Consider the following 220,456-nt stretch of genomic DNA (forward strand, 5'->3'; position numbering starts at 1 on the left):
TCATTATGAAGTCCTCCTTGGTTAACTAAGTTAGGGGTCATCTCGGTGCACGATTTGACACCCCGTATCATACCAGGAGGGCTCTTTTTTTTTCAAGTCCCCGAAAATCCTTCTAACAGGAATGCTCCTTTAATAGATCAAAATTAATCGAGTGGTCATCTAAAACAATTGAGCGAAGTGAAATGCCTTTTGGAAGTCCGTCCGCATACTCATTAACGGCTTGTCTCACTTGTTCAATTGTTACTTCGATCTTTTTGTTCGCTGCTTCTCCTTTCTCGTTTTGTTTTCTTTTTTTAAAAAACAAATTAGCCACCCTCCTTAAAGCTAAAGAAATATTCGAACAACTTTTTTCCTATCAAGCGTTTTTTTTCTATCTATTTTATTATACAGCTTTCATTTGTATTTTGAAATGAAACAACCACCCTTTTTCAGGGTGGCTTTGAAAAAATTCTAAAAAGAACTACAAGAAGGTTGTAAATACTCCTCAGAGCGGTGACGAAAAGCTTTCGTTAAATGCGAAAACAATTCTTTCTTTTGCTGTAGCTTTACTTGAATATAATGAATCGCAAACTCCGTTTCTGTTTTATCACCTTTATAGCCTAATATACTTTTATGAAGTTCTCTTTCGCGTTTTATCACCATTTCCTTTTCTAACTGCTCATAATATTGAATTTCATTTTCTATACTTAAAATTTGATCGGCAATTTCAACTTGAATTTGGACGAGCTTATCAAAGTCGTTTAGGTTCATTAATATTTCCCCCTTATCTTAAGAAAGCTGTGACACAAACGAGCCACTAATAATCAAATGTTTTTTATAGTATTCGCTTTTATGTAGTTACTCCCTTTGACTAGTTATGTAGACAGATAAGAACTTTTGTAGAATTATGGAGTTAATTAATTTATTAAATATGAAAAAGCACTCCTTCGCATAAAAAGGAGTGCTTTTTTAGAAATTATTGTTGGTTTTGTTGTCCGTTTCCAGAAGCTTGCTGCTTCTTTTGAGCAGACTGTTGGTTTTGTTGTCTTACTTGTTGTGCATCAGTTTCACTAGCAAATTCTTGGCTTTGATTTTGAGCAGAAGCCTGGTTTTGCTGTCTTACTTTTTGCGCGTTAGTTTTAGATTGTTGGTTCTGTTTCATGAGTATCACCTCCACAAAACTTAATATCTCCCGGGAGATGATTTTTATTCTAAAAAAATTTAGCTTCCAAAAAATCTTTTTACACTAAAAGCGAAATCCCACCGTCAACAATAACCGTTTGTCCACGAATCATTGAGGCCTCTTCTGACAAGAGGAACATTACCGAATTTGCTAAATCACTCGGAGTGACAATTTTGCCTGCCGGTGTTCGTTTCGCAGCGGTTTCTAATATCTCTTCACGATTAGGAAAGTGTGACAAAGCATCTGTATCAACCGCTCCACCAGAAACGGCATTAACGACAATATTTTTCGGGGCAAGCTCTACCGCTAAGTACCTCGTCAATGCTTCTAAAGCCGCTTTCGAAACACCAACGACAGTGTAGTTTTCTAAGTAGCGTATCGACCCTAAAGAGCTTAATGATACGATTTTTCCGCCCCCAGTTTTCTCCATTCTTCGAGCCGCTTCTTGCGCACAGAAGAGTAATGCCTTACTATTTATATCCATTGTCCAGTCCCAGTGCGTTTCTTCTAACTCCATTAACGGTCGAAGAACTCCTGAAGCTGCATTATTAACAAAAATATCCAATCTACCGAAGCGTTCATCAATTTGCGCAAACATTTCTTCGATTTTTTCTTTTTTACCAACATTTGCTTTAACAACTAAAACGTTGCTCCCAAGCGCTTCTAATTCTTTTGCAGTTTCCTCGGCAGCCTTTTTACTTCTTGCATAGTTAATGACAAGGTCATAACCGTTTTTGGCTAAACGAAGTGCGATTTCCTTTCCAATACCTCGACTACTTCCGGTGACAAGTGCTACTTTACGTTCCATTAAAAATCCCCCTAAAAAATATGTATGCTACACATTATATCGAATAGTTGGCATTGATACTACAAAGACTATAAATGATGAGAAAAAACTCATCTGTGTTTATGAATAGTGTTATACCGAGGAGGTACTTTCATGTACGTTGGTCGTGATATGACTGAATTAACAATGATGTCAAAAAAAGACTGGACCAATAAAGAACTAGCTTTTTTTCACCAAAATTTACAACAAATGACACCGTATTTAAATTCTGAAGGAGTTACCATTCACCGAGAGATTGTTAAAGAAATTATCTCTAGAGGTGGAATGGCAAACGACGAAGCAAGTTATGAGCACGGAACAAGAGAACATTATGATTGATCGACAAGGCTCCTGACCATTTTATGGCAGGAGTTTTTGTATGAAAATAGGTACTTGGAGGTGGATTTTCTTTCACGAGCCTCTAAAATTCGATAGAAGTTTACAGTGAAGTGAAAGAAAATTCACCTCCAATTTTCATTCTAGACGGTGACGTTTATCGTCATGAGAGTTTTGTATGAAAATTCATTTTAGTTCCTTGAATTTTTGTGTATAATTTAAAATTAATACTTTTTTAATATGTACAGATGAATTTTGCCGGTAAACAAAGTTTTATTTCATAAAAATGAACTATCATCCTAAAGGAGATTTGTGAGAACATGTTCGATCCAACGATTTATGAAAACTTAAAAGTAGTAGTGGAAGGAGAAATTTATGAGCATGATTTAGACGGTGACATTCTGATAACTGATCGTCAAGATTTAGTGAATTTAGCTACAATGTCTCGTCTTTATTCCGTAAGCTTTAAAGATCACGCTGTCGATACATTTCAAGCGACACTCATGTTAGAGGCACAGTCAGAAGACCTCTATGGAGAAATTTTAGAAAATGAATTTAAAGATAATGGCTGTAAGCTAACGCTCCAATTGCAAGGGCCAATAAATGACATTCAAAACATACCTAAAGATATTCAAGAGCAATTAGACAAAAAGTGGAATTCTCGCCCGGTAATTCAGCAAGAAATTAGTTTTATCTGGGATGCAGAAAGTAGTTCCAATAATTTTTTCACGAAAATCACTTTGAATTTTGACCGAAAAATTAACGAAGACCATATATCAGATTTTACGGAAATCATTTCGCTGTTAATCGAGTCTTTACATCTTTTAAACGGAATCGCTAAGAACACTTGACGACAGACTTCTTTATTATAATAATTGAGTAATAATTTTAAAAATTCACAAAGGAACGGTGAATATGATTAATTACTCAAAAAGATTAGTATCATTAGAGACTGGCATCTTTAATCAATTACGTACATATAAGCAAGAGCAAATGAACAATGGAGTAGATATGATTGATCTAAGTATCGGTAGTCCTGATTTGACACCTCCGCCTTTTGTAATGAACGAACTTGCAAAGCATTCATTAAATGAACAGTTATACGGGTACGCTATTAATAGTACTTCAGAATTTAATAGTGCTGTGAGTAACTATTATGAACGCAAATTTAACGTTACTATCGAGAACAACGAAATCTTACAATTGATGGGTTCCCAAGATGGGCTAGCACATATATCTTTAGCCTGCTTAAACTCTGGCGATGTTGTCATTGTCCCTGACCCTGGTTACCCAATTTATTCAGCAAGCGTTCACGTTGCAGGAGGCAAGTTATATCATTTACCATTACAAGAGGAAAATGATTTTCTTCCTTCTTTAGAGAGCATTCCCGAGGAAGTGTGTCGCAAAGCTAAACTGCTTATTGTTGGATATCCTGGAAATCCAATACCGGCTGTAGCCAATGAAGAATTTTTCAAAAAGCTAGTGGCGTTTGCTAAAAAACATGAGATTTTAATTATTCACGATTTCGCTTATTGCGAACTACTTTTTGATGAAAAAAAACCACTAAGTATTTTTTCGATCCCCGGGGCACATGATGTTGCGATTGAATTTAACTCATTATCAAAAAGTTTTAACATTGCCGGAAGTCGAATCGGTTACATCGTCGGTCGAAAAGAGCTATTAGCACCATTAGCTCTATTAAAATCTCATTTTGATTATGGTGTATTTTTACCGATTCAAATGGCAGCGACGAAAGCATTAAATGAAGGTGATGTATTTTTAGCTACACAAAGGAAAACGTACCAGCAACGGCGAGACGTTTTTATTGACGAGTTAACTAAAGGTGGGTGGAAAGTCCAAAAGCCTGAGGGGGGGATGTTTGTATGGGCAAAAATACCACAGGCTTATACTTCAATGGACTTTACGTTAACCGCGATAAAAAATGGCGTCGTTGTTACGCCAGGAGATGCATTCGGTCGAGAAGGTGAAGGCTACGTACGTATGGCACTTGTACAGAATGAAGAAAGGTTGATCGAGGCAGCTAAAAGGTTATCGGAGTTAAACAGTATTGAACCTATCTGATAGTAAATGAAAACCTTAGGAGATGATTAAAAATGAAAGCTGTTGTTTATTATGAACACGGTAAACCAGAAGTATTACAAACTGTAGAATTACAAAAACCGTCCATTGGAGCGAACGAGATTTTAATAAAAGTAGAAGCTAGCGGAATTAATCCGGTAGATACATATTTCCGTTCTGGAGTCCGTCCTGTCGAGAAGTTTCCGCATATTCCCCACTTTGATTTAGGAGGAATTGTTGTCGAGGTAGGAAGTAATGTTACTAAGTGGAAAGTTGGCGACCGCGTCTGGGGAACGAATATTAAAGGAACAGCTGCTCAATTTGTTGCTGTTGGCGAAGAAGACGTTTTTCCTCTTGCGCCCCATGTATCGACGGCTGAAGGGGCTGCTTTATCCATGGCGTTTATGACTGCTCACCTCGCCTTGTTTTATCGTGCAAAGCTTGAAAAAGGTGAAAAGGTCCTTATTTTTGGAGGTGCTGGGGCCGTAGGACATGCGGCCATTCAGTTAGCGAAATCGGTTGGTGCTTACACGATTGCCACTGCTGGAAATGAAGAAAAGGCTACATTAGCTAAACAAGCTGGTGCTGATGAAGTCATACTTTATCAACAGGAAAACGTCGTTGAAAAAGTTAATGCTCTTACGAATGGAACTGGCGTAGATGTTATTATGGATGTTTCATTAAGTGAAAACATCGAACAAGACTTCCAGATGATTGCTAATGGAGGCCGAATTATCACCGTCGGATCTCCTAAAAATAACACACCAGAACTTCCTTGGCGTTTATTAAACATGAAAAATGCGTCTTTAGTTGGCGTACTTTTATTTACTGTCCCTTTGCAAAAGCAAATCGAAGCAGGGAAAGAAATTAGTCGACTGTTTGCAGAAAAGAAACTAACTGCTCTCGTTGGCAAAACATTTACTTGCGAACAAGCTGCAAAAGCTCATGAAGCACTAGAAGCCCATGAGTTCAATGGAAGTATCGTTATAACATTTGATTAATAATTAAGTCAGTTGCTCATCAATTGTGGGCTATAGAAAAGAGTGCCACTCAGCTAAGCCTCAATAATGGGCGTTTAATGAGTGGCACTTCTCATTTATCCATCCACCGTGGACCTTTTGCTTATATTGTCTTATTGTTGCGAAAATTTTTGAGCTAGACAGTTGACGAATTTCACTAGATGATTATAATATAAAGTAACAAAAGTTGATGGTCGTATATCGCCCATCTTTCTTTTGAATTAATTAGTCAAAGAAAGTCAAAGTCAATAGAATAATTTCTATTGTTTTTTATTAAACTAATGGTCAAAGTTAGTCAAATAGTACATTTAATAATTATTATTTTCAGTAGCTAAAGCCACGAAAGGCATAAAAAAGAATTACGATGAGTTCACTCATCTTTTTTAAAAGTCAATTAGTCAAATATAGTCAAAGTCAGTAAAATATTAAAGGAGGAATTTATTATGATTTGTGAAAAATGCCAAAAAAACCAAGCTAACGTTCAAATGGTCATGAATATTAACCAGCAAGAAAAACATATTAAGATTTGTTCGGAATGCTATCGCAAAATGAAGCAACCATTTAATCAGCAATTCGGTTCCTTTGATGATATTTTCAAGCAAATGTTTTCAAATTCTAATTTTCACCAAAGCGGTTTTAGTGAGCAACAAGCAAATCAGGTCCAAACTAAAAACCCTGGTAGAGGTGGTGGCTTCTTAGATCAACACGGACGTAATTTAACAGAAGAAGCTAGACAAGGACGAATTGATGCTGTGATCGGACGTGACAAAGAAGTGGAACGTCTCATCGAAGTGCTCAACCGCCGGACAAAAAATAACCCTGTTTTAATTGGTGAAGCTGGGGTTGGTAAAACAGCGATTGTTGAAGGATTTGCTTTAAAGATTACCGAAGGGAAAGTTCCTGCAAAATTAAGAAATAAAGAAGTGTACACGTTAGAGATGAATTCTCTTGTTGCCGGAACTAGCTACCGCGGACAATTTGAAGAAAAAATGAAACAACTCATTGAAGAATTACAAGAACGTGAAAATGTAATCCTGTTTATTGATGAACTGCATGTGGTCATTGGTGCTGGAAGTTCTTCTGAAGGGTCAATGGATGCCGGAAATATTTTAAAACCAGCGCTAGCTCGTGGCGACTTACAAATTGTTGGAGCAACAACACTCAAAGAGTATCGCCTGATCGAAAAGGATTTAGCTCTTGAGCGACGGTTCCAACCGATTACTGTCAAAGAACCTTCAGCCGATGAGGCTTTCGAAATTTTAAAAGGTATTCGCCCAATTTATGAAAGCTACCATGAGGTAAAATATTCAGATGACGTTTTAAAAGCGTGTGTCAATTTATCACACCGCTACATTCAAGATCGTTTTTTACCTGACAAAGCGATTGACCTCATGGATGAAGCAGGTTCAAAATTAAATTTAGTCCAAAGCCATTCTGATAAAGAGCAGATTCAAGTTCGCCTTGGTGAAATTGTCGAGGAGAAACACGAAGCAACGAAAAATGAACAATATGAAAAAGCAGCAAAACTTCGGGATGAAGAAATCGAGCTTCAACAAAAATTGAAGGATGCTCCGGTTGAGACGAAGGCTGTTACTGTCTTGCATATCGAAAAAATTATCGAAAAACAAACTGGCATTCCTGTAAGTAAACTTAACGAAAGTGAACAATCAAAATTAAAAGATTTACAATCAAGGTTAGCTAAAAAGGTTATCGGTCAAGAGAATGCCGTTGAAAAAGTAGCGAAAGCTGTGCGTCGTGGTCGGGCTGGCTTAAAATCAAAACAGCGCCCTACAGCTTCATTCTTATTTGTCGGACCGACTGGAACTGGTAAAACTGAGCTAACAAAAACGCTAGCTGAAGAGCTGTTCGGTAGTAAAGAAGCGATGATTCGGTTAGACATGAGTGAGTACATGGAAAAGCATTCTGTCTCCAAATTAATAGGCTCACCTCCAGGTTATGTCGGGCACGAAGAAGCCGGACAATTAACAGAACAAGTTCGTCGCAACCCATATTCAATCGTCTTGTTAGATGAAGTCGAAAAAGCTCACCCTGACGTCATGAATATGTTTTTACAGATCATGGAAGATGGTCGCTTAACTGATAGCCAAGGAAGAGTTGTAAGCTTTAAAGAAACAGTAATTATTATGACGTCTAACGCTGGCGTTCAGCATAAAAAGAAGAGCGCACTCGGATTTGGTGCAACAGAAAATGCAGATTATTCAAGTGTACTAGAAACATTGGCTGACTACTTTAGACCAGAGTTTTTAAATCGCTTTGACGCTATTATTGAATTTAACCACCTTGAAAAAGAAGAGTTGACGATGATCGTCGACATTATGCTCGTTGATTTAATGAACACTCTTCGTGAGCAAGGGATTAAGTTTGAAATTAATGATGACGCTAAGAAAAAGCTTGCCGAGCTTGGAAATAGCCCTGCATTTGGTGCACGTCCTTTACGCCGCGTTATCCAAGAAAAAATCGAAGACCAAATTACAGATTTGATCATCGATGAAGTGGCCGTTGAAAGTGTGAGTGTGTATGTTGAGGAAGGGGACCTAAAAGTTCAGGGGAGTTAATTATATTGAAAGGAATAATAGCTGTCCGCAAAGTTCGTTTTAGATGAGCTTGTGGACAGCTCTTTTTTGATGGTTGGTTTGTTGGTAAGTCGGTGCAAGTAAATTCTATTTATCGCAAGTAAAACATGCGTAATCGCAAGTTAAATCCAATAATCGCAAATAAAACCGCATTAACTCAATAAAAAAATCATACGATCACCGCTCCGCATTCCTATTTTTAATTCATTTCAAATCTTCTGGTCTTTTCACCAAGAAAATCTATTACAATTGTTTTAACGAAACTAATTTTAAATAATCGATTAAAAAGAGAGGTATGCTATGTACAGGTTGTATTGTAGATTGTATCAACTCACTTTTAGAGTAGCTGCTCGTTTTTTACCGTGGCGAAAACCGCAATTATTAGAAGGAGAAAATAGCTTAATTAAATTACCTCCTTTCATCAAAAGCAAAGCAATTGATAGTGTTTTGATCGTAACAGATAAGGGGATTACCTCACTTGGGTTATTAAATCGATTACTGGAAGGATTAGCAAATGTAGGAGTAACCTATGTTGTGTATGATAAAACTGTCCCAAACCCAACGATCGATACCATTGAGGACGCTTTAACCTTTTACAAAGCAAACAACTGCAAAGCAATTATTGCTTTTGGGGGTGGTTCTCCAATCGATTGCGCAAAAGCGGTTGGGGCACGTGTGGCAAGACCTGAAAAGAGCATTTCTCAGATGAAGGGACAGTTAAAGATTAGAAAAGAAATCCCTCCTTTTTTTGCAATACCGACAACAGCTGGTACAGGAAGCGAAACTACTCTTGCTGCTGTTATTTCAAACAACAAGACGCATGAAAAGTATGCTATCAATGATCCGGTGCTCATTCCACATTTTGCTGTACTTGATCCGCTACTTACAGTTAAACTTCCACCACATATTACAGCTACAACTGGGATGGACGCTTTAACACATGCAATTGAAGCATACATCGGCAAAAGTAACACAGTGGAAACAAAACGATGTAGTAAAGAAGCCGTAACATTAATTTTTGAAAACCTCTATGAGGCTTATTCAGAGGGGTCCAATATAGACGCACGTAAAAATATGCAAAAGGCCTCATATTTAGCAGGTATTGCGTTCACTCGTGCCTATGTTGGCTATGTTCATGCGATTGCACATACTCTTGGAGGTTTTTATTCTATTCCTCATGGTTTAGCTAATGCTATTATTCTGCCTTATGTACTAGAATATTACGGAAAGTCAGCGCAAAAACCGTTAGCGGAGTTAGCCGATTTAATCGGAGTGAGTAATAAAGCGGACACAGATGAACACAAGGCGAAAAAACTTATTAAAGCGATTAAAAAGCTTAATAAAGATATGAACATTCCTACTAAAATTAATGGCATTGTAGACAGAGATATTCCATTAATGGTAGAGCGTGCTTTAAAAGAAGCCAATCCACTTTATCCTGTTCCAAAAATTTTGTTAAAAAAAGATTTACAACACCTTTACGAAGTAATTAAAAAGTAAAAAAGACTCTCAATAAGTGTCTGACACTTACCGAGAGTCCCTTCTTTAATTCCGAATTTAAAAAGAACTGCTTAACTTTATTTCATCTACTAAGTTGTAATTCTCTTTTTCAACTCCATATAAAATCCATGGAGAAGGTAGTTCAAATTGATGGTTCTCTGGTAAAGATTGCGCTTCTTCTTTCGTTAAATCGATCCAAATGTACGTATCACCTTCAACTTGCTCTTTTAGTTTCCGGTAATCTTTAGCAATCGTTTCCCACAAACCTTTTTGCGACAACATGTCACTCCAGGGATAAACAACGTGTAAATAATGATCTTTTTTCTGATCGTATTTAGTAATAAGTACGCGTGTTTTTTCTTCATTTTCATAAAAAGACCATTTCTCAATATCTTCATTACAAAACAGCTCTTTAGAAGCAGGGAATGAGTAGTAGCATTCATAAGGAAAAACAGACGATGATTTCAAATATACTTCTTTTAACCACTGCTTCTTTCGTTCGATACTATCAATGTGCTTCCACGGCTTTGCACCAGTTTCAAGTGCTGATGTATCTTTGGTGACGGCACCATGTAACATAACATAAGGTTTTAACCGTAACTTTTCAACGACTCTCCGTGCTGGTATATTATACTCCTGGGTATTGGCACCTACCCACTGAATGCCATCCACCTGGAACGCTTGGTTCATAATGTAGGAAATCAATTGTGTTGCTAAATTGTTCCCTCTAAATCGACGATCACTTCTTAACCGCCCTAACATCGCATAGCGTTCTGCAAAAATTGTATAGCCACCCATACTTGCCATTTGGCCATCTATAAATAATCCATATAAGCGATGATTCTCCGTTGTAAGACTATGAAAAATCCGTACTACATAGTCATCTTCAATGCCAGTATCCATCGCTTCCAAATAGGGAAAATCTTCGCTCGTTAACATTCTGATCTGTTTATTCATTTGTATTCCTCCCTAATTCGTCGGACGTTACTTAATTGCCCCTCTTTTAAATTACCCCACCTAGAAATATTCCACCATATAGAAGTGCTCCACCAATAACATATGCTGGGTGCACTTTTAATTTTTCAAGAAGTACGTAACTAACAACTATTAAAATACTAGTTTGAATTAAACCTAATTGCGTAAAAGAGCTATCGAAAAAACGGAATGTTAAAAGACCTAAAAGAACGGCAATTGTTGGTTTTACTAAGCTTGTCATTGCTTTTACTTTAGGAGAATCTTTGAATTTCATTAATAAGCTTAATAATGCAATCATTAAAATTAATGAAGGTGCAACCGTTGCAAATACACCGACTGAAGCACCTAAGATACCACCTTGTTCATAGCCAATAAAGCCAGCCATTTTCGTGGCGATTGGTCCTGGCATTGCATTTCCTAATGCCAAAACTTCACCAAACTCTTCTACTGTAAGCCAACCAAAACGGTGAACGACTTCATATTCAATTAACGGTATCGACGCTGGGCCTCCACCGTAGCCAATTATCCCTGGGATAAAAAATGCAATAAATATCTCCCAATAAATCATGAACTTTGTTCCCCTTCTTTCTTCGTTTTCGAGGTTTTATCTGACCTAGTTAAAGCAAAAAGTAAAATTGCTACAATTACAAATCCAGGATGAATGTCTAAAATACCGATAATCACAATACTTACTAATATTAATACGATACTTTTTAGCCAACCTAGCCCTTTCCTCGAAGTTTCAAAAAACTTCCATGTTAACATTGCCATCATCACACCAACAACAGGAACAACCGCACTTGCCATTCCTTGAACCCATGCTTGCTCCCTGAATGATGCTAGTGACCCTAAAATAATAATCATTAATAAAATCGTCGGCACGATACTTGCCACAATGGCATTCGCCATTCCTAAATAACCACCAACTCTATAGCCGATATAACCGGCCATTTTTGTCGCAATTGGACCCGGCAATGCATTTCCAATTGCTAAAATATCGCTAAAATCATCATCATTAAGCCATTTATACTTTTCAACAACTTCTTTGTGAACTAACGGAATTGAAGCTGGGCCACCACCATAGCCCAGCATTCCAACACGAAAGAAAGCCATAAATATATTATATTGCTTCATTTCAGTTCTCCTTTTTCTTTGTCTAGCTTCGGTGCCTACGAGCTCGGGACACTTCAGTCCTTTTAGGAAGCCAAAAAACGGCTTCTTTCAAAGGACTTCCAGTGCCTGTCGCTCGTGAGCAAGGCACCTCCGCTTTTCTGCCTACCAAGCGGCGATGGAGCCGTCTGTTCTTGATTCTGTTCCACCTGCTAAAACGCCGGTTTTTGGGTCGCGCCAAATAATTTGGCCTCTTCCGAATCCACCTGGATTATGAGCTACTTGAATTTGATGACCCATGCGCGCTAAGCCTTGAGCAATAAAGTTTGGAACTGTATTTTCAAGCATGACAGTTTTGTCTTTCATCCATTGCCAACGTGGAGCATCTAACGCTGCTTGTGGGTTTAAGTTAAAATCAATCGCATTCATGACGACTTGCATATGTCCTTGCGGTTGCATAAAGCCACCCATTACGCCGAATGGTCCTACAGGTTGATCACCTTTAGTTAAAAATCCAGGTATGATCGTATGGAACGTTCTTTTTCCTGGTTCAAGACGATTGTCGTGACTTTCATCTAATGAGAAGTTATGACCCCGGTTTTGTAATGAAATCCCTGTCCCTGGAACGACTAAGCCAGAGCCAAATCCCATATAGTTACTTTGAATAAATGAAACCATATTTCCTTCGTTATCTGCCGTTGCTAAATAAACTGTTCCGCCTTTGGGAGGCTCACCTGCTGTAGGTGTTAACGCTTCGTCAGATATTGAGTTTCTACGCTCGTTTGCATACTCTTTCGATAAAAGGTCTGGAACTTCAACTGACATTTTATCTTGTTCCGTAATGTATTTTAATCCATCACTAAAAGCTAGCTTCATTGCTTCGATTTGTCGGTGATACGTTGAAATATTATCACGGTCACTAAACTCAAAGCCTTCAGCAATGTTTAATGCAAGTAATGCTACTAATCCTTGACCGTTCGGAGGAATTTCCCAAACATCATAGCCTCGGTAAGAAACGTTAATTGGGTCAACCCACTCAGGTTTAAATGTGGCTAAATCTTCTTTCGTAATAAAACCATTATATTTTTTCGAGAATGCATCAATTTTTTCAGCTAATTCTCCTTCATAAAATGCTTTTCCTTTTGTCTCAGCAATCAGTTTTAGCGTATTAGCATGACCTTCTGACTTCCAAACCTCTCCTACTTTTGGAGCTTTTCCGTTCGGTGCAAAAGTTTCAAACCAATGATTAAATTCTTCACCTTCTAATTGTTTACTGTAACCTTTGTACGCTTGTTCCCAATAAAAGCTTAAAATTGGAGATAACGGATAGCCGTTTTCAGCATACTCAATCGCTGGTTTTAACACTTCTGTTAATGGTAATTTCCCAAACTTTTCCGATAATTCCACCCATGCTGCAGGTGCACCTGGAACAGTGACAGGAAGCCATCCGAATTTTGGAATTTCCTCATAGCCTCTTTCTTTTACTTTTTCAATGGAGATTGATTGTGGTGCTGGTCCACTTGCATTCAAACCATGTAATTTACCTTTTGTCCATACGAGAGCAAAGGCATCGCCGCCGATCCCGTTTGACGTCGGCTCAACAACTGTTAAACAAGCTGCTGTGGCGATCGCTGCATCAATGGCATTTCCACCTTTTTTCAAAATATCTAAACCTGCTTGAGCAGCTAACGGTTGAGATGTCGCAACCATACCATTCTCAGCATATGTCGTCATTCTCTTTGACGGATAAGGATTATGTAGGGCATCATATTGTAACATTAATTTTGACCTCCTTTTTTCTATGTTCAATTATAAAACAAACAAACACATTTTTCATCGATTTTCATTCGATTTACGAAATATTTATAGTTTTGAGTGTTGAGTGTTGAGTGTTGAGTTGTTTGGCTAGCATTGCTCCGAAGCTATGCCCACATTAACTCTTCACTCTTCACTCATAACTCAAAACTCTAAAAGTTCGATCTTGACTGGCCGCCGTCAACATTTAAAGTCGCACCAACGACCCATGAAGCTTTTTCTGAAGCCAAAAATAAAGCAACATTCGCTATTTCTTCTACAGTTCCAAATCGTCCGGCTGGGATCTGTTGCTCCACAAAAGCCTTCATTTTTTCTGGGTTCTCATTAATGCGCTTTTGCCAATTACCTGTCGGATGAAGAATAGAGCCAGGAGCTACGCCGTTAACACGAATGCCATCCTTAATCACTTCATCAGCGAGTGACTTCGTAAAAGAAATCATTGCTGCTTTGGCCGCATTGTACGTCGGTTTGCCTCCAGCTTCTCTACCAAAAATAGAAGAAATATTAATAATTGATCCTGAGCCGTTATTTTTCATTACGGGAATTGCCAGTTTGCTAAAATGAACGGAAGACAAATAGTTTAAATCGATTGCTTCAGCAAATAAATCTAATTCAGTTTCTTCGGTTGTACTTCCATTACTACCACCGACGTTATTAACTAAAATATCCACCTTGCCAAAATCATTGATTAAACTTTGAAAAACACGTTCTCGTTCTTTATTACTGCTTAAATCTGCTTCATAATAAGCATCTAAGTTGTATTCCGCCGCTGTTTCAGCTAACTCTTTTTGCGTTCTAGCAGTAATGGCAACTTTGGCACCTTCTTCTTTAAATGCTTTAGCTATTGCCTTGCCAATACCTTTAGAGCCACCAGTTATTAGAACGACTTTATTCGTTAAATTTAAATTCATCTTTCATTATCCCCTCTTCCTGAAAAATTTCTCTGTTAAAAATAGTATAGGTTACTCAGACTCTAGATCGCGAAGCTCGCCCATTATTTTTTATATATAAAGAATCATCAATGGACGGTGGCCAGGCTAACTATTTTCCAAGTAAAACTCTCATAACAGTCGTAACCCTAACCACTAACCAACAAACCAACTAACCAACTGACCATCAAAAATCTAGACAGAAATTCATGATCTTTTGATGTGAAACTGGAAACGGGTATTGTTTAATTTCCGAACGATTGACCCACTTTGCCCGGTTATTACTTTCTTTTTCAGCACTTAAAAGCTCTACCTCAAATACCGTCACATTCCATTTCAAATGTGAAAAAACGTGCTCGACATGAAAGATTTCTTCACCGACACTCGTATTTAAGTGATACTCCTTTTGTAAAAATTCAACGAGTTGTGCTTCTAACGAAGTGCCTTCCGTCAATTCAACATTTGGAAATTCCCATAAACTTGCTAACAACCCTTTGTTAGGACGTTGATGTATTAATACTTCTCCTGCTTCATTTTTAACAAATCCACAAACGAGTTTTTTCGCTTTCACCTTCGTCTTTTTTACTTTGACCGGAAGCTCGCTTTGTACGCCAAGCTTAAAAGCTTCACAATGACTTTGAACTGGGCAAACAGTACATGACGGTGATGTAGGTGTACAAATTAACGCCCCTAACTCCATTAACCCTTGGTTAAATGATGATGGGTCTTCATGACTGATAAGAGAAGTGATCATTTTTTCGATGTTTTTTCTCGTTTTATCTTTTCCTATATCGTCGTACTTAGCAAAAATTCTTGATATGACGCGCATCACATTGCCGTCAACTGCAGGCTCCGGAATTCCATAGGCAATGCTAAGAATCGCTCCAGATGTATACGGACCGACACCTTTTAATTTTGAAATTTCCGCCTTTGTATTGGGGACGATCCCGTTATACGTCTCTTTAACTTCGCGTACTGCCGTCTGAAGATTTCTCGCACGTGAATAATAACCGAGCCCTTCCCATGCTTTAAGAACATCTCCTTCATCGGCACGAGCAAGAGCTTGAATCGTTGGGAACTTGCCCATAAAATTATTAAAAAACGGGATCACTGTATCCACTCTTGTTTGTTGCAACATAATTTCTGAAACCCATACTTTATATGGATCTTGATCTTCGCGCCAAGGTAAATCTCTTTGATTTGCTTTAAACCAAGTAATTAAATCTTTTTGAAAATTTTTCACAGATGTTTTATTTTCTAGTTGCATAGTCTCTCCTCTAATCGTTTTGAAACGGTTGTGTTTGAAACGCCCAACAGTTTAATTTTTCTAGCCCACCTTCAATAAACTCATCGAGTTTACTAAAAACGGGGTGATCTTTTGATTGTCTCATCTTTTTTAATGCTTGATAATGAGCAATGTTTGGTACTCGGAACATCTCTACGTACAGAAATGGCTGATCTGTTGCTACAAACCATTCAATCTTTTCAGCGCTATATTCAGGGAGTTTTTGTAATACTTCTTTCATCACTTCTTCGTACTTTTCGACTCTCGCTTCTTTTACTTTATACTCGATAAAAATTTGCAAGCTCATATTTGAAAAAACTCCTTTTTAAACTTTATAAATTCGGGTAAAACTAAATTATAATGTTTCATATACTAAAAATTGGGAGGTGCTTATTCAAGTGGATACTGCAACACACGTTGTTATGGGAATTGCGGTCGGATCAATTGCAACACTAGATCCCGTTGTCGCAAACGACCCTACACTTGCACAAACGGTGATGCTAGGTGCTTTAATTGGTTCACAAGCACCCGACTTTGATACAGTATTAAAGTTAAAAGACAATGCAAAATATATTAGAAATCATCGCGGAGTGACTCATTCCATTCCTGCTGTAATTCTATGGCCGATTTTAATCACTGCTGCCATATCTTTATTTGTACCTGGCATTAACCTTCTACACCTTTGGTTATGGACATTCTTGGCCGTTATTTTGCATGTCTTTGTTGACATTTTTAACGCCTACGGAACCCAAGCACTTTCTCCGTTTAAAAAGAAATGGATTGCTTTAGGTGTCATTTATATTTTTGACCCATTTATTTTCTTTAGTCATGTTGCAGCAATCATCATCTGGCAAATGGGCGCACATCAAGGTTTTACTTTCTTAACGCTTTATTTCATTTTAATATTTTATTATGTATGGCGTTTTTACGCACGAAATAATGTTTATAAAAAAGCACTTGAAGAGCATCCTGATGCCACTCACGTTTTTATTTCACCGTCTTTTAAATGGCGCAGGTGGCACGTCGTTATTAGAACGCCAGAAATGATGTATGTCGCTCAAGCGTTCGGTGAGAAAATTAATTATTTTGAAAGCTATCCATTTGAACCTATTCCAAATAAACCGATTATTAATGCTGCAATGCAAGACGAGAATTTAGCTGCATTTTTATCGTTTTCTCCTTCTTATCGCTGGGAAGTCGTTCGAGTAGGTGACCATCACGAAGTACGTTTTATCGACTTACGTTATCGAAGTAAAGGACATTATCCGTTTGTGGCGATCGTTAAGCTTGATGATGAGTATAACATTTTAAGCTCATACACTGGATGGATTTACAGTGAAGAAACGCTTAAGAAAAAACTTGAATTTGCGACTGAGTGATATTACAGTTTTGAATTTTGAGTGTTGAGTTTTGAGTTGTGTAAGTAAAGCTTCGAAGTTCTTTGTTTATGCTTCGAAGCTTTTTTACGTTTCTTTATCCAAATTACCGCTTTTGCAACTCAAACATTATTTTAATAAGTGTTTAAATTTTTCGTTCGTTGATGCAAACTCGTGGAGTTTTTCACCATAATGTTGGATCCATTGGGCAACAATCATTTCTGTTATGTGTTGACCTTCATAGGATCTACCAGCTTTCGCTCTTGTTGTTTCAAAATCTTCCCAAAGCGCTTCGACCCAATTGCGGGCCAAGTCATATGTTAACTCACAGTTTTTTGCTAATAACGTTTTGGCGAGGCGATCTAGTTTTTCTTCCATGATGCAACCATCTCCTATTCATTACATTAATTGCTTATTATAATCTGTTAACGAAAACTCATACTAAGATTGTACCGACTTATAAAGGGGGTTTCACCTGATGCGTAACAAAGAAAAAGGTTTCCCAAATCGAATGTCTTTCCATGGCGAGCCGCGTGCAAAGGAAGAATATTCTTCTAAGAGAGCCGATGGCACAATGAGAGATCATCCTCGAGACCGAATGAGAAACTCTAACGAAAATCGTAAATAGGACGATTTGATTATCTTTGTAAGCTTTGGATTAATCTAGGAGGTGCTAATCTTGGCAAAAAATAGTAAGGACCACCGTGCCAACTATCAAGATCCGTTCAATTCTCCACGTGCAAATCCAAAACATGCATTTATGCAAGTAAATGGTGAAACTCAACAAAGTCTTCATAACTACGTTCTGCAAATTCAAACGCGTAAAAGATCGTAGTGGTACGTGGGGTTGCTCCTATCGACTGAAATATTTGTTTTTAAACTGAGCTCTTGCAGGGGCGAGTTTAGTTTAAATCAATACTTTCGGTTGGTCTTATTAAGGGGCAGCCTTTTTATTTTTTATAAGAAGATGTTCAAAAAGCCCGGTAATACAACTAACTCAATTCGCCAACTTTTCGAACGAGCATTGAAATCGGAAATGCTTCTTCCTCTTTTTCATTTCCATCTCGATAACCCCACGCGAACACACCGTTCATGTATGATATTTTAAATAAAGTACCTTCTGCACCTTGAAGTTCATAGGTTTCTCCCGCTTTAAAATCTTCTGGATTTAATAAATATGCTTTGGCCATTGCGATCTTTCGCTCATAAACAGCTAATTCGTTAATCATTCCCATTTGCTCTGCTTTACGAGCTTTATCATTTAAAGTTGCTATTTCTTGACGAAGTTCATATTCTGAAAACTCACTATATCTTTTTTCCATGACCATTCCTCCTAAATTATATCTCCGTCCATTATAACAATTAAAAAAGAGGCTGTCCCAAATAAATCAATTGGAAACAACCTTGTAGAAAAGCGGAGGCGCCTTGGTAAGCTTCGACAAGCGTTGGAGGGCCAGCAACGTTTTGCCTGCTCCTTGAAATGCCGGCTTTGTATAGGCAAAATCTTGATGGACCGAAACGCTCGAGAAGCTAGGCGCTGAGCTAGACAAGAAAGGTGGAAGCGTTATAGAAGATACGCAAGTATTAAACCGATCGTTCCAGCTGCAAAAGAGTAAAAGAGCATTGGCCCTAAAGTCATTCGTATAATCGCTCCCTCTTTTCCTAACAAGCCAACGACAGAGGCTGCCGCAACGACATTCAACACACAAATCATATTTCCGGCATTCGACCCTAGTACTTGCATGCTTAAAACGATCGTTGGATCGACCGCAATTTGGTCGGCAACACTGAATTGAAACAACGAGAACATCATATTACTGAATGTGGCACTACCTGAAATGAAGGAACCTAAAGCGCCGATTAAAGGAGCAACAAGTGGCCAAGAGCCACCCATCATTGCAGATGCCGTATTCGCCAACTCAATGGGCATGCTTTGTAAGTTAGCATCATTTAATCCTGAATTGATAAAAATTCGCACCATCGGAACAGCAGTAAACAAGGCTATCGCACTACCGACGATTGCTTTTCCTGACATTGAAAATGTTTGCGCTAGCTGTGAAGCATTCATTTTATGCACAAAGAACGTAATTAAAACGACTAAAACAAATACGGAACCTGGCAAATACAGTGGCTCAAGTGATGTTCCAATGTTTGTGCCTAAAATATTGTTCCAAGTAATTTTAATGCTTAACAACCATTGTTTTAATGGTAAAAATTCGAGACGTGTTAATACGAGAAAAAAGCCAACTAATAAATATGGTATCCAAGCCACTAACAACGGCAGCTCTTTTTTCATCCCCTTTTCTTTTACTTCAGGAGCTTCACTTGCAAACTCTTGCCCAACCCAAGTTTTTAACCAAGAAGATTTTTCAGGGAAACCCCAAGGTTCTTTAGGTAATAAAAAGCCTTTTTTAGCTGCTGGAACGACAATGATTAGTCCAATTAAGCCACCAAAAATCGATGGGAACTCTGGACCTAAAAACGTTGCCACTATTAAGGCTGGAACTGTAAAAGCAAGCCCTGCAAAAATCGCAAATTTCCAAACTTGTAAGCCTTCACGGAATGAACGATTTTCACCAAAAAACTTTGTTAACATTAATACTAAAATTAACGGTATAAAAGTTCCAACAAAAATATCAACTCTCATTATTTGTGCACCTAGGATGTTCATATAGTCGAGCATCGCCATATCCCCTAAGTAGGGTTGGACAATAGGGGCTATTTCTGAACCTTCTTGAAGCCCTTGGTTTACCCCTACAATGATCGGTGTCCCAACAGCTCCAAACGATACCGGACTACTATCAGCTATTAAAGCTAATACAACAGCAGCTAGCGGCGGAAAGCCTAAAGCAACCATAAGTGGTGCACCAATCGCAGCTGGCGTTCCAAAGCCTGCTGCTCCTTCTATGAATGCTCCGAACAACCAAGCGATAATTATTAGTTGAACACGACGGTCAGCTGATATTCCTAAAAAACTATTTCTAATTGTATCGATGGCACCACTAAGTTTTAGTGTATTGAGAAGAAGGATCGCGCCAAAAACGATATATAAAATAGAGACACCGATAATAATCCCTTCTAGTGATGCAGCTAAAACTTGAATTATAGGGACTTGCCAATAAACGATCGCTAATATAGCAGTCGCTAAAAGGCTAATTGGCATCGCTTTAATTGCTGGCATCCTAAGCACGACTAAAAAAAGTAATACGGCAATAATGGGTGTTAATGCAACTAAGGTAGTAATCATTTAAAATAGTCCCTTCCTAAGTAAATATGTAGAAAATAAAATTTGCTTATTCACTTAGGATTTATAACAATAGCAAAACCTATTCATTGGATAAGAGATCTTGTTTAAATTCTCTTCTGAGTAACAGAAAATAAACAAACTATCATGACAAATTACCGTAACCATCTAATATGGGAAAGGTGAATACAGAAATAAGATATTATCGCATTTTCCATATTTTTACTAGTCTGAGCCAAGGAATTTACGCCTCATCTCCAATACATTTACCAATGAAATAAAAAAGCAGCTCATGAATAAAAAAATGGCAAGTATAAAAGTGCTTTATATACTTGCCATTAGCTATTTGAATGTATTGTTAGTTCATCTATATTTATAATTGCTTTCAATTGTTGTAGCAAGTCCAACCCAATATTATTATCCCAAAAATCAATGCTGCTTTCGCTCGCTTTTGTTAAATCTTCTGATAAACTCTTTTCTCTTTTCACCTTTAAATATTCAGCAAAGTCTAAAATTTTATCGACTTCTTGTTCTGGAATTTCATCAATAATTTTTAGTAATCGTTCCTTAGCAGTATTCATGATGTTCATCACCTCTTTCATGAATATTTTATCTAATTATATCATTTTCAATTACTTCAAACCATCGCTGTTTAAGTAAATGCTTCGTTAGTTGAATCTAATCGTTTCCGGACACAGAATACCTTATTTTACGAATTTTGACCATTTTTTTATTTTAAAGGACACCAGGTTCGCTATTTCATAAAAAACCGCTAAAATGAACCGAAATTAACCAAATAACGAACCTGGTGTCCTCTTACTTTGATAAAACACCGGTTTCTTCACAAATAACGGCTCTCTTGTCCGATAGAATTAAAAAACGGTCCGTATTAGTAGGTTTCCTCAACATCTGCTAGACTAACAAATTGATTTCAATTTGCTAGTCATATCTTTCTACATGTTGAGCAGCTTTGTAGATGTTCATCGACCCGCGCCCTTACATTAGGAGATAACTCATTTTCTTCGTATATAACATATAAGTCTTGAACGACTTCGCAATCAAATTTCATATTATTTTTCCACCTCGCATTCTCTTTCATAAATGCGCTAGTTTACAATTAATCTGTAACGTGTTCTTCTATAAATTTATCAATAAGTTCAAATGAAAAGCCACGCCGGTATAAAAACTGTTTGACCTTTTGCTTTTGCTCCCAGCCATTGTAGCTGCGGTATTTTTTCAAAGCTTTTTCTCCTTGGTATGTAATTGCTTGCCACTCTTCGTTACAGTCGTCCTCATTCTCTTCTTTCATTTCTCTTAACACTTCCTGCACTACATCATTTGTGAAACCTTTTGATTGTAGCAATGTGTACATTTTTCGATCTTGATCTGCTCTTGACGTTTTCAGTTGCTTCGGATATTTTTTTTGTAAAAGAAGCGCCGCCTTTTCTAACTGCTCTTCATATGAATATAAATCTAGAGCTTCATTTATTTCTTTTTCGCTCATGCCTTTTTCGATCAACTCGCGTCTAATGACTCCTGGACCTTTCATTGTTAAGTTGATACGTGAGCGTACAAAAGCCTTTGCGAATTCGCCATCGTCTAAGTATTTTTCCTTCAATAAACGATCGATAATAATCGTAATATTATTACTCTCTAACTCTTTACTCTTTAAGTAATCAATCATTTCTTTTGTCGATCGCATTCGATACGACAAATAGTTGATCGCATACTGGTATCCTTTTCTAATTTGTTCTTCATATAAAATTTCTTCGATTTGTTGCTCCGTAAGTTCTAAACCTTTTCTTAAATGGAATTTAACTAATACTGCTTCATCAACACTGAAGGCATATTCTTCACCTTGTCCGTGATCAAGAAATATGTTGTAACGGTCGTTATTTTTCTTTTGCGTCGATATTTTAGATAATACTGGCATCTTTATTCACTTCCCCCTACTATAAGTTAACTTAATAGCCTTTTTATATCCCAATCGGTAAATAATTAGCTTAGCACAATATGTTATTGATTTTGCTCATGCCGCTTCGAGAAATTAGTAGTTTACATCCCTCTACTGCAAATTAGTAGCCTTTTCCAGCTTTGTTCGGCATAATTGTAATTATCAAATACTTGTTGGAGGTGTATTTTATGAACATTGTTATCGCTGGTGGTACTGGTTTAATCGGTTCTAAAATCGTTGAATATTTCTCAAATGATAAACATCATATTTACATTTTAACAAGAAAAAGTGAAAACAAAAGGAATAGTGAACAGATTACTTATGTAAATTGGTTAAACGAAGGTGACGAACCAGAAAAAAAGCTTGAGAATATTGATGTCGTTATTAATTTAGCCGGAGAATCGATTAATAGCCGCTGGACGAGTGAGCAAAAGGAACGGATATTAACAAGTCGTCTAGATGCAACGAAAAATTGTTTAACGTTAATGGAGAAACTTACGCAGAAACCGAAAGTATACCTTAATGCATCAGCTGTCGGATTTTATGGAACATCACTTTCAGATACTTTTACGGAAGACGATCATGATGCTGGAGCTGACTTTTTAGCAACGGTTGTTGAGAGTTGGGAACAAGAGGCGATCAAAGCTGAAGCGCTTGGGATTCGGACGGTTTTACTGCGCTTTGGCGTCGTTTTGGCAAGTGACGGTGGCGCGTTAAGTAAAATGATAATGCCTTACAAACTTTTTGCTGGTGGTAAGGTAGGGTCAGGTAAACAATGGCTGTCCTGGGTTCACATTGACGATGTTGTTTCAATGGTTGAGTTTGCCGTAAATAATGAAAAGATTAGTGGGGCATTAAACGTTACCGCACCTAACCCACAGCAAATGAAGGAGTTTGGAGCTGTTTTAGGGAATGTGCTAGGTCGGCCACACTGGCTACCAGCACCGAGCTTTGCTTTAAAAATATTGTTAGGCGAGATGAGCCTACTCGTGTTGGAAGGACAAAAAGTACTCCCTATAAAAGCAATAGATCACGGCTTTCAATTTACGTACCCAGAATTAAAAGCAGCGTTAAAGAGTTTAAAATTATAGCTGCTAATCGAAAAGACAGGTGCAGAAATTCCTCGTTCCTATACCTGTCTTTTAATTTATTTCTTTACTTTCTACATAATTTGGATTTAATAAACTGTAATTGAGCCTCGGTACATGTTCATCGTACAAGCATAATTATAGGTTCCAGGCTCTAACCCATCAAGCTCTAAAAAGTTACTTTCACCTGGGGTTATATTCACTCTAAAATCAAGGTCATTTGAATAAATAAAGCGGGAACAACCTAATAAATCGTTACCATGAAAGTTTAGTACGGTTGGTTCACCGGCTTCTATAGCAATATTGTTCGGCTCATAAGAAAACAACTCTACATTAATAAGTGCTTGTTGTGTAAGGTCACCTTCGTATATTGTCGGCAAAATAGTAAAGTCTTCTATTTCCTCTTCAAATTGCGATAGAGCATAGTTACTACCTACTACTGAAAACGCAATAAAAGCCACAATGACAATTAAAAACGTTGAGCTTACGAAAACTGGCTTTTTAAGCTGTTTTTCCCTTTCCTCCTTTTTTTTTATCCTAGATGAAATTTCTTCGTCAATGACTTTAAGTAAAACAATATTTACTATAACAAATACTGCTAAAATAAAGACGATCGTTATACTTACTTTGGTAGGAAAGAGCATTACTCCGAGCATTGCCCCCATCATACCACCCATAACACCAGCACCTAAACCATCTAAAGCTGCCATTAACGAAATCGGCTTTCCTGTGAAATATCCAACAATCATTCCAAAGACGACCGCAATCATTGTAGGTGTACTTAATTCTACATCAGACATAACCCCTAAAACGGTACCAAGTGCAACACTCGACATCATCGCATTTGTCATTGCGATCATCATACCGGCCATACATGTAAGGTTTTTTCGCTGTTTGTACGTATAATAAGTAACGTATCCGCTTAGAGCAACTATGATAGCAATACTTATAATGTTTAAAAACATAACTATTTCCCTCAACTTTCATTTTAAGAATTATATTCTAATGAATTTCATAATTCAATATTATCGCCATTAAGTAACTATATGTAGTTGCGTTAAACCGCTCGCAACTACATATAGTTTGATATGGCTCAATTTAGGGATTATGAAATTCACTCTCATAACGAAAATTAACTTTTTATAAAAATCACTATAGCTAAATTATAAATGTACAAAGAGGCGAGAACATGGATAAGTTGTGAAAATTTATAAATACGTTGTCGATATTTCATTAATTAGTCATTTTTTCTTAAGAATTACTTCATAAAAAGATGTAAGGACAAACTAGATATTTTATGATGGCGCTTTGGATTAAAGTATCATTTAACGCCTCTAATCCCCGTCTTCTTTATCAAAAACTAATGAAATAAATAACAAAAAAAAGTTAAAAATAACAGTTTCATTTTTTCTGAAAATCGTTTATGATAATAAAAGCATTAACGAGTTAACAAACGTTAACCGTAGTTATATAGAGTATATGTGTAATTAATTCGCTAAATATACTTCAAATAGAGTTTATTAAGTATTTTTGGTTAAATATAACGATATTTATGTTTTCGAATAACATAATAAAATTAAATAAAATACGCAAGAAAGATGGGAAGGCAATTGGTTGCGCCACCAGAATAGTCTGGTCCTAGTGGGTTCGATTCCCACCCCGAATTTGATACGTAATTTCATTAAATTCGAGGGGTGGGTTTATTTTTTCTGCCCCTGTGTGGAGGGGTAAATATTATGATTAAAAAGCGCGAGCTAACAGATTGTCACAAGTTATATGAATTAATGATTGATCCAGCGGTCTTCCCCTTTGTAAGACAAAAGGCAAATTCGTATGAAGAGTTTCTATTTTTAACGAAGCAAACAATTGAAGCTGAAGAGCGCGGTGAGCTAGTTTCAAGAACAATTGTGGATGAATGGGGTAATCCGATTGGCACGATTAACCTCTTTGATATAAATCACCAAGCTGGTTTTTTAGGGACATGGTTAGGAAAGCCTTATCACGGCAAAGGGTTTAATCAAGTCGCAAAAGATCTGTTTTTTAACGAGTTATTTTATGAACTAAATATTAGTTCTGTTTTTATGAAAATTCGAAAAGAAAATGTTCGCTCAATCAATGCTGCGCTTAAACTTCCTTATGTTTCTATAGGAAACGAGACGCGGAAAGACATTTTCGAAAAAATCAATCATGATACAGTTATTTATGACTTATTTCAAATTGAAAAAGATCAATTTACTTTATATCAATATCGAAATCAGACGCAACAGTCGGAGCTTAAAGAAGCATAAAAACAATGTATAAAATTTGTTAAAAACAAACAAACTACCTTTGAAAAAGTACAGTATAAAGGTGGTAACTAATATGGAAAGCAAAAAGCAACGCGCGAGAGATGAAAAGAAAACGTTAAATAAAGCACAAGAATTTCATTATTTTTCCGACTTCAAAGCAGCAGATAGAGCACTAGAAAGAGCTCGAGGAAATCGTTCATAACACTACCGTAAATTAAACTCGTTTAAGTAAAATTAAAAGGAGCGAATAATGATGGGTAAAAAGAAAAAGCAACGAAACCAAGAAGTTGTAAGTGATGGAAGAGATATTGAGTTTTCTCAAGAACTTGCTGACCAAGATGACATAGAAGCACAAGAAAGATCTCAAGCAGCAGACCGCCGTGCTAAAAAGAAAAAATAAACGAACTGTCCACGGAAGGTGTCAGACACCCCCCGTGGACATTTTACGTTTTTGTACGCCTGTCGTGGACATACTGGAAAAAACAAGTAAACAAAGGTATGGTGTCCACCTGAGACGGACATTTTTGCGATTTGTCCACGGGGGATTCTCCTGTATATAAGTTGCTACGGGAAAGTTCACTTTCATTAATGGGACGCTTCTTAGCAACTTATTTCCATAAATGTTGGTGAAAGTGAACTTTCATTGGTGTCTGACACCAACAAGGTAGTGTACAATATAGGTAAGCAATAAAATGAAAAGAAAGCAGGGGTGTATAATATGGAAAAACAACTGCAACTTCCACAATGTTTTCTAGGGAAAACGGTTTATTTAGAAGAAAAACAAGCTTATACGATTAAATATCAAGACAACCGAAACAAAGACGGCATCCACGTTCTATTATTTGAAGGAGAGAAACCTGTCATTTTCGCCGTACTCAATAAGGACGGTTCTTTTTATGATGCATTTTTTACCAACAAAAAATCTAACCACTCTTCAACGACTGCACTAAATCGTTATAATCGTTTAGTGGGCAGAAAAGCCCAAAAGCAAATTAAGCAAGACGACTTAAAAGATGCACTGCATAATGAAAATGATGCAAAAATGAAAAATGAAAATATTTTTAAACTCCTAGTCGATGAACATCTCGAAGACATTAGTAACGGCTGGCCATCTCGACTCATTCAATTACAAATGAATGAATTTAAATGTCACGACTCTCTTATTAATGCTTCGTTAAGAGAAGCGTTAAAAAAAGCAAACCCACACAAAGCATTTTATTTCCTCACCCTACATCGTTATGATGATCATTTGCACGAGCTCACTGACCACTTACCTAATCATAATAATTTACTCGAAAAAATATCTACTTATTATCAAACCTACGATAGTAAAAGTTATTTATTTTCATTTTTGAAACATGCCGCAAAGACAGTCCCACTTAATGATATCCCTTTAATTCAAAGTACACTTGCACAAACTTACACAATCGACATTCAAAACAAGTGTCATTATTTTAAACCGATCTTTCTACTTATGTATAAACGCGTAAAGAATTGTGCAAAGATCGATACGAAAGAGTGGCTAAAACAGCTGTCAAAAGTGCCTTTAGTAAAGAAAGGCATTCAAAGTGTGAAAAAAAGTAATTAGAAAAAAGGGCAAAAGACTTTTCCGGTTGCTTCATATCTTTACGGATAGTGTGCATCATAGGGGGAGTGCAGTAGTATCAATAAAGCTAAATAGTGCAAAACAAATAAATAGCGAACTCTTTAGGGGGAAATTTCACCCTTGGCCTATTCGGTAGCTGAAATCTGATCCAAGCGGACACCAGGGACGTTATTTCACCAAAAAAACATGATTTTAAGAATTATCGGACATGAGGGACCTTATTTGGCAAAAAACGAAGCAAAAACTGCTGACTTAGATGGAATAAGGTCCATGGTGTCCGCTAAATTGTAAAAACTAAACAAATCTATGAAATAAGGCCTCTCATGTCCGCTTAAAATGGGGAAACCCGTAATAAAGTGGTGATGGACGCAGGTGTCCACACCACACGGACATTTTAGCCATTTGTCCACGGGGGGTGTCTGACACCATGTGAATTTTTCACATGACGTCTACCATTTAGTGATGTCTCTTTAAAAGGACGAGGGTGATGTCGTCGTTGGTTAATTTATCTTTCGTAAACTGATTAAAGGCATCAACAATTTCTTGTTTAATAACCTCTGGCGATTTCCTGCCTGCATTTTCCGATATTTTTACAATTGTACCTGTGCCGAATAGCTTTCCATTTCGCTCTTCCTCTACGATCCCGTCTGTGAAAAGTACAATCGTTTTACCTTCACAAAAACACAATTCTTTATTTTTTATATCATATAAACTTAGTGGAATAGCTGTTGAAATTGGGAGTCCACCAATTTCTTTTTTTTCGACTAAACCATCCTCTGAAAACACGATCATTGGGGTTTGAAAGCCTGCACTAGCATACGTCAACTTAAAACTTTTCAAATCTAAAATAGCTAAAAAGAGACAAATCATGTAGTCTCCTTCAAACTGATCACCGATAAATTTGCTCGTGATCTGCTTTACGATTTTATTGGGAGCAAGTTTATTACCTTTTTCCTGTAAACTGTACAATAAAAAATCAATGGTCGTTTTTAAATAAATGTTGAGCATTGCTCCATCAATTCCATGTCCGCTCACGTCTGAAATATAAAGTACCATTTGATCATTATTAATTTTAAAAAAATTAAAATAATCTCCACCAATTATTTCAGCCGGCTTGTAAAATGAAGCAAACGAAATCTCATCATTAATATTAAAATTTTTCGGTAAAAACTGTTGATGTAACTTCTTTGCATTTTTTAGTAGGTGTTCATTGCAATGATGATTTTGCATAGTTCTTCCCCTACCTTTTTTGAAAACTCTATGAAAGACTCTTCTAGAGGATGTTCAAAAAGTCCGGTAATCATAGCATTCGAATCTCTTCGTTGGCTCGCTTCTGTGCTACTCATGTATTAATAGCATACATTCCGTTGCTCGAAGCTTCGCCGCCTCAACCTCCTCGGCTCTGATTATCCTCCTTTTTGAACACGCACTTCTAAACTAAATTCAACCTCATAATGTTTAATAGAGGTGGTTAAAATGGGACGAAAACTGATGGAACAAATGATTACACTTTTCACAGCTGCAATCGGTGTGATGGCGGCTCTTGCTTGGAACGATGCTGTACAAGCATTATTTAATTCATACTTTCCTAAAGGCGAAGGTATTCGTGAGCGCTTCGTATTTGCCATCTTAATAACAGCAATCGCTGTTTTTATAACAACTATTTTTGCCAGTTTTATTAATGAGGATGATTAAATTAACGCTCCAAACCAAAAAATCACACCGTTTTATAAGAGCACCTAAGCAAGCATTATATAAACTTTATACATAAACCTTTTCTAAAATAATTAGCACCTTATTAATATCGTATGCTAGTTTGCTTGTTCACTCTTACACAAACATCTATTATTTTAATAAATAGGCAAAAATACTTAGACTATGAGGATTAATTACAATTTAAAGAAAAATATTTAATTGGAGTGAATTTCATAAACACCTAAATTGAGCAACATCAAACTTTATGTAATTGCGGACGCTTCAACGCAACTACATAAAGTTTGATATGGCGAGAATATTGAATTATGAAATTCATTTATCGCTATACAAGCTTTAACACTTTTCGACAAAAATTACATTTGATACCTCTAACTATAGGGATTAATAGCAAATTTTGTATTTTAACCATTTTTTATTGAATTTTATGGCGATTTTTACTATTTTATTTCAAATCTGATGGAAATGAAACAATCTGGTAGCATTAAGATATATTCGTACTCTTATATTCATTCATCACTAGTCACCGTAAATAATCCTTAATTATCCGTATTAAGCACGTTTGCTTATATTTCTCGTTGTTATTATGATTAATTATGTTAAATAATTACTTTGAAGGAGCGTGAAGTCCAATTTTCATTCATAGACATCTTCATTACCGTGGTGATCTTCGATGAAATCTACAAATACAATGGTTATGGAAAAAACGTTAACAATCGATAAGCCTTCTGTTTCAGATGGAGCTTTAATGTGGGAATTAGTTGAACAATCAACATTAGATTCAAATTCACCTTATAAATACATTATGATGTGTGAATATTTTAGAGACACGTGTGTCGTCGTTAAAGAAGACGAAAAATTAGTTGGTTTTATAACCGCTTTTATACCCCCTGAAAATCCAGACGTCATCTTTGTATGGCAAGTTGGAGTCGATTCTTCACAACGTGGAAAAGGATTAGCTTCAAAAATGTTAAACGAACTCGTTTCGAGAACTGCCTGCAAAGACGTACAATATTTAGAAGCTACAGTAACCCCATCAAATGTTGCCTCACAGTCATTATTTCGAGGTTTTGCAAAGAAACAACAAACAAGATGTGTTGTTCAAGAATGCTTCTCTAGTGATCTATTCCCTGGTGATGATCACGAAGAAGAGTATACATTTAGAGTCGGACCATTATCCTGAGTAAAACTATAATTAAACTATGGTTTGCTAGAAAATGGGGGATCAGAAACCTTAATTGAATATCGAAGCAGTATAAACGAAAATAGCCGTTTTTAAAATACAAGGAGGATTTTTCAAACATGATAAATAATGACCTGAAAATATTTGACGAGTTAGAATCTAGTGTACGAAGTTACGTAAGAGGATTTCCAACAGTATTTAAAAAAGCAAAAGGTTATAAGATCTGGGATATGGATGGAAAGGAATATATTGACTTCTTTGCTGGTGCAGGTGCCCTTAACTACGGTCACAATGACGATAACATGAAGAAAAAATTAATTGAGTACATTATGGAAGATGGTATTGCTCACTCTTTAGATAAAGCAACAGATGCAAAAGGTGATTTTCTAGAAAAATTTAATAACGTGATTTTAAAACCACGTAACATGGATTATAAAGTGATGTTCCCTGGACCAACCGGAACAAACACAGTTGAAAGTGCGCTTAAGCTTGCTCGTAAAGTGACAGGAAGAACGAATGTTATTTCATTTACAAACGGATTTCATGGGATGACAATTGGTTCATTATCAGTAACAGGAAACCAAGCAAAACGAGAAGGTGCAGGTATTCCACTTCAACACGTTGTTACTATGCCTTATGACAGTTTTGTTAGTGAAAATCTCGACACCATGGAGTATCTCGAACGCTTTTTAGAAGACAACGGTAGTGGGGTTGAAATCCCAGCTGCTATGATCCTCGAGACAGTCCAAGGTGAAGGTGGTGTTAATGCTGCAAGTTTCGAGTGGCTACAACGTATTGAAGACCTATGTAAACGTTGGGGAATTTTATTGATCATCGACGATGTTCAAGCAGGAATTGGCCGAACAGGAACGTTCTTCTCATTTGAAAAAGCAGGTATTAAACCTGATATCGTTTGTTTATCAAAATCAATCGGTGGTTACGGTTTACCGTTAGCTTTAACATTAATTAAACCTGAAATTGATATTTGGAATCCAGGTGAGCATAACGGTACATTCCGTGGTAACAACATGGCATTCGTTACAGCAACGGAATCCCTGACTTATTGGGAGACTGACGAGTTCGAAAAAAGCATTGCAGAAAAATCTGAGAAAGTTACTCAATTTTTAACAAGCCTCATCGAAAAATATCCTGAACTTCAAGGTGAAGTAAAAGGTCGTGGCTTAATGCAAGGAATTAGTACACCTGTTGAAGGACTTGCAGGAGAAATTTGTGCTATGTCATTTAAAAAAGGTTTAATTATGGAAACTGCTGGACCAGAAGATCAAGTATTCAAGCTCTTCCCTCCGTTAACGATTGATAACGAAGGATTGGAAAAAGGCTTTGCGATTATCGAAGAATGTGTGAAAAGCTTAGTTGCGACAAAAGAAGCAGTAGCTGCAAAGTAATTAAAACAGACCCTGTCCCACCTAAAAAATCACACTATTATAAACAAATATATTATTAGCTAAGTTCGCTAAGTCGAAATTTTCATTAGACTAATTTTATCCGCAGGGGGACACCCTCCCTCTGCGGGTACTTACAAAACAAAAAGTCACGGAGGAATTCAAACATGAAAGTAGTAAAATTAGAAGACATCATCGGATCAGAAAACGAAGTAAAAGGTGAAAATTGGACAAGTCGTCGTCTATTACTAGCAAAAGACGGCATGGGTTACTCTGTCCATGACACAATCATAAAAGCAGGAACTGAAACTCATATTTGGTATCAAAACCACTTAGAAGCTGTTTATTGCATCGAAGGTGAAGGTGAAGTTGAGACATTAAAAGATAACAAAATTCACCCAATCGTAGCAAACTCAATTTATGCACTTGATGAGCATGATGAGCATTTACTTCGTGCAAAAACAGATATGCGTATGGTTTGCGTATTTAACCCACCAATTACTGGTCGTGAAGTTCACGACGAAAATGGCGTTTATCCGTTAGTTGAAGAAACAAAGAAATAAGCAATAAAAGTTTCAAAATCATAAAAAACGACGCTCGGGTAGTTCCCGTGGCGTCGCTTATTCTTATCCAAAGATTGGTTTTGGTCGTATGTCCGTTAGCATGGACATGTATGCCCTTAGTTCAGCCGTAGGCCATCCTAAGCCATCCATGGACCAGTGTATCAAGCAACTCCCCTACTCTAAAACCTCGAGCACTTGCTCTAATATAATTTCCAAATTCGTATGGCGCGAATATACGACTGGCAAGTTTTGTTGATTAGCATACTCTTTAATGGACCACATACAACTATGGGAGATGCGCTGAGTTAAAACTACCAAAATATCACTATCCCTCAAAATTCCTACCGCATTAGGGTTTTTCAGAGATTCACACGACAAAACAGTGCAGCCAAACTTATCTTCATTTGTTTCATAACCTTGTATATCTCCAAAAATGGCGACCGTTTTTCCGGCAAGTAATGAAAAATCTTTAGACTCAGTTTGCTCTCTGTATTTCGTAGTTTCATTAACTACTTCATTATCCTCCTGTTTCGTTGTTTCAGGAGGAATTTGTGAGTGTAACATTTTCATCTCTTCTTGCATCGCATCGATAATCCCTTTTAACTCTTTGATTTTTTGAGATTGCCTTGCAATGATTCTTTCGTCCCCTGTTTCATCAAGTAGTTCTTCCAAATGACTATTTTGAATTCGAAGTTTTTCATTTTTCAATTCTAAGTCAACAATCACCCTACGCTGGCTTTCGATCGTTTGTTGCATTCGGACATTATTGCTTGAAGTTGTCGCTAATTCTTTTTGCGTCTTTTCGAGCAACTGTCGCAATTCTTTTTGTAAGCGACCTTTATTCGTTAAACTTAATAGTGCTTCATCTTTTAAAAACAAAAAGTAACTTGTAAGTGGAAATGAAACTAATAAATAAGTGAGTAAACTTTCACCTAACATTTTTTCAAACTTTTGCGCTTCCCATTTTAAATAATGAATTTGAGGAATTAGTTTTAGCTGTACGAAATAATCAACAATTAAGAAAAAAAGATACTTTTTAAACTCTTCAGACTCTTCTTGAGCTAACGATTTGATCTCTTTTTTGATCCATTTCGTAATTAATTTCCTTTCATTCTTTCCTTTATAAACAAAACGCCTTGGCCTTGACGGATCTCTTTGCATACATGTGTCTTCAAACGTTCGTAAAATATCTAACACTTCTTGGTGATCCATTTCATCAATGATTTGTTCAAAATGTACGGAAAAATACGTATATGTTTTTTGGAAAAACTCATCTTTCTCTCGTTCCCAGAGCTTGTTTTGCTTAGAAAATTGCTGTTCAAGCTCCACCTGTTCTTGATATGTTCTCGTAAAAGCAAACGTATTTATAGCATCGGTGATTACCGGAACTTCTTCACTTCCTATTTTAAGCTTACCGGTGTCATTCACTTGTTCACCGCTGTTCATACGAATATGGGTCGGCAGTTCGTTCACACTACAACATTCGAGAGTTGATAATTCAAAAAGCTGCGTATGAAACATAATCCATGGTGTCGTATTTGTTGAGACGTTTTCTATTTGTTTTAACTTTACTTCTATCGTTTGTCCACAATGGACACATGCTCTTGAAGCGATCAATTCAAATTCGATCATTGAATAAGACACCACCTATGATGATTTCCCTGATACTCCCACACCTGAAGGAGATGAGCTTTCACCTTCCACGTTCAGGAAGTTCCGTAAGTCAGACAATAAATAAAAGATATAACACTTTGGCGCACAAGAATGTCGAAAGTTGTTCCCTTAACTATATGCACGATCTTGATAAAAAAAGTTCGGAGTGACAATTTTATCTTTATAACCTTTATGAAAAATGTGCGTCGTTGCTGGTGAAACCGGCGGGATAAGCCACGTCCAATCACCAGTTAGCGCTCTATCCTGTTGTTTTTCTTGTTCTTCAAATTTTTTAAATTGCACTGCAGCTGTATGATGGTCAACGATACTAACACCAGCTTCTTTAAAGGAATGAAGAATAGCTACGTTTAACTCTACTAAAGCTTTATCTTTCCAAAGACTGCTTGCTTTTGTCGTATCGAGGTCAAGTATTGAAGCGACTTTTGGTAACAAGTTGTAACGCTCTTCATCAGCAAAGTTACGTGCGCCAATTTCTGTTCCCATGTACCAACCGTTAAACGGAGCAGCCGTATAATGAATGCCACCAATTTCTAACCTCATATCCGAAACAATTGGCGTGCTATACCACCTTAGTTGTAAATCGGAAAATGCAGTGTATGTTGGGTGTGTAATTGGCACTTCGATAAAAAGCTCTTTTGGAATTTCGAAAAAAGCAGGGGCACTTCCATCTATTTGAAACACAAGTGGAAGTATGTCGAAATTCGTCCCTTCGCCTTGCCACCCCATTTCAAGGCAACGCTTCGTAAACGCGAGTGATATCGGATCACCAAGAACACCTGTTTCTTTCTCATATCCCGCATAGCGAAGTAACTGGTGATTCCAAATCCTAATTTCGTTTTGCTCATTTTTTTTCGGTTTAAAAACAGTAATTGTCGGCACAATTTTTCCACCGTTCGTACCATTTTTAATATGACGAAACAAGGCTTCAACAATTTCCTCTTCTGTATCGAGATGTCTTTCATCAACGACTTGTAATGTTTCCCAAAACAGTCGTCCGATACAGCGATTACTGTTACGCCAAGCCATTTTCGCTCCATGTTTCAATTCCTCATATGTATGTTCATAGTCGCCATTCAACTCTATTTCACGCTTTACTTCAAGGATACGTTCTTCCTTTTCCGTATCAGTTTTATGTAACTCTTGATAACATTTCGTGATAAATTGTTCTGCTTGTTGAATTAATGTCTCTTTATTATAAAGCATGTTTCACCTCAAAAAATGTTATTTTCGGTATTATTTTTTTCGGTCACCTTCCACTTAATTTTGCATGAGAAGTTCTTTGAAGTCAAAAGCTACATAATAAACCTTTATTGATAGAGGGTGTTGACCATCCAAATTAAAGTAATGACATTAAATGTACAGCACGGGCGTGGATTAGATAGAAAAGTAAACTTAGAACGGATCGCACTTATGGTTGAACGTGAAAAAATAGATATTGTCGGCTTAAACGAAGTCGATTGTTGCTTTTCAAGGAGAAGTTTTTTTGAAGATCAAGGAGAGTGGCTCGCTAGCAGGCTTAAAATGAACTACGTATTTGGACCAGCAATACAGACTGGTCGAAAGCGAAATAGACAGTACGGAAATGCCTTCCTATCCCGTTATCCTATTTTGAGTAATCATAATTTAATATTCCGATTTAAAGTTCCTGTCGCAGAGCCTAGGTCATTATTAGAAGCTAAAGTGGCTACAGACGAGAGAAATATCAAGGTCTTTGTAAGTCATTTTAGCATTCATCCAGTCTTAAACGATAGAATGGTGCGCTTTTTGTGGGAGAGTGATCATTCAGAACCTACTATTATAATGGGGGATTTTAATCGAAAGCCGAGCTCTAACGCCTATCGCATGATGAGTGAGAAACTTATAGACTGCGCTGCGTTAAACCCTCACTTCACATTCCCTGCGAAAAAGCCCCGCTCACGATTAGATTACATTTTTGTCACTGACCACTTTAAGGTGATCGAAAGTGCGGTTATCGAAAGTGACGTTTCTGATCACTTGCCGGTTGTTGCTTTGCTAGAGCTTGATTAATGAAATGAAAGCCAAAATTCGCCCTTCGTATCGATGATGCCCATAATTTCAGAAAATGGAATTTCAAACGTCGGGAAGCCCGCAGCATATGGTCCGATTTCATATGGAGCGAAATATAAATAAAGAGTGTCGTCGTTTACATAAAACGGTTGGTCCGGAGCTATCCCTTCGTAAGCTCCCGGAAAAACATAACTGTACTGTGGATCTTTTTTAATCATGTTTTCAACAATCTCACTTAATCGCCCAACATAATTACTTTCTTTTATAAACAAATCTTTGAGCTCATAGAAACGACCGTTAATCAAATTGATTTTTGCATAAGTTTTACTAGGCATTCCATGTGCTGCTCCAAAATAATATTCATCGCTGTAAAGCTCAAGTACGAGTAAATTCTTTTTAAAAAATGTGATGTTAAAGCCACCGCTATAACTGTATTGTAATTGTTCGTCACGATCAATTTCCTTCAAGTTTGAAAGTTGTTTTAACTTTTTATTTACCTCATTTTCAACTTTTCCACTTTTTAATCCGTCTATTTGAGGATAAAATACAACGTAATTATTGTTAGGTTCATATTTTTTCTCAAGAACTCGATAACGACGAGTAAGAGGAATAATCGTATTTTGCTTCCAAACAAGCTTGCCTTTTCGGCTTAAGTAAGAGACCCGGTTACTTTTTATTACACGGACTAGCCTTCCGATGAGCGACACACTATCAGCGCCAACTACAGCTGGCAAACCTCTTGCTCGGTTTCCAGACCGATCAATGAAGAAAGCTTTCTCGCTGTTGAAAACAGAGGCTATCCCTTGGTCGAAAGAGGAAACATGTTCATATAAAAATTCAGTTAACAGCTCACCACTCCAATCGGCAATTGCATAATTAGATCCGAGAAACGGTTTTTCTTCATCTACAGCCTTCCCGACAGCAACACGATTGTCACCTAATATCATAATATCGTTATAGATCGGTTGAATGATGTAGTTCCCCTTCTTATCAATCAGTCCGTATTTATTGCGAATATCATTAGAGATATTAACAACCGCTCTACCATCTTCAAAAGGTAGGGCAGTAGTAAATTTAGGTTCGATCATCACGTTCCCTTTCATATCAATATACCCGTACGGACCATTGAAGGTTTTTTTAAAGGCTAACAGTAGATCTCCGTAATTGCCGACATAAAAATAATGAAACTGATTAGTAATGTTTCCGTGCTTATCGATAAGTGCAAACTTATTTTCTTCCACTTTTACAATAGCTAAGCCATCTTTAAAATCTGTTGCCGTTTCATACTGCAACGGGATGACTATTTCACCTTCTTTATTTAAATAGCCGTAGCGGTAAGCGTCTTTTATCGTATCTGCTACCATTGCTCTGCCGTGCTGATACATACTAATAAAACTATAACCTTGCTCTGTTAAAACTTGGCCGGTCTCATCGATCACGTGAAAGCGGCCATTAAGTACGACTGTCGCTCTACCTTCGGAAAAATCGATGATCGTCTCAAATTTAGGTGCAATAACGAAATTTCCTCTTTTATCAATACATCCAAACTTACCACCTTTTTTTACCGTTGCTAATCCGTTCGCTTGAAAATCACTTGCAAACTCAAAGTGAGGGTTAATTTCAAATTCACCCTTGTCATTAATGTAGCCCCACTTCGTTCCTTCTTTTGTTTTTAAAGAAGCACAATATAAGAAATTATTGTTCATACAGATTTCCCCTAAATTATTTTTTTATATTGTATGAACAGTTCGGTAGGGGTGTGCCTACCTGAAAAAAGTCCTCGTGGACAACGTCCCAAATTATACCCTTCATCATACATTATTTTTGTGTGTATCTTGAAAAACTTGTTTTTGCTAAAAAATTAGTGAAAACCTTCGTTTTTCTCATACTATTATTCTTTAACAAAGTTCGTTTGTTAAAAGTAGATCGGAAGGGGAGATTTTATGTATCAATATCCACCATTGAACAAAATTGTTCAAGATGCTGCAATGTATGACATGCTTGCAAACTATTATAAGTACCTTGATCCACAGAAACATATTTACTACTATCAGTTACACCTGATGTGTATGCAACAACTATGTCAAACGGTAGAATTTGGAGGGACTCCGTACCGAAGTTCAGGAAACCCGAACAACAACAATAACAATAATAATCAGCGTGCAAAGGTTCGTGTACTTCATGCTTCACCAGATGCGCCGCGTGTAGATATCTACGTAAATGGTGAAAAAACATTTGAAAACATGATGTATTACCAAATTAGCCCTTATATGGATTTACAAGCAGGCTCTTATGAAATCGAAGTTTATCCTGCTGGTCAAACAAATGATGCAGTATTAAGTGAAAATGTAAGAGTAGGAGCAGGAAAGCATTATACGATTGCCGCTGCCGATCGCCTTGAGGACCTTCGTCTAGTTGTTGTTGAAGACGAACCTGACGTACCACAAGGTAAAACTAAAGTTCGTGTTTGGCACCTATCACCAAACGCTCCACAAGTAGATATTGCTGTCGCTGATGGAGATGTTTTATTTGAGGATGTATCTTTCAGAGATGCTTCGGATTATCTTGAACTTGATCCTGGAACGGTAACATTAGAAGTTCGGGAAGCAGGCACTGATAATATTGTTTTAACATTACGTGACACAAATTTAAGAGCGAATGAAGTTTATACGGTTGCAGCAATTGGTATTTTTGAAGGACGCCCTCGTTTTGAAGCATTGATTTTAAACCCGTAAGCGAAGAAAAGGTTGCCACTAATGAATTTCATAATTCATTATTCTCGCCACTATGATCAATATATAGTTGCGTCAAAACCGATCGCAAACTATATATTGCGTGATATGGCTCAATTTAGATAATTATGAAATTCACTTAAGTAGCAACCTTTTTACATTTTTGGACATAATAAATAACAATTGTTTTTTACTTAATGAAATTGACTTATGTAATATTGCTCGGCTACTGCTCATATTAGTAAATGAGGTGATTTGATGAAAGGGTATAAAACTACTCCATGTGTCATTTGCGGAAAAATACACGATACCGCAGCTAATTGTCCGTCTCACCAAGCGATTTGCCCACTGTGTCAAAAGTTAGTGATGAATCAAACGGAGAAGAGTGGATAATCTTACAATTATTAAGTTTCAATAATCCTTTTGGACGAGGACGATTGTTTCCACTCCTCAATAGTAGTACTAATATTTTCTTGCCATTCTTTATATGTTGAAAAAACAAACGTTTTTTTATGAATAAGCTTCACCAGACTTTTCAAATCTTCAATAGCTAAGTCTTTTTCATAAATAAAAGTGATGATATCAACATACTGCTTTAAGGTGATAGGAACCACGGGAACTGGTTTACCTATCCACGATTCGCGGTTTAAAATATAAAACTGCCACATCGTTCTTATGTTCATTGATGATGATAAAAATAAACCGTAAATCTCCTTATCTTGATAACGCTCAATAAATTTATTCACGTGGTCGATTACAGACGAACCTTCGTGCTCCCACTGTCTAACACCTGTCATTAAAGAAACTTCCGGAATTAAAATGAAATGATCATCATAAAGTTCCATATCAGGAGTATTCCCAACCCCTGGCGCAAATGCTTTAGGGGTTAAATCTTCTTCGATCTTAAAGTTTCTTTTCACATAATGGCGACCTTCAATCGCAACGAGTGATTTCCACGTATTACACTCTAACCATAAAGCTGCCATATCTTCATTACCTTCAATAATATCGTTAAACTTCTCTAATATTTCTACTCTTGCTGCCTCAGTTTTTGAATGATATTTAATAAAAAGCTCTTCGTTTAAGGAAACCAACTGCTCCGTTAAATATTGATCTAATTTCGTTAAAGCTTCTTTATCATTGACGACGTCTTCAGTAAGTAAATTAGTTACGGCGTTCGTCCGGTCTCCCCCATTAAAGTTAACGATTTGAGTTTCAGCCCGCTGAAGCTTCGTTTTTAATAACTCTACCTTATTCGTAATGATTTCTTTAATATTGTCTTTATTTTCCCAAGGTAGTGTGATGTTATAGGGGTTCCCAAACCATTCCATATACTTTTCAAAATTATTTTCATCATAATAAGTAAACTCGTAATTTTCTTGTAAAAGCTTCATTTTCACTTTTGCATGTTCAGGAACAAATAGTTTTACGTAGTAGCCCCTACCACGTTGACTAAATAAGCCAGTGTATTCTAATGTTCTGACGAGGGCATCTGCATAGTCTTTATAATACGTTTCTGGCTTGTTTTTAATTTCAGGATAGGCATCATTAAAAATCTTATTAAAAATGGCCGTGACACTTTTAATGTTTTTCTTGTTGGTTAATGCTTCGTATTCGTTACGAAACTTAGTAATCGCTTTTATCGTTTGATCTAGATTTTCTATTTGGGTACAACCAAATAGAAAACCTAACTCAAACTTGTTTAAATGATCAAAATGCTTAAATACATTTAAAATAACCTCCATTGGAAAAACAAAATTCTCATCCTGGTTTATTCGCCTATGGGGGCTTCTTCTTACTACACTCGGTGATGGGAAACGCATCTTTAATAATTGTCTAATAAGTAAATTTTCATCGGCACGGCCTTCATTAACAAGTTGGCCGGCCTCTGTCACTTTTATTAAACCGTTAGGAGCAACATAGCCAAGACCGTAAAACTCAAACGTTGTTTTATCGTTTCTACCGGTAGATTCTGTTTCATTTTCATCAAGAAGTCCCGACAAATAGTCATCGTAGGTCGGGTAACGTTCCTCAAGCTCTTGTAAATGAGCTCGGTAAATATAATCCCGACGCGCTGGATGAATCGGCTTATCGTTCCAACGACTCATTTTATCCGGGGCTTGATAGTTCCAATTTTCATTTTCTAATGCAGCAAAATGAGGAAACCACCTCAACGTTTTTAAAATACTTCTCGGTTTTGTTCGAAACCACCATGAGTTCACTGCACTTCACTCCTTAAAGTTATTTTTTTCTATTAAACATCAAAACCCGTTAAAATAGTGTAAAAAAAGAGACACGGAAAGTGCCTCAAATTAATAATTTTTTATTAATAAATGTTCTGTATTTTTATCGTTACGATTTTGAAAGCTAACGAGATATTTTTTATCAAAAGCCAATACTTCAAAGCCTCTATCAATATACAAACTTTGGATTAACTCAGTATTCTTAATGACGAGCATCCATTTAGCTTCTGTATTATATAAATAGTTCGCTAGCCTTGTTTGATCTTCGGCAGTAAAGGACATTCCCGCATAATCTGAAAAGTCACTGTCATAAGGTGGGTCTAAGAAAATAAAATCTTCTCCGGTTATCTCAATTTCTTCAAAAAATTGTTCGAAATCCAAATTGTAGATTTCTGTGCGTTGTAAATGATTTCTCAATTCGTTACTTTTCATATAGTTGATTTTCTTATTAAATGCTTTACGGTTATAGGAAATTCCACCGTAAGGAACGTTGAATTTTCCCTCTTTGTTATAGCGAAACATACTTGCATAGCAATATTCGCGAATAAAATAAAAGACTGCGATATGATCAGATGTTGGCAAGTTTAACTCGGCTTTGTAATTGTATAAATAACGCAAATACATATAGTAAGCGCTTTTGAAAGCTGTCTCGATATTATCTACGATATCAGAGGAAGGTAGCTTCCCTTTTTCTCCCTCAATTTTTTTCATACGTTTCGTCTTGCCAGTTAAGTTTCTTTTTAGCTCGGCGATAAACTTGTCTTGTTTAACGTTAAAAGACGTTGCTAGTATTTCTTCGAATACACTCGAGTACTCATGTAAAAATTGTACGATAAAATCGTCTAATTCCTCTTTAGTAATATGATCTTCAGAGTATTGTTTATACTTATTAACAAACATTAACTCCTTATCTAATACGAAATTCTCGATCTCTAGCCAGTTCGCATAAATGGAATCTAGTTTTTCAAAAAAGCGTTGATCATTCGTTTTTATAAAAGTGTACAGGCTAGTCAACTCTGTAAACTTATCATTAATACACATTCGCTCTTTGTCCATCGCAAAATAAACAGCTCCCCCACCGATAAACGGTTCGATGTAACGATCAAACTGTTCTGGTATGTTTGGCAAAATGTGTGTGAGTTCTTTTTCTTTTCCACCCGCCCATTTCATAAATGGTGAGAGTTTATTGTAAGGAGTAACTGTCACTCTTGTTCACTTCCAATTCATGTACTTAAAGATTCATTCTATTATATCATTTTTTTGGTTAGTTAGGGTCCAATCATAAATTATTACATTCGACTGAATTTTTTTATCATAATGGCATCATTATCACTTCACCAACCCATGCTTAAACGCATAAATAACGGCTTGAGTACGGTCGTGAACTTCTAGTTTCCCTAAAATGTTACTGACATGCACTTTAACTGTTTTTAAAGCGATAAAAGCTTCATCAGCGATTTCTTGATTTGTTTTTCCTTCAGCAATAAGTAGTAAAATCTCCATTTCTCGTTCGGTTAGCTGTTCGTGCGGATACGTGACTTTCTTTTGACGCATTTTCGTCATCATTTTTCCAGTTACTTCAGGTTCTAACACCGATTGACCGCGATGTGTAGCGCGAACTGCTTCGGCGATTTCGCTCGCCTTTGATGTTTTTAACATATAGCTCGTAGCTCCAGCTTCCAGGGCTGGGTACACTTTTTCATCATCAAGGAAGCTTGTAACGATAATGACCTTGGCTTCCGGCCATTCCTCAACAATCCTTCGAGTTGCTTCAATACCGTCCATTTCTTTCATGACTAGGTCCATTAAAATAATGTCTGGACGGATCGCTAACGCAAGATCGACTCCTTTAGCACCATTGTCGGCTTCTCCAACCACCTCAATATCTGGTTGTGCAGATAAATACGAAGTTACACCAATTCGGACCATTTCATGATCGTCTACAAATAAAACTTTGATCAATTTAAATCACCTGCCATTAATGGAACTTTCACTTCAAGGCGAGTTCCTTTATTTTTTAGGCTTACAACTTTTAGAACACCACCGATTTCTTTCGTGCGTTCGTGCATATTTTGTAAACCGTACGAACCTGCTTTTTCTTCACTAACGTCAAAACCTACGCCATCATCAGAAATTCGTAAAATGACTAAATCGTCTCGATGAATGAGTAGTACTTCCAAACTCGTTGCTTTTGCATGGCGTAACGTATTTGAAATCGATTCTTGTAAAATACGAAAGAGGTGATCTTCTACTCCTTTTTCTAAAGGATGCGATTCAACTGTCCACGATATCTCCATCGGTACCTTTTGAGATAACTCGCTTAATAATTCTTGCATTCCTTCTTGAAGTGATTTTCCTTTAAGGGGCACAGGTCGTAGGTGAAGTAATAATGCTCTCATTTCAAGCTGCGATTGGTGGATCATTTCTTCGACAAGTTTTAACTGCTTTGCTTCTGGACTAGCTTGTTCTTGCTTCGTTTCGGTAATTGCTGACATGAGCATCGATGCTGCAAACAGCTGTTGACTCACGGAGTCATGAAGTTCACGTGCGAGACGGTTACGCTCTTGGGAAACGATTTTTTGAACTTGCTTTTCTTGATCGATCGCTTTTTCACTAGCAAGCTTTTGCGCTGTTTTCACTTGTTCTGACATTTGCTTTTGAATATTTTTGACACGGCGCCAAACATTTTCTAGTTCTTCAGGTTGTGCAGTTTTATCTTCACTTAATAAGCGGCCTTGTTCAAGCTCATATAAAGCTTCCTCTACCATTTCCATTTGTTTCTTATAATTGTAGGTACTTATTACACCATAAATGATTCCAAGGGCAACGGCGACTGCTGGGATAAAAAACAATACTGGTAAATCCAAGAGCTTTATCTCTAACACAACTTGCCAATCAGCAACTGGAAAAATAACAAGATATATAATCGTCGCTATCGTAAAGGCGATGATCGAAAAAAATACACTCGAGAGAATCTGTCTTTGAATATACTTCATATTCTCTTCACCTCTAATCTACCGATCCCCATAGAGGTGACAATTTTGATTTTTTGTTGAGCCTCATCATATTTTTCTGTGCGATACGATAACGTTTGGTTGAATAGCTTTTCATTTTCTGCTTCGAAAATAATCGTCGTTCCGGTAACTACAGAATGAGAAACATTTACTTCTATATCATATGGAACAAGAATTTGAATATTGCCGATAAAATTACGAATCGAAATAACTGCTTCACCTTTCGGAAGAACAGTATTACTTAAGTCTATTCTCGTATCGCCAATGCCTGTTTGAATGTTAATATCGTCCCATTCAAACACTTCTTCTGACGTTTTTTGACGGCCGTAAAAAAGATTTTTTAAAAGTTGTTGCGAACGGATCTTCTTTGTTGCATCGTTCGTTGGCATTCCTTCTTTTACATTTGGCTCAATAACAATTGGTCCGGTTTTTGATTTATAAAAATAAAATATAACGTAAATGATAGCGGCAAAAATTAAAAACTTAAAGACCATCATACTAATGATTGTAAAAAAGAGAATAAAACACCCGATAAAAAAGAATAGTTTTCCGCTAGACCCGTAAAACCTTTTCGCTCCAAAATAAATGAAAATCCCTGAAAACAATATCGCAAAAACTAACCCTTTACTAAAAAAAGTAATCTCGACTAGGAGAAGGAGCAGTCCAATCAAAACGGTCCAACTAATGTAATCTGTTTTATTGTGATTATCCATAACCTCTCCTCCTCGCATGTAAAAATATGTAGTGGGCTAACCCTAGTTTCGGAGTCAACCCTTATTAAAATATACCATGTTTTTACTGAGAAACCGAACGACTTTCTGCATTTTTTATTTCTTTTTCAAGTTGGGCGATGCGACTATCAATTGTATTACGATGGTACTGTGAGTTTGCTTGATGCTCAAGACGATCTAAGTAGCGATCCATCTCATCAAAACGTGAGTCGATTTTGTCTGTATAACTATTTCCGTCTAGCATTTGGTTCATACGATGGTTCGCCCGTGTCATGTTTTCTCTTCCCATTAACTCCATCCGCTTAATATGCATGTCTTTAAGCTTATGCTTCATTTCTTCATATTTTTTCTCTAGATCGTAGAGGTTTGATGTTGCTTGTTCAAGAGAAAGCTTTAAACGCTGTGCTCGCTCTTCATAATGCGTTTGTTCTTCAATAGCAAAGTTCATGAGCTCTGTTTCACCGGCTTTTGCGGCGATATCTACTTGATATTTACGCTTATCTGCTAATTGCCGTGCTTCGTTATGCTCGCGCGTAAACTCTTCTTTTAATAAATATTGACGCTCAACTAACTTTCTCACTTTCTCTACTTCTTTTTCACATTCGCGCAAATATTGATTTAACAACGCAATTGGATTTTTTTGTTCTTTTTCATCTAAAATTTCATGAACATCTGCTGCAATTGTATTTTTAATACGTGTAAATAAGTTACTCATTTTGGATCCGCTCCTTTTAAAATATTGATCGTTTTGCCTTGCAACTTTTGTTACTAACCCGTCTCTTAATAATTACGCTTTAATTCCGCCCATTCTTTTTCGAAATTGACGAATGGATCGGTTTCTTCCCTCTTGTTCGTTATAGGTGCTTCAGATTCACGATCATCTTCATCCCAACTTTTGAAAACAAAATAAAGGACAATAGCTGCGATCAAGCCAACAAGTGCTGGAATATTTGAAGCGACACTTGAAAAAAGGATAAGCCCTAAAATCGCCCAAGCAATTTTACTGAATGATGTGTCGGCATTCATAAAGCCTTTAAATGCGTAGTAAAGAATGACAAGGCTAAGTGCAAAAATTGCAATTGGTCCTATATTTGCGAGTAAAATAATCGCTGCAATCCCACCTAATATAATTAATCCGAATTTTTTCATGTTTAGTTCCTCTCCTTTCTTAACTCTATGTTATCTTGATTTGCACTTCGCCATAATGAGCCTTAGATATATTTTGAATAGGACTTGAGGCTTATAGGAGAGTACGACTTGTTGTCCAAATATACTCCTTTGCTGTCTAAATACTGATCATCATAAAAAACAGCTACTCCTAAAAGAAGTAACTGTTTCTTGAGAGATTAATTTATCGGAAAGTGTCCACCCCACGTGGACAAAATCGCGATTTGTCCACGGGCGGTGTCAGACACCGAAAAGGACTATACCATTTTAAAGCGGGCGGTGAAGTGGCGGAGAATTTTAGGTTCGTACGTAAAGGTGACACCTTTGATTGAGTCCCGCTTTGCGTACAACTGTATTAAAGAATCGGCAATATAGCGAATATGGTTATCAGTATAGGTTCGGCGTGGGATTGTGAGCCTCAATAACTCTAGCTCTGAAAGTCCGTCCTCCCCTGTGTCTACATCACGCCCAAATAAGAGCGACCCAATTTCAACGGCGCGAATGCCACTTTCTAAGTAAAGAGCGATGGCAAGGGCGTGTGCTGGAAACTGCTCCTTTGGTATATTAGGTAAAAACTTCGCTGCATCAACAAACACGGCATGACCGCCAATTGGCTCTTGAACAGGAACGCCTCCCTCTTTTAACAACTCTCCTAATAAGCGAACCTGGCCGATACGTTGCTCGAGGTTTTCATACTTTACGACTTCCTTTAAACCAATCGCGAGCGCTTCCATATCTCTGCCGGCAAGACCTCCGTAAGTAGGAAAGCCCTCTAGCGGGACGATCATTGAGCGACATTTTTCGAATAACTCACTATCATCTTTAATCGCTAGTAACCCACCGATATTCACGAGTCCGTCTTTCTTCGCACTCATCGTTAATCCGTCGCCATACTGATACATTTCTTGAATGATTTCAATGATCTCTTTCTGTTCATACCCTTCTTCCCGTTGCTTAATAAAATAAGCATTTTCAGCAAAACGTGCCGCATCAAAAATAACTGGAACCTCATATTGCTTCCCGATACGATAAACTTCTTTTATATTAGCCATAGATACCGGCTGTCCACCTGCACTATTACAAGTCACTGTATTCACAATAAAAGCAATCTGCTCTGTACCATATTTAACAATAAACTCTTCTAACTTCTGAGTGTCAAAATTCCCTTTAAACGGATGATCGACTGCCGTATCATAAGCTTCTTCAATCACAAGATTGACAGGTCTAGCTTCGTTCATCTCAATATGAGCTTTCGTCGTATCAAAGTGCATATTCCCTAATACAAAGTGACCTTTTTCTTCTATTAATAACGGAAATAACACTTGTTCAGCACCTCGCCCTTGATGGACAGGTAAAACATACTTATAACCTGTTAACTCTTGAACGGTTTCTTCTAAGTGATAAAAATTGCGGCTCCCCGCATACGATTCATCACCGAGCATCATTCCTGCCCATTGGCGATCGCTCATCGCTCCAGTTCCACTGTCGGTTAACAAATCGATATAAACTTCTTCACTTCGGAGCAAAAATGGATTATACCCTGCTTTTTCAATACTTCTTTCTCTCTCTTCTTTAGAAATTAATTGAATTGGCTCGACCATTTTTATTTTATATGGCTCTGGTAAATATGACCTCAATCAAATCCCTCCTCTATTTTTCGGGTTTTATCCCCTATTTATATACTATTAGGAAGAAGTTTGGTTTTTCCTGCTTTAAAATTTTTTCTTAGAGAAGTTGTCAAACATTTTCGTTTCTCTTTTTTCGATAATGTAACATTTAAGCCGTTTTATTATCTCGTTTAATATTTAAATCGCCTAAACTTTAAATTTTGATTGCCCTCAGCCTTTAACTTTAGTACAATAAACGGTAAAAGTGTTGACTAAATTAAATTTTCAGTCTTTTTATAATGTTATTAATTCTTTATACTAGAAATACTGAAATAAACAGAACAGAGGAGGACTTATGGAGAGAGAACTTTTTAATAAAGAACAAATCCCGTATATTTGCACACCATTAACCGGTAAAACAACAGATGAAATTAGCTCAGAGCTAACCAATATCGTTTCAAAACAACCTGATATGTTGGAGTGGCGTGTTGATTTCTTTAGTGATATCGACAAAACCGATAAAGTGTTAGCAACACTAAAAGAAATTCATTCTCTTAGCAATGGCCTTCCTCTACTTTTCACGATCCGCTCACATAAAGAAGGTGGGCAAGAAATCTCCTTAGTTGAAAATCAGGTGGTTGATTTATTATGTGAGGTATGTAAAAGTGATTTTGTTGACTTGATTGATTTTGAGGCTGCTAATCCACTAGAGCATATCCAACGTGTAAAAAAAGCTACAATGCAACATAGGAAAAAACTCGTGTTATCGCATCATAAATTTGACACTACACCTTCAAAATCTGATATCATCAAACAATTAGCTAAGATGTCACATTTCGGTGCAGACGTTGCAAAAGTTGCTTTTATGCCAAATACACACGAAGATGTGATGGCATTACTAGAAGCAACAAAAGAAACAAATGAACTTTTAGATATTGAACTAATTACCATCTCAATGGGAGATATCGGAGTAATGAGTAGGGTATTAGGATGGCTTTACGGTTCAGTTCTAACATTTGCCGTTGGAGAAAAAAGTTCCGCTCCTGGGCAAATATCTATTGAAGCCCTGCAAGGGATGATTGATTTGATAAAGAAAGAAAATTCCTTTGAAAAGATAATTAGTAAATAAATTTAAAATTCTATAAGTTAATAACAACTATGTCCTTTCTAGAAAATCAAAAAAGCTGAGCACTTGATATACATCAGGCTCAGCTTTTTTGATTCTATTTGTAAAAGAGTGCTATAAGGTTATTAATCTTATACATTTCTATTCAATAAGGGGGAAATCGGGGGATGACTCATCTTATATATCTAAAAATGTATATGAGAATTTCAATATAGCAAAATTGGAATTATATTTTTATAATTTTTATTTCTCCTTCTCAGGGTCGTAAAACTCACCAAATAATTCTGCATCCGAAGGTTTGTCCTCTGGAATTGGACGAGATACCCAAGTTGTGTTCATATAATGTTTTAAGTTAACATTTTCTGAAACGATATTTCCTCCCCAAGTACCACAACCTAAGCTTGATGTCATAGGCATTCCGTTGTTGAATGCCCCAGCATTTGCTTTTGATTGAGGTTGACGTACCATGATACGGCTTACTGGTGCCGCTAAACCGAGACGATGAATATGGTCATCGTTGAAAGAGTAAATTCCACAAGAGTGTCCTTTACCTCCTACTTCGTAAACAGCTCGCATCATATCAAGTGCGTTTTCAAACTCACCTTCATATTTATAGACAGCCATTAACGTTGTTAATTTTTCACGAGAAAATAGATGTTCTTTACCAATTCCATCACCTTTAACAACGATAAATTTACGATCCGCAGGAATTTCAAATCCGGCTGCTTTGGCTAATTGGTGTGGTGCAATTGCAACAGTGTCTGCTAAACGATGACCTTCTTCATCCCACATTACTGCACGTAATTTTGCTTTTTCTTCTTCATTAGCTAAATATGCTCCTTCGTTTTCTAAAGCTGCTAACATATCATCATATACTTTTTCACTAATAATTAAGTTTCCATCAGCTGAACAACCTGATCCGAAGTCAGATGTTTTACTTAACATTGAATTACGAGCTGCTTCTTGAACATCTGCTGTTTCGTCGATCACCATTGTTGAGTTCCCTGCGCCTACCCCGTATGCTGGAGTTCCTGAACTGTATGCACTTTGAACCATTCCAGGACCACCAGTTGCAAGTACTAGGTCAGCACGAGACATTAAAGCTTGCGTCATCGGAATATTTACATTTTGTAAGCATTGGAAAATATCAGCTGGCGCTCCTTCTCTTTCAAGCGCTTCTCTCATTATTCTTACGGTTTCAAAAGTTGTCTTTTTTGAACGAGGGTGTGGGGAGAAAATCACAACATCTCGAGCTTTAAGCGCATAAACAGCTGAACCTGCTGGTGTTAAGTCAGGATTTGTTGTTGGAACGATTGAACCGATGATACCAACAGGCTTAGCGTATTTCACAATACCCTTTTCAGCGTTCTCTTCGATGATACCGACACTTTTTTGACGTAGGGCATCTCTTAAAATTCCGCGAATTTTAAAGCGTTTCCCCATGCGGCTTACTGGATCGCCTAAACCACTTTCTTCGATTCCCATATCGACAAGACGTGTGAACGTTTCTTTATTCGACACAGCCCATGCAACTGCTTGGGCTAAGCGGTCGACCTTTTTTTGATCATATGACTCAATAATTTTTAGTGCTTTTTGTGCACGCTCAAATGCTAAATCTAGTTCTTGTTGTTGCTCTGCCGTAAGTTCCTTTGTTTTTTTAACCGTAGTATTTGCCAATGTAATTACCTCCATATAAATTTGATACATATTTTGAATAATGATGCTTAAACAAATGATTATATTTTTTACTTACCGATACTTTCTTTTATTACAAGAAAGTGCTAGCATTTCGATAAACACTGTCGTGGATGTTTTGCAAAATAATCTTTAGCTGATTGTAAGCAACGACGCGCATGTTCTTCATAACCTAACTGCTGAACACGTTTAGTGTTTGGTAATTCAATTGAATAAGGGATTTTTGGAATACGATTTATAATACTTGCGACATCAATGCCACCTTCACCAACATACGAACGTTCCTCACGTAAAATACGGGTCATCGCAGCTTTTGATGATGGTATTTCTCCTGGTGCATCACAGAGATGGAAATAACGAAACCATTCTCGTGGAACTTTTTCTAAATCTTCAACTCTGTCCCCTGAACGATGAAAATGATGTGCATCAATCATTAAACCTGCATTATCGCATTTTACCGTATTTAAAATATCAAGAGTTCCCTCCAAATTGTAGACACTTGCAATTGGCACAAATTCTAATTCAATCGTCAAGCCAAACGGTTTTGCTAGATCACAAACTTCGGCAAAACGCTCAATGGCAAAGTTTCGGTCATCTGTCCAAATGCTACTAAGTACATGACGTCCCCCAAGTTCAGCAGCTACTTCAAAAGCTGGTAAATAACGTTTCGGATCAAGTCCGTCATAAATTCGTGCTAACTCAATATCTAAAAGATTTATTCCCGTATTTGCAAGTGCATTTTTCGTTTCACGAAACAACGCCTTATTTTCTGCTAAATCATAGTTTGGTTCACCAGGAAGTCCCATATAAATAGGTCTTAAGCTAACAAAATCATAACCTGTGCGAGCAGCCATATACGTGAGCTCAGGCGGTGAACAACCGAGTGCGGTAAGATGTGCTATTGAAAATTGTTGTGCCATCTACTTTCCCCTCCATTAATTAGATCGATCTAATTAAATTAGAAAAAACTTTTACTTTTCTACTTTTTTCTGACTTTTTGGTTTGGCATGTAATGTTGAACAAGGTCCTGCTTGAAGCATGTAGCTTGCGCCTTTATGCCCAATCATTTCTTTAACTTTTTTTGCCACACCAATGACAGTATCAAGGTTCATTCCGGTTTCAATTCCCATTTCATGAAAAGTATTAACGAGATCTTCAGTCGCCACATTACCTGTTGCCCCTGGTAAGTAAGGACAACCACCTAAACCAGCGATAGCACTATCAAAATTAGTAATCCCTTGTTGTAAGGCTGCTACTGCATTAGCTATCGCCAATCCTCTAGTATTATGAAGATGCATTGTGAAGAGCATATTTGGAAAACGATTTCTTAAGTAACCTAAAACCTCATAGACTTGTTTTGGGTTTCCTGCTCCTGTTGAGTCAGCTAAAGAAATTTCCGCTACTCCCATCTCCATATAGCGCTTTACAATTTGATCAAGACGTTCTTGTGGTACTTTCCCCTCATATGGACAACCAAACGCTACTGAGATCGATCCACCTACTTGTACTCCACGTTTCTCAGCTAGCTCAACAATCGGTAGAAAACCATTTTGTGCTTCTTCTGTAACACAGTTTGCATTTGAGATACTATGAGAGTCAGTCGCTGAAAGCATTAACTTTAACTTTTTAATTCCAGCATCAATAGCTCGCTCTGCTCCCTTAACGTTTGGTACTAATGCTCGCAATTTAATATCTGTTAAGTCTTGGCATGCTTCGACAACTTCAGAAGCATCCTTAAGTTGTGGAATTGCTTTCGGATGTACGAACGAAGTAATTTCAAGTGATTGGACACCCATTTGGGCTAACTTTTTAACGATCGCTATTTTATCTTCCGTTGGTATCCAGTCCTTTACCGCTTGAAAGCCGTCACGTGGTGCCACCTCACAAATAATAACATTTGAAGGTAAAACAAGCTCTGTTGAGTTACTCATTAGCTCACTCCTTTTGCTTGATAGAAGCCTGATTTCAAACTACTCAGTCAGGCTTCACCAAACGTATTATAGCTTTTAAATTAGTTTGTCGATGCGTGGTGTACCTTTTTCCCAGGTGAGTAAATATCCATGATGTTCCAATGACCAGCTGTAGGAACTGGATTGTTTAACATCGCTACATCGATAACAACTGGTTTATTCGCTTTGATTGCTTTTTCTAAGGCTGGTTTAAATTGTTCGGCTGATTCAATTTTGATACCTTCAACTCCATATGCTTGTGCGATCGCCGCAAAATCTGGAGAATAGGCTTCGCCATCTTTATGGAATAACGTTCCTAAAGTTGTGCCATAATGCGCTTTTTGTAGGCCAGCAATCGTACCGAAAGCAAAATTATTCATAATGACCCAAACAACAGGAATGTTTTCTTCAGCAGCTGTTGCTAATACCGCTGGATTTTGACCAAAACCACCGTCACCAACAAGCGAAATAACTACTTTTTCAGGTTGAGCGATTTTCGCACCTAGTGCTGCTGGCGCACCAAACCCCATCGTTGCATAGCCACCCGGTGTTAATATTGAACCTGGTGTATAAACTGGGAACTGTTGACTTACACCATTTTTATTCCAACCAACATCTGTAGTAATAAATGCATCTTTTGGTAGTACTTGACGAACATCTTCTAAAATACGTTGTGGTTGCATTGGGAAGCAGTTGTCTTCGAAAAACTGACGATTGCTCTCTCTAAATTCAGCTCGATTTGCTAAAATTTCTTCTTTTAGCCCCTCATTTTGTAAACCATTTGGTACTAGCTCTTTAGCCACACGATTAAGCACTGTTAACGCTTGTTTCAAGTCCGCTACAACCCCTAATTCAACTGGATAGTTCCGCCCAATTTCTGTTGGATCAATATCAATTTGCATCAGTTTTGTTTCCGGAACTGTAAACGTATACTCATCTTCCCAAGAACTATTATCGGCTTCTGCAAAACGAGTACCTAAAGCTAAAATATAGTCTGAACTTTTTACTTTTTTATTAATAAATTCTGTTCCCCAAAACCCTGTCATTCCTAACACTAATGGGTTTTCATCCGATACAACCCCTTTCCCCATTAAAGAGTGGGCAACCGGAATATCTAAATGATCAACTAATTCTTTGAGTTCTTCTGCTGCATCCGCTAAGATGACTCCACCACCAACATAGAAAAGTGGATTTTTCGCCTCAACTAATGTTTGGATAATTTGTTTTGCTGTCGCCTCATCCATCGAAGGTTTTTGAAGACTTTTTGTATTATGTTTTTGCTTTTCAAATAATGCTGGATCACATTCTTTTGAGAAAATGTCCATAGGAACAGATATTAATACTGGTCCTGGATTTCCGTTTTCAGCTAGTTGGAAAGCCTTTTCAAGTATTTCTGGGAAAAGATCCGGACGATCAACGCGCCAAGCACGTTTTACGAACGGTTTATATACTTCATATTGAGATGCATCAGCATGCATATTAATTTCTTGGTGTGGGTGTTTTCCGTAATAATGACTTGGAATATCACCAGCAATAACAACCATTGGAATTGAGTCTAGAGCTGCATTCGCTACACCAGTTGCCGCATTCGTTAAGCCTGGTCCTAAATGACTTAATACAACTGACGTTTCTTTTTTCGCCCTAGCATAGCCATCAGCAATGTGAGCAGCAATTTGTTCATGTCTTGTGTTCACAAATTTAATTTCACTTTCTTCTAAAGCTGTTAATACTGCAATATTCGTATGGCCACATAGACCAAAGATATGCTCTACTCCTCTATCTTCTAAATATTTAACTAATTGGTGTGAAACTAGATTACTCATTATTTATCCTCCTTAAAATCTAAAATAATTTTTCCATATTGACCTGAAACCGCAGCTTCATAAGCTTGTTTGTAATCAGTGAACTTATATTGTTTAGAGATAATTGCATCAACATTAAAATCGTCTTGAATGAGATATTCAATACTTTTTAAGAAGTCACTCGGGAAGTTGTAAATAATCGACCCGTATAACGTTAACTCTTTCCTTACCATTTGTGTTACCGGGAAAGTAGCTTCAGGTGTTAAACCTACCATTACTAGCGAACCTCCTGGTTTCACTAAATCGACACTTTGTTCAACAGAAGCCCTTGCACCTGCAGCTTCAATCACAATGTCAAATGTTTCACCTTTAACTTCTTGAGGTAATGCCGTGCGAATATTACCAATCTCTCTAACCTTCTTAAATTTAAATGGATTTATATCAATAGCAGTAATGTTTGCTCCTAAATAGTTTGCTAGAGTAATAGCTAACATACCTTCCGTACCACAACCTATGATCGCAACTGTCGTCCCCTTTGTTATTTGTACTTTCTGAAACGCATGAACAATTACAGCAAACGGCTCAATAAGTACCGCTTTTTCGTCTGTCAATTCATCTGGTACTGGTAATACATACTTTGAAGAAATCGTAAATTCCTGTGAAAATACACCATCTGCATTTACACCTAATGATTTTTTATTTGAACAAATATTAGGCATTCCGCTTTTACAGTACTCACACTCTTCACAAAACGAATTAGGTGTTACAACAACTCGTTTTCCAATTTCAAAATCCGCCCCTTTACCAACATCAGTAATTTCACCAACAATTTCATGGCCTGGACGTATCGGATAGGTGGCGTGTGCAATTTTCCCTTTAAAAACACTCACATCAGATCCACAAATTCCTCCATAGATTAACTTTATTTTCACTTCATCATCTTTTAACGAGGTTGAAACGAACTCTCTTAATTCGATTTCACTTGGGTTTTTCAAATATAAACCTAACACTTTTTTCACCGCCATCCTTCTAACACTCTCTCTTTGAGTCGTTAATTTACGTTCATTTGGCTTTCCTAGATTAGTAATGCACTATTTTAGATCGATCTAATTTACCTTCAAAAAAATATTATATTAAAAAAATACAACATAATAATGTCCTTTGTTTAGATCGATCTAATAAAGACGAGTATTACTAAGAAAGCGTTAACATCATAGTACTATAAATCTTTTCTTTTTGCAATTACATTTATATAAATTTTCAAAATAATTGTAAAAACCATAGACGAATTTACTCTTTTCTAGTATCCTTCATAAATATACTGCGAATTCATTATTAGATCGATCTAACTACTGTGGGGGGGTAACTTTATGAGGATATTGACTTTTTCAGCTCTAATTTTTTTATATATTATTTCCAATTTCACAACATCAGTTTACTTATACTATAGTATTGGCACTTTTGCTTTATTAGCGCTTGTTATTTCATTTAAACATACACGTGGACTGTATCGTATTTCAGGAATTACATTTTTATTCGTAGCTACCCTTTTATTTATTTATAATGGTTTACCATGGTATACATTTCTTTTATATTTTGACACAATGCTAGGGGTTCTTTCGTTATTTTTAGTGCTTCCATTCATTAATTCAATTATTCGAGTAGGTTTATATGATAAAAATTTAAGTTTATTGTTGCAACAAGGAATTTCTGATTTAAGCAAATTGTACAGACGTAGCTTCTTAGTTTGTCACTTTCTCGGCCTTTTTTTAAACATTGCCACGATTCCATTACTAACTAATTCCTTAAAAACAACATTAAGCCAAATACCAAAAAACGTTGCAGAGAAATTTTATACGCAAAATTTATTACGTGCTTATGCTCTTTGTTTAGTTTGGAGCCCATTAGAAATTATGGTGATCACATCTTTAGACATAACCAATAATGAATACTATAAGCTTTTCCCAATCATTATTTCAATCGTATTAATTATTATCCTATCGGATTGGATTTTATCTTCTTTTAAACATAAATCGCTACAAATTGAAGTTGATTTCAAAACAGAGATTTTATATAAAAGCGTGTACAAAAAAATTCTCCAAATGGTTTCAATGCTTGTTATTCTCGTTTTAATTGTAACTATTTTTCAACATTTAGCGAATCAAGGCTTCTTATTATCAGTTGTAATAATGTTAATTCCAGTATCATTATTATGGGCTTTTTTAATCAAAAAAATAAAAAGGTACTTTTTATATACCATTCCTCACTGGAAAGAAAGAACAAAAGGTTTACCTAATTACTTTTTTATGTTTTTAAGTGCTGGTCTATTTGTTGAAATGCTATCTTTATCTGAATTATTATCCTTTTTACAAGATACTTTTAGTGTACTTTCCGAAAAGACATTACTATTTTATTTAACAATTGGTGCATTCTTTTTATTTACTTCATTCATAGGATTTCATCCGCTAGTATCGCTTACTTTAATTACCGAATTACTAAATCCAGTTTTAGCTGAAGTATCTTCAATCTCGTTAACGATTGTTCTAATTACATGTAGTCTTTCAACAGTTTTATATAGTCCTTATAATTTATCCGTATCAATCTTAGCTGAACAACTAAAATTAAATCCTTATAAACTAGGAATGTGGAATTTATTATTTGCGATCTACTTTATGTTAGTGAGCATTTTTATTGCATACTTCATTACTTTAATTTTCTAAATTATCATTTTCCTCCATCTATATCTTATGGTAAAATTCATATAGAAAATATTCATGTTGTTTACAGCTAGTAAACAACCCTAAAAATAATCCTAGGAAGTGTATACTAATGAATAATAATAAAATGGCCCTTAGAGAAAAAAGTATAGTTTTTATTGGATTTATGGGGGCTGGTAAAACAACAGTCGGGCAGCTTGTCGCCCAGAAATTGTATCGAACATTCATTGATATAGACCAAGAAATTGAAAAAGAATACGGAATGCCAACATCTGAAATATTCAAAACCGTTGGAGAAAAAACATTTCGTGAAAGAGAAAAAGAGCTAATTTCTAACTTCTCTCAACAGAAGTTAAAAATCATTTCTGTCGGCGGTGGCGCATTTTTACAAAAAGAAATACAAGAAATTTGCTTAACAAATTGTATCGTCTTTTATTTAGATGTTTCATGGAGTTCATGGAAAGAACGGCTAAATATTTTAATTGATAGTCGCCCTGTCTTACAAGGGAGATCACTTGAAGAAATTGAGGAGCTTTTCAATAAGAGACAAAACACTTATTCACTTCATAACTCAAAGTTTACTACTGATAACTTAGAGGTTGAAGAAGTCGCTGATTACATTATTGAATCTTTAAAATTGGCTTGGGATATTTATGAGCCGAATCGTTGATTTCTACTATTCAAAACGAGCAAATCAAACTTTTTATACAGACTAATAAAAGAAGGGGCTGTCCCATAGTGTCAAACACTTATAGGACAGCCTCTTCTCTCATTTTAAGTAACCAGTTGCTAATAGCTATGTGGAACTCCGCACAACTAGTTCTGGTTGTAATATAATTCTCTGTTGTTCACGACTTTGATCCGAAATACGCTGTTGTAGTAAATTAGCTGCTTGTGATCCAATAAGACGAGCAAATGAAGATACTGTCGTTAGTGGAGGGTTATAAAGGGATGCTTCATGGACGTTATCGAATCCGACAATTGCCATATCTTCTCCTGGTATTAAATTAGCATCTCTTAACCCTTGCATTACGCCTAATGCGACTAAATCATTAAAACAGACTGTTGCGGTAGGGGGATTTTTCTGAAAGAGTACCTTTCTAACTGCATCAATTCCACCCTGTCGTGTTACAGAACTTTCAACAATTAATGATTCATCAACTTCTAACCCTGTATGTTGAAATGCTTTTGAATAGCCTTCGAGCCTTTCTTTCCAAGCAGAAGAACTAGAAGAACCTCCTAAAAACGAAATCCTACGATGCCCTTTTTGAATTAAATGTTTTGTAGCTAGCTGCGTTCCAGCAGTATAGTCTATACCGACATAATCACAATCAATACTTGGTAATTCCCGTACAGCATGAACGATCGGGATATCTAAATTTTTGATTCGCTCTATTGTTTCAGGAGATGTATTAGAGACAGGACATAGAATAATTCCACCTACCCTATGCTCAAGCATCGTCGATATAAGACGCTCTTGTTTTGCATCTGAGTCAAATGTAGTCCCTAAAAACTCAATTAGCCCAGTCTCTTCAAGTGCATTATGCACCCCTATTAGTAATTCGGAAAAAAAGGGGTTCGCTACATCAGTAATTATCAATCCAACTGTCGATGGGCTTTGCGACCTCATATTCGCAGCTACCCTATCATAAACATACCCTAATTCCCTCATTGATTTTAATACTTTTTGACGTGTTTTTTCAGTTATATTGGGACTCCCTCGGACAATTAGGGAGGCTGTCGCACGAGATACCCCTGCATGCTTTGCAACATCCAACAATGTTACGCGTTTTTTTGTCATGAAACCACCAGCCTAGATTAATTTATCATCTTAAACTTAATAAATATAAAGAGATTTGCGGTACAAATGTAATAAATAGAAGTGTAACAATCATCGCAACGAAAAATGGCATAATAGCTTTTGAGATTGCTTCTATTGAAAGTCCAGAGATCCCTGAACCTACAAATAAGTTTACACCTAAAGGTGGTGTTATGAAACCAATTGCTAAGTTAACAACCATTATAATCCCAAAATGAATCGGGTCAATCCCTAAATTGACTGCAACAGGCAATAAAATAGGTGTTAAAATAATAATAGCAGCAAGTGTATCCATAAAACAACCAACGATTAAAAGTAATAACGTAATTAGTAGGATAATAATAATTGGATTTTCAGAAATAGATAACATCGCATCTGCTACTTGTCTTGGAATTTGTTCTACTGTTAGTAATCGCCCAAAAGCCGTTGCTGCACCCACAATAATTAATACTGTCGATGTTGTTAAGGCAGAATCAATAAACACTTTAGGTAAGTCTTTGATTTTAAGCTCTCGATAAAGAACTAATCCCGCTATTAAACCGTACACAACTGCAACGACCGCTGCCTCCGTAGGAGTAAAAACCCCACCATAAATCCCACCTAAAATGATGATCGGTACGAGTAGTGCCCACTTCGCTTCCCAAAAAGCCTTTATAAAATCTTTAAACGTACTTTTCTCCATACCGCGATAGCCTTTTTTTCTCGAATATATATACGTCCAAATTATTAAACCCGCGGCAACGATAATCCCCGGAAAAATCCCTGCAATAAACATATTTCCAATCGATTGACTACCAACAACGCCATAAATAACCATCGGAATACTAGGGGGAATAATTACCCCTAAAGACCCTGCTGCACAAACAACAGCGGTTGCAAACTTTTTATCATAGCCTTGACGAACCATCGCTGGAATCATGATCCCACCAATTGCTGCAACCGTTGCCGGCCCAGAACCTGATATAGCTGCAAAGAACATACATGTTAAAATTGTCGCAATCGCAAATCCCCCTGTTCGATGTCCAACAAGCGTATTCGCTACGCGAAAAAGTCGTTCAGATACTCCACCTTTACTCATGATTTCTCCCGCTAAAATAAAAAACGGAACAGCCATTAACGGAAATGAGTCAACAGAAGTAACTAATCCTTGTGCTAAAAATTCTAATGGCATCGAGCCACTATATATAATCGTAACTAATGTCGCAACCCCGATTGCAATCCCAATTGGGACACTTAAAAGTAATAACAATGCAAAACTACCGAATAAAACTGCTGCTGTCATAATGCCCCCCCCTTATTTCTTCTCTAGCTCATTGTGACCTTCCTTAATAGCTTCCTCTTCGCTCTCTAATAACAACTCGTGTTCTGTTTTCACATCAAACGTTTCTTCTCCAAATAATGACTTAAATTGTTTAATTAACTGCTGAATAAGTCGAATCGCTGTTAACCCCATACCAACCGGCGTTGCCATGTAAACTAGTCCCATTGGCATATGTAGAGCTGGTGATACTTGACCCCAAGCTAGGACTTTCGCTGCAACTCCATAACCATAAATGATGACGAACAGCGCAAAACCTAAAAATATAATGTTGGCAATTATACTTAAAACAACCTTCAATTTATCTTTTAACATGATAAGAACAACATCCACTTTAATATGACGCTGCTTTTTTACCCCATAGCTAATTCCGATATAAACGAGCCATATGAAACAATATCTCGCTAACTCCTCTGACCAGGCAAGTGAAGAACCTAAAACAAATCTCATAAACACTTGTAACGCAATAACTACTACCATAATGACTGAGAAAATGACTAATAGAGATTCTTCTACATGTTCATCAAGCCACTTTAATATTTTCATGTATGTCCCTCCTTAAATAAATCGTAAAAACTATATACAATCTTTTTTCACCGTCACTTTTGACCACATCTTTCTGTAGAAAATTAAGTCAAAAGAAAAACAAAACTGTATACCTTTATGTTTTAAGATATATACTTTTGTTTACCCTTTAATAAATGATTGACTTTAGAATTTGTATTAGATATTAAGCTTAGTTTTCTACAGAGTATGGAACTGTCCAATAAGTGTCTGATACCAGGGGGAATTCCCCTAAATATAAATGAGCAAATTTATTATCTGTCTACAATTTATTCTTAACGGTGTCAGACACTTTGTTTTTGGACAGTCCTATCAAAATTTCAACTATTGTTGAATTGCTTCTAATAATTGATTAACGAATTCTTCGCCAATTCTTGAAGAATATTTTTCATAGACTGGAGTCACTGCTTCAAAAAACTTTTCAAACTCTTCATCAGTTAATTCGGTAATCGTCATACCTTCTTCTTCTAAAAATGCAAATGCTTCAATATCTTCCTGCTGATTTAATTCCCTTTGATAATCTCTAGCTTCATCGGCAGCGATTGTAATAATTTCCTTCTCTTCATCCGTTAAAGTATTCCAAAAAGCTTCACTAATCATAAAAAGGCTCGCATTATAAATATGGTTCGTTTTTGTAATATAATCTTGCACTTCATAGAAGTTCGTTGTCGTTACATTACCCACTGGATTTTCTTGACCATCAACTACCCCTTGTTGTAATCCTGTAAATAGTTCAGTAAATGCCATCGGTGTAGGATTAGCACCTAATTCACGCCAGAAATCAATATGAAGATCATTTTCTAACGTACGAATATCTAATCCTCTAATATCGTCAATTGTAGCAACTTCTCTTACGTTGTTCGTTAAGTGCCTAAATCCATTTTCCCAATAGTTTAAACCGATAACTCCTTGATCTGGTAGATCATTAAGTAATTCTTCACCAATCGGACCGTCTAAAATTTCATATGCAATTTCTGCTGTCGGAAACAAAAATGGAAAGTCAAACACAGTAAAACGTGGTGCAAATTGAGCTACAGGTCCCGTTGAAATTGTTGTCCCTTGAATCGAACCAAATTGTAACCCTTCGAAAACTTCACGGTCACCACCTAATTGTCCATTAGGGTATACTTCTACTTCAATTGAGCCATTTGTCTCTCTTTCAACTATTTCAGCAAATCTATATAACCCTTGTGTAAGTGATCTTTCTTCAGGTGTTGCCACGGCCATTCTCATTGTTTTTACATCTCCATTTGAACCCCCGTCCCCGTTCGTATCCCCATTTGGCGAAGTGTTTCCTGTTTCGTTTGAACATGCTCCAAGAATTAATAAAATAGCTAATAACAACACGGAATAAACTTTTTTCATATTTACACCCCTATTTTAGATTTGTGTTTATAAACCTATTAGTCTAGCACCCCAAAAACAATAATAATGTTGTTTACATTATAGTGGAATAGAAAGCATAAATCATAGAATTTCTTTTTATAATTCAGTTATTTTCTGACAGCGCTTTCAAAACAACTATAACTTTAGATACGAAATTCGCTTTAACATTGTTATTTTGTTATTCCTTGAAAATAAATCGCTTACATTTTTAATTAAATTATATTTGCGATTTATGCTTAACTCCCCCCCATCCTTATTTAGTGCATATGACTGATCGTCGCTAACAATTAATTAGATCGATCTAATTAATCTCACAAAAAAATAAATGTTATTACTTTTAAAATTTAATCCATAATATTGCGACTATTTTAGATCGATCTAACATTTAACTTCATTCTACACATTATTTGTCTATTTTTCAACCATATTTAAAATTTTCTAAATAATTTTTCTCATTCGTTATTTTTTTATTATAAATTCCTCTTATTGTTTCTCACGTTAGATATTCTACTACTTTTATTAGAGCCTCTTCACAATCTTCTCCTACTGCTTTAATTGTTATCTGATCTTTATTTTGTAGTCGAAGCGTAATTAGTCCTAAAAAGCTCTTTAGGTTTATTTCTCTTACACTTCCATTCAAGAACTTTTCGAGAAATATTTCTGAACGATAAGGTTGCACTAATTTGCTCAATTCTATAATGGTTTGATCCTCTGAAATATTAATGATTATCTTTTGCGAGACTGTCTTCATGATATCACCCCTTCCCTTTTTTCAAGATTCGTTTGATCTGAAAAACCTGCGATTATTGAAACGATTTGTTCAATCTCATTTGACTTATTTTCGAGCTTCTCAATTTGAGCAGATGTAGTTTGATTAGATCGATCCAATTAAACTACATTTTACACACAGAAGACTTATTTTTCAATAAATTTTTACAATTGCTTATTCTCTTGTCGACATACCCGTTTTTCATCGTATCGTCACCCTTTTATACGCAAGATTAATGTAATATAAAGTTAAAATTAACTTAAAGGGGATGTGAAAATGAACGAACACGCTGTGAAGGAAGAAGTTTTACGAATTTTAAGTGAGCATAGGGTTGGGACACTCTCAACAATGAAAGGGGATCAACCTTTCTCTCGATACATGCTCTTCAGAAATGAAGGGTTAACGCTTTATACAATTTCGAGCAAGGTGACCGAAAAAGTGCAAGACATTTTGAACAATCACAAAGTACATATTTTGTTAGGGTTTGAAGGAGCTGGTGGTGGTTACGGAAAGCCTTACATTGATATGACCGCCATTGCGACGATCCATGATGAGCAAGAGCTAAAGGACCGCTTTTGGCACGATAATTTCCGTAAATACTTAGAGGGACCAGAAGACCCGAATTATATAGTCATTCGCTGTGAGCCGACGTCACTTCGCTTAATTAACCATCCTGAATTAGATGGACCTGCTACAATTAACTTGGCAAAACTTTAGGCTTTATTACCAAAAACAACCTTGAATTAATATTAAAAATACATTATCTACAAACGGAAAGGAGCTTAATCCAGTGATTAAGCTCCTTTAACATTTCAATATTTTTTATTTTGTATAATCTTTAAGATATCCATGAACGGAAGCACCATCGTGACAATCTGTACAAGAAAGGCCGTTTTGCTCAAAGACAGCGTGTGAATTTCTAGTTAGGTCGCTACGGTTAGTACTATCTAAATTATGACAAGAAAGACATGTTTCGTCAGGCACTGTAGCATTAATGACACTATAATTGTTTGGATCTTTTTGTCCAGTAATAGTACTAAAAGCTTTTGTAGTTCCTTTCACTTTATCTTCAATAAACCCTCCACCATGACAGCTTATACAAGAAACCTCAGCGTGTGGTCTAGCTTCAAAGTATTCCGTAAACTCTGGTGCATCATGACAACTTAAGCAAAAACCATCGCTCGATGTTGCTTTAACCCCCGTATTCGTAACTACTGCTATTACAATTCCTGCAAAGACACTTCCTAAAATAATTAAAAATAATTTCTTATTAATCTTCTTAAACATTTTTGAGTCCCCCTATTTTTCACATTTGATGTTTTTTCAAAACAAATCTGTACTAAGATGTTTTTCTTATATAATCTAGCAACGACCTTCTCTCAATTTCTTCTTTAATTAAATTAATGAAGTCCGCACTAAGATTTAATTCAATAGCTTTATAATATGTTTGAATTACTAAGTCATTAGAAAAGTCTTTCATCATGTCTCTGCTGTATGCAGTTCAACCTCCTTAAAATCGTTGGTATTTATAACATTCTTTTAATACATTTAGTGAATTTTGATATTTTATAACTGACTCACCATATTTTGTGTATAGTGAGTATTCACAACCACCATTGTTTCATTTTTTACCACAATCACTCTACAACTTAACTATACTAGCTTTTTTATATCTCATCAATGCTACAAGCCTTAAATACAGACTTTCCCCTACAACAAAATAAAAGCCCTGACTAAGCGACTTAAAATAGTATGTGATTTTCCGATACACATTGTCAAAGACTATGTATTTATATTAACTAATTACCTAATCAAATTTTACAAACAAAAAACACCTCCTTAGCCATCGCTCACATTCCAGAATGAAAAAGTTTTTTCACAGAAAAAAAGAGCTTATCCATGAGATAAGCTCCTTTAATATTCATGTATTCTATTATTCTTAAGTGCCTTTTCAACTGTCCAACGTTAGTTAATTTGTTGCTTTAAAGATTAATTTGAGTAATCTCTAAGGTAACCATGTATGGACGGTCCATCATGACAATCTGTACAAGAAAGGTTGTTCTCTGCATAAATTGCATGACCACTCAAGAATGCATCACTACGATTGTCATTATCTAAATTATGGCAAGATAAACACTTATCGTCCGATACTCCCTTAGAAACTAATTCGTCATAATTGTTTGGGTCAATTTGACCTGCAAGTGTAGAAAAAGCTTTCTTAGTACCTTCTACCTTATCTTGAACCAAGCCTTTAGTATGACAGTCTATACAAGAAACTTCAGCGTGCGACCTAGCCTCAAATTGTTCTACAAACTCTGGTGCATCATGACAACTTAAGCAAAAGCCATCAGATGATGTAGCTTTAACACCTTGATTTGTTACAACGGCTAATACGATACCAACAAATATACTTCCTAAAATAATTAATGATAATTTCTTATTGATCTTTTTAAACATTTCTAGTCACCTTCTTTGTTTGGGATGTTTTTTTATGATTATGTTTTTCTCGTTGCTGAAATCCTCTAAAGTTAGTACCATTTTTAATTTTTTATTTACAAATTGGTTAAATAGAGGATTGATATGTTTTGTGTATTTTTCTTTTTTTAACATTATTCTCTATGAGATTACTATACTATTTTTTACACAATAACTCAATATTTTTCACTTTATAGACACATTTTATTTTAGCACCCGCTAACAAAACTAGGATTTAATAGCCTAATAATAAAAAAACTAAATAATCGCCTCTATAAATACGAAACAAAAATGTGGTAAAAATACGTTAAATGTGTGATATTTTTATATACTATACTATAAAAGTTGTGACTGAGTTCACCCAGCTCGATGTAAAGCGCTATCCTGAAACACATCTAAATATAAAAGGAGCCTAACCTAACGCTTAAGCTCCTTTTAATAAAAACTATATTATTCAATGAATTTCATAATTCATTATTTTCGCCACTACGATCAATATATAGTTGCGTCAAAACCATTCGCAAACTATATATTGTTTAATGTGCCTCATTTTTGGTAATTATGAAATTCACTCTATTAATAAATTATTGAAGCTTCCATAATGATTCTTGTAATAGAGACTTAGCATATTTCGGATTATGCGCTCCACCACTCTTGTCGCTATATACAAGATAATAGTTATAAGCAGCAACAAATGCTTCTTTACTTACCTTTTCAATATCAACAGGCTCCCCAGCAGCATCAACAAACGGGAATGTTAGTCTAGACATACCGATTGCTGCAGCGCCATCTACAGCCGCTACTGCTGCATCGTGTAATTCTTCTAGTAACTCATCAAGTTCAGCTTGGAGATTTCCACCCACTGAAAAATCAGAAGTATTCGAGTGACATGAACCACAACTAGCTTCAATGTCTGCTATATCCATAGAAAAGTTATGTGAAACATACCCTTCTTCTGTTTCTGGCATGTGGCAGCCAACACATCCAAGTAGTTGGTGACCAACAGAGTTTGCGTATTCTACATCAGGATACTCTATTCCTCCCATACCAGAATATAACGCACCAGCATCATAGTGTGGGTAATCTGTTGGTTGCCCTTCACCAGAAGCCCACTGCTCATACATATCTACTGTATCTCTTCGACCGTTATGACACGAAATACAAAGTGCTGTTTCTTTCCCCGCTTCATACGCACCATCTACAAACGGTACATACCCTTCTGTCACCCCAGTTAATAACATTTCTTGACCGGCACCAGTATGACATGTAGCGCAATCCATTGTCATAGGTAATTCAACTTCTTCACCTGCTTCTTCGTCAGCTTGTGGCGTATAAGGGTTGTCAGATAAGTGTTGTAAAAAACCATTTCCAGAGTGACAAGGTTGACAACCGTCTCTTGTACCAGCTGAATTAAGAGGACCATCTGTACTTGCGTGCCCTGTTAATGCCCATTCAGCACTAATTGCCTCTATCACAGCTATACTACTAATATCCTCTGGAGTCGTTAAATTTGTACCTAAAGATGTTGAAGCATTATTATTTTCTTGTGGTGCTTCAGTCGTAGTGGTTTCACTACACGCTGTTAGAAAAAGCGCTACTATTAAAATTACTGCAATTGACCAAAATTTCTTCATTTTTTCTTCCTCCTCTTTTACACTACCAATATTCATATTTTATAAAAACCGTATAAAATTTCTTTAATTTATTTATAAAACTACTATACTATTTTTTTCATAATAAATCACACTTTTTCACAAATTGTACAAATATTTTTTTGAACAACCTTATTTAATAAGGATAAATAAGTTTTTTTATTCTTTACTCCAAATTACATTGTGTAAAAAATGTGGGTTAGTTACTTAATTGTGGACTATGCACCATTTAACGTGCATACCACTAAACATTAAACGTGTTCCTTAGTCTTATAATAGCTCTCCCCTCATCTACTAAACATTATTGATAGTACAAAAAAAGCAAAAAGCCCAACTAGAGTAGACTTTTTGATAATTTAGTATTCGTAGCTATTTTTAATAGCTTCATGTTTTTTTCTTGTCTTCTATACAATTGTTGCGCTTTCTCAACCGAAATTTTTTCAAAAGAAATTTTTGTCCCTGGCATTTGTTGAACGAGTCGTGGAATGTCTGTGGTAATCACTGTACCTATGCGTGTATAGCCACCTGAAGTTTGGCGGTCCGCTAATAAAACAATTGGTTGGCCACTAGCAGGCACTTGAATTGTGCCAACGGTTATTGCATCTGAGAGAATGTCAGCTTCTTCTCGATGTTCAATTACAGTTCCAGAGAGTCGGCATCCCATACGATCAACTTCTCTTGTGATTGCATACCACTCATTGAAAAATGTCGTTAAACCTTTTTCAGTAAAAGCATGATGATCAGGTCCGACAATGACTCGGAAAGGCTTACCGCTAGTATAGTTTGGGATGATTTCTGGTGATAGTACTCGTCCACTGAGCTTTTTATGAGAAGCATTCATTTCACCACAAGAAAGAATATCGCCTTTTCGTATTTCCCGGCCGTCGATACCACCCATATTCGCTTTTAAATATGTCGCCTTACTTCCTAAAACTTCGTTACAATTTATTCCACCAGCAACGGCAATATACGCTCGGACACCATGCTTTGGTTGTCCAAACGCTAATGTTTGACCTTTCTTCGCATATATTGACCTCCAAGGCCTTACTGCTCTACCGTCAATCGTCGCCGATAAATCAGCACCAGTAATTGCAATAACAGTATCATCAAGTACTCGAATCTCAGGGCCCATCATCGTTACTTCTAATGTTGCCGCTGTTGGATCGTTGCCAACGAGTAGGTTTCCAATTCGGTGAGCAAAATTATCCATCGCTCCAGAAACGACTATCCCATATTGTTGATAGCCGACACGCCCAACGTCTTGAATTGTTGTCAGCAGCCCTGATTTTTTCACATGAAAAATGGCTGTTTTCATGACTTTCTTGTATTCCCAACACTTTGAAGGATAACACCTTCATCAAGAAGTGCTAAACGAAGTTTTTGAACAAATATTAAGGCACTTGGCTCATCTCCGTGTATACATACTGTGTCTGCTTTTAGCGGTATAATCGTTCCGTCAACAGCGGTCGTTTCTCCTTTGCTAACGATTTGAGTAACTCGCTCAATCGCTTCATCGACATCCTTAATCATTGCATTTGGATCTTTTCTAGATGTTAACGTCCCGTTAGGTTGATATGTACGGTCAGCAAAAACTTCATTAGCTACGTTTAACCCTATTTTTTCACCGGCAACAATTAACTCACTTCCAGATAATCCATATAAAATTAAACTCGGATTCGTATCATAAACTGCTTCAGCGATCGCTTCCGCCACCTCTTTTTTTACTGATGCAATATTAAATAGAGCTCCATGTGGCTTTACGTGCTGCATGTTCACTCGGTGTATCTTACAAAATCCACTTAACGCATTCACTTGATAAACGACAGAATTATAAATATCTCGCGGACTTGTATCTATGTTTCTACGCCCAAAACCGAAAAGATCGTTAAAACCTGGGTGCGCACCTATTGCCACATTTTTCTCGACAGCTAATTGAACGGTGTTCGACATAACATTGTGGTCGCCAGCATGGTACCCACAAGCAATGTTAGCTGACGTAATCAAGTCTAATACCTGTTCATCTTGACCAAGCTTATAATGGCCAAAACTTTCTCCTAAATCACAGTTTAAATCAACCGTTAGCATATTGACCCACCTCTCTTAATCTTCTATAAGCTCATATTCTAATCTGTAAGCCTGTTTTTCTATTAAGCTAGCTATTTCTTCGTATTCTTTTTTTTCTATGGGACAAAATTGAACATAATCGCCAGCCTCAAATAAAGAAGGTGTGGTCCGATTACTATCGTATAAAACTAATGGGGTACGCCCGATAATTTGCCAACCACCAGGGGTAGATAAAGAATAAATTCCAGTCTGCTCACCAGCGATACCGACAGAACCTACTGGCACTGATGAACGAGGAACCGCCAATCGCGGTGTGCTAATTACTTTAGGCATGCCACCCATGTACGGAAAGCCGGGGGTAAAACCGAGCATGTGAATCATGTATTTTGCTTTTGAATGAATTTCGATTACTTCTTCTTGTGTCAAATTGTTGTGTGAGGCAACATTGATGAGATCGGGGCCGAATTTACCACCATAACAAACGGGAACGGTAACACACCTCGTTTTTGAAGTGGGAAACGCCTCAAGTTTCCTAAAAAGATTTTGAAGGTTTGACACTAAGTGGTGATAAGTTGTTTCTAACGGTTCATAAAACACTGTAACTGCTGTATAACTAGGTGTCCATTCAATGACGCCTTTAGGTGCGGCAGTTTTTAACACTTCACAAAAACTACGAATCTGACGATTCACTTCTGTTGAAATCGAATCTCCAAATGAAACACGAACCGCTGCATCCCCAAGGGGAGAGTATTTTAACTCCAACAACTTTATTCACTCCCTTATAAGCAAAGTATTCCGAACATTATATTTTTATTATATCAATATTTGTAATAAAAGACACACAGGTGTGCGATGCTCGAATAGACCAACTTAACTATTTTATTCAGATTGCTATCCCGTTTGAACGATTTGTTGTCCAATTGAAATATTTTGTTGTCCAATTTCGACTTTTTGCTGTCGACTTCCATAAATTTGTTGTCCAATTCTAACATTATCGTTGTCCAACCTATAACAAAAAAGCGCTCCATACAAAATGGACCGCTTTTCAACACTTATTAAACATCCCATTTCAGGAAAAATAACAGCGTAAACCCTTTATTTAAACCAACCCTTCTCCTTGAACCGGGTAATCGCTTCGATCCGATTACTTACATCGAGTTTGTCTAAAATGGAGGAGACGTAATTGCGAACAGTGCCTGTCGTGATGAAAAGCTGCCCTGCGATATCTTTAGTACTTTTACCTTCAGACATTAAGGCAAGCACTTCACTTTCACGTTCGGTTAATGGGTTTTCTTCATTATAAACTTCGTCAACTAACTCTGAAGCATAGATGCGGCGTCCTTCCATCACTTTTCGGATCGCACTTGCTAACTCTTCGCTCGGGCTATCTTTTAACATATAACCACGAACACCTGCTTTAACAGCTCTAGCGAAATACCCAGAGCGGGCAAATGTCGTTAAAATAATAACTTTGCAACCTGAATCTTTTAATTGTTCAGCGGCATCAAGACCGCTTAATCCTGGCATTTCAATATCCATGATACAAATATCTGGTTGATACTCATTGACAAGTTTTACTGCATCTGTCCCATTATTTGCTTTGCCGACAACCGACATATCATCCTCTAAATCAAGCAAAGAAGCAAGTGCTCCTAATAACATTTTTTGATCTTCAGCAATGACAATTTTAATCATCGATCATCCCTCCTTTTCCGTTTGTTTTGATGCAATTGGAACTTTAATTACTAACGTTGTTCCTTGCTTAGAAATAACTTCTAAAGATCCATTCACAAATTCAAGTCGTTCCTTCATTCCTTGGAGTCCATTCCCACTCAAGTCATTATGAGGACGCGAGATACCGATTCCGTTATCGATAACTTTAACAAGAAACTCTGTCGTTGACTGCTCGATAATTAGCGAACAAGAAGTAGCTTGACTATGTTTTACAACATTATTTATTGCTTCTTTAATACACATACTGACGACGTTCTCAACAATTAATGAAATATTAGACGCCTTCGGACTTTCTTCTAAAACAAAATTTATTTTAGCTGCATTTAAAATTTGCTTTACTCGATATATTTCGTCTTCTAATTTTGTACCACGCATTTCCGTCACCATTTCCCGAACTTCTTTTAGGGCAATCCGGGCTGTTTTTTGAACATCCTTAATTTCTTGGCGGGCGAGATTTGGATTTTTATGAACTAGTTTACTTGCTAAGTCGCTCTTCAAGCCAATTAATGAAAGCTTTTGTCCAAGTGTATCATGTAAATCACGAGAAATTCGTTGGCGCTCTTCTAGCTTAACAAGCTCAGAAATTCGTTTATTAGCATCCTCTAATTGTCCTTGAAGGACGCCTTCTTTATTTTTATTATAAGTGCTAACGGGCAATAGAATAACCGCCATCAAACTAAGTACAACAAACGGTAGTTGTGTGACTAAAACACGATTATGTACCGTTACAAAGCCAACATAAATCGACGAAAGTGTCGTGATAAGTAAGATAATATATAAAATAATAAAGGCCGTTCGATTTTTTAAGTTCCCGATAAAAAATGCTAAAAAGAGAAAAAAGTAAATGTAGCCAAATTTCAAACTCATTGCTGTTGAAATCGCAATTTGAATACTCGTCCAAAAATAGACAAGCCACCCTTTAGAAATAAAGGAAAGCACGTAGCATATGAAGAACCCGACAACCATTACGATACCGAATACTGTATGTGCCGTGGCTGATGTTTGAAAAATAAAGTAAAAAGGAAGGATATAGAAGACAATCCAAACGTAAGGGCTAAGCCCCGTGTGTTCACGAAATTTTTGTCTTAATTTAGTCATCTTCTATCTCCTCCTTTTTGCTAAATATTTTTTTATGAATGGTGGTGATTCGGTTTGGTGTGATGAAATTTGTCATCATCCCTATACTAATTTCTCACACTTATTTAGTAGTATATCGCTTAGTTGATTTTCCTCGCAAGTTCAATTTCATTATCATTACACTGCTCACCGATACGTTCAATTGTGGTACTATTATAACCTTTTAATTCTTTAAAACTAATAAACGTTTTATTTTCCTCGTCCCAAAGGCGGTAGCGTAGTGATTTTAAGCTTGTTCGGAGCGTAACCGTTGTTGCTTTTTGAAGGGGCTCGGTTTCGTTATGCGCTTTTTCTAAATGATAGTTTGGGACTCTTGGGCTCAAATGGTGAACATGATGAAAGCCGATGTTACCAGTTAGCCACTGTAACGGTTTTGGTAGCTGATAATAAGAACTTCCCTCAACAGCCGCCTGTACATAACTCCACTCATTTTCATGTTCAAAATAAGAGTGTTCAAACTGGTGCTGGACGTAAAACAACCAAATACCTAGTAAGCCTGATAAGAAAAAGATTGGTCCTTGGATCAACACAAATGCTTGCCAGCCAATAAACGAGATTAATAACGCATATAAAGCGACAATCGCTACATTTGTTACATACGTATTAATACGTTCTTTCGGCTTTGCCCCTTTTCGATTAAATCGATATTCAATGAGGAACACAGCGATCGGTCCGACACCGAGCATAATGAGCGGATTACGATACACACGATAGGCAATACGACGCCAAAAAGGTAGCGCAACATATTCTTCAACCGTAAGAAGCCACATGTCTCCTGTTCCACGTTTATCGAGATTACCGCTCGTTGCATGATGGACATTGTGCGTATTTTTCCATTGTTGATACGGTACGAGCGTTAATACCCCTAAAATTGTCCCAAATATATCGTTAGCTGTACGACTCTTGAAAAAAGATTGATGACAACAGTCATGAAATAAAATGAAAGTCCGTACGACGAACCCTGCTGTGATAACGATCAGTGGTACGGTAAGCCAGTAAGAGATAGAAAGACTGGCGTAAGCTAAATACCATAATAATAGTAAAGGACCTAATGTATTTATGATTTGGATGATACTCGCCTTCGTATCCGTTTTTTCAAATGGCGCAACATCCTTTTTTAAATTCTTAATTTTCAATGCACTCATGATGCAATTCCCCCTTAATTAGACGCTTTCGAGAATTGAACAACATTCTCACTATGTTAATTATAGAAAATAAACTTGACGTTTATAAGACATAAACGTCAAGTCCGAGCTATGACAAATGTCATGTAGGTTCATACAAAAAAAGCATAACGAGGTCACCCGCTACGCTTCCCATTTAGTCTTCCTTCATTTGTTTACTTCTTAATTGACCGCAAGCAGCATCGATATCGGTTCCGTGCTCTTGGCGAATGCCGCAATTAATTCCTCTTTTTTTCAATATATCATAAAAAACTAACACATCTTCGTGTACGCTTCGTTGGTATTGATCATGCTCGTCAACTGGATTATAAGGGATTAGATTGACTCCGGCATATTTTGCTCTATCAATTAGAAGATCGGCCAGTTGCTCTGCATGTTCCTTTTGATCGTTGACGCCTTTTAATAAAATATATTCAAACATGATACGCTTATTTGTTTTTTTAATATAGTAATCAACCGCATCCATTAATGTTTTTATAGGGAAAGCACGGTTGATTTTCATTATTTTCGTTCGCAATTCATCGTTAGGCGCGTGCAATGAAATTGCTAAGTGCACTCTTAAATCGGTGTTAGCAAAGTCATAGATTTTATCAACAATCCCGCTCGTCGAAACAGTGATGCGTGTTGCCCCAATTGCCAGGCCTTTTTGATCAGTGACAATACGAAGAAAGTCAATCATATTATCAAAGTTATCAAAAGGCTCACCAATTCCCATCACGACAATGTTCGTCACTGTCTCACCTTTACCGACTTGATCGAGGTATTGCTGAACTTTGACAATCTGTTCGACGATTTCGGCACTGCTTAAATCACGACTTTTTGTTAATAAACCACTTGCGCAAAAACTACAGCCGATGTTACAGCCCACTTGGGTGGTGACACAAACCGAGATCCCGTGCTGATACCTCATTAATACGGTTTCAATCAAATTGCCATCTGCTAGCTTAAATAAAAACTTCACCGTTCCATCACTAGCTTCCTGCTTAATATGATCACTTAACGTTGTCGTCGTAAAATGGTCTTCTAATAATTGCACACAATTTTTATTTATATCAAGAATTTCAGAAAAGTCCGTGGCTCTTTCTTTGTAAAGAGACTCCCATACTTTGAGTGCGCGACCTTTCTTATGTCCATGAGCACTCAACCATGATGTTAATTTATCAAACGTCAATCCATAAATGGACTCTTTATTCATAAGTTACCCTCTTTTCAGTAAAAGTCATTCTTAATTTTACTGAAAAGAGGGTATTGTGACAAGTTATTAAGAAAAGAGCGCCAAATGTAAAAGTACATTGCGCTCTTTATTGCTACTATTTAATTAATGAATTTCATATAGAAACTCTCTAATTCTTTCGCGATAAAACTCACTTTCTTCATTTAATACATCTTCAACGATGAGGTGCTCATCACCATCAACAATCCAGATTTCTTTTTGATTAGTACTTGCTAAATCATATAAAATTTCTGCTTGGTAAAGAGCAGTTTGTGCATCGTCTTTACTATGAATGATAAGTAGCGGAATGTCATTTAAGTTGGTAACATTAGTCTTTGGGCTTTCTTTAACAGGGCTGACGCCGAACTTTTGTGACAAAACAAGATTTACTGAAGGTTGAAACAAGTTAACAAACGCTTTCGGAAAGCCATCTCGTAACATATAGTCAGAGACCTGATTCTGAATTGATAAAAACGGACTAACTGCAATAATTCCGTTAACTTCTTCAGAAACAGCTGCTGTGTTAATTGCCGTGCTTGCTCCCATTGATATTCCGTATAAAATAACTGATTGATTATTAAATCTTTCGTCCTCTTTTAAAAATTTGATCACTGCAAGCACATCATTTACTTCTTGATAACCAAACGATAATTGCTTTCCTTCACTTTTCCCATGTGCACGCATATCTACACTAATTGCTGTAAAACCGAGATCATAAACAAATTTTGCATAATCAAAAAGAGAAGTGGCATCCATCCCATGCATCCCATGAAGAAGAACGATATTCCCTATAGAATTTTCGTTTGGAACGACGTAGGCATTAATGTTAAGATCGTCTTTAGTCAAAACGTTGATTTGTTCACCTAATAGATGAAAATCATCTAATGTCGCATCATTTATTTCTACTCTTACATCTGACATCTCTGAAATTACATCGTTCGCAATAACTGTATTAACAATAAATGTAATGACGATTGATAAAAGGAAAATAGCTGCAACAATTTTATAAATTAATATACGCTTTCGTTTCATTGAGACACTAACCCTCCTTCAGTTTTAATCCACTGTTTCTGTTAATCCTTCATGATTCGATGTAAAGGGATCCCAAAATTTTTCACATAATTTTTCACCACACAAAACAACCGGGTTATTCTGTTAAATACATCAGCAATTTTTAAAAAGAATTAAGGAGGATATTTGAAAATGACATCAGACAACCTCTACATTTTCTTTAAAATAAAATTCACATGCACTTCTGCCGCAGCTTTTGCATCTTCAAAACGATCTACAAAACCTCGATAGTAGGAAACAAAACCGTGCAAAGCTAAAAATATCGACCAAACTTCAGCAACTGAAAGCTTTTGAGCTGATAAACTGTGTACTGTGTTAGCAAACTTTTGATAGCTTTCATTTGCAGCTTTTTGTGCTAGCGCATCGACTTCTTTATTTCTTAGCATAAACATAAGCTCATATTGACTTTGGTGATTTAAGCCAAATTCAATAAATTTGAAAAAAACTTGTTGAAGTTTGTTTTCATCGGCTTCTGATCCTTCGACAACCTCATCTATTAGCAAATTTAATTTCGAAAAATACTGTTCAATAATCGTATAAAATAGGTCTGCTTTATTTTTAAAATGATAGTAAATTGCACCATGACTGCAGCCTAAATTTTTTGCAATGTTACGCATTGAAACAGTTTGAAAATCAGTTTTCTCAAATTGTGATCGCGCCTCTTTTATAATCATTTCTTTTGTTAACTCTTCACTCGCTCGTTTACGAGGTGACATTTTGTCTCGCTCCTCCCAATTGACCACCGGTTAATTAAAAGTATAATTTAGGAAATTATACTTTGCAATAGGCTTATAATGTTTATAAAAATCTCTTCCTAATTTCAGCGGAAGGTACCATACATTTATCTTTCTTCCCGAACCATTTGTATCTGTTCCTCGCTATAAACTCATAAATAAAGTCTCGCAAAGGTCGAGGCACAATTAGTAAGCTATAAAATAGTTTCCAGACACCATCTAAATTTTTACAAATCTTTAAAGCCGCTGTTGATTTAAGGTAGAATCGTTCCGTCTCAACAACAACTAAACTATCTACATTGGTAGGAACACCATATTTCTTAATTATGTTTTGGCCGGCGCTACTTTGTATAGAAGCGAACTTATAGAGGGCTTTTTTATCTCTTTTAATAATAAAATGAACACTTCGGTCACAAAAATTACACTCACCATCAAATAAAACAATGTTATTCAAAGTCCCACCACCACTCGTCATTACTGAAGCTTAGTACTTCAAAACACCCTTTAACATTTTTCCGAAAGAAGCCTCTCTCTTCAAGCGTGTGAAGGGTGAGTAGTTCACTACAACAACACCCCAAAGATCAACGTTGATAAAACAACAATTCCAAGACCGATCACCGTTTCATAAGGTAATAGTTTGAAACGCTCCTTTAACTCCATATTAACACTCCCACGCGTAATGTGAAAAAAGGTACCGTGTGGTAAGTGATCGAGAACAGTGGCTCCTGCATGAACCATTGCCGCTCCCGCTAAAGCATTCACGCCTAAATCAATAATTGTCGGTGCAAAAACATTTCCGGCAACTGCTGATGCCGCAGCCGTAGAACCGGTTGCTGCTGACATTGTAACCCCTGCTATTGGAGCAATCCAATAAGGCTGAATTCCTAACGAATCAATAGATTCTAAGATAACTGATATTAGCGCAGAATGCGCAATAACTCCTGCTAAAGTACCTGTTCCGAGAAGTAGAATTGCAATTGCCGACATCTTCGTTATCCCTGATGTAATGAACATGTTGAGTTGATTTCCTTTTCGCATGATTAGCGCTCCAGCAATACCACCAATTGGTAGTGCAATAAGTGGGTCAATAACAATACCGAATATTGGTTGAAAAAGCAATAACATAATCGCAATGGCTGGGCCACTTAAAGCCGCTGCTAAAGAGGGCAGCTTTTCATTCATGAAAGGTTCTGGCAAATCTCGTTCAGTAACAAGACTTCCTCGATTCACTAATCTTTTGGCTATAAAGTAAGTAATCACGACTCCACCAATTGCCGGCAAAACTCCCGCTACCATCACTGAAGTTAATGGGACTTTAAACGCCTCAGCAACAGCGATTGCATTTGGATTGGGTGAAATGATATTTCCTGCTTTACCACCACCGGAAACCGCTAGTAAAATAGCAAACTTTGATATATTGGCACGTTTAGCGATCGATAATGCTATGGGAGCAACAGTAAGAATCGCAACTCCGATAAATACTCCAACTCCTGTTAAAATCATTGTTGCACCTGTGATCGCTAGTAACGCTTTTGTTTCCCCTAGTTTATGTAAAATTGTTTCTGCAATACGCTTTGCTGCTCCGGATTCGATTAAAACCCCTGCAAGCACACCCGCAGCTAACACGCGTAGTACAACCCCTGTCATCCCTTCTGCACCATGAACCATCACTTGCACAGATTCCATTAATGAAAGCCCACCAACTATTCCCCCTGTTAGCGCTCCGAACATCATCGCATACGCTGGATTAACCTTCTTTAATATTAATGCAACTGTAACGATAAGTCCGAGAAGTGTTCCGAAACTACTAACTTCTATATCCATTTATTTCACCACCGCTAAATTATTAATGTTTCCGAATCAGTTTTCTTAGAAAAAGTAGCAAAGACTGCCCGAAAAGCAGTCTTTTTTTATAATAACTTAAAACCTTTAATTAAAGTGATAAAATATGTAGTTCATCGAACTATATCTTTATTATACTAAATTATCTAAAAATTATAAATATTGATTGATGAAAAACCTCTATTTATACGTTTACATTCGGTAAGCTTTTACTTCGTTTCAAACCCTTATGGTTCAGCCGCTTTTGTCCTTCTTAAGCCTCTATCTTCTCCCCTCAATAAATCAACTAATATTTACCACAAAAAAACAATAAAATCTTGCATATTTTCCACTGTGTCTCACATAACTAAGCCCACAACATACGAAAGGAGGTCGAACATGATGGCTAATAACAACTCACGCAACAATCAATTAGTTGTACCAGGAGTTGAGCAAGCTCTTGACCAAATGAAGTATGAAATTGCACAGGAGTTTGGCGTACAACTTGGTGCTGACGCAACATCTCGTGCAAACGGTTCTGTAGGTGGAGAAATTACAAAGCGTTTAGTACAAATGGCTGAAGGGCAATTGAAGTAATTTCCTAAATCACAGTACAACAATAAATCACAACATATTGAAGGAGGTCGTACAAAATGGCTAACAACAACTCAAACAACAATCAATTAGTTGTACCAGGAGTTGAGCAAGCTCTTGACCAAATGAAGTATGAAATTGCACAAGAATTTGGTGTTCAACTTGGTGCTGATGCAACATCTCGTGCTAACGGCTCTGTAGGTGGAGAAATCACAAAGCGTTTAGTACAAATGGCTGAAGGACAATTAAAATAACAACCAATTCCTAACCTCCACATTATTCATTGATATAAATAAAAATTGACATTTCCAGGGGTTGTCCCATAAGTGTCTGACACCATATAGAACTACTTAATATAGACGTAAAAATTTATTATGCCTCTATATTAATTCCCTATCGATGTCTGATACTTTGTTTTGGGACAGCCCCTTTTGTATGAAAATTGGTTTGTTGGTTAGTGGCTAGTTGCTCGGATCACCCTCGATCGATTTTTCACGTTAGATGGCGGCAGATGGTGGCTGCAGATATGCCTCCATGAGGGTTTTGTATAAAAATAACTATCTTCAACGAAAAATAAATGATACACTCAACTTTAGCTTTAATGAAATTAAGATAACTTGAAGGAGCAAAACCAAATGTCAAATACAACTGAAAATGAAAAGAAAAAAGTATCATTACAAGAAGCAATAAAGCAACAATTAGCTAGCAAAAAAGAAAAACAAACTACTAATAAAAAGAATAAATGGAGCAACACAAACCAGACGATGAAAAGTCAACAAACAAAGAAGATCAACAACCAACGGAAGCGCCAAGGAGTGTAAAGTATCCACGGCCTACTTTTTGTAAAAAATGTTCGAAAATACATTTCCTCATTGCGCAATCGCCCTTTTTGAAACCCGAACAACAGTCCAATTCTTTCACAGCATTAAACAAAAGCAGCCCAACAAGTGTTAGGCTGCCATTTTACATACAGGTTACTACCTTATTTATTTTCAAGCATTGCATCTACTTTGTCGCGATTCTCTTCGACCCATTGCTCCGCTAACACTTCAAAAGAAGTACCATCTTGTTCATAAGCAAGCATCATTTCTTCTAAATCAGAAACTTCAATGCTCCAATTTGACATGATGTTGTAAGCTGCTGGCTTAATGTCCTCAAGACCTTGATAAGAAATAACGTAAACATTATCTAGTTCAAAATGGCCTCTCGTATCCTCTAAAAACTTCAAGTCATATTGAGCAAACATAGAGTGAGGTCTCCAACCCGTAATAATCACTGGTTCTTCACTAGAAATTTTATTTTCTAACTCGGCAATCATTGCTACTTCACTTGATGTTAAAAGTTGATATTCTTCATTTAATTTATAGTCTTCCATAACTTCTTGAGAAAGGGCAACGATACCAGCTCCAGGTGCAATAGTTACGACGCGGTTATCAAATTTATCCGCTTGTCCAATAAGATCCTCAATATAGTCTTCTTCTACGTAACTAGGAACAACCCATCCAAGTGGAACTTCTTCATAACTTGTCGCTACTTTCTGTAAATCATCTTCATATTTCGCCCATAAGTTAGCTTCAGTATGCGGTAACCACGCATCCATGAAAAAGTCGATTTCTTGTTCGACAATTCCTGTAAATATAACTGGCTGATCTACAGTTACGAAATCCACTTCATAACCTGCTTCTTCTAAAATGATTTTAGCAATTTCTGTAGGTGCTTCTGTACTCGTCCACGTTGTTAGTCCAAATGTAATTGTCTTATCTTCTTCAACATTTGTTTCTACTTCTGATGCAACTTGTGTAGTATTAGTTTCTTCTTGAGCTTCTTGTTCTTCAGCTCCACAAGCCGCAACTACTGCTACTAGTAAACTAATTAATAAAAATAGTAAAGTTTTCTTCATTTTATTTCACCTATCCCTTTGTGTTAGTTATCTATTTATCTAGTTTTTTAAACACTTCTCTCATATTCTCCGGGGTAAACTGTAACGAATCTGGACACGGTGAACTCCAAACATGATGTTCTTTGTTATCCAATTTTTTAATTAACTCGCTACTGTTATAAATATTTAAGTCATACACCCAATTGGCCATAATTAAGATCGAGGCCATATGTGCTCCTTCGTTTGTCGCACCACAAATATCTTTAACTAAGTTGAGTTGGTAATTGCGAAAATATCCGTCAAACACTGTAGTCATTAAACAGCCATCTGTTACAAAACCACCAATAATGACATGTTTAACTCCTAATCCTTGCAACACCGTATGTAAGCTCGTTTCATAAAAGCTGCTCCAACGATATTTATCGAGCACAATATCTTCTTTATGAGGGGCAATATCCTCGATAATATCGATATTTTCCGTATTAGTAGAATAGTAGATTGGCGTGTCATCTTCTTTAAGCGGCTCACCGTTTGATAAGCCAACTTGATCGGCCCGATTGAGATGCCTTGTATAAATAATTGGAATGTTTAAGCTACGACATTTTTCGATAAGGTCTTTTGCATTTTTTACTGCTTCATTTACTCCTTCAATACCAAAAGAGCTTTCTTTCTGAACATCTATTAAAACTAACGCTGTTTTATTTATATCCATGTTGGCACCACCTATTTTTCTTTTTTCTGTTTTGGATAGTATTTAAAAATTTCTCCATTTTCTAAGTCGTTTGCTAGGCGCATCGTCCAATCAAAATAAGAAATAGAGTTGTTGAGGTTTTCTAAATCTTGTTTAGCAGCAATACGAGCACTTTCATCTGTAGAGTTTGTCGAAATGTCTTCTAATACCGGTTTTGCTTGCTCATTAGCTTTCATGATTAAACTTCTTTCTTGACGAAGTTTTTTCACGAAAAAATTAATGAAGTTTTTCAAAAAATCTTTCTCAGCAATATAATGATCTTTGCGGTCACCTTTTTTCCAAACTTTTATGACCATTTCCGTTTCTAATAATTCCCTCATACTATTACTTACGCTAGCTTTACTCATCGCTACTTGATCTTTAATATCATCTAATGACATCGGCTCTTCGGCAAAGTATAGAACACCGTATATTCTTCCAACTGAAGGAGTAACACCATAAATGACCATCGTTTGTGCAATTGCGCTGATCATTACATCACGCGCTTCTTCAACCTTTTCTAAATCCTCTTGCATTTTCTTCACCGCCTTTCAATACAAAACCACCATGACGATTTACCGCCACCATCTTGCAGGTAATTTTTATCGACAAAAACAATTCGTTCAATTCATTCACTTTGTTTAATTTGTACAATAAAAATTAAACGTTTTGTTCTTTTTAAATTATATATATTAATTTCAATTCAAAGAAGTCAAATTTCATTTTTACTTGGACGAGGCGTTCAACTTCTTTTTATATTATCGACTATTTGACTGCAATCTGGCTTAATTTCTATTATTCTTGAGTTGATATATATACAGCTATTGACACGGGGGCACGAAGCTATAAAACACCTAATTTAAATATTTTAGTTAAGGATACAATGTGGTATTATAAACTTTCGTGTTTTTTAGCGAAAAAATTAGTTTCTCAAGTGAGAATATGTAGGAGGATTTTTGTGTTTCAAAATAGTAAAATTGATTGGCCTGTCTTATTAATTAGTGGAGGGCTTTTAGTCTTATTTGTATTAACTTCATTAATTAATGCAGATTTTGTAAGTCATTTAGTTAATACATCATTTGGTTTTTCTGTTCAATACTTCGGAGCTTTTTGGCAAGTACTAATGCTTGTAACGTTTATAGTCGCGATTGGGTTAGCGATCTCCAAATACGGAAAAATTCAATTAGGAAATAAAAAATCTCCAGAAATGAGTACATTCAAATGGATCTCGATCATCATGTGTACATTGCTAGCCGGTGGCGGCGTTTTCTGGGCTGCGGCAGAGCCAATGTACCACTTCTTGTCGGTTCCGCCTATGTTTGATGGTGTAGATGCTGGCACAACTAGCGCAATCGTACCCGCTATGTCTCAGTCATTCATGGATTGGGGGTTTCTTGCTTGGGCAATTTTAGGTACGCTAAGTGCTGTTGTCATGATGTACGGTCATTATCATAGAGGGATGCCGTTGAAACCTCGTACCCTTCTTTACCCTATCTTTGGTGAAAAAATTAAGGAAAAAAGCGTTTTAGGAACAATGGTAGACTCATTTTCTGTGATTGCCGTTGCTGCAGGAACGATTGGACCGATTGGTTTTCTTGGCTTACAAGCGGCGTACGGTTTCGAAAGTCTTTTTGGACTTCCAAATGTTTTCCTTACACAGTTACTCATTATTGTCGGCCTTATTACGATTGCTTCGATTTCAGCAGTCACTGGTGTTCATAAAGGAATACAATTATTAAGTCGTTTTAATATTATTTTTACGTTCATTCTCATTGTTGTTATTTTAATTCTTGGTCCTGGTGCTTTTATCGTCGATACTTTCCTTGGAACGATGGGGACTTATGTTCACAGTTTCTTAGAAATTAGTCTTTATCGTGGGGACACGGAATGGCTCGGATTTTGGACAGTGTTCTTTTGGGGTTGGTTTATTGGTTACGGTCCGATGATGGCTATTTTCATTAGTCGAATTTCCCGTGGGCGTACATTACGTGAATTATTCCTTGCAGTTGCGATTATCGCTCCAATTGTCACTAATTTCTGGTTTACAGTCGTTGGTGGTTCAGGAATTTTCTACGAATTACTTAACCCTGGTTCTGTTTCAGATGCATTAAACAGTGGCGGGATGCCCGCAGCAATGATTGCGATTACGCAACAGCTACCAATGGGGACACTAATGGCAGCAGCGTTCTTACTCGTAACAATCGTCTTCGTTGCCACTACTAGTGATTCGATGTCATATACGATTTCAATGGCTATTACCGGTAGTGAAAATCCTTCAAGTAGCCTTCGTGTCTTTTGGGCTGTTGTCATGGGCGCTGTAGCGATCATCTTATTATCAATTGGAGAAGGAAGTATCGGAGCATTACAATCATTTATTGTCGTAACAGCTGTTCCTGTCTCTTTCATCTTACTACCAATGATTTGGTTAGCACCTAAAGTAGCTCGTACATTAGCGATCGAACAAAACATCGTAAAAGAGCAAGAACAACAAACTTTTAAAAAAGCAAGTTAGAATTCCTACTAAAGTAGAGTGGATGTCCACTCTACTTTTTTATATGTAATGAAATAACCCCTAAAGTGTGTAAAAAAATATCTCGATACTTCACAGTTGGGGGGGATGTTTATTATGGGGGGAGTGTGCAGTAGTAACAACTGTTGACGTGCACTGGAATCGCATTATCCCTAAAATACACGTAACAAAACACGGTTTGACGTGCGCGCTTTACAGTATATGTAAAACATACGCATGAAAACAAGCATTGATGCACCAAAATTACAGCATCTGTAAAATCCGCGTATCAATACATGTATTAACGCCCAAATGATTTCTCTTCTTAGCTCAAAATACGAGAAGAGTAATCATAACACCCGACTGATTACTCTTCTCTGTTCAGAACAAGAGAAGAGTAATCCAGTGTTAGAAAGGGTGCATTTCTACTGCACAGTCTCCCGCGCCCGAACATAGCGTCACACTCACCAAAAGGGCACGCATGACCATGACTATTGAATTAATATTTACATTTTCTCATCCACGGAAGGAAGCCATACTTTAAAAGTTGCTCCTTTTCCGATCTCGCTTTCGACGGTAATTTTTCCGTCATGTAGCTCGACTAATTTTTTTACAATCGCTAACCCTAGCCCTGTTCCTTTATTTTTCCTCGACCTTCCGCGATCTACTTTGTAAAATCGCTCCCAAATCATCTCTTGGTCGATATCTGAAATCCCAATCCCTGTATCTCGAATAGTAAGTAAAAGAAACGATCCGTCTTCTTCAGCGGTAATCGATATTTCTCCTTCTTCTGTAAACTTCACGGCGTTTTTTAATAGATTGTTAATGATCTGTTCAAAGCGGACAGCATCACTATTCACTTTAGGGAGTGGCTGCTTTAAAATTAATTTCACTTCAACATTTTTTTCTAAAGCTTCTTTGGCAAACTTGAATTTAGCCTTTTCTAAAATTGCTGTCGGATTAATTGGATATTTTGAAAGAGTAATTTCGTCATTTTCTAGTTTAATTAAATCCATTAAGTCATCAACTAAACGATTCATATGAATGGTTTCATAATACATCACATCATAATAGCGCTTTCGGCCTTCTTCCTCGATTAGACCGTCTTGAAGTGCTTCTAAAAAGCCTTGCATACTCGTTAATGGCGTTCTTAGCTCATGAGAAATATTCGCTAAAAAATCACTACGGATATTATCTAGTCTTTTTCGTTCAATATCGATTTTTTCTAATTTTTCAGCCATCGTATTAATCGTATTGGCAAGATCTCCAATTTCATCTTCAGATTTCAAATTAATTCTTTCAACATAATTCCCCATGCCCATTCGCGAGGCAGCACGATCAATTTGTTGCAACGGTCGCGATATCGTCCACGAAAGATACGAAACCATTATTGTAGAAAAAAGAATCCCAAACAAGGTTGCCCAAAGGATTGTTTCTCTTATTTTCCTAATATAATCGTTGATTCCTCTCATCGGGGAATGAAGAACGATACCACCATAAACTTGTTCTTTCTTTCCCCACGGAACGACAACAGAAAGCATCGGTTCTGATAAGCCTTCAAATTCTAGTCGATTGACGGCATTTTCGCCTTTTAATACTCTTTCTACGATCGACGACGCCACTGATTTTCCAATCGAGACTTCATCTTGTGTCGATGTCGCGATAATTTCACCTTGTTCGTTAAAAACCCAAATTCTCGCATCAAAAGAACGATCATGAAATTCTAATATCGATTGCATTTCTTCATCAATCGCATTTATATCTTGTATATTTGTGTTGACTGTCCGACCTTTTCTAACCAACTCTTCTTGCTTCGCATTATAAATATAGTTATTCGTAAAATAAAACATGAGGATGCCGACAATGCCGATCCCCACTAAAATAGTTAGTAAATAACTTACAATAAGTCTGCGAAAAATACTTTTATTTATCCCAAGCATTATGCATCTACCTCAAATTTGTAACCTACGCCCCAAACGGTTTGAATACATTCTTTTTGTAAAATATGAAGCTTTTGCCTTAGCTTTTTAATATGCACATCCACTGTGCGAATATCTCCAATAAAATCATATCCCCATACTTGTTCTAACAATTGATCTCTCGTAAATACATTACCTGTGGATTTCGCTAGATGTACTAACAAATCAAACTCTTTTGGGCGTAAAATCACTTTTTCTCCGTTAACGAGGACTTCTCTGCGATCAATATGAATCTCAAAATTGTTAAATATTATCGAGTTCGCCCCACTTGCAGGCTCCTTACTTTGAGAATGTTCTTTTGGTTGCATTCGCCTAAAAATCGCTTTTATACGCGCAACTAGCTCTCTTGGACTAAATGGTTTTGTCACGTAATCATCTGCACCAAGCTCTAAACCAAGTACTCGGTCAAATTCTTCTGTTTTAGCCGTTAACATAATAATCGGGATATCGTACTTTTTTCTTATTTCACGACACACTTCGTACCCGTCCATGTTCGGCATCATCACATCTAAAATGATGATATCAGGTAATTCTTTTTCGACAATTTCAAGTGCCAATAAACTATCACTTACTTCTACTAAATCAATTTGTTGTTGTTTAAAATAAATCCGGATTATCTCACGAACATTGGGATCATCATCAACCACTAAAACTTTAAAACGTTGCATCAATTACAACTCCTCTCACCAATATCGTTATAAAAGGTTCATCCATAATAGATCTATACGAAACAAAGATGCTTTTTTAAGGGGGGAAACGATAGTTTTTGAGGGGGGAAGAAATTCAACACTACAGTAGGAGCAAATTAGAACTGGAGTAATAAGAAGAGCGTAAGGCGCCCGCCTATTGGCGAAAATATTAAATTATGAAATTCATTAACTTTCTTATCTTTTAAAAAAAGACTGACTCCCCACTTCATCAAAAGTAAGAAATCAGTCATTTATCAAATAAATGGTTAAATTTTATAATCGAGGTATACTTGCCAAATTGACTACCTCTAGTTGAGATACTTTAACTTAACTAGAGGTATTATTTTAGTGGTGTTGTAGCACTATCTTCAAATTTATTGAGATCGAATAACTTTTAATTTAGTTATTATTCGTCATCTTCTTCATCGTCTTCATCTAACTCTTCACCATCGAAGTCTCCTTCAAGGCTGTCAGCTTCATCATCTAATAGTTCATCATCAGCGTCATCTTCACCCAGGTCTACATCTAAAGAAGCTTCGGTTTCGCCTTCGCCAGCATCAATATCTACAGTTACTTCACCTTCGCCTTCACTAGCTTCGCCATCAACTTCACCTGCTTCAGTATTTTCCTCAGGAGCTCCATCATATAGCTGATCTTCCGGAACTTCAGTTTCTCCAGAACATGCAGCTAAAATCCCTATAGAAACGAACATACTAGATAAAATTAACAAAAACTTCTTTTTCATTTTTAATTACCCCTTTTCTTAATCGTAAATTTATGTCCTCTTGGAACACAATTAAAAATATACAGGATAAATGTGACCAAATTATTATCGAACTAAGAACTGTTTATTAATTTATTGTTAAAAATTTAAGTTTAATAGAGAGACAGCGATCTGTACGCTTTCTCTATGCATTAATATAGATGTTTATATTGAGTTCATTTATATCCAGGTGTGCTTTTCTTGAGTTAATCGAGTTTTTCTTGCGATTATTGATTTTTTCTTGCGTTACTCATCTTCTTACTTGCGATTTTTCCAGTTTTTTTGCACAGCTCATTCCTGGGGTGTGCTTTTCTTGAGTTAATTAAGTTTTTCTTGCGATTTTCAACTTTTTCTTGCGATACACCTAGTTTTGCTTGCGATTTTCTCCATTCTTTTTGCACACCACAAAAAAATAGAGGCTATCCTACAAGGTGGACAGCCTCTATTTTAATCAACATTTAAGTTAGTTACTATTAAAGATTTTTCATTCCTCATTTTATTTAACTACTGTAGGAATTGTAATTTTTTATTTATTCTTCACTATCCAACAACTCGCAAAAGTGAAATCTGCCTTTTTCTACGATTTCGCCAATGGTAATATCGACGGTATTTTTAAATATCGGACCAGCAAAACTGAAAGTATGAAATTCTCCATTTTCGCCGCAAGGATCGATGTGCTCTGGTAATTCACGAATAAATGACTCGTCGATGACTCTACCAAGAAATTCGTGCGATAGCTTTTGGGTATCGATACTTGTTGTCACTGTTTTAAAGCCTAATGAAATAAATTCCTCAATTAATTGCTCTGTTTTTTGGCACCATAACGGGAATATAGCCTTCATATTTTGCTGTTTGATCATATCTTCACGATACGCACGAACGTCATCCAAGAATATATCTCCAAACATGACCGTCTCAATTCCCTCTTTTTTCAATTGTTGCAATTGATCGTTCATGATATCCTGATAAATTTCATTCGTGCACTCTTGAGGGATGTACATTTTCCTTAGTGGAATGCCTAAACTTTCGGCTTGCTTTTCTAGTAGACTCTCACGCACCCCATGAATACTAATTCGTTGATAACCTTCCGTCACTGACGTTAGTAAAGAATCGATCTCATACTGGTCGCTTAGTAATAGTTTATGAAGAGCAAAGGCACTATCTTTTCCCCCGCTCCATGACACAACAATTTTTTCTTTCATCATTCTGTCTCCTTCTTTCGTTTTTTTCAAATACTATCAAATACTATAGTAAACAATGTTCTTTTCGAGTCGGTCTTTGATTAAAAATAAAATCATTGTTTTAAAGTAACAGGTGCGTTTTTACTAATAAAATGTGGGTTAGATGCGACAATAACCCCTGATAAAATAAAGAAACCACCGATGATTTGGGTTACTAACAACATCTCACCACCAAAGGTAACTGCTAGGATCGTTGTAAAAAGAACAATCAAATGCAAATAATTCGAAGCTTTGCCAGGTCCGACTTGCATTACCCCTTCATTCCAACAAATAAACGAAATGATACTAGGAAAAATCCCCAAATAGACAATACCTAAAATGGCTTCGGCTGGTAAGGAAGTCAATGCAACAGGCTGATATGTTCTTTCGAATAAGGCAAATGGAATTAAAATTAAAATGCCGATATACATCGTGATGATGAACGTTGATTTCTTTGGTAAATCTACTCCAAACTTTTTCATTAAAACTGAATAAATCGACCACATGATAACAGCAGCAAGAACGACTAAATCACCAGGATTTATCGTTAAGGTCAATAACGTTTCAATGCTCCCTCCAGTTATGATGAAAAACACTCCTATAAAAGAAACGACGACACCTATGTATTGGATTTTTAACATTTTTTCCTTTAAGAAAAAGACCGAAAGTAATACAATTAACAACGGCGCCGTAGAGTTCACTAATGAAGCATTAATCGATGTTGTATATTGTATCGCAATGTATAAAAGCGTATTAAAACCAGCGATACCTGTTGCAGCTAAAAACAATAGAGCTTTCCAATTTTTTATTAATATTTCTTTATTCTGTTTCAGTTCTTTATAAACAAACGGTAAAAATACTAAGCTAGCGATTATCCACCGCATCACCGAAAGCTGAAATGGCGGTACTTCTTCAACAATCATTCTACTAAACACAAAATTCGTTCCCCAGAAAAATGTCGCAAAAACTAACAATAAATAAGGGAGACGTTGAATTTTGGCAATTATTTCATTCACTTTTTCTCCTTCTTTCTATAGGTAATATGCTTTCCTAGTCTATTAAATTTCACTATCATTAGCATATCACAGACGCAGGAGCATCACATTCTTAAATTAAAAGGCGGATGATTTCCTTCACTTCGCCGTGACCTTCTGGCGAATCTCAGACGCTCGTTCACGAAATCATCCGCCTTTTTACATACAAAACCCCCATGGCGGTCCCTGCCGTCACTATCTAATATGGCAAAGACGGGCGAGGGTCCTTAACCAACTTACATAAAAAAGAAGATCATTCATTAGAGCTGTCCGTCTCAATCTATTAAAACGGGAGGCTCTTTTGAATGATCCACTTTATTATTTTGACTTCAAATAAACTAGTACGTTCACTTATCGATATACTCTTTAATTATGGTTCCGATATGCTTCTTCTGTCTTCAGAATTCGACCCTACTACCCTAAAAACGTGATGTCGCCTCAGCGGTAATTATTTTAAACAGCCCAATTCCGAATAAATTTAACGTAATTTGATCATTTTTAAAGTTAACCCCTTTTTGGACATAGACCGTTATATCATCTAAACTAATTTGATGGAACATTTTTAATTCATTCGGCTTTCCAACCTTCGTTAACAAATCGATAGGTCTTCCTACACAACAGCCTGCCACTCTCACCGTTTTAATTGTTAAATAATTCCCTTTTTTCTTAATCCAAGTTTTAGTTTTATGATCCATTCTGAGATTTAGCGCCATTGGGAACACACCACCTTTAAAAAATAGAATTAAAATCTGCGATTAACACAGCACCGTAACCCTTATTAAGATAATATTATCTTAATTTTATAAATATTTCAAATAATTATTTAATTTCAAGGAGACATTTACAAAAAGACGCTACCTTAAATTGGCACCGTCCAAAAATTGATTTTTATAGCTTAATACGTTACTATAATTATAGGCATAGCGTTCTATCGTTGGAAAAGGCAAGTACTTTTCAAAGCGGTAGAGCGCTTTTTTTATGTAAAAAGAAGAGGCTGTTCGAAAACAAGTGTCAGACACTTTTTAGACAGCCCTCTTTCATGATTACAACGTTACTTCAATATTCAATTCAGCTAATGCATTAAAATAATAGTCCATATATTTTTCAAAGACGAGTGAGGAAACTAGTTCCTCTTCAATTTCTTCGAAAGGAATCTGGTGTAACTCTTCTACTCTAATAATGTGGTAGCCGAAGTCAGTCTTCACAGGTTCGCCGATTTCATCGAGTTTTTGCTCTAAAAGCGCTTCTTGAAATTCAGGAACTAATTCAACGACAGAAATCTCCTCGTATCTCCCACCGCTATTCAAACTTCCTTCATCATCTGTAGTTTCTGTCGCTAATTCATTAAGATCTGCACCTGCTAAAAGCTGTTCATACAGGTCATTAGCTCTATCTATAGCTTCTTGATCAGTACGAAGCTCGACCATCTCTCCACTAGCACTCATTTCTTGTGTAGCAATTAAGATGTGAGAAAACGAAGCAACTGTTAACTCTAGTGAAACTTCTTCATAATAACCTAGCAACTCTTCCTCTGTAATATTATCGCGAAAGTGAGCTTCTATTTGAAACATAGAATACAAAGAATTTCGAACGTCATCTTCGTCTATTTTTAATTGGTAATATGCATCTTGAATTGTTTTATCTCCATAAACATATTCGATTTGCTCCCATAAAACTTCTACCTGATTACCAGCCCATTGTCCACTCGACTTAGCGCCAATTACTTTTTCCATCACTAATTCTTGGATAGCTCCTTGACGATAATCTAAGTCATTGACTGGAGCCTCAGGATTTAAAAATGCTTGTACGGCTAAAAATGTCGCAAGTTCATTTCCAGTAACTTCCCCACCTTCATAAACAGCAACAATATTATCACCAAGATCTGATCTATCAAGTACTGGAAACTCAAGCCCCGTTTCTAACGTTTCATCGTTAGTATCCCCACTATTATTACATGCAGTTACAGCTGCTAATAAAATTAATGCAACAAATAATATAATTATTTTACGTAAATACAATGTTCTCCACCTCATTTTATTCATTCTACAAATCTACTAGTGCTTATTAAATAATAAACTCCCCTTTACACTTTAATCACTCATTAATTTCTTTTTTTCATAGTTGTATTTATTGGCTATTTCGTAAAAACTTTTGCCCGCTATAGGACGAATAATTTCATTAAATTGTTCGATCGTAATATTCGCATTCTCTTGTCGCGTCTCTTCCGAATATAAACCTTGTTGAATCGTATCAAGGTCGGCCTTTATCCATTTTAAAACGGCAAGTTCAGCTTCATCAATGACGCCATCTTCAGCAAATGGCGGAACAATGATCGGATCACGATTATTCGATGTTGAATGTAAACCGTGGATTAAGAAGTTCATATTTTGAAAGTACATAAAATAATAGATGTCTCGATCAACAAACAAGTTTCCATACTGTAAGATGTGATTTGTCTTTAACATTTGTTCATTAAATCTATGAAGCTCTTCCTCTAAATTATCTTGAACACTAGGAAGATGGTGCAACTCGATGATTCGGTCGAGTGTTGTTTGGGAATCTTTAATCGAAAAATAAAAATGATTAATGAACGTTTTGTATTGCCTCTCATACTCATCTTTGTTTTGATTGATTTTATTAATCGTGAAAAATAATGCAATCGCTAGGACGATTATCGTAATGTTTTTGAACTTGTTTAATTTATTTGAAGACATATTGTAAATCTACCTCAAATCCATCGAATTGTTTCGAAGCCAGCTTTCCGCTTCCTGTTTTAATGTCAAACTGTTCATACATTCCTTCTTCGTTTAGCACATAGACAGTAATCGAATTTAGCATTGGATTTACAATCCAGTATTCCTTAACGCCAAACTTCATATATAAATTTAATTTTGTTACAAGATCATGGGACTGATTTGAAGGGCTAAGGATTTCAACGATCAGATCTGGTACACCAACATACTTCGTTTCTGTAAAGCCACTTTTATCACAAATAATGCTAATGTCAGGAATAATAATCTTATTCCCTTCTACTCCGTCCTTTTTTAAGTGAACGTCATACGGTGCTGTAAATACTTCACATGCGCCACCTTCTAAGAAGTTCCCAAATTTTAATTGGAGGCGACTGGATACTCTTTGATGCTTTGTAGATGGAGAAGGAGACATGAATACGACTCCATCAATATATTCTAATAAATCGTCACTTTCTTCTCTCATCTCATAAAACTGCTTTAAAGATATAAACGAACCGTGAGTTAATCCCATTTCATCCACCCCTTATACCAATTTTATCCTTCTGTTATTATAGCATGAATAAAGTAAATTCTCATTTAAAGGGAAAAAGGGTCTAACCGACAATTAATTGCTTTGTTGACGTTCCTCTATTTTGAAGGTTTTCTATAACTGCTTGTACTTCCTCTACGTTTAATTGTTTGTATTCGAATTCCCAATCTAATAACGCTTCTTTCACACCCTCGATGAATGAAAAACCTACCAACATAAATCTCGCATTAGGTTTAGAAACATGACTATAGTAACGAAATAAGCGACCAATCTGGCTGTCCTCAATTTCTTTTTTGAAAAGTACATACAAATCATTTCCATATCGATCTTCAAATTTCAGATCACAGATATCATCTTTTAAAAACATTGTTATTCCTTTGAATTTTAGTCCCTCTTCTATTAAGAATGGTTTGTTCATTAATGCATTTTTAATTTGATTTTCAAACATAAATATTTCCCCTTCCACTATTTTTTGCCTTCATTATATAAGTACAAACAAAAGGGAAAAAACGGTGAATAAAATCGAAAAAAATTTTATTTTTTATTGGTGATTTCCATTTGATTAAATTCATTTACATTAACTAAAAATAACCCGTATTTATGAAAGTCATAAATACGGGTTATTTTAATTGTTTTTTCTATTCAACGATTAGAATCTTCCTTTAATAACATCTTCTTCATCAATAATACCGGCTTCTACTAAAGCTCTTTGGTAAGAAGTTGATTCTCTAGAAATACGGACTGTTGCACCTGACATTCCGTCACCAAATGAGATTTGTGCACTTCTTGTTGCACCTGACATTCCGTCACCAAATGAGATTTGTGCACTTCTTGTTGCTCCAGATGGTGCATCAGCAGATGAGAAGTTTCCAAAGAAGTTCTCTTCATCAATTCCATTAGCGTAACGCGAGTTATCCCAATCTATTAACGATGTAACTTCTTTGGCATTTTGACCGATTAAGTATTGGGCAATAGAAGTTAAGTTTCCTTCCCAACCACCTATACCAGTACGGCCATAAGTTAATGCCATTTCAGTTGGTACACCGTCTTCAAAAGTAACACCAGTTCTTTCTAAGAACTCTTGCATAGTAGAGTTTTCATCTAAACCTTCAAAAACTCCACGGTCTGTTAATACATTACCGAAAACAGTAAAGTCTAAAATATTTTTGCCATCATGCTCTTCCCAATCAGTAATCTTTGTCATGTTTGAAGATGATACTCTAGTAGTAGGTACTGCTAAGCCACTACCGATCGTCATATCTTTCATCGGTGTTGAGAAATCAAAATCACTATCAAGTTTGTACTCAAATTGATGTCTTGTATATGGCTCAACAATTGCAAGTGCCGCTGTTCCATCAGCATTAACTTCTGCTGCATAAAATGCCATCATGTCTACAGTTTCAATATCAAACATAGAATCTCCAGCAGCATAATCTTGAGAATCATTATTAGGAGTTGTTAATGTTGGAGTCACTGAGAAGTCCACGCTAACATTAGCGGAACCGTCATTTCTCATAACCCACTCTCCATCATCTGTAAGCCTTAAGAAATCCATCTTTGCATCAGTGATTACACCATCAGCATCAAGCGTTAATGTTGTTTCAATTTTTTGCTCAGCATCTTCTAATGTAGTTCCTCCTGCTTCACCTCTCCAAGAATAACCTACATATGTTCCTGAGTAGTCTACCGCTTCTTCAGAAGTGCTTTCTTCATTTGTCTCTTCATTTGCTACTTCTTCGTTTGTGTTAGTCTCCTCTTCAGTTGCTGTTTCTTCTCCAGAAGAACAAGCTGCTGCGACGCTAAGAAGTACAGCCAATGATACTACTTTCAATGCTTTCCATTTCATAATTATTCCTCCCCTTTTTCTTTCACATTTTAACACAATTGTGTGTGAGTACCCTCTCACCTGGGCTCAACTTCATAATACAACGAAAACCATGGGATAAAAATGTCCATGTTTGTATTTTTTGTGAAAAAGGGGTATAATCAGGGATTACCCTGACAACGAAATTAGCCAAGTAAGTATTTCCTCCTGACCTTATAAACTATGAATCTCTAAAAATATCACACTTCCAATGAGCATTATAAAACTCATCAAAAGTAGAGCGTCTGATTTTGAAATCTTACATTTGTAAGTAAATAAATCTTTCGTTTCTACCTGCTTTACATACTCCTCTACTTCATCAAGGCGCTCAAACGAATTAACTATAAATGAAACTAAAATATAGCTAATCCCTTTGATTTTGTCTTTCCAAGAGCTTTGTTCAGATATATGCTTCATACTTTCCGAGAAACTCTTCTTGACTCCTGGACCAAGAGCCTTTAACTCTTTAATGACACACATTACAACTTTTAAAAAATCTGTAACCGGCAGCCCAACTCGCTTCAGCGGTGAAAGTACTTTATCAAAAGTTGCGACAACGTCCTCTGTTGCCGTTGAATGAAAATATAAACTAGTGGCATACCATAAAAGAAATAGTTGCACTAATCTTAGTGCGACATCATCATAAGCGCTATAAATTGAAGAAATATCATTTTGAACAAATGTTGATACTAAAGAAGCCATTAACAATCCGAAAATATAAGGAATAATAATGATGAACATGTAGATTGTCATACTTTTCATCATCTCACGCAGTTTAGCTCCGAACCATAATGTGATTAGCAATAAATAGCATGCTAACACAATGAAGTTGAAATAATTATCAATAAAAAAAGGGATGACTCCTAATACGAATGCGACGAATAACTTAACCCCACTATCCATTGGCCAAGACCCCTTTTTCTTCCATTTCATCAATCACCATCTCCGCTATACTTCCTGTTATATAGCCAGTGACTACTGCTGCTACTAATAAAACTGGTAGATAGTAAAATATCACGATCTGTCCGATAACTAACGAAGCCACAAAAATCTGGGTCGTATTATGAACAACAGCTCCTGCGATACTAATCCCTTTAATACTGAACATATGAGAAAACTTTTTGTACATTACCCACATAACGATAGCGCTAAGTATACCACCACTTAAGCTAAATGCTAACGTCAGAACACCTCTTGTCAAGACAGCAACAACGATACAGCGAATAAGTACAATGTTAATTACACTTCTAAAGCTTAAGAAAATGATCGCAAGAAGTGTAATGATATTGGCTAGTCCTAGTTTCACCCCAGGAATTGGTAATGGAATGAAAACAAAAAATTCAAGTAGTGAAATTAAAATTGCATTTGTAACGAGAATAATAATAATACCTTGTTTTTTATATTTGCTCATCTGTTTGCTCATCGCAAAAACCTACCTTTTCGGCTAGTTTCTCATGTGAAATTATTTAGTTCACAATAACTATCGTAGTATCTAAGCGATAGACACCACGGTTCTTGAAGGCAGGCACACAGCGATATGTCCTTCTCTTGTCAGCCAGCCAGCATTTACGCATATTTGATCTGGACATCCTGATCTTAAAAAGCGTACCCTTCCTGCTTCTATTTCGATCGTTACTGGGATGCCTTCCTCAAAATCAATATATTGTTTTTCTGTAACTGCATTTAGGTCCACTTCTGTTACCACTTTTCCATCTCTTTCAATTTTCGCGATCAGCGGATCACCTTCTTCTCTTGTAAACCTACTGATCCAATTTGAACTCCCTGTCCACAAGAACAAGCCTCCAGCAACAGATCCTGTGAAAAGAAGCATAAGAAAATCACCACGTGTCATCTTTTTAGATTTTTTCACGACAGTCCCCCCTTAACTGTATTCAATAACTCTATTAATAAATAAAGGAAAATAAACACTACCAATTATTCCTATAAAAAAGAAACCTCTTTATCTGTGAAATCTACTTTCCATACCTTCTGTTGACCTTACCGTTCCATCCTCCATTACCCAGAGTGCTTCGATACCGTCGAGGCTATCAACAAGAGCTCTCCCTTCTTCATATGGCAATAAAAACAGCTCAGTAGTTAAATATTCTGCCACACTTGCATCATTAGCTAAAACCGTGACTCCGCGGTGATAATTTCCAGGCATTAAAGTGTCAGGATCAATAAGATGATGTGCACGAATACCATCAATCATTACAAACCGCTCATAATCACCACTTGTATCTATTGATTGATTTTTAAGCATCACACTTTCTAATATAGCTGTATCATCAACAACGTACGGTTTATCTGGGTTTTGAATTCCGACTATCCAGTAGTCCCTATCTTGCTCTTTTGGTGGCCCTAAAACCTTCCAGTTTCCACCTGATATAATAACCCCTGAAGTAAAACCTTTTTCTTTTAGATCATTACCAACAATATCAGCAGCAAAGCCTTTAGCTATTGCGCCAAAATCTAAACTCATATTCTCATCTGCTAAAAACACAGTGCTCGCTTCTTGATCAATGATGATGTCATCAATATTTCCATGCAATGAGGCTGTTTGTAAACGTTCCATAGCAGGAAGTTTCGCTAATTCGGGATTCTCAAATGCCTCTGACATCGTTTCGTCCCAAATTCCGATTAAGTTTCCAAGCGCGATGTTCATTTTACCGTGAGTACGTTCATGCCATTCTTTTGAAAATAAAATAATATCTATTATTTCCTGTTCCACCTCAACAGGCTTGATACCTGCATTGTTATTTATCGTTTTTAAATTATTAATACCTTCGTATTCATTAAACTTGTCGTATAACTTATGAAACTTTTGAAACCGCTCATAAACTTCTTCCACATACTCATTAAACTCTTCTTCTGAACTCGTATATCCTATTACTTGTACAACCGTATCAAATATATCTAGAAAATTTGCTGAATACCTCTGATATTCCTGCTTTTCCACCGTTTCAGAACTACACGCTGTTATTAGTAACAGCAAAACTAAAATCATTGCCACAATCACTTTTTTCATAATATATCCCCCTTTTCAAATACGTTATGTGCATTTCATTGGAGTTTCTCTCTATCTACTCCAACCTAAAGCACTATCTTCAAAATCTAATATGTTTACATTTAACGTATATTGTACTAAAAATCTTAATTATAGTTTTTAGTATTGTTATTCTGTTAGTTAATATTAACATACACATGTCAAGTTTCTTTTTGACGGTACTGACAGTTTTGTGTCACATTTTTAAGAAACAATAACTCAATATAGCTTTATCAGACTAAAAGAAGGACCAATACTTTAAAATGATTTACTGACCTATCATGTACGTTAATATTAATTTGTTAAGATATAGTTGGTTTACTTTGTATTTTTTGTGAACTGTACAATAGACTAGTTCATGGTTAAAAAAACTGCTACTACTGTAGAACAAAAAATTCCCCCCAATTATTAGTCTGAGGGAAAATAAATACACTTTATGATTCAATAGACGACTACTAGTTAATCTCGCTTTTTCTTCTTTTCTATAGTACCAATAGATTCTCCGTTAACTGTATTGTATAATCTGCTTTTCGGTTCAAATACCGTTTGAGAGGGCCAAAGTCCGTGGTGGCCTGAAAAAATATAACTTATTAGACATGCCACAAAAAAGTATTCCATTCCTTTTCCTTCAAACATTTCAACACTTAAAAGGAAGGCTGCTATCGGAGTATTTGCACCGCCACAAAATGCAGCGACCATACCTAACCCAGCAAGGAATGACATCGGTAAATCAATGATCCCTGATAAAGCATTTCCTAAAGTTGCCCCCATGAAAAATAGTGGAATCGCTTCTCCACCTACAAAACCGCTCCCCAATGTAACTGCTGTAAAAATTAACTTCGCTAAAAATGCAAAGGGTGGAACATCTTCTTTAAACGATTGTTCAAGCATGTCTAAACCACGCCCGTTGTAGTCTTGTGAACCTACGATTAGGGTTAAAATGATGATAATGCATCCTCCGACAAAGGCTCTCTTCATATGGTTTTTCTTGAAGTATTTCTCAGAAACGTTTTGTATACCATGCCTTAATTGGCAATATAAAACACTGATAAGGCTAAAAATAATAGACATAAAAATAACTTTTGAGAATGACATGATTGATAGTTCTGGAACAGACTGTATAATAAAGGTTTCATGTTCCACTCCCCATACTCCCTCGGTTACGTAATGCCCAACGAAACTTGCTACAAGGCAGGAGACAAATGCTTCGTATTTCAATTTCCCGATAGCCACCATTTCCATACCAAAAATAGCTCCTGTAATCGGAGTACCAAAAGCAGCTCCAAATCCAGCACTTATTCCACTCATCAGCAAAATTTTTGTATCAAGTATGTTTACTTTATAATACTGATTTACGACTTCAGCAACACTTCCCCCCATTTGTATCGCAGCACCTTCACGTCCTGTTGACCCACCTAATAAGACTGTAATAAATGTCCCCAAATAGACGAAAGGACCCATTCTTCGTAGCACCTTAGCTATTCCATGGACTCCTTCTATAACGAGATTATTCCCTTTAGTAATATCATTTCCACCACTTTTGCCAAAGTTCATATATATGTAGCCTATAACTATTCCTCCTAAAGGAAGAAAAAAAATAAGCCAAGAGTTTTTATCTCTAATTTCATTTCCAAGAAAATCGTTCGTTGTTAAAAGTAAAGCTGTCGTAGAACCAATAATTACACCAATAATCCCACCCCAAAACATCCATTTAAACAGGGTTGAAAAAAATATTTTATACTTTAGTTTTGTATTCATGCTGTTCGTCCTCATTTCAAATGTTCTGGTTGGGCTTGTAAATGTTTGTTTTCAACTTCCATAAATAAATTATCGATTACCTTTGATTAGGTAACTGATGTTGATATAGATAAAGTGGTGAACCAATCGAAATCATCATGGTCGCATGGGTCACTGTAGTTTTATCTGGACTTCTGTCGTGCCAACAGAATTTAAGTACCCCACCAACAATTTTGAGAATACCTTTCTAATCCAAATGCAACCCAAATCGCTCTCCTCGTTAAAAACCATATATATATGTTTTTTTAAAACAAAAAAAATTATTCAACAAAGAGGGTGTCCCAAAAGCCTAGCTTTTGGTGACACCCTCCCTCGTCATATTATTAAAGATATTAAGATTACGTTACGCAAAAATTACATAAGATGCACTCTTTTTTAGGTTCACATCATCATATTCATTAGTCATTTGTCATTCCACTTGTACTTCGAAAATGTGTATTTACCTATAGAACTGCTCTTTCATTATATTTAGAAAATTGCTTTAAAAGCTGCCAAGCTATTTTAACTTTATCAACGGCAACACACTCAACGTGTGTTATCATTTACACTTGATACATTTTCGCTAAAGTTTGAATTTCGCGAGAAGGTGGCCTCGACTATTGAAGCATACTCAAATGGGTATTTATTCGCAGCTACAGTTTGGAGCATTACAGAGAATCATCAAAATATTAAAACCTCTATTTTCATTGCGATTGGTTTGATAAAAATCGTTATTAATTTCTACTTAAAATATACCCAGAATTCGGCTCATAAATTATATTATTTATTCTGTTAAAGCACCCGATCGTACAGGCAACCTCCCTTTTATTGATTACTGATTTCGGAGTTATTATTTAATATTACTGGAATAAGTTTCTTCGCCAGTAAGATACTATTGTTTAGTGTTATTATTTAACACTAAACTCAATGTGGAGGGATGTACTTTGGATATTCTTTTTAGTTTATTCACTGGTTTAATTACTGCAGGAGTTAGAGTAGCATTCTTCTTTAACAATATCATATTCAGATTAAATACGATGTTAAGGATGAAATCTCTAAATTAAATTATTGAATATCCATGAAGTATTACCTGTTTACATTGTTTACGAAAAAGGTAAGCAAAGTATTTTGCTTGCCTTTTTTAGTTAATACACCATCCATACTTATATATAAAATTCTTAAGGATTCAAACTTTACGGTATCCTCTATATAAAAAATTTATAATTCCATCAAAATTAGTAAAATATACTTTATGAGGTGATTTTATGGATAGAGAGAACTTAAAGCTCACGTCTGCTGAAATAGGGACTTTGTGGGGAGAGTATGTTAATGGTACAGCAGTTGATATTATAAACAAATATATGTTATCCATTATCGAAGATGAAGAAATAAGAACACTTTTTGAGGATGCGATAAGTACATTTGCTAAACAGAAAAAACAGATAACTAATTTTATTGAAAACGAGGGATTTCCTGTACCAGTTGGCTTTACTGATTCAGACCTTAACAAAGGGACAAAAAGATTGTTTTCTGATATTCTTTGTTTACACTATTTACACGTTATGACGTTACATGGTTTATTGGGACACATGACATCACTTAGTACCTCTGTAAGAAAGGATTTGAGATATTTTTATGATTCGTGCGATAATGACGGAAAAAGATTGTATCATCAAACAGTAGAATTACTGTTAGAAAAGGGACACTTTCAAAGAGACCCTTACTTTTATCCTGAAGCAACTCCTGAATTTATTTCAGGTCAACAATTTTTAGATGGCTACTTTGGGGACAAACGACCTTTAGCTGCAACTGAAATTATTAGCCTTTCGTTTAATTTGAAAAAGAAGATATTGGAGAAAACTCTTTCTATTGCATTTAGTCAAGTTGCTCAATCTAAAGAAGTAAGAAAATTTTTGGAATCATCGCAAAAAAACTCAGATAACCAAATTCAAGCACTTAGTAATATATTAAAGAAAGATAATTTGCCTGTACCAATGTCTTGGGAATCCGAAATCACAACTTCTCAGGATTCTCCTTTTTCAGATAAGTTAATGTTGTATCATATTGGATTTCTAATGCAAACCGCACAAGCTTATCATGGAACAGGACTTGCTTCCGCAATGCGAACAGACCTTGTAGTAACATATGAAAAGATTATATTGAAAAACTTGATGGTGACAAAAGAATGGTTCAATATAATGACGCAGTATAAGTGGTTAGAGGAGCCACCGCTTGCACCAAATAGAAAAAACCTTGCAAAAGACAAATAATAAACAAATTAGCACCTCTCTTAATGGAGGTGTTTTATTTCTGACCAAAAGTTCTAACTCAACAAAACCGCTTATTAGCATAGTAACTACTGCATCACAAGTATGTATAAATATTAAAATCTATACAGCTTTTATTTATGTAATGATTCCAAAAAAATTACTTAACGTACTACAGAAACAATAGTAAATAGTGACAAAAACAGTTCCATATTACTTATGAAAAACTCTTACCAGAAATGAACCAAATGTTGTTCCCAACTATTATTGTGCTGGAATTAGATATTGAAAAACTAAGACGTTTAAATGGGCAAGAGTTTGAAAATCCTTCTACACTATGGGCCAACTTTGTTTATAATTGTAGAAGAATTGGTAAACGTGGCTTTCTATATCATCAGGATGATTATGTTTGTGGTCCACTGGCAGACGGAAAGATTGTACCGCTTTTAAAGCGGCTAGAAAGTCAGAGAATCAGTTTTGAACAATTTCATAAAGGTATAATGCCCTATACAGAAATCAGTAACCAACTATCACTAAACACATTACAAGCAATAAAATGTATTAAACACATGGAGGTGAAACGCATTGACATTAAATAAATATAACTTCGATGAAATGGACATGGAATTCATTTTAGATGTTCAATTTGAATTAGAAAAACATTTTGGAAAAGATGCATCTACCATTTTAGTTCAGTCGGATTTCTTAAAGAGGCTAGCAGATGATCCAATGTATGTTCACCATTATGATGAAACTTATTGGGCGGACCGAATTCGGGCACTTCATGAAAAAAAATCTAGCAGTACGGTAAACTAGGAAGAAGTAGCTAATTTAGCGATTAGTTACTCCTTCCTTTTTTTATAAGATCCGCAACTTGCAAATCTGGAAAAGAAGCAATTTCCTCGCGGCCATTCATTTCATATCCCATACCGTTCTTTACAATCATTATAATATCATACACAATAATAGTATGTGACTAGCAATTTATTATTTAACTCATCGTGCCCTTAAACTAATGATGCGTTTATTAAAAAACTACTCGCGGAGCCCTTGATTTTCCACGCGTAGTTTTTTATGCTGAGTATTAATATAGATAATAATGTTGTGCTCGGAAGATATCGAAGAAGCAAGAGCTGTGCTTGAAAAAGAAGAGAAAATCGATAGAATGGAACGCACACTTCGTAAGAAACATATTATCCGCCTAAATGAAAAAAAATGTACAGGACAAGCTGGGATTGTCTATGTCGATATCGTAAGTAACCTTGAGCGTATTGGTGACCATGCGGTGAACATTGCCGAAGAGGTTATCGGAGAAGAATAAGGAATAAAAAAGAGGGTGTCCCAAAAGTCTAGCTTTTGGTGACACCCTCGTCATATTATTAAAGATATAAAGATTGCGTTACGCAAAAATTAGATTTTTTCTAACCCTAGTAGGTTCATTTTGATTCTACCATTCTTACTTTTCTTCCTATAATGTTACTTTTCTCCAGCTTTTTAAAGATGTAATGTCTAAAGCTCCTGCCTCTGCATACCCCTCACAAATAAAGCCTGGTACTTCTGCTCCATCCTGCAATTCTACTTTTCCAATACCGAGTGGCGATGGAATTGCAGTAGCAAACTTACCGAATTCTTTTAATGGCATTTTCCATATTTCTACTTCTATTGATGAGCCACCTTGATCTCTTTTAAGTAAGCCTGGCTTAGCTGGGGTTGTCGGAAGCTTAATAAATTTATATTTATCTGCTGTTAGATCTTCTCGGATAAATGTTGCCCCGTACTCAATCATTTGTTTCTCAAGTGCGAAAGAACGCATATGCAGTCCACAAACAGCAACAAGTGTTGTCCGTACTTTTTCCTTATCAGTAGGTAGTTCTTCACCTGAGAACAATTTAGCTAATCCAAAAATATAACCCTCTTGATCGGCTTCAGCAAACATAGTAATCCCAAATGGAATATTATCAGTCGTATCTTTAGTTGGTACTGCAATAGCACATAGGTCTAGTAAATTACAATGGTTCGTGTATCTTCCCATATCACTATTTGTGGCAATTGGATTCTCTCTTACCTCATCACGTGTCCAAGTTCCCCCAGCTGTTGGCATAATAAATACTGCGCCTTTAAGGAGCTTACTCGTTTTATTCTTTAACTCTTTTAATTTGTACATTGCTTCAAAAACACTCGCAGCGTCGTAGTGGTCCCCGCTACCAGAACGCAGAATCTTCTCTGTTACCTCAAATGCTGTATCTGGGTTGGCTTCAATAAATTCTCCAAGGGCTGCCCAGCGTTCAGCAATCCAAGGTCCATCGTATAAAATAGCTGCTGCCTCAGAGAACAACTCGACATCAACATACTCAACCGGAATCAAGCCTTTTTCTAACGTTTCAACAGTATGGTGCCATGCTGCCTCATATTCCTTTTCATAAGGACCAAAAAAGTATAATGGACCTTTGGGAAGCAGAATTTTTGTAGGTAATTCATAGCTAGGCTTCTCTAGATTTCTTGACCACGGATCCTGTGTATTCACTCCACGGACTACTGAATCCACTAGCTTAGAATCATCAATCGAATTTGCAAATACCGTTACACAGTCTAGGCTTGCACAAGCAGGTACAACTCCTTCAGTTGACCACGCCCCAAGACTAGGTTTAAAGCCAACAAGTCTATTAAGTGCAGCTGGGACACGACCAGAGCCAGCCGTATCTGTTCCTAACGCAAAAGCGGTTTGTCCTCGTGCTACACTAACCGCTGATCCCGAGCTTGAACCCCCGCTAATTAAAGAAGAATCTAGTGCATTATGAGTTTCACCATATGGGCTACGTGTTCCTACAAGTCCTGTTGCAAATTGATCTAAGTTCGCCTTACCAACAGGGATCGCACCCGCTTGAACTAGTTTTTCAACAATATAAGCATGCTCTTCCGGTATAAAGCTGTATCCCACGCAACCAGCTGTAGTTGTAACTCCCGCAAGATCGATATTATCTTTAATGGCAAAGGGCATTCCCCATAAAGGTGCTTCATTTGGGTCCAGTTTTTGTAATCCTTCTAGATAGGGTCCAATGAACTTCATATCAGGCTTTGTAATCCAGATGTTCATCTCCACGTCTCGCTCAGATCGCTCTATAATTTCTAACACTACCTCTTCTGGAGTTAGGGCCCCCGCAGCATACATCTCCTGTAATACCTCAATCGATAACTTTTCTGGAATCGCTACTTTTTTCATACGATAGCTACCTCCTTTTTCTTTTCTTCTAAAATTCCTGCGATCAACTGACCCGCATGAACTTCATCACCAGGTTTTACGAAAAGCTGTGAAATGACTCCATCACATGTTGCGTGCTGAGGGAATTCCATCTTCATGCTTTCCTCTATTAAAATGACATCCCCTTTTTGTACAGACTGTCCTTCCTGTACCAATACCTTCCATACGCTACCTGGCATCGTGCAATGTATACCTACTTCTCCTTCTTGAAGCTCATCTGGAGCTAGAGAGGCAGAATGATCAGTTTCAGAAATATACTCTGATAGTCCAAGCTCTTTCCAACGCATACGTTCTTCTTTAAATGCGTCTTTTTGCATGACACGGAACTCGTTGGAATCCTCTTGAATAGACTCTAGAAACTCTAAATAATCTCCTAAATTAAAGATAGTTTCCTCAATCTCTATTTCAAAACGACTACGTGTAAAGTCCTCTCTCATCTGTAGTAAATCATCTGCTTCTACAGGATAGAATTGAATTTGGTCGAAGAAGCGCAGTAACCATGGCTTTCCATCTCTAAAGCTTTTAGTCGAGCGATATTTATTCCACATTTGAACGGTACGCCCTACGAATTGATAGCCCCCAGGACCCTCCATTCCGTACACACACATATAAGCGCCACCAATTCCAACTGCATTTTCAGGTGTCCACGTTCTTGCAGGATTGTATTTCGTTGTTACTAGGCGATGTCTTGGATCGACAGGTGTAGCAACAGGAGCTCCTAGATACACATCACCTAAACCTAGAACTAAATAATTCGCATTATAGACAACCTCTTTAACATCCTGAATTTCTCTTAGACCGTTTATACGACGGATGAATTCTAGATTACTAGGACACCACGGAGCATCGGGTCTAACATTTTGATGATAGCGTTCCGTCGCTAACTGAGTAGAAGGGTCATCCCAAGATAATGGTAGCTTCACAATACGTGAAGGAACTTGAATAGACTCTAGTGGAGGAAGACTCTCATTTATAGCTACAACTTTCTCACATAATTCCTTCGATGAAATTTGAGTTGAATCAAAATGAATTTGTAATGATCGGATACCTGGAGTTAGGTCTTGGATGGAAAGCTCACTTTCATTTCGTAGTGCTTCCATTAATACATGTGCTTGAAAACGATAGCGTAAATCTAATTCCATCTCACCGTATTCAACTAGCATATACTCATCTCCAGCGCAGCGTATGGTTACTGAAAATTGACCTTCATTGCTTCTATATAAAACGGGGTATTCCGCGTCTAGTAAAGCCTTCGTGTCTGGAAGTTTACTCGGTACTAGGCTACTAAACTCACGACTTCCCATAGATTCTAGATTGTTCTCTTGTATACTTCGTAATTGCTCTGCTTCTTCTAACGTAAGGAGTTGAAATTGTACTTTATCCCCTGGGTGGAGCTGACCAATCTTCCAGCGTTCTGCAGAAGCTGTTGTAACAGGGCAAACAAATCCACCTAAGCTCGGCCCATCTGGACCAAGTAGTATCGGCATATCTCCAGTTAAATCTAGCGTTCCAATCGCATACGCATTATCATGTATGTTAGAAGGATGAAGCCCAGCGTCTCCCCCGTCCTCACGATTCCAAAGTGGTGCAGGTCCAACTAAACGGACACCTGTACGAGAGCTATTAAAGTGAACTTCAAATGTAGTTTCACTCAGCTTTTTCAAATACTCAGGTTGTAAAAATTCTACTGTACTATGGGGACCTGGAATGACACCTATCGTCCATGACCGGTTAATTGTAGGCCTATAAGTTTCTTCAAGAACTTGTTCGTCAACTACTATACTCGTACGGTTTACACGTAGGACATCTCCTACTCTTAATGCTCTACCCCCATGGCCACCAAAGTTACCGAGAGTAAATGTTGCTGAGCTTCCTAGGATCTTCGGCATATCAAAGCCACCCGTAACTAACAAGTAGGTTCTCATTCCTGACTTGGCTTCTCCAAATGAAAGAATTTGATTTGTCTTAGCATGAACTAGAGTATACATTTCTACTGGAGTATCATCTAGCTTTGCCTCCATATCTGCCCCAGTAATACAAAACGTCATATCTGATCTAAAGCGGTAAGAACCTCCTCGAAGGGTTAATTCTAAACCACTCGCAGTATCCTCATTACCTAATACTTTATTCCCAATGCGGAAGGAATGATCATCCATTGGGCCACACGGAGGTACACCCACATCCCAATGACCTACTCTACCCGGATAATCCTGAATTGTCGTTTGTACCCCGCCATCAAGAACCTCGATTGCAAATTCTTTCGGCTCAAAGTTATTTAGCATACGTGTAAATACATCTCCCGTATAGAAAACTGGCTCTTCGAGTAAAGACTCAACATATTCTAAATTTGTTGTAATCCCATATAAGCGTGTATTGGCAAGAGCTTCTTGTAGCTTCTCAATTGCCTCATCACGAGTATTCGCATGGACGATGATTTTCGCTAGCATGGGGTCATATAATGTTGTTACATTGATTCCATCACGTACCCATGTCTCGACACGAGCTGAATCTGGGAATTTCACTTGATCAATCAGGCCGGCACTTGGTCTAAATTGTTGGAGGCAATCTTCAGCATAGATACGAGCTTGAATACTATGTCCTGTTGGAGCTTGAACTTTTTCTTCTAAATTCACTAAGTCATTACTAGCCTCTAGAATCATCCACTCGACTAGGTCAACACCTAATACTTCTTCTGTTACACCATGCTCAACTTGTAATCTCGTATTTACCTCTAAGAAATAAAATTGTTCTGTGGCTGAATCAAAGAGATATTCCACTGTTCCTGCACTTCTATAACCAACCTCCTGTGCGAGTCTCTTAGCAGAGGCTTGCATTTCCTCCCTTACATCAACAGGTAAATTCGGAGCTGGACTTTCTTCAATCACCTTTTGGTTACGTCTTTGAACAGAGCAATCGCGCTCCCCAAGTGCAACAACCTCCCCCTCTTGGTTACCGAAGATTTGTACCTCCACATGACGTGCTTTTTCAATATACTTCTCTACAAATAGTCCACCATTATTAAAATTAGTTTCAGCTAAGTGACGTACTCCTTCAAAGGCTTGAAGCAATTCTTCCTCCTTCTCACAAACTCTCATCCCAATCCCACCGCCACCTGCAGTACTTTTCAATATAACAGGATAGCCAATTTGCGCTGCTTCACTTACCGCTAGTTCTTGTTCTGTAATAAGAGATGTTCCTGGTAATAAGGGGACATTGGCACGTTCTGCGATTTCACGAGCACTATGCTTGAGTCCAAACATATTCATTTGCTCTGGTGTAGGTCCGATAAAGACAATTCCATTTTGCTCACATGCCGTTGCAAAATCTGAATTCTCACTTAAAAATCCATATCCCGGATGAATGGCACAAGCCTCTACATCTAAAGCGGTCTGTAAAATAAGGTCTTGATTCAAATAACTATCTTGAACGGGGCCCTCTCCAATTAGAATTGCTTCATCTGCTAAATCTACATGTAAACTATCTTGATCTGCTTTTGTATAAACGGAAACGGATCCTATCCCTAGATTTTTCAACGTTCTTATAATTCTTACTGCAATAGCCCCTCTATTAGCTATAAGTACTTTCTTAAACATCATGACGTCCTCCTTATTTATCCCAAATGAGTACTCTTACTGGTGTTGGATTATAGGCGTTACAAGGATTATTTAATTGGGGACAGTTACTGATTAGGGCAACTGTATTTGAGATAACCTCCATTTCAACATACCTGCCCGGTGCCGAAACACCGTCTGCAAAGGTTAATCCTCCTTCTGGTGTGACAGGTACATTCATGAAAAAGTTAATATTCGGAGCTAAATCACGCTTTGTATAAGAACCACCGAATTTCTCCATTTGAAGCATAAATGTGTCACGGCAATTATGCATAGGAAGCTTTTCATGTGCGTATCTCACTGTATTACTTTGTGCTGAACAAGCTCCACCTAACGTGTCGTGTCTTCCACATGTATCTGCAACAATTTTTAATAATGCTTTTCCTGATTCACTTTTCAAAACAGAACCCGTTGTTAAATAAATATTTTCTTGTCCTGTAATGGTGTTGACTGCACTATAGTGATCCTCTGGATGATCCGCATCAAAAAATAATGTATCCGCTGCTTGGTTACCTTCGAGGTCAACAATACGAAAAATCTGCCCCTCTTTCAGTTCTCTCATCCAACCGTCTCCTGCTAAGACCACTTCATTATAAACGGCGTCGCTTTCATTTCTAGCACTCTCTACTCTATTAAAAGCTGTCATATCTTTTCTCCTCCTATCGATTCAGGCTGTAATATTCCCATGTATTTTCAAATGCACGTCGATTTTCTGGACGGTAATTCACACATTCATCTAATGTATTTGCTGGCTCCGCTTCAAAAACTTCCATTTGAATCGGAACTGATGGATAGTTTGTATTTGGGTCTAATGGATTCGGTGTATTAGATAAGACGATTAGCATATCCATTTCTGTACGAAGTGTTATCGTATCTCCTTTTTTACTATGGGAACTGGCGAAATTCATCTTCCCCTTTTCATCACAATATACTTTGGAAAATAAGTTCACGACTGGTGCCATATCACGCATACCTAATCCGCTACGTACTAATTCCATTGCAAAGTTTTCTTCCCCACTTCGATACCAATCATTTCTTTTTTCTTGATAGGTAGTACTACCGTATTTTTCGTCTGTTAGTTTCCTAGAAGTGTAGCCACTAATCGAATCATGCCAACCTACACTATCGTCAACAATACTTGCTAGCACTCTACCATTATCACTCATCAGAACATGACCTTTCGTTAAGTGTGATGTATATTGAGCCTTTAATGTATCTGACATATTGTAGCGCTCCGTTAAATCCTTTTGATTAAACATTAAGAGAGAAAGATTGGCACCCACACCTAATGCTGTAAAGCGAATATATTTATTTCTTGAAATGATCCCGGACCATTTGCCTCCTGAAACAAGAGTTATATTCCAAATCGAATTCATCCCATTCAACCTCCAGAAAATATCAGTCTATGATTAGAGAAAGCCTAGGAGAAAGTCTCCCAGGCTTTTATCCTTCCGTGTTATATAGTCAACTTCTGACTATACGCTCTCTCTCGGTCCAGACTTAACGGAAAAACCATTAACGGAACCCTAGACAGCTTTGTTGTTCTATTTAAGAACCTATATTTGATTAGTGCTGTAACATTGAAACAATATGTTTTTTAACTTTCATAAACTTATCTACATTAACTAATTCATTATCTTTATAAAGGTTTAGATCTGCGTTAATTTCTTCTGCAATTCGACCAGGTCTAGCGTCCATCACATAAATTCGTTGAGATAAGAAAAGAGCTTCATCGATATCATGTGTGATAAAAACAATCGTTGTCTTTTCTTTCTTCCAAATATCTAGAAGTAAATGCTGCATAGATTGCTTTGTTTGTGCATCTAGTGCCCCAAACGGTTCATCCATCAGTAGCACATCCGGATTATTAGCAAGAGAACGAGCAATTGCAACACGCTGCTTCATTCCACCAGATAACTCTTTACCGTAAGAATCAGCAAATCGTTCTAGCCCTACTATTTTTAAATAACGGTCTGTAATTTCAGCTCTCTCTTTTTTACTCATTTTCTTAAGCTTTAAACCAAATTCAATATTCTCTCGTACGGTTAACCAAGGAAATAATGTGTAGGATTGAAACACCATCCCTCGCTCTACACTAGGTCCAGTTACTTCCTTTCCTGAAACGACCACACTTCCATCTGATGGTTCTTCAAGTCCAGCTAAGATTCGTAGGACAGTAGATTTTCCACAACCTGATGGTCCAAGAAAAGTAACAAACTCACCATTTTGCACATAAAAGGATACATCTTTTAACGCTTCAAACCTATTCTTCTTCGTCTCATATACCTTGCCTAATTTCGAAACGTCGATCTTGATATCCTCAGCTTTCGGTCTAGGTCTAGCAATAGGATCCTTTAAGACTGTTAACATTAATGGTTTCCTCCTTCAGCCCACGGGAATAATTTTTTAGAAGCGATAGCAAAACAACGATCAATCGTTAACCCAAGTAATCCAATGACTAAAATCCCAACAAATATCAATTCTGTATCTAAAAATCTTTGGGCTTTCATGATCGTGTAACCTAACCCACTATTGGCTGCAACTAGCTCTGCAACAATTAAATACGTCCATGCCCAACCCATGATCAAACGCATAGTCGACATAAGCTTAGGAAGAAGTGCTGGGACGATAACTTTAAAGATAACCTGGATACGTTTTGCACCTAATGTATATGACGCTGAAAGTAGGTCTCTGTTAATGCGAAGCGTGTCGTCTGCAACCATTAACACCAGCTGGAAGAAACAACCTATAAAAATAACCATAATTTTAGCTGATTCACCAATCCCTGCCCAAACCATTATTAGTGGAATAAATGCAGCTGCTGGCATGTAACGAATAAATTCAGTTAAAGGAAGTACAGCAGATTCAGCAAATTTAAAAGTACCAGCAAGAATACCAAGTGGAATTCCAATCAAACATGCAAGCAGGAAGCCCATAAATACCCGATACACACTAATCCCGATATGCCCCCAAAACTCAGCACTAGCAATAGATTCAAAGAAAGCAACAACTACTGTAAAAGGTGTCGGTAAGAAGATTTCATTTACAACGTTTAACCAACTCAATGTACTCCATATCAAGAAAACGGATAGAAAAGCGAAAGCGATCCCAAGTAGGTACCAACCCTTTGGTATTTCCTCTCGTATTTTAAATAATTTATTAGGCCTTTTTTTCTTTGTCGGTGGTTCCATGATTTTTCCTCCTAATAATTTTAGTAAAAGGGGCAGAATCTAATTGGAAACCCTTCGCCCCTTATACTAATTTTTAATTTCTTCTTTCAAGCTCTTTTTCAATAAAAGATGGTGCTATTAAGTTATCGAAGCTTGGAATTTCTCTAATAAATTCAAGATCATATAAAAATTCTGCATTTCTTTCTGCTGTGTAAATTAGGGATTTATAAGACTCTTCATAGCTATACGCTGCTAGTGTCTCTTCTGGGCTGAATAATCGGAATCCATCCATTCCAATTGCTAATTCTGATGTTTGAATCTCAGCAGCTTCAGCAATAATTTGAATTGCTTCTTCTTCGTTTTCATGGAAGTAATCTACTGCGTCAAACCAAGCTGCTACAATTTTTGATACATCCTCTTCCCTTTCTTCTAACACTTCTTGGCGCATTGCCAATACATCGGCAATCAACCCTGGGAATTCAGCAGACGTAATCAACTTCTGTCCACTTCCTTGCTCCTCAGCAATACTTAAGAATGGCTCCCATAAGCTAGCTGCGTCTAAATTACCTGCTATAAAAGTCGTTCCTGCGTCTTGAACTACCATGTTAGTAAAGTTAACATCTCTTTCACTTAATCCCGCTTCTTGTAATGCCGTTAACATAAAGAAGTGAGCAATCGTACCGATCTCTGTAGCGATTTTCTTACCCCTCAAATCATCTAGGGTTTGAATTTCTTCTGTTGTAATCAAACCATCTCCACCATGAGAGTTGTCAGTTATAAAAACGGCACGGATATCAATGTTTCTAGATAAAGGTGCAATCGTATCAATTAAAGCCTGGCTGTTCCCATCGATTTCTCCCGTATTTAGGGCTGATAGAGAATCTGCATAAACTGGGAAGTAAACTAGTTCAACATCCACACCATGCTTTTCAAAGAATCCTTTTTCTTCAACTAAATGCCATAAGTACCAGCTAGGTAGAGCACTAAAGCCTATTTTTATAGGTTTACCCTCCCCATTTGATGAACCTGATGTACCTTCTGACTGACCACATGCTGCTAATAATACAGCTGAGATCATGATTAACATTAAACTTTTTACCCTTTTCATTACCTTCACCTCATCCTTTTAAAGTAAAAAAAGAGATAATGAGTTTTATTCATTATCTCCCGGGCTTTTATCCCTCCGTGTAGCATAAAACTTGTTCATGCCGCCTACTCTTGGTCACAGACTCTCAAAATATATTGAAACGGAACCCTAGAAGGCTGTTATTCAATTAAGTTATTTAAATACTAACATGGCATATTAATCTAATGTTAAATGACGGAAGGAAACCTTACATATAAATTTTCAGTCTAATTCTACTTTAACTAACCTGCTTAGTATAATAAACTGTACATATACTACAAATTTATTTTCCGTTCTTCAACAATATGGAACGATTGTGAAAGAAAATTGCTGCGCAGTACTGGCCAACTAAAAGAGACGATCACTTGAATTGTGATCGCCATTAAAATCGTTTTCGTTACAAGTATCGTTGTACTGTTCAATAGAGAAAAAGCGATAAACATCTCCTTTTTCTTTCAAGATATAACCTTACCATTCATATTTTCTTAAATTTTATTTCCTTCACCATTAGGTTCTGCAAGTCTTCTTCCCACCCAAATGGTTTGTTGTTCTCTTTTGTAATTACTTTACTTGCCTGTCCATTTTCAACATAGATCCACTTTTTTGTATCCTCGTCTTGAAAAAAACCTGTGATTGACGTAGATATATGATGAAATGATTCATGGACAGAATAGATCCTACCATAATGTATATCACTTTCTTCATAAATATCATGAATCCATTCATCCTTCATATTTTGAAGCCAAAGTTGCGACGAGTTTGACATTCCAACAAGTTTCGCTTTTTTCACTTGTCTTTTTAATACATACTTCATCCAAAGCTACTCCTTTATGAAGAAAAGCGTAAGGCGCCTGCCTATCGGCGAAAAGTACTAGAAGGCCTGCACGTAGCGGTTTGCTCTTTGACCGCAAGTGAAGGACTGAAATGTTCGAGCCGATTACGCGTGTAGCTAGACACCTTTACAGCTTCAAAAATTTATATTTTCCGTAAAAGCAAGACACTTTTCCAACTCTAAATTTCTATTAAACTCCTAAGCTTTCCTTTAGTTTCGGCACAGCATTAACGATATGGCGGTTAATTGCCAATTCCTCTGGACTATAGCCTAAAGCTAAACCAATTAATTGAGGTAAGTGTAAAATTGGTATTTCAATATCTGCACTATAGCCTTTTTGTGCATCTGGTTGATACATATCTAATTGCATTTGGCATAGTGGGCACGGTGTAACCATACAATCAGCTCCAGCCATCTTTGAAGAAATGCAATTCGTCGCTGTTAGCTTTAATACTTCTTTTTCCGCTGGGAAAACAGCGTGGAAGCCACAGCAAGCTAATCGTTGATCAAAATCAACACATTCAGCACCTAACGCTTCAGCAATCATTTCCATTGAGCGTGGATTACGGTGATTTTCAAAGCCCATAATTTGAGGTGGTCTAACAATATGACACCCATAAAAGTTAGCTACTTTTAAACCGGTTAATGGTTTTTTTACTAGCTTTTTTAAATTTTCAATTCCATAGTCTTGGATAAGAGCCCATAATAAATGAGTAACTTCACTTGTCCCTTTGTACTCTAAACCAGACTCGCGTAAACCTTTATTAACTTTTTTCTTTAACTCAGGATCTTCATCTAAATCCTTTTTTGTTGTACGAAGCATTAAGGTACACGTGTTACAAACAGTCATTAGTGGGGCATCTAGCTTTTCAGCTAAAGCAAGGTTTCTGGCATTTACACTCGTTGCTAAAAACTCATCTACGTCTTGAATGTGGCTGGCACCGCAACAAGTCCAGCCATCTAATTCAATCAATTCAATCCCTAGAGCACTTGCAACTTTCTTTGTAGAGATCATTAATTCTCCTGCAGCAGATTCTAATGTACAACCTGGAAAAAATCCGTATCTCATTACTTGCTCACCTCCTGGGCATATTTATAAATTTTTCTAATACCTTCAATACCATTTACTTTCTTTGGCATATGAAGTGGATTAATCTTACCTTTATAAACCATTCTAGCTGCCATCGGAACACGTTTACCGATTGTTTTCACCATTCCATCTGTTTTGATTGGAAGCATCATTTCATTTAATCTTCCTACCTTCTTTACATCATCATAAAAGGCATAAGCATGACGTGCTCCTTGATTATCTTTTGCGCCCATTTTCATTGTAGTTTTTCTTAAATAGGCAATTTGATCAGTTAAAGGAATTCCTTTTGGACAGTTTGTCACACATTGCATACAATGAATACATTTCCATAATTCATTATCTAACACAGGCTGAATATGTTCATTTGAACTCCCGTCTCTAGAGTCTAACGCAAAACGATATGCCTTGTTTAAAATAAACGGATCGAGATAAACACCATCATTGACATTCAACTGTCCACATTCTGAAGTGCATACTCCACAAAGGATACAGTCAGTAGGTGAAGCAATCTTCGAAAATTCCTGCTCAGTTTGCTTAAAGCCTTTTTCAACACTACCTTCTTCTGTAGGAATTAACCATGGTTTTACAAGCTTTAGCTTTTTCATCTTAGGCTTCCAGTCAATAACTAAATCCCTAATTACGTCATAGTTCTTTAGAGGTTCAAATGTTAACATTTTTGAGTCAAATGTTTCGATAATTTCATCTAATGGCGTTTTACAGCCTAAATAGGATGTTCCATTAATTCTAACTCCACAGCTTCCACAAATAGCGTGACGACAAGCAGAAGTAAAATTTAATGTTGGATCTATTTCATCTTTAATTTTTGTTAACGCCCAAAGAACCGTTTTGTTTTCTTCGTAAGGGAATTGGTATTCTTGAACCCATTTAGTTGTCCCATCATAGCGATGAATTCGAAAAATAAATTTTTCCATTAGTATTTTCGCTCCTCCGGTTGATACTTTGTAATTTTTACTTGGATATACTCTAACTCATAATCATCGTTTTCTCTTTTATGAACAAGTGTATGAGCTAAGAAATTAGCATCATCTCTCGTTTGGTAATCTCCACGGGAGTGAGAGCCACGACTTTCTTTTCGATTAAGAGCCGCCATTACTACACCCTTGGCTAAGTCAAGTAAATTTCCAATCTCGACATAATTAACAAATGCCATATTGTAGCGAACAGCAGGATCACCAATATACGTATCTTTATAGTCTTTAATTAATTGGTTAATTTCCTTTAAAGCTGTTGCCATCTCTTCTTCTTTTCGGAAAATACCAACATTATCCCACATCGTTTGAGCCATTTTATTTCTTATGTCTACGATGTTTTTGCCAGTCTTTTTATTTCGGATCGTTTCAAACTTTTTATTCCAAACTTGTGCTTCTTGATTAAGTTTTGTTTCTGAACCATATGAACGCCGGTGGGCTGTTTCTCTTGCTCCAATACCTGCATATTTCCCAAAAAGAACAACATCAGCTACAGAGTTTCCACCTAAGCGGTTCGCTCCGTGAAGTGACACACACGCACATTCTCCAGCAGCATGAATTCCTTCAATTTGCGTACTCAATGTTTCAGGATTTATAACGTGAATTCCACCCATCATATAGTGACAGCTTGGACGGATTGGTACAGGCTCCTCTAACATATCAACACCTTCAAATTCCATTGCAAGCTCGCGAACCTGAGGAAGTCGCTCCATAATCTTCTTTTTACCTAGATGTCTTAAATCCATTAGGACGTAGGAATCCATTCCTTCACCAAAGCCACGACCTTCTTTAATCTCAGTTTCAATAGATCTAGAAACGAGGTCACGTGGTCCTAATTCCATTTTCTCTGGTGCATAGCGTGCCATAAAGCGCTCGCCATCTTTATTTAATAAATAACCACCTTCACCACGACATGCTTCTGATAATAAAACTCCAGTAGAAGCTAACCCTGTTGGATGAAACTGTACAAATTCAGGATCTTTTAAAGGGATACCAATATTAAAGCAAGCGGCCGTTCCATCACCAGTCATATTTAAGGCGTTTGTCGTTCTGTTCCAATAAATTCTTCCGAAACCACCTGTTGCGATTACGACTGATTTTGCTTTAATTGGAACAATCTCACCTGTTTTTATGTTCATTACAACTAAACCTGTAAAACTACTGTCTTCAACTACTAGAGAAAGTAGAAACCACTCATCAAAAAAATCTACTTCTTTCTTTAAGCACTGTTCATAAATTGAGTGAAGAATAACATGACCAGTTTTATCTGCTGAATAACAAGTTCTTGGACTTGAAGCTCCACCAAACGGTCGTTGAGCAATATTTCCATTCCCATCACGCGAAAACGGAACACCGTAATAATCTAACTCAGAAATAACCTCTGGCATTTTCGTCGTGAAAAATTCAACGGCATCCTGGTCAGCTAAAAAGTCACTTCCTTTAACTGTATCTTTAAAATGCTTTTCAGGTGAATCTGTTGAATCACGATAACCCATTGCTGCATTAATTCCACCTTGAGCAGCACCTGTATGGGATCTTGTAGGAAAAATTTTTGATATACATGCAACTTTTAAACTTTCATCTTCACTAGCAGAAAGTGCGGCCATCATTCCAGCTCCGCCTGCTCCAACTACTACTACATCATAAGCTAGCATCGGTAATCCCCCTCATTAATGAACTAATCTACTTGTTTGTATTGTTGGACCCCAAGCTCATACAAATCATTGCCTAAAGAGTCGATTGCTACTATACATGGATAATCCACAACTTCCATTCGTCTAATTGCCTCAGGACCTAATTCAGGAAACGCTACGATATCTACTTTTTGGATCGTATCAGCAATTAATGCCGCCGCTCCACCAATAGCTGCAAAGTAAACAGCACCATTTTCCTTCATCGAGTCGATTACAGCCTTACTTCTCGGGCCTTTACCAATCATCCCTTTTAAACCTTGCTCCATCATTGTCGGAGAATAAGCGTCCATTCTTCCACTAGTTGTTGGTCCACAGGAACCGATAACTTTTCCTGGCTTTGCTGGCGTAGGACCGGCATAATAGACTACTTGATCATTAAAGTCTACCGGTAATTCTTTTCCTTCAGCTAACAGATCAACTAAAATTTTATGAGCAGCATCACGAGCTGAGTAAATAACTCCAGTAATCGAAACTTGATCTCCTGCTTTTAAATCTTTCACTTGTTCATATGTTAATGGTGTCGTAATTTTTTTAATCGTTGCCATCATCTATTCCCCCTAAAGAATTGCTTCTTTATGACGCGCCGCGTGACAGTTTAACGTTACACAAACAGGCATCATTGCAATATGAGTTGGATATGTTTCAATATGAACTGCTAAGGCCGTTACTTTTCCACCAAACCCTTGTGGGCCAATACCAAGTTTATTAATTTTTTCTAATAGCTTCTTTTCAAGCTCAGCATATTCTGGGTTAGGGTGTGGTTCACCAGCATGGCGAGCTAATGCTTTTTTCGCTAAAAGTGTACATTTATCCATCGTACCGCCAATTCCTACACCGACAATAACTGGTGGACAAGGATTTCCACCTGCTTGAGTGATTGAATTCACGATAAAATCGACAACTCCATCTAAGCCTTCAGAAGGTTTACACATTTTAACTGCACCCATATTTTCACTACCTGCGCCTTTAGGTAAAACTTGAATGCGAAGCTGATCTCCTGGAACAACCTCTGTATGAATAACAGCAGGTGTGTTATCCCCAGTATTCTTACGGTCAAGAACAGGGTCTGCTACTACTGATTTTCGCAAGTAGCCATCCTCGTAGCCTTGACGAACTCCTTCGTTAATAGCATCTACTAAACTACCACCAGTTACGTGGAGATCCTGACCTACTTCAACTAAGATAACCGTCATCCCAGTATCTTGACACATTGGAACATCTTCTTCTCTTGATAGCTTCACATTTTTCAAAATTTTTTCTAGACTATATTTTCCAAATTGAGATTCTTCTTTTTCTAAGCCTTCTTCAATTAGCTTCTCAACGTCCTCTGGCAAATCACAGGCTGCCTTCATACACAGGCCTCTAACTGCTTCAGTAATTTTTTCAGTTGAAATTTCACGAATTTTTGTGATTGTTTCGCTCATTACGATTGCCTCCCTTATTTAGAAACTGCTAGTGCTTCATGTTGTTCAAGAGGTGGCGAGACTAGCTCGCCACAGTTTGAACATAGTAGAAATGGAATTTTCAGTTCATATTCATCGTCATTTCCATGGTATAATTCTTCCCTAAGCTCTGATTTTACAGATGCTTGACAACAATTCGACTTCATTCACTTCAACTCCCTATAAATCATTTTTTAGCTACAAAACTCAAAGGTTCGTTTTACCAAAGACCTAATACTTTCCACCACAATCCACCAATTCCAAGCCATACAATAATATGAATGATGGAAATTAAGAAACCAATAGACCACCATTTATTTTGCGATACAAACCCAGTTCCGAAAAATACTGGTGCAGGGCCTGCTCCGTAATGCGTTGTACAAGAGAATAAGCTACTAAAGAACGCTAACAGTAACGCTGCCATCATTGGTGGAGCTCCAACTGCTATTAATACTGCTAAAAATGCTGCATACATAGCACTTACGTGTGCCGTGTTACTTGCAAAGAAGTAATGGGAGTAGAAGTACACAACTGCTAATACTACTAATGCAACCATCCAGCTCATACCTGAAACTGAACCTTCCATCACTCCACTAAACCAAGGAATCATCCCTAAGCTATTTAAGAAGTTAGCCATCATTACTAACGCCGCAAACCAGACAAGCGTATCCCAAGCACCTTTTTCATTTTTAATATCATCCCAATTTAATACTTGAACTAATAAAAGTGTACAGAGTCCGATAAATGCTGTTGTTGTTGCGTCAATTCCTACATTTGATCCAAAAATCCATAGGCCTAAAATTAGGAAGAAGACACCAACCATATACCACTCTGCTTTTTTCAATGGACCCATTTCTTGTAATTTCTTTTTTGCTAAATCAGATGCTCCTGGAGTTTCTTTAATTTCAGGAGGATATAACTTATAAATGACTAACGGAATAAGAATTAAACTGATAATTCCAGGAACTAATGCAGCCATCATCCAACCAGTCCACGTAATATTCACTCCTGCAACCTCTCCTGCTAAACTCATTGCTAGGGGGTTAGCTGCCATTGCTGTTAAGAACATCGCAGAAGTAATATTTACTCCTTGGAAAGAAACCTTTGTTAAAAATGCACCAACTTTTCTTTCCGTACCATCACCAACACGAGATCCATACGTTTCTGATAACGACCGAATGATAGGAAGAATAATCCCACCTGCACGTGCTGTATTTGATGGCATTGCCGGTGCTAATAATAAATCACTTAATAGTAGTGAATAAGAAAGTCCTAGTGTTTTCTTTCCGAACTTCATTACGAAGAAATATGCTACCCTTGTACCTAAACCTGTTTTTATAAAGCCACGTGAGATAAAAAACGCAATTACAATTAACCAAATAACAGTATTACTAAATCCACTTAAAGCTTCACCCATTGTCAAGGTTTGTGTTAAAACGGTTGCCGTTAAACCGAATATCGCAACAACACCCATTGGCATAGGTTTAATAATCAAGCCTATGATCGTAGCGACAAAGATTGCAAACAGTTGCCACGCTTGTGGTTCTAACCCTGATGGTGGGGTAATATTCCAAATAATAACCCCAATCGCTAACGTAATTAATAATGGTATAAATTTCACTTCGCTTTTCTTTTCTGAACCTTTAGGCGGTTGCTCTGCTTCTTTTTTTAAATGATGCTTATTTAGCTTAGAAGCTGGTAATGCCATTTCGCTCACTCCTTTAATTAAAAATTAATAGTGAAAGTTAGCCGAAAAATTTAAATGATAATGGCTGTATGTCTTAATTTAATTTTTAAACAAAGAACGAATGTGAAGACGTTCACATTTTAGTCAAAAAATTTATTCGTAGTTTCCTACGAAAGCTGTTAAAAATAGTTTTAATACTAACTCTCACATTTTTTTCGCATTTCGGGGTGCGATAGCCCCTTGATTGATCAATCAATGTTTCTAATCTCAATTTACTTAATTTGCTTAAGATTAGATAGTTATTGTAAGTTAGTAAAACATAAAAAAAATATTGCAAGTGAAACACTTCACAATATTAGTTACAAAAGTTACAAAACTCCTTTAACTAAGTTAAACTTTCTAAAGTATAAAAAATAAGACTTCCCAGTTTAGCAAGAAGGGAAATCTTATTTTTTATTGCAATTATAAATATTTTTTAATGATGTCTTCATCAGTAGAGATTAATTGATGCTTATACACCGGTCGTCCAACTGTTCCATAAACAACCTCTGTCTTTATAAGCTGAATGTCGTTCAAAAAACTCAAGTATTTCCGCAATGAAACTCGTGAGATACCAACTTCCACCGCAAGCTCTTCGGTAGAAAACGGGGAAATTCTCATCACCTTACTATGTTCCCACACTAATTGTAATGTATTTTTAGTAAGTCCTTTTGGTAGCTCAAGACTATTTATTGTATGTTGCTGCTGTTGAGGACTTTTGTGAAAAAACTGCTTATCTAAATCTTCTTGGCGTAATTTTGGTTGATTGTTGATAATCAACTTTTCTCGTTTATAATCATTCAAAGCCGCACAAAAACGTTCAAACTCAAACGGCTTTATTAAATAATCTACGACACCGAAACGAAGCGCTTTTTGGATACTTTCGTTATCACATGCAGCTGAAATAACTATAATATCTACTTCTTTTTCAGTACTCCTAATTTTTGAAAGCAAGTCCCAGCCTGTTTTATTTGGCATATAAATGTCTAATAATAGCAAGTGAACTGTTTTTTTATTTAATATCTCAATCGCCTCATCCACTGAAGGAGTAATTGCAACTAATTCATAGCCATCAATCTTTTCTAAATAGCGGCGATTAAATTCCGCCACCATAGGATCATCTTCTACAATTAATACATATATCACGGTTATCACTCCTTGACTTCATAAGGAATTTCAATGTTTATGGTTGTACCTAGACCCTCTTCTGATATGACTTCTATTTTACCATTTGTTCGCCGCAAACTTTGCCGAATTAAATATAAGCCCATTCCTCGGTCTTCACCTTTTGTAGAAAAACCTTTTTGAAAGATGGAATCAACCTCTTCTTCTGAAATACCAACACCACTATCACTCACTCGAATAATCATCTTATCATCTTTAAACTGTGTTAACACCTCTATTCTTTTCGAAATACAGCCTTGAACTGCATCCAGTGAATTATCAATTAAATTCCCTAAAATCGTTATTAACTCATTTGTATGATCTGAATTTTGGGCAATTGGAACATAACAATCCCTATTAAAAATTAAAGCAGCACCACGCTCTCTCGCGTAACTTAACTTCCCTAAAATAAAGCCTGCTAGTATCGGATCTTTCATATATCTTGTAATATTGCCTACATCTGTTTGTAGGTGATTGGTGGTGCTTTTTACAAAATCAACGAGTTCATCATAGCTTTGTAAGTGAACCATCCCCAAAATAACCTGTAATTTATTCATAAATTCATGTGTTTGTGCTCGCAATGCATCTGCATAAACTCGAACACCTGTTAACTCTTCTGCTAACTTTTTTAATTCTGTTTTATCACGAAAGGTTGCCACAACACCAACAATTTTTTTATCAACATAAATAGGAACTCGGTTCACTAACAAGACCGTTCCGTTGTAGGATAATTCCTGATCTAATTCTCGTATCCCAGTTTCTAATACTTTACTCATTTTTGAATTTGGAAAAATATCTTCAATTTCTTCTCCAATAAAATTGCCTTTATGATTGCTTATTCTCTTGAATAACCTTGTTCCTTCGTTATTAATTAAAGATATTTTTTTATTTAAATCTATAGCTATAATGCCTTCTCTAGCATATTGAAGCATCGCGCTTCTCTCTTCTAATAATTGAGCTATTTGAGAAGGCTCCATCCCAAAGAGAATCGCTTTAATTTTTCTTGCTAAAAAAACAGCTCCAAATATTCCTACTAACAAACTTAATAACGTACCAATCACTAATATTCTTCTATTATCACTCACTGCTCTTTCAACATCTTCAACTAGTAAACCTGCAACTACTGCACCAATTTGTTCGCCTCCTTGATTTAATACAGGAGTAAAATACCTTAAAGAGTAACCTAACGTCCCTTCTGCAATGGAAATACTTTCTTTTCCCATAAAAACATATTCCTCATCTCCACCAATAAACTTCTTTCCAATTTGTTCCTGAAGAGGATGTGTCAATCTCACTCGATCTATATCAAGTACAACTATAAAGAGTACTTCTGTCCTTTGTCTAATTTCTTCCACATTTTGTTGAAGTTCCTCATCGCTTAATTCACCATTCAACGCGTCAATGACATAAGGAGACAACGCAACTGTTCGTGATACATCCCTTGCTTTGCTTTCAATATAACTTTTCGTTGTCATCTCAATACTTTTACTAGTTAAATAGTTGTTAACAAAAAGTGCAAGAATGACTACCGAACAGACTAATAAAAGAATTTTTGTTTGTAAAGGAATTTTTTTAAATTTCATTAGAATCGCTCTCCTAGACTTTTACGCATAATTTCTTTTCTAACTATAACAACTTTTATTAACTTTCATTAGCTTATTTTAATCTATTTTGTGAATATTGAGATTCGTCACTATGACTCCCTGGCATCATTTAGAATAATTCTTATTTGAGATATTATTACAACTGAAATATTTTTCTTGAATCCTTATTGTTGAAAGTACTATTGCTACTTTTTATTCAATGCTTGTTCCATTAAATAACTTTTACTGAACATAATCGTTGTACAGCAGCAAAAGATCCGATATAAATGAGAGAGCTTGTTCAACGAAGCTCCAGAAGAATTAGATTAAAAACACTTGTGAAAAATTTATATCACAAGTGTTTTGATTTTACTTTTTAATTATTTGCTTTCGTTCTTCCATCTGTGGTGGCTCTTCCATCCAACCTTTTTTAATCATGATTTTCCCACCCTTATGAGCATATTCAAAAATATCTTTCATAAAAATCGTATTTTTTGCGGGTAAATCATTTCTTAAACTAAAAGCAGTTCCGAGTGAATTGCTTCCCATAGAAAAACTGCAAAAAAGACTTGTGCAATACATCATTAATTTATCAGAAAATGGTGCTACTGTTGAACGAGTTGGGTTTCCTCCTGGAGTTTGAGGAATTGGAAGGTTTGTTTGAATCATAACTTCACTCAATTCTTTTATAATGCCTTTAGCAAGCTCTGCACCCTCATTAAAGTATTTTTTCACCTCAACATCATTTGCACACTGTCCAAAGCCTAAAATCAATTGTAAACCTGTAAGATTTGATTCAATAGCTTTATGAACGTGAGAAACCTCTACCGTATTCAATGTTCTTTTTTGGCTAAATGGATTGAGAGCTACTCCACCTAAATAACTATTACCTTTAACAAACTCAACTGATTTCGGCATCGAAACGTAAGGTGCTCTAACAAGTAACCCCTTTTCAAGCAAATATTGAGAGCAAATCCTGAAATACTTTTGGGTAATAGCAGTAAGGTCTTCAAAAAACATATTTATATCTTCTCTAAACGTCATTGTCATATTTAATGAATGTAATCCCATACTAATTTCTTTTAAAAGGCGTACAAACATAATGTCAAAACCATTATCGTATAGCTTTGGGACATCCTTATTTACATCTTCTGCTGTATATCCAACTGGGATAACAGCACCTTCCTCTTCAAATATCTGAACTATTTTACCAACATACATTTCAAGTTCTTCATGCAAATTAGTCATAATTTCCTTGGCTTTTTCTTCATCTGCTTTCGCTATAAAATACTCTAACATTCGTAAAATCATTGTTTTTTCTTGATATGTAAGCCATAACGTTCCTAATTCTGATGATGAAATTGATGCTTTTTCTGGCATAATTAACCCTCCCTAAAATAATTAATTTTAGGTTGTGTAAGTTATGGCAAATTCATACTATTGTTACTCTCATTTTAAAAAAATCTACCTATTTTAGTACATTCTTTCAAAAGTCATCTAAAACAGAAATTGTTTGTTGCACAGTATAGGTCTACTACGCATTATTGCTTTAATGTAACCCCCATTAATTTTCTGCCGTGTTATTTTATGAAACCCACATACGTTATAATTTTGGTTGCATGTAAATAATGTTATTAAGGTAAACACTGCTACATCTCAAATTACTCAAAAAGGAATGATGTAAGAATGAGATGTGCTGTATATATTCGAGTTTCAACTGATAAGGAGGAACAAAAAGCATCGTTAAAGTATCAAAAGGAGCTTTTTTATAAGTACATTGAAGAAAAAGGATGGGACATTTATCAATTTTATGTGGATGTACAGACAGGAACTATGGGAAAAAGAAAAAACCTTCAAAAAATGATTGAAGAAGCTCAAGAAAAAAAGTTCGATATCATTTTAGCTAAAGAACTCTCTCGTCTAGCTCGCAATGGAGAGTTATCCTATAAAATTAAAAACCTTTGCGAGAATCAAGGGGTCCATATTATCACTTTAGATAATGCGATTAATACTTTGACAGGTAACACTAATATGTTTGGTTTATACGCCTGGATGTACGAACAGGAGTCGCAAAACACAAGTAATCGTGTGAAAGAAACTTTGCGGACGAGAGCGAAAAAGGGTCTTTTCAAGTGGTCTATTCCTCCTTACGCGTTTGCAGTTCGTGAAGGAAAACTTTATATAAGAAATGACAATACCCCTAGTATTGTAAAAAGGATCTTTGATGAATACCTAGCTGGAAGTGGGCGACAAAGTATCGCAAGAAGGCTATATAATGAAGATATTCCAACACCTGCTGATATATCAGAGAAAAAGAATGCCGGGGATAAGTGGAACGACTCAACGATTAAGCTTATTCTTACTAACCCCCATTATGTTGGTGACTTAGTACAAAGTCGTTCAACTACAGTAAGTGTTACGAGTAAGAAAAGGCGACAAGTCGAACAGGAGAATCAAATTATCGTTAACAACACACATGAAGCGATAATTACTCGTGACGTGTTTGATGCTGTCCAGCATCAATTAAAAATTCGCACTAAGTATATTACGGCACCAAAGAACCATCTGTTCACAAATATTCTTTACTGCTCTGATTGTGGAAAAGGGATGTGGTATCGAAGCAACCGTAAGGGTTATGTATGCGGCAATTATGCACGGCACGGTAAAAAAGCTTGTAGTGGTCATTTTCCATTAAAGAAGATTTCCTTAAAGATACCGTTCTAACTGACATTCAAAAGTTAGTAAAAGAAATTCATCAAGAGCAATACATTAAGCAGTTAGAAGCTCAATCAAAGAAGTCTAAGCAAAACCTTCAAAAGCAACTCGATAAAATTAAGAAACAAGTAAGTTCAATAAAGGCGCGAAAAAGAAAATACATCAATATGTTAGCTGAAGAGATGATTACTCAAGAGGAATATCGAGATATTGTACAAGCTAATAATATTGAAATTAAAGAGTTGGCCGATAAAAAGAATGATTTACTCGCGGCAATGGAAAGTGAACAAACAGTGGATAACATCGATCAATTAAAACAAGAGCTTCTTAAATTCCTTAACACGAATGAATTAACACCTGAGAGCTTGCATCGCTTAATCAATCGAATTGAAGTTAAGGCTGATGGAACGCCTGTTATTCACTATCGTTTTTCAGCTCCCAAAATCAAATAAACAGAGCAGGAACCCCTATTTTGGGGCTCCTGCTTCATTAAAAACTATCTGCGAGACGCACTCAACGTGCGCAGTGTGCGGAAACATATCAACAGGCTGCAAACTCTTCAGCTTAAACCCTGCCTTCATTAATACATCTACATCTTTGGCTAAGGTCGATGGATTACATGACACATAGACGATCCGCTTCGGTTTTACTTTGATCATTGCATCGAGTAACTTGCGGTCACACCCAGTGCGGGGTGGATCAACGACGAACACGTCAGGGCGCCACCCTTCTTTTAGCCATTTTGGCAACAGTACTTCTGCTTTACCGACTTCATATTGGGCATGAGCGAAACCATGCTTTTCTGCGTTTCGGCGTGCGTCATCTATCGACTCATCGATGACGTCCATTCCTCGCAATTCTCCTGCGTGCGGTGCAAGCCAAAGACCGATCGTACCAACGCCACAATAAGCATCAACAAGTTTTTCTTTCCCGGTTAACTGTGCAGCTTTTTTCACTTCATCGTAAAGCTTCACAGTTTGTATCGGGTTAAGCTGGAAAAAGGCGCGCGCTGACAATTCAAACTGTAAATCCCCTAACGCTTCTTGAATTACTTCTTCTCCATGTAAGTGCTTCGTTTCGTCTCCAAAAATAAGCGAAGTTTTACGACCATTGATATTTTGGAGCACCGATTTCACTTCTGGGAGACGGCGTTTAATTTCGTCGATGATCAACTCTTTTTTCGGCAAGTCCTTTGTTGCTGTGATTAAGACGAGCTGCACATCACCGGTACTAAAACCAACTCTTGTGACGATCGTTCGCACGACGCCTTTGTGTTTTTTTTCATGATATATAGGAATTTTTAAATCTTGTAAAATCGCCTTCATTGTCTTCGTTACTTTGTTTGTAGCGGGATGCTGAATGGCACATTCAGATATGTCAACCAATTGATGTGAATTAAGGCCATATAATCCTGCAATAACTTCTTGTTGATTACGCCTAACTTGAAGCTGACTTTTATTCCGGTAGTTCCACGGATCTTCCATACCAATCGTTTCTTTTATAGGAAGTTTGTCTCCTTGGAGGTTCGTATGACGCTCAAACGATTGCCTAACAATATCCTTCTTTTCCCGTAATTGAGCTTTGTAATCTAAATGCTGCAGCTGGCAGCCACCACATTGATCATAAACCGGACAAGGTGGTTGAATACGATCTTGAGATTTTTTACGGATTTTTTTAATCTTTGCTTCTGAAAATTTCTCTTTGGCATCGGTGACCGTCACGACGACTTCTTCACCTGGAAGAGCTCCTGGTACGAAGACGACTTGTCTTTTAAAATATCCGACGCCCTCGCCATTAATGCCGAGACGCTTAATTGTGAGTGGAAACTCTTGCCCTTTTTCTATCAATACTTTTTTATTGTTCATTTTTTCAACTCCGGTGCTTTTTGATTATCTAAGCTTTCCCATAAATAAAGGGAGGCATAGCTTTTAAATGGTGACCAAGCTTCACTAAGCTTAATTAAATGTTCGATCGTCGGCTTTTCTTCTAAATTGTACAGTTTTTTGACGGCATTTTGAATCCCGATGTCTTTCACTGGAAATAAATTTTTTCGACCTAAACCAAACAGTAAAATGTTTTCTGCTGTCCAATAGCCGACGCCTCTTATTTTTATTAACGTTTCAATGACTTCTTCGTCAGTTAGAAGTGCTACTTCCTCTAAATCTAGTTCCCCTTTAGCGATTAATCTTGACGTATCAATGACGTACTCCGCTTTTCGTTGGCTGAATTGCATTTTTCTCAAATCTTCATAGTCTAATTCGCTCACCGTTTCTGGAGATGGATAAAACCACACCCCATCTTTTTCCGTACCAAAGCTTTTCACAAATCGTTCAGTTAATGTATAGGCAAAACGAATGTTTAGCTGTTGGTGAATGATCGTTTTCATCATACAAAAATAAAGGTCGAAATCGCGGGTTAGTGGCATTCCATGATATTGTTTAAAAAGCGGTGCTAAATCAGTATGTAAAAAATGTTCATTTACTTCAAGTAATGGCGATTCTAATTGAAAAATTTCAGTAATTTTTCGTATTCCTTCTTCTTTAATATCATTAGGTAACTCTACCGTGCATTGTGGCTCTTCAACACTTCCTGAAAAAGTTACGTTAGCAACAATGTTTTCGCTATATATTTTTAAAGGAACTTTGATTGAATTTTCATCAACCGTATTAAGAGGATCATGGCCTAAACGTTCTAGAACTCGCCTATAATTATAAGGACCTGCTATTTGTAATTCCACATTTATCACTCCCGAACTCCGTAGCTTGATTACGATTATATCATAAGAAGAAAATGGAACAATCTCCTAACTTCTTCATTTATAGTGATAAAACTCTAAAAAAACTTCCTAAACTTACTACATCACAGCTATTGTTTTTTTTGTTAAAATAATAGAAGTAATCAAGGTTAAGGAGAGGTTAAATTTTATGTCGATACCAACTGATGTAGCATCATTACAAATTATGGCCGAAGTGTACAAAAAGAAAAGTTCTCAATCGGTTTTTGAAAAAACAGTAAAAAGTCTTGTTCAGGAAGTTCCGTACATAGATTGGGTAGGGATTTATCTTAAATCAGATGATGAAAACTTACAACTATCTGCTGCTTCTGACGAAGAAGATGATTTAGGTTGGGAATATAATGGTCAATTAAAATTCCCGATTACAAATTCAGTAGATCAACAAATCGGTGTCATGGTTGTTCGTAGTAAACAAGCGATCGCATTTGACGTTACCGATGTTTCCACACTAGAAACAATTGCTGAAGCAATTGGTCAAATCAGCTACTCAAATTAACATTTTAAAAATTGGTTCGCTCCACTAGCTATCAGCGATCCAATTAGTGAATAAGTATAAGAGGCTTTCCGATAAGTAATGCCACCTATGTGAAATACGATAATTTTGAATTTCTGTTTCAAATTATCGTTATTAACTGGTAGCTGACACTTAGTATTGGATAGCCTCTTTTATTTACGTTTCTTAGAAATCAAAGTTGTTCACGCTCTTCAATGATGTTGATGCCGTTAAAACTCATCCATTTTTTTACTTAACATATAATCATCAAGGCTTTTGAATTGATACCCTTGTTTTCTTAACTCATCTATGACATCACCTAATGCTTCGGCATTATCTTTAGAGACAGAGTGTAAGAGCATAATCGCCCCTGGATGTACTCTTTCCATAATTTTATCGTACGCATACTGTTTTCCTTTTTGATTATCAACTTCCCAATCTTTATAAGCGAGCGACCAAAATACGTTTACGTAACCTTCCTTTTGCGAAAGCGCAAGCGAACGTTCGCTAAAAACGCCTCGAGGTGGGCGTAAATAAATCATGTCGTTGCGCCCCGTCATTTCTTCATATTTCACTTTCACTTTTTCAAGCTCTCTTTTGAGACGTTCGTCACTTACTTCAACAAAACTAGGGTGATGCCAAGAGTGATTTCCAATAATATGTCCTTCATCAACCATCCGCTTAATAAGATCTTCTTGCTCTAATAAATAATGACCGGTAACGAAAAAAGCAGCCGGTACGTCTTTTTCTTTTAACACATCAAGAATGACAGAGGTATAGCCATTTTCATATCCGTTATCAAACGTTATGTATACTTCTTTTTTATCAGTATTTCCAATATAAAAACCACCGTATTTATTCAGTAACTCTTCATATAGCGGCTCGGTTGTTGCCGGCTGATTATTCGGCTGGCGGTTAAAACTCCAACGTTGTTCTTGATTGCTATATGCCTCAGTAACCGCAGGCGGAAATATTGTTAAAAAAATGAATAAAAATAGCATAATTAATTGAATTTTTTTCATAAACGAACCTCTCCTCTTTGATTTTTAATTAGTTTTTTCATTCAGTCGGAAATTATCCACGCTGTTATTTTTAGATACGTCGCCTTGTTGTCTAATTTGCTTTTGTTGTTATCCAATTTGGATATTTTGTTGGCGAATTCTTTATTTTTGTTGTCTAATCCTAGCAGTTTGTTATCCACTTTCGGTCATTTGTTGGCCATTCGACATAAAGCGCCTTTTTTTGACACGATTAATAATTCAACAACCAACAAAAAAGACCTAAAGCTCGGTGTTAAACACCAAACTTTAGGTCATCTTTATAAATTTAATGAATTTCATCAATCATTATTATTACCATTAAGCATTTATATGTAATTGCGTTAAACCGCTCGCAACTATATATAGTTTGATATGGCTCAATTTAGGTAATTATGAAATTCACTCAATTAAAATACTTTTTCTTTTAGCTCCGATAGTTTTTCAAATGAAGTTTTGTCGACTTCTGCATGCAAGCTATTGCCGTGGGAATCCATCGTTACGATCGCAGCAAAGCCTTCTACTTTCAAGTGCCACATTGCTTCTGGTACACCAAACTCAAGTAAGTCAACGCCATCGACTTTTTTAATACAGTCAGCATAGTATTGTGCTGCGCCACCAATCGCGTTTAAGTATACACCGCCGTGCTCGCCAAGTGCTTTTAACGTTTTTGGACCCATTCCACCTTTACCGATAACTGCGCGAATTCCGAATTTCTTCATCACATCACCTTGATATGGCTCCTCGCGAATACTTGTTGTCGGTCCTGCCGCTTTAACGTGCCACTCGCCAGCCTCATCTTTTAGCATAACTGGTCCACAGTGATAAATAATTTGTCCATTTAAATCAATCGGGGCGTCATGATCCATTAAATGATGATGAATCGCATCACGGCCAGTGTGAAGGTCGCCGTTAATAATGACAACGTCGCCAACTTTCAACTCACGAATTTGTTCTTCTGTAATTGGAGCTTCCAAAACAACTTCACGTGTTTTTGGCTTTTCTTCTGTAGCTGCGGCAACTTCTTCTTCGATAAATTTAATTTCTTCACCGTCTTTGTATTGCCACTCTTTAATTTCACCTGTCGTAGCATCAAGCGTCACACCTAAGCGACGGAATGCCCAACAATTGTAAGCAACTGAAACGAAGAAACTTGCTGGTAAACGATTTGACTTGCCGATTTTACAGCCAAGTAATGTCGCTTCTCCACCGAAGCCCATCGTTCCAATTCCTAAATTATTGGCATGCTCCATCACATAGTCTTCTAACTTGCGAAGAGTTTCATCTGGATTTACATCTTCACTAGAGCGGAAAAGTTGCTCTTTAGCAAGTGATGCACTTGAAATACGGTCTCCACCGATGCCTACGCCGATAAAGCCGGCACTACAGCCTTGTCCTTGTGCTTGATAAACGGAATGAAGGATACACTTTCTAATTCCATCAAGATCTCGACCTGCTTTGCCTAGTCCGTCAAGCTCAGCCGGTAAACTATATTGCATATTTTTATTTTCACAGCCTCCACCTTTTAAAACGAGGCGAGCTTCAATTTCATCTTTTTCCCATTGCTCAAAATAAATGATCGGTGTTCCTGGTCCGAGATTATTGCCACTATTTTCACCTGTAATTGAATCTACAGAGTTCGGGCGAAGCTTCCCGTTTTTCGTTGCTTCTTCAATCGCTTCGTAAATTGCTTTTTTCATCTCGATTTGATTTGCTCCTACAGGAACTTTAATCTTGAACGTTGGCATTCCAGTATCTTGGCAAATCGGTGATACGTTTTCATCTGCCATACTAATGTTTTTCGTGATTGTTGCTAGTGATAGCGCTGCTGTCGTACCAGCGTTCTCCTTTTGTTTGGCAGCCTGGATTGCGCGGCGGACATCATTTGGAAGATTCGTAGACGTTTCAACAACAAGCTTATACATGCTTTCTTTAAATATTTCCAATTCCTATTTCCCCTTCCACAGCAAAAATATTATTTTTATATCTCCACTAGTAATTATACAATGTAAACGCTCACTTTTGTCTAAAAATTTAGATATAATTTAAATTCTACTAAAAAAAAGCGCAAGGTGCCTTGGTCACGAGCGAAAGGCACTGGAAGACCTTTGACAGAAGCCACTTTTGGGCTTCCGAATCGTGCTCCTGCGGTTACTCGTCGCAAAGCTACGAAGAAATAACTCAAGGTAGTTGCCTGTCTGAAGTGACCGAGCTCGTAGGCGCTGGAGCCAGACAATAAAAAAGCGCAAGGTGCATATTGCTAGACACCTTTCAAAGTTCAAAATATACCTTCTTATCTTTTAAAACAGCTCGCTCTCACGCTGCATATTCGCTAATAAAAGATGAGCATCACTATTAATATAGTGAAAAATAGGTTTTCCATCATCTAAAAACTCAATTCTCGAAACACCAGTATTACCAATAACAAATGGACGGTGCGCCTGATGCCACTTATGTCCGTACATTAAATACATAAGAAAAATACTAATAAAACCACCGTGGGAAACGAGAATAACGTTATGACGCTTATGTCCGCTTAATAGTTCCTCTAAAACTTGGTGACAGCGATCAGTAATCTCCTCTACTGTTTCCGTTCCGACAATCCCTGTCGTTAAAATCGATTTTGATTCTGCTTTGAGCTCAGGGTACTGTAAGTAAATCTCTTGTCTAGTTTTTCCTTCTAGAGGACCTAAATTAATTTCACAAATTCTTTCCCACTTAATGACGTCAAGCGGCTGGTGAGCACTGATCGCCTTCGCCGTTTCGTGTGCTCGTGTTAAATGACTGGAATAAATATAATCAAATGATTGCGACTCGAGGAACTCTCCTAATAAACGTGCTTGATTTTGGCCAAGTTCTGATAATGGGAAATCTTTATGACCTTGAATAATGCCACGGTCATTTGCGACAGATTGTCCGTGACGAACTAAATATAAATTCATAATTGCACTCTCCCTCAAAAAAAAGCAAGGGAGTGTCCAAAGTAAAGGGCCAGTCATCGTTAAGCAGGAATGAAGACGAGTACATCGACTTCATTTAGCGCTTGCCTCTAGCGAACTGACACTTATGGGACACCCCCCATACTACATTTTTATATTTTTAAATATTAGTACGTAACTTTTTACATTTATTTTCAATTTCGTCGAGCATTTCAATAATACGATCAATTTCTTCAACGCCAGCCTCTTCTGGTTCGATTGAATCTAACATCGACATTAAATGCTCCATTTTTCCGTATAGTAAATTTAACTGTTCCTTTGGTTCATACACTGATTTTTCCAAACTGTAACTACCCCTTTCAATCTTTTCCCTCTATAGTATAGTACTGATTCACTTTGAAAACAAAGTTTTCCCTTTATATTTAATGAATTTCATATTTCAATATTATCGCCACTAAGTATCTATATGTAGTTGCGTTAAACCGCTCGCAACTACATACAGTTTGATATGGCTCATTTTAGGTAATTATGAAATTCACTCATTAGCTTATCCATTTCTATAAATTACAATGTAAAATGGAAATTGCACAAAAAAGTCGAGCGTAAAACCTAACTTGGTTTCATACTCGACTTCTTTATTTGCTACATGATTTTAAGTTTTGAGTAACGTGCTTAACTTTACTTTAACTTTGTCTCAAACGATAAATCCTATCTTCCTTTTTATCGTGGCTGGTTTGCCGAATAAAATTTTAACGCTACATGGTCTTGTACTGGAATCCATGCGCCAATTCCTTGCTGTGTAACGTTTTTCACTTCGATTCGTTTTTTTCCACCTTTAATAATTAAATAAACCTCGCCGTACGTTACTTTCCCTTTTTCATTTGCAGCTGGAACATAAGAGTACAAATATCCCACTTGTTTTACAGGGACATTGTAAACTTGCTCTTTTTTAGTACCATGACCGATGACTGTAGATAAAGCTAGTGGCATTCCTGTTTTTTCTGCTGCTTTTATCATCATCATTTTTTGCACTTCATCGCTGTTAGGGATTTTTGCAGTTAAACCACCTGTTACTTTCTTTTGTTGATCTTGTGAATATTGAAGCTTTTTCGGTGTATTGCCTCCACGATTGTCATGGTAGTTCGTATTTACTTTTTGATACTCCCAATTAACACTCGTTTCGTTTGATTCATAAGCAAGCGGCCATTGACCTAAATAGATCGAAGCATTCATAGTTAGAGCTAGCTTGTTACCTTTGATCGATGACTCATTTAAAATCCTTATCAATTCAGGATTTTCAATCGGTACATCAGCCGTGTCGATCAATTCTTGAGCCATCTCACTCGGCTGAAGATGAGGTAAATCTTGTGTTGGATTCGGATACGTGTTTTCTTTTGAAATATTTAACACATAATTCGGAACCCCCGAATCTTTCTCTTCTTCCTTTTTATCCTCTGCAAAAGCTAATAAAGGTTGACCGAAGAGTACGCATAACAATGTAAAAATTATTAACGACTTTTTCAATTGTAATACCTCCTAATAAAAATAACGATTTTTTAAATAATGGAGTGAATTTCATAATTACCTAAATTGAGCCATATCTAATCTATGTGTAGTTACGAACGACTTAACACAACTACATATATATACTTAATGGCGATAATATCGAATTATGGAATTCATTAATTACCGTTATTTTTTTCGAAGATATAAAAATTTATCCATTACTTTTTTAGCTTACTCCATGAACCCATTTTTCTAAGTGTGGGAAAAACATTTGAATAAGTGGCCCAATTGAGAAGGTAACAATAACAGTTCCAATTCCAATCGGACCACCAAAGATAAAGGCAAATATTAAAGCCGTTACCTCTCCAATCGTTTTACCTACCATTAAGCTTACTTTAAGACGAAATTGGACGGCCATCATTAACCGATCAATTGGAATGATAGCAAATTTTGCTTGTAAGTAAGTTGCAATTCCAAATCCCATTAAAATAACACCAACTAATAAAACAACTAATTGCCATATAAATGTAGCTGGGTAAAAATTAGGGAATGCGATAATTAACCAAAAATCAATAAAGTAACCGATAATAAAAACCGTAATCATCGCAATAAATTCTGGTTTTTTCTTTAACAAGATCGCATTAATGAAAATTAAAATAAAACCTACCAAAATGACCCAAGTTCCTACAGTAAATCCTACAACATTGGAAAGGCCAACATTTAAAGCGTCCCAAGCTCCTGCGCCAAGCCTTGATAAAATTGTTAAACTTATTCCGAACGATAAAATAAATAAACCTAAAATAAAGCTAATACCTCTTTTTACATTTGTACTCATTGTTATAAATCTCCTTATTGAGTGAATTTCATAATTACCAAAAATGAGCCAACTCACGCAATATATATTTTACGAATGTTTTGACGTAACTATATATTGACCTTAGTGGCGGAAATAATAAATTATGAAATTCATTGTATTGTTAAAATCCATGAAAATGCACGTTAAGAAATCATACATGAACAAATAACCATTTTCAATATAGACAGAATAAATACGATTTATTTATGGAAACTAACATAAGGAAAAAATATCCTAAAATGTTTGAAAGATGGTGAGACTTCATGGACTTCCATTGGGTATGGAAAGCGGTTTTAATTGTTATTGTAGGCTCTCTTGTTTTACGATTGGCTGGCAGAAAATCGATTTCACAGTTAACCGTGTCACAAACGGTCATTATGATTTCAATTGGTAACTTAATGATTCAGCCAGTGAGTAACCGAAATATTTTTATTACGTTCTTAATTGCATTAGTCCTCGTCCTCGTCCTAATTTTTATGGAATATATTCAAACAAAGTATGATAAATTTGAAAGTTTTATCACAGGGAAAGGAATACTTGTGATCGAAAATGGTGTTATTTTAGAGCATAACCTCAAAAAATTACGCTTAACCATCGATCAGCTTGAAGTAAGACTCCGTCAAGAAAGTGTCCAAAGAATTTCCGATGTTCAAATGGCTACAATTGAACCGAGTGGGCAAATTGGTTTGTTATTAAAAGAACACGCTCAACCAGCGACAAAACAAGACGTCCAACTGTTAATCAACTACCTGCACAGCAAGCTACCAGGTGGACAAATTCCACCTCCGACGATTGTACAACCGAATCCTATTGAAAGCGAACTGTTTTCAGAAGTTAAACACAAAGGTGAAAATCAACCAAACCATGGGAACTTAAAATAATAGCTCATAGCTATTGTACGCAAAATTTCACAAACCTATATTTGCAAAATATATAGTTTGCGAATGGTTTTGACGCAACTATATATTGATCGTAGTGGCGAAAATAACGAATTATGAAATTCATTGAATTGTGTATGAAAATTGATTTTAAACAAAGATTATAAACAGAAAATGAGAAGGGAGATAAATAAATGAACCAAGATCATTTAAAAGAAGAAGTAATCAACATCATTGATAATGATCATGTTGGAGTATTGTCGACGATGCAAGAAAATAAACCACATGCGAGATATATGATGTTTTTTCATGATGAGTTACAACTTTATACAGCTACTAACAAGAAAACCCATAAAGTAGATGAAATAGAAGACAATCCTAACGTCCATGTTTTGTTAGGATTTAACGAAAATGAAAAGAAATATGTAGAACTTCAAGGCAAAGCAACCCTTGTTAACGATGATCAATTAAAGCAAAAGTACTGGAACGACCAATTAATGCCTTGGCTCGACGGTCCAAACGATCCGGAGTATTGCTTATTAAAAATCGATCCAGAACATATCGAACTTATTGAAGGCAATAACGAGACTACGATTATGTAGGGTGAAAGAATAAGAAACGTTAGCAAAATGTTGAAAATTCATTAACACTTTTTCAAATTAAATAACACAACAGGGGCTGTCCCAAAACAAAGTGCCAAACACTTATGGGACAACCCCTTTCACATTAATAAGGGAAACGTTTTCTATAATGATCGGGTTTTAAATCTTCTAATACCGATTTACTCCCCGAGCTGCAAGAATACGCCCCTAATTCGGAATTTACTCCCCTAACCACAAGAATTCGCTCCTAATTCGTAATTTACTCTCCTAATTGAAAAAATACTCCCGAGCAAAGGCTTACGGGAAACACGCTTAAGATATTATCTCAAACGACTCAGTTATCTCAATACTATCTTCTACCGATTGAACCATCGAGCAGTTTTTACGCGTAACTTTTAAGCACTTTTCAACGACTTCTTCAGTTAACCCAGATCCTGTGATTTGAAAATGCATATGTATTTTTGAAACGCTGTTTGCTCTTTTTTCGTTGCGTTCAATTTCTGTAGTGACGCTAATATCTGAGTATGCGATACGCTTTTTCTCTAACACTTTTCGTAAAATACCACCGCTACATACAGCAACAGCTGACACTAATAACTGATATGGGCGATAACCATACTTTTCGTCACCACAAACTTGCAATTTTCCGTATTCTACTTCTGTTTCAAAACCGTGTTCTTTCATCACAAACTTCATTTTATTACACCTCTTTTTTATTCATTTATATCATTGTAAACATTCAAAACCGTTTCGTCATCTTTATAGTACCAAGTTAACTTATCTCGTGAAAGCAATGTCTGTTGGAAAAGGTGTTTAACCTTTTTATCATAGTAACTAGTATTCCTTTATAAAAATAATTAGCGACTCTAAACTTTTTATTTAAATCCATCGCAATAAAAGTTAAAATTAAAAGTGGCATTTTAATGGATATCATGAACGAATGGAGTTTTTTTATGCATGCGACTAATAATGTAAACAATCCGATCTATCGTTATTGGGTTTTAGTTGGGATGGTTCTTATAGCAGGATTTTCGCAAGGTATGTTACTTCCGCTATTGGCAATTATGCTTGAACAAGTAGGAGTTTCTTCGTCTTTAAACGGCTTAAATGCGGCTGGTCTTTATATTGGAATTTTATTAATTTCACCTTTTATTGAAAAGCCGGTGCGACATTTTGGATATAAACCTGTTATCGTAACTGGCTTAATTTTAGTTGCCACCTCACTAATGTTATTCCCATTTTGGCAAGTATTTTGGTTTTGGTTTATGCTCAGGGTGATCGTAGGGATTGGTGACAATTTAATTCATTACGCTACTCAAGTTTGGATAACATCAACGAGTCCTAAAAAAACGCGCGGACGCAACCTATCCATTTACGGGCTCGCTTTCGGTATGGGATTTGCGATTGGCCCGTTAATGACGAGGTTACTCGCGGTAAATGAATTTTTACCTTTTATAATCGCTTCTGTTACTAGCCTTTTCTCTTGGGTATTTGTTATGAAACTTCGAAATGAATGGCCTGACAACGAAGTAACGACTGCTTCAAAACTCGGGACTTGGGCTCGTTATAAAAAAGTCGTTTCATACGCTTGGTTTGCGTTGTTACCTGCTTTTTGTTACGGGTATTTAGAGGCATCTTTACACGGAAACTTTCCGGTATATGCATTGCGGTCAGGAATGACGATAGATTGGGTCTCGATTTTACTTCCTTCATTTGTCGTTGGAAGTTTAGTGACGCAACTACCGTTAGGAATATTGAGTGATAAGATCGGTCGTAAAAAAGTGTTATTGTCAGTAATTTTTCTTGGATTTTTGTCGTTTATGGCAATGTCTTTCTTTGAGAGTTCAATGACCGGTTTGTTACTTTGCTTTATTTTTGCTGGAATGTTCATAGGCTCGACTTTTTCACTTGGAATGGCGTATTTAGCCGACTTAATTCCTGCATCACTACTGCCTACTGGTAATGTGATGCTTGCTGTTGCTTTTGCACTCGGTAGTATTTTCGGTCCAATTATCGGTGGGATTTTTATCGACCTTTTCGAAAGCGGGAGTATTTATTACTCAATAAGTGGGATGTTGTTACTTGTATTGATTGCCGGACTAGTGTTTACACCGAAGTTAGATGGCGGAGAGCAAACCGTGATAAATTCAGCTTAGTGGCCTAGAGACCGGCTTGACTTGAACAACTTGGTTTGGTGCATTGAACTTCGGGTTTGGTGCATTGAAACGCTGGTTTGTTGCATTGAACGCAGATTTAGATGCATTAAACTTATTTGACGCATTGAACCGCTAGTTTGGCGCATTGAAACGAGATTTAGGTGCATTGAACTTATTTGACGCATTGAACCGCTGTTTTAGCGCAGTCAATCATAAGAAAACAGCCTTCACAATTGTGAAGGCTGTCCATTATATTTGTTATTAGATCTTAGTTACGTTAGCAGCTTGAGGTCCACGGTTACCTTCAACGATTTCGAAAGAAACTTCTTGACCTTCTTCTAAAGATTTGAAACCTTCAGATTGAATTGCTGAGAAGTGTACGAATACATCGTCTCCACCTTCAACTTCGATGAAACCGAAACCTTTTTCAGCGTTAAACCATTTTACTTTACCGTTTTGCATAATAATATTGCCTCCTAAATTTCGTGCCTTGCACAATGTTAATTTACACTAAACCTAACAAAAAATGAGATAAAGATATGAACGTCTATACTAAAGACGGTTTTATCGTTTATAGTATGAGAATTCAACTTAATTTTACTCCAAGAAGTCATTAGTAATTGTTAGAAAATGGCTTCAATAAGTAAAAAAATAACTCAAAGGGCACTTTAAAAAAGGCCTAAGTATTATTGCTTTATTTCATTCTGTCTGGTCGAGCTACTAGAGCGCTTACTCTAGATAAATTTATATTAGCATAGCGATTTTTAAATTGCAATTTTTCACCCAAATTAATTTTTACACTGCTACGACTTCTTTTAAAATTAAGTCATTTTGTTCTTTACTAGAAAATGTTTTTCTTAAAACATTTTTAATTTTTATTTTTAAATAATTTTCTAAATCTGGTAAGTATTCAGCTTGTCCAATTACATTGACGTATTTCCAATGTAATTGTTTAGAGACTTCTTCAATTTCTGGTAGAAGCGTACGTAACCAGCGCTGTTGGTTTGCACTATACCTTTCTTGGAAGTGGTCTTTGTGGTTAGCGCTTGAAGGCATTCTCTCTGTTGCAGCTAGTCCATCAAAAGAACGCCAATCATCGGTATACGCTTCAAAAGTAAAGCGTGCAACTTCTTCTAACTCTCCTAATGAAGAATGCATTAAAATTAGCTCATCATCATTGGCAATAATCACTCCGCTTGATGGATACTGATCTTGAATTTGTTCTATTTGATGTAATTCAGGCTTATCTTCCCAAAAGAATTCAGTTTCAACAGGTAGTTGTAGAAAGTGAACAGAATAAAGTTTAGCATCACAAGAAGCAAAAATGACAATACTTTTTTGTAAATTCGTTACAGAGTTTTGAATGGTCTTTTCTACTTTTTTCTTCAAAGCCTTATAACGTTTTAATTCCTTTTCATTTCCACCGACTTCAATATAAGACTCCAACTTTTTCAAACCATTTTTTAGCCTTATTTTCCAAGAGCCGTTTTGGCACTCACTACGATCTGTGTTTAAATAAAGCGTTAATACTTTCTTCCCTTTTTCCTGTTCAAAACTTTTTAATTCTTTAACAACATTGCTTAAAGCCACTTAGTAATCCCCCTTTAAAATATGGATTACTATTCAATAACCGTTTTAAAAAAATGATAAACATTTAAAATTAACCCCTCAGCTAGTCCTCATTGTTAAGAAGGTTTTCAAACCAGCATAACGATTTACTGTTACCATCTAAAATGAAAATCGGGCGAGTGCCCTAACCAACTAGCCGCTAACCAACAAACCAACTTATATACAAAAAGAAGGCAACCACGTTTGTGATTACCTTCTCCAACCATAAACACATTAATGCCTATTCAAAATCGATGTTCTAGGGCCGTAACGGTTACTGTCTGCCGTAAACACCTCCAGTGATGGTACTAGCTAATGTTGAACGAACTTGTTCAATGCTATCACACCTCTCTTGAGATGTTGCTTTTATTAGAAAACATTACTTTCACATATTTGTGCAAGCTTGTTTTCCTTTACTTTAGTTTTTTAACAAAGTTAAATATCTAAAGCAGCATACTTTCCTTACATCTTTTTGAATGATGGCTAGTGTATATGGTTTTTTGAAAAGGACTATGTCCTCCTCGCTAATTATGATGTACAATTCTTAAAAACTTATGCGTTGTCTTTTGTTTCTAAATTTTGGTCTTTTTCTTCTATAGACTTTATTTCTCCTCGTTTTTCCTCAGACACATTTTTATCTACTGAATCTAGTTCTTCTTCAAACTTATGTTTACACGTTTCATACATATCGACAAGTTGATCTTTTGTTTGTTGAACGGTATTAACCATTTCCGATGAGCTACGTTTTAAATGCTTGATATTTCCAGAAAGTGCCTTTAAATCATTGTTTGTTTCGTCAACGACTTTTGTGAACTTTTCACTCGTATTCTTCAGCTGTTCAACAATTTCCGTTCTATTTTCATTAAGAAATTTTAAAACATCTGTTGACGTACGATAGCACTTTGTAATACAAGTGCTAAGTTGTGTTTTCGATTTAAATACAGCTACCGCGCCCCCTACAACTCCACCGATAATAGCTCCACGAACTAACATTTTTTTAGTATGTTCTTCCATTTCTCCACACCCACTCCTTGTCAACCTAAAATATACAGTTATATTTTAACAATAAATCGAGTGAAACAGTATGCTAATTTTAAATTATTATTGAATGAACAGTCACTCAACTAACTATTAAAAATATTTACACTTCTTGGCCACTCTCAAATTAATTACCCTTACAAGTATAAAAAGTCTTTCCATTACTATTAACTGTTTCGATTATTTTGCGATCCTCTAATAAATCTAAGTGACCTATAATTTCTGACATCGTTAATGTCGGTTCTTTTTTATAAATGTGGGCAAAGTAGCTTTTACATAAATCAAAACTTGTAATCCCTTCTTTTGGAAGCATTAATTTTAACCGTTTCGCTTTTTCTTCTTGTTCTTGGAACCGTTTGTTTAACAACACTTCGATGTTTTCCACATTTTTTCCATGTCCAGAGAATACTTTTCTAATATTTAAATTTAAGCATTTCTGTAATGAATCTCTGTATTGTAATAAAGTTTGCGGACGCGACTCACCTTTAACATAAGGTGGCTCTAACAACGCATTTGAAGAAATATGCTCGATAATATGGTCACCGCCAATCAATAACCCGTCCTTCTCATTGTATAGAGAAATATGACTTTGAGCATGACCAGGAGTTTCAATGACAGTCCACCCTTGTACCCCATCAATTTTGTCGCCTTCGCAAACGTTTATATCAAGCCCTCTATTTCCAGTAAAAGATAGATAATATCGGTTTTTAGTCACCATCTCATCAACAATTTCGTCGGAGACTCCATGCTCACTATAAAATTTTGCTATATAGTTTTCAACAAACGTTAAAAAGTGTTTTTCTTTTTTTAACCATGGTTGACACTTTTTATGGCCGATGACCGTTGCATTTGGAAATACGTCTTCAATTAAGCCGGCGTGGTCAGGGTGATGATGAGTTAAAATAATTTGATCAATATCATTTACAGAGTACCCGTGCTGTTTTAATGCTTCCACTAATACTTCCGTTGCCTCTTTCGTCTTAGGTCCTGTATCAACAAGTGTAAGAGCATCACCTTTAATTAAATAAATATTTACTGGCCCAACTATAAACGGAGTAGGCAAATTCAGTTTTTCAAGGCATTTCGTTTTATTTAACATCGTCTTTACTCCTTTCATTTCACAATAAGTCTATTTTACAATAATATAACGATAAATTGTTATAATTTTTAGAATTTTTTAATTACAAAACTCGCATGACGCCACATCCGTCATGATCTAATATGTAAATTCAAAGGTTTTTCCAACTTTCCAACTAACCAACTTTTCTATTACAAAAAAAGAGCTCAACCGAAGTTAAGCTCTAATGATTAATTATATGCTTCTGTTAAATATTGATCCGTTTCTAACTTTTCAAAACCAACATTTTGGGGTTTTTTAAGTTCGTTAAGTTCTTTACTTAAACGTTCAATTTGCTTTTCCATTTCTTCAAGAACTTTTTCGTCTACTGTGACTGGCATATGTTATTCCCCCTATCAACTTTAAATTTAAAATTATAATGAAATATTATTCTTTTTTATTTGTATGAATATTCTAATAAATTTAAATAGTTTTGTAAATAGCGCTTTAACGTTGTAAGCGGTTACATTATGACTTTTTTGTGAAAACATTATTTTCCTCACTTTTGGATTTATCAACAAAATTCTGTTGATAACTAATTGTGATTATGTGTATAACTTAGCAGGTAGCTATTATTTGACGAGGATTCACTGTGGATAACCACCCTCTCAAGTTGTGGAAAAACCATTCCTTTATCCACAACACAAAAAATAAGAAAGCATAACAGATTTTATGTCTGATGCTTTCTTTTTTTTGTTAATAGTATATCCCTAAATGCCTCGAACGAACAGATGAATAATCATAAATCCGTTCTGTCACTTTACTTTTGATTAATATGTGATTAAGCATCGATAAATGGCTTAACTCATCATATATGAAATTTGAAATTTGTTCACGCATGTCTATCGTTGGGGCAATTTTTTTCATTTTTTTATAGAGAGGAATGATTTCTACTTTTTCATAAAAAATCTTTTCAATTGCTAATAAGTATGACTCTGGTCTTATGAAAACTGGCGGATCCCCTGCAGCTGATTTACCAGTAATATTATAATACATTCTTTTTAATTCTTTGAAGTGCTCTCTCTCGTCATCTAACATTTTTTGTAGTAACACTTTTTCTTCTTTACTTGGCGCTAATACTTTCAAGTAATCAAAGGTTAGCTCTGTCACAGCTTCAAACCTAACCACTTCAATAATCAAATTCAACATTTTGTGAATTTCATTCGTTGGTGGCGTTAGATAATAATTGTAATAGTACATTCAAATCACATCCTCATATTTTTATACATTTAGTAATACAATATGTGATTTTTCATTATTTGGTGCATTTGACCTTAGTGGAACCCTCGTATAAAAATACATGACAGATAATTCAAATAATTGTAACAAATTAAATGCTTCACAAAGTTTAAAAAACGTTATAATAAAGTTATCAACAAAATAATTACAAAGGACCGATGCCATATGAGAAGGCTTTATAGTAAATCTTTTGAAGAGCTTGTAGAAGAAAATAAGAAACAACTATTAAGTGACCCAGATGCCTTAAAAAAGATTGATGCTAAACTAGAAAAGAAACAACAAGAATACTCTAAGAGAAAAATTAATTAAACGTTTAATTAACTTTTTATAACTGAGTGAATTTCATAATTACCTAAACTGAGCTATATCAAACTATAATTAGTTGCGAGCTAATTTACGCAACAAATTATAGATACTTAATAATGATAATAATGAATTATGAAATTCATTAAAGTGATTACAAGGCTCTAATGGAACTTTATCCTAAAGCACACCTACCAGTTTATATGGGGTGTGCTTTGTTTTGTATTAGTTACTTTTATAAATCGTACTAGAGCGACCTGGCAGTAAAACCTAATCGTTAATATTTCTAGACTAATCACAACTGAAACAGAACTATAGTATGTCATAGTATGGGGGTTATGCGCAGTATAACAGGGGTTGATGTGCAAATTAGTGTAAGTGCCCTAATCGTACTCTACATCAGCTAAAGGTAACGCGAGATCTCCTCCCGTGCCCGAACAAAGCATCGCACTCACCAAAAGGGAACGCGAGACCTTCTCCCGTGCCCGAACGAAGCGTCACCTCACACAAAAGGGAACGCGAGACCTTCTCCCGTGCCCGAATAAAGCGTCACCTCACACAAAAGGGAACGCGAGACCTTCTCCCGTGCCCGAACAAAGCGTCACCTCACACAAAAGGGAACGCGAGACCTTCTCCCGTGCCCGAACAAAGCGTCACCTCACACAAAAGGGAACGCGAGATCTCCTCCCGTGCCCGAACAAAGCGTCACCTCACACAAAAGGGAACGCGAGACCTTCTCCCGTGCCCGAACAAAGCGTCACCTCACACAAAAGGGAACGCGAGACCTTCTCCCGTGCCCGAACGAAGCCTCACACTCACCAAAAGGTAACGCAAGATCTTCTCGCATGCTTGACCCCATAAGGAACCCAACTACAGCACACTCTCCCCATAGTGCATACTACCGAGCGAGTGCGAATTATTGCGCACTCCCCCCATACTATGATACGACGAGTGGCTGTGCGGGCTCTAATATTACTCGTATTTTTTTAAAATAGATTGTAGCTTTAATGCTAATCCTAATTCGCCTTTAACCTTCAGCTTTCCACTCATATATGCTATTGTAGGGTTTAAGTTCCCCGCGATAAGTTTTAATAAACTTTTATCGGATAATTGCAAAGTACAATTCGGATCTTCTTTTACCTCTTCGTAAACATGAACTTGTTCATCTCTAATAATGACTTGGAATACTCCTTCTTCGTCTCCGCTTAAATCAAATTGGTAGGCTGTGTTAACTCCTTTTATACCGAGTGAGTCCTCATTCATTTTTTGAGCAAGTTGATAGAACGTTTCTTTAACTGTCATGTTGTTACCCCCTAATATTATTTAATAACTTTAATCAATTTCATAATTCTTATTTAGCGCCACTAGGGATGCTACATCTAGTTGTGTAAAATCGATCTCAATTAGATGTAGATTAATGTGGCAACTTTTTTGGAATTATAATAATTCACCCACTTATTAATATTAATTAGATAAAAAACGGAAATTTCCTTTTTTTAAGGAAAAATAATATCTGTAACCATCGTGAATCAGCTCTCTCAAGAAAAGCGACCGAGCATTGTTTTTCCATACAAACATACAAACAAGCCTTGCACAACAACTTGTCCAAGGCTTGTTCATTCATTATTGACTTACTTTTTGCTGGATCATTTCATGAACTTCCTCAGCAAAAACCTTTAAATCTTTATCAATGTAATCTTCTGGTTGAATATTTGGTAGTACCGTTACAGTAACTTTTGCTGGCTTTATACGGTTTCCGTTTTGCTCCATAATTTTAAATGACCCTTTAATCGCGACGGGAACAATTGGTACTTCAGCTTTTTGGGCCAACTTAAAGCTGCCTGCCTTAAAAAGGTTCATATCCATACCTTTACTTCTTGTTCCTTCTGGGAAAATGACAATTGAAGTTCCGTTTTTAATATTTTTTGCACCTTCATTGATAGCCTTAATCGCTTGGCGGCGGTCTTTTCGATCAAGGAATACACAGTTCATATAAACCATCCAATCGCGAATAATCGGGAGCTTTTTCACTTCAACTTTCGATATAAAACCTATCGGACGCTCTAAATATCCTAGTAAAATAGGGATATCAAAATTGCCTTGATGATTACTGACGATCACAAAAGGACCTTGTTCCGGTAAGTTTTCTTTTCCTTTAACTTCAACCGTCGAGCCTGTTAACTTTACTAACTTTTGCGCCCAATTGCGTGCTGTTTTAAAGATTAATTGTTCCATTTCTTCTTTATGTCCAGCCTTGTGCATTTTTTTCACTTTAAGTAAAGCAGGATATGTAAAAATTAAATAAATCCAAAAATAAGTAAACCATATGATCGTTCGAAACATAGTATCCCCCACTGTCTATTATTCTCTTTTTTCTATTATACTAATTAATCCATATTTTTCAATGAATTTCATAATTCATTATTCACGCCACTAAGATCAATATATAGTTGCGTCAAAACCATTTGCAAACTATATATTGCATGATGTGGCTCATTTTTTGTGATTATAAAATTCACTCTTTTAAATGAAAAATTTAAAAAAGGGGGGCGATAAATGTCTGACACCATGTAGAGCTTAATAAATATAAACAAATAATTTTATTTATCCATCTATATTTTTGATGCTTAACGGTGTCTAACACTTTCCTTTGGAACCCCCCGTTGATTTTTTATTTCGTATTTTTCTTTTTGGCTGCTAATGCACCTTTACTTAATGGTTCAGTGGAAAACTCATGGTCTGGTGAAACGCCCATCGGATTTGAGCTTCTTTTTCCAGGGATCGTCTCATCTCTATTTCCTCTTGTCGGTCGTGGATTTCTTGCCATTTATGATCACCTCCTAAGTAGTTAATTTTCCCTAAATGCTGTTTATTATTAAGCGCATCGTAATGACTTTTTTTATCCTAAAAACAAATCTTCGGGATCTTCTAACAGCTGTTTCACTTTTTCTAAAAAACTAACGGCTTCTTTTCCGTCAATAATCCGGTGATCATATGAAAGGGCGATATACATCATTGGACGATTTTCTTGTTTGTCATCATCAATCGCAACAGGACGCTTTTGAATTTTATGCATACCTAAAATCCCTACTTGCGGACTATTTAAAATCGGCGTTGACCATAACGATCCGTAAACTCCACCGTTAGTAATTGTAAACGTCCCCCCTTGGAGATCACCCAACTTTAGTTTATTATCTCGAGCCTTCATCGCTAAATCAGATATCTCTTTTTCAATTTCAGCAAAGCTTAGGCGGTCAGCTTCACGAACAACTGGTACCACTAAACCTTCATCTGTAGAAACAGCTACTCCGATATCGTAAAATTTCTTTAAGATAATTTCATCTTCTTGAATTTCGGCATTTAATAACGGAAATTGTTTTAATGTAACAACTACTGCTTTTGTAAACAGCGACATAAATCCTAGCTTTACACCGTGTTGCTCGTAAAATTTATCTTTTCGACGATTACGAAGTTTCATCACTTCTGTCATATCAACTTCGTTATAAGTTGTGAGCATTGCTGCTGTTTGTTGGGCTTCGACTAAGCGTTTCGCAATGGTTTGGCGACGTCGTGACATTTTGATGCGCTCGATCCGTTCGTTGTTTAAGTCACTTTGATGCCACTTTCCTTCTGTTTGCCTCTTTGCTTCACGTGTATTATTTTGGGTGACATTTTTTATATCTTCAACCTCTAGCTGTTTTTTTTCACCTGACTGACGTGTAGCTTCATAACTATCAACATCTTTCTTTCTGACTCTTCCTAATGGGTCTGACGACGGAATCGCATTTAAGTCTATTCCTTTTTCCCTCGCATGTTTTCTTGCTGACGGAAATGCGAGGGGCCTCTGTTGTCCTTGAGTAGGAGAACCTTGATCTATTTCACTTTCGTATGAGCTGTTTCCCTCAGCATCTTTCTTTTTTGGAGCCGGCTCAGCTAACTCTTCTGCTTCATTAGCAATAACAGCGATTACCTCACCGACTTTAACGGTATCTCCCGATTGTTTTAACACTTCTTTTAAAACACCTGAATAGTCTGAGTTTAGTTCAACATTGACTTTATCTGTTTCTAACTCGACAACGATATCTCCTTTATTAATTATATCTCCAGGCTTTTTTAACCATTCTGCGACTGTTCCTTCAGTTACCGATTCAGCAAGTTGTGGGACAATTATTTCATTCATCGTTCATGCCTCCCTTTTTAAATTTCAGAGCTTCTGTAATAATACGTTTTTGCTCCAGCTTATGAGCCGTTGGATCACCTTCTGCTGGACTTGAACGATTTGGTCGTCCGATATAACGAACAGAAACGTTTTTCGGGACGACAGAACGAATCTTTAAATTTATATAAAACCATGCACCCATATTTTTAGGCTCCTCTTGCACCCAAACAATTTCTTGTAGCGATGGGAAGCGAGAAATAATTTCGATTATATTTTCTTTTGGAAATGGATATAACTGTTCAACCGACATTATATGAAGCTCGTCAAGTGGCTGTTTCTCATCAGTTAATGCTTCTTTAAGATCTACCGCTATTTTTCCACTACATAAAACTAGTCTCGTCACTTCTTCAGGATGATTTAAAACTTTCTGTTGGATCAGCGGTTCAAAACTTCCTTCGGCTAATTGTAAGGGGGACGATGCCGTTAAACGATGACGCAACAAACTTTTCGGCGTCATTAAAACGAGCGGACGAACATTGTCACGTCCTAACATGGCCGCTTGCTTTCGTAAAATATGAAAGTACTGGGCTGAATTCGTTAAATTAGCTACCGTCCAATTATTTTCAGCTGCTAACTGAAGAAAACGTTCTATTCTTGCACTTGAATGTTCTGGTCCTTGCCCTTCATATCCATGTGGTAGTAAAAAGACGATTCCTGACTTTTGGCGCCATTTCGCACGTCCACTAGAAACAAATTGATCAAACAACACTTGAGCACCGTTAGCAAAATCACCGTATTGCGCTTCCCATAAAACGAGCGTCTTTTCGGCGATGACATTATAACCATACTCAAATCCGACAACCGCGGCTTCAGACAAAGGACTATTATGAATCGCAAATGAAACATTACTTGTATTTAATTGATGGAGTGGGGAAAATCTCGTCCCGTGCAGGTAATCATTTAAAACAAGATGACGCTGAGCAAACGTACCTCTTTCTGAATCTTGCCCTGTTAATCTTATCGGTGTTCCATCATTTAAGATTGTTGCAAACGCCAACACTTCAGCGTGTGCCCAATCGACTTTTCCCCCCTCTTCAAAACTAGCTTTTCGTCGCTTTAAAATTTTTTCTAATTTAGGGAAGATCGAAAACTCGTTAGGCCACTTTAGCAATTGTTGATTGATCTGTCGTAATGTTTCTATTGGTACATTCGTCTCACTTTTTTGAGACAAAGATTCATTTTTATTTTCAACTACTTCATTTTCGGATAGAGAAGCTCCATTTTTTACTTTTTCGTACCCCTCTTGAAGCTTTTGCTTTACCTTTTTTTCAAATTCGATATCATCAGTGATAACTCCATTTTTGGTTAACATTTCTTTGTAAAGTGTTTTCACCGTTGAATGCTTTCGAATAAATTCATACATTTTCGGCTGAGTGATCGCTGGTTCATCCATTTCGTTGTGCCCATAGCGACGATAGCCAATGAGATCAATAATAAAGTCACGCTTAAATGCTTGACGATATTCATAAGCTAATTGCATCACCGATATACAAGCTTCTGGATCATCAGCGTTCACATGTATAATCGGGATTTCAAAACCTTTCGCTAAATCGCTAGCATACGTTGTTGACCGAGAATCAATACTGTCGGTCGTAAAACCAATTAAATTATTGGCAATAATATGAATACTCCCACCAACTTTGTATCCTTTTAAACCGCTTAAGTTTAACGTTTCAGCAACGATTCCTTGCCCTGCAAAAGCAGCATCACCGTGAATGATCAATGAGAGCGCCTTAGACGTATCCTGCTCTGGATACCCTCTCGTTGAGCGATAATCTTGAACCGCTCTCGTAAACCCTTGCACGATTGGACCGACAAATTCCAAATGACTTGGATTATTCGCAAGTGTCACCATTGCTTTTTTCTGTTTCAGCTGTAAATCAGCGCCTAAATGATATTTTACATCTCCCGTCCAGCCAAAATTTATCCCTGTCGAACCTTCAGAGGGGACTAACTCTTTATTTGGTGCTTGCTGAAACTCGGAAAAAATCTGCTCATAAGGCTTTCCTAATACGTGCGCTAAAACATTCAGCCTACCGCGATGCGCCATACCGATCATCACATTCTTCACTCCATCTAGTGACGCTTTCTGAATGACATTTTGTAACATCGGAACAAGTGCATCTAACCCTTCAACAGAAAAACGCTTCTGACCGACAAATGTTCGTTGTATAAAATTTTCAAACTCTTCTACTTCTGTTAAACTCTTTAACAAGTTAATTTTTTTATCTTTCGTAAAACTTTGATATAGTCGCCCCTGTTCAATTTTATCTATCAACCATTCTCGTTCTTCTTTGTTGTGAACATGACTAAACTCAATCCCAACCGTTTTTGTGTAGCATTGTTTTAAATATAAAAATGCTTCATACGCATTTTCTAAATTTACTCCTTCACATGAACAAATAATTTGAGCAGACATCTTTTCTAAATCGGTTTTTGTCAGGTGAAAATCTTCTAACTGAAGCTGTTTCTTATTTGTGGAATGACTATCGATCGGACATAAATCAGCATAGAGATGACCGTAATTACGAATGTGATCGGCTAGCTTAGTAGCTGCAACGACTTTTAATCCTTCGTCATTACCATGTAAATCAATACAGCTCCTATTTATTTTCTCATTTAAGGGCGAACCCCATTGATCAAATAAACTCCTCAACTCTTCGTCTATTTCAGTTCGGCCCTCACGATATTGTTCATATAAATCGATCAAATAAGCTAAATTGAGTCCAGAGATGTTGTACCAAGGATTTTCGTTGTTATCATTGATTTTTCGCATCCAACAAACCTCCAATGATTGAACATATGCATACTACTGATACTTTGCTCACAGATTTAAATTTAAACTATATAGCCATCATACGTTAACAACACTAACATAGTGTTAATTAACTTTTCAAGAAAGCGTTTCCGATTTTAATAGACTATTTTCGCCAAACTTTTGGTGGTTTACTTTTAGGTGTATGGCCGCATTTAATAATTATTTTTAGACAGACGACCAAAAAGCCTGACCCCCACTGCCGGCAAGCACTGAAGATCAGACCTTATTAATGAATTTCATAATTCAATTTATTGGCCATTAAGATCTATATGTAGTGCGTTAAACCGCTCGCAACTACATATAGCTTCATATGGCTCAAATAAGGTAATTATGAAATTCACTCCTTATAAATAAATTTATTAAATTCCTTTATATGCTTTTCGATAAATATCTGCAAGTTCTGTTACGAGTGGGAGCTTAGGGTTTGCTGTCGTACATTGGTCTTCAAAAGCACGCTCTGAAAGTTGTTCAACTTTCGTGTCAAATTCTTTTTTGTTCACACCGCAAGCTTCGATACTCATCGGAATATCTAACTCTTTCGCTAATTTCACGATCGCTTGAACTAAGCTTTCTACTCCTTCTTCGGTCGTACTCGCTGGAAGCCCGAGCATTCTTGCGATCTCAGCATAGCGCTCATTAGCTATAAAGTGCTCATACTTCGGAAAAGCCGTAAACTTTTTCGGCTTTGTCGCATTGTAACGAATGACATGGGGCATTAAAATCGTATTTGCACGCCCGTGTGGAATGTGGAATTCCGCGCCTAACTTATGTGCTAAACTATGATTTATACCTAAGAATGCATTCGCAAACGCCATGCCCGCAATCGTTGAAGCGTTATGCATCTTTTCACGTGCAACTTCATCATTACCGTTACGGTACGCCGTTGGTAAATGCTTAAATACTAGTTGGATTGCTTTCATTGCTAATCCATCAGTATAATCATTTGCCATGATTGACACGTACGCCTCGACCGCGTGAGTTAATACATCCATACCGGTGTCAGCTGTAACATGTTTCGGTACTGTCATGACAAACTGTGGATCAATGATCGCTACATCCGGAGTTAACTCATAATCAGCTAGCGGATATTTTACATTATTTTCTTTATCAGTAATTACTGAAAACGACGTGACTTCTGAACCTGTTCCTGAAGTTGTCGGTATCGCTACAAACTGAGCCTTACCTCCAAGGTTCGGATATTTAAATACACGTTTACGAATGTCTAAAAACTTTTGTTTTAAGCCGTTAAAATCCGTTTCAGGGTGCTCATAAAATAACCACATCCCTTTTGCTGCATCCATTGCTGAACCGCCACCTAAGGCAATAACGACATCAGGTTGGAAGTTGTGCATCATTTCTGCACCCCTCATCACCGTTTCAATCGATGGGTCTGGTTCTACATCTGAGAAAATTTCACAATGAACATAATCCGCTCTTTTTCTCAAGTAATACAATACTTTGTCTACATATCCTAACTTCACCATGCCCGGATCAGTGACAATGATTGCCTTTGATATATTCGGCATTTTTGATAAATATTGTGTTGAATGTTTTTCAAAATAAATTTTTGGTGGTACTTTAAACCATTGCATATTCGTATTCCTTCTCGCTAAGCGTTTTATATTTAATAAGTGAACAGCACTTACGTTGGAGGAAACTGAGTTACGACCGTAAGAACCACAACCTAATGTTAATGATGGTAAGAATGCATTATAAATGTCGCCAATCGCTCCTTGGCTAGATGGTGCGTTTACGATTAAACGTCCTGCTTTCATACGAGTTCCAAATTCAGTAATAACTGCATCATCATTTGAATGGATTACCGCTGAGTGACCAAGACCACCGAACTCTAACATTTGTTCAGCACGAGTTAAGCCTTCTTCTGTCGATTTCACTTTATAAAAAGCTAATACCGGACTTAATTTCTCTCTTGAAAGTGGGAACCCTGGTCCTACACCTGTAAGTTCGGCAATTAAAATTTTTGTATCTTCAGGTACTTTTACCCCTGCTAGTTTCGCAATCTCATATGGAGCTTTCCCTACGATATCTGGATTAACTGCACAAGTTTGTTCATTTATGACAAGCTTTTCGACTTTCGCCTTTTCTGCTTCGTTTAAGAAATAGCAACTGTTTGCCTTCATTTCCGACTTCACATCTTCATAAATTTCTTGATCAACGATTGCGGCTTGTTCTGATGCACAAATCATGCCGTTATCAAATGTTTTCGATAAAATTATGTCATTCACAGAACGCTTAACACTCGCTGTTTTTTCAATATAACAAGGAACATTTCCAGGGCCAACACCTAAGGCCGGCTTTCCAGTACTGTATGCACTTTTCACCATACCTGCTCCACCAGTAGCAAGTACGAGGGCAACGCCTGAATGGTTCATTAGTCGTTGGGTTGCTTCAATCGATGGCGCATCAACCCACTGAATACAATTTTCCGGTGCGCCTGCTTTAATCGCCGCATCACGAAGGACTCGAGCTGCTTCACTACTACATTTTTGAGCCGATGGATGAAAAGCGAAAATAATTGGGTTTCTCGTTTTTACGGCAATCATCGCTTTAAACATCGTCGTAGATGTCGGATTTGTTACCGGCGTTACACCTGCGACGACACCGACTGGTTCAGCTATTTGTACAATTCCTTCGTGTTCATTATCATCAATAACACCAACCGTTTTATCGTACTTAATGTTGTGATAAACATACTCTGTAGCAAAGATATTTTTAATAATTTTATCTTCGTAAACACCTCGTCCAGTTTCTTCGACCGCTAATTTGGCAAGCGGCATATGTTGATCAAGTCCTGCTAACGCCATTTCTTTAACAATTTGATCTATCATTTCCTGGTCAAAACTTAGAAACTCTTTTAACGCTTTTTGACCATTGTCTACTAACGTGTTGATCATTTGTTGTACATCTTCTTGTTTTTTCACTTCTTTTTCTACAACTTTCATATATATATCCTCCTTGTTATAACAACAACCACCCGATTGTGAAGTGTTGAGCATAATCTATTAAAAAAATTGAACTGCTTATATATTGCATGAAGTTGATATCACTATATTTTTTCAACTCCAACTCAAGTCATATTGTGAAGCAGTGAGCATAATCTATTAAAAAATTTTATTCACAAACTGGATTTCTATGAATTTTCGTAATTGAAATATCACTATACATCTTTGAATTTTGCTTTATAATACAAACAAAATTAACAGTCCAAATATAAGAAGGTATCGCCTTTCCTTCTTCAAACATCATCGCATCGAACTCATCTCCTACAAGCTCTTCAAACATTTTTTGCGTATAAATTTCAGTGTCAGTAGAGAAGTCTTTCCATTGGCATAAGATCATTTAGATCAACTCCTTTTATTTTCTTGACTTTATTGTAGCACAGAAAAGTTTGTGAAATAGTGAACAAACTTTGTCTGTTTATGAACCGTTTTCATTCTGAAATTTTAACGATTAAAATGTGCGCGTAACCCTTCACCTATTAAGTAAAACCCAATGACTGTATAGGTTATCGCTAGTGCTGGAAAAAGCGGTATCCACGTCGCACTTCTGATAGAGGTTCTTGTTTCTCCTAATAGCGTTGCCCAATTATAGCTCGTATTTTGAATTTCTCCAAAACCAGCACCTAGTTGAATCCACGTTTGAGTAATGAAAATACTAAATACCCCAAGTTGACCGATTAAAATTAACACTTTTCCTAAATCAGAGAAAAAGTTAACCGCAATAGAAGGTAATAGTGTCGGTAAATAATACCTGTAAGCTAATTGGTTCGGTGTGTTACCGATCGTAATCCCAGCCTCTACATATAATGAATTAGCTACCCCCCTACCTTCTTGTTGTAAAATATAACTTACTCTACCTACTTCAATAAATGCAAGAATGATGATTACAGCCATCAAACGGTGATCAGAAAAAACAAAAAACGGAATATTCATTAATAAAATGGCTGAAAAAATTGGCGGTAGTGCTGAAAAAATTCTGTTCCAACCACTCATTATCCAGTAAAAAGGACTTTTCTCGTTAATAGCTGCTAATGCCAGTGGGACAGCTACGAGATATCTTATTAATGTAATTAATAATACAATGAAGATTGTATCTTTCGCTCCGTGAATAATCAGAGATAATAAGTCCCTTCCTTTACTATCAGTTCCAAATGGATTCTCCGATGAAGGTGGAAATGGCGCTCTATCAAAACCGTCTTCACTTATCCGTAACGTTTCTTCCGTGATTTCCCGCTCCACAAAAGGTAAATATGGACCGATCACCATGATCAATAGTAAAAACGACAACATTATTATGCCAACGATAAACGATTTGTTTTTGATCACCGTTTCTCCCTCCTTCTTGGATCTAATGAGTCAGTTGCAACTTCACTAATGATTTGGGAGATCATGATAATTAGCATAAAGCTAACGGCAATCGCAATAATTAATTCTGGTTCAAAGTTTGACCTTCGACCTACAGATACTGAATTTCTATAATCTATCGCTTGGAAAAGTCGAAAGGCGGCTCCTTGATAGCTAAGTAAATATTCAACCATAAGTAAATTTGAAATAATATAAATCGTTAAGCTAGAGCAGTGAGAAAAAATCGTACTATAACAATTTTTCAAAACGTGCTTATAAAGAACCATCTTATTAGATAACCCTTTCGCTTTTGCAACAACGATATATTGCAGCCCTTCTTGTGAAGCGACTGCACTTGAAGTAATTCGCGCCACATACATTAGCGGTAAAATCGTTACGAGAAGCGAGGGAATCAAAAATTCATACCATACTCCTTGTGCAAAAATCGGTATAAATGGGAAAAAACTAATGACTAATAAGAGGATAATTATAATTAGAAAAAAATCAGGAATTGCTTGAAACAAAAATGTAGTTCCGTTTCCTATCACATTTGACTTCTTTTGTGAATGCCGAAAATCTAAAATTCCTTTTAAAATCCCGAAAAATAAACTAATGATAAAGGCTGTAACAATTACTTTTAAACTTCTCGGTAGGAAAATTGCTAAAATCTCTTCTACTGTAAAATGGTTTCTTGTTCCTCCTAAACTTTTATTTTCTACTATATTATTAAAATAGCTACTCACACTTTCATAGTACGTTTCCCATGAAAATTGATAGTGATATTCCATCACCCCATTAACTTGAATCATTTGCGCATCCCGAGGGAATAGAATAATAAGGATTAGCATAAAAATTATTGCAGTATATATGAGTGTATATTTTCCAATTTTAATCATCACATGCATTCCAGTCACCCCCGAATAAATAACAGAATTTTTAAATTCTTCACTATTTTCCTATAAAAATAAATGGAATGCAATGATTTTATATTAATATAAAAATTTCGTATTTTTTCAAGTACCAGCATAAAATTCTTACTATGTTTCATACAAAACGAGCATGACGATTTACCGTCACCATCTAATATGGAAAAGGCGGATGATTTCCTTCTCTTCGCTGTAAACTTCTAGCGAATTTTAGAGGCTCGTTCAGGAAATCACTCGTTCTTTTTTCATACAAAACCTTCATGACGAAGCTTTGAAACTATTGTAAAAATTCTCTCATTTTAGAAAAAACTCTAAATTTACTATTCTACACAAAAGAGTTTTTAACTCAATCAAAGGATTTCTCCCATTAGTGCCGAAAACATACTTATGCTTATTGTTTGTAACAGTCAATTTCATAATGCCAATAAACTAGCCATATCCATCTAGTTGAGGACGATTTAACTTAAATAACTTAAGCATCTTAGTGTGCCAAATAATGATTATGAGATTTATTAAACTACACAAAAAAGGGGTGCCGAGCTATGAATATTCGAAAACTAAAACAAGAAGAAATAGATTTAAGTATCTCTATGTCTGAATTCGCTTTCCAATTAAAACTATCCGAGGAACAACGTCAAAAAAGAAAAGAAACGATTGACCCTAGTAACACTATCGTCGCTACAGAAAATGAAAAAATAATTTCTAAAGTCACTATTCTACCTTTTGAGACGACAATTCAAGGAAAGACATTTTCTATGGGCGGGGTTTCAGGGGTAGTGACTTGGCCTGAATACCGAAGAAATGGCTTAGTAAAAACGTTATTAAAGAGGAGTTTGGAGGAAATGAAAGATAATGGCCAAACGATTTCTTTTCTTTTTCCGTTCTCGATCTCTTTTTATCGAAAATATGGGTGGGAGATCTTTGCTGATAAAAAGCGAGTTACGTTAACAAAGGCGCAAATCCCTCGTTTTGAGACTCAAAAAGGCTCCATCGAGCGCGTTGCTCCAAACTTCGAATTATTAAACAGTATGTATCAACGTTTTGCTCTCGAATTTAACGGCATGCTACTACGTGATAAAAAATGGTGGGAAGATAGGATCTTTGCCAATCTTAAAGGGCAAATTGCGGTCTATTATGATGAACAAAACGAAGCACAAGGGTATATCGAGTATGATGTAAAAGAACGCAAAATGAAAATATCGGAACTAGTTTACTTAACAACAGCCGCCTGGAAACAACTTTGGAACTTTATTTCTAACCACGATTCTATGGCTGACACTGTTGAATATACGACATTCAGCAAGGATCCAGCACTATTTTTTATCAATGAGCCACTTGTCGATCAAAATATTGAACCTTATTTTATGGCGCGAATTGTTGACGTGAAAGAGTTCCTCTCTATGTATCCATTTGATTTGAAAGATGAAGAAACGATTGTCCTTCACATAGAAGATTCTTTTTGTAATTGGAATACAGGAACATTTTTCGTAAGTAACAACGAAGTAAAACAGTTCCCAGCATCAAAAGAAGGTGTATCTTGCAGCCATCCTCCTAAACGTGGCATTACTTGTTCGGTTCGTAGCTTAGCAGCAATGTTACTAAACTACCAAACCCCTTCAATACTATTACAGTTTGAAGAGATTACAGGAGCAAAAAAGGAAGTTACTCTACTAGAGAGGGCCATTCCAGGAAAAGATCCGGCATTTTTTGACTTTTTCTAAAGGGTTATTTCAAAAATAAAATCGAGCTGTCTCATAAACGTCTGACACTAAATAAACTTACTCAATATAGACGGATAAATCCCTTATCCGTCTATATTAGGTGCCTTACACTTTATTTTTGAATAACTCCATTTTATTTCTTTATCGAAGAATTAGCGCGCTATAATAATCCTTTTTCCAACTATATTTATGCTTTTTAAGCGAAAGGATAATCGTATTCAATTTCTTCATCAAACTCAACGTAATCTAAATAAACCATAAGTAATAAATACCTTTGTCCTGTTTGTGGGTCACTTAAAATAATATGGTCACGTCCCGCTGCTTCTATTACTCCTTCAAAAAGTTGCTGTCTATTGTCATTAACTCTACCTTCAAACGTCATATAAACTCTCGCAATTTTTCCTCGATTTAAGCGGAGGATATTTTCAATATAAGACATTTCAAGCGGTAACATTCCTTCAACAGGTACTTGTGGAAGTTGATGAAAAGGTACTCTTCTTCGTGTTGATTGATCAGAGCAACTTCTTGGAGTAGTTTGACCACTATTATTTCCATTAAAATTTGGTTGTGCGTTTGTAATCGGTTGATTAGTTAATGATTGATTTGTAATTGACTGGCTTGTCGCTGCTTTATTCGCAACAGGTTGGTTGGCAACAGATTGATTTGCAAAAGTTTGGTTCGCTCCATTTTGATAAGGTTGGTATGATTGATATGGCTGATAATACACTTTATTCGTCACTCCATTCTTTTTTTAAAAAGTTCCGTAAACGTCTGGACATTCACCGGCCAACGGTGTATAAAAACAATGCTCTTTATATCTCCCAGAATTCCATTGCCCCCACCACTGAGCTGGACAAGGACCATCTGGTCGGAAAAACCATAAAGCAAATTCCGCAGGATCATATCGATTACCTTTAATCAATTTATCAACTAAACGTAATTCATGTTCCCTTGCACGTTGATAAAAATAACCGTGTAAAACTGCTTCAAACCCTCCAGGAGATTGATACGTCATTTCAGGAATGCTATTAATATGTTCAAAGTCTAAGCAAGCCGACCGAACTCGATTCACCATGACATTCCCTGCTTTAAGCATTCCTAAATCCCCTTCACCCTCAGCTTCTGCACGGATTAATCTTGCTAACATTTTCCTATCCTTTTGATTTGCTTTAATGACTGCCATTTATTCACCCCCAAACTTCAGTTCAATTATAAAATATAGGTTGTTAACTACTTTTGTGCTAAAATTTCAGAAATTTGGGCTCAAAAAAACTAAGGCGCTCACTAGTGTAATTAGTGAGTAACCTTAGTTTTCGTATATATTTTATTTACTTTTTGCCACTACCACATGAACACATTTCATTACTTTTCACTATTTTCATCTGCTTCACCTCTCCCAAAAATAACTGGAATACTTTTTCCTATTCTTTTTCTGCGATTTTCTTCACATATTCCTTGATCTCACTGAGTTCACTTTTTGTTTTGACAAGCTCTCTAAATAGTAAAACGACTAAGACGACAAGAATGATATCTAAGGTCATTTATCTCTCTCCTTTTATACGTGGCAATTGTTCTTTTAATAGTCTTGGTAAATAATCGGCTTCGTAAACATCATTAGGTAGATTGATAGGATCATTTTCTGTTTCAAAAACGACTTCTTGAATCGTATTCACTAAAGCATACATGTAATATTCATATAAAAATTCATAGCTAAACACCTCATCAGGAATGTCAGTATCGAAACAAACTTGCGGGTCACAATAATTCAAGTAAGTTCGACAAGAAATCGGTCGCACTTCATACGCCTTACATTTGTTTGTTTTTTTATCTAATAATGGACAAGCAACTTGCTTTTGAATATACTTTCTCTTGAAATCGTGATCCGTTTGAAAATCTATGCTATTAATTTGCTCAAGATCTTCCGTTTCGTAATAGTTTTCAAGGTGTGCGATGAGCTCTTGTTTTTCTTGATCGGGCATTTCCTCGATATATTGAGAGATTAGCTTTGCTTCCATTTTCGTTACAATGATCGGAAAATAACAGCAATGACTACAACCTTCAAAACAACTCGGCTTCACCTTCACCTTCTCTTCAATCCGCTCAATCTCTTTATCTATGACTGAAAGCTTTCGTTTAAAAGCTGTACTGACAAATTTATCACGGCTAGCATCTCCATACTGCTCAAACTGATCTTCTATCGCTTGCATAAAGCGGGAATCGTCCGGAATATGCTTGTCATTAATCTCTTGGCATATTCTCTCCATATCTTTTATCGTTAAAAATTGTTTCAAAACGTCCACTCCTTAATTGTGTTGACTACTATTATTTGAGCTATAAAAAACTAACTACTAGCGAGGTCACCTCTAATAATTGACATGACCTATTACGAACTTTCTACAATCTATAGTACTATCTACTAATCGTTTCGCTATTTAAGCAAAACGTCCACCCTTAATAGTAGAACAATTAGCCGCTAAAATCTACACTTGATGACTAGTGTTTGTTTCCAGATATCCATTTTCGCAAATTCAAGATATTTTACCATTCTCAAGCTGTCATTCGCACCATCACCAACAACATCTGTTGTATTAAGGTGAAAATCAGTTAGGGGGGAAACTGCACGGGATACTCCCCCATTGTTCTGTTATCTCCCACTAATTATTATGGCAACTCTTGGTCAACTAACGTAAGCGAACACGTTTTAACAAGAGGTTAGACCGCACTCCCAAATATTAAAAGTGGAGTTCATACTGTCTAAATTTAGTACTGCCGGTATATTTTAAATTCATGGATTTTAATATTCTTGAAGCAGTATAAGGAGAAGGAAGGTGGAGGAAATTCCTCAATTTTTGGTTAGTAATCGTTTTACCTAGGAGCAAATAATAGTGTTTTAATGAAGGTATATGCGCTTCTTTGGATTCGAATAAACACTTCGGACAGTACCAACTCCCTTTTTTTCGCTCCATTGGAAGTGCAGAACAATTAGGACAATGTACACCCGTTAAAATTGCACTTTCTGGGACTTTTAATTGCTCTAATATATCAACTTTTTTAGGCTCGTGACAATTGATCAGATGGTCAGAAAAGGAATCTAAGTCATGGATGATTTTGCGCCTTGTGTTAAACGTCTGTTGTATTGAAAGAATTTTTGCGGGTAAGTTATCGGCGAGGTAAACCATCTCTAATGCTTCTTTATAATCTGAAGAAGCTTTAATAATCGTAGTTGGATTGGCAATTACCACAAGCGGAATGATTGGTAGGGATGGGAGGTTATTAATATTGAGCCACTTTTTTAATTTTCTTTGCTGATTAATGACTTGAGGTATGGGATTTTCCATGCCTTCTTCTACTCCGTTTTTTTCTCTAATTAACTGCTTAAAATTACCGTCAAAATATAATGATCCTACATAATTTTTCACTTCAATGATTAGAAGGCAGTTTGGCGTATTAATTAATATATCGATTTGAAAAAAGTTATCATTTGCGATGCGCAATCTTAAATCATGAAGTATGTGGAAATGGTTGGAGGAGAAATCTTTTAAATAATAATCAATCGATTTTTCACCAAAGTAACCTGCCTTCGCTTTACCTAATTCTTGCTCAACTCTAGGACGTTTTACATAATTTTTAGATAATCTCAATAAGGCTGCTTCTAAACTTTCAACTTTTAATGGAATTTGTATTGCTTTTTTCATCATAATTAAGTCACCACCTATTTTTTTGCTGATATTATTCTTTTTTGAGATTAAAATTTCCTGCTTATTTTTTAATTTTTTTGCGATTTTTGAATTTTTTTTGCGTTACGTATCTTCTTTCTTGCGATACTCACAGTTTTTTTGCATGCCTTATTTTAGAGGTGTGCTTTTATTGAGTTAATCGCTTTTTTCTTGCGATTTTCCACTTTTTCTTGCGTTACGCACCTTCTTTCTTGCGATTTCCACGTTTCTTTTTGCACAGCTCATTCTAGGGGTATCCATTTATTGAGTTATTCAAAATTTTCTTGCGATTTTCCACTTTCTTCTTGCGTTACGCTCCTTCTTTCTTGCGATTTCCACAGTTTTTTTGCACAGCTCATTCTAGGGGTATCCATTTATTGAGTTATTCAAAATTTTCTTGCGATTTTCCACTTTCTTCTTGCCTTACGCTCCTTCTTTCTTGCGATTTCCACAGTTTTTTTGCACGCTTTTATTAAGTAAGATCTAGAATTTAAAAGAGGGCGTCCTCAAAAGCTAAGCTTTGAGGACGCCCTCTCCAATAGAAAAACCCCGGCTAACACCGGGTTTTTCATCAACTATTCTCAATCTCCTCGACTAACAGCGAAAGTTCTTCCCAACGTTCCATCGCTGCTTCCAACTCTGCATCGACTTCTTTTTGTTTAGCAAACAATTCGTTAATGCGGCCGATATCACTTCCGGCAGCGGCTATTTCTTTTTCTAATGCTTCTTTCTTTTCTTCGAGTGCTGCAATACGATCTTCGATACCGTTCCACTCTTGTTGATCTTTATAAGAAAGCTTTTTCTTGCGTTCTTTTCGTGGTTGCTCTTGCTTCTTAGACGTTGCAGCTTCCTTCTCAATTGCTGCTTCTAATTCACGTTTCTGCTGTTCTTCTTCCATAAAATCGGAGTAACTTCCTTGGAAACGATCCACCGATCCACCACCGAACACTAACAAATGATCGACGACGCGATCTAAAAAGTAGCGGTCATGTGACACAGTAATGACGACGCCTGGAAACTGATCTAAATAATCTTCTAATATGCTTAAAGTTTGTATATCCAGATCATTCGTTGGCTCATCTAAAAATAACACGTTCGGTTCGGTCATTAATATTTTTAACAAGTATAGGCGACGTCGTTCTCCACCAGATAAACGACGAATGTACGTCCATTGCATTGCTCGTGAAAATAAAAAGCGTTCTAGCATTTGCTCGGCAGTAATTGTTTGACCGTCTGCTGTGTGGACGACTTCAGCAACTTCTTTTATAAACTCAACAACACGTAAATCGCCGTTCATTTCTTCATCGCCTTGCGTATAGTAGCCTATTTTTACAGTTTCACCTACATCAATTCCACCACTGTCCGGTTCAATGCGTCCAGCCAAAATATTCAGTAACGTTGACTTCCCGCTTCCATTAGGTCCGATAATCCCTAGCCGTTCCCCGGGAACAACTAAATAACTAAAGTCCTTGATCAGCTCCTCACCATCAAAAGATTTGGATACCCCTTCTACTTCAATGACTTTGTCACCGAGACGCTTTGAGCCAATCGAAAACTCAACATCTTGTTTGATCGCCAATCCTTTTTGATTTTGTAAATCATCTACACGTTGGATACGGGCTTTTTGTTTCGTCGTTCTTGCTTTTGCTCCACGGCGAAGCCATGCCAATTCTCTTCTTAATATATTTTGCCGTTTTGCTTCATTTTGCTCAGCGATCATTTCTCTTTCTGCTTTTTTCTCTAAAAAAACCTCATAGTTACCTTCGTAAGTGTAAAGCTCGCCACCGTCTAGTTCGAAAATTTGATTCGTTACTCGATTTAAAAAGTAGCGATCATGGGTAACTAACAGTAAGGCACCTTTATATTGCGATAAAAATCCTTCTAACCATTCAATCGTTTCATTATCTAAATGGTTTGTTGGCTCATCTAAAATAAGAAGATCGGCTTTTTGAATTAACGCTTTGGCAATAGCAACACGTTTTTTTTGCCCACCTGACAATTGAGTGACAGACTTTGAAAAATCGGTGATTCCTAAACGTGTTAATACTGTTTTCGCAACTGTATTTGCTTCCCAAGCATCTAGTTCATCCATTTTCTGTTGCTTTTGAAAAAGTCGAGTTTGTAACTTTTCACTTTCTGGATTTTTTTCTAAATCTGCTAATGCAACTTCGTATTCCCGCATTGCAACCATGATCGCAGATTCACCAAAATATATTTGCTCTAAAACTGTTAGAGATGCATCAAGTTCTGGTTGTTGCGATAAATATTCAATATGAAATTGATTGGCATGAATGATTTTACCGTTATCTTTCCCTTCAATTCCAGCAAGGATTTTTAACAGTGTCGATTTCCCGGTACCATTGACACCAATGAGACCGATTCGATCTTTTTCAGAAATCGTAAATGAAAGGTCGTCAAACAATGTTTTATCACCATATGTTTTATGTAAATTTTCAACTGAAAGTATGCTCATGAAACCATTCCCTTGTTCATTCGTATAGTTAGTAACTGAGTGAATTCATAATTACCAAAAATGAGCCACATCACTCAATATATAGTTTGCGAATAGTTTTGACGCAACTATATATTAATCTTAGTGGTGGAAATAATGGATTATGGAATTCATTATTTCCATTATAGCAAATCTCTACGGCAATAGTTGCCTTACAGCTTAAAGTTATTTTTATGAACAATTTTAACAAGAAAACTTAATTGAGTGAATTTCATAATTACCTCAATTGAGCAATATCAAACTATATGTAGTTGCGAGAGGTTTGACGCAACTACATATAGTTACTTAATGGCGATAATATTAAATTATGAAATTCACAAAATTTAGGCGAAAACAAAAAGACTTTCGTGAATACATTAAAGAAGGAGGTGATGAAAATGGAAGAAAGAGATTATCGTATGTTAGCAATGCTTATTTATTTGATTAGCTTTTTTACAGCATTTATTGGTCCTCTTCTTATTTGGTTACTTAAAAAAGATGACTCCGATTTTATTGATCATCATGGTAGGGAATACTTTAATTTTTTAATTTCAATTACGGTTTACTTTATAATTAGTGGCATATTAGTATTGCTTGTTATCGGGATCTTTTTACTTATTGCTCTAAGTATTGCCGCATTCATCTTTACAATTATTGCGGCGGTCAAAGCCTATGATGGTGAGTATTATCGGTTCCCATTTATATTTAGAATTTTATAAGACATAAACGGTAACGGCCTACTCCATAAAGGTTGTTACCGTTTTTCCACTCTCCATGCCCCATTAACTTCTACTAACCCTAGTCCGTACAGTACCATCAACTCCACTGAAACTAAATATTTAAGATTTACCGCACCTCTAAAAAAAGCAACTATTTCTCTATCAAAAGTTTGCATATTATCATGGTCAAAACAATATTTATAATTAGCGCAAGTTCGCTAGAAGGGATCGTGAAATTATGCATGTTGCAGATGGAGTCCTAAGCATTACGGTTGCAGCGACAACATCCATTGCCGCTGTTGGACTTTTAGCCTACTCACTAAAAGGAATTAAAGAAGAGGAAGTGCCAAAGATCAGTTTACTAACTGGAGCCTTCTTCGTCTCTTCACTCATCAATATTCCAATCGGACCTACTTCTGTTCATCCGTTGCTCGGCGGATTTCTCGGCTTAATTCTCGGCCGTAGGGCTCCATTAGGAATCTTTATAGGATTAATTCTTCAAGCCACGTTATTTCAGCACGGCGGCTTAAGTACTTTAGGAGCAAACACGTTATTAATGTCGATCCCGGCCTTATTTATATATTGGCTAGCTAATATATTTAAGCGCTACTCACCGTTTATTAAAGGTTTTTTTGCTGGCTTTTTAGCAATATGTGGCGGAGTATTATTATTAGCTATTCTCCTCCTTATTTCCGACCAACGTTACGGGGCAGGAACTTTCTCTGTTATTAACATCATGTTTATTGCCTATTTGCCACTAGCAATTTTAGAAGGGGTTTTAACCGGCTTTGCCGTCAAATATTTATATACTGTCCGACCAACTTTATTTGAAATCAAAAAGGAGTGAGGGGTACCGCTTGTGAAAATACGATTAAAACAAAACCTTTTATTGATCATCGTGATATTTCTTATGCAACCTGAAGAGGTTTTTGCTCACCGCATGCTCGTTGAAGTAGTCGACGACGGAGTTATCCAAGTTCGGTACGATGACGGTACCCGTTCAGGGATTGCAAAAGTCACTGCTTATGACGACCTAGGCGACCTTCTCTTTGAAGAGAACGTGAATGAAAACGGCATCGTTTACTTTGATTCGAGTATTAATATAGCTCAAATTGTCGCTGATGACGGGATGGGTCACCGAGCTACTTGGACAAATGACAGAGAGGAACCAATACCTCTTATACCAGTTTGGATGAGGACATTATTAGGCGTATCACTACTCTTGTTTATTGCCTCATTCTTCCATTACCGCAACCAAAAAAAATAAACAACGAGGTGCTAATTAAATGAAAAGGACACTGACATTTATTTTTATTGCTACATTATTTTTCACACTGTTTTTAACACCAAAAGCATTTGCTCATGAACTTTTTATCGAAGTAAAAGAAGATCGGCAAACTGGAGAATTACGGATCGATGTATTGTGGGGACATATTAGAGATTTTCTTGAGGTAGCAAACTACGAAGATTTCGAATTATTTGTACGTGACCCTGGCGGTAATGTTGAACAACTAGAACTTGAAGGCATCGGAGTTCAAGGACGAGCACATTTAATACCACAAACAGAAGGTGAATATGTTTTTTTGGCAAATCGAAAAGCGGGTACATACACTCCAGGCGATGGTATTACGAGATTAAGTGTTCAAATGGCAAAGACTGTTTACCATGTTGGCGATGGACCAGAAACAGTCAGCCAACCAGTTGATTTACTTTTAGATATTGTCCCAGAAACTAGCGTAAAAAACTTTGATATTGGGACATTTAAAGGCAATGTGTTATTAAACGGGAGCACAATCGCAGAGGCAACCGTTACTGCCTACGGGCCGAAGGATGAAATCTTAGAAGGGACTACCGATAGCGATGGCGCTTTTGAGTTTGAAATAACATCAAACGGACAATGGTTATTAAAAGCTAATATTGAAACTGAAGAAAGCGGCAATGTTGACGGAGGTGACTATGAACTCACTAGTCGGACTTCAACGTTATTAATTGATAATACAAAAGAGGCACCCGCAACAACTACATCAACAACTAACGCGAACCCATTCACTCTTATTACAATATTAGTTATTGGCTTACTTCTAGGTTCTGCGTTAACTTTTATGTTCACAAAAGGGAAAAAATAACAAATACGTTTAGAGGGTGAGACAAAAGTGTCTGACACCACGCGGACCCTACTAAATATAGACGTAAAGATTTATCATATGTCTATATTCGGTGTCTAGCGGTGTCTGACACTTTGTTTTGTCCCACCCTCGAGTACATTACTTAGTATTCGGGGGGAGTTTCATACACATACAATACTAGGATAGTTGGTGAGTTAATGCCAAAAACACAAGGTGATATTCAATCTGATTTAGTAGGGGTTTCAGCATGGGCACTTTCGTGGGAGGCGAGAGCAAAATTATTAGCGGTTATTGTCTTTATTTTTGGCGTCATAAGCCTTAATACAGCCTCTTTTGCTTTTATCGCTTTTTTTATATCTGTCATTGGTGCTCTTTGGATGGGATTATCAATTATTTTTTTACTGAAAAGGTATTTAATTATCGCACCGTTTTTACTTTTGATGACCGTTCCATTACTATTTAGTAGTGGTTTTCCAATAGAGATTGAACAAGTGTCATTTGCCTCAATTATTATTTTAAAAGCGGTCACGTGTATGACAGTGATGACGATTCTATTACACACACAAACGATCGATGATTTTATGGATAGCCTAGCACATTTGAAAGTTCCGCCGATTGTAATTACCATTCTTTTATTATCTTACCGTTACGTATTTTTATTTTTTGACGATATTCAAAAAATGCAATTGGCGGCTAGATCTCGGTTTTTCTCTGGAAAAATCACGCTGAGAAATTTGAAAATATACGGACAACTTATGGGAGGACTGCTCATTAAGTCACTAGACCGCGCAGAGAATGTGTATAAAGCAATGACCGCTCGTTGTTTTAACGGCACATTACGTGTTGGTAACGCTAAACAGCTGAACCGTTCAGATATATTTAAAACCGTAGCCTCATTTACGTTAATTTTTGCATTAATTGCAGTTGAAAGAATTTATTTTTTGTAAGGGAGCGTCTCTAGTACTTCTTAACATTTAGGCAGATGAACAAAATGGCATATAATGCAAAAAGGGGTATTTCATCGACATCCGCTGTCTTGAATACCCCTTTTGACTCAACTTAATTTAACGTTTAGCCTACCTTCTATATGAAAAACGGCACTAAAATTGGTGCAGCTATAGAAGTAAAGATCGCTGCTAAGCCCATTGCGACTCCGGCAATCGCCCCTTGCAACTCCCCTTCTGTAGCAGCTTGCGCCGTCCCTTGTCCATGGGAAATTGTTCCGAGTGCTAGCCCCCTGGAAAGCGGATGATCAATTTTCGCAACATTCATTAATGACGGTCCAATCATAGTTCCGAGAATACCCGTTGCAACGACGAACGCTGCAGTCAGCGCTGGATCACCACCGATGATATTAGAGATTTCAACAGCAACAGGTACTGTCACTGATTTCACACTTACCGAAGCTAAGATTTCATTTGATAAAGAAAATAACTTCGTCAGAAAAATCGCTGCTAAAATCGTCGACATCGTTCCGATCACGATACCAACTAAAGCTGGTCCGCTATGCTTTTTTATAATTTGACGATTTTTATAAAGAGGAACGGCTAAAGCAACCGTTGCAGGACCTAATAGAAAAGTCATGATATCTTTTGCCAGTGTGTAATCTTCAAATGTTAATCCGAATGACATTAATAAAATAATAATTAACGCCGTACTGAAAAATACTGGTGTTGTAAAAGGTGATGGGTAACGTTTCCCAACCACCTTTGATAACATGTATGCACCGATGGTCATTGCAATACTAAGCAGAGTGACGAGTACGATCATTCGTTGCACCTTCTTTCTTTTCTGCTAAAACTTGAGAAACTTTCCCAGTAATATAAATACCGAGCGCCGCACTACCAATGATGACGACTACTAAGAAAATACCATTTTGAATAAATAACGCACCAAAGTTCATCAACCCAACGGCTATAGGAATGAAAAAGAATGCTAAATGTTTAATGAGAAATGAGGACGCTTCTTCGACCCATTTCAAAGAAACAACACCAGTCATCAATAGCACAAATAAAATAACCATCCCTAAAACATTCCCTGGTATCGGTAAATGGAAAGCTTCCACTAAGAAAAATCCAAGTTCATTTAAGAACCAAAGCAAGCCTATTTGTAAAATAATGATTCCGATTTTTTTCACAACGATAACTCCCTATCTTTTTTTTCAATGAAAACTATTTTAGCATAAAAATAAAAGGCTGTCCCACAAGTTTCTGACACCACGCGCACTACTCTAAAATATAGACGTATAGATAAAATATCCGTCTATATTTAGATGTCTAACGGTGTCTGACACTTATGTTGAACAGCCTTATAAAATCAACACTAAAAATTGTGATGCAATCGCAACGAAAATTAAAGCAATTGGATAAGCCGCTGCATAAGCAATTGCTGGGTCGTCTGTATTTACTAGCGTATTACAAGCACCTAACCCCGGGGTACTTGTCATCCCTCCACAAATTGCTCCTAGAGAATGAATGATGCTGAGATGAAATAGCTTTTTAGCGATGATGAATGAAACGAACATTGGGATTAGTGTAATCAACGCACCACCAATAATTAAACCTACTCCTTCATTCACCACTACTTCCACTAAGCCACTTCCAGCAGTCGTACCAGCGCCTGCTAAAAATAGGACGAGACCGACATCTCTTATTACTCGATTGGAAGGCTGGTAAAACCTTGCTTGAATAGGTCCAACTTTTCCGAAATGGCCTATAATAATCGCAATTAATAAAGGCCCACCAGCAACACCTAAAGTCATACTTCCTAAACCTGGGATATGGATCGGGATCATCCCAATTAATATGCCTAATAAAAGAATTATACTTAACGAAAATATATGAATATTTGCTTCTTCATGCTGTCGCGTTCCAAACAATTCTTGGACACCTTTAATTCGTTCTGGACTACAGACAACCGTCAAAACGTCCCCCCGCTCAAAGCGCCAAGCTGCTGCAGGAGGAAACTCGTATCCCGCTCTTTCCAATCTCGTTACGGTAACGTTATATTTTTCCCTTAATTTAATTTCGCGAAGACTTTTACCAATCATATATGGTGAGTCGACGGTAACACGGTGCATTTTTATATTTTCACGAATATTTACATCCGTAGTTACTTCTTTACCGACGGCTTCTTTCAATTTATTTAAGTCTTCTGGATAACCGACAGCAATAATTTCATCACCAATTAATAACACCGTATCATTTCTCCCTAAAAAGTTACGATCTCCACGAATAACACGACTAATGATCGCTGAATTTTTAATTGTCCGCTGGAGTTCCTTCAACGTTTTCTTATGGGCAATATTATTTTCAACTTTAATTGTCATGTTTTTAAGCGTACTTTTGTGTTTCACAGGGCTAAGCGTTTTTTGTAAGTCTTTTTCTAAATCTACTTTTAACACTTTCGGAAAAAGCTGGACAAATAAAACAACGGCAATAACGCCAAATGGGTACGCAATTCCGTAGCCAACAGAAACGATTGGGTCGTTCGTAGCCTCAAGTGCCGCTGCTAACCCTGGCGTACTCGTTAAAGCTCCGGTCATTAAACCTAAGCTTAGTGGTGCAGATAAATTAAATATTTTGGAAACGATAATCGTTGTAATAATGGCAATAACGATGATCACTAAAGCTAAAATAGCAAAAACTAATCCACTACTTCTCATCATCCGAAAAAAACGAGGCCCCGCCTGCAGGCCTACTGCAACAATAAATAAACTTAACCCTAAGTTTTGAACGATTGCAGGAATTTGATAACCGAAATGTCCTAAAACCATTGCAAATAACAACACTCCAGAAGCTCCTAAGTTAACCCCCTTATATTCTAATTGACCTATGAAAGAGCCAACAAATAAGATGACAAATATGAGTATTAACGGATCATCTAATAATGACATCAGACCTAACCCCTCCATGTAAACATTAAATCCTGAGCTTAGCTTCAAATCGTAAAAGCTGACAGCGTTCCATGTTCAGGAAATTTATATTACTTTTATTTTTTGCTTGAGGTCTTTTATTATAACAGATTGGTTTAGTCGTTTCTGTACAGCTCCGTTCGTGAAAAGGCTTACTTTAGAAATGACAAAAAAACGCCATATTTAATGAATTTCATAATTCAATATTTTACGCCATTAAGTATCTATATGTAGTTGCGTTAAACCATTCGCACTACATATAGTTTGATATGGCTCAATTTTGGTAATTATGAAATTCACTCAATTAAGGCGTTTTCATCCAACTTTTCGTTTACTATACAATTTTTCTAAACATCAGTTTACATTTCCTTATTTTGGAGATAATTATTAGTAGTTTAATAGAAGGAGTGTTTTTTAATGGACTATTTAGATCGTTTACATAATGCCTCAAAAAAGGAAAAAATTCACGAAAAGTACATCCAAGGGAAAATCTCGACTGAGGAAATGGAGAAAAAAATAAGAGCGTTAGGAACAAAGCTAAGAGATAAAAAGCGATAATGCGGAGGCCGGAGTAGATTCAATTGAATATTAGAAGTTCACTTGGAAAAGTCGACCGTCATTTTATTTTCACACAAAACGCAAATGGCGGATATTCCGCCACCATTTAATATGGAAAAGAACAAGCAATTTCCCTCTCTTCGCTGTAAATCTACTGACCTCAATCACAACATGGAATACACCCTCGAGAATACTCCATGTGCTTTGCGACGAGGAACCGCAGGAGCACCTTCTATCGAATCTCAGAGGCTCGTCACGAAATCATTCGCCTTTTTTCATACAAAATCATCATGATGGCTTACCTGCCACCACCATCCAACATCAAAAGTCGGACGAGGGTCCTAACCAACTAGCCACTAACCAACAAACCAACTAACAAACCAACTATTCATTTTAATTATGATAAAATTCAGATGCGCTAATGTTATAAATAGCGAAAAGTTCCAGCTCTGATTCCACCATTTTTTCTAATTGCTCATTTGCTTCATCTGTGTAACATTGACCACATTCTTCATAAAGAATTCGAAATTGTTGTGCATGATAGGCTAAGCCTCTCAAATGGTATAAAATGGCTCTTTCGTTATCTGTTAACGGATCATCAGCTGTTGCTTCAGCACTATAACCATCGATAAAGGCATTATATTTTTCATATTGCTCTTCCTCCATTGGTTCATAAGGGGAAGATTCAACTAAAATTTCGGTCATATATTCATAACTTGTGTCCCAAATATCATCACGAACATCTGTCGGTAACTCTTGGGGGCTCCGTAAAAAGAAAAAGAAGATAAAACCAAAGATTGCTAAACCTGTAATAATGTATTTCTTTCTATTCATCGTTTCTTTCGTCTCCTTATTATTATCTAATAGCTTAACAATACCATTAGAAAAAAACGGCTTCAAGTCAAGCCGCCTCTTTTGAGAAAGATATATTCGTAAACATTGTCGGTTTGTGCGTTTTTTGAATAGGCCTCCCAAAAATAGCACGCTCACTCCTTCTCTTTACATTATAGAAATAACAAGTTACCTTTATATAGAACTTATTTTTTTGAAAATGACAAATGATATAAGAGGATGTTCAAAAAATCCGGTAATCATAGCTTACGAATCTCTTCGTTGGCTCGCTTCTGTGCTACTCATGTATTAATAGCCTAAATTCTGAAGCTCGAAGCTTCGCCGCCTCGACCTCCTATGCTCTGATTATCCTCCTTTTTGAACACGCACTATTAAGGAGAAACTTAACTATGGATACTTATTCTACAAATAACGATTTTAATGCGATGCGTATTTTAATTATGACTGCTGTTACCGCTGAGAAAGAAGCGGTTTTACGTGGACTCCAAGAAGATGACAGGTTTGATGTCATTGCTGGTGGTGTTGGGCCGATCGTATCTGCTGTAAGTACAACGAAAGCACTTGCCGCTAGTAATCGTTATGACCTTGTAATTAGTATGGGGATCGGTGGTGGATTTCCAGAGAAAGCTGAAGTTGGCTCTGTCGTCGTTAGTAACGAAATTGTTTCTGCTGACTTAGGGGCTGAAACTAATGAAGGTTTTTGTCGTATAGAAAATTTAGGTTTCGGATGTTCGCGTGTGGCTGTCGATCAGCAACTTTCATCAAAAGTAGCAGAGGCTTTAACAGATGCAGGACTCTCTGTCCAAACTGGCGCGATCCTTACATTATGTACAGTTACTGGTACAAAGGAAACAGCGATTGAACTATCAACTAGAGTCCCAGGGGCTACAGTTGAAGCTATGGAAGGTTTCGGTGTGGCTACAGCAGCTCATGATGCAGGGGTACCTGTTCTTGAAATTCGGACAATCTCAAATCCAGTTGGACCACGGGACCGAAATGCATGGAAAATTAAAGAAGCCTTACAAGCTTTAGAAAAAGTAAGTTCAGTATTACCGGAGGTGTTAAAATGAAAATTGTCTTCTCCCCTTGTCCTAATGATACATTTATTTTTCACGCTTTAGTACATGGACTTGTGTCGGGTGCTCCTGATTTTGATGTTACTTACGCTGATATTGATGTGACGAATAAGTTAGCGGTTCAAGAAGATGGTCCGGATATTTTAAAGATTTCATTTGCAGCCCTACCATGGGCACACCCTGATTACGCTCTCCTCCCATGTGGTGGAGCGTTAGGAAGAGGATGTGGACCACTCGTTTTAACGAAAGATCATTCACGGGACCCTGCAACATTATCAGGAAAACGTGTTGCTGTTCCTAGCGAGAGGTCGACCGCTTATTTACTATTTCGACTTTGGGCTAGCGCACAAGTTCCAGGAGGCGTCGGTGAAATTGTTGTCATGCCTTTCCATGAAATCATGCCAGCAGTCCGTGACGGTAAAGTCGATGCTGGACTAGTCATCCATGAAGCTCGCTTTACATATGGTGAATACGGTTTATCACTACTTACGGATTTAGGTAGCTGGTGGGAAGAAGACACAGGATTACCAATTCCACTTGGAGCTATTATAGCTCGTCGCTCACTTGACTTAAAAGCATTAAGTCGTTGGATCACACAATCGGTAGAGTATGCTTGGGAACACCCTGAAGCTTCACGAGAATATATCATGTGCCATGCCCAAGAGCTTTCTCCAGAAGTTGCACAAGCTCATATCGACTTATATGTTAATAAGTTTTCAGCCAATTTAGACGATGATGGTTATGCTGCCATCAGTGCACTCCTAGGTCGTGCCGCTAAAGAAGGGTTAGTCCCAGAAATTGATATTAAACGACTTCGCATCTAACAAGAAAAGCGGATGCGCCTTGGTAAGATTCGACAAGCGTTGGAGAGCCAGCAGCGTTTTGCCTCCTCTTTGTGGTACCTCTTGAATAGGCAAATCTTGATGGACCGAAACGCTCGAGAAGCTAGACAACTTTCCGAGCTCTTCAAATAAAAAACTAGCTTACAATTCGTAAGCTAGTTTTTTATGCATTTGTTATAAGTGCGTTACGATCACTTTATTAGAAAATGTCCGCCCCACGTGGACATTTTTACGATTTGTCCACGTGCGGTGTCTGACACCATGTGAAAACTTCACATGGTATAAGCACTACACACTCCAGTGACTAACTCTGTTTCGGCCTTTTTCTTTAGCCATGTATAAGGCGTCGTCTGCCATACGCATAACAGTATCTTTTTTCATCCCGGATTGTGGAATGATCGTAGCCGCTCCAACAGTTAACGTAATATAGCTTGCTACTTTTGAACATTGATGTTCAATCTTTAAGGAAGTAATATTTTTGATCATTTTTTCCGCTACTTTAATAGCACCTTTATGATCTGTGTTTGGGAGAATTGCAGCAAATTCATCTCCACCATATCTAGCAATTAAATCTGTTTTTCTTTTCGGGGTGTTTTGGAGTGTTTGTGCGACTTCCACTAACGCTTTGTCGCCTTCTTGGTGTCCGTAATGATCATTGTATTCTTTAAACTGATCGATATCGATAATTAATAATGAAAGTGGTTGTTCTTCTCTTACAGCTTTTTCCCACTCTTTTTCAAATGCCGTATCAAATATTCTTCGATTCGGAATACATGTTAATCCATCTAATTCCGAAAGTTTTTGAAGTTTATTATTCATATTTTTAAGCTCTAACTGCGATTGCTTTCTCATTGTAATTTCTTCAGCTAGTTCTTCTGATTTTTGGGCATTGTTTATCGCAATCGCAATATATGAGACGAGCGCTCTAATTGAGTCTAGCGAATACTGATTGTAAGCATTTTTATGTTTACTTTGTACCGTAACTACACCAATTGTCTTTCCTTCTACGATCAACGGGCAAAAAATAAGTGATGGCTTTATATTACCGAATGTACTATTAATCCCATCTAAATACTTTTGATACTCTTGTTCAACATCATTAATGATAACTTCTTCTTTATTTTTAATACACCATACAGCATAACTAGATGTACTAGATAGCGGGATTTCAAACTCGGGAGCTGCTTGGCCTTCTTCAATATATAGCTTGTATTCGATGGCTTGTTTCGCTTCATCGTACATACCAATACCAAAAACATCAGCATCCAATAAATTTTTGATATTTTCGTAAAGTCGGCGAAATACTTTGTTTATATCTAAAGTGGCAGTAATACTTTTGCCTATTTCACTAATCACTTTCATTTGTGAATAAGACTTAGAAAGTTCCTTCGTTTTTTGCTCTAATTGCTCATTTAAAATTTGAAAAGCTTTATTTTTCCGTTTTGATTCTTCTGCTTTTAATTGCATCGCAATACTTCTAAGTTTGCTTTGTGTAGCAACACTGCTTATTCCCTTTGTGCGGTCATGAAATTTTTTGTAATAATAAATCATCTTATCATGATTTCCTAACGTTTCATAAACTTCTGCTAGGAAAGAGCAAAGTTGTATGACCAAGTCTTCAGCTTTTATTTTTTCGGCAAGCTCTAATCCTTTATATAAACAGTCTAGCGCCCGTTCCATTTCATTAGCATCTTTTTCTAACTTATAATAATCTATATAAACTTCTACCTCTAAAAATACATCTTTAACTTCTCTGTTCACTTTTAAAAATTGATCAAAATATTTTCTTGCTTCTTCACTTTTACCTTTTTCGTAAGCTAAGCGCCCTAACAAGTGATAGCTAATACTTTCTCTAATCTTATCTTTTTCAGCTTTACTCACTGCAAGGCTTTTTAATATATATTTTTCTGCTTGTTCAAACTCCCTTAAACCGAGGTGTGAGGCACCGATATTAATAAGGCCGATTGCTTGCAAGTATTGTTCCTTCTCTCGCTCGAACAACTTCAAGCTATCTTTATAATACTTTAATGCCGCACGATAATCTTGAAGCCGATAATATATTTCTCCGATATTATTTAATAGCGCAGCAATTAATTTTTCATAATGAATGGCAGTAGCTAAATTTAGAGCCTCACTGTAATACTCAAGCGCACGATCATAAGACTTCAAATAAATATTTACGTTTCCTAATGCATTTAAAATCTCAACCTCATATTCGTTTTCTTCTTCTAATGCTCTAGCCCGTTCTAATCCGTCAATGAGCTTTTCTAACGCTTTTTCTAAATCACCTGTTAACCATAAACTTCTACCGATTTGTAGTAGGCTTTTTACAACTCCTTTTTGATCATCCTCTTTTAAGGCAATATCATATGCTTCCTCCGCTAAAAAAAGTGAATGCAGCGGCTTACTTCGTTCAAGATCTTCGGAAAGTTTATTTAAAAGCTTAATTTTTTCTTTTGTTTCATCACAATTACTTATTAAAGGTTCATATTCTTTAAATATTTCATTCAAATAGCTTCCCTCCAAAACAAACCGAAATTAGAAATAAATAACACTATTCTAATATTATACAAAAACTTCACTAAATTGTCTTATTTTTTGAAATTTTATCTTTATAACTTTGTAGCTTTGATACAAATCACCTGAGTAAATTGATAATTACCTAACCCTCACGATATAAAATTATATGTAGTTGCGAGCCATTTAATTAAATCTTCTAACAATCGTTTGGTTCGTTGCCTTCGGTGGAACTGCACTTTTTCATGAAATAAAGGGGATATCTAATACTTCCTCACAAGTATACACTCAACCAAAAACAGGACTCTTCTTAATGTTAAACCAATTACCTTTTGGGTCGATGTTAAGTATTTTAGCCCTATTTCTAATTTGTTTCTTTATAACTTCAGCTAACTCGGCAACCTATGTTCTTGGTACGTGATGTGTCTTGCCTGTAAATTAAGTTGCTACAGGAAAGTTCGCTTTTTTAGTGAAGCTTTTCTTAGCAACTTATTTACATTGATGTTGGTAAAAATGATTTTTGAGACAGAATTATGGAGGAAAATCCCTGTTAATGGATTCAATTTAACGTATCATAGTAATTGTAGTTTCGCGACTACTTCCACATGATTCGTATGAGGGAACATATCGACCGGTTGCACTTCGACGGTTTTAAAACCACCATCCTCTAAAATACGCAAATCACGCGCTAATGTCGCTGGATTACATGACACATAAACGACTCGCTCTGGTTTCATTTTTATAATCGTATCGAGTAAAGCTTCATCACAGCCTTTTCTCGGCGGATCAACAACAATAACGTCAGCACGAATTCCTTGAGCATACCACCAAGGAATCACTTTCTCTGCTTCACCGACCGCAAAGTCGACATTTTCCATTTTATTTAATTGCGCATTTCGCTTTGCATCACTAATTGCTTCTGGAACTATTTCGACACCATATACCTGCTTCGCTTTTTGCGCTAAAAATAATGAGATCGTTCCAATTCCACAGTAAGCATCTATGACTGTCTCGGAACCGGTTAGCTCGGCATATTCAAGTGCTTTATCATATAAAACTTTCGTTTGCTCAGGATTTACTTGATAAAAAGATCGTGCAGAAATGGCAAATTTTACATTGCCTATCGTGTCATAAATATATTCTTCGCCCCACAATACTTTCGTTTCCTCACCAAAAATAACATTTGTCCGTTTCGTATTTACATTTTGAACAATCGCTGTGACATTCGGTAGCTTTTTGCAAATCTCTTCGACGATCTTTTGTTTGTTTTCTAAATCGCGTGATCTAGTCACTAAAACAACCATTAATTGCCCCGTATTAACACCGTAACGAGCCACGACATGACGTAAAATGCCACTATGTTTTTTTTCATCATAGGCACGAACACCAATTTTTTTCGCAACATCTTTGACAACTTGAACAACTTTATCGTTTTCTTCGTGTTGAATTAAACAGCTATTCATATCGATAATTTCGTGACTTCGTTCTTGATAAAAACCTGCGACAAGTCCACCCTCTCTCTGCGCAAAAGGAACTTGAGCTTTATTTCGATACCGCCACGGATCACCCATTCCGAGCGTAGAGTGTACGGTAATATTATGAATGTGTCCAATACGCTCAAGCACATTGCGAACTTGCTTTTGTTTTTGTTTTAACTGTCCTGCGTAGCTTAAGTGCTGCAGCTGGCATCCTCCACATTGATCAAAAATCGGACACGGGGTCTCGTCTACTCGGTCTTCACTTTTTTCTAGTACTTCAATAAGTTTTGCAAATCCATAGCCCTTATTTACTTTTACTACTTTGATTTTTGCACGCTCTCCTGGTAATGCTTTTGGAATAAAAAGAGCATATCCTTCAATTTTTGCGACTCCTGCACCTTCGTGAGTTAAGTCTTCGATCGTTACTTCTAACAATTCATTTTTCGAAACTGGTGCTTGTACTTTTGCCATTTTCATCGTCCGTCCTTACGTTCAATTTTTTCTAGTGTTGATTTTATCATAAAAAAAACATTAAAAGCGAATTGCTCGTTATGTCCGAAAAATAAAGGCTGCCCCATAAATGTTTGTTCATCCCGATGTAATATAGTTGACGTGTTTTAGCGACACCGTCTATTTATACCGTCGAGATGACTGACACTTTGCTTTAGGACAGCCTTTATTTTGAAAATTTTCTTCTTTGAACAATTCGTTTAATCAAGTTCTTTATATTTCCGATAGCGGCTCTCTGGTACGAATAGCTGAAAGTGATGTCTTAAGTTCACAAATTCGCCGGGCAGCATGCCACCGTATTCCCCATCTAAGTTTAAGTGAACGACGCTATCAACGTACACTTTAATTCTACTTGCTTGCACATAAAGAACAGAAGGATCATAAATATGTTCCCCACGAGTAGCGCTACTGACCACGCGAACGAAATCTGGTAGATTAGTTTTCTTTAATATGAGTAAATCAAACATCCCATCATTTAAAGATGCTTTCGGGGCTAACTTTTCCATCCCACCTACAGAATTTGTGTTTGATACAAGAAATAACATCATTTCTCCTTCAAACAACTTTCCATCGTACTCAATTCGGACATGGACCGGCTGGATCTTTGGGAGTTTTTCTAACCCTTTAGCGTAATAAGCCAGTTGACCAATCATTGTCTTTAATTTACTTGGAACTTCATATGTGAGCTCTGTTAACGTTCCGCCTCCTGCGATATTGATAAAATATTGATCACCGACTTTCCCAATATCAATCGGTATTTCATAACCATTACAAATCGCATCACAAGCAGCTTCAATCGATTTAGGAACCTCAATTGCACGAGCAAAATCGTTTGTTGTACCAGCAGGAATGATTCCTATCTTTGGGCGATACGAAAGTTCTGCTAACCCATTAATGACCTCATTAATGGTTCCATCTCCACCTGCGGCAACGACTAGATCAAACTGTCTTTCCGCAGCTCTCCTTGCAGCTTTTGTCGCACACTCTGGGCCAGTAGTAGCATGAGCTGATGTTTCATAACCTGCTTGTTCCAATCTTTCTAAAATATATGGCAATTGTCTTTTTACGTGTTCTCTGCCTGCTGAAGGATTATAAATTAAACGTGCCCGTTTCATAAACAGTCCCCTTTTTTAGCTATAATAAAAACGTGATTAAGCCTCTCCTTAAAAAATTTAAAGCACTTTCAAATTCCATCATTTAACATGTACAACTTTTATTTTAACCGATACCAATACATATTAAAAGAGAAATCGGTGTTTCGCAGGATGGGGGAGTGTGCAGTAAACTATAATACGCAATATGGGGAGAATGTGCAGTAATTCGCACTCGCTCGATAGTATGCATTATGGGGAGAGTGTGCTGTAGTTGGGTTCCTTATCGGGTCAAGCATGCGAGAAGATCTTGCGTTACCTTTTGGTGAGTGTGACGCTTCGTTCGGGCACGGGAGAAGGTGTCGCGTTCCCTTTTGTGTGAAGTGACGCTTCGTTCGGGCACGGGAGAAGGTCTCGCGTTCCCTTTTGGTTGATGTGACGCTTTGTTCGGGCACGCGAGAAGCTCTCGCGTTCCCTTTTAGTTGATGTGACGCTTTGTTCGGGCGCGCGAGAAGCTCTCGCGTTCCCTTTTGTGTGAAGTGACGCTTCGTTCGGGCACGGGAGAAGGTCTCGCGTTCCCTTTTAGTTGATGTGACGCTTTGTTCGGGCGCGGGAGAAGGTCTCGCGTCACCTCTTGGGTGATGTGACGCTTTGTTTGGGCGCGCGAGATCATCTTGCGTGCCTTTTTTGTTGATGAGAAGCTCGGTTACGTCACGCGAGAAATTCTTACGTTCCCTTTAGCTGATGTAGCGTACGATTAGGGCACTTACACTAATTTGCACATCACCTCCTGTTTTATTGCACATAACTCCCATACTCCGTAACAAAAGGAACAGTATCTGACCAGAAAAAAGTGCCTGATCCAAGCATACAGATCAGACACTCTCTTAAAACCTTACCTCGTTTTAATTTCTTCTAATAATATTTTATTTACTAATTGTGGATTTGCTTTTCCACGTGATGCTTTCATTACTTGTCCGACTAAAAAGCCGATCGCTTTTTCTTTTCCTGCTTTATAATCGTCAATCGATGGTTGATTTTGATCGAGAATGCCGATAATCATCGTCCTAATTTCGCCTTCGTCAGAAATTTGTACGAGACCTTTATCTTTGACGATTTTTTCAGGGTCTCCACCTTTTTCAATTAAGTCCTTAAATACTTGTTTAGCAATTTTTGAAGAAATCGTTCCTTTTTCAATTAGGCCGATCATTTTTGCTAACGCTTCAGGAGTTAATGGCACATCACCAATTTCTTTATCTGCTGTTTTCAAGTAAGCATTCACTTCACCCATAAGCCAATTCGCCAGTTGTTTTGCAGGTGCATCATAAGAAAGGCCTGTTTCAAAAAACTCCGCCATTGCTTTTGATTGCGTAATTACTTCAGCATCATAGCTTGATAAACCTAATTCACTTTCGTAACGTGCTTTACGTGCATCAGGGAGTTCTGGGATTGTTGCTCGAACTCGTTCCTTCCAGTCCTCATCAATATGGAAATCAACTAAGTCAGGATCTGGGAAGTATCGATAGTCGTCCGATCCTTCTTTCACACGCATTAAGATCGTTTTCTTATTCGCATCGTCCCAACGTCTAGTTTCTTGTTGAATTTCGCCACCGTCGGTAAGCACTTCCGCTTGGCGAACTTCTTCATATGCTAATCCACTTCTCACGTGAGCAAATGAGTTTAAGTTTTTAATTTCTGTTTTTGTCCCGAACTCTTCTTGACCGACTGGACGAAGCGAGATGTTCGCATCACAACGAAGTGATCCTTCTTCCATTTTACAATCAGACACTTCCGTATACTGAAGGATCGCTTTTAATTTTTCTAAATAAGCATACGCTTCTTCTGGTGTGCGAATGTCTGGTTCAGAAACAATTTCAATTAACGGTGTCCCGACACGGTTAAAATCAACCAAAGAATAATCCCCGTACTCAGAGTGAGTAAGCTTCCCAGCATCTTCTTCTAAGTGAATACGAGTAATACCGATACGTTTCTTTTCTCCGTTCACTTCAATATCGATCCAGCCGTGCTCACCTATCGGCTTATCAAATTGAGAAATTTGGTAAGCTTTTGGGCTATCTGGATAAAAATAATTTTTTCGATCAAATTTCGTAATTGGTGCGATTTCACAGTTTAATGCCATCGCTGCTTTCATGCCATATTCAACGGCTTGTTTATTTAATACAGGTAACACCCCTGGATGTCCTAAACAGATTGGACATGTGTGCGAGTTTGGTGGCGCACCAAATTCTGTAGAACACCCACAAAAGATTTTTGTTTTCGTTTTTAACTCTACGTGGACTTCTAATCCTACGACCGTTTCAAAGTTCATGTTTACCCCCCCTTACAATTGTGGTTTCGCTTTATGGTGATCTGTCGATTGCTCAAATGAATGAGCAACACGATAAACCGTCGACTCATCAAAATGTTTTCCGATAATTTGTAGACCAACCGGTAACCCATTTGACAATCCGCACGGTACTGAAATCGCAGGTACACCTGCTAAATTGACAGGGATTGTTAAAATATCGTTGGCATACATCGTAAGTGGATCATCAACTTTTTCACCAATTTTAAACGCCGTCGTTGGTGCTGTCGGTCCAATAATTACATCAAAATCTGCTAATACGTCATCAAAGTCTTTTTTAATTAACGTACGCACTTGTTGAGCTTTTTTATAATATGCATCGTAGTAACCTGAACTTAATGCAAACGTTCCAAGCATAATACGTCGTTTTACTTCATCTCCGAAACCAGCACTACGAGATTCTTTGTACATTTCAATTAAGTTCGTATCATTATCAGAACGTACACCGTAACGAACGCCATCAAAACGTGCTAAGTTTGCAGATGCTTCCGACGAAGCAAGTAAATAATACGTTGCTACGGCATATTTAGAATGTGGTAAAGATACTTCTTCCCAAGTAGCCCCAAGGCCTTCTAACACTTTTAACGCTTCTAAAGTTTTATTTTTAACGTCTTCATTTACGCCTTCCGCTAAATATTCTTTCGGAACAGCGATCTTCAAGCCGGTTACATCACCCGTTAAGCTAGATAAATAATCAGGAACATCAACATTGGCACTTGTAGAGTCCATATTGTCATAACCCGAGATTACTTGCATTAAGTAGGCGTTATCTTCTACACTTCTCGTGATCGGTCCGATTTGATCTAATGAAGAAGCAAATGCTACAAGACCGAAACGTGAAACTCGTCCATATGTTGGCTTAAGTCCAACAACTCCACAATATGAAGCAGGTTGACGGATCGAACCTCCTGTATCAGACCCAAGTGAAAATAAAACTTCACCTGCTGCAACCGATGCTGCTGATCCACCACTTGATCCACCTGGAACGTAATCAATATCCCACGGGTTCCGCGTTCGGAAAAAGCCAGAGTTTTCCGTTGAAGATCCCATCGCAAATTCATCCATGTTCAATTTACCGATCATTACTGCTTCTGATGAACGAATTTTCCCCATGACAGTGGCATCATGAACAGGTTCAAAGTTTCCTAGTAATTTACTTGCACAAGTTGTTTTTAAACCTTTTGTAATAATATTATCTTTAATACCGATTGGCAGGCCGTATAAAAGCCCTTTTTCTTCTTTTCCAACTAACGCCTCATCTAGTTGCTTAGCATAATTGCGAGCATTTTCTTCATCAAGAGAAATGAACGCTTTAACTTTGTCTTCAACTTCTCCAATTCGTTTATATGAAGCATCAACTAACTCTGAAACTGTTATTTCTTTTTCGCGAAGCTGTTTATGTAATGCTTGTACACTTTGTTCTAACAATGACAACTCGAGACCCTCCTTTACTCTAAAATTGATGGAACTTTCACTTGTCCATCTTGTTCTTCTGGTGCGTTTTTCAATGCGTCTTCTCTTTTAAGCGATTGTTTTACGACATCGTCTCGAAGGACATTTTTCACATCTAATACGTGTGTTGTCGGTTCAATTCCTTCTGTATCTAACTCATTCAGTTGTTCTGCAAAACCGATAATTGCATCTAGTTGTTCTGTAAACTGCTCAACTTCTTCTTCAGAAACTGAAAGACGAGCTAAATGAGCAACGTGCTTTACTTGATCTTTCGTAATTCGAGCCATTATTCCACCTCCGTTACATATGATAACTTTTAGAAGTCTTTGTTAACATACATTTTCACAATATATAGATAATACCAAACAAGAGGCTTTAATTCAATAAAGCCCCTCTTAACAATTATTAATTAAACGTTTAATTAATTTTTTAGAGCGTAAAAATCCCTCTTATATTATTAAAAATTTTCCCTACTGAATGATTTTGCATTAAATAAACGAGGGCCCATAAGGACACCCTCGCTTACTTTTACCTATCTACCGAAGCACTCTCGTTCATCCTTCGCATTTTTTATAATATAGACCATTATAATACCAGCTACAATCGATAAAAGTCCTAAAAGTACGTTACCGAACATTACTATGTTCATAATCCCCATCACAAATAGAGTAGCCGTTAGCAATAACATAACTAAACCCAATAACATTTTCATTTGATCTCCCCCTTATTTATCTTAATGAATTCCATAATTCAATATTATCGCATCAAGTATCTAAAATGTAGTTACGTTAAGTCACTCGCAACTATATTTAGTTTGATTTGGCTTGATTTAGGAAATTATGAAATTCACTCATCTATTAACATTATAAAAAAGAGAGCTCTTTATTGTCTGTTCAAAATGAACAGTTCACAAAATTTTCATAAAGATACTTCAATGAATTTCATAATTCATTATTCTCGCTACTAAGATCAATATATAGTTGCGTCAAAACCATTCGCAAACTATATATTGCGTGATATGGCTCATTTTTGGTAATTATGAAATTCACTCAGTTACCGATTAATAAATTATACGGACATTGTCCGTTTCTGCACAAAAAAATGAGGAGATTAGTAATCCCCTCATTTTTTATGTGATTTTCTATTTTTTTAGAGCAACTTACTCTGTTACTAAAAACGGCATTTTCTCTTTAAATCTTACTCGTTTTTACACTATCAAACTCGTCTAAAATTTCTTGTGATGGTTCTTTTCCTAGTAAACTAACGACCATGATCGCAATCCATCCAAGGATGAAGCCTGGGACAATCTCATATAATCCGAAAATTGGATGAGTGTCTGCTGTAATGTTGAACCACACCTCAAGTAAGTCTGCCCAAATGACTACGGTAAGGGCACCGACAATCATACCTGCTAGGGCTCCGTTACGAGTCATACGTCTCCAGAACAACGAAAGAATAATGACTGGACCGAATGCCGCACCGAATCCACCCCAAGCGTAAGCGACTAATTCAAGAACTGTGCTTTCTGGGTTGTAAGCTAAGATGATCGCAATTAAGGCAATTGCTAAAACTCCAAATCGACCGACCCAAACAAGTTCTGTTTGACTTGCTGTTTTTCTAAAGATCGCTTTATAGAAATCCTCTGTAATTGCACTTGAAGAAACTAATAGCTGAGAGTCAATCGTACTCATAATTGCTGCTAAAATTGCAGCTAGTAAGAAACCAGATACCCAAGGGTTAAATAAAATTTGTGTAAACATGATGAATACCGTTTCATGAGCACCATCTGCAAGTGGCTCAACGCCAGGACCCATGCTTGAGAAGTAAGCAATACCCACAAAACCTGTGAAAATGGCGCCCATTAAAGCAAGGACCATCCACGTCATCCCTACTAATCTAGCTTTCGGAATTTCTTTTGACGACTTTACCGCCATAAAACGCGTAATAATATGCGGTTGACCGAAATAACCTAACCCCCATGCTGCAAGTGAAATAATACCTATCGTCGTAACGCCTGCAAACGCATCTAAGTGTGAAGGGTCAATACTTCCAACGGCATTGACCGTTTCACTCCAACCACCCATTTGTGAAATCGCTACAACCGGAACAATAATTAAGGCTAAAAACATTAAAATCCCTTGGAAAAAGTCCGTCCAACTTACCGCTAAAAATCCACCTAAAAATGTATATGAAATAATGACAATCGCACCAATCCATAACGCTTGTGTATACGTTAAACCGAATGACGCTTCAAATAATAACGCTCCACCGACAAGGCCGGATGAAGTATAAAAAGCAAAGAATATTAAAATAACAAAAGCAGAAATGACTCTTAACATTTTAGAATTGTCGCGGAAACGATTTTCTAAAAAGTCAGGCACTGTAATCGAATCTCCAGCAATCTCTGTATATTTGCGTAAACGAGTCGCAACAAATTGCCAGTTTAAGTAGGCACCCACTGCTAAACCTACCGAGATCCAAATCGCTTCCATTCCAGCGACGTAAGCATAACCTGGCAATCCTAGTAAAAGCCAGCTACTCATATCAGAAGCACCCGCACTTAAAGCGGCGACACCCCCACCTAATCTTCTTCCGCCTAAAACATAGTCTGATAAATTGTTAGTCATTCGATAGGCAACAAGACCGATCGCTAACATCCCTACTAAATACACGATAAACGTAACTAACGTTGCTGTTTCCAATTTTATTCTCTCCTCTCAATATTGTATGTGATAATAGATAAGACAATTAGTATTGGCATCGGAACAAACAGCCAAAACCAACTTGCAGTCGTTAATGCGTATTCCATCATCGTTCACCACCTTTGAATATGTATTTCAGCATAATATCCCCTTATTCACCTTTATACATTAGAAAGAAAATTAACGCTATACTGATAATTAATATTTACCGACGAACATTTGAAAATATAACACATAATAAGAAATAGAACATTCTGATTATTATTTTAATAAAAACATCGCGCATATTTATTCATAATTACCTTCGATACAAACGCTTACATTGATATATAAGAATATATATCCAACTAGTTTAATTTAAATTAATTTAAGTTTTTTTCATTTTTATTGAAAATCACAGCAAAAGTCACCCACTTTTTTCATACAAAACGCTCATGGCGATGTATCGTCACCATTTGGCATGTAAAATTGGTGATGGATTTTCTTCCCCTTCGCTATAAACTTCTATCGAATTTTAGAGGCTCGTGAAAGAAAATCCATCACCAAGTATCTATTTACACACAAAACTGTCATGTCGATATACCCGTCGCCATCTAACATGAAAAGTCGGGTGGGTGTCCCAACCATCTAACCAACTAGCCAACTAACCAAAAAAAGAGCCTTTCATCAAAGAAAGAACTCTTAACGATAAATATGAACAAATGGTTGCTCATTTGCATGGCGAACAATAATACTTTCTGCACCTTCAAGAGATGTTAAATAAACTTGAACGGTTAAGTTTTCTGGAAAGTGTTTAAGGCGATCAGTAATATATTGTGTCATTGCAATAATTTCTGCTTTTCCATTTGATTGTAGGTTGATATCAATTGTTAATTCTTGAAGTTGGTTATTTTTATAACGTCCTTTACCAACAATCCCGATGTAGTTATTAAAAAATCCATCGATATCTTGTTTGAAGTTATCAAATCTTGTAGCATCGTCTCGGTGATTCGCAGTAGCACTACTCGAAGGGAAAAAATAATGAGCATCATCAACCGTTTCCCAGCGTTCTATACGCCTACCTGGCTCCACAACGGTCATCGCTACGAACGTCCCTGGTATGATCGCCTGTCGACGTTCTTCTTGATATAAAGCAATCACGATCGGCACATTCGCTAAGTTTTCTCTTTGGCGGACGCGATCGAGGACTTCACTAGCGATTTTCTTTCCTTCTTCTAAAATTATTTCGTCCTCTAAATTCACTTCAAAAGGATGCGTTAAGCCCCTTTCATCAACGATTTGAAAACTATACACTGAATTTAACGAGATCCCCAAAACGAACCCACCAAGTTCAATTGAGCCATCACCGACATCTCGTAAATAGTTATGTTCCATTATATGAGATAAATATGCTGGTTCCTCTTCATGAAGTTGACGTTCATGACTTACCCTTAGGCGCCGCTCTTCACTAGATAATATTTCCGTTTCCTCTGATAAAAAAGTATAATCTCCTTCTGGTAAGGGTGGGTTTAATCCCTCGACATGAGTTTCTCGATTTTCGTCGTACCTCCTTAACCACCGATTAATTAAAGAACCTTCTAAATACTGTCCTTCCTGAAAATAATATTCCGATTGAGGAAATTTCGTTGATGCCAATTCCATAAGACCTAATTCAAGCTGCTTAATATCTAATCGATTATTAATCGCCTGTGTCACTAGCCCACGGGCTTCACTTTGTCGATAATCACCTTCTTGTAAAACAGTACGATAATAGTTTTCAGGTGTGTTTAAGTTAGGACTAATAATCATTTGATCTTGATCTTCTACTTCTTCAATAACAATAATCTCTTCTTCTACTTGACGATCAAGTATACCGTTACACCCCGTTAAAAATAAACTTACAACAAGTAAGGAACATAACTTTATTTTATTCATCAACCAACCCTCCTCTGCTAAACAACATGGGAATGAATCGCCATTATAAAGGGGGGTTCCAAAAGAAAGTGTCAGACACTTATAGAACAACCCCATCTTTTATGAGCGATGCACCTCTTTTTCTCTATTTATTTAATTCTTCTACTAATTTCGCTTCATTCCATATCTCAATATTTAAACTTTCGGCTTTCTTTAGTTTTGAACCTGCTTTTTCACCAGCAATTAAAAGGTCCGTTTTAGCACTAACACTCCCCGTTACTTTCCCGCCAAAAGCTTCAATCTTTTCTTTCGCTTCTTCTCGAGTCAAAATTTCTAGCTTACCAGTTAATACTACTACTTTATTCGAGAAAATAGAATCACTAGAAATTTCCAACCTTGGACCTTTATACGTTGTATTCACACCTACTGTTTTCAACTCATTAATAAGTGTAGATACTTCCGGCTTTTTAAAATAGCGAACAATTGACTGAGCCATTTTTATACCAATTTCATTGATCGCTTCTAACTCTGTTTCGCTCGCTTCTTGTAGTGCTTCAATTTCTTCAAAATATTGGGCTAATGTTTTTGCTGCTTTTGCACCAACAAAACGAATCCCTAATCCGAACAGCAATTTTTCGAGTGAATTTTCTTTTGAAGCATCAATAGCATGAAGTAAATTATCAACTGACTTTTCGCCCATACGTTCAAGCTTAAGAAGTTTTTCTCGCTCAAGTTTATAAATGTCTGCTACATCTTTAATAAGCCCATGCTCAAAAAGTTGTGTAATCACACGCTCTCCTAGACCGTCAATATTCATTGCATTTCTTGAGACGAAATGAATCATCCCTTCACGAATTTGCGCTGAACATTTTGGGTTAATACAACGTAAGGCTACTTCTCCTTCTAGACGGACAAGTTCACTTTCACATGCAGGACATTCCGTTGGCATCTTAAAATCTTGCTCTTCACCTGTTCTTTGTTCTTCTAACACATTCACGACTTCAGGAATAATGTCGCCGGCTTTTTTAATAACAACCTTATCGCCAATCTTAATGTCCTTTTGACGAATTAAATCTTCATTGTGAAGTGATGCTCTTTTCACAGTTGTGCCAGCTACTTGAACAGGCGATAAAAGCGCTGTTGGGGTGACAACGCCAGTTCGACCGATACTTAATTCAATTCCTTCAAGCGTTGTCATCACTTCTTCAGCTGGAAATTTATAAGCAATGGCCCACCTTGGACTTTTCGCTGTAAATCCGAGCTTTTGTTGAGCTTCTAGGGAATCTACTTTAATCACAATTCCATCAATTTCATAAGACAAGTTCGGGCGTCGTTCTAACCAGCTATTCACATAGTCAATCACTTCATTAATATCTTTACAATGCTTTGCTTCTTTGTTCGTTTTCAACCCTAACTGACTCATAAATTGTAACGCTTCAGTATGCGTTGGAATTTCTTTTTCTTTCACTTGAGCGACCGAATAAAGGAAAATATCTAAATTCCGTTTTGCAGCGATCTTAGGGTCTAGCTGTCTTAACGACCCTGCTGCTGCATTACGCGGATTGGCAAACGGCTCTTCACCAGCTTCAAGCTTTGCTTCATTTAACTTTTCAAACGATTGCTTCGGCATAAACGCTTCGCCACGAACTTCGATATCGACTGCTTCTTTTAAGCGCATTGGGATCGATCGTACTGTTTTTAAGTTACTCGTAATATTTTCACCAGTTGTCCCGTCACCACGAGTAGCTCCTAAAATAAAGCGACCCTTTTCATATTTCAACGAAACTGCTAGTCCGTCGATTTTTAATTCACAAGCATATGAGACCGGCTTCCCAAATCCGTCGGTTACACGACGATCAAAGTCACGAAGGTCTTCTTCATTAAAAGCATTTCCAAGACTTAACATCGGAATTTCATGCTGAACCTTTTCAAAATGCGGTAATGGATTTCCACCGACACGAACCGATGGAGAGTCTTCTGTAATTAGATCAGGATATTGTTCTTCAAGCTTTAGAAGTTCTTGCATAAGTGCATCGTACTCAGCATCCGAGACAACCGGGTTATCTATCACGTAGTAATGATAGCCGTATTCTTCAAGCTTTTCCCTTAACTCATTTAATTTTCCCTCGGCTTCAATACGATTCATCATTTTCTTCCTTCCTTTGTTCAATGTTGAGTTTTGAGTTTTGAGTGTTTGCTTTTGTATTGCTTCGAAGCAATACTTTCAATAACTCAAAACTCACCACTCTTAATTCAAAACTATCATTAAGCCTTCGTAATCGGGGCGAATTTGGCTGCAAGACGCTTAATGCCAACTGGTTGTGGAAAGGCAATATCTAATTCGATATTGTCACCTGAACCTTTCGTACTTACTACCGTTCCAACGCCCCACTTCTTATGCTCAGCTTTATCGCCAACTTGCCAACCGAACTGGTCGCCACCTGTTGTTGTCATTTGCGGACGTGTAGCTGTTGTCGTTCTTTGTCGTTGTTGAGTTGTTATCCCACCACTAGCTGGTGCTTGTCTCGATGTTTTTGCCCACGCTGGCGCTTCTTTTTGTTCGTTCAACGATTCAATCATTTCACCAGGAATCTCACCAATAAAACGAGACTGCGAATTCGTATTCGTGCGTCCAAATAATGTCCTCATTTTCGCACAAGATAAAAATAGGCGCTGTTCAGCTCGAGTAATCCCAACATAGGCAAGTCTTCTTTCTTCTTCCATTTCCTCTTCTTCGAACAAGGAGCGGCTATGAGGGAAAACACCTTCTTCCATACCAATTAAGAATACCACTGGGAATTCTAAACCTTTGGAGGAATGCAAAGTCATTAATAAAACTCGATCCGTATCCTGCTGTTCTTCTTCATCTTCATCAACTTTGTCAATATCAGCAATAAGCGCTAAATCAGTTAAGAAAGCGACTAACGACTTATCATCATTTTTATTTTCAAATTCTTTTGTTACAGATAAAAACTCATCAATATTTTCAAGGCGACTTTGCGCTTCAATTGTTTTTTCATTTTTTAACATATCACGATAGCCAGTTTTCTCTAGCAACTCTTCAACAAGTTCGGTAACTGATAAATATTCTTCGAGTTGTACCCAACCTCTAAGTTGATCTATAAAATCAACCAACTTATTCGTGGCCCCTTTTGCTAACCCCATCTGTTCGACTTCATGGAGGGCTCGGTACATTGACAGCCCTTGAACAGCCGCAAACTCAGCTATTTTTTCTACAGTTGTTGCACCAATTCCTCGCTTCGGAACATTAATAATTCTACGTAATGAAATATCATCATCAGGGTTCGCCACAACTCGTAAGTAAGCAAGAAGGTCTTTAATCTCTTTTCGATCATAGAACTTTGTCCCACCAACAATGTTATAGTTGATATTTGATTTGACGAGTAATTCCTCAATAACACGCGATTGCGCGTTGGTTCGATATAAAATGGCAATATCGGAAAGTTTATAATCGTGTTCTGTCATTAACTCTTTAATTTTTCCAACAATAAAATAAGCTTCATCATGTTCATTGTCACCAATATAACAGGAAATATTTTCACCCGATTGATTTTCTGTCCATAAATTTTTCGGCTTCCGATTAAAGTTATTGTTAATGACTTCGTTTGCCGCTCGAAGAATCGTTTTAGTCGAGCGGTAATTTTGCTCAAGCATAATCGTTGTCGAGCGCGGATAATCTTCTTCAAAGGAAAGAATATTCGTAATATCAGCTCCACGCCAACGATAAATAGACTGATCAGAATCACCAACTACACAAATATTTTTATAGCGCTCTGCCATCAATTTTACGAGCATATATTGCGCTCGGTTCGTATCTTGATACTCGTCAACATGAATGTATTGAAATTTACGCTGATAAAATTCTAACACTTCAGGAACTTGTTTAAACAATTGAATGGTAGTCATAATCAGATCATCAAAATCTAAGGAATGGTTTTTACGAAGTTCTTTTTGGTACGCTTCATAAACTTCAGCAACTGTAGATTCATATGGTCCTTTAGCACTCCCTGTATACTCTTTCACCGTTTTTAATTCGTTTTTCGCACTACTAATCGAACCTAATAAGCTTCTCGGTTCAAATTTCTTTGAGTCGATATTTTTTTGCTTTAAAATTTGTTTTATTACCGTTAATTGGTCACCTGGATCTAAAATCGTGAAATTACGTTTGACTCCTACGCGATCAATGTCTCTACGTAAAATACGGACACACATTGAGTGGAATGTCGAAATCCAAATATCCTCTCCAGTTTGTCCGATAATGTTTTTGACACGTTCTTTCATTTCTTTTGCTGCCTTATTCGTAAAAGTAATCGCTAAAATTGACCAGGGCGCAACTTCTTTTTCACCAATTAAATACGCGATGCGACTTGTAAGTACTCTTGTTTTTCCCGAGCCTGCTCCAGCCATGATTAATAAAGCTCCGTCTGTATGCTTGACCGCTTCACGTTGTTGTTCATTTAATCCCGATAATAATTTTTGCATATCCATTGTATATCCACCACCAAAACGTATGTTCTTATTTTTTATTTTAACTAAACTAGCTTGTAAGGGCAACTAAAACTTACATTTAACCGTTTTTAACGCACTTTCAATATCGTCATAAATGACGTTGCCGACAACAACAGTATCCGCGTATTGTGCGACTTGCTTAGCTTGTTCTATGTTCGTAATACCTCCACCATAAAAAAGTCGTGTCTCATCCAAAGCACCACTAACTTCTTTCACTATTTCCATATCTCCAAAAACTCCACTATATTCAACATAAAAAATAGGTAGCTTGAACATCTTTTCAGCCATTTCTGCATAAGCAACTACATCGTCCCCGTGAAGATCTGTATTTGCCTCTGTTAATGAAGCGACCTTGCTTTCACCGTTAAGAATGCAATAGCCTTCCATAATGATTTCATCCCAATTCATAATCGCTCCAAATTCCTTAACCGCTTGATGATGTAAACCCGTGACCCAATTAACAGAGCCGCTATTTAATACCGATGGAATAAAATAATAATCAAAGCCTGGAGTTATCGTCTCAATCGAAGAAACTTCTAACGCACAAGGAACAGAATACCGCCTCACTCTCACAAGCAAGTCCAATACGTTATCTTCGGTAACCCCATCACTACCACCAACAATAATGGCATCTGTGCCAGAAACGCAAATTCTTTCTAAGTCGTGATCAGTAATCTCCTTGTTAGGATCTAATTTAAAAACGTGCTTCCACTCATTATATTCAAGCATTTTAAAGCCCCTTTTTTTAGAAATGCGCCAGCGCATTAATATTTCATCATATCCTCATTCGGTTATTATATCAAAAAAAACATACACTCTCACTATTACAATTGGTGGAATTAAAAAACTGTGTCACATTACTTATGTTAGACACAGTTCCAAAAAATTCAAGCAATATTTTTTTCATTATGGTGATCGTTAATTTGGGGAATTTCTACAACTTCATAAAGCTGTTCAATGGTGATAAAGTTTACCTTTTTGCTTATTCTAACCTTTGAAACTTCCTGTTCAGTTGTTGTAGGAGATTGATTGTTTCTTATATTTAAACTTTCATTTAATACAAGACGTTGAATATTATTTAATTTAGGAGTAGCGTCGGAGTTTTTAACATTGTTAGAGGTTGGTTCGGTGACCGTTTCAAGTTGGAATGGAGCTGTCTCTCCTAAAGCTATCATCCAAATCGAGACTGACCACTGTAGTTCTTTTTTTAAGCGCCAATTTTTTTTAATTACCTTTTCAAGTGCTAATGGTATTTCTTTTGCGTTAATCTCTTTTGCATAAAACAGATCGATCAATTGCTTTTTTACAAGAATAAGGGCTTGTATTTCTCGTTGTTCCCCATACAAACTATTTAGTAGTTCCTCCAACTTACTGGCATCACACCACTCATACCCGTACTTCTCCACTAAAGAAATTACAGTGTTACCAACATACCGATTTATAATCACCACCACCCTTGCACAATATATATAAATTATAACTGACTTTTAACAGAATTTATTAAAGATTTTAACTTTTTAATAAATTCGTAATATAACATTCACTTAAATGTTATATGTCCACCTTTTTTGAAATTAATCAAAATAAAAAAACTAGCTGCCTTATTAAAAGTAAGCTAGTTTTTTTACATTGCTAATTTTACTTAATAACCCCAGTGGTTAGGTTGATAATATGGCGCTTGATAGCGTTGGTGTAATTCATGAACCGCTTGTTGTGGTGGGTGTTGACCATAATGCGGATATTGTGGATAAATTGGTGCTTGCTCAAAATCCTTATGCTGATAATGAGTTCCATTTATCGGCTGTGTATAGTCTTGTGAAGGCCAATGTTGAATGTCTAACTTTTTGTACTGAACGGGTTCATCAGCCACATAAGCACAAACATTTCCTTTTCCATCTAGCTCATCAACCATAAGTCCCTCTAATCCAATAATCGAAGGAATTTTTATTTGCATTCCTTCATGAAGGTTCGTCGGATCTTGAATATGTTGGTTATGACTAAAAAGTACATTAATGTCGATTTGATAACGGTGAGCTACTTGATATAATGTTTCCCCTTTTTTCGTAATATGAATTTTCAATTTTATTAACCTCCTAAAACGATTTCGTTTACATAACAATATATATTTATGCAACATTTGGGTATTTGCTATTACATTTTATCTCTGCGTGCATATTGGGCTTTTTCATTACTTAAGAACTTTAAGGAAACTGTATCATCCCCTATTTTTATTTCATACGATATGTGTATAGGACAGAAAATGGGAGGAAATTATGTTGACACATATGAACAATATCCTTGGGATTCGGATAAACAGCGCTTCTTCTAATGCTTCGATGAACTTTGGTAATGTCGTGCATAAAGGTCACCAAGCAAACGTCAAAATGAATGTTGGCTATGCTCAAGCTGGGGACGCAAACTTCTCGCCATTACAATTTAATAATGCTAATTTAACGAATGATCCTGATGTGCTTGACCAACCACAAGCACAAATTTAAAGCTAGTTTAGGAGGTTTTTATGATACCGACTCATATTAATAATATTCTTGGAATCAGAATCAATGGCGCATCTTCTAACGCTTCAATGAATTTTGGTAATTCGATATTAAAAGGGTTCCAAGGGAACGTAAAGTCAAATGTTGGTTACTTGCAACCAGGGGATGCAAACTTCTCACCATTACAATTTAATAACGCTAACTTAACGAATGATCCTGATGTCCTTGATCAGCCTCAATCACAAATTTAATTAACAACGGCAAATCCAAGTATAATTTTTAGGAGAGAAAAATTATGCAAATTAACATTAGAAATATCCGGATAAATTCGATTAGTACTATTGGTTCATTAAATATTGGGAAAACCGTTTTCAGTGATAATCAGGCCTCAAGCGCCCAATTCCCTAAACCAAATTATGAAGAAACTGAACCTGAAAACGAAGACAATAATGAAAATGAACAAAATAATAATGATGGCGAAAATATTGAATTTCAGCCACCGATGGATGCCCCACCAATTTATATTCCTTAGTATGTCATAGCACTACTAGTTAGCCGTTAGGTTAAAAAGTAGTGCTTTTTTTATTTCCGCTATAGCCTGAAGCACTGCTAAAAAAACATGAACACTTAGAGCCCATTTTTCATAGTGTATTAAAGGTTGTTATTAAGGAGGCGGATTTTATATGTATTATTATCAATGGCCTTATCAGTATTGTTATCAGCAGCCATATTACTATTGTAACTATCCATATTCCAATTATTATATTGAGCCTGCGAACGGCGAACAATGGATGAATGCTGATCAATATGTTGATTATTACTATGACGAAACTGCTACTAAAGCAAATTATAATGCGAAAAATGAAAATAAGGAGAACAACAACTTCAATGTAAATGACATTCCTCAACTTAATGGAGTACAACATTTTATACCTAAAGTGATGCAAACCCTTGAAAGCATACAACAAAAAATGAAAGAAATAGAAGAAGAAAATGAAAATTTAAAAGAAAAGATTAAAGATATAAAACCGATTAACATTGAAAATATTAATTACAAAATTCAAGAGCTAACAGTTGAAGAATTATCAGGGGCATTAAATATCGGCTTAAGTGCATTGACAGATGCTGAGAACTTGAAGAAATTACTTAATGAAAACGGAGAAATCAAATTCAATGACCTAGATACGAATATGGAAGAAAACTTTGAGGAAATGGATGGGTGACAAGAAAAGCGTAAGCGCCTTGGGCAGGTCCAAATAAAAACTGGAGCCTTTCACCAAAAGGCGCCTTTTTGTCTTTTTGGGAAGGTCAAATAAAACAATGGGGTTGTCCTAAACGATAGTACTTGTTTTTGGGCACCCCTCTTTTATTTATAATTTAATTTGTTGGACGTTTATTAACTTATGTAATAATCTTGCTGCTTCTTGTTCATTTTTCGGTAAATTTTCTACGTTTAAGTTCGGAACCATTCGAAATAACCTGGCGATTCTCGGGAGGTGAAGATTTGATTTTCTAATCCACTCTTCATCCGTTAGTAACTCCGGACCACCGCTAGCTAAAAGTTGACCGTCTTTCATTAAAATGATCATATCAGCCCAAGATACGGCAAAATCTACATCATGTGTTGATAATAATACGGTTTTCCCCATAAAACTTAATCCTTGAAGTAGAGCAGCCACTTCATCTTGTCCTTGTGGATCGAGATAAGACATTGGCTCGTCTAAAATGACAATGTCAGGCTTCATCGCAAGGATCCCAGCAATAGCTACTCGCTTTTTTTGACCGTAACTTAATTGATAAGGTGCTCTTGATTTAAACTCCAGCATTCCTACAGAGCCTAAAGCAACATTACAAACTTCCTCAATTTCTTCTTCAGAAAGCCCAAGGTTTCTAGGTCCAAATTGTACATCTTCCCAAACCGTTCCTGATATTACTTGATCATCTGGATCTTGAAACACTAGTCCAACTTTTTGGCGAATTGCTTTCGCACTTTTTTTATTTAACGGAACCCCCATAATTGATACCGAACCATTTTGTGGTAGCTTCAAACCATTTAAATGATGTAATAACGTCGATTTGCCAGCTCCATTAGGACCAAGTAAAGCGACTTTTGCTCCTACCGGTATTTGTAATGAGATATCACTAATCGCCGGCGTCATATCTGGATAACTGTAAGTAACATTTTCAATGTGTACCGCTTGCAAGTAGATTCCTCCTTTTTGGGTGTCTGACACCCTCCGTGGACATTTGGTGATTTTGTCCTCCTGAGGTGGACACCTCAGAAGGACAAACTAACTATGAAAATTTCTTCCCTAACTTCCCTGCATCAACCATTGATGCTAAAACGTCACAGATAATACGTGTACCAAGTAATGCGGTCTGGTCACTTACGTCATATGGTGGGGATACTTCTACTAATTCCATGCCACATATCCCTTCTCTAGCTACAATATCTAAAAACTTCAAACCTTCTCTCGGTGTAAATCCACCTGGTTCAGGCCACCCAGTACCAGGTACAAAACCAGCATCAAAGCTGTCAATATCGACACTTAAGTAGACTGCTTTCGCACCGCCTTGCCACGCTTTTTCTAAAGCAATTTCGGCTACTTTTTCAATTCCCAGCTTTTCAACATCATCGATGGAAATTGCTGTTGTATTAAACTTCCTTACATTTTGAACGGCCTCGCGAGGAACTTGCCAGCCACCTATTCCGACTTGAACTAAGTTTTCAGGTGGGGCATTAGGAATGTTTGTCGCATGGAACCAAGGAGTAGTGTGCATACGCTCATCCATATCTTTTTCTTGCAAATCAAGATGGCGGTCCATATGAATAATTCCAACCTTGCCATCCACGTGTTCAGCAATCGCTCGTAAACATGGATAACCGATGGCATGGTCCCCACCTAGCATTACCGGTAATGTCCCTTGTTTAAATACGTGGGAAACAGCTTTAAAAATTTGATCAAAACTTTTTTCAATATTAGCAATCGTAAACACGTCACCTACATCACACATGTTTAATGACTCCACTAGATCGACACCTTTTTCATAACTGTAACTAGTGTATAACTTAGAAATTCTTCGCATTGCCTCGGGTCCAAAACGAGCACCCGCTCTGTAGGTCGTTCCAATATCAAAAGGAACACCCATAAATGCAACGTCATATTCACCTACTCTTCGAACGTCTTCTAAAAACGGCGTTCGCAAGAATGTAGGTATTCCCGCATAAGCAGGCCTTGGCTCCCTAGTAAACGTGGAAATTGTTCGATCACCAATTGAAGGAGCTGCTTCCAGTCCATACTTTAACGACCTTTTTAAAATTTTCTGATTTTCAACTTCAGGAATTTTTGCTTCCTTCTCAGCTTGCTCAATTCCTAGTAAATCAGTCGTTCGGTCGCTTTCGAGGGCTTTTTTCTTTCTAAAGCTTAGTCCGTGATTATCGAAAAAACCCAACATGTATCACATCCTTTTCTCTTCATTTAGATGTACTTCATGCTGTCATTAGGCAGAGTTAGGAGCACATACTAACAATATATGTATTCAATCATTTGTAAATAAATGCCTATAAAAAAGATTTTTTTTGTAAAAGAAAAGCCTATTTTGGGATAGTTGGTTAGTGGTTTGTTGGTTTGTTGGTTTGTGGTTGGCTGAAAGTTGGAAAAAACAAGGAGGCGTCAGTGAACGTGTCCGCCGCCTCTTTTCACCTTAGGTGATAACGATGTTCATCATCGGTTTGTATGATAAAAGAATGCTCGGTCGCTTTTCTGGAGCGAGCCTCTAAAATTCGATAGAAGTTTACAGCGAAGCGAGAGGAAAGCGACCGACACTTTCATTCAAGATGGTGATGAGATATCGTCATGAACATTTTGTATGAAAAAAGGTGGGTGTTTTTGTGAACGGCAAAAAAATAGTGCTGCTTTAAGTGCAGCACGCATCACTCTTCATCTAAGTTTTGAATATTTACCTTTTTATTAACTTTCGTCGACCTAATTAAGCGATGTAAATGGACAACTAAAACTCCTCTTTGGTAAGATGCATCAACTTTGTCATCTCTCACTGGATAGGGTAATTCGATCGTTCGTTTAAATGGTCCTTGAGGGATCTCTTCCTGTATTAAGCGAAAGCCATTGTAATCGACATGGAGCGTTCCTCTAACTTCAAGTGTACGTTCATAAGCGTAAACATCTACATCTTCAAGCTTCAATCCTGGTAAAGCAAAAACACATAAAATCTCATTACCAGACTCATAAATATTTATTTTGGGCCCACTACTATCAAAAAGTAAATTTTGAAAATCGGAAAAGAAATCTTCTCCTAAAAAGCTTGGCATTGATTTTTTCCAGTTGTTATTACCATTTCCACCGCCATTATTCATCGGCCAGAATTTATTCATATCCATACTTCCGCCTCCTTTACCTTTAATAGTTTATGGGCGTAAAAAAAATATGTGCTTGTCTAAGCCATCGTCAAATTGATCTCTAATAATTTTAAAAAACATTTAAAAAAACTTTACAGCCCTCTAAACTAAAATAAAATGGTAAAAGCAGGATAAAACCCACTTTTACCATTACCATTAAATCCAAAATAAAGATGCTCCTAGTGCAAACCCACCGATTGCCGCTAAAGCTACTGGGAAAATAAACGGGCGCCATCCCCAGCCCCAACCCCAATGAAATCCAGATACTCCTCTAGATACGGGCTCAAGATAAACATGTTGATGGTCGACGGATACAATTCTACCCGTATGAACTCTACCTGTTTTCTCATAAATTGTCACAACTTGCCCTTTGTGTTTACAACAAAGATCGTAATAATGACTCACTTTACTCCCTCCTTTTGTCTATTTCTCTACTATAGTATTTAAATGACTACCTATTTGCCTGTGCTTTTACAACTGTTTTTTTAATGATAGAAAAATAGGCTATTAAACTTACCATTTAATTATTATTAGGGAAAACACCCTCCCACTGGCACATGGTCTGACATAAACTAATGAGAAACGAAGGGTAGGCTAGACGACCAAGTGCGATATACTCTTTATCGAAAAAAATAATAGGGAGGAAAATGAATATGTTTCCGTTTAAAAGTATGATGTTCCCGTTCTCAATGATGAAAAGCAACAATACAATGGGGTTTAACCCGTTTGAATTTCATAATCATATGATGAAGCACCACCCGATGATGAAACAGCTTCCTATGATGATGAATCAAAATCCAATGAGGAAACAAAACCCTGCAATGATGAAAAATTCTCCATCAGGCATCTTTAACTCTTTTCCTTTTAATTACGATCAGCAACAATATCAAGAAGAAAATCCATTTTTAAATAGCTTTTTTCAACCGCAATCTCCTACACAAGGACAAAATCAACAGCAGCAAGCTGGTCAAATCCAACAGTCAGCCTTTCCTTTCCAGGGACACTCTCAGCAGCAACCATTCTCGCTACAAGGGCAAACGCAAGTACAAAACCGATCTCAATTCCCTCAATCACTTTTCACTGACCAAAATGGAAAAGTTGATTTAAACAAGATTGGCGGGGGCGTCCAAACAGCTTTAAACCTTGCCAATCAGGTGAGCCCGATCATGAAAATGTTCGGTGGATTTTTCAGATAAAAAAAGTGCCAGTCACCTCAAACACTATATTTAAAAATGTGCGAGATACACTTTTAAATATAGTATTTCTTTGAGGTGAGCTGACACTTTATTGGCACCTATATTTAATTAATCATTCGTAATTTCTTTTTGTAACTGATCTTTAACACGTTCTAATGTCATTTGATATCCTTCGTTGCCGTAATTTAAACAGCGCTTTACTCTTGAAATTGTGGCAGTACTCGCGCCTGTTTCTGCCTCTATTTTTTGGTAAGTAAATCCATCACGAAGCATTCTTGCTACTTCTAGACGTTGAGCTAATGATTGTATTTCGTTAATAGTACAAAGGTCATCAAAAAATTGATAACATTCTTCTAAATCTTTTAAACTTAAAATAGCTAAAAACAGCTGATCTAATTCTTTTCCTCTTAATTTATCGATTTGCAAATTCATTCATCCTTCCATGACGTTTTATCAGTTTATATTACTTCGTGATATTCACGCTTTGATCTAAGTTAGGAACTACATTTATCCATGTTTTCCCTTGAACAAAATTTAGCCTCTCTCCATCTTTCACCGGTAAGATTTGTCCATCAATATTTTCCCAGTCTACATATTGGTATACTCCATTTTGAACGAGCAGTGCATTTCCACCTGATGTAATATCGATAGCTCTACGTCCAACATTATCAATCACTCTATGGCTCATTTCTACGATAAAAAGGTTGTCCGTAGTAACGGGAATTTCTTCTTCTTTATAGTCAACGATTTTTTCCCCACCTACGTGTCGAATATAGCTTTCAAGCTCTTGGTCATATCGATAAACGACATTGTTAGTACTACTACCATAGTTAATTGTAACCTCTAACGCCTCGTCACCGCCAATGATTGACTCATCATCAAAAAATGTCAATGATGGAACAGGAGTAATTAGCGCATGCCCTGCATGTTCAGCTGCTTTTAATAAATCATTATAGCTAGTATACATATTATGCGGTGCTCTTCTTTCTGAAGAGCGCCACAAATACCTTCCGTCATAAGCTAACCCATCAATATGATCAACTTGTCGATTTTGAATCATGGCAAACGCTTGCGGACTTCCACCAGCTGAAACATAAATTCCATTATAACCATTATTCAAATTAATATAATAATCTCTAGCGCTACGAACAGGTCCAATTACTTCGGGCTTTTCACTATGATAAAATGCAAGCAGACGAGTAATCGTTCCTTCTGATAAAACTTCATAAACTAAATCCGCTTGGTAAAGTCCTGTTTGAGGTCTTGCTGAGCGGGAATTTTCAATCATAACACCGAATGCTCGGTAATCAACATCTTCATTTGTGCCGATACCTGTTAACGGAAATTGATTTTCAAAAACTTCTTCTTCAGGCTCTGGCTCTGGTTTCGGCTCAGGCTCTGGTTCAGTTTTTTCAACAACTTCTTCTGGTGGGTCATCTGGTTGAACAGCACCAGTATCTTCCTTTTTATTACAAGCAAAGACGAATGTTACTACGAGTACTAAAAGCAATCCTAAAGTAAGCCTTTTCATCATAAAACCTTCCTTTACAAAAGATATCCTTTTATAGTTTAACGCATAATCGAAGGAAAGAGTACCGTTTTCTTCTTTACATCAAAAATCCCTTTTTGCGTAACGCGAATATACGGTAAATGAGTTGATGAAAAAAACAGAAGACTATAGATAGGATCTTCGAACAAATATCCTCTTTCTTTTAATGCGCTCACAAGACTCTTCTCTTCCTTAATAACTTCTTCCATTCGTTTATTAGACATTACTCCATATAACTCTAGCTTTATACTATTTATTACCTTTCCTCTTTCTGTTAAAACAATACCACCTTGTTGCTGTTTTAATTGTTGAAAAGCAAGTAACATATCTTTTTTATTTTTCCCGATTAAAATTAAGTCCCCAGTGTTAGAAAAAGACGACGCAAAACCCGAAACATTTTTTGCAAAGCCTTTAATGATCGTATTAATGATCCAATCCCCATTTTTATCGACCATAATGAAAAAACTTTCATCGCTCTCAGCAGGTAACTGCTCTTGTGTGACATCAATGGAAATACGGTATGGTTTTAAAATGACGGAATTCATCATCTCAATTCCAAGTGGCATTGAGAAATGCATATCACTTTCGGTTAAATCCCAATTTAACTCGAGCGGTTTAACATCATATTCTTCCCATGGAAATGACGGTACTGGATATTGGTGAACTCCATCTTTTTTCACCCACTGGCCTTTCGCTAATACAGAAACTGGTAAAGGATTATTCTTATCCTCAAGAATGTTGATGTGAGCTAACCTTCCAGGTGCTATCATTCCGACACGGTCATCTAAGTGATAATGGCGCGCAACATTATACGTCGCCATTGCATAAGCATCAGTGTCAGGAATACCTTTATCTAAAGCAATTTTAATCACCATATCCATAAAGCCTTGTTCGTAAAAACTCGGTGTTGATCCATCCGTTGTTAAAAGTACTCGACTAAAATCATCTACACCTAGCTCTATAAGCTCCTCGATTATTTGCGGCAAATCCGGACGAATAGAAGAATACCTTAATGATGTTGTATACCCCATTTCAAGACGCATTAATGCTTCTTTCCCTGTCATTGCTTCATGATCGGAACTCACACCTAATAAAGCCATTTGCGTTAACGTTCGTTCTGAAGCTCCTGGAAAATGTCCTTCGATTGGTTTGTTTAACTTTTTCGTTTCCTGAAGCCAATGGAGCATACTGTCATCTCCATGGAGAACTTTCGGCCAAGCCGTTAGTTCTCCACCTTGAACAACAAGAGGATGTTCAAGCCACGATTTCATATTAGAATAAGAAAAAATAGCTTCCTCGTTTTCTAACTCCGTTTGTGCGTCATAACGACACCACCAATACATTGATGTTGGCAACTTATCTAAGTCATCAATTAGTGAAAGCGCTTTCTTTTTGTCCAAATTCAAAAACCAAATCATGTTGTCGTTAATTAATGTCGTCGTCCCATGAACAGATGCATATTCAGCCAATGAATGGGGATTATATAACTGAAACGGGTGAGCATGATGTTCTATATATCCTGGAACAAGGGTTTGATTGCTACAATCAACCACTTCAGTACCTTCCATTTTTATAGGCATATCTTTACCAACATATATAATGCGGTCTTCATGAATCCAAATATTTGCCTGAAGCCATTTATTTAGAACGCTATTTAAATAGGTCGCATTTGTTAAACATATGGTTGGTGCAACCTCACCGCGAATGATTTGGAGTTGTTTGCGTATTTGTTTTTTTGACCAACGTTCAACTCGTTGTGCCACTTTTATCACCCAATTCTCATAAAAATGTGTTTCTACTATCGTAACATATTTTTATCATTTACCACACTAAAGTTTTTGACAAAAAAACAAATATTTTTGTCAAAAAATAACGAAAGGTGATTTACTAATGAAAAAGATAACACCAAACATCGGATTATTAAATTCTTTTATTAGACTTACTTGTGGATTTACAATGCTGGCATGGGGAACTTCTAAACTTGTGAAAAGACCTTTCAGCAACTCACCAATAATAGCAATTGTTTTAGGAGCAATGAAAGTAGCAGAAGGATTTACGCGCTTTTGTCCATTAACATTCTTATTTGAGGAAAGAATGGAAGAACTTGCAAAAGAAGGCGATATCGAGGCTCCTGACACTACTGAGAAAAGTTACGATGACCTGATTAATCCAAGCTAAAATTGGTGTCTTTTTTTTCGGTGTCTGACACCACTCGTGGACAAATCAACAAAATGTCCTCCTGAGGTGGACACCTTTGATTTTTCAAAAAATTAAATGGGACTGTCCCAAAAAAAGTGTCTGACACCGTTAGGCTTAAATAGACGGGCTACTGAATTTATACGTCTATATTTAGTAAGTTCTACATGGTGTCAGACACTTATGGGACATCCACACTTTTGGGTTTAATTACTCTGCAACTGTTTAATCGCTTTGCTGCCTATATCGCTTCGATAAAATAGTGCTTCCGATTCGACCATTTCCAGTTGTTTATATACTTCTTTCTGTGCTTCTAAAAGGTTTGAGGCCTTATTTGCAAGTAACAGTACCCTTCCACCATTCGTCACAAAATCACCGTTTACTATTTTCGATCCCGCATGGAAAACAAGAGTATCTTCTGATAAACAGTTTAAGCCGGTAAATTTCAATCCTTTTTCATAGCTACCTGGATACCCTTTTGAAGCTAAAACAACGCCAATAATCGCATCATCACTCCAGGTTAACTCTACTTTCTCCCCATTTAAAAGGCTTAGTAAAACATCAACTAAATCATTTTCCAATCGTGGTAAAACAACTTGCGTTTCAGGATCACCAAAGCGCGCATTAAACTCAATTACTTTTGCGCCATCACTTGTCATCATTAAACCAGCGTATAAAATCCCAGTAAACGTTCTACCCTCTTGTTTCATCGCTTTTGCCATTGGGATTAAAACATTTTCAACCGCATCATCAACGTCTTTTTGGCTAAATTGTGGTACTGGAGAGTAAGCTCCCATTCCACCAGTGTTTGGTCCAGTGTCTCCATCAAAAGCCCGTTTATGATCTTGAGCGCCTACCATTGGAATGACTACTTCATCATTTACAAAAGCCATTAACGAAAGTTCTTCACCTGCTAAATATTGTTCAATCACTACTTTTTGACCCGCCTCACCAAAAGCATCTTTTTGCAGCATATTTTCCAATGCTGCGATCGCGTCCTCATTGGTCATTGCGACGACAACACCTTTACCAGCCGCTAGACCATCAGCTTTAATAACTATTGGTGCACCTTTTTTTTCAACATAAGCTTTTGCCTCATCAAACGTCGTAAATGTTTCAAAAAATCCCGTTGGTATGTCATACTTTTTCATAATTTCCTTGGCAAACGATTTACTACCTTCAATAAGAGCGGCTGCTTTCGTCGGGCCAAAAACACGTAATCCGTTGTTTTGAAATTCATCAACAACACCGTTCAGTAATGGAACTTCTGGACCAACAATCGTTAAGTCAATCTCTTCTTGCTTTGCAAAAAGAACAAGTGCTGCCGTATCCATTTCAGAAATCGGGACAAGCTTTGCAACATCAGTCATTCCATCATTTCCAGGTGCCACAAATACTTGGTCGACCTTTTTACTCTCCGCACATTTCCAAGCAATGGCATGCTCCCTACCACCGCCACCAATTACTAATACCTTCAAAGCGTTACCCCCTTTTAAGTTTTGAGTTTTGAATTTTGAGTTTTGAGTTAATCCGAGTGAAGCTTTGAATCTTCCTAATTTTAAAAAGGACATTACTTTTAGCAATTTATATTTTGCTTTGAAACGATCCCACAAAAAATCAAAACTCTTCACTCAACACTTAAAACTAATTAATGTTTAAAATGCCTTACTCCTGTCATGACCATTGCAATTCCTAGTTCGTCGGCTTTTTTAATTGAGTCTTCGTCGCGAATTGAGCCACCTGGTTGGATAATCGCCGTAACTCCAGCAAGGCCAGCAGCTTCAACCGTATCGTTCATTGGGAAAAATGCATCTGAACCCATGACAGATCCTCCTACTTTTTCTCCTGCTTGTTCAATCGCAATTTTCGCTGAGCCAACGCGATTCATTTGTCCTGCACCGACACCGACTGTCATATCATCTTTCACTAAAACGATCGCATTCGATTTAACGTGTTTTACTACTTTCCAGGCCATCTTAAGGGCTGCCCATTCAGCTTCTGTTGGTTCACGCTTCGTTGCTACGGTTACGTTCGCTTCTTCTAGTCCATATGTATCTTCATCTTGAACAAGAAGGCCTCCGTGAATTGATGTTATACGTTTTTCAACTTTAGTCTCAGTTGCTAATGGCAATGTTAAAAGACGTAAATTTTTCTTGGACGTTAAAATTTCTAAGGCTTCTGCACTAAAAGAAGGAGCAATAATAATTTCTAAGAAAACCTCTTTCATTTTTAAGGCTGTTGCTGCATCTACTTCTTTGTTCAAGGCAACAATACCACCGAAAATAGAAACTGGATCAGCAGCATATGCTTTGTCATATGCCTGTTCAATTGTTTCCCCGATACCGACACCACAAGGATTCATATGCTTGATGGCGACAACTGCCGGTTCAGTAAACTCCTTCACAAGTGCTAGAGCCGCATCTGCATCATTAATATTGTTAAATGAAAGTTCTTTACCGTGAAGTTGTACCGCATTAGCAATAGAACTTTCCGACCCTAAAGGCTTTTTATAAAAAGCCGCTTTTTGATGTGGATTTTCCCCGTAACGTAAATCTTGTTTTTTCTCAAATGTGACTGTTAGTGATTCTGGGGCATCTTCTTGAGCTTCTTTTGTTAAATACTCCGCAATAACCGCATCATAAGCTGCCGTGTGGCGGAAGACTTTGGCCGCTAAACGGGCTCGAGTTTCTCCATTGACCGTTCCTTCTTCTTTTAATTCAGCAACCACCGCTTCGTAATCACTTGGATCAACAACAACGGTGACGTGCTTATGATTTTTGGCAGCGGCGCGAAGCATGCTCGGACCACCGATATCAATATTTTCAATCGCATCCGCAAAAGTCACATCAGGTTTAGCAATCGTTTGTTGGAATGGATATAAGTTAACAACAACGAAATCAATTGGTTGAATTTGATGCTCCTCTAATTGTGCTAAATGATCATCACTTTCACGCATCGCAAGTAATCCACCGTGAATATTTGGATGAAGCGTTTTAACACGACCATCTAAAATTTCTGGAAACCCAGTAACTTCTGAAATTCCGGTAACGGGGATGCCAGCTTCTTGAATCGCTTTTTTTGTACCACCCGTAGAGACAACCTCTACCCCAAGTTCAACTAACTGGCGAGCAAAAGGGATAATCCCTTCCTTATTTGAAACACTGATTAATGCACGTTTCATTTATTATTAAACCTCTCTTTCCATTTTCGTTCATTGACTAATTTTTGTAACACTTCAGGATATATTTTATGTTCGACCGCTTGAATTTTCATTCGAACAACATCGACCGTATCATTTTCTTCGATAAAAATAGGTGCTTGAGCAATGATCGGACCTGTATCCATCCCCTCATCGACATAATGGATCGTTACACCTGTGACTTTCACTTTTGCCTCATACGCTTGCTCGATCGCATCTTTGCCAGGAAAAGCTGGTAATAGCGATGGATGAATATTAATGATCCTACCTTCATAAGCCCTTAATAACGTTTCTCCAATGAGCCTCATATATCCTGCCAGCGCAATCAATTCAACATTTAGTTCATCTAATCTTCTTAAGATTTCGGTTTCAAACGCTTGTTTATTTTCAAAGCTTTTCGGTATAAATTGAAAAACCTTAATATGATGTTTTTTCGCACGTTCGATCGCAAAAGCATCTCGTTTGTCACAAATAAGAATCGCGATTTCAGCATTAAGTTCACCGCGTTCAACCGAATCAATAATTGCTTGAAAGTTAGATCCACTTCCAGAAGCAAATACCGCTAACTTAATCATTCTGGAAGACCTCCAATTTCAACACCTTCACCCGTAGTGACACGACCTATAATAAATGCTTTTTCTCCTAACTGTTCTAATTGCTTAATTGCTGGAACTGCTGCATCTTCCGATAAAATCATAATCATACCAATCCCCATATTAAAGGTCGAGAACAAGTCTTGGTAAGATAACTGACCCTTTTCTTGTAACAAGTCAAAAATCGGCTGGATTGGCCATGAACCGAAATCAATTTCAGCTGCCAAACCTGCAGGAAGTGACCTCGGGATATTTTCATAAAAACCGCCACCAGTAATATGTGAAAGTCCTTTGACATGAAATTGTTTTATCGCTTCTAAAACCGGCTTTACGTAAATGCGCGTCGGTGTTAAAAGTTCGTCTCCTAATGGTTTTCCTAAATTTCCATAAACTTCATTCAAATCAAGTTCACTTTCCTCTAAAAGAACTTTGCGAACTAATGAATATCCATTACTATGCAAACCATTCGATGAAAGGCCAACAATGATATCACCTTCTGCAATTGTTTCACCCGTGATAAGTTTTGTCTTCTCAGCAATCCCGACCGAAAAACCGGCTAGATCATATTCTTCGTCACCATATAAACCTGGCATTTCAGCAGTTTCTCCCCCGATAAGAGAACAACCAGCTTGCGAACAACCATCGGAAATTCCTTTGACAATTGCTTCGATTTTAACTGGTTCCGCTTTGCCACAAGCAATATAATCTAAAAAGTAAAGTGGTTCTGCTCCTTGGACAACGATATCATTTACACACATTGCGACAGCATCAATGCCAATTGTATCGTGCTTTTCAAGCATAAAAGCAAGCATTAATTTCGTGCCCACTCCGTCCGTACCTGAAACTAAAACAGGTTCATTAAGCTTAAAGTTTGATAGATCAAACATTGCTCCAAATGAACCTAAACCACCTAATACTTCAGGACGAAGCGTCTTTTTTACGTGTTTTTTCATCCGCTCTACAGATTCATATCCTGCCTCAATATTTACACCAGCTCGTTTATATGCACTAGACATAGTTACCTCCAAGTTTAATGTACAATGTACAATGCAAAATTTAAAATTGTTTGAAAGCAGTGCTTCGAGGCCTTTCTTTCAGTAATTGTAAATTATACATTGTACATTTTAAATTTTAACTAGTTTTTCACCGTGTTTTCTTCATTACTTTCTTTATTAAAAATTTCTGTCGGATAGTTACCGGTAAAGCATGCTAGGCATTGGCCGTTATTTTTATAAAGTTCACTTCTTCCAATTCCCTTCAGTAACCCTTCAACACTTAAGTATTCGAGCGTGTCTGCACCGATTTCCTTTCTAATTTCTTCCACTGTTTTCTTTGCTGCAATTAGTTCTGACGTTGACGATGTATCGATGCCGTAAAAGCAAGGGTTTGTTATCGGTGGCGAACTAATACGGACGTGGACCTCTTTCGCACCAGCTTCGCGTAACAATCGGACAATACGTCTACTGGTCGTGCCACGAACGATCGAATCATCGATCATGACGACTCGTTTTCCTTCAACAACACCGCGAACAGCAGATAATTTCATCTTTACCCCTTGCTCTCTTAGTTCTTGGGAAGGCTGAATAAAGGTTCGACCTACATAACGATTTTTAATTAGACCTAACTCATAAGGGATGCCTGTTTGTTCAGCAAATCCGATCGCCGCGGAAATACTTGAATCAGGTACACCAGTAATAACATCTGCTTCTACAGGAAATTCAAGTGCAAGCTGCTTCCCTAAATTTTTTCTTGCGGTATGAACGTTTATTTGATCAACATTACTATCGGGTCTTGCAAAATAAATATACTCCATGCTACAAATCGAACGATCAACTGGTTTTGAAAACCATTCTGTATGAAGCCCTTCATCATTAAAAATAATTAGTTCACCAGGTAACACTTCTCTTTCATATGTCGCACCGACGACATCAAAGGCACAAGTTTCTGAAGCGATAACGTATGCATCACCTATCCGTCCAATCGAAAGTGGACGTAAGCCATTCGGATCGAGAGCGACCATTAACTCATTTTCTGTCATGACCATAAAGGCGTATGCACCTTTGACCATTGAGAGCGCATTTTTTACACTCTCTTTCATCGGTAAATCACAACTTCTTTTAATTAAGTGAGCTAAAACTTCTGTATCTGACGTCGTCTGAAAAATACTCCCTTGATTTTCTAACTCGCTTCTTAACAATTCCGCGTTAACTAAGTTACCGTTATGGGCTAATGCTAATCCACCGGTTTGTGATTTAAATAGTAAAGGTTGGGTATTAGTAAGACCACCGCCGCCTGCTGTTGAGTAGCGAACATGACCAATAGCAGCACTACCATGCAACGTTTCAATTTCTCCTTTTGAAAAAACCTCTGTTACAAGTCCTAAACCTTTATGAATATTTAAATTGTCACTATCAGAAACAACGATTCCGGTTCCTTCTTGTCCACGATGTTGTAAGCTGTGTAATCCGTAATAAGTAATTTGAGCTGCATCCGGATGGCCCCATACACCTAACACTCCACACTCTTCATTTAAGCCTTTGATTTCAGCAAACATGGAATAGCTCCTCTCCAAGAGTTTTGCAATTCGTCGGTTGCTACTTGAATAACAGGCTCACCACTTTCATTTAAAATCGTAAGCCCTGCATCAACAACCTCACCAACACAGGTTGCATCTACTAAACTTTCAAACTGCTCTTTTTTATCACGTGGCACAGAAACAACAAAACGACTTTGACTTTCTGCAAACAATGCAGTTACTTCTTCACCTGTAATCGAAACTTTCGCACCGACTTTTCCGTCCATGATACACTCAGCAACTGCGACAGCAAAACCACCCTCACTAACGTCATGTGCCGAAGCTATTGCCCCTGAGCGAATTGCTGTTAATAACTGGGTTTGTAATTTTTTCTCTATGTCTAAATCAATGCTCGGTGACTTACCTGAAATTTCACCGTCAACTAGTTTTTGAAGTTCACTTCCGCCAAATTCCGGCTTCGTTTCACCGATTAAAAAAATCAAATCTCCTGCATTTTTAAAGCTCTGTGTTGTAATATGGTTAACATCATCAATTAAGCCAACCATCCCAATGACTGGCGTTGGATAAACGGCTACACCGCTTCGTTCATTATATAAAGATACATTTCCACCGATCACTGGTGTTTCAAGCTCACGACAAGCTTCACTTAGACCATCTGTTGATTTTTCAAGCTGCCAGAAAATCTCAGGTTTTTCTGGGTTTCCATAATTTAAACAATCGGTTACCCCAAGTGGCTCTGCTCCTGAACAAACAAGGTTTCTTGCCGCTTCAGCAATCGCGATTTTCCCACCAACTTCAGGGTCTAAATATAAATAACGAGAATTACAATCAGTCGTCATTGCAAGTGCCTTATTCGTATCACGAATGCGAAGTACAGCAGCATCTGATCCTGGGCAAACAACTGTATTTGTACGAACCATGTAGTCGTATTGGTCGTAAACCCACTCTTTACTAGCAATTGTCGGCTGCGCTAATAAATCAAGTAATGTTTGCTTTACGTCTGTAACTTTAGGAATAACTTCCTCTTGTTGTTGGAACTTTGCAAAATATTCTGGCTCACGCGAAGGCTTGTGATATACTGGTGCATCTTCAGCTAAAGCATCAACTGGTACTTCTGCGGATACTTCACCTTTAAAAATGAGACGAAGTTTTTTATCGTCGGTTACTGTTCCGACCACTTTAGAAAGTAAGCCCCAACGATCAAAAATTTCTTTTATCTCATCTTCGCGACCTTTTTTAACAACGATGAGCATTCTCTCTTGAGATTCTGAAAGCATCATTTCATAAGGTGTCATTCCTAGTTCACGTTGTGGTACTTCATCTAGGTTTAATTCAATACCAGATCCAGCTTTACTAGCCATTTCCGCAGATGATGACGTTAAGCCTGCCGCTCCCATATCTTGAATTCCAACTAATGCGTCTGACTTGATCAACTCTAAACAAGCTTCAAGAAGTAATTTCTCCATAAATGGATCTCCTACTTGAACCGCTGGACGTTTTTCATCAGATGCTTCATCTAATTCTTCTGAAGCAAACGTAGCACCGTGAATACCATCACGACCCGTACTTGCTCCGACATACATTACTGTATTACCGACACCTTTTGCTTGCCCCTTTTGTATATCTTTATGGTCAATTAAACCGACACACATTGCATTAACAAGGGGATTTCCTTCATAGCAAGGGTCAAATTGGACTTCACCACCAACGGTCGGAATACCGATACAGTTACCATAACCAGCAATTCCAGCAACCACTTCTTCAAATAGGTATTTGACCTTTGGCGACTGTAGCTCACCAAAACGTAAAGAATTTAATAACGCAACTGGACGAGCGCCCATCGAGAACACGTCACGAATAATTCCACCAACACCGGTTGCCGCTCCTTGATACGGCTCAATCGCTGATGGGTGGTTGTGACTTTCAATTTTAAATACAACCGCTTGATCATCATTTATATCGATGATCCCAGCACCTTCACCTGGCCCTTGAAGAACACGCTCGCCTGTTATTGGGAATTTCTTAAGTAAAACTTTTGAGTTTTTATATGAACAATGCTCGCTCCACATCACTGAAAATAATCCCGTTTCCGTCCAGTTTGGGAGACGTCCAAGAATGTTTTCTACTAGTTGAAACTCTTCATCCGTTAAGCCCATGTCAGCGTAAAGTCGATTTTCTTTAATCATTTCTGCTGTTGGTTCTTTATACATTAAGGACATGTGCTTCCCTCCAGTTTCGTAAAATTGATTTAAAAAGCAATAAGCCATCATTACTACCAATTAGTTGATCGACAGCACGTTCAGGGTGTGGCATCATTCCTATTACATTTCCTTTTTCATTTTTAATACCAGCAATATTAGAAATTGAACCGTTTGGATTATTTTTATATGTGAAAATAATTTGCTTATTATCCTTAAGAGACTTTAAAGTTGCTTCGTCACAGTAATAGTTTCCTTCACCGTGAGCAACAGGAATGGTTATTTCTTCCCCTAATTCATAGCCTGTCGTAAACATCGTTTCATTGTTTTCTACGACTAACGTTACCGGACGACAAATAAATTTTAAGTTTTGATTACGGCGCATCGCTCCCGGAAGTAACCCTGCTTCAAGAAGAACTTGAAATCCGTTACAAACTCCAAGAACTGGTTTTCCTTCATTCGCTGCTTTAATGACTGCATCCATCACATTTGAAAATCTAGCAATAGCTCCTGAACGAAGGTAGTCTCCGTAAGAGAAACCCCCTGGTAATAAAATTGCATCAAAACGATCTAAGTTTGCTTCATCGTGCCAAACGTACTCAACTTCTTCTCCAAGTTCATCACGAATAGCATGAAACATATCTACGTCACAGTTTGATCCTGGAAAGACGATACATGCAAATTTCATGAAGAGACAACCTCCTCGATTTCATAACGATAATCTTCAATAACAGTGTTTGCTAGAAGCTTTTCACACATTTCTTTAATACGAGCATCAACATCTTCTTCAGTTTTACTTAACGTAAGCTCCATATACTTCCCGATACGAACATCTTGTACTTCGTTATAAGTTAGTGCATGGAGTGACGTGCGCACTGCGCTTCCTTGTGGATCTAAAACACTTTCCCTTAATGTAATGTAAACTTTTACTTTCATCATGATGATGATCCTCCTAGTCTCGTTAAAATTTCTTCATAGCCTTCTGTTAAACTACCAATATTGCGACGAAATAAATCTTTATCAAATTTTTGATTCGTATGAATGTCCCAAAGCCTACATGTGTCTGGAGAAATCTCGTCTGCCAAAAGTATTTCTCCATTTCCAGTAACACCAAACTCTAACTTAAAATCTACTAACCTTACATTTACATCTTGAAATAGTTGAATTAGAAATTGATTTACTTTTAAAGCAATACTACGCATTGTTTGCAATTGCTCAGGAGTTGCAATATTTAATAAGCGAATGTGATCTTCATTGATTAACGGATCACCAAGATCGTCATCTTTATAATAAAATTCAATGACCGGTGCTTCTAGCTGAATGCCCTCTTCCATTCCTAATCGCTTCGAAAGACTGCCAGCTGTAACATTACGAACAACGACTTCTAGAGGAACGATTGTCACCTTTTGAACTAACTGCTCGGTATCAGAAAGTTTTTCAATAAAATGATTGTTAATTCCCTCTTTTTTTAATACTTCGAAAATTTTCGATGTAATCAAGTTATTCAGTCTTGATTTCCCTGTAATTTTATCTTTTTTCTCTCCATTAAAAGCTGTGGCATCATCTTTATACTCGATCCAGAAAACATCTTGATGATCAGTTTCAAATATCTTTTTAGCTTTCCCTTCATACAAAAGACCTTTTTTATTCACCATTCGCCCCTCCAATTATTAGTTTTGAGTTTTGAGTTGCTTTTAGTTTTGAATTTTGAATTTTGAGTGTTGAGTTGGTGAAAGCAGTGCTCCGAAGCATTACTTTCACTAACTCAAAACTCTTCACTCAAAACTCAAAACTTATAAATAACTCTAAACTCTTCACTCAACACTCCATTAGACTCCGGAGCGATACCCAGACCTAACTCATAACTCTTCACTCAAAATTCAAAACTACAACTAAATAAGTCCAACTCTTTCAAAAATCGTATCGACATGCTTTAGGTGATGATTGTAATCAAAGCAGTCGTTAATTTCTTCCTCAGTTAATAGTGAAGTAATTTTCTCATCTGCATCTACGAGCTCACGGAACTGAACGCCTCTTTCCCACGCTTCCATTGCTTTCGGTTGTACAAGGTCATATGCTTCTTCACGCACCATTCCTTTATCAATTAGTGAAAGCAGAACACGTTGTGAGTAAATCAAGCCATATGTTCTCGTCATGTTACGCTTCATATTCTCAGGGAAGACCGTTAAGTTTTTCACGATGTTTCCGAAGCGATTTAACATGTAGTTTAAAGCGATCGTTGCATCTGGTAAGATCACTCTTTCTGCTGATGAATGCGAAATATCCCTTTCATGCCAAAGAGCCACATTTTCATAGGCTGTTACCATATGTCCACGAAGTACACGAGCAAGGCCCGTCATATTTTCTGATCCGATTGGATTACGCTTATGAGGCATTGCTGAAGACCCTTTTTGACCTTTTGCAAAAAACTCTTCTACTTCACGTGTTTCGCTTTTTTGGAGACCACGAATTTCCACCGCCATTTTTTCAATCGAAGCACCGATGAGCGCTATTGTTCCGATATAGTTAGCGTGACGGTCACGTTGGAGTGTTTGTGTTGAAACTGACGCGCGATCAAGACCTAAATTTTCGCAAACATATTGTTCTACAAATGGATCGATGTTGGCATACGTTCCAACCGCACCTGAAATTTTCCCTACACAAACTCCTTCTGCCGCTTGTTGAAATCTTGTTAAATTTCGTTTCATTTCTTCGTACCATAAAGCAAGCTTTAAACCGAATGTTGTTGGCTCTGCATGAACGCCATGCGTACGTCCCATCATGACTGTATCTTTGTGTTCAATCGCTTTATTTTTCAAAATTTCAATGAAGTTTTTAATATCTTTTTCAATAATTTCATTTGCTTGTTTCAGTAAGTAAGATAAAGCTGTATCAACTACATCGGTTGATGTTAATCCGTAATGAACCCACTTTCTTTCTTCGCCAAGAGTTTCTGAGACTGCTCTCGTAAAAGCGACAACATCATGTCTCGTTTCTGCTTCAATCTCTAAAATACGGTTAATATCAAACGAAGCGTTTTCGCGAATTTTTTTTACATCGTCTTTAGGTATGTCACCTAGCTCCGCCCATGCTTCACAAGCGACAATCTCCACTTCTAACCATGCTTTAAAGCGGTTCTCATCTGTCCAAATTGCACCCATTTCAGGTCGTGTGTAACGTTCAATCATTCTTTTTAAACCTCCATCTTTTCTGCGTTCCAAATTTTTAGTGAAGCGACCTTCTCAAGTGCTTCTTCAACTGTGTCACCGAGTACATTAATATGTCCCATTTTTCTTCCGTGCTTTGCTTCCTCTTTTCCATACAAATGAAGATGGACATCTGAAAAATGTTCGACATTTTCAAGTACTTTAGACAAGTGTTCCCCTAATATATTAACCATTACAGTAGGCTTTAGTAAACTGGTATTACCTAATGGCCAATTACAAATGGAACGAACGTGCTGATCGAACTGAGAAGTTTCACACGCATTTATCGTATAGTGACCTGAATTATGCGGTCTCGGCGCTAATTCATTTACATAAATATCTCCATCTGCTGTTAAAAACATTTCGACAGCGAGCGTTCCGACAAGCCCTAAGTGCTTTGCTAAGTGAAGTGCAACTTGCTCGGCTTTACGAGTGACTTCTTCTGAAACACGTGCTGGAACAATCGACATATGCAAAATATTATTTTTATGAATGTTTTCTGCTACCGGGAATGTTTTTGCTTCTCCAGCGGAATTACCGGTAACAATCACAGACAATTCTTTATCAAAAGCAATCCATTTCTCTAAAACTAGCTCTCCTTGAACCGCTAACTTTTCATACGCCTGCTCAACTTCAGATCCGTTACGTATTACGAATTGACCTTTTCCATCGTACCCACCACGGCAAGTTTTAAGGACGGCAGGTAAACTCAACTCACGAATTCCTTCTCGTAAATCATCTAATGAATTTACTAAGTAGTATGGAGCAACTTTTATTCCTGAAGCTTCAATTGCCTTTTTCTCTTTGCCACGATGTTGCGTCGTTGAAAGAAGCTTACTTCCTTGAGGTAAATTACCATTTTCCTCAAGCCAATTAGCCGTTTTACTATCTATGTTTTCAAATTCATATGTGAGGACATTACAATTTTTCAAGAGTTGTTTTGCACCTTCAAGGTCATCATAAGCTGAGACAACTTCAACATCAGCAATTTGGCCACAGGGAGAATTTTCATTCGGTTCTAATACGGCAATTTTATAACCCATTTCTCTAGCTGAAAGAGCCATCATTCTGCCAAGCTGTCCTCCACCTAAAATTCCTATGGTACTTCCCGGTAAGATCCTTTTTCTCACAGCTCATCACTACTTTCTAACACACGATTTGTAATTGCTGCTCTTCTTGCTTCAACTGCTTCGGCTACTTCTTCGAATTGCGTTGCTAACATTTGCGCAGCTAGCAACCCCGCATTTTCCGCTCCTGCTTTACCTATTGCAACAGTTGCCACTGGAATTCCTCCTGGCATTTGTACGATTGAAAGAAGTGAGTCAAGACCGTTAAGTGCCTTCGATTGAACAGGTACGCCAATCACTGGTAAGACTGTTTTCGCTGCCACCATTCCTGGTAAATGCGCCGCTCCACCTGCACCGGCAATAATAACTTTTATTCCTCGCTCCTTTGCTGTTTCAGCGTATGAAAACATTAAATCTGGAGTACGGTGGGCAGATACGACCTTTTTTTCATAAGGTACTTGTAATTCCTCTAAAATGTTGCAAGCATGCTTCATCGTTTCCCAATCAGAAGTACTTCCCATGATGACACCAACTAATGGCTTATTCATAAAAACCTCCTATTAATCTATAAAAAGTAAAATTGATATGCTTTTCGTACCAAACCGACATGACAAATTACTTATCAACATTTAGCATGTGAAAGTCGAGCGATTAATCCTTCCAACCAACAAACCAACTAACTACTAACCAACTTTTCCATACAAAAAGCCCACGTATGAAAATGCTCGTAGACTCTAGTAAGAGAAAGCAATTCAATACTTGGGCTGGTGAATGTAGTTTAATTGAAAATCATTCTTCAGAAAAACTAATTTTCGCAAAACAATCTAGTTTTCCTTGATAATCAATCATCTCAATATTATTTTGAAATAGCACAAAAATTAATTAAACGTTTAATTAATTTTAGAATAATATTGATCCTACAAGTATATTTGCTTCTCTTCATAGTCTAACGATTTACGGTCATTAGGTAGAAACTTTCGGGCCATATCCCCAATATTATATGAAGAAAATATTATATATCGTTTTCTTTTCAATTTAATCTTAGCAGTTTGTCAGGAGATTTGTCAACTTAAAATCGAACGTTTTTTATAAAATGTAGTTCTATTGTTCGCTTTTAGTCTATTAATTTTCCTTCAAAGACAATTTTCTGTTCTTTTACAACTTTTTCAAGCTTACCACCTTTAGATACTTCATGGAAAACAGGCTCTTCGATTCGTCGCGTCGGAGAATATCCTTCCTTTGCCATTCGATCAAGACATCCAGAGATCGTTTCTCCATCCTCAACAAAAAACTTTTTCTTTTTTAGCTTTTTTTCCACCTTTTATTACCTCCGAATTCCTTTTACCTAGAAACCACTATAAAACGCTCCTAATAAATTTCTCGTTATCTGGCTGGTAGGTAGTTCTATAATTTATGTATTAATCTAATTTTCCAATTCCAAGTGCTCGGTGTTCTACTAATATTTCTCTTATTTTTAGAATTGTTTATCTTCACATTTAATGATGAGAATCACTTCAGCATTTAGACTGCAATTACTGCGGATAAATCAAATAAACTAAACCCATCTGCCCGGTGAATTGTATCAAAAAATTTGGGTTGTTCAGTTGGTGTTTCAAGTGGGATAGCAACAATTTTTTCTTTCTCAAATCCCCTATTTAGCAATTTATTGATCGCTAATTCCAAAAATGCTGAGTGTTCGAAAGAAGATATTATATGCATATTTTATTTCCTCACTTTTCTTTTGACTCAAGTAATTGATAATTTGGAAATTGGAAAGACTTTTGGAGAAATTGTTTTTGTTCCTTTTTAAATGCTTTGTTACACTCAACACAAAGCACGTAAGCTTCATAGGCCGCAAAACAATATATAGATGGTAAAAATAAGGCCCATTGAGGATCTAGTACTGATATGCCCATTGTAAAAGATCCAAGTAATGTGTATTGTAACGCTACCAGGAAATTTGACATGTAAATTATTAAAATTGTACCAGATAAAAATATGAAACCTTCAATTATTCTATGGATATATAAATGACCTAAGCCTGGGAATAGCAATGATGATACTAGCGCAAACACAGGGGCTTCTCAAATGAACATCGCTGCAATTTAATGGACCTAAATAATTAGTGTAGCGTCGAACAGATTTAGTTGCCGTTTTATTATCCATATTAAAAGTACCTCTCATCATGTAAGTACTTTTATAATCCCACTGCATTTTTTAAATATGTATATTTTATTCATTTCAATGAATTTCATTATTCATTATTTCACCCACCAAGATCAATATATGGTTGCGTTAAAAACATCCACAAACTGATTTGTATTTATAATTTGCTAGACGAAGAAAACACATCCCATTGGAATGTGTTTTCTTCGTCTAGCAACGTCCTACTCTCACAAGGGGAAACCCCTAACTACCATCGGCGCAAAAGAGCTTAACGATCGTGTTCGGCATGGGAACGAGTGTGACCTCTTCGCTATCGCCACTAGATTTTTAGTTTTGAATTATGAGTTTTGAGTGTTGAGTTACTTGTAAGCGTCTCTTGGAGGCTCACTAGCATCAAACTTTATATTCATAATTCATTGAAAGATTGTTCTTTCAAAACTAGATAACATACATTTAAGTTTCTTGAGTGTGAATTCATTTCGATTTTGAGTTTGTGTTTTGCTTCTTTGAGTTACTTTCATAACTCAAAACTCAACACTCTTCACTCAAAACTTATTTTTAGGATAAGTCCTCGACCGATTAGTATCTCTCAGCTCCACGTGTCGCCACGCTTCCACCCGAGACCTATCAACCTCATCATCTCTAAGGGGTCTTACTGGATTAACTCCATGGGAAATCTCATCTTG

General features: G+C 36.9%; 218 protein-coding genes, 2 rRNA genes, 1 pseudogene and 3 riboswitches. Of the genes and pseudogenes, 56 read left to right on the forward strand and 165 right to left on the reverse strand.

Annotation, left to right across the window (positions count from 1 at the left end):
* Positions 1 to 112 precede the first annotated feature (112 nt).
* The 4 genes from BKP35_RS07240 to fabL all read right to left on the reverse strand — a co-directional run bounded on the left by BKP35_RS07240 (position 113) and on the right by fabL (position 1,970).
* Positions 113 to 304, reverse strand: coding sequence for a DUF3939 domain-containing protein (locus tag BKP35_RS07240; RefSeq protein ID WP_071312687.1), 192 nt, complete (start codon positions 302 to 304; stop codon positions 113 to 115).
* 146 nt (positions 305 to 450) lie between these two features.
* Positions 451 to 750: a hypothetical protein gene (locus tag BKP35_RS07245; protein ID WP_071312688.1), complete on the reverse strand. Its 300-nt coding sequence runs from the start codon at positions 748 to 750 to the stop codon at positions 451 to 453.
* A 205-nt stretch (positions 751 to 955) separates the two neighbouring features.
* Positions 956 to 1,141 (reverse strand): gamma-type small acid-soluble spore protein, encoded by a 186-nt coding sequence (locus BKP35_RS07250; protein ID WP_071312689.1) that lies wholly within the window; start codon positions 1,139 to 1,141, stop codon positions 956 to 958.
* A gap of 79 nt (positions 1,142 to 1,220) precedes the next feature.
* Positions 1,221 to 1,970 carry an enoyl-[acyl-carrier-protein] reductase FabL gene (fabL, locus tag BKP35_RS07255; RefSeq protein ID WP_071312690.1) on the reverse strand — a complete coding sequence of 250 codons (750 nt, stop codon included), beginning with the start codon at positions 1,968 to 1,970 and terminating at the stop codon, positions 1,221 to 1,223.
* 132 nt (positions 1,971 to 2,102) lie between these two features.
* On the opposite strand from fabL, the gene BKP35_RS07260 reads away from it, so the two are divergent.
* The 6 genes from BKP35_RS07260 to BKP35_RS07285 all read left to right on the forward strand — a co-directional run bounded on the left by BKP35_RS07260 (position 2,103) and on the right by BKP35_RS07285 (position 9,516).
* Positions 2,103 to 2,327 (forward strand): cytosolic protein, encoded by a 225-nt coding sequence (locus BKP35_RS07260; RefSeq protein WP_071312691.1) that lies wholly within the window; start codon positions 2,103 to 2,105, stop codon positions 2,325 to 2,327.
* Positions 2,328 to 2,644: 317 nt separating this feature from the next.
* Positions 2,645 to 3,175, forward strand: a complete 531-nt coding sequence (locus BKP35_RS07265; protein WP_071312692.1) for a hypothetical protein — start codon at positions 2,645 to 2,647, stop codon at positions 3,173 to 3,175.
* Between the two features lie 64 nt (positions 3,176 to 3,239).
* Positions 3,240 to 4,406: an LL-diaminopimelate aminotransferase gene (locus tag BKP35_RS07270; RefSeq protein WP_071312693.1), complete on the forward strand. Its 1,167-nt coding sequence runs from the start codon at positions 3,240 to 3,242 to the stop codon at positions 4,404 to 4,406.
* A gap of 32 nt (positions 4,407 to 4,438) precedes the next feature.
* Positions 4,439 to 5,404, forward strand: a complete 966-nt coding sequence (locus tag BKP35_RS07275) for an NADPH:quinone reductase (protein ID WP_071312694.1) — start codon at positions 4,439 to 4,441, stop codon at positions 5,402 to 5,404.
* Between the two features lie 461 nt (positions 5,405 to 5,865).
* Positions 5,866 to 7,998, forward strand: a complete 2,133-nt coding sequence (locus BKP35_RS07280) for an ATP-dependent Clp protease ATP-binding subunit (protein WP_071312695.1) — start codon at positions 5,866 to 5,868, stop codon at positions 7,996 to 7,998.
* A gap of 318 nt (positions 7,999 to 8,316) precedes the next feature.
* A complete protein-coding gene (locus BKP35_RS07285) occupies positions 8,317 to 9,516 on the forward strand; it encodes an iron-containing alcohol dehydrogenase (RefSeq protein WP_071312696.1) in 1,200 nt (399 codons plus the stop codon).
* A 57-nt stretch (positions 9,517 to 9,573) separates the two neighbouring features.
* On the opposite strand, the gene BKP35_RS07290 is transcribed toward BKP35_RS07285, so the two are convergent.
* From BKP35_RS07290 to BKP35_RS07320, 7 genes are all read right to left on the reverse strand, one after another.
* Positions 9,574 to 10,473: a GNAT family N-acetyltransferase gene (locus BKP35_RS07290; protein ID WP_071312697.1), complete on the reverse strand. Its 900-nt coding sequence runs from the start codon at positions 10,471 to 10,473 to the stop codon at positions 9,574 to 9,576.
* 46 nt (positions 10,474 to 10,519) lie between these two features.
* Positions 10,520 to 11,059, reverse strand: coding sequence for a chromate transporter (locus BKP35_RS07295; RefSeq protein WP_071312698.1), 540 nt, complete (start codon positions 11,057 to 11,059; stop codon positions 10,520 to 10,522).
* Positions 11,056 to 11,625 (reverse strand): chromate transporter, encoded by a 570-nt coding sequence (locus tag BKP35_RS07300; protein ID WP_071312699.1) that lies wholly within the window; start codon positions 11,623 to 11,625, stop codon positions 11,056 to 11,058. Before BKP35_RS07300 ends, BKP35_RS07295 begins: the two co-directional genes overlap by 4 nt.
* Before the next feature lie 141 nt (positions 11,626 to 11,766).
* On the reverse strand, positions 11,767 to 13,380 hold the full coding sequence (gene ggt, locus BKP35_RS07305) for a gamma-glutamyltransferase (protein ID WP_071312700.1): 1,614 nt from the start codon (positions 13,378 to 13,380) through the stop codon (positions 11,767 to 11,769).
* A 188-nt stretch (positions 13,381 to 13,568) separates the two neighbouring features.
* The gene (locus BKP35_RS07310; protein WP_071312701.1) at positions 13,569 to 14,327 is read right to left on the reverse strand and encodes an SDR family NAD(P)-dependent oxidoreductase; all 759 of its coding nucleotides are present in this window, start codon (positions 14,325 to 14,327) and stop codon (positions 13,569 to 13,571) included.
* 205 nt (positions 14,328 to 14,532) lie between these two features.
* Positions 14,533 to 15,612: an A/G-specific adenine glycosylase gene (gene mutY, locus BKP35_RS07315; RefSeq protein ID WP_071312702.1), complete on the reverse strand. Its 1,080-nt coding sequence runs from the start codon at positions 15,610 to 15,612 to the stop codon at positions 14,533 to 14,535.
* 10 nt (positions 15,613 to 15,622) lie between these two features.
* A complete protein-coding gene (locus BKP35_RS07320) occupies positions 15,623 to 15,937 on the reverse strand; it encodes a hypothetical protein (protein ID WP_071312703.1) in 315 nt (104 codons plus the stop codon).
* Positions 15,938 to 16,028: 91 nt separating this feature from the next.
* Between BKP35_RS07320 and BKP35_RS07325 the strand changes: the two genes are divergently transcribed.
* Positions 16,029 to 17,009: a metal-dependent hydrolase gene (locus BKP35_RS07325; RefSeq protein WP_071312704.1), complete on the forward strand. Its 981-nt coding sequence runs from the start codon at positions 16,029 to 16,031 to the stop codon at positions 17,007 to 17,009.
* A gap of 126 nt (positions 17,010 to 17,135) precedes the next feature.
* Here BKP35_RS07325 and BKP35_RS07330 read toward each other — a convergent pair whose 3' ends face one another.
* Complete coding sequence (locus tag BKP35_RS07330; protein WP_211274606.1) at positions 17,136 to 17,384, reverse strand: YfhJ family protein; 249 nt, start codon at positions 17,382 to 17,384, stop codon at positions 17,136 to 17,138.
* Between the two features lie 100 nt (positions 17,385 to 17,484).
* Here BKP35_RS07330 and sspK point away from each other — a divergent pair, with 100 nt between their 5' ends.
* Positions 17,485 to 17,634 (forward strand): small, acid-soluble spore protein K, encoded by a 150-nt coding sequence (sspK, locus tag BKP35_RS07335; protein ID WP_071312706.1) that lies wholly within the window; start codon positions 17,485 to 17,487, stop codon positions 17,632 to 17,634.
* Positions 17,635 to 17,685: 51 nt separating this feature from the next.
* Entirely contained in the window at positions 17,686 to 17,841 is a 156-nt protein-coding gene (locus BKP35_RS18855; protein ID WP_084031503.1) for a YpzG family protein, read from the forward strand.
* Between the two features lie 157 nt (positions 17,842 to 17,998).
* On the opposite strand, the gene BKP35_RS07340 is transcribed toward BKP35_RS18855, so the two are convergent.
* The 5 genes from BKP35_RS07340 to recX form a co-directional block, all read right to left on the reverse strand.
* Positions 17,999 to 18,334, reverse strand: coding sequence for a YfhH family protein (locus BKP35_RS07340; protein ID WP_071312707.1), 336 nt, complete (start codon positions 18,332 to 18,334; stop codon positions 17,999 to 18,001).
* A 236-nt stretch (positions 18,335 to 18,570) separates the two neighbouring features.
* Complete coding sequence (locus BKP35_RS07345; RefSeq protein WP_071312708.1) at positions 18,571 to 20,253, reverse strand: L-lactate permease; 1,683 nt, start codon at positions 20,251 to 20,253, stop codon at positions 18,571 to 18,573.
* Positions 20,254 to 20,588: 335 nt separating this feature from the next.
* Positions 20,589 to 20,831, reverse strand: a complete 243-nt coding sequence (locus BKP35_RS07350; RefSeq protein WP_211274607.1) for a DUF2281 domain-containing protein — start codon at positions 20,829 to 20,831, stop codon at positions 20,589 to 20,591.
* Positions 20,832 to 21,193: 362 nt separating this feature from the next.
* Positions 21,194 to 21,349, reverse strand: a complete 156-nt coding sequence (locus BKP35_RS20240) for a zf-HC2 domain-containing protein (RefSeq protein ID WP_084031505.1) — start codon at positions 21,347 to 21,349, stop codon at positions 21,194 to 21,196.
* Between the two features lie 18 nt (positions 21,350 to 21,367).
* Positions 21,368 to 22,183, reverse strand: a complete 816-nt coding sequence (gene recX, locus BKP35_RS07355; RefSeq protein WP_071312709.1) for a recombination regulator RecX — start codon at positions 22,181 to 22,183, stop codon at positions 21,368 to 21,370.
* A 209-nt stretch (positions 22,184 to 22,392) separates the two neighbouring features.
* Between recX and BKP35_RS07360 the strand changes: the two genes are divergently transcribed.
* Positions 22,393 to 23,295, forward strand: coding sequence for a TIGR01777 family oxidoreductase (locus tag BKP35_RS07360; RefSeq protein WP_071312710.1), 903 nt, complete (start codon positions 22,393 to 22,395; stop codon positions 23,293 to 23,295).
* A gap of 86 nt (positions 23,296 to 23,381) precedes the next feature.
* Here BKP35_RS07360 and BKP35_RS07365 read toward each other — a convergent pair whose 3' ends face one another.
* Complete coding sequence (locus BKP35_RS07365; protein WP_071312711.1) at positions 23,382 to 24,257, reverse strand: cupredoxin domain-containing protein; 876 nt, start codon at positions 24,255 to 24,257, stop codon at positions 23,382 to 23,384.
* 771 nt (positions 24,258 to 25,028) lie between these two features.
* Between BKP35_RS07365 and BKP35_RS07370 the strand changes: the two genes are divergently transcribed.
* The 4 genes from BKP35_RS07370 (at position 25,029) to BKP35_RS07380 (ending at position 27,168) form a co-directional block, all read left to right on the forward strand.
* Entirely contained in the window at positions 25,029 to 25,580 is a 552-nt protein-coding gene (locus BKP35_RS07370; protein WP_071312712.1) for a GNAT family N-acetyltransferase, read from the forward strand.
* Positions 25,581 to 25,653: 73 nt separating this feature from the next.
* Complete coding sequence (locus BKP35_RS18865; RefSeq protein ID WP_084031506.1) at positions 25,654 to 25,782, forward strand: YfhE family protein; 129 nt, start codon at positions 25,654 to 25,656, stop codon at positions 25,780 to 25,782.
* A gap of 48 nt (positions 25,783 to 25,830) precedes the next feature.
* Positions 25,831 to 25,980, forward strand: a complete 150-nt coding sequence (locus BKP35_RS07375) for a YfhD family protein (protein WP_139192819.1) — start codon at positions 25,831 to 25,833, stop codon at positions 25,978 to 25,980.
* Positions 25,981 to 26,298: 318 nt separating this feature from the next.
* Positions 26,299 to 27,168 (forward strand): hypothetical protein, encoded by an 870-nt coding sequence (locus BKP35_RS07380; RefSeq protein ID WP_071312714.1) that lies wholly within the window; start codon positions 26,299 to 26,301, stop codon positions 27,166 to 27,168.
* A 474-nt stretch (positions 27,169 to 27,642) separates the two neighbouring features.
* On the opposite strand, the gene BKP35_RS07385 is transcribed toward BKP35_RS07380, so the two are convergent.
* Positions 27,643 to 28,416 carry a PP2C family protein-serine/threonine phosphatase gene (locus BKP35_RS07385; protein ID WP_071312715.1) on the reverse strand — a complete coding sequence of 258 codons (774 nt, stop codon included), beginning with the start codon at positions 28,414 to 28,416 and terminating at the stop codon, positions 27,643 to 27,645.
* A 246-nt stretch (positions 28,417 to 28,662) separates the two neighbouring features.
* Here BKP35_RS07385 and BKP35_RS07390 point away from each other — a divergent pair, with 246 nt between their 5' ends.
* The 4 genes from BKP35_RS07390 (at position 28,663) to BKP35_RS07405 (ending at position 32,048) form a co-directional block, all read left to right on the forward strand.
* A complete protein-coding gene (locus BKP35_RS07390; RefSeq protein ID WP_071312716.1) occupies positions 28,663 to 28,881 on the forward strand; it encodes a DUF5654 family protein in 219 nt (72 codons plus the stop codon).
* Positions 28,882 to 29,572: 691 nt separating this feature from the next.
* Positions 29,573 to 30,082, forward strand: coding sequence for a diaminobutyrate acetyltransferase (ectA, locus tag BKP35_RS07395; RefSeq protein WP_071312717.1), 510 nt, complete (start codon positions 29,573 to 29,575; stop codon positions 30,080 to 30,082).
* A gap of 119 nt (positions 30,083 to 30,201) precedes the next feature.
* Positions 30,202 to 31,488, forward strand: a complete 1,287-nt coding sequence (gene ectB / locus BKP35_RS07400; protein ID WP_211274608.1) for a diaminobutyrate--2-oxoglutarate transaminase — start codon at positions 30,202 to 30,204, stop codon at positions 31,486 to 31,488.
* A gap of 164 nt (positions 31,489 to 31,652) precedes the next feature.
* Entirely contained in the window at positions 31,653 to 32,048 is a 396-nt protein-coding gene (locus BKP35_RS07405) for an ectoine synthase (protein ID WP_071312718.1), read from the forward strand.
* A 174-nt stretch (positions 32,049 to 32,222) separates the two neighbouring features.
* On the opposite strand, the gene BKP35_RS07410 is transcribed toward BKP35_RS07405, so the two are convergent.
* Both BKP35_RS07410 and BKP35_RS07415 read right to left on the reverse strand, forming a co-directional pair.
* Complete coding sequence (locus BKP35_RS07410; protein ID WP_071312719.1) at positions 32,223 to 33,680, reverse strand: DUF2325 domain-containing protein; 1,458 nt, start codon at positions 33,678 to 33,680, stop codon at positions 32,223 to 32,225.
* 150 nt (positions 33,681 to 33,830) lie between these two features.
* Positions 33,831 to 34,925 carry a nitric oxide synthase oxygenase gene (locus BKP35_RS07415; RefSeq protein ID WP_071312720.1) on the reverse strand — a complete coding sequence of 365 codons (1,095 nt, stop codon included), beginning with the start codon at positions 34,923 to 34,925 and terminating at the stop codon, positions 33,831 to 33,833.
* A gap of 141 nt (positions 34,926 to 35,066) precedes the next feature.
* Here BKP35_RS07415 and BKP35_RS07420 point away from each other — a divergent pair, with 141 nt between their 5' ends.
* On the forward strand, positions 35,067 to 35,750 hold the full coding sequence (locus tag BKP35_RS07420; protein ID WP_071312876.1) for an endonuclease/exonuclease/phosphatase family protein: 684 nt from the start codon (positions 35,067 to 35,069) through the stop codon (positions 35,748 to 35,750).
* Here the strand turns inward: BKP35_RS07420 and BKP35_RS07425 are convergent.
* Positions 35,747 to 37,456, reverse strand: a complete 1,710-nt coding sequence (locus tag BKP35_RS07425) for a WG repeat-containing protein (RefSeq protein ID WP_071312721.1) — start codon at positions 37,454 to 37,456, stop codon at positions 35,747 to 35,749. The genes BKP35_RS07420 and BKP35_RS07425 overlap by 4 nt on opposite strands.
* Before the next feature lie 237 nt (positions 37,457 to 37,693).
* Between BKP35_RS07425 and BKP35_RS07430 the strand changes: the two genes are divergently transcribed.
* A complete protein-coding gene (locus BKP35_RS07430; protein WP_071312722.1) occupies positions 37,694 to 38,485 on the forward strand; it encodes a DUF4397 domain-containing protein in 792 nt (263 codons plus the stop codon).
* 255 nt (positions 38,486 to 38,740) lie between these two features.
* Positions 38,741 to 38,875, forward strand: a complete 135-nt coding sequence (locus BKP35_RS20065) for a hypothetical protein (RefSeq protein WP_281244192.1) — start codon at positions 38,741 to 38,743, stop codon at positions 38,873 to 38,875.
* Between the two features lie 11 nt (positions 38,876 to 38,886).
* Here BKP35_RS20065 and BKP35_RS07435 read toward each other — a convergent pair whose 3' ends face one another.
* The 8 genes from BKP35_RS07435 to BKP35_RS07470 form a co-directional block, all read right to left on the reverse strand.
* Positions 38,887 to 40,704: an AlwI family type II restriction endonuclease gene (locus BKP35_RS07435; protein WP_071312723.1), complete on the reverse strand. Its 1,818-nt coding sequence runs from the start codon at positions 40,702 to 40,704 to the stop codon at positions 38,887 to 38,889.
* Positions 40,705 to 40,794: 90 nt separating this feature from the next.
* Positions 40,795 to 41,895, reverse strand: coding sequence for a DNA adenine methylase (locus tag BKP35_RS07440; RefSeq protein WP_071312877.1), 1,101 nt, complete (start codon positions 41,893 to 41,895; stop codon positions 40,795 to 40,797).
* Positions 41,896 to 42,054: 159 nt separating this feature from the next.
* Positions 42,055 to 42,687, reverse strand: a complete 633-nt coding sequence (locus BKP35_RS07445) for a response regulator (RefSeq protein WP_071312724.1) — start codon at positions 42,685 to 42,687, stop codon at positions 42,055 to 42,057.
* Positions 42,684 to 43,721: a sensor histidine kinase gene (locus BKP35_RS07450; protein WP_071312725.1), complete on the reverse strand. Its 1,038-nt coding sequence runs from the start codon at positions 43,719 to 43,721 to the stop codon at positions 42,684 to 42,686. The genes BKP35_RS07445 and BKP35_RS07450 overlap by 4 nt, the downstream gene beginning before the upstream one ends.
* A complete protein-coding gene (gene liaF / locus BKP35_RS07455) occupies positions 43,718 to 44,452 on the reverse strand; it encodes a cell wall-active antibiotics response protein LiaF (protein WP_071312726.1) in 735 nt (244 codons plus the stop codon). The genes BKP35_RS07450 and liaF overlap by 4 nt, the downstream gene beginning before the upstream one ends.
* Before the next feature lie 82 nt (positions 44,453 to 44,534).
* A complete protein-coding gene (locus BKP35_RS07460) occupies positions 44,535 to 45,185 on the reverse strand; it encodes a PspA/IM30 family protein (RefSeq protein ID WP_071312727.1) in 651 nt (216 codons plus the stop codon).
* Between the two features lie 65 nt (positions 45,186 to 45,250).
* A complete protein-coding gene (locus BKP35_RS07465) occupies positions 45,251 to 45,619 on the reverse strand; it encodes a lmo0954 family membrane protein (protein WP_071312728.1) in 369 nt (122 codons plus the stop codon).
* A gap of 275 nt (positions 45,620 to 45,894) precedes the next feature.
* Positions 45,895 to 47,274 (reverse strand): tryptophanase, encoded by a 1,380-nt coding sequence (locus tag BKP35_RS07470; RefSeq protein WP_084031508.1) that lies wholly within the window; start codon positions 47,272 to 47,274, stop codon positions 45,895 to 45,897.
* Between the two features lie 325 nt (positions 47,275 to 47,599).
* Here BKP35_RS07470 and aroD point away from each other — a divergent pair, with 325 nt between their 5' ends.
* Positions 47,600 to 48,373 carry a type I 3-dehydroquinate dehydratase gene (gene aroD / locus BKP35_RS07475; protein ID WP_071312729.1) on the forward strand — a complete coding sequence of 258 codons (774 nt, stop codon included), beginning with the start codon at positions 47,600 to 47,602 and terminating at the stop codon, positions 48,371 to 48,373.
* Positions 48,374 to 48,613: 240 nt separating this feature from the next.
* On the opposite strand, the gene BKP35_RS07480 is transcribed toward aroD, so the two are convergent.
* The 5 genes from BKP35_RS07480 to BKP35_RS07500 form a co-directional block, all read right to left on the reverse strand.
* Positions 48,614 to 50,047: an aldehyde dehydrogenase family protein gene (locus tag BKP35_RS07480; protein ID WP_211274609.1), complete on the reverse strand. Its 1,434-nt coding sequence runs from the start codon at positions 50,045 to 50,047 to the stop codon at positions 48,614 to 48,616.
* A gap of 104 nt (positions 50,048 to 50,151) precedes the next feature.
* Positions 50,152 to 50,985 (reverse strand): sugar phosphate isomerase/epimerase family protein, encoded by an 834-nt coding sequence (locus BKP35_RS07485; protein WP_071312731.1) that lies wholly within the window; start codon positions 50,983 to 50,985, stop codon positions 50,152 to 50,154.
* A gap of 51 nt (positions 50,986 to 51,036) precedes the next feature.
* Positions 51,037 to 51,996: a hydroxymethylglutaryl-CoA lyase gene (locus BKP35_RS07490; RefSeq protein ID WP_071312732.1), complete on the reverse strand. Its 960-nt coding sequence runs from the start codon at positions 51,994 to 51,996 to the stop codon at positions 51,037 to 51,039.
* 80 nt (positions 51,997 to 52,076) lie between these two features.
* Entirely contained in the window at positions 52,077 to 53,837 is a 1,761-nt protein-coding gene (locus tag BKP35_RS07495; protein WP_071312733.1) for a thiamine pyrophosphate-binding protein, read from the reverse strand.
* The gene (locus BKP35_RS07500) at positions 53,837 to 54,835 is read right to left on the reverse strand and encodes a zinc-dependent alcohol dehydrogenase (RefSeq protein WP_337959636.1); all 999 of its coding nucleotides are present in this window, start codon (positions 54,833 to 54,835) and stop codon (positions 53,837 to 53,839) included. The genes BKP35_RS07495 and BKP35_RS07500 overlap by 1 nt, the downstream gene beginning before the upstream one ends.
* A gap of 351 nt (positions 54,836 to 55,186) precedes the next feature.
* Between BKP35_RS07500 and BKP35_RS07505 the strand changes: the two genes are divergently transcribed.
* Positions 55,187 to 56,536: a hypothetical protein gene (locus BKP35_RS07505; RefSeq protein ID WP_071312734.1), complete on the forward strand. Its 1,350-nt coding sequence runs from the start codon at positions 55,187 to 55,189 to the stop codon at positions 56,534 to 56,536.
* A 109-nt stretch (positions 56,537 to 56,645) separates the two neighbouring features.
* Complete coding sequence (locus BKP35_RS07510) at positions 56,646 to 57,203, forward strand: shikimate kinase (RefSeq protein WP_071312735.1); 558 nt, start codon at positions 56,646 to 56,648, stop codon at positions 57,201 to 57,203.
* Between the two features lie 126 nt (positions 57,204 to 57,329).
* Here BKP35_RS07510 and BKP35_RS07515 read toward each other — a convergent pair whose 3' ends face one another.
* The 6 genes from BKP35_RS07515 to BKP35_RS19435 all read right to left on the reverse strand — a co-directional run bounded on the left by BKP35_RS07515 (position 57,330) and on the right by BKP35_RS19435 (position 62,508).
* The gene (locus BKP35_RS07515; protein ID WP_071312736.1) at positions 57,330 to 58,334 is read right to left on the reverse strand and encodes a LacI family DNA-binding transcriptional regulator; all 1,005 of its coding nucleotides are present in this window, start codon (positions 58,332 to 58,334) and stop codon (positions 57,330 to 57,332) included.
* Between the two features lie 25 nt (positions 58,335 to 58,359).
* The gene (locus BKP35_RS07520) at positions 58,360 to 59,634 is read right to left on the reverse strand and encodes a TRAP transporter large permease (RefSeq protein ID WP_071312737.1); all 1,275 of its coding nucleotides are present in this window, start codon (positions 59,632 to 59,634) and stop codon (positions 58,360 to 58,362) included.
* A gap of 12 nt (positions 59,635 to 59,646) precedes the next feature.
* Positions 59,647 to 60,216, reverse strand: a complete 570-nt coding sequence (locus BKP35_RS07525; protein WP_071312738.1) for a TRAP transporter small permease — start codon at positions 60,214 to 60,216, stop codon at positions 59,647 to 59,649.
* 342 nt (positions 60,217 to 60,558) lie between these two features.
* Entirely contained in the window at positions 60,559 to 61,599 is a 1,041-nt protein-coding gene (locus BKP35_RS07530) for a TRAP transporter substrate-binding protein (protein ID WP_071312739.1), read from the reverse strand.
* A gap of 514 nt (positions 61,600 to 62,113) precedes the next feature.
* Positions 62,114 to 62,371 (reverse strand): HPr family phosphocarrier protein, encoded by a 258-nt coding sequence (locus BKP35_RS07535; RefSeq protein ID WP_071312740.1) that lies wholly within the window; start codon positions 62,369 to 62,371, stop codon positions 62,114 to 62,116.
* Positions 62,368 to 62,508 (reverse strand): hypothetical protein, encoded by a 141-nt coding sequence (locus BKP35_RS19435; RefSeq protein ID WP_169819162.1) that lies wholly within the window; start codon positions 62,506 to 62,508, stop codon positions 62,368 to 62,370. Before BKP35_RS19435 ends, BKP35_RS07535 begins: the two co-directional genes overlap by 4 nt.
* 157 nt (positions 62,509 to 62,665) lie before the next feature.
* Here BKP35_RS19435 and BKP35_RS07540 point away from each other — a divergent pair, with 157 nt between their 5' ends.
* A complete protein-coding gene (locus tag BKP35_RS07540; RefSeq protein WP_071312741.1) occupies positions 62,666 to 63,106 on the forward strand; it encodes a pyridoxamine 5'-phosphate oxidase family protein in 441 nt (146 codons plus the stop codon).
* A gap of 105 nt (positions 63,107 to 63,211) precedes the next feature.
* On the opposite strand, the gene BKP35_RS07545 is transcribed toward BKP35_RS07540, so the two are convergent.
* From BKP35_RS07545 to BKP35_RS07615, 15 genes are all read right to left on the reverse strand, one after another.
* Positions 63,212 to 63,676, reverse strand: coding sequence for a NapC/NirT family cytochrome c (locus BKP35_RS07545; protein ID WP_071312742.1), 465 nt, complete (start codon positions 63,674 to 63,676; stop codon positions 63,212 to 63,214).
* A gap of 52 nt (positions 63,677 to 63,728) precedes the next feature.
* Entirely contained in the window at positions 63,729 to 63,869 is a 141-nt protein-coding gene (locus tag BKP35_RS07550; protein ID WP_071312743.1) for a sporulation histidine kinase inhibitor Sda, read from the reverse strand.
* 509 nt (positions 63,870 to 64,378) lie between these two features.
* Positions 64,379 to 64,846, reverse strand: a complete 468-nt coding sequence (locus BKP35_RS07555; RefSeq protein WP_071312744.1) for a NapC/NirT family cytochrome c — start codon at positions 64,844 to 64,846, stop codon at positions 64,379 to 64,381.
* A 602-nt stretch (positions 64,847 to 65,448) separates the two neighbouring features.
* Positions 65,449 to 66,498 carry an ammonia-forming cytochrome c nitrite reductase subunit c552 gene (locus BKP35_RS07560; protein WP_071312745.1) on the reverse strand — a complete coding sequence of 350 codons (1,050 nt, stop codon included), beginning with the start codon at positions 66,496 to 66,498 and terminating at the stop codon, positions 65,449 to 65,451.
* A gap of 352 nt (positions 66,499 to 66,850) precedes the next feature.
* On the reverse strand, positions 66,851 to 67,831 hold the full coding sequence (locus tag BKP35_RS07565) for a 5-oxoprolinase subunit C family protein (RefSeq protein ID WP_071312746.1): 981 nt from the start codon (positions 67,829 to 67,831) through the stop codon (positions 66,851 to 66,853).
* The gene (locus BKP35_RS07570) at positions 67,828 to 68,601 is read right to left on the reverse strand and encodes a LamB/YcsF family protein (RefSeq protein WP_071312747.1); all 774 of its coding nucleotides are present in this window, start codon (positions 68,599 to 68,601) and stop codon (positions 67,828 to 67,830) included. Before BKP35_RS07570 ends, BKP35_RS07565 begins: the two co-directional genes overlap by 4 nt.
* 15 nt (positions 68,602 to 68,616) lie before the next feature.
* Positions 68,617 to 69,345 carry a 5-oxoprolinase subunit PxpB gene (gene pxpB, locus BKP35_RS07575; protein WP_071312748.1) on the reverse strand — a complete coding sequence of 243 codons (729 nt, stop codon included), beginning with the start codon at positions 69,343 to 69,345 and terminating at the stop codon, positions 68,617 to 68,619.
* A gap of 330 nt (positions 69,346 to 69,675) precedes the next feature.
* Entirely contained in the window at positions 69,676 to 70,275 is a 600-nt protein-coding gene (locus tag BKP35_RS07580) for a response regulator transcription factor (protein ID WP_071312749.1), read from the reverse strand.
* A gap of 3 nt (positions 70,276 to 70,278) precedes the next feature.
* A complete protein-coding gene (locus BKP35_RS07585) occupies positions 70,279 to 71,412 on the reverse strand; it encodes a sensor histidine kinase (protein ID WP_071312750.1) in 1,134 nt (377 codons plus the stop codon).
* Positions 71,413 to 71,531: 119 nt separating this feature from the next.
* Complete coding sequence (gene desA / locus BKP35_RS07590; RefSeq protein ID WP_071312751.1) at positions 71,532 to 72,596, reverse strand: Delta(5) desaturase DesA; 1,065 nt, start codon at positions 72,594 to 72,596, stop codon at positions 71,532 to 71,534.
* Positions 72,597 to 72,771: 175 nt separating this feature from the next.
* A complete protein-coding gene (gene rlmN, locus BKP35_RS07595) occupies positions 72,772 to 73,830 on the reverse strand; it encodes a dual-specificity RNA methyltransferase RlmN (RefSeq protein WP_071312752.1) in 1,059 nt (352 codons plus the stop codon).
* A 123-nt stretch (positions 73,831 to 73,953) separates the two neighbouring features.
* Positions 73,954 to 74,880: an alpha/beta hydrolase gene (locus tag BKP35_RS07600; protein ID WP_071312753.1), complete on the reverse strand. Its 927-nt coding sequence runs from the start codon at positions 74,878 to 74,880 to the stop codon at positions 73,954 to 73,956.
* A gap of 188 nt (positions 74,881 to 75,068) precedes the next feature.
* Positions 75,069 to 75,635, reverse strand: coding sequence for a TetR/AcrR family transcriptional regulator (locus BKP35_RS07605; protein WP_071312754.1), 567 nt, complete (start codon positions 75,633 to 75,635; stop codon positions 75,069 to 75,071).
* An 82-nt stretch (positions 75,636 to 75,717) separates the two neighbouring features.
* A complete protein-coding gene (locus BKP35_RS07610; protein WP_139192820.1) occupies positions 75,718 to 76,107 on the reverse strand; it encodes a thiol-disulfide oxidoreductase DCC family protein in 390 nt (129 codons plus the stop codon).
* Between the two features lie 107 nt (positions 76,108 to 76,214).
* On the reverse strand, positions 76,215 to 77,477 hold the full coding sequence (locus tag BKP35_RS07615) for a GntP family permease (RefSeq protein ID WP_071312756.1): 1,263 nt from the start codon (positions 77,475 to 77,477) through the stop codon (positions 76,215 to 76,217).
* 399 nt (positions 77,478 to 77,876) lie between these two features.
* On the opposite strand from BKP35_RS07615, the gene BKP35_RS07620 reads away from it, so the two are divergent.
* The 3 genes from BKP35_RS07620 to BKP35_RS07630 all read left to right on the forward strand — a co-directional run bounded on the left by BKP35_RS07620 (position 77,877) and on the right by BKP35_RS07630 (position 78,889).
* Positions 77,877 to 78,071: an alpha/beta-type small acid-soluble spore protein gene (locus BKP35_RS07620; protein ID WP_139192823.1), complete on the forward strand. Its 195-nt coding sequence runs from the start codon at positions 77,877 to 77,879 to the stop codon at positions 78,069 to 78,071.
* Positions 78,072 to 78,127: 56 nt separating this feature from the next.
* Complete coding sequence (locus BKP35_RS07625) at positions 78,128 to 78,322, forward strand: alpha/beta-type small acid-soluble spore protein (RefSeq protein WP_071312758.1); 195 nt, start codon at positions 78,128 to 78,130, stop codon at positions 78,320 to 78,322.
* Positions 78,323 to 78,703: 381 nt separating this feature from the next.
* The gene (locus BKP35_RS07630) at positions 78,704 to 78,889 is read left to right on the forward strand and encodes a hypothetical protein (RefSeq protein WP_071312759.1); all 186 of its coding nucleotides are present in this window, start codon (positions 78,704 to 78,706) and stop codon (positions 78,887 to 78,889) included.
* 161 nt (positions 78,890 to 79,050) lie between these two features.
* On the opposite strand, the gene BKP35_RS07635 is transcribed toward BKP35_RS07630, so the two are convergent.
* From BKP35_RS07635 to BKP35_RS07645, 3 genes are read right to left on the reverse strand one after another with little or no spacing between them, the layout of a single operon-like run.
* Positions 79,051 to 79,968: a glycine betaine ABC transporter substrate-binding protein gene (locus BKP35_RS07635; protein ID WP_071312760.1), complete on the reverse strand. Its 918-nt coding sequence runs from the start codon at positions 79,966 to 79,968 to the stop codon at positions 79,051 to 79,053.
* A gap of 31 nt (positions 79,969 to 79,999) precedes the next feature.
* A complete protein-coding gene (locus BKP35_RS07640; RefSeq protein WP_071312761.1) occupies positions 80,000 to 80,659 on the reverse strand; it encodes a cysteine hydrolase family protein in 660 nt (219 codons plus the stop codon).
* An 11-nt stretch (positions 80,660 to 80,670) separates the two neighbouring features.
* A complete protein-coding gene (locus tag BKP35_RS07645) occupies positions 80,671 to 81,213 on the reverse strand; it encodes a GbsR/MarR family transcriptional regulator (RefSeq protein ID WP_071312762.1) in 543 nt (180 codons plus the stop codon).
* A 422-nt stretch (positions 81,214 to 81,635) separates the two neighbouring features.
* On the opposite strand from BKP35_RS07645, the gene BKP35_RS07650 reads away from it, so the two are divergent.
* Entirely contained in the window at positions 81,636 to 83,189 is a 1,554-nt protein-coding gene (locus tag BKP35_RS07650; RefSeq protein ID WP_071312763.1) for a BCCT family transporter, read from the forward strand.
* 503 nt (positions 83,190 to 83,692) lie between these two features.
* Here BKP35_RS07650 and BKP35_RS07655 read toward each other — a convergent pair.
* The 17 genes from BKP35_RS07655 to BKP35_RS07730 form a co-directional block, all read right to left on the reverse strand.
* Positions 83,693 to 85,126, reverse strand: coding sequence for a sensor histidine kinase (locus BKP35_RS07655; protein ID WP_071312764.1), 1,434 nt, complete (start codon positions 85,124 to 85,126; stop codon positions 83,693 to 83,695).
* The gene (locus tag BKP35_RS07660; protein WP_071312765.1) at positions 85,126 to 85,833 is read right to left on the reverse strand and encodes a response regulator transcription factor; all 708 of its coding nucleotides are present in this window, start codon (positions 85,831 to 85,833) and stop codon (positions 85,126 to 85,128) included. Before BKP35_RS07660 ends, BKP35_RS07655 begins: the two co-directional genes overlap by 1 nt.
* 427 nt (positions 85,834 to 86,260) lie before the next feature.
* Positions 86,261 to 86,599, reverse strand: coding sequence for a hypothetical protein (locus BKP35_RS07665; protein WP_071312766.1), 339 nt, complete (start codon positions 86,597 to 86,599; stop codon positions 86,261 to 86,263).
* A gap of 245 nt (positions 86,600 to 86,844) precedes the next feature.
* Positions 86,845 to 87,018 (reverse strand): hypothetical protein, encoded by a 174-nt coding sequence (locus BKP35_RS19440; protein ID WP_169819163.1) that lies wholly within the window; start codon positions 87,016 to 87,018, stop codon positions 86,845 to 86,847.
* Between the two features lie 129 nt (positions 87,019 to 87,147).
* Positions 87,148 to 87,819, reverse strand: a complete 672-nt coding sequence (locus tag BKP35_RS07670; protein WP_071312767.1) for a Dph6-related ATP pyrophosphatase — start codon at positions 87,817 to 87,819, stop codon at positions 87,148 to 87,150.
* Between the two features lie 92 nt (positions 87,820 to 87,911).
* The gene (locus BKP35_RS07675; protein WP_084031512.1) at positions 87,912 to 88,853 is read right to left on the reverse strand and encodes a DMT family transporter; all 942 of its coding nucleotides are present in this window, start codon (positions 88,851 to 88,853) and stop codon (positions 87,912 to 87,914) included.
* Positions 88,854 to 89,290: 437 nt separating this feature from the next.
* The gene (locus BKP35_RS07680) at positions 89,291 to 89,566 is read right to left on the reverse strand and encodes a CC/Se motif family (seleno)protein (RefSeq protein ID WP_169819164.1); all 276 of its coding nucleotides are present in this window, start codon (positions 89,564 to 89,566) and stop codon (positions 89,291 to 89,293) included.
* A 348-nt stretch (positions 89,567 to 89,914) separates the two neighbouring features.
* Entirely contained in the window at positions 89,915 to 90,889 is a 975-nt protein-coding gene (locus BKP35_RS07685; protein WP_071312769.1) for a peptidylprolyl isomerase, read from the reverse strand.
* A gap of 72 nt (positions 90,890 to 90,961) precedes the next feature.
* Entirely contained in the window at positions 90,962 to 91,585 is a 624-nt protein-coding gene (locus tag BKP35_RS07690; RefSeq protein ID WP_071312770.1) for a hypothetical protein, read from the reverse strand.
* Positions 91,572 to 92,135 (reverse strand): Uma2 family endonuclease, encoded by a 564-nt coding sequence (locus tag BKP35_RS07695; RefSeq protein WP_071312771.1) that lies wholly within the window; start codon positions 92,133 to 92,135, stop codon positions 91,572 to 91,574. Before BKP35_RS07695 ends, BKP35_RS07690 begins: the two co-directional genes overlap by 14 nt.
* Before the next feature lie 82 nt (positions 92,136 to 92,217).
* Positions 92,218 to 92,601 (reverse strand): PDDEXK family nuclease, encoded by a 384-nt coding sequence (locus tag BKP35_RS07700; RefSeq protein ID WP_071312772.1) that lies wholly within the window; start codon positions 92,599 to 92,601, stop codon positions 92,218 to 92,220.
* A 201-nt stretch (positions 92,602 to 92,802) separates the two neighbouring features.
* Positions 92,803 to 93,999 (reverse strand): hypothetical protein, encoded by a 1,197-nt coding sequence (locus BKP35_RS07705; RefSeq protein WP_071312773.1) that lies wholly within the window; start codon positions 93,997 to 93,999, stop codon positions 92,803 to 92,805.
* Positions 94,000 to 94,191: 192 nt separating this feature from the next.
* Positions 94,192 to 94,920 carry an energy-coupling factor transporter transmembrane component T family protein gene (locus tag BKP35_RS07710; protein WP_084031514.1) on the reverse strand — a complete coding sequence of 243 codons (729 nt, stop codon included), beginning with the start codon at positions 94,918 to 94,920 and terminating at the stop codon, positions 94,192 to 94,194.
* On the reverse strand, positions 94,913 to 95,440 hold the full coding sequence (locus BKP35_RS07715) for a Gx transporter family protein (RefSeq protein ID WP_071312775.1): 528 nt from the start codon (positions 95,438 to 95,440) through the stop codon (positions 94,913 to 94,915). The genes BKP35_RS07710 and BKP35_RS07715 overlap by 8 nt, the downstream gene beginning before the upstream one ends.
* Positions 95,441 to 95,509: 69 nt before the next feature.
* Positions 95,510 to 95,869, reverse strand: a complete 360-nt coding sequence (locus BKP35_RS07720) for a NusG domain II-containing protein (RefSeq protein ID WP_071312881.1) — start codon at positions 95,867 to 95,869, stop codon at positions 95,510 to 95,512.
* 108 nt (positions 95,870 to 95,977) lie between these two features.
* On the reverse strand, positions 95,978 to 97,045 hold the full coding sequence (locus BKP35_RS07725) for an FAD:protein FMN transferase (protein WP_071312776.1): 1,068 nt from the start codon (positions 97,043 to 97,045) through the stop codon (positions 95,978 to 95,980).
* Between the two features lie 477 nt (positions 97,046 to 97,522).
* On the reverse strand, positions 97,523 to 98,821 hold the full coding sequence (locus tag BKP35_RS07730) for a voltage-gated chloride channel family protein (protein WP_071312777.1): 1,299 nt from the start codon (positions 98,819 to 98,821) through the stop codon (positions 97,523 to 97,525).
* Between the two features lie 1,283 nt (positions 98,822 to 100,104).
* Between BKP35_RS07730 and BKP35_RS07735 the strand changes: the two genes are divergently transcribed.
* The 4 genes and pseudogenes from BKP35_RS07735 to BKP35_RS07755 form a co-directional block, all read left to right on the forward strand.
* Positions 100,105 to 101,109 carry a DUF3231 family protein gene (locus BKP35_RS07735; RefSeq protein ID WP_071312778.1) on the forward strand — a complete coding sequence of 335 codons (1,005 nt, stop codon included), beginning with the start codon at positions 100,105 to 100,107 and terminating at the stop codon, positions 101,107 to 101,109.
* Positions 101,110 to 101,345: 236 nt separating this feature from the next.
* Positions 101,346 to 101,705, forward strand: a complete 360-nt coding sequence (locus BKP35_RS07745; RefSeq protein WP_084031515.1) for a DUF3990 domain-containing protein — start codon at positions 101,346 to 101,348, stop codon at positions 101,703 to 101,705.
* Complete coding sequence (locus BKP35_RS07750; RefSeq protein WP_071312781.1) at positions 101,692 to 101,922, forward strand: hypothetical protein; 231 nt, start codon at positions 101,692 to 101,694, stop codon at positions 101,920 to 101,922. Before BKP35_RS07745 ends, BKP35_RS07750 begins: the two co-directional genes overlap by 14 nt.
* Positions 101,923 to 102,217: 295 nt before the next feature.
* Positions 102,218 to 102,427 (forward strand): annotated as a pseudogene (locus tag BKP35_RS07755) (PhoU domain-containing protein); the annotation flags it as partial.
* A gap of 147 nt (positions 102,428 to 102,574) precedes the next feature.
* Here BKP35_RS07755 and atzF read toward each other — a convergent pair.
* The 19 genes from atzF to BKP35_RS07840 all read right to left on the reverse strand — a co-directional run bounded on the left by atzF (position 102,575) and on the right by BKP35_RS07840 (position 124,172).
* A complete protein-coding gene (gene atzF, locus BKP35_RS07760; protein WP_071312783.1) occupies positions 102,575 to 104,326 on the reverse strand; it encodes an allophanate hydrolase in 1,752 nt (583 codons plus the stop codon).
* Entirely contained in the window at positions 104,323 to 107,958 is a 3,636-nt protein-coding gene (gene uca, locus BKP35_RS07765; RefSeq protein WP_071312784.1) for an urea carboxylase, read from the reverse strand. Before uca ends, atzF begins: the two co-directional genes overlap by 4 nt.
* A gap of 13 nt (positions 107,959 to 107,971) precedes the next feature.
* Positions 107,972 to 108,622, reverse strand: coding sequence for an urea amidolyase associated protein UAAP2 (locus BKP35_RS07770; RefSeq protein ID WP_071312785.1), 651 nt, complete (start codon positions 108,620 to 108,622; stop codon positions 107,972 to 107,974).
* A gap of 13 nt (positions 108,623 to 108,635) precedes the next feature.
* Complete coding sequence (locus BKP35_RS07775; RefSeq protein ID WP_071312786.1) at positions 108,636 to 109,352, reverse strand: urea amidolyase associated protein UAAP1; 717 nt, start codon at positions 109,350 to 109,352, stop codon at positions 108,636 to 108,638.
* Between the two features lie 54 nt (positions 109,353 to 109,406).
* Positions 109,407 to 109,517: riboswitch (guanidine-I (ykkC/yxkD leader) on the reverse strand.
* A 25-nt stretch (positions 109,518 to 109,542) separates the two neighbouring features.
* Complete coding sequence (locus tag BKP35_RS07780) at positions 109,543 to 110,346, reverse strand: ABC transporter ATP-binding protein (protein WP_071312787.1); 804 nt, start codon at positions 110,344 to 110,346, stop codon at positions 109,543 to 109,545.
* Positions 110,346 to 111,167 (reverse strand): ABC transporter permease, encoded by an 822-nt coding sequence (locus tag BKP35_RS07785; RefSeq protein ID WP_071312788.1) that lies wholly within the window; start codon positions 111,165 to 111,167, stop codon positions 110,346 to 110,348. Before BKP35_RS07785 ends, BKP35_RS07780 begins: the two co-directional genes overlap by 1 nt.
* A gap of 73 nt (positions 111,168 to 111,240) precedes the next feature.
* The gene (locus BKP35_RS07790) at positions 111,241 to 112,254 is read right to left on the reverse strand and encodes an ABC transporter substrate-binding protein (RefSeq protein ID WP_071312789.1); all 1,014 of its coding nucleotides are present in this window, start codon (positions 112,252 to 112,254) and stop codon (positions 111,241 to 111,243) included.
* A 54-nt stretch (positions 112,255 to 112,308) separates the two neighbouring features.
* A riboswitch (guanidine-I (ykkC/yxkD leader) is annotated at positions 112,309 to 112,416 on the reverse strand.
* A gap of 131 nt (positions 112,417 to 112,547) precedes the next feature.
* The gene (locus tag BKP35_RS19445) at positions 112,548 to 112,694 is read right to left on the reverse strand and encodes a hypothetical protein (protein WP_169819165.1); all 147 of its coding nucleotides are present in this window, start codon (positions 112,692 to 112,694) and stop codon (positions 112,548 to 112,550) included.
* 53 nt (positions 112,695 to 112,747) lie between these two features.
* A complete protein-coding gene (locus tag BKP35_RS07795; protein WP_071312790.1) occupies positions 112,748 to 113,086 on the reverse strand; it encodes a hypothetical protein in 339 nt (112 codons plus the stop codon).
* Between the two features lie 208 nt (positions 113,087 to 113,294).
* Positions 113,295 to 114,173, reverse strand: a complete 879-nt coding sequence (locus BKP35_RS07800) for a CoB--CoM heterodisulfide reductase iron-sulfur subunit B family protein (RefSeq protein ID WP_071312791.1) — start codon at positions 114,171 to 114,173, stop codon at positions 113,295 to 113,297.
* Complete coding sequence (locus BKP35_RS07805; RefSeq protein WP_071312792.1) at positions 114,173 to 115,126, reverse strand: succinate dehydrogenase/fumarate reductase iron-sulfur subunit; 954 nt, start codon at positions 115,124 to 115,126, stop codon at positions 114,173 to 114,175. Before BKP35_RS07805 ends, BKP35_RS07800 begins: the two co-directional genes overlap by 1 nt.
* Entirely contained in the window at positions 115,126 to 116,838 is a 1,713-nt protein-coding gene (locus tag BKP35_RS07810; RefSeq protein WP_071312793.1) for an FAD-binding protein, read from the reverse strand. Before BKP35_RS07810 ends, BKP35_RS07805 begins: the two co-directional genes overlap by 1 nt.
* A gap of 23 nt (positions 116,839 to 116,861) precedes the next feature.
* Positions 116,862 to 117,422: a Fe-S-containing hydro-lyase gene (locus tag BKP35_RS07815; RefSeq protein WP_071312794.1), complete on the reverse strand. Its 561-nt coding sequence runs from the start codon at positions 117,420 to 117,422 to the stop codon at positions 116,862 to 116,864.
* A gap of 12 nt (positions 117,423 to 117,434) precedes the next feature.
* Complete coding sequence (locus tag BKP35_RS07820; RefSeq protein ID WP_071312795.1) at positions 117,435 to 118,301, reverse strand: fumarate hydratase; 867 nt, start codon at positions 118,299 to 118,301, stop codon at positions 117,435 to 117,437.
* 14 nt (positions 118,302 to 118,315) lie between these two features.
* Positions 118,316 to 118,486, reverse strand: coding sequence for a hypothetical protein (locus BKP35_RS19450; protein WP_169819166.1), 171 nt, complete (start codon positions 118,484 to 118,486; stop codon positions 118,316 to 118,318).
* Between the two features lie 53 nt (positions 118,487 to 118,539).
* On the reverse strand, positions 118,540 to 120,027 hold the full coding sequence (locus BKP35_RS07825) for an anion permease (RefSeq protein WP_084031516.1): 1,488 nt from the start codon (positions 120,025 to 120,027) through the stop codon (positions 118,540 to 118,542).
* A gap of 441 nt (positions 120,028 to 120,468) precedes the next feature.
* A complete protein-coding gene (locus BKP35_RS07830) occupies positions 120,469 to 121,191 on the reverse strand; it encodes a response regulator (protein WP_071312796.1) in 723 nt (240 codons plus the stop codon).
* Between the two features lie 5 nt (positions 121,192 to 121,196).
* The gene (dcuS, locus tag BKP35_RS07835; RefSeq protein WP_071312797.1) at positions 121,197 to 122,792 is read right to left on the reverse strand and encodes a DcuS/MalK family sensor histidine kinase; all 1,596 of its coding nucleotides are present in this window, start codon (positions 122,790 to 122,792) and stop codon (positions 121,197 to 121,199) included.
* Positions 122,793 to 123,161: 369 nt separating this feature from the next.
* Entirely contained in the window at positions 123,162 to 124,172 is a 1,011-nt protein-coding gene (locus tag BKP35_RS07840) for a DUF3231 family protein (RefSeq protein ID WP_071312798.1), read from the reverse strand.
* 306 nt (positions 124,173 to 124,478) lie between these two features.
* Between BKP35_RS07840 and BKP35_RS07845 the strand changes: the two genes are divergently transcribed.
* Together BKP35_RS07845 and BKP35_RS19940 are read left to right on the forward strand one after the other, a co-directional pair.
* A complete protein-coding gene (locus BKP35_RS07845) occupies positions 124,479 to 125,516 on the forward strand; it encodes a recombinase family protein (protein ID WP_245741905.1) in 1,038 nt (345 codons plus the stop codon).
* Positions 125,517 to 125,674: 158 nt separating this feature from the next.
* Positions 125,675 to 125,959 (forward strand): DUF4368 domain-containing protein, encoded by a 285-nt coding sequence (locus BKP35_RS19940; protein ID WP_245741906.1) that lies wholly within the window; start codon positions 125,675 to 125,677, stop codon positions 125,957 to 125,959.
* Between the two features lie 15 nt (positions 125,960 to 125,974).
* Here BKP35_RS19940 and rlmD (BKP35_RS07850) read toward each other — a convergent pair whose 3' ends face one another.
* Positions 125,975 to 127,372 carry a 23S rRNA (uracil(1939)-C(5))-methyltransferase RlmD gene (rlmD, locus tag BKP35_RS07850; protein ID WP_071312799.1) on the reverse strand — a complete coding sequence of 466 codons (1,398 nt, stop codon included), beginning with the start codon at positions 127,370 to 127,372 and terminating at the stop codon, positions 125,975 to 125,977.
* The gene (locus BKP35_RS07855; RefSeq protein ID WP_245741907.1) at positions 127,369 to 128,244 is read right to left on the reverse strand and encodes a DNA-3-methyladenine glycosylase family protein; all 876 of its coding nucleotides are present in this window, start codon (positions 128,242 to 128,244) and stop codon (positions 127,369 to 127,371) included. Before BKP35_RS07855 ends, rlmD (BKP35_RS07850) begins: the two co-directional genes overlap by 4 nt.
* A 187-nt stretch (positions 128,245 to 128,431) precedes the next feature.
* On the opposite strand from BKP35_RS07855, the gene BKP35_RS07860 reads away from it, so the two are divergent.
* Positions 128,432 to 128,797 carry a GAF domain-containing protein gene (locus tag BKP35_RS07860; protein WP_071312801.1) on the forward strand — a complete coding sequence of 122 codons (366 nt, stop codon included), beginning with the start codon at positions 128,432 to 128,434 and terminating at the stop codon, positions 128,795 to 128,797.
* A gap of 227 nt (positions 128,798 to 129,024) precedes the next feature.
* Here the strand turns inward: BKP35_RS07860 and pdaA are convergent, their stop codons facing one another.
* The 6 genes from pdaA to BKP35_RS07890 form a co-directional block, all read right to left on the reverse strand.
* Positions 129,025 to 129,816: a delta-lactam-biosynthetic de-N-acetylase gene (gene pdaA, locus BKP35_RS07865; RefSeq protein ID WP_071312802.1), complete on the reverse strand. Its 792-nt coding sequence runs from the start codon at positions 129,814 to 129,816 to the stop codon at positions 129,025 to 129,027.
* 425 nt (positions 129,817 to 130,241) lie between these two features.
* Positions 130,242 to 131,756, reverse strand: a complete 1,515-nt coding sequence (locus BKP35_RS07870) for a fumarate hydratase (RefSeq protein ID WP_420534812.1) — start codon at positions 131,754 to 131,756, stop codon at positions 130,242 to 130,244.
* 375 nt (positions 131,757 to 132,131) lie between these two features.
* Positions 132,132 to 132,773 carry a histidine phosphatase family protein gene (locus BKP35_RS07875; protein ID WP_071312804.1) on the reverse strand — a complete coding sequence of 214 codons (642 nt, stop codon included), beginning with the start codon at positions 132,771 to 132,773 and terminating at the stop codon, positions 132,132 to 132,134.
* Positions 132,774 to 132,930: 157 nt separating this feature from the next.
* Positions 132,931 to 133,113, reverse strand: coding sequence for an SE1561 family protein (locus tag BKP35_RS07880; protein ID WP_071312805.1), 183 nt, complete (start codon positions 133,111 to 133,113; stop codon positions 132,931 to 132,933).
* Positions 133,114 to 133,490: 377 nt separating this feature from the next.
* On the reverse strand, positions 133,491 to 134,294 hold the full coding sequence (locus tag BKP35_RS07885; protein ID WP_071312806.1) for a YfkD famly protein: 804 nt from the start codon (positions 134,292 to 134,294) through the stop codon (positions 133,491 to 133,493).
* Positions 134,295 to 134,502: 208 nt separating this feature from the next.
* Positions 134,503 to 135,111 (reverse strand): YczE/YyaS/YitT family protein, encoded by a 609-nt coding sequence (locus tag BKP35_RS07890; protein WP_071312807.1) that lies wholly within the window; start codon positions 135,109 to 135,111, stop codon positions 134,503 to 134,505.
* A gap of 284 nt (positions 135,112 to 135,395) precedes the next feature.
* Here BKP35_RS07890 and BKP35_RS07895 point away from each other — a divergent pair, with 284 nt between their 5' ends.
* The gene (locus BKP35_RS07895; protein WP_071312808.1) at positions 135,396 to 136,013 is read left to right on the forward strand and encodes a DUF421 domain-containing protein; all 618 of its coding nucleotides are present in this window, start codon (positions 135,396 to 135,398) and stop codon (positions 136,011 to 136,013) included.
* A 191-nt stretch (positions 136,014 to 136,204) separates the two neighbouring features.
* Positions 136,205 to 136,612, forward strand: coding sequence for a pyridoxamine 5'-phosphate oxidase family protein (locus tag BKP35_RS07900; RefSeq protein ID WP_071312809.1), 408 nt, complete (start codon positions 136,205 to 136,207; stop codon positions 136,610 to 136,612).
* Between the two features lie 312 nt (positions 136,613 to 136,924).
* On the opposite strand, the gene BKP35_RS07905 is transcribed toward BKP35_RS07900, so the two are convergent.
* Complete coding sequence (locus BKP35_RS07905; protein WP_071312810.1) at positions 136,925 to 137,308, reverse strand: OsmC family protein; 384 nt, start codon at positions 137,306 to 137,308, stop codon at positions 136,925 to 136,927.
* A gap of 236 nt (positions 137,309 to 137,544) precedes the next feature.
* On the opposite strand from BKP35_RS07905, the gene BKP35_RS07910 reads away from it, so the two are divergent.
* Positions 137,545 to 138,768 (forward strand): MFS transporter, encoded by a 1,224-nt coding sequence (locus tag BKP35_RS07910; RefSeq protein ID WP_245741912.1) that lies wholly within the window; start codon positions 137,545 to 137,547, stop codon positions 138,766 to 138,768.
* 261 nt (positions 138,769 to 139,029) lie between these two features.
* Here BKP35_RS07910 and cspD read toward each other — a convergent pair whose 3' ends face one another.
* The 6 genes from cspD to BKP35_RS07935 all read right to left on the reverse strand — a co-directional run bounded on the left by cspD (position 139,030) and on the right by BKP35_RS07935 (position 143,731).
* Complete coding sequence (gene cspD / locus BKP35_RS07915) at positions 139,030 to 139,230, reverse strand: cold-shock protein CspD (RefSeq protein WP_071312811.1); 201 nt, start codon at positions 139,228 to 139,230, stop codon at positions 139,030 to 139,032.
* A gap of 333 nt (positions 139,231 to 139,563) precedes the next feature.
* Positions 139,564 to 140,358 (reverse strand): VLRF1 family aeRF1-type release factor, encoded by a 795-nt coding sequence (locus BKP35_RS07920; RefSeq protein WP_071312812.1) that lies wholly within the window; start codon positions 140,356 to 140,358, stop codon positions 139,564 to 139,566.
* Positions 140,359 to 140,928: 570 nt separating this feature from the next.
* Positions 140,929 to 141,390 carry a hypothetical protein gene (locus BKP35_RS07925; RefSeq protein ID WP_071312813.1) on the reverse strand — a complete coding sequence of 154 codons (462 nt, stop codon included), beginning with the start codon at positions 141,388 to 141,390 and terminating at the stop codon, positions 140,929 to 140,931.
* 151 nt (positions 141,391 to 141,541) lie between these two features.
* Positions 141,542 to 142,513, reverse strand: coding sequence for an MBL fold metallo-hydrolase (locus tag BKP35_RS07930; RefSeq protein WP_071312814.1), 972 nt, complete (start codon positions 142,511 to 142,513; stop codon positions 141,542 to 141,544).
* Positions 142,514 to 142,722: 209 nt separating this feature from the next.
* Positions 142,723 to 142,872, reverse strand: a complete 150-nt coding sequence (locus BKP35_RS19455; protein WP_169819167.1) for a hypothetical protein — start codon at positions 142,870 to 142,872, stop codon at positions 142,723 to 142,725.
* A 355-nt stretch (positions 142,873 to 143,227) separates the two neighbouring features.
* Positions 143,228 to 143,731, reverse strand: coding sequence for a ferritin-like domain-containing protein (locus BKP35_RS07935; protein ID WP_071312815.1), 504 nt, complete (start codon positions 143,729 to 143,731; stop codon positions 143,228 to 143,230).
* Positions 143,732 to 143,935: 204 nt separating this feature from the next.
* Between BKP35_RS07935 and BKP35_RS07940 the strand changes: the two genes are divergently transcribed.
* A complete protein-coding gene (locus tag BKP35_RS07940; protein ID WP_071312816.1) occupies positions 143,936 to 144,079 on the forward strand; it encodes an FbpB family small basic protein in 144 nt (47 codons plus the stop codon).
* A gap of 966 nt (positions 144,080 to 145,045) precedes the next feature.
* Here the strand turns inward: BKP35_RS07940 and BKP35_RS07945 are convergent.
* The 9 genes from BKP35_RS07945 to BKP35_RS07980 form a co-directional block, all read right to left on the reverse strand.
* Positions 145,046 to 145,375: an SCP2 sterol-binding domain-containing protein gene (locus BKP35_RS07945; RefSeq protein WP_071312817.1), complete on the reverse strand. Its 330-nt coding sequence runs from the start codon at positions 145,373 to 145,375 to the stop codon at positions 145,046 to 145,048.
* 321 nt (positions 145,376 to 145,696) lie between these two features.
* Positions 145,697 to 146,416, reverse strand: coding sequence for a lysophospholipid acyltransferase family protein (locus tag BKP35_RS07950; RefSeq protein ID WP_071312818.1), 720 nt, complete (start codon positions 146,414 to 146,416; stop codon positions 145,697 to 145,699).
* A 328-nt stretch (positions 146,417 to 146,744) separates the two neighbouring features.
* Positions 146,745 to 146,900: a small, acid-soluble spore protein L gene (locus BKP35_RS19145; protein ID WP_139192821.1), complete on the reverse strand. Its 156-nt coding sequence runs from the start codon at positions 146,898 to 146,900 to the stop codon at positions 146,745 to 146,747.
* A gap of 72 nt (positions 146,901 to 146,972) precedes the next feature.
* Positions 146,973 to 148,253: a 2-oxoglutarate dehydrogenase complex dihydrolipoyllysine-residue succinyltransferase gene (gene odhB / locus BKP35_RS07955; protein WP_071312819.1), complete on the reverse strand. Its 1,281-nt coding sequence runs from the start codon at positions 148,251 to 148,253 to the stop codon at positions 146,973 to 146,975.
* Positions 148,246 to 151,068, reverse strand: a complete 2,823-nt coding sequence (locus BKP35_RS07960) for a 2-oxoglutarate dehydrogenase E1 component (RefSeq protein WP_071312820.1) — start codon at positions 151,066 to 151,068, stop codon at positions 148,246 to 148,248. Before BKP35_RS07960 ends, odhB begins: the two co-directional genes overlap by 8 nt.
* 401 nt (positions 151,069 to 151,469) lie before the next feature.
* Complete coding sequence (gene adhE, locus BKP35_RS07965) at positions 151,470 to 154,073, reverse strand: bifunctional acetaldehyde-CoA/alcohol dehydrogenase (RefSeq protein ID WP_071312821.1); 2,604 nt, start codon at positions 154,071 to 154,073, stop codon at positions 151,470 to 151,472.
* Positions 154,074 to 154,242: 169 nt separating this feature from the next.
* On the reverse strand, positions 154,243 to 154,470 hold the full coding sequence (locus tag BKP35_RS07970) for a hypothetical protein (protein ID WP_071312822.1): 228 nt from the start codon (positions 154,468 to 154,470) through the stop codon (positions 154,243 to 154,245).
* Between the two features lie 104 nt (positions 154,471 to 154,574).
* On the reverse strand, positions 154,575 to 155,456 hold the full coding sequence (locus BKP35_RS07975) for an ABC transporter permease (RefSeq protein ID WP_084031519.1): 882 nt from the start codon (positions 155,454 to 155,456) through the stop codon (positions 154,575 to 154,577).
* A complete protein-coding gene (locus BKP35_RS07980) occupies positions 155,453 to 156,283 on the reverse strand; it encodes an ABC transporter permease subunit (protein ID WP_169819168.1) in 831 nt (276 codons plus the stop codon). The genes BKP35_RS07975 and BKP35_RS07980 overlap by 4 nt, the downstream gene beginning before the upstream one ends.
* A gap of 659 nt (positions 156,284 to 156,942) precedes the next feature.
* Between BKP35_RS07980 and BKP35_RS07985 the strand changes: the two genes are divergently transcribed.
* Positions 156,943 to 158,121 carry a GNAT family N-acetyltransferase gene (locus BKP35_RS07985; RefSeq protein ID WP_071312824.1) on the forward strand — a complete coding sequence of 393 codons (1,179 nt, stop codon included), beginning with the start codon at positions 156,943 to 156,945 and terminating at the stop codon, positions 158,119 to 158,121.
* Between the two features lie 196 nt (positions 158,122 to 158,317).
* Here the strand turns inward: BKP35_RS07985 and gerQ are convergent, their stop codons facing one another.
* The 5 genes from gerQ to BKP35_RS08010 all read right to left on the reverse strand — a co-directional run bounded on the left by gerQ (position 158,318) and on the right by BKP35_RS08010 (position 164,310).
* Positions 158,318 to 158,848 (reverse strand): spore coat protein GerQ, encoded by a 531-nt coding sequence (gerQ, locus tag BKP35_RS19945; protein WP_245741908.1) that lies wholly within the window; start codon positions 158,846 to 158,848, stop codon positions 158,318 to 158,320.
* Between the two features lie 24 nt (positions 158,849 to 158,872).
* The gene (locus tag BKP35_RS07995) at positions 158,873 to 159,304 is read right to left on the reverse strand and encodes a cell wall hydrolase (RefSeq protein WP_071312825.1); all 432 of its coding nucleotides are present in this window, start codon (positions 159,302 to 159,304) and stop codon (positions 158,873 to 158,875) included.
* A 358-nt stretch (positions 159,305 to 159,662) separates the two neighbouring features.
* The gene (locus BKP35_RS08000; protein ID WP_084031520.1) at positions 159,663 to 160,412 is read right to left on the reverse strand and encodes a YkgJ family cysteine cluster protein; all 750 of its coding nucleotides are present in this window, start codon (positions 160,410 to 160,412) and stop codon (positions 159,663 to 159,665) included.
* 441 nt (positions 160,413 to 160,853) lie between these two features.
* Positions 160,854 to 161,819 (reverse strand): NERD domain-containing protein, encoded by a 966-nt coding sequence (locus BKP35_RS08005; protein ID WP_071312826.1) that lies wholly within the window; start codon positions 161,817 to 161,819, stop codon positions 160,854 to 160,856.
* Between the two features lie 589 nt (positions 161,820 to 162,408).
* Complete coding sequence (locus BKP35_RS08010) at positions 162,409 to 164,310, reverse strand: ABC-F family ATP-binding cassette domain-containing protein (RefSeq protein WP_071312827.1); 1,902 nt, start codon at positions 164,308 to 164,310, stop codon at positions 162,409 to 162,411.
* A 416-nt stretch (positions 164,311 to 164,726) separates the two neighbouring features.
* Here BKP35_RS08010 and BKP35_RS08015 point away from each other — a divergent pair, with 416 nt between their 5' ends.
* From BKP35_RS08015 to cbiQ, 5 genes are all read left to right on the forward strand, one after another.
* Positions 164,727 to 165,047: a DUF4870 domain-containing protein gene (locus BKP35_RS08015; protein ID WP_084031521.1), complete on the forward strand. Its 321-nt coding sequence runs from the start codon at positions 164,727 to 164,729 to the stop codon at positions 165,045 to 165,047.
* 238 nt (positions 165,048 to 165,285) lie between these two features.
* Positions 165,286 to 165,894, forward strand: a complete 609-nt coding sequence (locus BKP35_RS08020; RefSeq protein ID WP_071312829.1) for a CbiM family transporter — start codon at positions 165,286 to 165,288, stop codon at positions 165,892 to 165,894.
* Between the two features lie 12 nt (positions 165,895 to 165,906).
* The gene (locus BKP35_RS08025) at positions 165,907 to 166,314 is read left to right on the forward strand and encodes a hypothetical protein (RefSeq protein WP_071312830.1); all 408 of its coding nucleotides are present in this window, start codon (positions 165,907 to 165,909) and stop codon (positions 166,312 to 166,314) included.
* A gap of 19 nt (positions 166,315 to 166,333) precedes the next feature.
* Positions 166,334 to 167,173, forward strand: a complete 840-nt coding sequence (locus BKP35_RS08030; RefSeq protein WP_071312831.1) for a DUF4198 domain-containing protein — start codon at positions 166,334 to 166,336, stop codon at positions 167,171 to 167,173.
* A gap of 197 nt (positions 167,174 to 167,370) precedes the next feature.
* Entirely contained in the window at positions 167,371 to 168,120 is a 750-nt protein-coding gene (gene cbiQ, locus BKP35_RS08035; RefSeq protein ID WP_071312832.1) for a cobalt ECF transporter T component CbiQ, read from the forward strand.
* Between the two features lie 136 nt (positions 168,121 to 168,256).
* On the opposite strand, the gene BKP35_RS08040 is transcribed toward cbiQ, so the two are convergent.
* The 3 genes from BKP35_RS08040 to BKP35_RS08050 form a co-directional block, all read right to left on the reverse strand.
* Complete coding sequence (locus BKP35_RS08040; RefSeq protein WP_071312833.1) at positions 168,257 to 168,943, reverse strand: LrgB family protein; 687 nt, start codon at positions 168,941 to 168,943, stop codon at positions 168,257 to 168,259.
* Positions 168,918 to 169,310 carry a CidA/LrgA family protein gene (locus BKP35_RS08045; RefSeq protein ID WP_071312834.1) on the reverse strand — a complete coding sequence of 131 codons (393 nt, stop codon included), beginning with the start codon at positions 169,308 to 169,310 and terminating at the stop codon, positions 168,918 to 168,920. The genes BKP35_RS08040 and BKP35_RS08045 overlap by 26 nt, the downstream gene beginning before the upstream one ends.
* Before the next feature lie 171 nt (positions 169,311 to 169,481).
* Entirely contained in the window at positions 169,482 to 171,068 is a 1,587-nt protein-coding gene (locus BKP35_RS08050) for an aspartate:alanine exchanger family transporter (protein WP_071312835.1), read from the reverse strand.
* 435 nt (positions 171,069 to 171,503) lie between these two features.
* Here BKP35_RS08050 and BKP35_RS19460 point away from each other — a divergent pair, with 435 nt between their 5' ends.
* Positions 171,504 to 171,644 (forward strand): hypothetical protein, encoded by a 141-nt coding sequence (locus BKP35_RS19460; protein WP_169819169.1) that lies wholly within the window; start codon positions 171,504 to 171,506, stop codon positions 171,642 to 171,644.
* A 393-nt stretch (positions 171,645 to 172,037) separates the two neighbouring features.
* On the opposite strand, the gene BKP35_RS08055 is transcribed toward BKP35_RS19460, so the two are convergent.
* A complete protein-coding gene (locus tag BKP35_RS08055) occupies positions 172,038 to 172,544 on the reverse strand; it encodes a hypothetical protein (protein ID WP_071312836.1) in 507 nt (168 codons plus the stop codon).
* A gap of 341 nt (positions 172,545 to 172,885) precedes the next feature.
* Between BKP35_RS08055 and BKP35_RS08060 the strand changes: the two genes are divergently transcribed.
* Positions 172,886 to 173,566, forward strand: coding sequence for a futalosine hydrolase (locus tag BKP35_RS08060; protein ID WP_071312837.1), 681 nt, complete (start codon positions 172,886 to 172,888; stop codon positions 173,564 to 173,566).
* Positions 173,563 to 174,396, forward strand: a complete 834-nt coding sequence (locus BKP35_RS08065; protein ID WP_071312838.1) for a 1,4-dihydroxy-6-naphtoate synthase — start codon at positions 173,563 to 173,565, stop codon at positions 174,394 to 174,396. Before BKP35_RS08060 ends, BKP35_RS08065 begins: the two co-directional genes overlap by 4 nt.
* 306 nt (positions 174,397 to 174,702) lie before the next feature.
* On the opposite strand, the gene BKP35_RS08070 is transcribed toward BKP35_RS08065, so the two are convergent.
* A complete protein-coding gene (locus tag BKP35_RS08070; RefSeq protein WP_071312839.1) occupies positions 174,703 to 176,925 on the reverse strand; it encodes a sensor domain-containing diguanylate cyclase in 2,223 nt (740 codons plus the stop codon).
* A 211-nt stretch (positions 176,926 to 177,136) separates the two neighbouring features.
* On the opposite strand from BKP35_RS08070, the gene BKP35_RS20245 reads away from it, so the two are divergent.
* Positions 177,137 to 177,352 (forward strand): BCCT family transporter, encoded by a 216-nt coding sequence (locus tag BKP35_RS20245; RefSeq protein WP_084031523.1) that lies wholly within the window; start codon positions 177,137 to 177,139, stop codon positions 177,350 to 177,352.
* 151 nt (positions 177,353 to 177,503) lie between these two features.
* Here BKP35_RS20245 and rlmD (BKP35_RS08075) read toward each other — a convergent pair whose 3' ends face one another.
* The 13 genes from rlmD (BKP35_RS08075) to BKP35_RS08135 form a co-directional block, all read right to left on the reverse strand.
* Positions 177,504 to 178,880, reverse strand: a complete 1,377-nt coding sequence (rlmD, locus tag BKP35_RS08075) for a 23S rRNA (uracil(1939)-C(5))-methyltransferase RlmD (protein ID WP_071312840.1) — start codon at positions 178,878 to 178,880, stop codon at positions 177,504 to 177,506.
* 239 nt (positions 178,881 to 179,119) lie between these two features.
* Positions 179,120 to 180,034: a diacylglycerol kinase gene (locus BKP35_RS08080; RefSeq protein ID WP_071312841.1), complete on the reverse strand. Its 915-nt coding sequence runs from the start codon at positions 180,032 to 180,034 to the stop codon at positions 179,120 to 179,122.
* 871 nt (positions 180,035 to 180,905) lie between these two features.
* Positions 180,906 to 182,339 (reverse strand): Asp-tRNA(Asn)/Glu-tRNA(Gln) amidotransferase subunit GatB, encoded by a 1,434-nt coding sequence (gene gatB, locus BKP35_RS08085; protein ID WP_071312842.1) that lies wholly within the window; start codon positions 182,337 to 182,339, stop codon positions 180,906 to 180,908.
* Between the two features lie 12 nt (positions 182,340 to 182,351).
* Positions 182,352 to 183,809 carry an Asp-tRNA(Asn)/Glu-tRNA(Gln) amidotransferase subunit GatA gene (gene gatA / locus BKP35_RS08090; RefSeq protein ID WP_071312843.1) on the reverse strand — a complete coding sequence of 486 codons (1,458 nt, stop codon included), beginning with the start codon at positions 183,807 to 183,809 and terminating at the stop codon, positions 182,352 to 182,354.
* Positions 183,810 to 183,823: 14 nt separating this feature from the next.
* Entirely contained in the window at positions 183,824 to 184,114 is a 291-nt protein-coding gene (gatC, locus tag BKP35_RS08095; RefSeq protein ID WP_071312844.1) for an Asp-tRNA(Asn)/Glu-tRNA(Gln) amidotransferase subunit GatC, read from the reverse strand.
* A 245-nt stretch (positions 184,115 to 184,359) separates the two neighbouring features.
* A complete protein-coding gene (locus tag BKP35_RS08100; RefSeq protein ID WP_071312845.1) occupies positions 184,360 to 184,539 on the reverse strand; it encodes a hypothetical protein in 180 nt (59 codons plus the stop codon).
* A gap of 478 nt (positions 184,540 to 185,017) precedes the next feature.
* Entirely contained in the window at positions 185,018 to 186,529 is a 1,512-nt protein-coding gene (gene putP / locus BKP35_RS08105) for a sodium/proline symporter PutP (protein WP_071312846.1), read from the reverse strand.
* A gap of 681 nt (positions 186,530 to 187,210) precedes the next feature.
* A complete protein-coding gene (locus BKP35_RS08110) occupies positions 187,211 to 188,443 on the reverse strand; it encodes a CamS family sex pheromone protein (RefSeq protein WP_071312847.1) in 1,233 nt (410 codons plus the stop codon).
* A gap of 124 nt (positions 188,444 to 188,567) precedes the next feature.
* Positions 188,568 to 190,568 (reverse strand): NAD-dependent DNA ligase LigA, encoded by a 2,001-nt coding sequence (ligA, locus tag BKP35_RS08115; RefSeq protein WP_071312886.1) that lies wholly within the window; start codon positions 190,566 to 190,568, stop codon positions 188,568 to 188,570.
* Positions 190,569 to 190,687: 119 nt separating this feature from the next.
* Positions 190,688 to 192,931, reverse strand: coding sequence for a DNA helicase PcrA (pcrA, locus tag BKP35_RS08120; RefSeq protein ID WP_420534811.1), 2,244 nt, complete (start codon positions 192,929 to 192,931; stop codon positions 190,688 to 190,690).
* 66 nt (positions 192,932 to 192,997) lie between these two features.
* The gene (gene pcrB / locus BKP35_RS08125; RefSeq protein ID WP_071312848.1) at positions 192,998 to 193,681 is read right to left on the reverse strand and encodes a heptaprenylglyceryl phosphate synthase; all 684 of its coding nucleotides are present in this window, start codon (positions 193,679 to 193,681) and stop codon (positions 192,998 to 193,000) included.
* A gap of 158 nt (positions 193,682 to 193,839) precedes the next feature.
* Positions 193,840 to 194,400, reverse strand: a complete 561-nt coding sequence (locus BKP35_RS08130; RefSeq protein WP_071312849.1) for a hypothetical protein — start codon at positions 194,398 to 194,400, stop codon at positions 193,840 to 193,842.
* A 194-nt stretch (positions 194,401 to 194,594) separates the two neighbouring features.
* Positions 194,595 to 195,032, reverse strand: a complete 438-nt coding sequence (locus BKP35_RS08135) for a LysM peptidoglycan-binding domain-containing protein (RefSeq protein ID WP_071312850.1) — start codon at positions 195,030 to 195,032, stop codon at positions 194,595 to 194,597.
* Positions 195,033 to 195,225: 193 nt separating this feature from the next.
* Between BKP35_RS08135 and BKP35_RS08140 the strand changes: the two genes are divergently transcribed.
* The 4 genes from BKP35_RS08140 (at position 195,226) to gerPC (ending at position 196,670) form a co-directional block, all read left to right on the forward strand.
* The gene (locus BKP35_RS08140; RefSeq protein ID WP_071312851.1) at positions 195,226 to 195,450 is read left to right on the forward strand and encodes a spore germination protein; all 225 of its coding nucleotides are present in this window, start codon (positions 195,226 to 195,228) and stop codon (positions 195,448 to 195,450) included.
* Between the two features lie 20 nt (positions 195,451 to 195,470).
* Positions 195,471 to 195,698: a spore germination protein gene (locus BKP35_RS08145; RefSeq protein ID WP_071312852.1), complete on the forward strand. Its 228-nt coding sequence runs from the start codon at positions 195,471 to 195,473 to the stop codon at positions 195,696 to 195,698.
* Between the two features lie 44 nt (positions 195,699 to 195,742).
* A complete protein-coding gene (locus tag BKP35_RS08150) occupies positions 195,743 to 195,979 on the forward strand; it encodes a hypothetical protein (protein WP_071312853.1) in 237 nt (78 codons plus the stop codon).
* A 151-nt stretch (positions 195,980 to 196,130) separates the two neighbouring features.
* A complete protein-coding gene (gene gerPC / locus BKP35_RS08155; RefSeq protein ID WP_071312854.1) occupies positions 196,131 to 196,670 on the forward strand; it encodes a spore germination protein GerPC in 540 nt (179 codons plus the stop codon).
* Positions 196,671 to 196,817: 147 nt separating this feature from the next.
* On the opposite strand, the gene BKP35_RS08160 is transcribed toward gerPC, so the two are convergent.
* From BKP35_RS08160 to BKP35_RS08175, 4 genes are all read right to left on the reverse strand, one after another.
* The gene (locus tag BKP35_RS08160) at positions 196,818 to 197,651 is read right to left on the reverse strand and encodes an ATP-binding cassette domain-containing protein (RefSeq protein WP_084031527.1); all 834 of its coding nucleotides are present in this window, start codon (positions 197,649 to 197,651) and stop codon (positions 196,818 to 196,820) included.
* A 91-nt stretch (positions 197,652 to 197,742) separates the two neighbouring features.
* Entirely contained in the window at positions 197,743 to 198,903 is a 1,161-nt protein-coding gene (locus tag BKP35_RS08165; protein ID WP_084031528.1) for an agmatinase family protein, read from the reverse strand.
* A gap of 478 nt (positions 198,904 to 199,381) precedes the next feature.
* Entirely contained in the window at positions 199,382 to 199,846 is a 465-nt protein-coding gene (locus BKP35_RS08170) for an Hsp20/alpha crystallin family protein (RefSeq protein WP_071312855.1), read from the reverse strand.
* A 174-nt stretch (positions 199,847 to 200,020) separates the two neighbouring features.
* Entirely contained in the window at positions 200,021 to 200,269 is a 249-nt protein-coding gene (locus BKP35_RS08175) for a hypothetical protein (protein ID WP_071312856.1), read from the reverse strand.
* Between the two features lie 248 nt (positions 200,270 to 200,517).
* On the opposite strand from BKP35_RS08175, the gene BKP35_RS08180 reads away from it, so the two are divergent.
* On the forward strand, positions 200,518 to 201,060 hold the full coding sequence (locus BKP35_RS08180; RefSeq protein WP_071312857.1) for a YppG family protein: 543 nt from the start codon (positions 200,518 to 200,520) through the stop codon (positions 201,058 to 201,060).
* A 108-nt stretch (positions 201,061 to 201,168) separates the two neighbouring features.
* On the opposite strand, the gene BKP35_RS08185 is transcribed toward BKP35_RS08180, so the two are convergent.
* Genes BKP35_RS08185 through BKP35_RS08195 form a run of 3 tightly spaced genes read right to left on the reverse strand, consistent with a single transcriptional unit; the run spans position 201,169 to position 204,372 of the window.
* Entirely contained in the window at positions 201,169 to 201,486 is a 318-nt protein-coding gene (locus BKP35_RS08185; RefSeq protein ID WP_071312858.1) for a YerC/YecD family TrpR-related protein, read from the reverse strand.
* Positions 201,487 to 201,523: 37 nt separating this feature from the next.
* Positions 201,524 to 202,594, reverse strand: a complete 1,071-nt coding sequence (locus tag BKP35_RS08190; protein ID WP_245741910.1) for a DUF3048 domain-containing protein — start codon at positions 202,592 to 202,594, stop codon at positions 201,524 to 201,526.
* A 35-nt stretch (positions 202,595 to 202,629) separates the two neighbouring features.
* Positions 202,630 to 204,372 carry an adenine deaminase C-terminal domain-containing protein gene (locus BKP35_RS08195; RefSeq protein ID WP_071312860.1) on the reverse strand — a complete coding sequence of 581 codons (1,743 nt, stop codon included), beginning with the start codon at positions 204,370 to 204,372 and terminating at the stop codon, positions 202,630 to 202,632.
* A 127-nt stretch (positions 204,373 to 204,499) separates the two neighbouring features.
* On the opposite strand from BKP35_RS08195, the gene BKP35_RS08200 reads away from it, so the two are divergent.
* Positions 204,500 to 204,787, forward strand: coding sequence for a YgaP family membrane protein (locus BKP35_RS08200; RefSeq protein ID WP_071312861.1), 288 nt, complete (start codon positions 204,500 to 204,502; stop codon positions 204,785 to 204,787).
* Positions 204,788 to 205,011: 224 nt separating this feature from the next.
* Here the strand turns inward: BKP35_RS08200 and purD are convergent, their stop codons facing one another.
* The 16 genes from purD to BKP35_RS08285 all read right to left on the reverse strand — a co-directional run.
* The gene (gene purD / locus BKP35_RS08205; RefSeq protein ID WP_071312890.1) at positions 205,012 to 206,283 is read right to left on the reverse strand and encodes a phosphoribosylamine--glycine ligase; all 1,272 of its coding nucleotides are present in this window, start codon (positions 206,281 to 206,283) and stop codon (positions 205,012 to 205,014) included.
* Between the two features lie 170 nt (positions 206,284 to 206,453).
* Entirely contained in the window at positions 206,454 to 207,986 is a 1,533-nt protein-coding gene (gene purH, locus BKP35_RS08210) for a bifunctional phosphoribosylaminoimidazolecarboxamide formyltransferase/IMP cyclohydrolase (RefSeq protein ID WP_071312862.1), read from the reverse strand.
* Positions 207,983 to 208,579, reverse strand: a complete 597-nt coding sequence (gene purN / locus BKP35_RS08215; RefSeq protein ID WP_071312863.1) for a phosphoribosylglycinamide formyltransferase — start codon at positions 208,577 to 208,579, stop codon at positions 207,983 to 207,985. Before purN ends, purH begins: the two co-directional genes overlap by 4 nt.
* Positions 208,576 to 209,613, reverse strand: coding sequence for a phosphoribosylformylglycinamidine cyclo-ligase (purM, locus tag BKP35_RS08220; protein ID WP_071312864.1), 1,038 nt, complete (start codon positions 209,611 to 209,613; stop codon positions 208,576 to 208,578). Before purM ends, purN begins: the two co-directional genes overlap by 4 nt.
* Before the next feature lie 119 nt (positions 209,614 to 209,732).
* Entirely contained in the window at positions 209,733 to 211,151 is a 1,419-nt protein-coding gene (purF, locus tag BKP35_RS08225) for an amidophosphoribosyltransferase (RefSeq protein ID WP_071312865.1), read from the reverse strand.
* On the reverse strand, positions 211,127 to 213,352 hold the full coding sequence (gene purL, locus BKP35_RS08230) for a phosphoribosylformylglycinamidine synthase subunit PurL (RefSeq protein WP_071312866.1): 2,226 nt from the start codon (positions 213,350 to 213,352) through the stop codon (positions 211,127 to 211,129). The genes purF and purL overlap by 25 nt, the downstream gene beginning before the upstream one ends.
* Entirely contained in the window at positions 213,336 to 214,019 is a 684-nt protein-coding gene (gene purQ, locus BKP35_RS08235) for a phosphoribosylformylglycinamidine synthase subunit PurQ (RefSeq protein ID WP_071312867.1), read from the reverse strand. The genes purL and purQ overlap by 17 nt, the downstream gene beginning before the upstream one ends.
* Positions 214,016 to 214,270 (reverse strand): phosphoribosylformylglycinamidine synthase subunit PurS, encoded by a 255-nt coding sequence (gene purS, locus BKP35_RS08240; RefSeq protein ID WP_071312868.1) that lies wholly within the window; start codon positions 214,268 to 214,270, stop codon positions 214,016 to 214,018. Before purS ends, purQ begins: the two co-directional genes overlap by 4 nt.
* Entirely contained in the window at positions 214,267 to 214,983 is a 717-nt protein-coding gene (purC, locus tag BKP35_RS08245; protein ID WP_071312891.1) for a phosphoribosylaminoimidazolesuccinocarboxamide synthase, read from the reverse strand. The genes purS and purC overlap by 4 nt, the downstream gene beginning before the upstream one ends.
* 240 nt (positions 214,984 to 215,223) lie before the next feature.
* The gene (gene purB, locus BKP35_RS08250) at positions 215,224 to 216,519 is read right to left on the reverse strand and encodes an adenylosuccinate lyase (RefSeq protein WP_071312869.1); all 1,296 of its coding nucleotides are present in this window, start codon (positions 216,517 to 216,519) and stop codon (positions 215,224 to 215,226) included.
* A 5-nt stretch (positions 216,520 to 216,524) separates the two neighbouring features.
* A complete protein-coding gene (gene purK / locus BKP35_RS08255) occupies positions 216,525 to 217,667 on the reverse strand; it encodes a 5-(carboxyamino)imidazole ribonucleotide synthase (protein ID WP_071312870.1) in 1,143 nt (380 codons plus the stop codon).
* Positions 217,664 to 218,152: a 5-(carboxyamino)imidazole ribonucleotide mutase gene (purE, locus tag BKP35_RS08260; RefSeq protein ID WP_071312871.1), complete on the reverse strand. Its 489-nt coding sequence runs from the start codon at positions 218,150 to 218,152 to the stop codon at positions 217,664 to 217,666. The genes purK and purE overlap by 4 nt, the downstream gene beginning before the upstream one ends.
* Positions 218,153 to 218,526: 374 nt before the next feature.
* Positions 218,527 to 218,628, reverse strand: a riboswitch (purine riboswitch).
* Between the two features lie 90 nt (positions 218,629 to 218,718).
* Positions 218,719 to 218,922 (reverse strand): NETI motif-containing protein, encoded by a 204-nt coding sequence (locus BKP35_RS08265; RefSeq protein WP_071312872.1) that lies wholly within the window; start codon positions 218,920 to 218,922, stop codon positions 218,719 to 218,721.
* 203 nt (positions 218,923 to 219,125) lie between these two features.
* Complete coding sequence (locus BKP35_RS08270; protein WP_071312873.1) at positions 219,126 to 219,323, reverse strand: hypothetical protein; 198 nt, start codon at positions 219,321 to 219,323, stop codon at positions 219,126 to 219,128.
* A 655-nt stretch (positions 219,324 to 219,978) separates the two neighbouring features.
* Positions 219,979 to 220,094, reverse strand: a 5S ribosomal RNA gene (gene rrf, locus BKP35_RS08280).
* 235 nt (positions 220,095 to 220,329) lie between these two features.
* Positions 220,330 to 220,456 (reverse strand): 23S ribosomal RNA (locus BKP35_RS08285); the annotation flags it as partial.

The sequence above is a fragment of the Anaerobacillus arseniciselenatis genome, from assembly GCF_001865995.1.
Taxonomy (GTDB): Bacteria; Bacillota; Bacilli; order Bacillales; family Anaerobacillaceae; genus Anaerobacillus; species Anaerobacillus arseniciselenatis.

Excerpts from the sequence above, each read along its gene's own strand:
- rlmD (WP_071312840.1), bottom strand. The coding sequence starts at position 178,880 with ATGGCAAAAGTACAAGCACCAGTTTCGAAAAATGAATTGTTAGAAGTA.
- BKP35_RS07550 (WP_071312743.1), bottom strand. The coding sequence starts at position 63,869 with ATGAAAGACTTTTCTAATGACTTAGTAATTCAAACATATTATAAAGCT.
- BKP35_RS07430 (WP_071312722.1), top strand. The coding sequence starts at position 37,694 with ATGTATCAATATCCACCATTGAACAAAATTGTTCAAGATGCTGCAATG.
- BKP35_RS07970 (WP_071312822.1), bottom strand. The coding sequence starts at position 154,470 with ATGATCTTATGCCAATGGAAAGACTTCTCTACTGACACTGAAATTTAT.
- BKP35_RS18865 (WP_084031506.1), top strand. The coding sequence starts at position 25,654 with ATGGAAAGCAAAAAGCAACGCGCGAGAGATGAAAAGAAAACGTTAAAT.
- BKP35_RS07910 (WP_245741912.1), top strand. The coding sequence starts at position 137,545 with ATGAACGAATGGAGTTTTTTTATGCATGCGACTAATAATGTAAACAAT.
- BKP35_RS07320 (WP_071312703.1), bottom strand. The coding sequence starts at position 15,937 with ATGAGCTTGCAAATTTTTATCGAGTATAAAGTAAAAGAAGCGAGAGTC.
- BKP35_RS07995 (WP_071312825.1), bottom strand. The coding sequence starts at position 159,304 with ATGGCAGTCATTAAAGCAAATCAAAAGGATAGGAAAATGTTAGCAAGA.
- BKP35_RS07520 (WP_071312737.1), bottom strand. The coding sequence starts at position 59,634 with ATGACAGCAGCAGTTTTATTCGGTAGTTTTGCATTGTTATTACTTTTA.
- BKP35_RS08165 (WP_084031528.1), bottom strand. The coding sequence starts at position 198,903 with ATGTTGGGTTTTTTCGATAATCACGGACTAAGCTTTAGAAAGAAAAAA.
- BKP35_RS07805 (WP_071312792.1), bottom strand. The coding sequence starts at position 115,126 with ATGGAAAAATTTATTTTTCGAATTCATCGCTATGATGGGACAACTAAA.
- desA (WP_071312751.1), bottom strand. The coding sequence starts at position 72,596 with ATGAGTGCATTGAAAATTAAGAATTTAAAAAAGGATGTTGCGCCATTT.
- BKP35_RS07535 (WP_071312740.1), bottom strand. The coding sequence starts at position 62,371 with ATGAAGACAGTCTCGCAAAAGATAATCATTAATATTTCAGAGGATCAA.
- BKP35_RS08050 (WP_071312835.1), bottom strand. The coding sequence starts at position 171,068 with ATGTCATTATTAGATGATCCGTTAATACTCATATTTGTCATCTTATTT.
- BKP35_RS19450 (WP_169819166.1), bottom strand. The coding sequence starts at position 118,486 with ATGAAGTCGAATTGTTGTCAAGCATCTGTAAAATCAGAGCTTAGGGAA.
- purM (WP_071312864.1), bottom strand. The coding sequence starts at position 209,613 with ATGTCTAGTGCATATAAACGAGCTGGTGTAAATATTGAGGCAGGATAT.
- aroD (WP_071312729.1), top strand. The coding sequence starts at position 47,600 with ATGGAGAGAGAACTTTTTAATAAAGAACAAATCCCGTATATTTGCACA.
- BKP35_RS07890 (WP_071312807.1), bottom strand. The coding sequence starts at position 135,111 with ATGAGTACAAATGTAAAAAGAGGTATTAGCTTTATTTTAGGTTTATTT.
- BKP35_RS07450 (WP_071312725.1), bottom strand. The coding sequence starts at position 43,721 with ATGAAGTATATTCAAAGACAGATTCTCTCGAGTGTATTTTTTTCGATC.
- BKP35_RS07810 (WP_071312793.1), bottom strand. The coding sequence starts at position 116,838 with ATGCTAGCTTATGATGTAGTAGTAGTTGGAGCAGGCGGAGCTGGAATG.
- BKP35_RS07815 (WP_071312794.1), bottom strand. The coding sequence starts at position 117,422 with ATGGCAACGATTAAAAAAATTACGACACCATTAACATATGAACAAGTG.
- BKP35_RS07460 (WP_071312727.1), bottom strand. The coding sequence starts at position 45,185 with ATGAGTAACTTATTTACACGTATTAAAAATACAATTGCAGCAGATGTT.
- BKP35_RS07655 (WP_071312764.1), bottom strand. The coding sequence starts at position 85,126 with ATGCTTGGGATAAATAAAAGTATTTTTCGCAGACTTATTGTAAGTTAT.
- BKP35_RS08015 (WP_084031521.1), top strand. The coding sequence starts at position 164,727 with ATGGAAGAAAGAGATTATCGTATGTTAGCAATGCTTATTTATTTGATT.
- BKP35_RS08080 (WP_071312841.1), bottom strand. The coding sequence starts at position 180,034 with ATGAAACGGGCACGTTTAATTTATAATCCTTCAGCAGGCAGAGAACAC.
- BKP35_RS07820 (WP_071312795.1), bottom strand. The coding sequence starts at position 118,301 with ATGAGCGAAACAATCACAAAAATTCGTGAAATTTCAACTGAAAAAATT.
- BKP35_RS07495 (WP_071312733.1), bottom strand. The coding sequence starts at position 53,837 with ATGAGTAATCTAGTTTCACACCAATTAGTTAAATATTTAGAAGATAGA.
- BKP35_RS07555 (WP_071312744.1), bottom strand. The coding sequence starts at position 64,846 with ATGTTTAAAAAGATCAATAAGAAATTATCATTAATTATTTTAGGAAGT.
- BKP35_RS07945 (WP_071312817.1), bottom strand. The coding sequence starts at position 145,375 with ATGACAGTTAAAGAAACGTTCTATCAACTTGCTCAAAAAATGAATGAG.
- BKP35_RS07845 (WP_245741905.1), top strand. The coding sequence starts at position 124,479 with ATGAGATGTGCTGTATATATTCGAGTTTCAACTGATAAGGAGGAACAA.
- BKP35_RS07950 (WP_071312818.1), bottom strand. The coding sequence starts at position 146,416 with ATGTTTCGAACGATCATATGGTTTACTTATTTTTGGATTTATTTAATT.
- BKP35_RS07425 (WP_071312721.1), bottom strand. The coding sequence starts at position 37,456 with ATGAACAATAATTTCTTATATTGTGCTTCTTTAAAAACAAAAGAAGGA.
- BKP35_RS07660 (WP_071312765.1), bottom strand. The coding sequence starts at position 85,833 with ATGCAACGTTTTAAAGTTTTAGTGGTTGATGATGATCCCAATGTTCGT.
- BKP35_RS07780 (WP_071312787.1), bottom strand. The coding sequence starts at position 110,346 with ATGTTAACAGTCTTAAAGGATCCTATTGCTAGACCTAGACCGAAAGCT.
- BKP35_RS07415 (WP_071312720.1), bottom strand. The coding sequence starts at position 34,925 with ATGCTTTATAATAAAGAGACATTAATTCAACAAGCAGAACAATTTATC.
- BKP35_RS07250 (WP_071312689.1), bottom strand. The coding sequence starts at position 1,141 with ATGAAACAGAACCAACAATCTAAAACTAACGCGCAAAAAGTAAGACAG.
- purE (WP_071312871.1), bottom strand. The coding sequence starts at position 218,152 with ATGAATAAGCCATTAGTTGGTGTCATCATGGGAAGTACTTCTGATTGG.
- BKP35_RS08060 (WP_071312837.1), top strand. The coding sequence starts at position 172,886 with ATGGATACTTATTCTACAAATAACGATTTTAATGCGATGCGTATTTTA.
- recX (WP_071312709.1), bottom strand. The coding sequence starts at position 22,183 with ATGCCAGTATTATCTAAAATATCGACGCAAAAGAAAAATAACGACCGT.
- BKP35_RS07875 (WP_071312804.1), bottom strand. The coding sequence starts at position 132,773 with ATGAATTTATATTTAGTTCGTCACGGACAATCTGTCGCAAATGACCGT.
- BKP35_RS07545 (WP_071312742.1), bottom strand. The coding sequence starts at position 63,676 with ATGTTTAAGAAGATTAATAAGAAATTATTTTTAATTATTTTAGGAAGT.
- rlmN (WP_071312752.1), bottom strand. The coding sequence starts at position 73,830 with ATGAATAAAGAGTCCATTTATGGATTGACGTTTGATAAATTAACATCA.
- BKP35_RS08040 (WP_071312833.1), bottom strand. The coding sequence starts at position 168,943 with ATGATCGTACTCGTCACTCTGCTTAGTATTGCAATGACCATCGGTGCA.
- BKP35_RS07680 (WP_169819164.1), bottom strand. The coding sequence starts at position 89,566 with ATGGATCATAAAACTAAAACTTGGATTAAGAAAAAAGGGAATTATTTA.
- BKP35_RS07895 (WP_071312808.1), top strand. The coding sequence starts at position 135,396 with ATGGACTTCCATTGGGTATGGAAAGCGGTTTTAATTGTTATTGTAGGC.
- gatC (WP_071312844.1), bottom strand. The coding sequence starts at position 184,114 with ATGGCTCGAATTACGAAAGATCAAGTAAAGCACGTTGCTCATTTAGCT.
- pdaA (WP_071312802.1), bottom strand. The coding sequence starts at position 129,816 with ATGAAAAAAATTCAATTAATTATGCTATTTTTATTCATTTTTTTAACA.
- BKP35_RS07825 (WP_084031516.1), bottom strand. The coding sequence starts at position 120,027 with ATGGCATTACCAGCTTCTAAGCTAAATAAGCATCATTTAAAAAAAGAA.
- BKP35_RS07635 (WP_071312760.1), bottom strand. The coding sequence starts at position 79,968 with ATGAAGAAAACTTTACTATTTTTATTAATTAGTTTACTAGTAGCAGTA.
- BKP35_RS07695 (WP_071312771.1), bottom strand. The coding sequence starts at position 92,135 with ATGGGATTAACTCACGGTTCGTTTATATCTTTAAAGCAGTTTTATGAG.
- BKP35_RS07390 (WP_071312716.1), top strand. The coding sequence starts at position 28,663 with ATGGGACGAAAACTGATGGAACAAATGATTACACTTTTCACAGCTGCA.
- BKP35_RS07905 (WP_071312810.1), bottom strand. The coding sequence starts at position 137,308 with ATGAAGTTTGTGATGAAAGAACACGGTTTTGAAACAGAAGTAGAATAC.
- BKP35_RS07330 (WP_211274606.1), bottom strand. The coding sequence starts at position 17,384 with ATGGAAGAAAAACTAGATCGCCTCGCCAAAACGTTATTAGCAAAAAAC.
- BKP35_RS07285 (WP_071312696.1), top strand. The coding sequence starts at position 8,317 with ATGTACAGGTTGTATTGTAGATTGTATCAACTCACTTTTAGAGTAGCT.
- BKP35_RS07690 (WP_071312770.1), bottom strand. The coding sequence starts at position 91,585 with ATGTCTTCAAATAAATTAAACAAGTTCAAAAACATTACGATAATCGTC.
- BKP35_RS07930 (WP_071312814.1), bottom strand. The coding sequence starts at position 142,513 with ATGTTAAATAAAACGAAATGCCTTGAAAAACTGAATTTGCCTACTCCG.
- BKP35_RS07565 (WP_071312746.1), bottom strand. The coding sequence starts at position 67,831 with ATGAAAACAGCCATTTTTCATGTGAAAAAATCAGGGCTGCTGACAACA.
- BKP35_RS07370 (WP_071312712.1), top strand. The coding sequence starts at position 25,029 with ATGATTAAAAAGCGCGAGCTAACAGATTGTCACAAGTTATATGAATTA.
- BKP35_RS07645 (WP_071312762.1), bottom strand. The coding sequence starts at position 81,213 with ATGCAAGAGGATTTAGAAAAGGTTGAAGAAGCGCGTGATGTAATGATC.
- BKP35_RS08110 (WP_071312847.1), bottom strand. The coding sequence starts at position 188,443 with ATGAATAAAATAAAGTTATGTTCCTTACTTGTTGTAAGTTTATTTTTA.
- BKP35_RS07385 (WP_071312715.1), bottom strand. The coding sequence starts at position 28,416 with ATGCAAAATCATCATTGCAATGAACACCTACTAAAAAATGCAAAGAAG.
- BKP35_RS08140 (WP_071312851.1), top strand. The coding sequence starts at position 195,226 with ATGTTGACACATATGAACAATATCCTTGGGATTCGGATAAACAGCGCT.
- pcrB (WP_071312848.1), bottom strand. The coding sequence starts at position 193,681 with ATGCTTGAATATAATGAGTGGAAGCACGTTTTTAAATTAGATCCTAAC.
- BKP35_RS07705 (WP_071312773.1), bottom strand. The coding sequence starts at position 93,999 with ATGAAATGGAAAGCATTGAAAGTAGTATCATTGGCTGTACTTCTTAGC.
- BKP35_RS08145 (WP_071312852.1), top strand. The coding sequence starts at position 195,471 with ATGATACCGACTCATATTAATAATATTCTTGGAATCAGAATCAATGGC.
- purL (WP_071312866.1), bottom strand. The coding sequence starts at position 213,352 with ATGTCCTTAATGTATAAAGAACCAACAGCAGAAATGATTAAAGAAAAT.
- BKP35_RS07785 (WP_071312788.1), bottom strand. The coding sequence starts at position 111,167 with ATGGAACCACCGACAAAGAAAAAAAGGCCTAATAAATTATTTAAAATA.
- BKP35_RS08200 (WP_071312861.1), top strand. The coding sequence starts at position 204,500 with ATGAAAAAGATAACACCAAACATCGGATTATTAAATTCTTTTATTAGA.
- BKP35_RS20240 (WP_084031505.1), bottom strand. The coding sequence starts at position 21,349 with ATGAAAGAGAATGCGAGGTGGAAAAATAATATGAAATTTGATTGCGAA.
- BKP35_RS08020 (WP_071312829.1), top strand. The coding sequence starts at position 165,286 with ATGCATGTTGCAGATGGAGTCCTAAGCATTACGGTTGCAGCGACAACA.
- BKP35_RS07775 (WP_071312786.1), bottom strand. The coding sequence starts at position 109,352 with ATGAATTCGATTTGGAATATAACTCTTGTTTCAGGAGGCAAATGGTCC.
- BKP35_RS07730 (WP_071312777.1), bottom strand. The coding sequence starts at position 98,821 with ATGAATACAAAACTAAAGTATAAAATATTTTTTTCAACCCTGTTTAAA.
- BKP35_RS07840 (WP_071312798.1), bottom strand. The coding sequence starts at position 124,172 with ATGCCAGAAAAAGCATCAATTTCATCATCAGAATTAGGAACGTTATGG.
- BKP35_RS07260 (WP_071312691.1), top strand. The coding sequence starts at position 2,103 with ATGTACGTTGGTCGTGATATGACTGAATTAACAATGATGTCAAAAAAA.
- BKP35_RS07790 (WP_071312789.1), bottom strand. The coding sequence starts at position 112,254 with ATGAAAAGGGTAAAAAGTTTAATGTTAATCATGATCTCAGCTGTATTA.
- BKP35_RS07985 (WP_071312824.1), top strand. The coding sequence starts at position 156,943 with ATGAATATTCGAAAACTAAAACAAGAAGAAATAGATTTAAGTATCTCT.
- BKP35_RS07620 (WP_139192823.1), top strand. The coding sequence starts at position 77,877 with ATGGCTAATAACAACTCACGCAACAATCAATTAGTTGTACCAGGAGTT.
- purQ (WP_071312867.1), bottom strand. The coding sequence starts at position 214,019 with ATGAAATTTGCATGTATCGTCTTTCCAGGATCAAACTGTGACGTAGAT.
- odhB (WP_071312819.1), bottom strand. The coding sequence starts at position 148,253 with ATGAATGAAATAATTGTCCCACAACTTGCTGAATCGGTAACTGAAGGA.
- cbiQ (WP_071312832.1), top strand. The coding sequence starts at position 167,371 with ATGCCAAAAACACAAGGTGATATTCAATCTGATTTAGTAGGGGTTTCA.
- fabL (WP_071312690.1), bottom strand. The coding sequence starts at position 1,970 with ATGGAACGTAAAGTAGCACTTGTCACCGGAAGTAGTCGAGGTATTGGA.
- BKP35_RS07490 (WP_071312732.1), bottom strand. The coding sequence starts at position 51,996 with ATGAGTAACTCAACAGAGCTTGTTTTACCTTCAAATGTTATTATTTGT.
- BKP35_RS07570 (WP_071312747.1), bottom strand. The coding sequence starts at position 68,601 with ATGCTAACGGTTGATTTAAACTGTGATTTAGGAGAAAGTTTTGGCCAT.
- BKP35_RS19940 (WP_245741906.1), top strand. The coding sequence starts at position 125,675 with ATGTTAGCTGAAGAGATGATTACTCAAGAGGAATATCGAGATATTGTA.
- BKP35_RS07770 (WP_071312785.1), bottom strand. The coding sequence starts at position 108,622 with ATGACAGCTTTTAATAGAGTAGAGAGTGCTAGAAATGAAAGCGACGCC.
- BKP35_RS07380 (WP_071312714.1), top strand. The coding sequence starts at position 26,299 with ATGGAAAAACAACTGCAACTTCCACAATGTTTTCTAGGGAAAACGGTT.
- BKP35_RS07860 (WP_071312801.1), top strand. The coding sequence starts at position 128,432 with ATGTCGATACCAACTGATGTAGCATCATTACAAATTATGGCCGAAGTG.
- BKP35_RS08190 (WP_245741910.1), bottom strand. The coding sequence starts at position 202,594 with ATGATGAAAAGGCTTACTTTAGGATTGCTTTTAGTACTCGTAGTAACA.
- BKP35_RS07935 (WP_071312815.1), bottom strand. The coding sequence starts at position 143,731 with ATGTACTATTACAATTATTATCTAACGCCACCAACGAATGAAATTCAC.
- BKP35_RS07350 (WP_211274607.1), bottom strand. The coding sequence starts at position 20,831 with ATGAATACTGCTAAGGAACGATTACTAAAAATTATTGATGAAATTCCA.
- BKP35_RS07420 (WP_071312876.1), top strand. The coding sequence starts at position 35,067 with ATGACATTAAATGTACAGCACGGGCGTGGATTAGATAGAAAAGTAAAC.
- purN (WP_071312863.1), bottom strand. The coding sequence starts at position 208,579 with ATGATTAAGTTAGCGGTATTTGCTTCTGGAAGTGGATCTAACTTTCAA.
- BKP35_RS07440 (WP_071312877.1), bottom strand. The coding sequence starts at position 41,895 with ATGAAATGGGCGGGTGGAAAAGAAAAAGAACTCACACACATTTTGCCA.
- BKP35_RS07600 (WP_071312753.1), bottom strand. The coding sequence starts at position 74,880 with ATGAAACGAAAGCGTATATTAATTTATAAAATTGTTGCAGCTATTTTC.
- BKP35_RS07735 (WP_071312778.1), top strand. The coding sequence starts at position 100,105 with ATGGATAGAGAGAACTTAAAGCTCACGTCTGCTGAAATAGGGACTTTG.
- BKP35_RS07405 (WP_071312718.1), top strand. The coding sequence starts at position 31,653 with ATGAAAGTAGTAAAATTAGAAGACATCATCGGATCAGAAAACGAAGTA.
- purB (WP_071312869.1), bottom strand. The coding sequence starts at position 216,519 with ATGATTGAACGTTACACACGACCTGAAATGGGTGCAATTTGGACAGAT.
- BKP35_RS07710 (WP_084031514.1), bottom strand. The coding sequence starts at position 94,920 with ATGGATAGTGGGGTTAAGTTATTCGTCGCATTCGTATTAGGAGTCATC.
- BKP35_RS19460 (WP_169819169.1), top strand. The coding sequence starts at position 171,504 with ATGGACTATTTAGATCGTTTACATAATGCCTCAAAAAAGGAAAAAATT.
- BKP35_RS07580 (WP_071312749.1), bottom strand. The coding sequence starts at position 70,275 with ATGATTAAAATTGTCATTGCTGAAGATCAAAAAATGTTATTAGGAGCA.
- BKP35_RS08150 (WP_071312853.1), top strand. The coding sequence starts at position 195,743 with ATGCAAATTAACATTAGAAATATCCGGATAAATTCGATTAGTACTATT.
- BKP35_RS07280 (WP_071312695.1), top strand. The coding sequence starts at position 5,866 with ATGATTTGTGAAAAATGCCAAAAAAACCAAGCTAACGTTCAAATGGTC.
- BKP35_RS20065 (WP_281244192.1), top strand. The coding sequence starts at position 38,741 with ATGAAAGGGTATAAAACTACTCCATGTGTCATTTGCGGAAAAATACAC.
- pcrA (WP_420534811.1), bottom strand. The coding sequence starts at position 192,931 with ATGGATATGCAAAAATTATTATCGGGATTAAATGAACAACAACGTGAA.
- ectA (WP_071312717.1), top strand. The coding sequence starts at position 29,573 with ATGAAATCTACAAATACAATGGTTATGGAAAAAACGTTAACAATCGAT.
- purS (WP_071312868.1), bottom strand. The coding sequence starts at position 214,270 with ATGATGAAAGTAAAAGTTTACATTACATTAAGGGAAAGTGTTTTAGAT.
- BKP35_RS07510 (WP_071312735.1), top strand. The coding sequence starts at position 56,646 with ATGAATAATAATAAAATGGCCCTTAGAGAAAAAAGTATAGTTTTTATT.
- BKP35_RS07300 (WP_071312699.1), bottom strand. The coding sequence starts at position 11,625 with ATGAAGCAATATAATATATTTATGGCTTTCTTTCGTGTTGGAATGCTG.
- sspK (WP_071312706.1), top strand. The coding sequence starts at position 17,485 with ATGCGTAACAAAGAAAAAGGTTTCCCAAATCGAATGTCTTTCCATGGC.
- BKP35_RS08010 (WP_071312827.1), bottom strand. The coding sequence starts at position 164,310 with ATGAGCATACTTTCAGTTGAAAATTTACATAAAACATATGGTGATAAA.
- BKP35_RS07265 (WP_071312692.1), top strand. The coding sequence starts at position 2,645 with ATGTTCGATCCAACGATTTATGAAAACTTAAAAGTAGTAGTGGAAGGA.
- BKP35_RS07725 (WP_071312776.1), bottom strand. The coding sequence starts at position 97,045 with ATGAAAAAAGTGATTGTGGCAATGATTTTAGTTTTGCTGTTACTAATA.
- BKP35_RS07485 (WP_071312731.1), bottom strand. The coding sequence starts at position 50,985 with ATGGCACAACAATTTTCAATAGCACATCTTACCGCACTCGGTTGTTCA.
- BKP35_RS07515 (WP_071312736.1), bottom strand. The coding sequence starts at position 58,334 with ATGACAAAAAAACGCGTAACATTGTTGGATGTTGCAAAGCATGCAGGG.
- BKP35_RS08005 (WP_071312826.1), bottom strand. The coding sequence starts at position 161,819 with ATGATGAAAAAAGCAATACAAATTCCATTAAAAGTTGAAAGTTTAGAA.
- BKP35_RS07800 (WP_071312791.1), bottom strand. The coding sequence starts at position 114,173 with ATGAGATACGGATTTTTTCCAGGTTGTACATTAGAATCTGCTGCAGGA.
- ectB (WP_211274608.1), top strand. The coding sequence starts at position 30,202 with ATGATAAATAATGACCTGAAAATATTTGACGAGTTAGAATCTAGTGTA.
- BKP35_RS07925 (WP_071312813.1), bottom strand. The coding sequence starts at position 141,390 with ATGGAAGAACATACTAAAAAAATGTTAGTTCGTGGAGCTATTATCGGT.
- BKP35_RS07465 (WP_071312728.1), bottom strand. The coding sequence starts at position 45,619 with ATGAAAAAATTCGGATTAATTATATTAGGTGGGATTGCAGCGATTATT.
- BKP35_RS07585 (WP_071312750.1), bottom strand. The coding sequence starts at position 71,412 with ATGACTAAATTAAGACAAAAATTTCGTGAACACACGGGGCTTAGCCCT.
- BKP35_RS07245 (WP_071312688.1), bottom strand. The coding sequence starts at position 750 with ATGAACCTAAACGACTTTGATAAGCTCGTCCAAATTCAAGTTGAAATT.
- purF (WP_071312865.1), bottom strand. The coding sequence starts at position 211,151 with ATGTTTGCTGAAATCAAAGGCTTAAATGAAGAGTGTGGAGTGTTAGGT.
- BKP35_RS07940 (WP_071312816.1), top strand. The coding sequence starts at position 143,936 with ATGAGAAGGCTTTATAGTAAATCTTTTGAAGAGCTTGTAGAAGAAAAT.
- BKP35_RS07525 (WP_071312738.1), bottom strand. The coding sequence starts at position 60,216 with ATGAAAATATTAAAGTGGCTTGATGAACATGTAGAAGAATCTCTATTA.
- adhE (WP_071312821.1), bottom strand. The coding sequence starts at position 154,073 with ATGAAAGTTGTAGAAAAAGAAGTGAAAAAACAAGAAGATGTACAACAA.
- BKP35_RS07745 (WP_084031515.1), top strand. The coding sequence starts at position 101,346 with ATGAACCAAATGTTGTTCCCAACTATTATTGTGCTGGAATTAGATATT.
- BKP35_RS07960 (WP_071312820.1), bottom strand. The coding sequence starts at position 151,068 with ATGCGAAAAATCAATGATAACAACGAAAATCCTTGGTACAACATCTCT.
- BKP35_RS07625 (WP_071312758.1), top strand. The coding sequence starts at position 78,128 with ATGGCTAACAACAACTCAAACAACAATCAATTAGTTGTACCAGGAGTT.
- liaF (WP_071312726.1), bottom strand. The coding sequence starts at position 44,452 with ATGGATAATCACAATAAAACAGATTACATTAGTTGGACCGTTTTGATT.
- BKP35_RS08270 (WP_071312873.1), bottom strand. The coding sequence starts at position 219,323 with ATGCATATAATATCTTCTTTCGAACACTCAGCATTTTTGGAATTAGCG.
- BKP35_RS07340 (WP_071312707.1), bottom strand. The coding sequence starts at position 18,334 with ATGGTCATGGAAAAAAGATATAGTGAGTTTTCAGAATATGAACTTCGT.
- BKP35_RS07290 (WP_071312697.1), bottom strand. The coding sequence starts at position 10,473 with ATGAATAAACAGATCAGAATGTTAACGAGCGAAGATTTTCCCTATTTG.
- BKP35_RS07375 (WP_139192819.1), top strand. The coding sequence starts at position 25,831 with ATGATGGGTAAAAAGAAAAAGCAACGAAACCAAGAAGTTGTAAGTGAT.
- BKP35_RS07980 (WP_169819168.1), bottom strand. The coding sequence starts at position 156,283 with ATGATTCAAGTTAATGGGGTGATGGAATATCACTATCAATTTTCATGG.
- BKP35_RS07870 (WP_420534812.1), bottom strand. The coding sequence starts at position 131,756 with ATGTATAAGCTTGTTGTTGAAACGTCTACGAATCTTCCAAATGATGTC.
- BKP35_RS08170 (WP_071312855.1), bottom strand. The coding sequence starts at position 199,846 with ATGGATATGAATAAATTCTGGCCGATGAATAATGGCGGTGGAAATGGT.
- BKP35_RS07700 (WP_071312772.1), bottom strand. The coding sequence starts at position 92,601 with ATGTTTGAAAATCAAATTAAAAATGCATTAATGAACAAACCATTCTTA.
- BKP35_RS19455 (WP_169819167.1), bottom strand. The coding sequence starts at position 142,872 with ATGCCAGTCACAGTAGACGAAAAAGTTCTTGAAGAAATGGAAAAGCAA.
- cspD (WP_071312811.1), bottom strand. The coding sequence starts at position 139,230 with ATGCAAAACGGTAAAGTAAAATGGTTTAACGCTGAAAAAGGTTTCGGT.
- BKP35_RS08065 (WP_071312838.1), top strand. The coding sequence starts at position 173,563 with ATGAAAATTGTCTTCTCCCCTTGTCCTAATGATACATTTATTTTTCAC.
- BKP35_RS07900 (WP_071312809.1), top strand. The coding sequence starts at position 136,205 with ATGAACCAAGATCATTTAAAAGAAGAAGTAATCAACATCATTGATAAT.
- BKP35_RS07715 (WP_071312775.1), bottom strand. The coding sequence starts at position 95,440 with ATGAGCAAACAGATGAGCAAATATAAAAAACAAGGTATTATTATTATT.
- BKP35_RS07640 (WP_071312761.1), bottom strand. The coding sequence starts at position 80,659 with ATGGATATAAATAAAACAGCGTTAGTTTTAATAGATGTTCAGAAAGAA.
- BKP35_RS07295 (WP_071312698.1), bottom strand. The coding sequence starts at position 11,059 with ATGATTTATTGGGAGATATTTATTGCATTTTTTATCCCAGGGATAATT.
- BKP35_RS07720 (WP_071312881.1), bottom strand. The coding sequence starts at position 95,869 with ATGACACGTGGTGATTTTCTTATGCTTCTTTTCACAGGATCTGTTGCT.
- BKP35_RS07505 (WP_071312734.1), top strand. The coding sequence starts at position 55,187 with ATGAGGATATTGACTTTTTCAGCTCTAATTTTTTTATATATTATTTCC.
- BKP35_RS07615 (WP_071312756.1), bottom strand. The coding sequence starts at position 77,477 with ATGGATATAGAAGTTAGTAGTTTCGGAACACTTCTCGGACTTATCGTT.
- gatB (WP_071312842.1), bottom strand. The coding sequence starts at position 182,339 with ATGAACTTTGAAACGGTCGTAGGATTAGAAGTCCACGTAGAGTTAAAA.
- BKP35_RS08100 (WP_071312845.1), bottom strand. The coding sequence starts at position 184,539 with ATGAAAATGTTATTGGGTTTAGTTATGTTATTGCTAACGGCTACTCTA.
- BKP35_RS07345 (WP_071312708.1), bottom strand. The coding sequence starts at position 20,253 with ATGATTACTACCTTAGTTGCATTAACACCCATTATTGCCGTATTACTT.
- BKP35_RS07605 (WP_071312754.1), bottom strand. The coding sequence starts at position 75,635 with ATGTCACCTCGTAAACGAGCGAGTGAAGAGTTAACAAAAGAAATGATT.
- ligA (WP_071312886.1), bottom strand. The coding sequence starts at position 190,568 with ATGAATCGTATTGAAGCCGAGGGAAAATTAAATGAGTTAAGGGAAAAG.
- BKP35_RS08030 (WP_071312831.1), top strand. The coding sequence starts at position 166,334 with ATGAAAAGGACACTGACATTTATTTTTATTGCTACATTATTTTTCACA.
- BKP35_RS07410 (WP_071312719.1), bottom strand. The coding sequence starts at position 33,680 with ATGATCGAATTTGAATTGATCGCTTCAAGAGCATGTGTCCATTGTGGA.
- ggt (WP_071312700.1), bottom strand. The coding sequence starts at position 13,380 with ATGTTACAATATGATGCCCTACATAATCCTTATCCGTCAAAGAGAATG.
- BKP35_RS07310 (WP_071312701.1), bottom strand. The coding sequence starts at position 14,327 with ATGAATTTAAATTTAACGAATAAAGTCGTTCTAATAACTGGTGGCTCT.
- BKP35_RS07275 (WP_071312694.1), top strand. The coding sequence starts at position 4,439 with ATGAAAGCTGTTGTTTATTATGAACACGGTAAACCAGAAGTATTACAA.
- BKP35_RS07530 (WP_071312739.1), bottom strand. The coding sequence starts at position 61,599 with ATGAAAAAAGTTTATTCCGTGTTGTTATTAGCTATTTTATTAATTCTT.
- atzF (WP_071312783.1), bottom strand. The coding sequence starts at position 104,326 with ATGAAAAAAGTAGCGATTCCAGAAAAGTTATCGATTGAGGTATTACAG.
- rlmD (WP_071312799.1), bottom strand. The coding sequence starts at position 127,372 with ATGAACAATAAAAAAGTATTGATAGAAAAAGGGCAAGAGTTTCCACTC.
- BKP35_RS07540 (WP_071312741.1), top strand. The coding sequence starts at position 62,666 with ATGAACGAACACGCTGTGAAGGAAGAAGTTTTACGAATTTTAAGTGAG.
- uca (WP_071312784.1), bottom strand. The coding sequence starts at position 107,958 with ATGTTTAAGAAAGTACTTATAGCTAATAGAGGGGCTATTGCAGTAAGA.
- BKP35_RS07670 (WP_071312767.1), bottom strand. The coding sequence starts at position 87,819 with ATGAAAGAAAAAATTGTTGTGTCATGGAGCGGGGGAAAAGATAGTGCC.
- dcuS (WP_071312797.1), bottom strand. The coding sequence starts at position 122,792 with ATGAAATTTAAAAAAATTCCTTTACAAACAAAAATTCTTTTATTAGTC.
- gerPC (WP_071312854.1), top strand. The coding sequence starts at position 196,131 with ATGTATTATTATCAATGGCCTTATCAGTATTGTTATCAGCAGCCATAT.
- BKP35_RS07665 (WP_071312766.1), bottom strand. The coding sequence starts at position 86,599 with ATGAAAAAGAAGTTTTTGTTAATTTTATCTAGTATGTTCGTTTCTATA.
- mutY (WP_071312702.1), bottom strand. The coding sequence starts at position 15,612 with ATGCAACTAGAAAATAAAACATCTGTGAAAAATTTTCAAAAAGATTTA.
- BKP35_RS07365 (WP_071312711.1), bottom strand. The coding sequence starts at position 24,257 with ATGTTTTTAAACATTATAAGTATTGCTATCATAGTTGCTCTAAGCGGA.
- BKP35_RS07360 (WP_071312710.1), top strand. The coding sequence starts at position 22,393 with ATGAACATTGTTATCGCTGGTGGTACTGGTTTAATCGGTTCTAAAATC.
- BKP35_RS07560 (WP_071312745.1), bottom strand. The coding sequence starts at position 66,498 with ATGAAGAAATTTTGGTCAATTGCAGTAATTTTAATAGTAGCGCTTTTT.
- BKP35_RS07795 (WP_071312790.1), bottom strand. The coding sequence starts at position 113,086 with ATGAAGTATGTATTAAAAAGACAAGTGAAAAAAGCGAAACTTGTTGGA.
- BKP35_RS08180 (WP_071312857.1), top strand. The coding sequence starts at position 200,518 with ATGTTTCCGTTTAAAAGTATGATGTTCCCGTTCTCAATGATGAAAAGC.
- BKP35_RS19145 (WP_139192821.1), bottom strand. The coding sequence starts at position 146,900 with ATGGCAAGAAATCCACGACCGACAAGAGGAAATAGAGATGAGACGATC.
- BKP35_RS07630 (WP_071312759.1), top strand. The coding sequence starts at position 78,704 with ATGTCAAATACAACTGAAAATGAAAAGAAAAAAGTATCATTACAAGAA.
- purH (WP_071312862.1), bottom strand. The coding sequence starts at position 207,986 with ATGAAACGTGCATTAATCAGTGTTTCAAATAAGGAAGGGATTATCCCT.
- BKP35_RS07270 (WP_071312693.1), top strand. The coding sequence starts at position 3,240 with ATGATTAATTACTCAAAAAGATTAGTATCATTAGAGACTGGCATCTTT.